General features: G+C 72.8%; 198 protein-coding genes and 5 pseudogenes (1 of these 203 running past the window's edge). 92 read left to right on the top strand and 111 right to left on the bottom strand.

Going from position 1 to position 230,686, the window contains the following annotated elements; genetic code table 11:
- The 12 genes and pseudogenes from GA0074692_RS09550 to GA0074692_RS09505 form a co-directional block, all read left to right on the top strand.
- Positions 1-3,534: the 3' portion of a polymorphic toxin-type HINT domain-containing protein gene (locus GA0074692_RS09550; protein ID WP_141725210.1), read on the top strand. 975 nt of this gene lie to the left of the window's left edge; only the last 3,534 of its 4,509 coding nucleotides appear in the window; its start codon lies off the left edge, out of view; it ends in the stop codon at positions 3,532-3,534.
- On the top strand, positions 3,534-3,941 hold the full coding sequence (locus GA0074692_RS33890; protein WP_141725209.1) for a hypothetical protein: 408 nt from the start codon (positions 3,534-3,536) through the stop codon (positions 3,939-3,941). The genes GA0074692_RS09550 and GA0074692_RS33890 overlap by 1 nt, the downstream gene beginning before the upstream one ends.
- A gap of 560 nt (positions 3,942-4,501) precedes the next feature.
- Complete coding sequence (locus GA0074692_RS33885; RefSeq protein WP_141725208.1) at positions 4,502-4,759, top strand: MafI family immunity protein; 258 nt, start codon at positions 4,502-4,504, stop codon at positions 4,757-4,759.
- Positions 4,760-5,029: 270 nt separating this feature from the next.
- On the top strand, positions 5,030-6,223 hold the full coding sequence (locus GA0074692_RS09545) for a peptidase M23 (protein ID WP_245730252.1): 1,194 nt from the start codon (positions 5,030-5,032) through the stop codon (positions 6,221-6,223).
- A 155-nt stretch (positions 6,224-6,378) separates the two neighbouring features.
- Positions 6,379-7,410 (top strand): 3-oxoacyl-ACP synthase III family protein, encoded by a 1,032-nt coding sequence (locus GA0074692_RS09540; protein ID WP_245730251.1) that lies wholly within the window; start codon positions 6,379-6,381, stop codon positions 7,408-7,410.
- Positions 7,407-7,811 (top strand): annotated as a pseudogene (locus GA0074692_RS09535) (glycosyltransferase family 2 protein); the annotation flags it as partial. The gene GA0074692_RS09540 and the pseudogene GA0074692_RS09535, both read left to right, overlap by 4 nt.
- 413 nt (positions 7,812-8,224) lie before the next feature.
- Entirely contained in the window at positions 8,225-9,667 is a 1,443-nt protein-coding gene (locus GA0074692_RS09530) for a class I adenylate-forming enzyme family protein (RefSeq protein WP_245730250.1), read from the top strand.
- A 34-nt stretch (positions 9,668-9,701) separates the two neighbouring features.
- Entirely contained in the window at positions 9,702-10,823 is a 1,122-nt protein-coding gene (locus tag GA0074692_RS09525; protein WP_091653104.1) for a cytochrome P450 family protein, read from the top strand.
- Entirely contained in the window at positions 10,820-11,740 is a 921-nt protein-coding gene (locus GA0074692_RS09520; RefSeq protein ID WP_091641963.1) for an NAD-dependent epimerase/dehydratase family protein, read from the top strand. Before GA0074692_RS09525 ends, GA0074692_RS09520 begins: the two co-directional genes overlap by 4 nt.
- Positions 11,741-12,064: 324 nt before the next feature.
- Positions 12,065-13,117, top strand: coding sequence for a S1 family peptidase (locus GA0074692_RS09515; protein WP_091641959.1), 1,053 nt, complete (start codon positions 12,065-12,067; stop codon positions 13,115-13,117).
- 247 nt (positions 13,118-13,364) lie between these two features.
- On the top strand, positions 13,365-15,374 hold the full coding sequence (locus GA0074692_RS09510) for a putative bifunctional diguanylate cyclase/phosphodiesterase (protein WP_218106606.1): 2,010 nt from the start codon (positions 13,365-13,367) through the stop codon (positions 15,372-15,374).
- A gap of 26 nt (positions 15,375-15,400) precedes the next feature.
- Positions 15,401-16,102 carry a VOC family protein gene (locus GA0074692_RS09505; RefSeq protein ID WP_091641954.1) on the top strand — a complete coding sequence of 234 codons (702 nt, stop codon included), beginning with the start codon at positions 15,401-15,403 and terminating at the stop codon, positions 16,100-16,102.
- A 21-nt stretch (positions 16,103-16,123) separates the two neighbouring features.
- Here GA0074692_RS09505 and GA0074692_RS09500 read toward each other — a convergent pair whose 3' ends face one another.
- Positions 16,124-17,083, bottom strand: a complete 960-nt coding sequence (locus GA0074692_RS09500) for an NAD(P)-dependent oxidoreductase (protein ID WP_281198777.1) — start codon at positions 17,081-17,083, stop codon at positions 16,124-16,126.
- Between the two features lie 138 nt (positions 17,084-17,221).
- Here GA0074692_RS09500 and GA0074692_RS09495 point away from each other — a divergent pair, with 138 nt between their 5' ends.
- The 3 genes from GA0074692_RS09495 to GA0074692_RS35835 are packed head-to-tail and all read left to right on the top strand — an operon-like array spanning position 17,222 to position 18,863.
- On the top strand, positions 17,222-17,548 hold the full coding sequence (locus GA0074692_RS09495; protein WP_091641950.1) for a cupin domain-containing protein: 327 nt from the start codon (positions 17,222-17,224) through the stop codon (positions 17,546-17,548).
- Positions 17,545-18,498 (top strand): AraC family transcriptional regulator, encoded by a 954-nt coding sequence (locus GA0074692_RS09490; RefSeq protein ID WP_218106605.1) that lies wholly within the window; start codon positions 17,545-17,547, stop codon positions 18,496-18,498. The genes GA0074692_RS09495 and GA0074692_RS09490 overlap by 4 nt, the downstream gene beginning before the upstream one ends.
- A gap of 26 nt (positions 18,499-18,524) precedes the next feature.
- The gene (locus GA0074692_RS35835; protein ID WP_245730249.1) at positions 18,525-18,863 is read left to right on the top strand and encodes a transposase family protein; all 339 of its coding nucleotides are present in this window, start codon (positions 18,525-18,527) and stop codon (positions 18,861-18,863) included.
- On the opposite strand, the gene GA0074692_RS09480 is transcribed toward GA0074692_RS35835, so the two are convergent.
- Both GA0074692_RS09480 and GA0074692_RS09475 read right to left on the bottom strand, forming a co-directional pair.
- Positions 18,853-19,623, bottom strand: coding sequence for a DUF4184 family protein (locus GA0074692_RS09480; RefSeq protein WP_091641947.1), 771 nt, complete (start codon positions 19,621-19,623; stop codon positions 18,853-18,855). The genes GA0074692_RS35835 and GA0074692_RS09480 overlap by 11 nt on opposite strands.
- A 204-nt stretch (positions 19,624-19,827) precedes the next feature.
- A complete protein-coding gene (locus tag GA0074692_RS09475) occupies positions 19,828-20,178 on the bottom strand; it encodes a hypothetical protein (RefSeq protein ID WP_091641942.1) in 351 nt (116 codons plus the stop codon).
- A gap of 141 nt (positions 20,179-20,319) precedes the next feature.
- Between GA0074692_RS09475 and GA0074692_RS09470 the strand changes: the two genes are divergently transcribed.
- Both GA0074692_RS09470 and GA0074692_RS09465 read left to right on the top strand, forming a co-directional pair.
- Entirely contained in the window at positions 20,320-21,219 is a 900-nt protein-coding gene (locus GA0074692_RS09470) for a helix-turn-helix domain-containing protein (protein WP_091641940.1), read from the top strand.
- Entirely contained in the window at positions 21,216-21,413 is a 198-nt protein-coding gene (locus GA0074692_RS09465; RefSeq protein ID WP_091641937.1) for a DUF397 domain-containing protein, read from the top strand. Before GA0074692_RS09470 ends, GA0074692_RS09465 begins: the two co-directional genes overlap by 4 nt.
- A gap of 56 nt (positions 21,414-21,469) precedes the next feature.
- Here GA0074692_RS09465 and GA0074692_RS09460 read toward each other — a convergent pair whose 3' ends face one another.
- Complete coding sequence (locus GA0074692_RS09460) at positions 21,470-21,856, bottom strand: DUF6210 family protein (protein ID WP_141725206.1); 387 nt, start codon at positions 21,854-21,856, stop codon at positions 21,470-21,472.
- A gap of 179 nt (positions 21,857-22,035) precedes the next feature.
- On the opposite strand from GA0074692_RS09460, the gene GA0074692_RS09455 reads away from it, so the two are divergent.
- Positions 22,036-22,767 (top strand): VOC family protein, encoded by a 732-nt coding sequence (locus GA0074692_RS09455; protein WP_091641931.1) that lies wholly within the window; start codon positions 22,036-22,038, stop codon positions 22,765-22,767.
- An 86-nt stretch (positions 22,768-22,853) separates the two neighbouring features.
- On the opposite strand, the gene GA0074692_RS09450 is transcribed toward GA0074692_RS09455, so the two are convergent.
- The 6 genes from GA0074692_RS09450 to GA0074692_RS09425 all read right to left on the bottom strand — a co-directional run bounded on the left by GA0074692_RS09450 (position 22,854) and on the right by GA0074692_RS09425 (position 28,243).
- The gene (locus tag GA0074692_RS09450; protein WP_091641926.1) at positions 22,854-23,312 is read right to left on the bottom strand and encodes an NUDIX hydrolase; all 459 of its coding nucleotides are present in this window, start codon (positions 23,310-23,312) and stop codon (positions 22,854-22,856) included.
- A 141-nt stretch (positions 23,313-23,453) separates the two neighbouring features.
- A complete protein-coding gene (locus GA0074692_RS09445; RefSeq protein ID WP_091641922.1) occupies positions 23,454-24,554 on the bottom strand; it encodes an alpha/beta hydrolase-fold protein in 1,101 nt (366 codons plus the stop codon).
- Positions 24,555-24,803: 249 nt separating this feature from the next.
- Entirely contained in the window at positions 24,804-25,511 is a 708-nt protein-coding gene (locus tag GA0074692_RS09440; protein WP_091641918.1) for a carbonic anhydrase, read from the bottom strand.
- A 113-nt stretch (positions 25,512-25,624) separates the two neighbouring features.
- Positions 25,625-26,584, bottom strand: a complete 960-nt coding sequence (locus GA0074692_RS09435; protein WP_091641915.1) for a hypothetical protein — start codon at positions 26,582-26,584, stop codon at positions 25,625-25,627.
- Positions 26,581-27,948, bottom strand: a complete 1,368-nt coding sequence (locus GA0074692_RS09430) for a hypothetical protein (protein WP_091641912.1) — start codon at positions 27,946-27,948, stop codon at positions 26,581-26,583. Before GA0074692_RS09430 ends, GA0074692_RS09435 begins: the two co-directional genes overlap by 4 nt.
- Positions 27,941-28,243: a DUF6403 family protein gene (locus GA0074692_RS09425; RefSeq protein ID WP_091641908.1), complete on the bottom strand. Its 303-nt coding sequence runs from the start codon at positions 28,241-28,243 to the stop codon at positions 27,941-27,943. Before GA0074692_RS09425 ends, GA0074692_RS09430 begins: the two co-directional genes overlap by 8 nt.
- 313 nt (positions 28,244-28,556) lie before the next feature.
- Between GA0074692_RS09425 and GA0074692_RS09420 the strand changes: the two genes are divergently transcribed.
- The 4 genes from GA0074692_RS09420 to GA0074692_RS09405 all read left to right on the top strand — a co-directional run bounded on the left by GA0074692_RS09420 (position 28,557) and on the right by GA0074692_RS09405 (position 46,305).
- Positions 28,557-29,900 (top strand): MFS transporter, encoded by a 1,344-nt coding sequence (locus GA0074692_RS09420; RefSeq protein ID WP_091641904.1) that lies wholly within the window; start codon positions 28,557-28,559, stop codon positions 29,898-29,900.
- Between the two features lie 2 nt (positions 29,901-29,902).
- On the top strand, positions 29,903-43,798 hold the full coding sequence (locus tag GA0074692_RS09415) for a non-ribosomal peptide synthetase/type I polyketide synthase (protein ID WP_245730646.1): 13,896 nt from the start codon (positions 29,903-29,905) through the stop codon (positions 43,796-43,798).
- The gene (locus GA0074692_RS09410) at positions 43,795-45,363 is read left to right on the top strand and encodes a condensation domain-containing protein (protein ID WP_091641897.1); all 1,569 of its coding nucleotides are present in this window, start codon (positions 43,795-43,797) and stop codon (positions 45,361-45,363) included. The genes GA0074692_RS09415 and GA0074692_RS09410 overlap by 4 nt, the downstream gene beginning before the upstream one ends.
- 204 nt (positions 45,364-45,567) lie before the next feature.
- Positions 45,568-46,305 carry a DinB family protein gene (locus GA0074692_RS09405; protein WP_091641893.1) on the top strand — a complete coding sequence of 246 codons (738 nt, stop codon included), beginning with the start codon at positions 45,568-45,570 and terminating at the stop codon, positions 46,303-46,305.
- 252 nt (positions 46,306-46,557) lie between these two features.
- On the opposite strand, the gene GA0074692_RS09400 is transcribed toward GA0074692_RS09405, so the two are convergent.
- Positions 46,558-47,874 (bottom strand): family 43 glycosylhydrolase, encoded by a 1,317-nt coding sequence (locus GA0074692_RS09400; protein ID WP_091641888.1) that lies wholly within the window; start codon positions 47,872-47,874, stop codon positions 46,558-46,560.
- Between the two features lie 160 nt (positions 47,875-48,034).
- Here GA0074692_RS09400 and GA0074692_RS09395 point away from each other — a divergent pair, with 160 nt between their 5' ends.
- The 4 genes from GA0074692_RS09395 (at position 48,035) to GA0074692_RS09380 (ending at position 52,913) form a co-directional block, all read left to right on the top strand.
- Positions 48,035-50,161 carry a transporter substrate-binding domain-containing protein gene (locus tag GA0074692_RS09395; RefSeq protein ID WP_176738362.1) on the top strand — a complete coding sequence of 709 codons (2,127 nt, stop codon included), beginning with the start codon at positions 48,035-48,037 and terminating at the stop codon, positions 50,159-50,161.
- A 154-nt stretch (positions 50,162-50,315) separates the two neighbouring features.
- The gene (locus tag GA0074692_RS09390; protein ID WP_091653083.1) at positions 50,316-51,125 is read left to right on the top strand and encodes a DedA family protein; all 810 of its coding nucleotides are present in this window, start codon (positions 50,316-50,318) and stop codon (positions 51,123-51,125) included.
- Between the two features lie 22 nt (positions 51,126-51,147).
- The gene (locus tag GA0074692_RS09385) at positions 51,148-52,278 is read left to right on the top strand and encodes a sensor histidine kinase (protein WP_245730247.1); all 1,131 of its coding nucleotides are present in this window, start codon (positions 51,148-51,150) and stop codon (positions 52,276-52,278) included.
- The gene (locus tag GA0074692_RS09380; RefSeq protein WP_091641881.1) at positions 52,269-52,913 is read left to right on the top strand and encodes a response regulator; all 645 of its coding nucleotides are present in this window, start codon (positions 52,269-52,271) and stop codon (positions 52,911-52,913) included. The genes GA0074692_RS09385 and GA0074692_RS09380 overlap by 10 nt, the downstream gene beginning before the upstream one ends.
- A gap of 52 nt (positions 52,914-52,965) precedes the next feature.
- On the opposite strand, the gene GA0074692_RS09375 is transcribed toward GA0074692_RS09380, so the two are convergent.
- The 6 genes from GA0074692_RS09375 to GA0074692_RS09355 all read right to left on the bottom strand — a co-directional run bounded on the left by GA0074692_RS09375 (position 52,966) and on the right by GA0074692_RS09355 (position 59,999).
- Positions 52,966-54,216: an MFS transporter gene (locus GA0074692_RS09375; protein ID WP_091641877.1), complete on the bottom strand. Its 1,251-nt coding sequence runs from the start codon at positions 54,214-54,216 to the stop codon at positions 52,966-52,968.
- Positions 54,209-55,399, bottom strand: a complete 1,191-nt coding sequence (locus GA0074692_RS09370) for a cytochrome P450 family protein (protein ID WP_091641874.1) — start codon at positions 55,397-55,399, stop codon at positions 54,209-54,211. The genes GA0074692_RS09375 and GA0074692_RS09370 overlap by 8 nt, the downstream gene beginning before the upstream one ends.
- Positions 55,400-55,436: 37 nt before the next feature.
- The gene (locus GA0074692_RS09365; RefSeq protein ID WP_091641869.1) at positions 55,437-56,096 is read right to left on the bottom strand and encodes a DUF5825 family protein; all 660 of its coding nucleotides are present in this window, start codon (positions 56,094-56,096) and stop codon (positions 55,437-55,439) included.
- Complete coding sequence (locus GA0074692_RS09360; protein WP_091641864.1) at positions 56,077-57,975, bottom strand: RiPP maturation radical SAM C-methyltransferase; 1,899 nt, start codon at positions 57,973-57,975, stop codon at positions 56,077-56,079. Before GA0074692_RS09360 ends, GA0074692_RS09365 begins: the two co-directional genes overlap by 20 nt.
- Before the next feature lie 84 nt (positions 57,976-58,059).
- Positions 58,060-58,203 carry a hypothetical protein gene (locus GA0074692_RS34625; RefSeq protein WP_176738684.1) on the bottom strand — a complete coding sequence of 48 codons (144 nt, stop codon included), beginning with the start codon at positions 58,201-58,203 and terminating at the stop codon, positions 58,060-58,062.
- A 5-nt stretch (positions 58,204-58,208) separates the two neighbouring features.
- Positions 58,209-59,999, bottom strand: a complete 1,791-nt coding sequence (locus tag GA0074692_RS09355; RefSeq protein WP_245730246.1) for a prolyl oligopeptidase family serine peptidase — start codon at positions 59,997-59,999, stop codon at positions 58,209-58,211.
- A gap of 217 nt (positions 60,000-60,216) precedes the next feature.
- On the opposite strand from GA0074692_RS09355, the gene GA0074692_RS09350 reads away from it, so the two are divergent.
- The 3 genes from GA0074692_RS09350 (at position 60,217) to GA0074692_RS09340 (ending at position 62,173) form a co-directional block, all read left to right on the top strand.
- Positions 60,217-60,630 (top strand): RlpA-like double-psi beta-barrel domain-containing protein, encoded by a 414-nt coding sequence (locus GA0074692_RS09350; RefSeq protein WP_091641860.1) that lies wholly within the window; start codon positions 60,217-60,219, stop codon positions 60,628-60,630.
- A 14-nt stretch (positions 60,631-60,644) separates the two neighbouring features.
- The gene (locus GA0074692_RS09345) at positions 60,645-61,241 is read left to right on the top strand and encodes a cell wall protein (RefSeq protein ID WP_091641857.1); all 597 of its coding nucleotides are present in this window, start codon (positions 60,645-60,647) and stop codon (positions 61,239-61,241) included.
- A gap of 65 nt (positions 61,242-61,306) precedes the next feature.
- Positions 61,307-62,173: a MauE/DoxX family redox-associated membrane protein gene (locus GA0074692_RS09340; protein WP_176738361.1), complete on the top strand. Its 867-nt coding sequence runs from the start codon at positions 61,307-61,309 to the stop codon at positions 62,171-62,173.
- Between the two features lie 112 nt (positions 62,174-62,285).
- Here the strand turns inward: GA0074692_RS09340 and GA0074692_RS09335 are convergent, their stop codons facing one another.
- From GA0074692_RS09335 to GA0074692_RS09265, 15 genes are all read right to left on the bottom strand, one after another.
- Positions 62,286-63,185 (bottom strand): LLM class flavin-dependent oxidoreductase, encoded by a 900-nt coding sequence (locus GA0074692_RS09335; protein ID WP_091653080.1) that lies wholly within the window; start codon positions 63,183-63,185, stop codon positions 62,286-62,288.
- Positions 63,186-63,288: 103 nt separating this feature from the next.
- Positions 63,289-64,119 (bottom strand): SAM-dependent methyltransferase, encoded by an 831-nt coding sequence (locus tag GA0074692_RS09330; protein ID WP_091641852.1) that lies wholly within the window; start codon positions 64,117-64,119, stop codon positions 63,289-63,291.
- A 110-nt stretch (positions 64,120-64,229) separates the two neighbouring features.
- Entirely contained in the window at positions 64,230-65,027 is a 798-nt protein-coding gene (locus GA0074692_RS09325; RefSeq protein ID WP_091641848.1) for an alpha/beta hydrolase, read from the bottom strand.
- Positions 65,028-65,136: 109 nt separating this feature from the next.
- On the bottom strand, positions 65,137-66,069 hold the full coding sequence (locus GA0074692_RS09320) for a GNAT family N-acetyltransferase (RefSeq protein ID WP_091641844.1): 933 nt from the start codon (positions 66,067-66,069) through the stop codon (positions 65,137-65,139).
- Positions 66,066-66,905 carry a fumarylacetoacetate hydrolase family protein gene (locus tag GA0074692_RS09315; protein WP_091641839.1) on the bottom strand — a complete coding sequence of 280 codons (840 nt, stop codon included), beginning with the start codon at positions 66,903-66,905 and terminating at the stop codon, positions 66,066-66,068. The genes GA0074692_RS09320 and GA0074692_RS09315 overlap by 4 nt, the downstream gene beginning before the upstream one ends.
- Before the next feature lie 22 nt (positions 66,906-66,927).
- Positions 66,928-67,923, bottom strand: a complete 996-nt coding sequence (locus tag GA0074692_RS09310) for a hydroxyacid dehydrogenase (RefSeq protein WP_218106604.1) — start codon at positions 67,921-67,923, stop codon at positions 66,928-66,930.
- A gap of 34 nt (positions 67,924-67,957) precedes the next feature.
- Positions 67,958-68,965 carry a dihydrodipicolinate synthase family protein gene (locus tag GA0074692_RS09305; RefSeq protein ID WP_091641832.1) on the bottom strand — a complete coding sequence of 336 codons (1,008 nt, stop codon included), beginning with the start codon at positions 68,963-68,965 and terminating at the stop codon, positions 67,958-67,960.
- Position 68,966: 1 nt separating this feature from the next.
- Positions 68,967-69,989, bottom strand: coding sequence for an NAD-dependent epimerase/dehydratase family protein (locus tag GA0074692_RS09300; RefSeq protein WP_091641829.1), 1,023 nt, complete (start codon positions 69,987-69,989; stop codon positions 68,967-68,969).
- A 5-nt stretch (positions 69,990-69,994) separates the two neighbouring features.
- Complete coding sequence (locus tag GA0074692_RS09295) at positions 69,995-70,900, bottom strand: carbohydrate ABC transporter permease (RefSeq protein WP_091641824.1); 906 nt, start codon at positions 70,898-70,900, stop codon at positions 69,995-69,997.
- A complete protein-coding gene (locus tag GA0074692_RS09290) occupies positions 70,897-71,799 on the bottom strand; it encodes a carbohydrate ABC transporter permease (protein WP_091641821.1) in 903 nt (300 codons plus the stop codon). The genes GA0074692_RS09295 and GA0074692_RS09290 overlap by 4 nt, the downstream gene beginning before the upstream one ends.
- A gap of 97 nt (positions 71,800-71,896) precedes the next feature.
- Positions 71,897-73,132 (bottom strand): ABC transporter substrate-binding protein, encoded by a 1,236-nt coding sequence (locus tag GA0074692_RS09285; RefSeq protein WP_091641818.1) that lies wholly within the window; start codon positions 73,130-73,132, stop codon positions 71,897-71,899.
- A gap of 22 nt (positions 73,133-73,154) precedes the next feature.
- Complete coding sequence (locus GA0074692_RS09280) at positions 73,155-74,417, bottom strand: Gfo/Idh/MocA family protein (protein WP_245730245.1); 1,263 nt, start codon at positions 74,415-74,417, stop codon at positions 73,155-73,157.
- 29 nt (positions 74,418-74,446) lie between these two features.
- The gene (locus tag GA0074692_RS34620) at positions 74,447-76,630 is read right to left on the bottom strand and encodes a peptidase C14 (RefSeq protein WP_091641815.1); all 2,184 of its coding nucleotides are present in this window, start codon (positions 76,628-76,630) and stop codon (positions 74,447-74,449) included.
- 30 nt (positions 76,631-76,660) lie between these two features.
- Positions 76,661-78,748 carry a hypothetical protein gene (locus GA0074692_RS09270; protein ID WP_218106603.1) on the bottom strand — a complete coding sequence of 696 codons (2,088 nt, stop codon included), beginning with the start codon at positions 78,746-78,748 and terminating at the stop codon, positions 76,661-76,663.
- 284 nt (positions 78,749-79,032) lie between these two features.
- Positions 79,033-79,848, bottom strand: a complete 816-nt coding sequence (locus GA0074692_RS09265; protein ID WP_088984272.1) for an IclR family transcriptional regulator — start codon at positions 79,846-79,848, stop codon at positions 79,033-79,035.
- Between the two features lie 263 nt (positions 79,849-80,111).
- Here GA0074692_RS09265 and GA0074692_RS09260 point away from each other — a divergent pair, with 263 nt between their 5' ends.
- Genes GA0074692_RS09260 through GA0074692_RS09245 form a run of 4 tightly spaced genes read left to right on the top strand, consistent with a single transcriptional unit; the run spans position 80,112 to position 84,404 of the window.
- Positions 80,112-81,521 carry an aspartate aminotransferase family protein gene (locus tag GA0074692_RS09260; protein ID WP_091641809.1) on the top strand — a complete coding sequence of 470 codons (1,410 nt, stop codon included), beginning with the start codon at positions 80,112-80,114 and terminating at the stop codon, positions 81,519-81,521.
- A complete protein-coding gene (locus GA0074692_RS09255) occupies positions 81,521-82,708 on the top strand; it encodes a mandelate racemase/muconate lactonizing enzyme family protein (RefSeq protein WP_091641807.1) in 1,188 nt (395 codons plus the stop codon). The genes GA0074692_RS09260 and GA0074692_RS09255 overlap by 1 nt, the downstream gene beginning before the upstream one ends.
- Positions 82,705-83,547 carry an amidohydrolase family protein gene (locus tag GA0074692_RS09250; protein WP_091641803.1) on the top strand — a complete coding sequence of 281 codons (843 nt, stop codon included), beginning with the start codon at positions 82,705-82,707 and terminating at the stop codon, positions 83,545-83,547. The genes GA0074692_RS09255 and GA0074692_RS09250 overlap by 4 nt, the downstream gene beginning before the upstream one ends.
- Entirely contained in the window at positions 83,544-84,404 is an 861-nt protein-coding gene (locus tag GA0074692_RS09245) for an SDR family NAD(P)-dependent oxidoreductase (protein ID WP_091641799.1), read from the top strand. Before GA0074692_RS09250 ends, GA0074692_RS09245 begins: the two co-directional genes overlap by 4 nt.
- Positions 84,405-84,483: 79 nt before the next feature.
- Here GA0074692_RS09245 and GA0074692_RS09240 read toward each other — a convergent pair whose 3' ends face one another.
- Entirely contained in the window at positions 84,484-85,152 is a 669-nt protein-coding gene (locus tag GA0074692_RS09240) for a hypothetical protein (RefSeq protein ID WP_091641794.1), read from the bottom strand.
- Between the two features lie 156 nt (positions 85,153-85,308).
- Entirely contained in the window at positions 85,309-86,610 is a 1,302-nt protein-coding gene (locus GA0074692_RS09235; protein WP_091641791.1) for an MFS transporter, read from the bottom strand.
- A gap of 88 nt (positions 86,611-86,698) precedes the next feature.
- Here GA0074692_RS09235 and GA0074692_RS09230 point away from each other — a divergent pair, with 88 nt between their 5' ends.
- On the top strand, positions 86,699-87,313 hold the full coding sequence (locus tag GA0074692_RS09230) for a TetR/AcrR family transcriptional regulator (protein WP_091641788.1): 615 nt from the start codon (positions 86,699-86,701) through the stop codon (positions 87,311-87,313).
- A 75-nt stretch (positions 87,314-87,388) separates the two neighbouring features.
- On the opposite strand, the gene GA0074692_RS09225 is transcribed toward GA0074692_RS09230, so the two are convergent.
- Together GA0074692_RS09225 and GA0074692_RS09220 are read right to left on the bottom strand one after the other, a co-directional pair.
- On the bottom strand, positions 87,389-87,751 hold the full coding sequence (locus GA0074692_RS09225; protein WP_091653074.1) for a fluoride efflux transporter FluC: 363 nt from the start codon (positions 87,749-87,751) through the stop codon (positions 87,389-87,391).
- A complete protein-coding gene (locus GA0074692_RS09220; protein ID WP_091641783.1) occupies positions 87,748-88,203 on the bottom strand; it encodes a fluoride efflux transporter FluC in 456 nt (151 codons plus the stop codon). Before GA0074692_RS09220 ends, GA0074692_RS09225 begins: the two co-directional genes overlap by 4 nt.
- 193 nt (positions 88,204-88,396) lie before the next feature.
- Here GA0074692_RS09220 and GA0074692_RS09215 point away from each other — a divergent pair, with 193 nt between their 5' ends.
- Complete coding sequence (locus tag GA0074692_RS09215) at positions 88,397-88,801, top strand: DUF6766 family protein (protein WP_218106602.1); 405 nt, start codon at positions 88,397-88,399, stop codon at positions 88,799-88,801.
- Positions 88,802-88,837: 36 nt separating this feature from the next.
- Here GA0074692_RS09215 and GA0074692_RS36435 read toward each other — a convergent pair whose 3' ends face one another.
- Positions 88,838-90,721: an adenylate/guanylate cyclase domain-containing protein gene (locus GA0074692_RS36435; RefSeq protein ID WP_281198776.1), complete on the bottom strand. Its 1,884-nt coding sequence runs from the start codon at positions 90,719-90,721 to the stop codon at positions 88,838-88,840.
- Between the two features lie 187 nt (positions 90,722-90,908).
- On the opposite strand from GA0074692_RS36435, the pseudogene GA0074692_RS35825 reads away from it, so the two are divergent.
- The 3 genes and pseudogenes from GA0074692_RS35825 (at position 90,909) to GA0074692_RS09195 (ending at position 96,975) form a co-directional block, all read left to right on the top strand.
- A pseudogene (locus tag GA0074692_RS35825) lies at positions 90,909-93,802 on the top strand (helix-turn-helix transcriptional regulator).
- Positions 93,803-93,992: 190 nt separating this feature from the next.
- Positions 93,993-94,763: a DUF5995 family protein gene (locus GA0074692_RS09200; RefSeq protein ID WP_091641780.1), complete on the top strand. Its 771-nt coding sequence runs from the start codon at positions 93,993-93,995 to the stop codon at positions 94,761-94,763.
- 124 nt (positions 94,764-94,887) lie between these two features.
- Positions 94,888-96,975 (top strand): annotated as a pseudogene (locus tag GA0074692_RS09195) (APC family permease).
- Positions 96,976-97,079: 104 nt separating this feature from the next.
- Here GA0074692_RS09195 and GA0074692_RS09190 read toward each other — a convergent pair.
- The 8 genes from GA0074692_RS09190 to GA0074692_RS09150 all read right to left on the bottom strand — a co-directional run bounded on the left by GA0074692_RS09190 (position 97,080) and on the right by GA0074692_RS09150 (position 103,810).
- A complete protein-coding gene (locus GA0074692_RS09190; protein ID WP_091641777.1) occupies positions 97,080-97,589 on the bottom strand; it encodes a GNAT family N-acetyltransferase in 510 nt (169 codons plus the stop codon).
- Between the two features lie 602 nt (positions 97,590-98,191).
- A complete protein-coding gene (locus tag GA0074692_RS09180) occupies positions 98,192-98,539 on the bottom strand; it encodes a transcriptional regulator (RefSeq protein WP_091641773.1) in 348 nt (115 codons plus the stop codon).
- The gene (locus tag GA0074692_RS09175) at positions 98,536-99,153 is read right to left on the bottom strand and encodes a hypothetical protein (RefSeq protein WP_245730244.1); all 618 of its coding nucleotides are present in this window, start codon (positions 99,151-99,153) and stop codon (positions 98,536-98,538) included. Before GA0074692_RS09175 ends, GA0074692_RS09180 begins: the two co-directional genes overlap by 4 nt.
- A gap of 454 nt (positions 99,154-99,607) precedes the next feature.
- On the bottom strand, positions 99,608-99,817 hold the full coding sequence (locus tag GA0074692_RS09170; RefSeq protein WP_091641767.1) for a hypothetical protein: 210 nt from the start codon (positions 99,815-99,817) through the stop codon (positions 99,608-99,610).
- Positions 99,818-100,019: 202 nt separating this feature from the next.
- Positions 100,020-100,973 (bottom strand): helix-hairpin-helix domain-containing protein, encoded by a 954-nt coding sequence (locus tag GA0074692_RS09165; protein ID WP_091641763.1) that lies wholly within the window; start codon positions 100,971-100,973, stop codon positions 100,020-100,022.
- A 230-nt stretch (positions 100,974-101,203) separates the two neighbouring features.
- Positions 101,204-102,553 carry an FAD-dependent oxidoreductase gene (locus GA0074692_RS09160; RefSeq protein WP_091641759.1) on the bottom strand — a complete coding sequence of 450 codons (1,350 nt, stop codon included), beginning with the start codon at positions 102,551-102,553 and terminating at the stop codon, positions 101,204-101,206.
- An 18-nt stretch (positions 102,554-102,571) separates the two neighbouring features.
- A complete protein-coding gene (locus GA0074692_RS09155) occupies positions 102,572-102,916 on the bottom strand; it encodes a TcmI family type II polyketide cyclase (protein WP_091641756.1) in 345 nt (114 codons plus the stop codon).
- A gap of 87 nt (positions 102,917-103,003) precedes the next feature.
- Complete coding sequence (locus tag GA0074692_RS09150) at positions 103,004-103,810, bottom strand: AfsR/SARP family transcriptional regulator (protein WP_141725204.1); 807 nt, start codon at positions 103,808-103,810, stop codon at positions 103,004-103,006.
- 443 nt (positions 103,811-104,253) lie between these two features.
- Here GA0074692_RS09150 and GA0074692_RS09145 point away from each other — a divergent pair, with 443 nt between their 5' ends.
- From GA0074692_RS09145 to GA0074692_RS09110, 8 genes are all read left to right on the top strand, one after another.
- Positions 104,254-104,580 carry a TcmI family type II polyketide cyclase gene (locus tag GA0074692_RS09145; protein WP_091641752.1) on the top strand — a complete coding sequence of 109 codons (327 nt, stop codon included), beginning with the start codon at positions 104,254-104,256 and terminating at the stop codon, positions 104,578-104,580.
- 11 nt (positions 104,581-104,591) lie between these two features.
- The gene (locus GA0074692_RS09140) at positions 104,592-105,356 is read left to right on the top strand and encodes an SRPBCC family protein (protein WP_091641747.1); all 765 of its coding nucleotides are present in this window, start codon (positions 104,592-104,594) and stop codon (positions 105,354-105,356) included.
- A complete protein-coding gene (locus GA0074692_RS09135; RefSeq protein ID WP_091641744.1) occupies positions 105,349-105,747 on the top strand; it encodes a cupin domain-containing protein in 399 nt (132 codons plus the stop codon). Before GA0074692_RS09140 ends, GA0074692_RS09135 begins: the two co-directional genes overlap by 8 nt.
- Positions 105,744-107,018: a beta-ketoacyl-[acyl-carrier-protein] synthase family protein gene (locus GA0074692_RS09130; protein ID WP_091641740.1), complete on the top strand. Its 1,275-nt coding sequence runs from the start codon at positions 105,744-105,746 to the stop codon at positions 107,016-107,018. The genes GA0074692_RS09135 and GA0074692_RS09130 overlap by 4 nt, the downstream gene beginning before the upstream one ends.
- Positions 107,015-108,271 (top strand): beta-ketoacyl synthase N-terminal-like domain-containing protein, encoded by a 1,257-nt coding sequence (locus GA0074692_RS09125; RefSeq protein ID WP_091641736.1) that lies wholly within the window; start codon positions 107,015-107,017, stop codon positions 108,269-108,271. Before GA0074692_RS09130 ends, GA0074692_RS09125 begins: the two co-directional genes overlap by 4 nt.
- Complete coding sequence (locus tag GA0074692_RS09120) at positions 108,268-108,624, top strand: antibiotic biosynthesis monooxygenase family protein (RefSeq protein ID WP_091641731.1); 357 nt, start codon at positions 108,268-108,270, stop codon at positions 108,622-108,624. Before GA0074692_RS09125 ends, GA0074692_RS09120 begins: the two co-directional genes overlap by 4 nt.
- 79 nt (positions 108,625-108,703) lie before the next feature.
- Positions 108,704-109,723, top strand: a complete 1,020-nt coding sequence (locus GA0074692_RS09115; protein WP_091641728.1) for a S1 family peptidase — start codon at positions 108,704-108,706, stop codon at positions 109,721-109,723.
- 95 nt (positions 109,724-109,818) lie between these two features.
- Complete coding sequence (locus GA0074692_RS09110) at positions 109,819-110,295, top strand: SLOG cluster 4 domain-containing protein (RefSeq protein WP_176738360.1); 477 nt, start codon at positions 109,819-109,821, stop codon at positions 110,293-110,295.
- A gap of 14 nt (positions 110,296-110,309) precedes the next feature.
- Here the strand turns inward: GA0074692_RS09110 and GA0074692_RS09105 are convergent, their stop codons facing one another.
- Positions 110,310-111,305: a tyrosine-type recombinase/integrase gene (locus GA0074692_RS09105; RefSeq protein WP_091641725.1), complete on the bottom strand. Its 996-nt coding sequence runs from the start codon at positions 111,303-111,305 to the stop codon at positions 110,310-110,312.
- Positions 111,306-111,805: 500 nt separating this feature from the next.
- A complete protein-coding gene (locus GA0074692_RS09100; RefSeq protein ID WP_091641720.1) occupies positions 111,806-112,540 on the bottom strand; it encodes an SDR family oxidoreductase in 735 nt (244 codons plus the stop codon).
- Positions 112,541-112,703: 163 nt separating this feature from the next.
- Between GA0074692_RS09100 and GA0074692_RS09095 the strand changes: the two genes are divergently transcribed.
- The 3 genes from GA0074692_RS09095 (at position 112,704) to GA0074692_RS09085 (ending at position 115,084) form a co-directional block, all read left to right on the top strand.
- Entirely contained in the window at positions 112,704-113,429 is a 726-nt protein-coding gene (locus GA0074692_RS09095) for a hypothetical protein (RefSeq protein ID WP_091653066.1), read from the top strand.
- A 205-nt stretch (positions 113,430-113,634) separates the two neighbouring features.
- Positions 113,635-114,447 carry a hypothetical protein gene (locus GA0074692_RS09090; protein WP_091641715.1) on the top strand — a complete coding sequence of 271 codons (813 nt, stop codon included), beginning with the start codon at positions 113,635-113,637 and terminating at the stop codon, positions 114,445-114,447.
- A 79-nt stretch (positions 114,448-114,526) separates the two neighbouring features.
- Positions 114,527-115,084: a GNAT family N-acetyltransferase gene (locus GA0074692_RS09085; RefSeq protein WP_091641710.1), complete on the top strand. Its 558-nt coding sequence runs from the start codon at positions 114,527-114,529 to the stop codon at positions 115,082-115,084.
- A 148-nt stretch (positions 115,085-115,232) separates the two neighbouring features.
- On the opposite strand, the gene cydB is transcribed toward GA0074692_RS09085, so the two are convergent.
- Positions 115,233-116,231, bottom strand: a complete 999-nt coding sequence (gene cydB / locus GA0074692_RS09080) for a cytochrome d ubiquinol oxidase subunit II (protein WP_091641705.1) — start codon at positions 116,229-116,231, stop codon at positions 115,233-115,235.
- Positions 116,232-116,246: 15 nt separating this feature from the next.
- On the bottom strand, positions 116,247-117,659 hold the full coding sequence (locus GA0074692_RS09075) for a cytochrome ubiquinol oxidase subunit I (protein ID WP_091641702.1): 1,413 nt from the start codon (positions 117,657-117,659) through the stop codon (positions 116,247-116,249).
- A 183-nt stretch (positions 117,660-117,842) separates the two neighbouring features.
- On the opposite strand from GA0074692_RS09075, the gene GA0074692_RS09070 reads away from it, so the two are divergent.
- The 9 genes from GA0074692_RS09070 to GA0074692_RS09030 all read left to right on the top strand — a co-directional run bounded on the left by GA0074692_RS09070 (position 117,843) and on the right by GA0074692_RS09030 (position 130,679).
- Positions 117,843-118,619 carry a lysophospholipid acyltransferase family protein gene (locus GA0074692_RS09070; protein ID WP_091641699.1) on the top strand — a complete coding sequence of 259 codons (777 nt, stop codon included), beginning with the start codon at positions 117,843-117,845 and terminating at the stop codon, positions 118,617-118,619.
- A 156-nt stretch (positions 118,620-118,775) separates the two neighbouring features.
- Positions 118,776-119,885, top strand: a complete 1,110-nt coding sequence (locus GA0074692_RS09065) for a calcium:cation antiporter (RefSeq protein WP_091641694.1) — start codon at positions 118,776-118,778, stop codon at positions 119,883-119,885.
- A gap of 91 nt (positions 119,886-119,976) precedes the next feature.
- Entirely contained in the window at positions 119,977-120,738 is a 762-nt protein-coding gene (locus tag GA0074692_RS09060) for a glycerophosphodiester phosphodiesterase family protein (protein WP_091641689.1), read from the top strand.
- Positions 120,739-120,753: 15 nt separating this feature from the next.
- Complete coding sequence (locus tag GA0074692_RS09055; protein WP_091641686.1) at positions 120,754-122,139, top strand: MFS transporter; 1,386 nt, start codon at positions 120,754-120,756, stop codon at positions 122,137-122,139.
- A 75-nt stretch (positions 122,140-122,214) separates the two neighbouring features.
- Positions 122,215-122,895 carry a thymidine kinase gene (locus tag GA0074692_RS09050; protein ID WP_176738681.1) on the top strand — a complete coding sequence of 227 codons (681 nt, stop codon included), beginning with the start codon at positions 122,215-122,217 and terminating at the stop codon, positions 122,893-122,895.
- A 128-nt stretch (positions 122,896-123,023) separates the two neighbouring features.
- A complete protein-coding gene (locus GA0074692_RS09045; RefSeq protein ID WP_091641677.1) occupies positions 123,024-126,206 on the top strand; it encodes an ABC transporter permease in 3,183 nt (1,060 codons plus the stop codon).
- A 59-nt stretch (positions 126,207-126,265) separates the two neighbouring features.
- Entirely contained in the window at positions 126,266-129,013 is a 2,748-nt protein-coding gene (locus tag GA0074692_RS09040; protein WP_141725203.1) for an ABC transporter permease, read from the top strand.
- The gene (locus GA0074692_RS09035; RefSeq protein WP_091641669.1) at positions 129,010-129,987 is read left to right on the top strand and encodes an ABC transporter ATP-binding protein; all 978 of its coding nucleotides are present in this window, start codon (positions 129,010-129,012) and stop codon (positions 129,985-129,987) included. The genes GA0074692_RS09040 and GA0074692_RS09035 overlap by 4 nt, the downstream gene beginning before the upstream one ends.
- Complete coding sequence (locus tag GA0074692_RS09030; protein WP_091641664.1) at positions 129,984-130,679, top strand: ABC transporter ATP-binding protein; 696 nt, start codon at positions 129,984-129,986, stop codon at positions 130,677-130,679. Before GA0074692_RS09035 ends, GA0074692_RS09030 begins: the two co-directional genes overlap by 4 nt.
- Before the next feature lie 13 nt (positions 130,680-130,692).
- Here the strand turns inward: GA0074692_RS09030 and GA0074692_RS09025 are convergent, their stop codons facing one another.
- Positions 130,693-131,148, bottom strand: a complete 456-nt coding sequence (locus GA0074692_RS09025) for an Rv0361 family membrane protein (protein ID WP_091653063.1) — start codon at positions 131,146-131,148, stop codon at positions 130,693-130,695.
- Positions 131,149-131,263: 115 nt separating this feature from the next.
- On the opposite strand from GA0074692_RS09025, the gene GA0074692_RS09020 reads away from it, so the two are divergent.
- Entirely contained in the window at positions 131,264-132,967 is a 1,704-nt protein-coding gene (locus tag GA0074692_RS09020; protein ID WP_091641660.1) for an acyl-CoA dehydrogenase family protein, read from the top strand.
- 7 nt (positions 132,968-132,974) lie between these two features.
- On the opposite strand, the gene GA0074692_RS09015 is transcribed toward GA0074692_RS09020, so the two are convergent.
- Positions 132,975-133,976: a tyrosine-type recombinase/integrase gene (locus tag GA0074692_RS09015; RefSeq protein ID WP_091641656.1), complete on the bottom strand. Its 1,002-nt coding sequence runs from the start codon at positions 133,974-133,976 to the stop codon at positions 132,975-132,977.
- A gap of 50 nt (positions 133,977-134,026) precedes the next feature.
- Positions 134,027-134,749 (bottom strand): TioE family transcriptional regulator, encoded by a 723-nt coding sequence (locus tag GA0074692_RS09010; protein WP_091641651.1) that lies wholly within the window; start codon positions 134,747-134,749, stop codon positions 134,027-134,029.
- 58 nt (positions 134,750-134,807) lie between these two features.
- Between GA0074692_RS09010 and GA0074692_RS09005 the strand changes: the two genes are divergently transcribed.
- Entirely contained in the window at positions 134,808-136,010 is a 1,203-nt protein-coding gene (locus GA0074692_RS09005) for an erythromycin esterase family protein (RefSeq protein WP_091641648.1), read from the top strand.
- A 52-nt stretch (positions 136,011-136,062) separates the two neighbouring features.
- Here the strand turns inward: GA0074692_RS09005 and GA0074692_RS35315 are convergent, their stop codons facing one another.
- The 3 genes from GA0074692_RS35315 to GA0074692_RS08985 are packed head-to-tail and all read right to left on the bottom strand — an operon-like array spanning position 136,063 to position 140,689.
- Positions 136,063-137,718, bottom strand: a complete 1,656-nt coding sequence (locus GA0074692_RS35315; protein WP_245730643.1) for a poly(A) polymerase — start codon at positions 137,716-137,718, stop codon at positions 136,063-136,065.
- Positions 137,670-138,917: an RNA repair domain-containing protein gene (locus GA0074692_RS35305; protein WP_091641645.1), complete on the bottom strand. Its 1,248-nt coding sequence runs from the start codon at positions 138,915-138,917 to the stop codon at positions 137,670-137,672. Before GA0074692_RS35305 ends, GA0074692_RS35315 begins: the two co-directional genes overlap by 49 nt.
- Entirely contained in the window at positions 138,917-140,689 is a 1,773-nt protein-coding gene (locus tag GA0074692_RS08985) for an RNA ligase family protein (protein WP_091641641.1), read from the bottom strand. Before GA0074692_RS08985 ends, GA0074692_RS35305 begins: the two co-directional genes overlap by 1 nt.
- A gap of 827 nt (positions 140,690-141,516) precedes the next feature.
- Between GA0074692_RS08985 and GA0074692_RS08975 the strand changes: the two genes are divergently transcribed.
- Positions 141,517-142,230: a VOC family protein gene (locus tag GA0074692_RS08975; RefSeq protein ID WP_091653055.1), complete on the top strand. Its 714-nt coding sequence runs from the start codon at positions 141,517-141,519 to the stop codon at positions 142,228-142,230.
- Positions 142,231-142,288: 58 nt separating this feature from the next.
- Here GA0074692_RS08975 and GA0074692_RS08970 read toward each other — a convergent pair whose 3' ends face one another.
- On the bottom strand, positions 142,289-142,483 hold the full coding sequence (locus GA0074692_RS08970; RefSeq protein ID WP_091641637.1) for a hypothetical protein: 195 nt from the start codon (positions 142,481-142,483) through the stop codon (positions 142,289-142,291).
- A 32-nt stretch (positions 142,484-142,515) separates the two neighbouring features.
- Positions 142,516-143,451 (bottom strand): hypothetical protein, encoded by a 936-nt coding sequence (locus GA0074692_RS08965; RefSeq protein WP_245730243.1) that lies wholly within the window; start codon positions 143,449-143,451, stop codon positions 142,516-142,518.
- 135 nt (positions 143,452-143,586) lie between these two features.
- Between GA0074692_RS08965 and GA0074692_RS08960 the strand changes: the two genes are divergently transcribed.
- Positions 143,587-144,075 carry a macro domain-containing protein gene (locus GA0074692_RS08960; protein WP_218106600.1) on the top strand — a complete coding sequence of 163 codons (489 nt, stop codon included), beginning with the start codon at positions 143,587-143,589 and terminating at the stop codon, positions 144,073-144,075.
- An 18-nt stretch (positions 144,076-144,093) separates the two neighbouring features.
- Here GA0074692_RS08960 and GA0074692_RS08955 read toward each other — a convergent pair whose 3' ends face one another.
- Complete coding sequence (locus GA0074692_RS08955; RefSeq protein WP_091641634.1) at positions 144,094-144,555, bottom strand: HNH endonuclease; 462 nt, start codon at positions 144,553-144,555, stop codon at positions 144,094-144,096.
- A gap of 116 nt (positions 144,556-144,671) precedes the next feature.
- Here GA0074692_RS08955 and GA0074692_RS08950 point away from each other — a divergent pair, with 116 nt between their 5' ends.
- Entirely contained in the window at positions 144,672-145,436 is a 765-nt protein-coding gene (locus GA0074692_RS08950; RefSeq protein ID WP_091641631.1) for a phosphotransferase, read from the top strand.
- 5 nt (positions 145,437-145,441) lie between these two features.
- On the opposite strand, the gene GA0074692_RS08945 is transcribed toward GA0074692_RS08950, so the two are convergent.
- Together GA0074692_RS08945 and GA0074692_RS08940 are read right to left on the bottom strand one after the other, a co-directional pair.
- Positions 145,442-146,509 (bottom strand): MerR family transcriptional regulator, encoded by a 1,068-nt coding sequence (locus GA0074692_RS08945; protein WP_091641627.1) that lies wholly within the window; start codon positions 146,507-146,509, stop codon positions 145,442-145,444.
- Positions 146,510-146,579: 70 nt separating this feature from the next.
- Entirely contained in the window at positions 146,580-147,137 is a 558-nt protein-coding gene (locus GA0074692_RS08940) for a putative immunity protein (protein ID WP_218106599.1), read from the bottom strand.
- Positions 147,138-147,235: 98 nt separating this feature from the next.
- Here GA0074692_RS08940 and GA0074692_RS08935 point away from each other — a divergent pair, with 98 nt between their 5' ends.
- Positions 147,236-147,919: a maleylpyruvate isomerase N-terminal domain-containing protein gene (locus GA0074692_RS08935; protein WP_091641624.1), complete on the top strand. Its 684-nt coding sequence runs from the start codon at positions 147,236-147,238 to the stop codon at positions 147,917-147,919.
- A gap of 78 nt (positions 147,920-147,997) precedes the next feature.
- Here GA0074692_RS08935 and GA0074692_RS08930 read toward each other — a convergent pair whose 3' ends face one another.
- Positions 147,998-149,014: a zinc-dependent alcohol dehydrogenase family protein gene (locus GA0074692_RS08930; protein ID WP_091641621.1), complete on the bottom strand. Its 1,017-nt coding sequence runs from the start codon at positions 149,012-149,014 to the stop codon at positions 147,998-148,000.
- A 351-nt stretch (positions 149,015-149,365) separates the two neighbouring features.
- Here GA0074692_RS08930 and rox point away from each other — a divergent pair, with 351 nt between their 5' ends.
- Positions 149,366-150,790 carry a rifampin monooxygenase gene (gene rox / locus GA0074692_RS08925; RefSeq protein ID WP_091641616.1) on the top strand — a complete coding sequence of 475 codons (1,425 nt, stop codon included), beginning with the start codon at positions 149,366-149,368 and terminating at the stop codon, positions 150,788-150,790.
- 53 nt (positions 150,791-150,843) lie between these two features.
- Here rox and GA0074692_RS08920 read toward each other — a convergent pair whose 3' ends face one another.
- Entirely contained in the window at positions 150,844-151,335 is a 492-nt protein-coding gene (locus GA0074692_RS08920) for a DnaJ family domain-containing protein (RefSeq protein WP_091653040.1), read from the bottom strand.
- A 122-nt stretch (positions 151,336-151,457) separates the two neighbouring features.
- Between GA0074692_RS08920 and GA0074692_RS08915 the strand changes: the two genes are divergently transcribed.
- Together GA0074692_RS08915 and GA0074692_RS08910 are read left to right on the top strand one after the other, a co-directional pair.
- A complete protein-coding gene (locus GA0074692_RS08915) occupies positions 151,458-152,594 on the top strand; it encodes a coiled-coil domain-containing protein (protein ID WP_091641612.1) in 1,137 nt (378 codons plus the stop codon).
- A gap of 248 nt (positions 152,595-152,842) precedes the next feature.
- Positions 152,843-153,184: an RNA polymerase-binding protein RbpA gene (locus GA0074692_RS08910; protein ID WP_007460094.1), complete on the top strand. Its 342-nt coding sequence runs from the start codon at positions 152,843-152,845 to the stop codon at positions 153,182-153,184.
- Between the two features lie 67 nt (positions 153,185-153,251).
- Here the strand turns inward: GA0074692_RS08910 and GA0074692_RS08905 are convergent, their stop codons facing one another.
- From GA0074692_RS08905 to GA0074692_RS08890, 4 genes are read right to left on the bottom strand one after another with little or no spacing between them, the layout of a single operon-like run.
- Positions 153,252-153,767 (bottom strand): FxsA family protein, encoded by a 516-nt coding sequence (locus GA0074692_RS08905; RefSeq protein ID WP_091641607.1) that lies wholly within the window; start codon positions 153,765-153,767, stop codon positions 153,252-153,254.
- 52 nt (positions 153,768-153,819) lie between these two features.
- Complete coding sequence (locus GA0074692_RS08900; RefSeq protein ID WP_091641604.1) at positions 153,820-154,593, bottom strand: polyprenol monophosphomannose synthase; 774 nt, start codon at positions 154,591-154,593, stop codon at positions 153,820-153,822.
- A 42-nt stretch (positions 154,594-154,635) separates the two neighbouring features.
- Entirely contained in the window at positions 154,636-156,222 is a 1,587-nt protein-coding gene (lnt, locus tag GA0074692_RS08895) for an apolipoprotein N-acyltransferase (protein WP_245730242.1), read from the bottom strand.
- A gap of 56 nt (positions 156,223-156,278) precedes the next feature.
- Positions 156,279-157,856 (bottom strand): bifunctional NAD(P)/FAD-dependent oxidoreductase/class I SAM-dependent methyltransferase, encoded by a 1,578-nt coding sequence (locus tag GA0074692_RS08890; RefSeq protein WP_091641601.1) that lies wholly within the window; start codon positions 157,854-157,856, stop codon positions 156,279-156,281.
- Positions 157,857-157,932: 76 nt separating this feature from the next.
- Between GA0074692_RS08890 and GA0074692_RS08885 the strand changes: the two genes are divergently transcribed.
- The 4 genes from GA0074692_RS08885 (at position 157,933) to GA0074692_RS08870 (ending at position 161,677) form a co-directional block, all read left to right on the top strand.
- Positions 157,933-158,523: a helix-turn-helix domain-containing protein gene (locus GA0074692_RS08885; protein WP_091641596.1), complete on the top strand. Its 591-nt coding sequence runs from the start codon at positions 157,933-157,935 to the stop codon at positions 158,521-158,523.
- 531 nt (positions 158,524-159,054) lie between these two features.
- Positions 159,055-160,428, top strand: coding sequence for a PhoX family protein (locus tag GA0074692_RS08880; RefSeq protein ID WP_141725201.1), 1,374 nt, complete (start codon positions 159,055-159,057; stop codon positions 160,426-160,428).
- Positions 160,429-160,552: 124 nt separating this feature from the next.
- Positions 160,553-161,161: a class I SAM-dependent methyltransferase gene (locus GA0074692_RS08875; RefSeq protein WP_091641590.1), complete on the top strand. Its 609-nt coding sequence runs from the start codon at positions 160,553-160,555 to the stop codon at positions 161,159-161,161.
- Between the two features lie 309 nt (positions 161,162-161,470).
- Positions 161,471-161,677, top strand: coding sequence for a hypothetical protein (locus tag GA0074692_RS08870; RefSeq protein ID WP_091641586.1), 207 nt, complete (start codon positions 161,471-161,473; stop codon positions 161,675-161,677).
- A 63-nt stretch (positions 161,678-161,740) separates the two neighbouring features.
- On the opposite strand, the gene GA0074692_RS08865 is transcribed toward GA0074692_RS08870, so the two are convergent.
- The 6 genes and pseudogenes from GA0074692_RS08865 to kdd form a co-directional block, all read right to left on the bottom strand.
- A complete protein-coding gene (locus GA0074692_RS08865) occupies positions 161,741-163,075 on the bottom strand; it encodes a glutamate mutase L (RefSeq protein WP_091641581.1) in 1,335 nt (444 codons plus the stop codon).
- A complete protein-coding gene (gene kal / locus GA0074692_RS08860) occupies positions 163,072-163,464 on the bottom strand; it encodes a 3-aminobutyryl-CoA ammonia lyase (protein ID WP_091641577.1) in 393 nt (130 codons plus the stop codon). The genes GA0074692_RS08865 and kal overlap by 4 nt, the downstream gene beginning before the upstream one ends.
- Entirely contained in the window at positions 163,461-164,237 is a 777-nt protein-coding gene (gene kamE, locus GA0074692_RS08855; RefSeq protein ID WP_091653032.1) for a lysine 5,6-aminomutase subunit beta, read from the bottom strand. Before kamE ends, kal begins: the two co-directional genes overlap by 4 nt.
- A 5-nt stretch (positions 164,238-164,242) precedes the next feature.
- Positions 164,243-165,805, bottom strand: a complete 1,563-nt coding sequence (gene kamD / locus GA0074692_RS08850) for a lysine 5,6-aminomutase subunit alpha (RefSeq protein WP_091641573.1) — start codon at positions 165,803-165,805, stop codon at positions 164,243-164,245.
- Positions 165,802-167,372 (bottom strand): annotated as a pseudogene (locus GA0074692_RS08845) (amidohydrolase). The gene kamD and the pseudogene GA0074692_RS08845 overlap by 4 nt, the downstream one beginning before the upstream one ends.
- 5 nt (positions 167,373-167,377) lie before the next feature.
- Positions 167,378-168,487, bottom strand: a complete 1,110-nt coding sequence (kdd, locus tag GA0074692_RS08840; protein ID WP_176738359.1) for an L-erythro-3,5-diaminohexanoate dehydrogenase — start codon at positions 168,485-168,487, stop codon at positions 167,378-167,380.
- Between the two features lie 93 nt (positions 168,488-168,580).
- Here kdd and GA0074692_RS08835 point away from each other — a divergent pair, with 93 nt between their 5' ends.
- Positions 168,581-169,984: a KamA family radical SAM protein gene (locus GA0074692_RS08835; RefSeq protein WP_091641570.1), complete on the top strand. Its 1,404-nt coding sequence runs from the start codon at positions 168,581-168,583 to the stop codon at positions 169,982-169,984.
- A gap of 82 nt (positions 169,985-170,066) precedes the next feature.
- Here the strand turns inward: GA0074692_RS08835 and GA0074692_RS08830 are convergent, their stop codons facing one another.
- Complete coding sequence (locus tag GA0074692_RS08830) at positions 170,067-170,261, bottom strand: CsbD family protein (protein WP_091653022.1); 195 nt, start codon at positions 170,259-170,261, stop codon at positions 170,067-170,069.
- A 165-nt stretch (positions 170,262-170,426) separates the two neighbouring features.
- On the opposite strand from GA0074692_RS08830, the gene GA0074692_RS08825 reads away from it, so the two are divergent.
- A complete protein-coding gene (locus GA0074692_RS08825; RefSeq protein ID WP_091641567.1) occupies positions 170,427-170,993 on the top strand; it encodes a histidine phosphatase family protein in 567 nt (188 codons plus the stop codon).
- Between the two features lie 71 nt (positions 170,994-171,064).
- Here the strand turns inward: GA0074692_RS08825 and GA0074692_RS08820 are convergent, their stop codons facing one another.
- From GA0074692_RS08820 to GA0074692_RS08800, 6 genes are all read right to left on the bottom strand, one after another.
- A complete protein-coding gene (locus GA0074692_RS08820; protein WP_091641563.1) occupies positions 171,065-171,526 on the bottom strand; it encodes an Lrp/AsnC family transcriptional regulator in 462 nt (153 codons plus the stop codon).
- Between the two features lie 101 nt (positions 171,527-171,627).
- Positions 171,628-172,770, bottom strand: a complete 1,143-nt coding sequence (locus GA0074692_RS08815) for an acyl-CoA dehydrogenase family protein (protein ID WP_091641560.1) — start codon at positions 172,768-172,770, stop codon at positions 171,628-171,630.
- On the bottom strand, positions 172,767-172,934 hold the full coding sequence (locus tag GA0074692_RS34615) for a hypothetical protein (RefSeq protein WP_176738358.1): 168 nt from the start codon (positions 172,932-172,934) through the stop codon (positions 172,767-172,769). Before GA0074692_RS34615 ends, GA0074692_RS08815 begins: the two co-directional genes overlap by 4 nt.
- 9 nt (positions 172,935-172,943) lie before the next feature.
- A complete protein-coding gene (locus GA0074692_RS08810) occupies positions 172,944-174,251 on the bottom strand; it encodes an MFS transporter (RefSeq protein WP_245730241.1) in 1,308 nt (435 codons plus the stop codon).
- An 89-nt stretch (positions 174,252-174,340) separates the two neighbouring features.
- Positions 174,341-175,540, bottom strand: a complete 1,200-nt coding sequence (locus GA0074692_RS08805) for an RtcB family protein (RefSeq protein WP_091641554.1) — start codon at positions 175,538-175,540, stop codon at positions 174,341-174,343.
- 354 nt (positions 175,541-175,894) lie between these two features.
- Entirely contained in the window at positions 175,895-176,575 is a 681-nt protein-coding gene (locus GA0074692_RS08800; protein ID WP_425413383.1) for a peptidylprolyl isomerase, read from the bottom strand.
- Between the two features lie 204 nt (positions 176,576-176,779).
- Between GA0074692_RS08800 and GA0074692_RS08795 the strand changes: the two genes are divergently transcribed.
- The gene (locus GA0074692_RS08795) at positions 176,780-177,409 is read left to right on the top strand and encodes a peptide deformylase (protein WP_218106598.1); all 630 of its coding nucleotides are present in this window, start codon (positions 176,780-176,782) and stop codon (positions 177,407-177,409) included.
- Positions 177,410-177,464: 55 nt separating this feature from the next.
- Here the strand turns inward: GA0074692_RS08795 and GA0074692_RS08790 are convergent, their stop codons facing one another.
- The 3 genes from GA0074692_RS08790 to GA0074692_RS08780 form a co-directional block, all read right to left on the bottom strand.
- Positions 177,465-178,184, bottom strand: coding sequence for a hypothetical protein (locus GA0074692_RS08790; RefSeq protein WP_091641546.1), 720 nt, complete (start codon positions 178,182-178,184; stop codon positions 177,465-177,467).
- Between the two features lie 14 nt (positions 178,185-178,198).
- On the bottom strand, positions 178,199-179,977 hold the full coding sequence (locus GA0074692_RS08785; RefSeq protein ID WP_245730240.1) for a DUF4012 domain-containing protein: 1,779 nt from the start codon (positions 179,975-179,977) through the stop codon (positions 178,199-178,201).
- Between the two features lie 122 nt (positions 179,978-180,099).
- Complete coding sequence (locus GA0074692_RS08780) at positions 180,100-181,302, bottom strand: glycosyltransferase family 4 protein (protein WP_091641541.1); 1,203 nt, start codon at positions 181,300-181,302, stop codon at positions 180,100-180,102.
- 144 nt (positions 181,303-181,446) lie between these two features.
- Here GA0074692_RS08780 and GA0074692_RS08775 point away from each other — a divergent pair, with 144 nt between their 5' ends.
- Positions 181,447-181,998 (top strand): arsenate reductase/protein-tyrosine-phosphatase family protein, encoded by a 552-nt coding sequence (locus tag GA0074692_RS08775; protein ID WP_091641538.1) that lies wholly within the window; start codon positions 181,447-181,449, stop codon positions 181,996-181,998.
- Here GA0074692_RS08775 and GA0074692_RS35820 read toward each other — a convergent pair.
- Together GA0074692_RS35820 and GA0074692_RS08770 are read right to left on the bottom strand one after the other, a co-directional pair.
- On the bottom strand, positions 181,979-182,356 hold the full coding sequence (locus GA0074692_RS35820; RefSeq protein ID WP_245730239.1) for a tyrosine-protein kinase family protein: 378 nt from the start codon (positions 182,354-182,356) through the stop codon (positions 181,979-181,981). The genes GA0074692_RS08775 and GA0074692_RS35820 overlap by 20 nt on opposite strands.
- The gene (locus GA0074692_RS08770; protein ID WP_245730238.1) at positions 182,239-183,426 is read right to left on the bottom strand and encodes a YveK family protein; all 1,188 of its coding nucleotides are present in this window, start codon (positions 183,424-183,426) and stop codon (positions 182,239-182,241) included. Before GA0074692_RS08770 ends, GA0074692_RS35820 begins: the two co-directional genes overlap by 118 nt.
- 200 nt (positions 183,427-183,626) lie before the next feature.
- Here GA0074692_RS08770 and GA0074692_RS08765 point away from each other — a divergent pair, with 200 nt between their 5' ends.
- Together GA0074692_RS08765 and nhaA are read left to right on the top strand one after the other, a co-directional pair.
- A complete protein-coding gene (locus GA0074692_RS08765; RefSeq protein WP_091641534.1) occupies positions 183,627-185,483 on the top strand; it encodes a polysaccharide biosynthesis protein in 1,857 nt (618 codons plus the stop codon).
- Positions 185,484-185,693: 210 nt separating this feature from the next.
- The gene (gene nhaA / locus GA0074692_RS08760) at positions 185,694-187,016 is read left to right on the top strand and encodes a Na+/H+ antiporter NhaA (RefSeq protein WP_091641530.1); all 1,323 of its coding nucleotides are present in this window, start codon (positions 185,694-185,696) and stop codon (positions 187,014-187,016) included.
- Between the two features lie 140 nt (positions 187,017-187,156).
- Here nhaA and GA0074692_RS08755 read toward each other — a convergent pair whose 3' ends face one another.
- Together GA0074692_RS08755 and GA0074692_RS08750 are read right to left on the bottom strand one after the other, a co-directional pair.
- Complete coding sequence (locus GA0074692_RS08755; RefSeq protein ID WP_091641527.1) at positions 187,157-187,444, bottom strand: hypothetical protein; 288 nt, start codon at positions 187,442-187,444, stop codon at positions 187,157-187,159.
- On the bottom strand, positions 187,441-187,806 hold the full coding sequence (locus GA0074692_RS08750) for a DUF1622 domain-containing protein (RefSeq protein ID WP_091641523.1): 366 nt from the start codon (positions 187,804-187,806) through the stop codon (positions 187,441-187,443). The genes GA0074692_RS08755 and GA0074692_RS08750 overlap by 4 nt, the downstream gene beginning before the upstream one ends.
- Positions 187,807-187,892: 86 nt before the next feature.
- On the opposite strand from GA0074692_RS08750, the gene GA0074692_RS08745 reads away from it, so the two are divergent.
- Positions 187,893-188,417 (top strand): GNAT family N-acetyltransferase, encoded by a 525-nt coding sequence (locus GA0074692_RS08745; RefSeq protein ID WP_091641518.1) that lies wholly within the window; start codon positions 187,893-187,895, stop codon positions 188,415-188,417.
- Between the two features lie 138 nt (positions 188,418-188,555).
- On the opposite strand, the gene GA0074692_RS08740 is transcribed toward GA0074692_RS08745, so the two are convergent.
- Entirely contained in the window at positions 188,556-189,848 is a 1,293-nt protein-coding gene (locus GA0074692_RS08740) for a DUF4386 domain-containing protein (RefSeq protein WP_141725200.1), read from the bottom strand.
- A 76-nt stretch (positions 189,849-189,924) separates the two neighbouring features.
- Between GA0074692_RS08740 and GA0074692_RS08735 the strand changes: the two genes are divergently transcribed.
- The 3 genes from GA0074692_RS08735 (at position 189,925) to GA0074692_RS08725 (ending at position 192,779) form a co-directional block, all read left to right on the top strand.
- The gene (locus GA0074692_RS08735; protein ID WP_091641510.1) at positions 189,925-190,608 is read left to right on the top strand and encodes a TetR/AcrR family transcriptional regulator; all 684 of its coding nucleotides are present in this window, start codon (positions 189,925-189,927) and stop codon (positions 190,606-190,608) included.
- Between the two features lie 106 nt (positions 190,609-190,714).
- Complete coding sequence (locus GA0074692_RS08730; protein ID WP_425413382.1) at positions 190,715-191,410, top strand: TetR/AcrR family transcriptional regulator; 696 nt, start codon at positions 190,715-190,717, stop codon at positions 191,408-191,410.
- 49 nt (positions 191,411-191,459) lie between these two features.
- Positions 191,460-192,779, top strand: coding sequence for an MFS transporter (locus GA0074692_RS08725; RefSeq protein ID WP_091641503.1), 1,320 nt, complete (start codon positions 191,460-191,462; stop codon positions 192,777-192,779).
- Here the strand turns inward: GA0074692_RS08725 and GA0074692_RS08720 are convergent.
- The 7 genes from GA0074692_RS08720 to GA0074692_RS08690 form a co-directional block, all read right to left on the bottom strand.
- Positions 192,772-193,359 carry a TMEM165/GDT1 family protein gene (locus tag GA0074692_RS08720; protein WP_091641500.1) on the bottom strand — a complete coding sequence of 196 codons (588 nt, stop codon included), beginning with the start codon at positions 193,357-193,359 and terminating at the stop codon, positions 192,772-192,774. The genes GA0074692_RS08725 and GA0074692_RS08720 overlap by 8 nt on opposite strands.
- A 228-nt stretch (positions 193,360-193,587) precedes the next feature.
- Complete coding sequence (gene egtD / locus GA0074692_RS08715; RefSeq protein ID WP_091641496.1) at positions 193,588-194,553, bottom strand: L-histidine N(alpha)-methyltransferase; 966 nt, start codon at positions 194,551-194,553, stop codon at positions 193,588-193,590.
- 113 nt (positions 194,554-194,666) lie between these two features.
- The gene (gene egtC / locus GA0074692_RS08710) at positions 194,667-195,410 is read right to left on the bottom strand and encodes an ergothioneine biosynthesis protein EgtC (protein WP_091641491.1); all 744 of its coding nucleotides are present in this window, start codon (positions 195,408-195,410) and stop codon (positions 194,667-194,669) included.
- Between the two features lie 25 nt (positions 195,411-195,435).
- Positions 195,436-196,758, bottom strand: coding sequence for an ergothioneine biosynthesis protein EgtB (egtB, locus tag GA0074692_RS08705; RefSeq protein ID WP_091641488.1), 1,323 nt, complete (start codon positions 196,756-196,758; stop codon positions 195,436-195,438).
- Positions 196,755-197,990, bottom strand: a complete 1,236-nt coding sequence (gene egtA / locus GA0074692_RS08700; RefSeq protein WP_091641483.1) for an ergothioneine biosynthesis glutamate--cysteine ligase EgtA — start codon at positions 197,988-197,990, stop codon at positions 196,755-196,757. The genes egtB and egtA overlap by 4 nt, the downstream gene beginning before the upstream one ends.
- A 181-nt stretch (positions 197,991-198,171) precedes the next feature.
- Positions 198,172-198,897 carry a hypothetical protein gene (locus tag GA0074692_RS08695; RefSeq protein ID WP_091641480.1) on the bottom strand — a complete coding sequence of 242 codons (726 nt, stop codon included), beginning with the start codon at positions 198,895-198,897 and terminating at the stop codon, positions 198,172-198,174.
- Between the two features lie 16 nt (positions 198,898-198,913).
- Entirely contained in the window at positions 198,914-199,540 is a 627-nt protein-coding gene (locus GA0074692_RS08690) for an RNA polymerase sigma factor (protein ID WP_091641478.1), read from the bottom strand.
- A gap of 509 nt (positions 199,541-200,049) precedes the next feature.
- On the opposite strand from GA0074692_RS08690, the gene GA0074692_RS08685 reads away from it, so the two are divergent.
- Positions 200,050-201,426 (top strand): serine/threonine-protein kinase, encoded by a 1,377-nt coding sequence (locus tag GA0074692_RS08685; protein ID WP_176738357.1) that lies wholly within the window; start codon positions 200,050-200,052, stop codon positions 201,424-201,426.
- Positions 201,427-201,449: 23 nt separating this feature from the next.
- Here GA0074692_RS08685 and GA0074692_RS08680 read toward each other — a convergent pair whose 3' ends face one another.
- On the bottom strand, positions 201,450-202,139 hold the full coding sequence (locus tag GA0074692_RS08680) for a DUF305 domain-containing protein (RefSeq protein ID WP_091641472.1): 690 nt from the start codon (positions 202,137-202,139) through the stop codon (positions 201,450-201,452).
- A gap of 133 nt (positions 202,140-202,272) precedes the next feature.
- Between GA0074692_RS08680 and GA0074692_RS08675 the strand changes: the two genes are divergently transcribed.
- Positions 202,273-203,727 (top strand): LVIVD repeat-containing protein, encoded by a 1,455-nt coding sequence (locus GA0074692_RS08675; RefSeq protein ID WP_091641467.1) that lies wholly within the window; start codon positions 202,273-202,275, stop codon positions 203,725-203,727.
- Positions 203,728-203,869: 142 nt separating this feature from the next.
- Here GA0074692_RS08675 and GA0074692_RS08670 read toward each other — a convergent pair whose 3' ends face one another.
- Entirely contained in the window at positions 203,870-204,868 is a 999-nt protein-coding gene (locus tag GA0074692_RS08670; RefSeq protein WP_091641462.1) for a carcinine hydrolase/isopenicillin-N N-acyltransferase family protein, read from the bottom strand.
- Positions 204,869-204,981: 113 nt separating this feature from the next.
- Here GA0074692_RS08670 and GA0074692_RS08665 point away from each other — a divergent pair, with 113 nt between their 5' ends.
- Positions 204,982-205,203, top strand: coding sequence for a DUF2188 domain-containing protein (locus tag GA0074692_RS08665; RefSeq protein ID WP_091641459.1), 222 nt, complete (start codon positions 204,982-204,984; stop codon positions 205,201-205,203).
- A gap of 141 nt (positions 205,204-205,344) precedes the next feature.
- On the opposite strand, the gene GA0074692_RS35815 is transcribed toward GA0074692_RS08665, so the two are convergent.
- Entirely contained in the window at positions 205,345-205,536 is a 192-nt protein-coding gene (locus GA0074692_RS35815; protein ID WP_091641456.1) for a PfkB family carbohydrate kinase, read from the bottom strand.
- A gap of 221 nt (positions 205,537-205,757) precedes the next feature.
- Positions 205,758-206,708 (bottom strand): DUF5715 family protein, encoded by a 951-nt coding sequence (locus tag GA0074692_RS08655; protein ID WP_091641453.1) that lies wholly within the window; start codon positions 206,706-206,708, stop codon positions 205,758-205,760.
- A gap of 218 nt (positions 206,709-206,926) precedes the next feature.
- Between GA0074692_RS08655 and GA0074692_RS08650 the strand changes: the two genes are divergently transcribed.
- Positions 206,927-209,146, top strand: coding sequence for a glycoside hydrolase family 43 protein (locus GA0074692_RS08650; RefSeq protein WP_091641450.1), 2,220 nt, complete (start codon positions 206,927-206,929; stop codon positions 209,144-209,146).
- A gap of 104 nt (positions 209,147-209,250) precedes the next feature.
- On the opposite strand, the gene GA0074692_RS08645 is transcribed toward GA0074692_RS08650, so the two are convergent.
- From GA0074692_RS08645 to GA0074692_RS08635, 3 genes are read right to left on the bottom strand one after another with little or no spacing between them, the layout of a single operon-like run.
- Positions 209,251-209,862, bottom strand: a complete 612-nt coding sequence (locus tag GA0074692_RS08645; protein WP_091641447.1) for a 2'-5' RNA ligase family protein — start codon at positions 209,860-209,862, stop codon at positions 209,251-209,253.
- A 42-nt stretch (positions 209,863-209,904) separates the two neighbouring features.
- A complete protein-coding gene (locus GA0074692_RS08640) occupies positions 209,905-210,510 on the bottom strand; it encodes a response regulator transcription factor (RefSeq protein WP_091641444.1) in 606 nt (201 codons plus the stop codon).
- Positions 210,507-211,661 (bottom strand): sensor histidine kinase, encoded by a 1,155-nt coding sequence (locus GA0074692_RS08635; protein ID WP_176738356.1) that lies wholly within the window; start codon positions 211,659-211,661, stop codon positions 210,507-210,509. Before GA0074692_RS08635 ends, GA0074692_RS08640 begins: the two co-directional genes overlap by 4 nt.
- A 131-nt stretch (positions 211,662-211,792) precedes the next feature.
- Here GA0074692_RS08635 and GA0074692_RS35300 point away from each other — a divergent pair, with 131 nt between their 5' ends.
- Positions 211,793-212,656, top strand: coding sequence for a hypothetical protein (locus tag GA0074692_RS35300; RefSeq protein ID WP_218106597.1), 864 nt, complete (start codon positions 211,793-211,795; stop codon positions 212,654-212,656).
- 204 nt (positions 212,657-212,860) lie between these two features.
- Positions 212,861-214,579, top strand: a complete 1,719-nt coding sequence (locus GA0074692_RS08625) for a DEAD/DEAH box helicase (protein WP_091641441.1) — start codon at positions 212,861-212,863, stop codon at positions 214,577-214,579.
- Positions 214,580-214,892: 313 nt separating this feature from the next.
- Here GA0074692_RS08625 and lon read toward each other — a convergent pair.
- Positions 214,893-217,199, bottom strand: a pseudogene (gene lon / locus GA0074692_RS08615) (endopeptidase La); the annotation flags it as partial.
- Between the two features lie 419 nt (positions 217,200-217,618).
- Between lon and GA0074692_RS08610 the strand changes: the two are divergent.
- Entirely contained in the window at positions 217,619-217,966 is a 348-nt protein-coding gene (locus GA0074692_RS08610; RefSeq protein ID WP_091641438.1) for a histone-like nucleoid-structuring protein Lsr2, read from the top strand.
- Positions 217,967-218,678: 712 nt separating this feature from the next.
- Here GA0074692_RS08610 and GA0074692_RS08605 read toward each other — a convergent pair.
- Positions 218,679-219,572 carry a PDDEXK family nuclease gene (locus GA0074692_RS08605; RefSeq protein ID WP_245730236.1) on the bottom strand — a complete coding sequence of 298 codons (894 nt, stop codon included), beginning with the start codon at positions 219,570-219,572 and terminating at the stop codon, positions 218,679-218,681.
- A gap of 157 nt (positions 219,573-219,729) precedes the next feature.
- Here GA0074692_RS08605 and GA0074692_RS08600 point away from each other — a divergent pair, with 157 nt between their 5' ends.
- The gene (locus tag GA0074692_RS08600; protein ID WP_091641432.1) at positions 219,730-220,458 is read left to right on the top strand and encodes a helical backbone metal receptor; all 729 of its coding nucleotides are present in this window, start codon (positions 219,730-219,732) and stop codon (positions 220,456-220,458) included.
- 129 nt (positions 220,459-220,587) lie between these two features.
- Complete coding sequence (locus tag GA0074692_RS08595) at positions 220,588-220,956, top strand: FKBP-type peptidyl-prolyl cis-trans isomerase (protein ID WP_091641429.1); 369 nt, start codon at positions 220,588-220,590, stop codon at positions 220,954-220,956.
- Between the two features lie 163 nt (positions 220,957-221,119).
- Here the strand turns inward: GA0074692_RS08595 and GA0074692_RS08590 are convergent, their stop codons facing one another.
- The 7 genes from GA0074692_RS08590 to pdhA form a co-directional block, all read right to left on the bottom strand.
- Complete coding sequence (locus GA0074692_RS08590) at positions 221,120-221,692, bottom strand: anti-sigma factor antagonist (RefSeq protein WP_091641427.1); 573 nt, start codon at positions 221,690-221,692, stop codon at positions 221,120-221,122.
- 159 nt (positions 221,693-221,851) lie between these two features.
- Positions 221,852-222,250, bottom strand: coding sequence for a DUF3224 domain-containing protein (locus GA0074692_RS08585; protein ID WP_091641425.1), 399 nt, complete (start codon positions 222,248-222,250; stop codon positions 221,852-221,854).
- A 161-nt stretch (positions 222,251-222,411) separates the two neighbouring features.
- Complete coding sequence (locus GA0074692_RS08580; RefSeq protein ID WP_091641422.1) at positions 222,412-223,671, bottom strand: L,D-transpeptidase; 1,260 nt, start codon at positions 223,669-223,671, stop codon at positions 222,412-222,414.
- A gap of 234 nt (positions 223,672-223,905) precedes the next feature.
- A complete protein-coding gene (locus GA0074692_RS08575) occupies positions 223,906-225,558 on the bottom strand; it encodes a right-handed parallel beta-helix repeat-containing protein (protein ID WP_218106596.1) in 1,653 nt (550 codons plus the stop codon).
- 113 nt (positions 225,559-225,671) lie between these two features.
- Entirely contained in the window at positions 225,672-227,096 is a 1,425-nt protein-coding gene (locus GA0074692_RS08570; RefSeq protein WP_091641419.1) for a dihydrolipoamide acetyltransferase family protein, read from the bottom strand.
- Positions 227,093-228,115, bottom strand: a complete 1,023-nt coding sequence (locus GA0074692_RS08565) for an alpha-ketoacid dehydrogenase subunit beta (RefSeq protein WP_091641415.1) — start codon at positions 228,113-228,115, stop codon at positions 227,093-227,095. The genes GA0074692_RS08570 and GA0074692_RS08565 overlap by 4 nt, the downstream gene beginning before the upstream one ends.
- Positions 228,115-229,269 (bottom strand): pyruvate dehydrogenase (acetyl-transferring) E1 component subunit alpha, encoded by a 1,155-nt coding sequence (pdhA, locus tag GA0074692_RS08560; RefSeq protein WP_091641410.1) that lies wholly within the window; start codon positions 229,267-229,269, stop codon positions 228,115-228,117. The genes GA0074692_RS08565 and pdhA overlap by 1 nt, the downstream gene beginning before the upstream one ends.
- A 176-nt stretch (positions 229,270-229,445) precedes the next feature.
- Here pdhA and GA0074692_RS08555 point away from each other — a divergent pair, with 176 nt between their 5' ends.
- Both GA0074692_RS08555 and GA0074692_RS08550 read left to right on the top strand, forming a co-directional pair.
- Positions 229,446-229,880, top strand: coding sequence for an Lrp/AsnC family transcriptional regulator (locus GA0074692_RS08555; RefSeq protein WP_091652995.1), 435 nt, complete (start codon positions 229,446-229,448; stop codon positions 229,878-229,880).
- A gap of 85 nt (positions 229,881-229,965) precedes the next feature.
- Positions 229,966-230,253: a DUF1905 domain-containing protein gene (locus GA0074692_RS08550; protein ID WP_091641407.1), complete on the top strand. Its 288-nt coding sequence runs from the start codon at positions 229,966-229,968 to the stop codon at positions 230,251-230,253.
- A 169-nt stretch (positions 230,254-230,422) separates the two neighbouring features.
- Here GA0074692_RS08550 and GA0074692_RS08545 read toward each other — a convergent pair whose 3' ends face one another.
- Positions 230,423-230,653, bottom strand: coding sequence for a hypothetical protein (locus GA0074692_RS08545; protein WP_091652992.1), 231 nt, complete (start codon positions 230,651-230,653; stop codon positions 230,423-230,425).
- Between the last annotated feature and the right edge of the window lie 33 nt (positions 230,654-230,686).

The raw sequence follows: 230,686 nt of genomic DNA, 5'->3' as shown, positions 1-230,686 counted from the left end.
GACTACTACTACGCGCCGAACCGGGACGCCTACCCCTACACGAGGACTCAGCGCCTGCACGCCGGCGGCGGCTACCTGACGACGTACGAGATCCTGGACGCTTTCCTCCGGCCCCGGCAGGCCCAGCGGGCCGGCGTGGGCGGCGACCGGGTGGTCACCGACACCCTGTACGACAAGATCGGTCGGGCGACAACGGCGTACCAGGAGCACCTGGAGCCCGGTACGCCATCGGGCGCGCTCTGGTGGGAGCCGGAGTGGTCCGTGCCAGCGCTCACCAAGACCGTCCACGACGACGCGTCCCGCGCCACCGACCAGGTCTACTTCGGCACCGACGGGGTCAGCAACCTGGTGGAGAAGTGGCGCACCACCACCCAGTACCTGGGTGACACCACGGTGGTGACGCCGCCGGACGGCGGGACGGTCACCACCACCAAGACCGACATCGAAGGCCGCACCGTCGAACTGCGGCAACGCGCCGACGAATCCCAGGTCACCCCCGACCACGTCACCACCTACACGTACAACCCCAAGGGCCAGCTCACGGTGGTGAAGGACACCGCCGGCAACCAGTGGGTGAACAGCTACGACGTCAAGGGCCGGCAGATCACCGCCAAGGACCCGGACAAGGGCACGACCACCACCACCTACACCCAGTACGACGAGCCCGAGACGATCACCGACGCCCGCAACACCGTCCTGGTCAACGAGTACGACTCACTCGGCCGCCGAACCGCGCTCTACCAGGGCAGCGTCGCCGCGACGAACAAGCTCGCCGAGTGGAAGTACGACAAGACCTACGCCGGACAGACCGTCCGGGGACAGTTGACGGAGAGCACCCGCTACGAGTCGGCCGGCTCGACCAACGCCTACAAGCAGCGGGTGGTCGGCTTCAACCTGCGCTACCAGCCGACCAGCGAACACTACGTGATCCCGGCGAACGAGGGCGACGGACTGGCCGGCACCTGGGCCTACGGCTACGGGTACGCGATCGACGGCAGCCCGAAGACGATCAGCTATCCCGGACCCGGCGGCCTGACCAACGAGACCGTCGAGACCACCTACGACCAGACGACCGGGCTGCCTGTCGAGCTGAAAACCGGGATGATCAACGTCGGCCGGTACGTCATCGGCCAGGAGTACACCCCGTACGGCGAGCCGACCCTCGCCACCCGCAAGACCGACGGCGGCGTCTACGTCCAGGACACGACACACTACGACCTCACCACCCGCCGGGTGAAGCGACTGGAGGTGCAGCCCGAGACGGCCGCCGGCACGGTGGTCGACACCCACTACGACCACGACCCGGCCGGCAACATCCTCTCCATCGCCGACACCCCGCAGGTCGGGGCGGCTGACACCCAGTGCTTCCGCTACGACAACCTGCGCCGGCTCACCAGCGCCTGGACGCCGCAATCGGGTGTGCCGTGCGCGACGAACCCGAGCGTCGCGGACCTGGGCGGCCCCGCGCCGTACTGGCACGAGTGGACTATCGACAACGTCGGCAACCGCACCAGCGAGACCGTGCACACGGCCGCTGGCGCCACCACCCGTGACCACACCGTGCCGGCCAGCGGCGCGACCGCCGTCCGCCCGCACGCCGTCACCTCGGTCACCACTCAGGCGCCGGGCGCGTCGGCGGTCACCACCGAATACGCCTACGACAACACCGGCAACATGACCTGCCGGCCGGTCGGCACCACGGCGAACAACTGCGCCACCGGTGCCGACTCCCAGACCCTGCACTGGAACTCCGAGGGCAAGCTCGCCTCGGTGACCGCCGGCGGCCAGACCGTCGAGACCAACATCTACGACGCCAACGGAACCCGGCTGATCCGCCGGGATGCCGCCGGCACCACCCTCTACCTGCCCGGCCAGGAGGTCCGGCGGGAGAACGGCTCCGCCGCCACCGGCACCCGCCACTACAACTTCGCCGGACGCACCATCGGCAACCGTACGCCCGCCGGCCTGACCTGGCTCTACACCGACCATCAGGGCACCCAGCAGACGGCCGTCAACGCCAACAGCCAGGCGGTCACCGTACGCCGACAGACGCCGTACGGCGATCCGCGCGGCACCCAGCCGCAGTGGGTCAACGGCAAGGGGTTCGTCGGCGGCGACAAGGACCCCACCGGCCTGACCACCGTCGGCGCCCGCCAGTACGACAGCGGACTCGGCCGGTTCATTTCCGTCGACCCCATCCAGAACCTGACAGACCCACAGCAGTGGAACGCCTACGCCTACAGCAACAACAGCCCGATCACCTTCTCTGACCCCAGCGGCCTCCACGCCATCGAGGGCAACAACGACGGCGAGGGCCAGAACGGCTACCAGTGGAACAACACGGTCACCGTCACCGGCAGCACCGCCGAGGAGATGGGCTTCGGCACGAGCGCGTACAACACCGGCAACGGTAACGGCGGCGGTGGCCGCAACAACGGCCTCACCGACGAGCAGATCAAACGCGCCAACGAAATCAAGAAGCAAAACGCGATCGACATCATCATCCGAGCTGGCGGGCAACTCCTGCTCCAGTTCTTCGGCGTCGACGACATCATGGGCTGCATCGGCGGCGACCTGAAAGCGTGCGCCTGGACGCTGGTCAACATGCTCCCCTGGGGCAAGGCGGTCCAGCTCGTCCGCAAGTTCGACAAGGTTGTCGGTACCGTCCGACGCGCCGTCTCGGGCTTGATGAAGTGGAACGAGGAACGCAAGTGGGCCGACCAGGTCCTCGAGCAGGCGAGTTCCTGCCTGCTCCCCGGTAACCGGCACAGCTTCGCGCCCGGCACAAGGGTGCTGGTAGCCGACGGTGGCGAGAAACCCATCGAGGAACTGACGGAGGGCGACGAGGTCGTCGCCACCGACCCGGAAACCGGCCGAACCGAGGAACGTGAGGTCACCCGGACCCACCGGCACGAGGACACCGATCTCACCGACCTTTGGGTCACCGTCGCCGACGGCGAGCGGACCACCATCAAGACCACCCAGCACCACCCCTTCTGGAGCGAGACCCGTAAGGCATCGGTGGACGCCACCGACCTGTGGGTGGGCGAGGAACTCCGCTCCGACGACGGCGACCGGGTGACCGTCCGCGAGATCCGCTCGTACACCGGCAAGGCGACCATGCACGACCTCTCCGTCGCCGACATTGAGACGTACTATGTGGTAGCCGGCAACACGCCAGTTCTCGTACACAACTGCGGCAGGGCTACGTTCGTGGCAGACGCAAACGGGACCGTAGTGCCCACGAGCGCTTCGCGGCTGGAGTCAGGATTGCAGGCGGCGGTCGACGCGGGAGAGGCTGGATTTAGCACCTTCCCCACCCGTTCGGCAGGTACGGGCTTCCAACTTCCGGATGGCAGTAGGATCCGCATTATGCAGCCGTCAGCCAACGGAAATGCGGGGCTTCGAGCCTCGTTTACAAACGGGGCCGATGCGCCAGTCAGTCCATTCACGGGCAGGCCGGTGCAGCCGCCGAGGGGCGTGAATCCGAAGCAGTATGTCCGGTCTAGGACGCACATTGAGTTGGAGCCATAGTGTTCCCGTGGATAGAGGAAATCAGGGCGTTTCTCCCGCTCCCGATCGCTGTTGTCGAGGCGGATGGTGATGGCGTATGCCTCAGCGGAAACCGCTGGCGCCTACGTGTCAACACGAACTGGCGTGTTTCTACAACTGAAATTTCTGCAATGTCTCCGTCGATTTCAGGCGACGCCGCGAAGGCTCACGGTCTCAATGACCTGATCGGAGATGAAATCGTTCAAGTAGGCGCGCAGACTCGCGATGTTGGGCTCGATTTAAGTTTGAAAACCCGAACCGGGCGCATCTTCGAAACCATCAGTGACTATCCCTACGGAGAGTGGATATTCTCAGTTTGGCGCTCCGAAGATGAGCGCCAAGTGCCCGTTTTCGATCTCGAAGGACCTGTAGCGCCAGATCTCATCTGAAGCCAATTGTCCGGTCCCGTCTTCAGCTACGCTCAGTGAAGGCGGGACCGCCAGGTGCGCATAGGGGTGCCATGGTGCAAGCATATTGCCGTCAGACACCTTCAACGCATATGCATTCATCGATGACTGGCTGATGCTGGGCGTGCGCGCGGGGCCGTAGGCCGTAGCGTGTGCGCGCGGCCCGGCGTAAGCCGGGCCGTACTTGATCCTGTAGAGCAGTTTTGAGCCAGTCGGATCTTGGTCCGGGATCTTGGTCCGGCTGGCTCACTGCTTGGCCGCGCGGCGGGGGCGCGCTTGGCGGGCGGCGGGGCCTGGTCGTCGTTGCTGGGCCGTGTTCGGGTCTGTAAAACGAACGGCCCTGTCTCACATTCGGTGGTGACGGAGGGTGCTGTTATCCGAGGAGGATGCGGTGGCGGAGCAGGGTGAAGCCACCTCGTAGCCGAGGGTCTTGATCTCTTCGAAGAGGTGCTTGACGGGGACGCCGGGGTCTTCGGCTCGACGTTTGCGCAGGTGATCACGGTAGGGGTCGACGAGGCTGGCACGGTACTTGGGGTGAAGAAGTGGATTTTCGCCAGGCGCAAGCGGGCATTTTAGCCCTGCTGGACGAGTCGCCCATCACGTCTAGCAATGTCAGAACCGATGTCCTTGAGTTGGTGCAGGTTGGGGAGCTGGGGCTGGCTTTCGATGCCCTCTGCTCCTGGATCTTTGAGGATTCACTTGCTATGTCGCGACATTTTTATGAACGACTTAAAGTGATTGGAGATGAACTGGAGGAGCAATCCGCTGTTGATCGGCTCGACGAACTCAAAGTTGAGTGACCGGTTGCCGTCGGTAAGCAGCAGCATTTGCCAAATCCCTGTGGCCGGGTGGCGTTTGCCGGTCGTCACTCGGCCATGTGATGGCTGGCGACAGTGACCGTAGGTAGTTTGACAGGCCCTCAAGTTAGGTGTGGTCGGTGGCGCTACCTGCTGCCACCCTGGGGCCGTCCGGAGGTTCGACCCCATCGCGCGTATGGACAGACTTCGATGACATCGGTACCGTCCCCTCAACCTGATCGAATTCGTCGATGTCCACTGATGGGGGTTCCTGTGTCCTGGAGAAACGTCCGAGGCCCGGTCCGGGCAGCCCTGCTGTCCGCCGTCGTCCTCCTCGCCGCCGCCCCGGCCACCGCCGCGACAGCCGCCCCGGCCGGTGACGTCACCGAGGCAGTGACCGCCCGACTGCTCGGCCAGGCGTCCGTCACCGCCGACCCGCACCTGCGCACCGCCGACGCGGACGACACCCGGGTCACCGTCGCCCGGCGCGACGGCCGGAACTGGGCCTTCGGGACCGCCGTCGTCGTGGCCCCCCACGAGGAGGACGCGTACCCGAAGGGCTCGGTCTTCGTCGCCCACCGGGACCGCTCCGGCTGGCAGGTCGCCTTCGACGGCGAGGCCGCCTTCGCCGAGCTCGCCGAGGACGCCCCGTCCACCGTCGTGTCGGCCCAGGAGAAGAAGGTGTTCGCCGCGCCGTCGCCGGGCACGATGCTCGCCAACGGCGACTTCCGCACCGGCATGCGCCTGCCGTACGCGGTCGGCCAGACGTGGTACTACACCGGCGGGCCGCACGGGTGGGGCGGCGGCGAACTGCCGTACAGCTCGATCGACCTGGCCGGCGGCGACCAGCGGGTGCTCGCCGCGCGCGGCGGCACCGCCTACACCATGTGCCGGGGCTGGATCCGGGTCATCCACGACCGGGGCTACTCCACCGACTACTACCATCTGTGGAACAGCATCAACGTCAACGGCGCGAGCGTCGGCGAGGGCGCCTACCTGGGCGACACCGGCACCGACGTCACCTGCGGCGGCTCCGCCTCCGGCCGGCACGTGCACTTCGGCCTGCGGCAGAACAGCGCGTACGTGCAGATCCACGACCACAGCCTGGGCAAGTGGGTGCTCATGCGGGGCAGCTCCGCCTACCAGGGGTACGCCCTGCACGGGTCGGCGCGGGTCAACACCGGCGGCGGACTGTACAACTACGGCGTGCTCGGCTTCAACCAGGGCATCATCGACGCCAACGGTGGCGGCACGGTGAACAAGCGCACCGGCCCCGGTACCGGCTACGCGATCGCCGGTTCGGTCGGCGACGGCGCGACGGTGACCATCTCCTGCTCGCGTAACGGCACCACGCACACCGGCCGATGGGGCTCCACCGCGCTGTGGAACCGGCTCAGCGACGGCACCTGGGTGAGCGACGCCTTCATGTGGACCGGCCTGAACGGCCCGGTCAACGGCTGGTGCTGAGGCCGCCGCCCGCGCGTCGGGCGGCCCGTTGACGCCGGGCGGCCGGGGTGACTCCTGCCCGGCCGCCCGGTTTGCGCTGATCCGGCGTCCGCTGGCGGGTGGACATGAGCACCCCTACTCATCCGCCCGCCAGCGGCGTTGGGCAAGCTCAGGGCATGACCGACCCCATGCCACCCCTCGACCGACCCCGGGAACGGGTGGGCATCACCGCGGTCGGCGCGAGCCTGCCCGACCAGGTCGTGCCCACCGCCGAGCTCCAGCGCCGGATCGCCGAGGCCAGTGATCTGTCCCTGCCGGACGGGCTGCTGGCCCGGATGACCGGGATCGGCTCCCGCCGGGTCGCCGCCGACGACGAGTACGCCTCGACCCTCGCGGTCCGCGCCGCCCGGCAGGCGCTCGCCGCCGCTGGCCGGGAGCCGGCGGAGGTGGACCTACTGCTGTTCGCCTCCGCCACCCGGGACGTGGCCGAACCGGCCACCGCCCACATCGTGCAGGCCGAACTCGGCGGCCACGCCCACGCGCTGGACGTCACCAACGCCTGCAACAGCTTCCTCAACGGCATCGACCTGGCCCGGTCCAGCATCCTCGCTGGCCGCGCCCGACGCGCCCTGGTGGTGACCGGGGAGACCCCGACCCGGGCGATGCGGACCCGGATCAGCGACCTGGCGCAGGCCCGCCGCGCCTTCGCCGGCTACACCTTCGGCGACGCGGGCGCGGCCGTGCTGGTGGAGCCAGTCGAGCGGGGCGGCATCCTCGACGTCGACACCGAGACGTGGTCCGAGCACTGGACGGTGGGCGGCATCCCCGGCGGCGGCTCCCGGCACCCCCGGGGCGACGAGCACACCTATTTCACCGGGGACGGCGGGACCCTGCGGGACGTCTTCGAGAAGATTGGCCCGGACATCCTGCACCGGGTCCGGCACCGCACCGGCCTCGACTGGGCCGACTACGCCCGGATCCTGGTCCACCAGGTGACCGTGCCCTACCTCGACCGGTTCGTCGAGGTGACCGGCGTGCCGAAGGACAAGCTCGAGGTCACCGTCGCCGAGCTGGGCAACCTGGCCAGCGCCACGCTCGGCGTCCAGCTCGCCCGCGTCGCGCCCGGACTGCGCCCCGGTGAGCGGGTGCTCTTCATCGGCCTCGGCGGCGGGGTCAGCCTGATGACCCTCGTCTGGGAGAAGTCATGACCGCGCTCTGGGTGGTGGTACCCGCCTTCGACGAGGCCGACCGGATCGGGGCCACCCTGGACGCGCTGGCCGGGCAGACCGACCGGGACTTCACCCTGCTGGTGGTGGACAACGCCTCCACCGACGGCACCGCCGACGTGGTCCGGCGGTTCGCGGCCCGGTCGCCGGTGCCGACCCGGCTGGTCGAGGAGCGGCAGAAGGGCGTCGGTGCGGCCGTCGACACCGGGTTCCGGTACGCCATCGCGCACGGCGCCACCCTGCTCGCCCGTACCGACGCCGACTGCCTGCCCCGACCCGGCTGGGTGGCCGCCGCCCGGCGTACCCTGACCGGCGGCGTGGACCTGGCCTGCGGCCGAATCGAGGCCCGCCGCGACGAGCACGGGCCGATCGGCCGGGCCGGCTTCCGGTGCCTGGTCACCGTCGCCGCCACCTTCGGACGGCTGCGTCCGGCGCACCGGGATGCCGGCTACCAGGCCCCCTACCGGATGCACGCGGGCAACAACATGGCCATCACCGCGTCGGCCTACCTCGCTGTCGGCGGGATGCCCCGCCGGCCGTCCCCGACCGACCGGGAGTTCCTGAACCGGGTCCGCCGGGTCACCGACGCCATCGTCCACGACCGCACGATGGTGGTGGAGAACTCGACCCGACGGCTGCGCGCGTACGGGCTGGTCCGCACCGCCGCCTGGTACCTGGACCGGGGCAGCGGCCAGCTCACCCCCGACCCCGCTGACCCACCGTCCCTCGCCCCACCGGAGAACCCGTGCTCGACCACCTGGCCGCCACCCTGCGCCGCCACCCGGACCGTCCGGCGGTGCTCACCGCCGCGACGTCCGGCCGTCCCCGCGTCCGGGCCACCCGGGGTGACCTGGCCGACCTCGCCGACGGGTACGCCGCCGCCCTGCACCACCACGGACTGGCCGCCGGGGACACCCTCGGGGTGGCGGTCCTCCCCGGCCCTCGTTCGCTGGCGGTCCTGCTCGCCGCGCACCGGCTCGGGCTGCGGGTGGCGGTCCTCGACCCCAGCGCCGGCCCGGACGTGCTCACCGCCCGGCTGGCCCTGGCCCGGCCGGCCCTGGTCGTCGCCGACGCCGCCGCCCAGGCGGTCGCCGGCTGGGCCCGACCGCTGGCCGGCCGGGCCCGACTGGCCCTGCCCCGGCTGACCGACCTGGGCCCGGTGCGCACCGTCGGCCGTCGGCTGCCCGGCTGCGCCCCGCCGCTGCGCCTCCGTTCCGGACCGACCCCCGACCACGGGGACGACGACGGCGACGCGGTGATCGTCTTTACCTCCGGCACCACCAGCCGGCCCCGGGCGGTGGTCCACCGCCGGGCCAGCCTGGACGCCGGCATGCGCGCCGTCGCCGACCTGGTACAGCCGCGACCGGACCAGCCGGTGCTCGGCGGCACGTTCTTCGTCCTGGTGCCCGCCCTGGCCAGCGGCGCCCCGGTCGCCCTGCCCGCCCGGTCGTCCCGGCTGCTCGCCCGGCAGGTGGCCCGGCTGCGCGCGCAGGCCACCTACCTCACTCCGCCGCAGCTCCGGACGCTGCTGGCCCATCGTCCCCGGCTCGGCGGCCGGTTCTACAGTGGCTCCGCCCCGGTCAGCGCCACCCTGCTGGACCGGGTCCGGCGGGCCGGCGCGGAGCAGGCCTGGGGGGTGTACGCGCTGACCGAACTCTTCCCCGCCGCCGCCGTCGAGGCCGGCGAGAAGGCCGCCTTCGACGGCGACGGCGACCTCGTCGGGACACCGCTGCCGGGGGTACGGACCCGGATCGGGCCGGACGGTCGGCTCCTGCTCGCCGGCCCGGGACAGGCGCACCGCTACCTCGGCGAGCCGCCGGCCGACTGGGTGGACACCGGTGACGTCGCCCGGCTCGACGGCGACCGGATCGTCCTGGCCGGCCGGAGCAAGGACATGATCCTGCGCGGCGCGGAGAACATCTACCCCGGGCTGTACGAGCCGGCGCTGCACGTGCCCGGGGTCAACCTGGCGGTGCTGGTCGGCGTACCGGCCGGCGACGGCGACGAACGGCTCGTCGCGGTGGTCGAACCCGAGCCGGGGGTGGACCCGGACCGGCTGCGCCGGATCCTCGACCCGGTGCTGGACCGGATGGGCGCCGCCCGCCCCGACGCGCTGGTCGTCGCGCCGGTGCCGACCTCCGGCCGGTCCCGCAAGCCGGACCGGGCCGCCGCAGCCGCCCTGGCCGCCGCACACGCCGCCGACCCCGCTGCGACCGGCCGGCGGTACCGTCGTGGCTGACCGGACCCCACCCCGACCGGCCGGCGAAACCGTCGTGGCTGACCGGACCGCCCCCACCGACCAGCGGCCCTCCGCGCCGGGTCGGGGACGACGCCGCGACCGGCGGGTCTACCTGCGTCGCTACCCGGTGCTGTTCACCCTGCTCGCGGCCACCCGCCGCTGGCCGGCGCTGCGCCTCGGGCGGACCGTGCTGGTGCACGACCCGGACGGCTACCTCGAGGCGCTGACCCGGATCCCGCTGGACCGGCTCGCCACCGGCACCGTCGGCGGGACCGCCCGCCGGCTCGGCACCGACGGCCTCCTCTTCGACCAGGAGGGCGCCGGCCACCGGCAGGCCCGCCGGTCACTCACCGACGGACTCGGCCCGGCCGGCGTGGCCGAACTCCGTCCGGTCTGGACGGCGGTGCTGCGGCGGCGGCTGGCCCCACTGGGCGACGGCGCGGCGGTGGACCTGGTCCCGGTGGTGGCCGAGCTGGCCGGCGCGACCACGGCGGCGCTGCTCGGGGTCGACGTCGATCCGGTCATCCTGGCCGACGCCGCCCGCCACGCCGCCGCCACGGCCGCCGCCGAGCAGCTACCCGGCCCGCGCCTACCGGGCCGCGCCCGCGCCGCCCGGCGGGCCGTCACCGACCTGGCCGACCTGCTCGGCCTGCCCCCGGAGCGGGCCGCCCTAGCCGGCATGCTGGCCGTCGCGGCGGTCAACACCACCGTGGCCGGGATTCCCCGGGCAGTCGCCTGGTGTGTCGACGACCGGCTCTGGGACCGGGCCGCCGACGCCGACATCCGGGACATCCTGGTCGACGAGTTGCTGCGGGTCACCGCGCCGAGTCCGCTGCTGCCCCGGGTGGCCGCCGGCCCCGGCACGGTGGCCGGTTGCCCGGTGCGGGCCGGAGACCGCCTGCTGCTGGTCGCCCGGCATGCCGCCGGCGCACACCGGTCCGGGCCGGACTGCGCTGCCCCCGCGCCGACGCGTACCGCGCGGCTGGTCTTCGGGGCGGGCGCGCACTCCTGCCCGGGCGCCCGGCTGGCCCGGGCACAGCTCGCCGACACCCTCGCCGCGCTGGCGCCGTACTGGCCGGTGGTGGTGCGGGCCCGGGCCGACGGGCGGGCCGCGCTGCCCGGCTGGGCCCGGCTGGTGATCCGGGCCGGCACATGAGGCTCGACGGGGTACGGGTGGCGGTCACCGGGGCGAGCGGGTTCTGCGGCTCCGCCGTGGCGCGGGCCGCCGAGGCCACCGGGGCGCGGGTGTGGTGCGTCGGCCGGCGGCCGGGACCGGTCGGCCGGCACGTGCCGTGGGACGCCGCCCGCGAGGTTCCCGACCTCACCGGCGCCGACATGGTGGTCCACCTCGCCGCTGCGGTCGGTGACCCGGCGCCGGGTCGGGCGGCCGAGCGCGCCTACCGGGCGGTCAACGTGGACGGCACCGCCCGGCTGCTCGACGCCGTCGGTGACCGCCCGCTCGTCTGGGTGAGCAGCGCCAGCGTCTACCGACCCGGGGCGACGGGCCCGGTGGGCGAGGACCATCCGGTCGACGGGCAGCTCTCCGCGTACGGGCGCACCAAGGCCGCCGGGGAACGGCTCGCCCTGGCCGCCGGGGCGGTGGTGCTGCGTCCCCGGGCGGTCTACGGGCCGGGTGACCCGCACCTGCTGCCCCGGATCCTCGCCGCCCGCCGGGGACCGTGGCTGCCCGTACCCGGCCCGGACGTGTCGCTCAGCCTCACCGCCGTGGAGAACCTCGCGGACGCCTGCCTGGCCGCGTCCGCCTGGCCGGCCGGGGCGTACAACATCGCCGACGAGCGGCCGTACTCGCGGGATGCTGTGTTGCGGGCGGTGCTCGCGGCGACGGGCAGCCGGGCGCGGTTGGCGCACCTGCCGGTGGGGGTGGCCGTCGTCGCCGCGACCGGGGCGGCCGCCCTGGCCCGGCTGACCCGCCGCCCGCCGGCCCTGACCCGGTACGCCGTGGACCAGCTCGCCCGGGGCGTGGTGCTCGACACCGGACGGGCCCGCGCCCGTGGATTCCGGCCCCGCCGAACCTTCGACGACTACCTGCACCCGGGTCGCCTCGGCGGGTGACGGCGGGCCCGCCGAGGGGCGGGGCCCGGACGAAAGTTGAACATTTTTGGGAGCGCTTCGCCGGATGGTCCGCCGATGTTACCGGCGGGTTCCGCTGCAACCATGCTGACCTGCGCAGATGGCTTGAATCACCACTAAACATCTGACAGGCCGCTGTCGGTACTGAAGCAGCGAAGAGCCGCTAGTCCGACCAACCGGCACTCTTGCGACGGATGTCAGACGTGTGAATACTTCGACGCACTCCGATCGGCTGAGCTCCACCAGCCGAAAGGTCGTCCGGGGCTGCCTGATCGGCGGCCCACCATCGTCCATGGAGGTATGCACATGCGACTCTCCGGGTCCCCGCTGCGCCACGTCACCGCGACCGCGGTGGCCGGGGTGCTGGTCATCGGCACGCTGACCGGCACACCCGCACAGGCCGCACCCGAGACAGCCGCCTCCCCCGACCAGGCCACCGCGCTCGCCGCCGCACTCGGCGACCGCTCCGCCGGGACGTACGCCCAGGCCGACGGCACCATGGTCGTCACCGTGACCGACGACGCCACCGCCCGGAAGGTCCGCGCGGCCGGCGCCACCCCGAAGCTGGTCACCCGAAGCGCCGCCGACCTGGCCCGGGCCACCACCGAGCTGGACCGTTCGGCGCGGATCCCCGGCACCGCGTGGTGGACCGACCCGGCGACCAACCAGGTGGTCGTCTCCGTCGACCGCACGGTGACCGGCGCGAAGCTCAAGCGCGTCGAGGCGGTCGCCGAACGGCTCGGTGGCACGGTCCGCGTCGAGCGCGAGTCCGGGGTGCTGAGCACCCGGGCCGCCGGCGGCGAGGCCATCTACGCCGAAGGCGGCGGACGCTGCTCGCTCGGCTTCAACGTCCGCAGCGGTGACACCCACTACTTCCTCACCGCCGGACACTGCACCGACATCGCCGCCAACTGGTACGCCGACTCCGGGCAGAGCGCCCTGCTCGGTTCCGGCGGCACCGGCAGCTTCCCCGGCGACGACTACGGCATCGTCCAGCACAGCACCCCGGCCGCCGCCGATGGCAGCGTCTACCTGTACGACGGCACCACCCGCGACATCACCGGCGCCGCCGACGCCTACGTGGGACAGTCGGTGGAGCGTTCCGGCAGCACCACCGGGCTGCACAACGGGACGGTCCAGGCGCTCGACGCCACGGTGAACTACGCCGAGGGCACGGTCACCGGCCTGATCCGTACCACCGTCTGCGCCGAGCCGGGGGACAGCGGCGGCGCGCTGGTCAGCGGCTCCACCGCGCTCGGCCTGACCTCGGGCGGCAGCGGCAACTGCTCCTTCGGCGGAACCACCTACTTCCAGCCGGTCACCGAGGCACTCAGCGTCTACGGCGTCGAGATCATCTGATCGTTCCATCCTCCCCCGACAGCGGTGGTCGCCACGATCGTGGCGACCACCGCTGCTGTCCGTACGGTGGGTCGCGCCCGCGCAGGCAGCGTCGGACGGCCCGGTCCGATCCGTCGGCGGGGTCCACCGGCCCGATGGCATGGCACACGCCCGGCGCGCCCGTGGGTAGACTCCGCGTCGCCGCCGGACAACGGTGTGTCGGCGCCACGGGCGCCGTGGTCGGCAAAGGGGATGGGGTGGCCACCAGGTGAACACTCTGCCGGCGGTCGCGGCCGACGTCGCCTCCACCGCCATGACCATGCTCGCCGCCGACGGTGGCTGCCTCTGGTCCAATTCGGCCGCCCGGCGTCTGGGAGTGTGCCTGGACGACCTGCCGCTGGCCGAAGCCACCCCGGACGGCACCCCGGCCGAGCTGCCCTGGCCGCAGCCCGACGGCACCACCCGCTGGTTGCAGGTGCGCTGCCACCCCGTCGACCACGACGGGCAACCCCTACGCCTGTACGAGCTGCGCGACGTCACCGCCGAGCGCCGGGAGCGCGAGGCGGGGCGCAACTACCGGTGGCGCCTGGCCCACATCGAGCAGCTCGCCAAGGTGGGCACCTGGGAGTGGGAGCTCGCCACCGACTTGGTCGTCTGGTCCGACGTGCTGTTGCAGATGTTCGGCTACCCGGCCGGCACCGAACTGGACTACCAGTCGTACCGGCAACTGCTGCACCCCGACGACGTCGGCATGATCGAGGCGGAGCTGGAGCGGGCGCTGCGCGAGGGCGGGCCGTTCTCCTACACCCACCGCATGTACCTCGCGGACCGCACCACCCAGCGCGTGTTCGAGTGCTACGGCGAGGTCTTCACCGACGCCGCCCGGGTGCCGACCCGGGTCCTCGGCACCGCCCACGACATCACCGAGACCCGCCAGGTCCAGGACGAGCTGACCCGCCTGGCCGAACGGGACCCGCTGACCGACCTGCCCAACCGGCGTGCCCTGCTCGCCAGCCTGGACAAACTGCTTGCACAGGAGGACGGTCCGCCCGGCGCCCTGCTGCTGATCGACATCGACAACTTCAAGGACATCAACGACGTGCACGGGCACGGGGTCGGCGACGACGTGCTGCGGGTGCTCGCCCGACTGCTCGTGCGCCACCTGCCCACCGGCACGGTCCTGGGCCGCCTCGGCGGGGACGAGTTCGCCGTGGTGCTGGCCGACACCTCGGCCAGCGACGCGCTCACCGTCGCCGAGACCCTGTGCGACGCGGCCGCGCGCACGCCCGTACCGCTGGCCGGCGCGGGCCTGCGGGTCACCCTCAGCGTCGGGGCCGCCTCGCTGGAGGCCGGCGACACCCGGGACGCGGTGCTCGCCCACGCCGACCTCGCCCTGTACGAGGCGAAGAACGCCGGCCGCAACCGGGCCCGGCTGTACCTGCCCGAGCACTACCGGCACGCGGTGCAGCGGGTCAACGTGGTGACCCGGGTCCGCAGCGCCCTCGACGAGCACCGGATGCAGCTCGACGCCCAGCCGATCGTCGACCTGCTCACCGGCGAGGTGGTCAGCCACGAACTGCTCATCCGCCTGCGCGACGGACGGCAACCGCCGCTGGCCCCCGGCGACTTCCTGCCCACCGTGGAACGGGACGACCTCATCGGCGAACTCGACCGGTGGGTGGTGGCCACCGCCACCTCGGCGCTGGCCGACCCGGCCGCCGTGGCGGCCGGCATGCGCCTCGACGTGAACATCTCCGCCCGGTCGATGGAGTCACCGGGCTTCGGTGACTGGGTGGTACGGCGGCTGCGCGGGGTCGGTGTCGACGCCGACCGGCTCGGCCTGGAGGTGACCGAGACCGCGGCGATCACGAACGTGGCGGCGGTCCGCAACCTCGCCGGCACCCTGCGCGACGCCGGTTGCCGGTTGAGCCTGGACGACTTCGGCGCCGGGTTCGGCTCCTTCGCCTACCTCAAGCACCTGCCGTTCAGCACCGTCAAGATCGCCGGTGACTTCGTCCGTCAGGCCGACCGGGGCGGCGCCGATCCGGTGCTCATCGACGCCGTGGTCCGCGCCGCACACGGGCTGGGCATGCGGACGGTCGCCGAGTCGGTCGAGCACGCCGGCCTGGTGGCCGCGCTGCACCGCCTCGGCGTCGACTCCGGACAGGGCTACCATCTGGGCCGGCCGGTCCCGCTGGACCTGCTGCTCGACCGGGTCCGTGACGAACGGCATACCACCATCGACGCCGACGCCGTGGTACGACATCCCGACCACTGACCACGCCGTCTGATCGGGAGATCCAGGTGAGCGCACCCACCACCCCGGCGGTACCGGACCGCGTCGAACTCGTCACCAGCGACGTCGACGCCGTCCGCGCCTTCTACACCGACCTGCTCGGCTGGACGTACGTCGACACCGCCGAGGGAGTCACCGCGTTCGCCGACGGCGTGCCCGCCGCCGCCCTGCGTACCGGTGCCGGGCCGGCCCGCTGGTGGACCGTCTTCGCCGCCGACGACCCGCAGGCGGTCCGAGCTGCGGCGACCGACGCCGGAGCCCGCCTCGACGGCGACGACGTGCACGACCCGATCGGCGGCTGCTTCCGCGTCCGCGCCGGGGCGACCGCCGCGTCCCCCGGACCCGGCCGGCCCTGCTGGTACGAGTACATGACGGCGAACCCCGGCGACGCCGACCGGTTCCACACCAGCACCCTGGGGCTGGCGGCCAGCGTGCCGCCCGGCGCGCCCGACGACACGTACGCCCTGCTCATCCACGACGGCCGCCCGGTCGCCGGCCGCCTGGCCCTGCCCGCCCCGCTGGCCGACCTGCTGCCCACCGGCTGGATGGTCTACTTCGCGGTGTCCGACCCGGACGGGGTCGCCGAGCGCGTCGCCGGGAGTGGCGGACGGCTCCTGGTGCCGCCGCGCGACGTGCCGACGGGTCGGGTCGCCGCGCTCGCCGACCCGACCGGCGCGGTGTTCACCGTCGTCCGCCCGGCCCACCGGTGACGTAGCGGGGCGTCCGGGAGGTCACGCGGACCGGGTACGGGCCCGCAGGGCGTGGATCACCGCGGCCATGTCCGCGTCCGCGTGGCCCAGCCCGAGCGTCTCGCCGTAGAGCGCGTGACAGACGTCCAACAGCGGTGCGGCGGTGCCCCGGCTGCGGGCGGCGGCGGCGATGAGCTGGTTGTTCTTCAGTACGTCGGCGATCGACGCCTGCACCGCGAAGTCCCGTCGGACCAGCTTGGCCGCCTTGCCCCGGGAAACCGCCGAGGCCATCGGCCCCGCGTCGAGGACCCGGTTCAGTAGAGCCGGGTCCACGCCGTGCTCCTCGGCGAAGTGGACGGCCTCCGCCAACCCGGTGACCATGGTGATCAGGAACAGGTTGACCGCGAACTTCGTCACCAGGGCCGAGGGCACGGCACCGCAGACGAACACCTCGGCGCAGAGCGGCGCCAGCAGCGGCCGGCAGCGGGCGACCGCCGCGTCGTCGCCGGCCACCATCGCGATCAGCTCACCGGCCTCGGCCGGACCCCGCGAACCGGACACCGGTGCCTCGACGTAGCTGCCGCCGGCTGCGGCGATGTCCTCGGCCAGCGCGCGGGAGTAGTCGGCGGCGAACGTGCCCATCTGCACCACCGTCCGTCCCCGGACCCCGGTGGCGAACTCCGGGGTGCCGCGCCCCAGGACGGCGTCGACCGCCGGCTCGTCGGCGAGCATCAGCACCACCGCCTCGGACCGGGCGAACACCTCGCCCGATCCGCCGGCCCGCTCGGCGCCGGCGGCCACCACCGGGTCACACCGTGAGGCCGTACGGTTCCAGACCAGCAGCGGCATTCCGGCGCGGGCCAGGTTCACCGCCATCGGCTGGCCCATCACCCCGAGGCCGACGAACCCCACCGTCCCCGTCATCGTCGCGGTCACCTCCACGGTCGTCTGTCGGTCTGTTGTAGGCGCTCGGGTGACCCTGTGTCTTGAACGATCGTGCACAGGCCAGGATCAGCGGATTGGACCGCGAACCGGACGTCCACCTGCGGTGGGATGTCATCGGCAGGGCCGCCGGACAGGAGCGTGCCCTTACCGGCCGGCTAGCCGGGCCACGGCGGGACGACAGCGGGGGAGACGGACATGAGGGTGATCGCGGAAGCCGGCCGGCACCACGTCGAGGCCGGGGCCACGTACGTCGAGCACCTGCGGGTGCCCCACCTCAGTCTCGGCACCTACACGATCCCCGCCGGCATGCCCGACCCTCAGCGGCCGCACACGGAGGACGAGATCTACGTCGTGGTCCGTGGCCGGGGCCGACTGCGTACGCCGGAAGAGTCCGTCGACGTCGGACCCGGCAGCGTGGTCTTCGTCGCGGCGGGGGAGGAGCACCGCTTCGTCGACGTCACCGAGGATCTCACCGTGCTCGTGGTCTTCGGCCCCGCCGAGGGGACGGCGGCAGCCCGGTGACCGCGGGCGGCCTCCGGCCGCGCGGACTGTCGTCCGGTCACACGGACCGCGACCTGCCCTCCGGCCGCGCGGACCGTGCCCTGCTGCGCCGTCACCTCACGTCGACGCCCCAAGGTCGGCGCCTCGCGACGGGGGTTCGGCTTCGCCTCGGTGCCGGCGGCGCGGGCATCGAGCGTCTCGCGGCCGAGCTGCGCGGCGAACGGTTCTCCCCGCACCGCCACGACCGGTACGCCGTCGGCGTCACCCGGACCGGGGTGCAGACGTTCCGTTACCGCGCCGAACAGCGCTACTGCCTGCCCGGCGAGTGGCACGTCCTGCACCCCGACGAGGTGCACGACGGCGCGGGCGGCACCGACGAGGGGTTCGGCTATCGGATCTTCTACCTGGATCCGGCCCTGGTCCGAGCGGCCCTCGGCGGCGGGCCGCTGCCCTTCGTCGCCGATCCGGTGGTCCGGCCGGTCGGGGTGCCCCGCGTCCTCGTCGACGCCCTGACCCACCTGGACGAGCCGCTCGACGAGATCGAGTCGGTGGAGGCCACCGCCGCGATCGCGGACCTGCTGCGCGCGCACGCGGCCCCCGTCCGAGGTCGCCGGCCGACGCTCGACCTCGCCGCCGTGCACCGGGTCCGGGCGCTGCTCACCGACGAACCCACGATCCGGCACCGCGCCGCAGACCTCGAGGTGGTGGCCGGCCTGGACCGGTGGTCGGTCGCCCGTCAGTTCCGCGTCGCCTTCGGCACCAGCCCCACCCGGTACCGGACGCTGCGCCAGCTCGACCTGGCCCGTGGCCTGATCCGCGCCGGCACCCCGCTGCCCGAGGCCGCCGTCCGGTCCGGCTTCGCCGACCAGGCACACCTGACCCGCATGTTCCGGCGGGCCTACGGGCTGACCCCCGCCGTCTGGGCCACCGCCGTCCACCCCCTGACAGCCGCCGGGTACTCCGTCGACTGATCCGTGACACGCGCTCGGTGATTGAGGTGTCCGGCTCCGGACCCTTCTCCGACGCGGTGGCGCACCTCGGGCACCACCCGCAGGCGTTGATGGACGCCACCGAGGTGCGGGTGCGTCGGCCGGTCGCGGGCCGTGCGGGCCGGGACCGGTTCGTGTCCGGCAAGGCCCTTCTGAACACGATGAAGGCCCTGGTGATCTGTGATCCGCTCGGCCGGCTGCTGTTCTGCGGCGAGACCCGCCCGGGCACAACGCCCGGCGAATCAGAGCCCTACCCGCTGCACCCAAAGTTCGATGAGCCGGCGCTGCTCCTTCTACCGCCAACCGTGCACGAGGTCGTCAGGACACGGTCGACCGTCAGTGGGTGATGCGGGAACCTGACCGCGACCTGGGACTCGCTGCCTGCGGGTCGACCGCCCGCCGTCGCCCCGGAACCCATCCCGATCGACGGTCCCGTACGGCGATCGCCGCCGCGGCCGAGGCGAGAAGCAACCCGGCGGTGACCGCGCACAGCAGGCGCGCGCCCGTGGTGTGGGCCAGGGAAGCGCCGGGCAGGAAAGGTGTGACCGCGATCGCGGGCACCGCCACGACCGCGGTGACAGACCAGAACAGGACCGGACGGGCCCGGCGTGCCGGCGGATCGCCGTACCACCGGCGCAGCAACTGATGCTTGCCGATGTGTCGGGCGAGCAGCAGCATGCCGATCGCGCCCAGTAGGTGCATCACGTACTCGGCGGCGGGTATCTGCAGTTCGAGCCGGTCGAGGGCGAGGTGGCTCGCCGCGCCGGTCAGGGCGGACGTCACGGTGATCCACCAGCGGTGGCTGGCCAGGCTGAGGCATGCGTAGTCGCGCAGCGCCAGCGCGCCGCCGGCCGGTAAGTGGGCGGCGATGACGGGCGCGGCCCGCCGTGTCGTCCAGGTGCAGACCCATGCGATCGGGAGGCACCAGCCGACCAGCCCGGGAAGTTGGTGGGAGAAGGGCCAGACCGGCAGGCCGGAGCCGTCGAGGACGTAGGCGAGATCCGGCGCCATCGAACCGAAGATCAACGCCGTCCCATCGAACCAGCGTGGCCGCGAAAGTTTCAGGGGCACGATCGCTGCCGGGTGGGACGGGAATGTGAGAGGCACGGGGATTTATCCGATCGACGTTGCGGCGTAGGCCAGCGCCATCGCCGCCAACAGGACAGCGGGGATCGCGAGAGTCCAGCGTGGCATCCACCGAAACCGGACCGCCAGTGCATTGAGTATCAGTGAGGCGATGGCGGCGCCGCCGACCGACGCCATGAACGTGAGCCAGGATCGCCACCCCGGAGGACGCGGTGACGGTGCGGGTCACTCCGACCCGTCGGGACCCGGCAGCGGCGCGGCGGGGACGAGGACCTCGGTGCCGGACCAGTCGACGTACTCCTCGGCAATGGACCGGTAGGGCTCGCCGTCCTCGTCGAGGGTGGTGAACGCCGCGTAGAAGCGGCCGAAGCCGTAGCCACCGGAGGCGAGCGTGGCCAGCGCCCACGGCCGCAGCCCGGCGGACAGCTTCTCCGGCCTGCGCCGGTCCACCGCCACCTGGACGACCCCGAGCAGGTCGTACGACTGGTCGAAGGTGCCCGCGTCGAGCACCCGACAGAGCGAGAACGCGTGCCGAACGCCCTGCTCCTGGTACACCCACCGTCCCTCAACCTGCATGTGATCACTCCGTGTCGCTAGGTGTGCTGCTGTCGGTTACAGAGTCGAGCAATGTTGTGGTTATATCAACCCCTTGGCTTGACCGGGTTTCATTGAGTAGCGTGTTCGACACGTTCTGTGGTTAGTGGTTGGAGAGTTGGCATGAGGGGCAAGTCGGCAAGTTCCCGCGAGCCATCGAGAAGCGTCGCCCTATCGCCCACGGTGCAGGCGTGGGAGCTTGGCCTGCGACTGCGCGAGCGAAGGGATGAGTTGGGCATGACGGCGGTGGCCGCCGCGCGGGCCAGCGGCATCACCCAGGCGTACGTGTCCGGTGTGGAAGCGGGACGGGTCAAGCTGCCGGCCGACCGGTTGGCCCAGCTCATCAAGATCTACGAGATCGAGGCGGCCGACGCTGCCGAGCTGGAGGAACTGCGGGTCGCTGCCATGCGTCGTGCCTGGTGGCACCAGTATTCCCAGCTCTTCCCCGCCGAGTTCCTGCGCTTTCTTGGCTACGAGGCCGGAGCCGACCACGTCCGCACCTATCACAGCGAACTGGTGGACGGGCTGTTGCAGACCGAGGAGTACGCCCGCGCCGTCATCCGGGGTGGGAACACCTACGTCCGGTTGACGGAGATGGACCGGCGCATCGCCGTGCGGATGGCCCGCCAGGAGCGGTTGAAGGCCGACCGGTCGATGCGGCTGACCGCTGTCGTCAGCGAAGGCGCGCTGCGTCAGCAGGTCGGCGGACCAGCGGTGATGCGTGCCCAGCTTGAGTATCTTGCCGGGTTGGTGACCGAGCGACCGGAGCAGATCGAGATCCGGGTCGTGCCCTTCACCGCCGGGGCGCATCCCGCGCTCGGTGGTCCCTTTGAGATCCTCTCCTTCCCGTCACCCCGGCTGCCCGAACTGGTCTGGCAGGAGGTGCTGACCTCCAGCGACATCATCGACCAGTCGACGCGCGTCGCGGACTACGTGGTGACCTTCGCGGAGACGCAGGAGCGGGCGTTAGGCTCGGGGGACTCACTGGATCTCATCCGGCGGATCGCCAAGGAGATGGCATGAGCACTCCTCACCGTGACTGGTTCAAGTCCTCCCGCAGCGCGAGTAACGCGGCCTGCGTCGAGGTTCGGTTCGCTGGCGGAAACGTCGGCGTGCGGGACTCCAAGGACCGCAGCGGTCCGGCCCTCGCCTTCGACGGCGGCGCGTGGACCAGCTTCCTGGGCGCGCTCAAGACGGGCACGGCTCCGCGTTCCTGACCGCATGCGCTGCCTGCTGGCCCTAGGGTCTGTGTCGAAGGCGGTCAGCGCCCTGTTTAGTCCGAGTTGAACCAGACGAGTACTCCAGGGCCGTCCGGGGTGATTACCGGTATCCATGCCTCGTCGGCCTCGCGGATCCGGCTTTCGTCCAGCCGCAGGGCGTGCAGTTCCTCGCTGTGTCCATCGCATGCCCAGTAAGAGATACCACCGATGATCTGGCGGAGCCGGATCCGCTCCTCGTCCGGCCACGAATAGTTCCACGTACCGGCGCCACTGAGGTCCTTCTCGAACAACTGGCGTAGTGCGTCCAAGGCGTCGGCGCCTGCTATCGGAACGAGGAAGCCCTCCACCTGTCCCTGTCGACACGCCGTGCCGCCGTACTGGTGCTGGTAGAGCACACCAGTCTGGGCCTCCACGACCACGTAGAGCCATCCGCCGGTCATCCCATCAGGGTCCAGGGAGACGAACCGCCGCGAGCTCATGGGACCAGTCTTCCCGGTAACCCGTCAAGCGTCTAACGACATTCAACGAGGGTCTGTCGCACGCGTCCCTGGCCGCACGCGCTGCCTCGTGGCCCGACCGGCTACCGGCCGGCCCGAGCAGGTCGTTTAGCATCGCCGGCATGGCAACGCGGCTTGTGCAGATCAACATGAAGGCTCGGGACGACTCCGCGCTGGGCGGTTTCTGGGCGGAGGCGCTCGGCTGGGGAATCTCCAGCGAGGCGCCCGGCGTGACCAACCTCGAACCCGAGGGCTTCGTCTACCCCGACCCCGTCGCCGTCTGCGTCGACCTCATCGCCTCTCCGGAACCCAAGACGGTGAAGAACCGCGTGCACGTCGACCTCGCCACCAACTCGCCAGCTCATCAGGCGGAGGTGGTCGCGCGCCTGAAGGATCTCGGCGCGACCCTCGCCGACGTGGGCCAGGGCGACGTCTCGTGGACGGTCATGGCCGACCCGGAAGGCAACGAGTTCTGCGTGCTGGACTCGCTCTACCAGGAGACCGGACCGATCGCCACGGTGGTGGTCGACTGCGCGGATCCGCGAGTCATGGCCCGCTTCTGGGGCGAGGCCACGGACTGGACCGTGCTCAAGGTGACCGACCACAACGCGGTACTGCGCTCCGCCAAGGGCGTCGGCCCCTACCTGCAGTTCCTCCGCACACCCGACGTGAAGACCGTGTGGAACCGCGTCCATCTCGACGTCCGCCCGTACCCGGGTGACGACATGGAGGCCGAGGCGGCCAGGCTGCGGGCTCTCGGCGCCACCGCCATCGACCTGGGCGAGAGCGATGTCCCGTGGACGGTCATGGCCGACCCGGAAGGCAACGAGTTCTGCCTCCTCACCCCAGCCTGATCCTGGAACGCTTGGCGGCCTGACAGGCCGCCAAGCGTTCCCGCGAGAGCGTGAGGCGGCACAGGCCGCTGATCGTGGCGCATCGGCTATCGGTAGACGCCGGTTCGGCCTGCCCGTAGGTCCTCGAGCGCGTCGGTGTGCTGTTGGTGGCCCAGCGGCGGTAGGGCGGACAACGCGAAGAAGCGCAGTTCCTGGGTTTCGCTGCCGCCTTCGGTCAGTTGGCCTCCGGAGACGGAGCAGCGGAAGAACACCGTGATCGGCTGCGTGACGTCGCCGTTCGGGTAGACGTGTCGGTACTTGGTGTACACACCCAACAGGCCGTCGACCTGCACCTCCAGGCCGGTCTCTTCGGCGACTTCCCGTACCGCCGCCTCCTCGGCTGATTCGCCGAGTTCCAGGGCGCCACCTGGCAGTCCCCAACAGCCGTCGTCACTGCGGCGTTGTAGCAGCACCTGGTCGTGGTGCAGCACACAGGCACCGGCAAAGTTCAGGAAGACCGGTGCCTGGCCGACCTGCTGTCGCAGCCATCTGATGTAGTCCGGCAACCGCAGCCCCTCGCCGTTCCAAGATCATCAGTTACGGGAATGATGCCTGCTCTTCGTCGCGCTCTGCAGCGTGTCGGCCGGAGTCCACCGAGCAGGGGTGGAGCCTACGCGACCGGCTGAAGGCGTTGGGTCAACGCGTGGTCATTGCGTGCGAATCTCCAGCCGCACTGGCAGCAGGAATTCCAGCGGCACGGGTAGCCGGCGGGCCCAGGACGACTCGTTGTGCGAACCGCTGGGATCGTAGACGTGCATCAGGTCGGAGCCGCTTGTGTAGCCGTCTGCGAGCATCGCATCGCGGAAACGAGCGGTCTGAGTCGCTCCATCGTTGTTGCCTCCGGCGTCCATGTAGAAGCGCCCACCCTTTTTGCCCTGGTGGGCCTCGACGGTGCGGGTGAATTCCTCCCCGTCCCACCAGAAGCTGCTCGACATGCAGCCCACACCCCCGTAGACCGTGTTGCGGGTCCAGCCGGCATAGCAGCTGAGCAGGCCGCCCAGCGACGAGCCCATCATCATGGTGTCCTGCGTGGCGGTGAGGGTGCGGTAATTGGCGTTGATATACGGCTTGAGTGTCTGCTGGATGAAATCAAGGTAGGCGTTCGCATTGCCGCCACCGTACTGGGGATCGACGCTTGGCGTGTATTCGCTCATGCGGTTGGCCGTGTTGTAGATCCCGACCACGATCGTCTCGCGGACCGTCCCCTGGCCGATCAGGCGGTTGAGTGTCTCGTCAACCTGCCATTCGACCCCACCGAACGCCGTTTGGGCGTTGAACAGATTCTGGCCGTCATGCATGTACATCACGGGATACCGCTTTGCGGCATTCTCGCTGTAGCTCGGTGGCAAGTAGAGAATTATGTTTCGGTAATTGTTGAGCTGTGGTGAGAAGAAGTTCGCGATGCTGGCCATCCTGCCCTGCGCGGCACCGAAGAACGGGTAGACATGGATAGAGCGTGGGCTTGTGGTCGTGACCTTGTAGTTGCTACCGGTTGACCATTTTGTGTCGTTGATGAGCAGCTTGAACTCAAAACTCTGCAGAGTGGACGGCGCCTCCCAGACCCACACATTGCCACTGGTCCAGGTCATCGCCGTGCCGGTGGTCCAGCTCAGTGGTGCCGCGCTGCCGCGAATGGTCAGTGAGTTTCCCCAGCCCGTGTCATAGTGGACATGGATCTTGACTGGCTGAACCGCGGCCGCGCTTGGCTGCGACCATGCGGCCAACACGAACAGGAGTGCTATCAGCATCGCTGAATAAAGACGGGTCCTCTTCGGTTGAACTGGCATCTCCTGGACCTCGCTGTTCGATCGGGATGGCGGTCTGATCGACGAGTATCCATGGCTTGCTGTTGGTTGTCACCAGCGTCCATACGCCCAGGCCAGCCCGCTCCTGCCCTGAGGTCGCCGCTGACGCGGTGGCCGCGCCCACGACAACCGGCGAAGACGGCGGTGGTCCGCTTCGGCGTGGCGGAGCGGACCACCGGACGATGCGACGGGTCAGTTCACCAGCGTGACCTGGCCGGTGTCCAGGTCGTACCGGGCGCCGACCACCTTCAGCGTGCCCGCGTGCACGCCCTCGGCGATGATTTCGCTCCGCTCGGTCAGCGCCTGGACCTGGGCGCGGACGTTGGCGCGTACGCCGTTGTCGACGGCGTCCCCGGGCTGCCCGAGCACCGGCTCCACGATCGGCCGCAGCGCGTCGACGATGGTGCCGATGTGACCGGGGGCGGTCCCACCGGTGCGGATGGCGTCGATGGTGGCGGTGATCGCCCCGCACCGCTCGTGCCCGAGCACCACGATCAGCGGGCTGTGGAACTCCTCCACGGCGAACTCGATGCTGCCCAACAGCAGGTCGTCGACGATGTTCCCGGCCACCCGGTTGTCGAACAGGTCACCGAGGCCCTGGTCGAACAGCACCTCGGGGGCGACCCGGGAGTCGGCGCAGCCGAGGGTGATGGCGAACGGGTGCTGGCCGGCGGCGAGGCGACGCAGGTCCGCGAGGCTCTGGTGCGGGTGCCGGGCGTGCCCGGTGTAGAACCGGTGGTTGCCGTGCTGCAGCCGGCGCCACGCCTCGGCCGGGGTGACGACGGGCGGCTGGGTCGGAGCGGCCGTCGCCGGCCCGGCAGCCGCGGTGACGCCGAGCGCGACGGCGGCAGCTCCGCCGGTGGCCAGCAGCGACCGACGGGACACAGGGTTGTGGTTCACGATGATCTCCTGGGAGGTGAGGCACTCGCCTGCTTTCTACCACCAGGGTGTGATCCACTGTGTCCCCTTTCTGACCGCTCCCCATGCCGGGCAGCGCCAGGAACGTAGGTGGCTCAGGAACCGGCTGGCCGTGCCATCTGGGCCGTCTCCGCCAGCCGGGCCAACTTCGCGGCCTGTCGGCTCAGTTCCGCCACTCGTCCGGCGACCTCCGTCAGGTCTGCCTCGTCCCGGTCGCCCGTTGTCGCGACGGCGTCCAGCAGTCCGGTGTAGTCGGTGACGAGCTGGGGATACTCCCGGACGAACGCCTTGTGGTCGGCGTCGCCGGCGATGGCCGTAGGCTTCATCCGGGCGTACCGCTGGTCGAGGTCGATGATCTGTTGCGCCAGGACGGCCGTCGCCGCGCTCAGCGCGCTGCGGCTGTCGTCGGCGGCGTCCCGCAGGCTCCGGCGAGCCGCCGTGAGCCGGCCGGCCCGCCGCCCTGCTGCGTAGACCAGGGTCGAGCCGGCGAGTACGGCCAACACCGCCGCCGCCGCGACCAGGTAGCGGGGCAGCGACGGGCTGATGGTCCGGGTGCCGTCGGGGACCGTGCCGGCCTTCACCAGCCGGTCGTAGTTGACCGTGACGACCTTGAGGGCCTCCAGGGGCCGGTCGACGAACCCGTCGACGCCGCTGCCGATCACCGTCTCGGCGACGAACGCCCGGCCGAAGTTCTCGTCGTCACGGTCGGGCAGCAGTGCGCAGCCGTACCGGTCGTAGTCGTCGCCGTCGCGGCTGAGTATCAGTACCACCGTGCCGTCGGCGGCCCGCCGGACCGCGTCGCAGGCGTCGCTCCCGTCGGCACCGGGCTCCAGCAGCAACACGACCAGCCGGCGGTTGCCGATGATCCGTTCCGCCGCCGCCTCGTCCAGCTCGACGCCGGGGGCGACGTAGACCGAGGACGCGCGGACGTCCCGGGCGATCGGACCATCCAGGATCCCGCCGGTCCACAGTGCCCAGCCGGCCAGCACCAGGCAGCCCAGCGAGGCCAGGCCGAACGGGGTCCCGAACAACCGCGCCCGCTTCCGGTCCGTCATGCGAGCCGCTCCCGCAGGTAGAGCGCCGGCCGGTAGCCGGCGACGCCCATGGCGCGGGCGGTGTCGTCCAGTTCGGCCTCGGCGTCGGCCAGCAGAGCGTGGACGTGCTGGTCCGGCAGTCCCTCGTCGAGCGCCGACCGGGCCGCCTGGAGCTTCGTCACGCCCCGGGTCAGCCCGGGGTCGCTGCGCCGGTCGGTCAGCAGGGACATCTCCACGGCCAACGCGGTCAGCCCGGCCAGTCGCGCCGTCGTGCCCGGCCGGCCCACCACCGTCCCGGCCCGGCCGACGCCGCGCCACAGCGACCGCGCGGAGAGGGCGAGGAACACCACGACACAACCCGCGAAGAGCCAGGGCAGGGCCGGCAGGGCCACCCGCAGCGGGTCCACCGGCCGATACGGCAGCGGCCGGTCGAACAGCCCCGTGTACCGCACGTCGGTCACCCGGGCCAGGTACGCGGAGAGCACGTTGTTCTGCGGATAGTCGTACCGGCTGAGCCGGTCGGCGAACTGGCCGTAGAAGCTCGCCCCGGTCACCTCGGCGAACTCCTCGCCGTGCGGACCGTGGTACTCGATCCAGGCGCCGTACAGCACCACGATGGGCCGGTCCGGGAAGATCCCGGTCAGCGCGGGTCCGTACCGGGCGACGGGCTCGCCCTGCCGTTGCCGGGGCAGGGCGACGTACAGCGCGTCGCCGTCCGGGAAGGCCGTGGCCGCCGTCCTGTCCGGTACGGCGCTCAGCGTCGCGCCCTGGGCCACGTGCAGCCCGGTGGCGCGCAGGTCGGCGGTGACCTCGGCGAGTTCGGCCGCGTCCGGGTCGCGCCAGCGCAGTGCGTCGGTGTCCGGCGGCGTCGGTTCCTTGCCCAGCGTGGCGATCAGCGTCACCAGCAGGTTCGTCACGTCCCCGGTGGCGAACTGGGCGCGCCACCCGGTCAGGTCGTCGGCGCTGGCCTGGTACAGGCCCCCGCTCACCTCGAGGCCCAGCACCCGGACCGTCACGTCCTCCACGTCCCACACCCGTTCGCGTTCGGCCTTGTCGAGGCCGGGCGGCGCGACGATGATGCGGACGTCCCGGTCGTCGATCACCTCGCGGACCCGCTGCTCGTCCCAGTACGCCACCGACCCGGGTAGCCGTACCACTGGCGCGGCGGCCACCATCGCCGTCATCTCGGCCGTCGACGGGACGGTGGCGTCGGACAGCTCCCCGGCCGACCCCTCCGGCACCGCCGCCGAGGCGGGGGAGCGGCCGTAGCTGACGTCGACGCTCTGCCGCTGGGCGAGCAGGAAGACCACGAGGACCAGCACGGCCACCCCGAGGAACACCCAGCGCACCTGTTCGAGGCGGTGGCGCGTGCTGCGCTCAGTCATCGTGGCCCGCCCGCCACAGCCGGTCGGCCTGTTGGGCGTACCGGGCCGCCAGCCGGGCCGCGTCCACCCCGCCGTGGTCGGCGGCGACCAGTTCGGCCTGGCTCATCAGCCGCTCCGCCTCGGCTACCCGACGCGGTGCCGCGTCCCGGCTGACCGCCGCGCTGTCGATCGCCGCCCGGGCCGCCGACCAGGCGATCCGTCGTTCCTGCTGGCGCGTGCGCCAGCGGGGCACCAGTGTGGTCGCGGCGCCCGCCGCGACCAGCAGCACGCCACCGCCCAACCAGATCAACCACATGACCAGCCCACTCCCGGTACGGCTCGAGGGATGTGACAGGAGCGCACCGGGCGAGTGTGGCTGATCAAGGCAAACTGATCCATGCTGGACGCAGCGTCCCGAACCGGTTACCGCGCGCTGCCCAATGCTGGTGACGGAAAGTTACCCACCGGGCTCTGTTGGCGACGGCTGATCGTTTTCGGCAGACTGGGCGGGTCCGTATGATCGACGGGCGTCAGTGCTGTTCGTCGGGCCGAGACGGGATGGATCACGTGGAGTCTCTCCGCCGCACCACGGCTGCCCGCCGGCCGTCACCCACCGGGTGGTACGCCTGATGCCGGAGGTCCGCGCGTCCCGTCGACTGGGCCTGTTCCGGGTGCTCGTGGTCGGCTCCTCGGTCTCGGCGTTCGGCAGCTACCTGAACATGGTGGCGCTCAACCTGTTCGTCTACCAGGCGACCGGCAGCGCCCTGCAGACCGGCGCCTTCATGGCCCTGCGGCTGGGCGCCGGCTTCCTTGCCGGCCTGGCCGGCGGCACCGTGGCCGCGCGACTGCCGCGCCGCCCGATGCTCGTCGCCTGCGACCTGACCCAGGCCGCCGCGCTGGTCGCGCTGGCAGTCGCCCCCACCTCGGTACGCCTCGGCCTGCTCCCGGTCGTCGCGGTGGTCGGCGGACTGCTCGGCACCACCTCCTCGGTCCTGCTGCGCAGCAGCGTGCCCGACCTGGTGTCCGACACCGACCGGGTGACCGCCAACGGGCTGCTGGTCACCGGTCGGGCGGTCGCGATGACGCTCGGCTTCGCCGCCGGTGGCCTGCTGGTCGGCTGGTGGGGTTACCAGGCGGCGTTCCTGGTCGACGCGGGGACGTTCCTCTTCTCCGGCCTGCTACTGGCCGTGTTGCCGCTGCCGTTCCCGAACCGCCGGGCCGAACCGGCCGCACCCGCCACCGGCGATCGTCCGGAGTCCCGGCGGCAGCGTCGGCTGGCGTTCGCCGCGCTGCTGGCCGCGCCGGCCATCCTGGTCATCGTGGTGGTCCGCGCCGCCGACGCGCTCGGCTCCGCCTCCCACAACGTCGGCCTGCCGATCTACGCGACGCAGATCCGCCCGGACGACCCGGCCGCCTTCGTGGGTAACTTCTTCGCTGTCTGGGCCGTCGGCCTGCTCACCGCCCACCAGATCGTCAAACAGCTCAGCCGGCGGGGGCCGGGGCTGGACGACCCGCGCCGCAGCGAACTGGCCTTCATCGTCGGCACCTGCGTCATGTCGGCGGCCTTCGTCCTGGCCTTCGCCGACCTGCCCGGCTACTGGGTCTTCGCGGTGGCGCTGGTCGCGGGGGCGGCGGACGGCTTCACCGAGATCAGCTACACCACCCGGCTCCAGGCCGAGCCGGACCCGCAGCGCGGCTACTACTTCGGGGCGACCGCGATGGCCGAGAACGGCGGGCTGGGCGTGGGCATGCTGGTCGCCGCCGGCCTGCTCGAACTGTGGCGGCCCCTGCCGGTGGCGGCGACCATGCACGGCACGGTGGTCGTCCTGGCCCTCGCCGTCGCGCTGGCCGGCGCGCTGCGTCGCCGGTCCCAGAGACCCACCGTCGCCACCGGCGGCGGCACTGCGGTCGCGGACACCGGGCCGGCGGGTCCGGTCGCCGTGACGACCCCGGCCGAGGAGAAGGGACGTTGACCGTGGACGAGGTGACGCGGGCGTTCACCGACCGCGCCGAGATCACCGAGGTCGCCGTGCTCGACCGGGCCGACCGGGACGGACGCGTCCGCCGGGTCGCCTACGTCGTGCCCGCCGCCACGGTGTCGCCGATCCGGGCCCGGCGCACGGCCGAGGCGGTCGCGCTGACTCTGCGGGAGCCGTCCACGGCGCCACTGACCGTGGCCGTGGTCTCCGGCATTCCCCGCGCCGCCGACGGCACCCCGGACGCCGCCGCGCTGGCGACGCTGCCGGTGGCCGGCACCGTCGGGGCCCCGGTACGGCCGGCACCCGCACCGTCGGACGCCCGGCGACACCTGGCCGACCTGATCGAACTGCCCTCCCGCTGGGCGACGACGTCCGCCCCGGTGTCCCCCACCAGCGCCCCGGACTCTCCGCCCCCGGACTTCCTGCCCCCGGTCGGCCCGCCCGCGATCGCGGACGCTCCCGCGTTGGTCACCCACCCGGACGACCCGACGACGCTGCCGGAGGCGCTGCTGCGTACCGCCGAGCGGTGGCCGAACCGGGGCCTGCGGGTCGTCGAGGAGGACGGGACCCGGCTGCTGCCGTACCCCGACCTGCTCGTCGCCGCCCGGCGGACGCTGACCGGGCTGCGCGCGGCCGGCCTGACCGTCGGTGACCCGGTGATCCTGCACATGCCGTCCCTGCTGGACCACTGCGTCGCGCTGTGGGCCTGCCTGATCGGCGGTCTGCACGCCGTGGCGGTCGCCCAGGCCCCCGGCTACACCGACCGTAACGCCACGCTGGACAAACTGGAGCACGCCTGGCGCGGCCTCGACGGACCCCCGGTCCTCTCCGGCGACGGCACCGTCGCCGCCCTGGCCAGCTACGCGGACCGCCACGGCCTCGACGGGATGCGGGTGCTCGACGTCGCCGACTGCCGCGACCACCCGCCTGCCGCCGAACTGCACCGGCCGAAACCCGGTGACGTGGCGATGCTCCAGCTCTCCTCGGGCAGCACCAGCCGGTCGAAGATCATCCCGATGACCCACCGGGGCATCGTCGGCTACGCCCACGCCGCGCGGCAGGTCGGCCGGATGCGCCCCGGCGACGAGGTGCTCAACTGGCTGCCGCTGGACCACGTCGCCGGGGTCGTCACGATGCACATCGGCCCGGTGGTGCTCGGCTGCGGCACCACCAACGTCACCACCGCCCTGGTGCTCGCCGACCCGCTGCTCTGGCTCGACCTGCTGGAACGCCACGTGATCCAGCACAGTTGGTCCCCGAACTTCGGGTACAAGCTCGTCTCCGAGGCGCTGCGGACCCGACCCGAGCGTAGGTGGGACCTGCGGCACGTCCGGAGCCTGGTCAACGCCGGTGAGCAGTGCACCGTGCCGGTGGTCCGACGGTTCCTGGCCGACATGCGCGGCTTCGGCATCGAGCCGGACACCATGCTGCTCGCCTGGGGAATGGCCGAGACCAGCACGGTGGCCAGCTACCAGCCCGCCGACGACTCGGCCGTGCAGTACGTGGAGGTCGCCGCCGACGGCATCCGGGTCACCCTGCGGGACGCCCTGGGCCCCGGCGTCACCGGGTTCCTCAGCATGGGCGCCCCGACCCCCGGCACCCAACTGCGGATCACCGGCCCGGACGGCACCACCGCCCTGCCCGAGCGGCACATCGGCCGGCTCCAGCTCCGCTCCGACCGGGTGACCCCCGGGTACCTCAGCAACGACGAGGCCAACCGGGCCGCCTTCCCCGACGGGGACTGGTTCGACACCGGCGACCTCGCGTACCTCACCGACGGCCGGCTCACCATCACCGGACGCGGCAAAGAGGTCATCATCGTCAACGGCGTCCACTACTTCTGCCACGACATCGAGGACGTGGTGGGCGACGTGGACGGCGTCGCGGCGAGCTTCGTCGCGGCGGTCGGCGCGCCGGACACCGAGGGCACCGAGCAGATCGTGGTGCTCTTCGTCGCCGAAGGAGACCCGGACGCCGCCCTGCTGACCCGGATCCGTCGTCACCTGGCCGACCGGCTCCAGATCGCCACGGCCCGCCTAGTGCCGGTGCCCCGGGACAGGTTCGAGAAGACCACCAGCGGCAAGATCCAGCGCAGCAGCATGCGGACCCGCCTGCTCGACGGCGGGTACGTCGCCGGCGAACGCCGGGCCGACGTGCTGGAGAGCGGCCCCGACACCGTCCCCGACTGCCTCTACCGCCCGGACTGGTCCCCCCGGGTGATGCCCGCCGACCCGCCGCCCGGACCGGTGCTCGTGGTCACCGACCGGCTCGGACTCGCTGTGGCCCTGCACGACGTGCTGCCCGACGTGGTGATCGTCGACGAACCCGCCGCGGACGACGGGAGTGGGCCGGGCCGACCGGCCGGCGACCCGAGCACGCTGCGTGACGCGTTGGCCGTACCGGGCCGGGTGCCCGCGCTGGTCGTCTTCGCGCCGAGCTACCTGCCGACCCCCGACCCGGACGACGCGTCGGCCGTCGACGCCGCCGTCGAGGCGTGCGGCACCGGCACCCTCCGCCTGCTGCGCACGCTCGCCGACGCCGGCTGGACGGGCACTGTGCTGACCGTCAGTCAGGGCCTGTACCGGATCCGGGGCGACGAGTCCGGCTGCTACCCGGCCGCGCTTGCCGCCAGCCTCGGCGAGACCTTCGGCGTCGAGCACCCGGAGATCCGCACCTGGCACCTGGACCTGCCCGGCCGGCACCTGCCCACCGACGCCGCCGTCCTCGCGGCGGCCACCGGCTGGCGGCACCGGGAGAGCGTCGTGGCCTGGCGGGACGTGCCGCTCGTACGTACCCTGCGGCGGGTCGAGGCGGACGACGTCGCGCGGGAGCGCACCGGCCCTGCCACCGCCGACGGGCCGGTGGTCCCGGCCGGCACCCATTGGCTCGTCACCGGCGGCCTCGGCGGCGTGTCCCGGGCCGTCCTGGGCCGGCTCGCCACCGAACTCGACCTGCACCTGCTCGTGGTCGGCCGGACGCCGGCGGACCAGGTCTCCGCCGGCGTGGCGGACCTGGCCGGCGGCACCGGACGGGTGCGGTACGCCACCGCCGACGTCACCGACGGCCCCGCCCTGTGGGCCGCCGTCGACGCCGCCGAACGGTGGTGGCGGGCGCCGCTGGACGGAGTGCTGCACCTCGCCGGTGACTACCGGCAGGCCCCGCTGACCGAGATCGACCCCCGGCGGTGGCGGGCCGAGGCAGCGGCCAAAGTGGACGGTTCGGTGCAGGTGGCCCGGCTGCTGCGGCACCGGCCCGGCAGCCGCCTGGTGGCGTTCTCCTCCCTGCTGGCGCTGGTGCCGGTGGTCGGCACCGGCGGCTACGCGGCCGGCAACGCCTTCCTCGAGGCGCTCTGCGCGCACCTTGGTGCCGACCGACCGGTGCAGTGCGTGAGCTGGGGGATGTGGCGTGGCGTCGGGATGAGCGCCGACCGGGCCGGCGTCGAGCAGGCCACCCGGCGACACCTGCGGACCCTCTCCGCCACCGAGGGGCTCGCGCTGGCCCGGGTGGCGGTGCGCCTGGCACCGGGGCAGCTGTTCGCCGGCGTCGACCCGGACGCGGCGCGCGTCCGGCACCTGGTGCGGCCGGTCCGGCCACTGGAGGCGGTCGCCGCGCCCGCGCCGGACCCGGTGGACGCGGTTGGCGTCTCCGCGCCGGACCCGGTGGACGCGTTCGGCACCCCCGCCCTCGTGGCACCTGAGGACCCACCGGCTCCGGAGAGCCTGCCGGACCCGGCACCGCCCGGCATCCCGGAGCACCGGCCGATGCCGGCCGGCCCGCCCACGACGGTCGCCCCCGTCGCGCCACGCCCCGTCGTGCCACCGCCTGCCGCGGCCCCGCTCGCCGCCCCGGTGCCGGTGGCACCCGGGCCCCGGCCGGCCGGGACGGGTACCCCGGGTCGGGATCCGCTGACCGTCGCCCGCACCGTCCGGGAGGTGCTGCGCCAGGCCCTGCCGGCCGGGTTCGAGGAACGTACGGCGTTCCACGACGTCGGCCTCGACTCGGTACGCCTGCTGCGCCTGCACACCCTGCTGCAACAGGCACTCGACGCACGGTTCCCGCAGACCGCCCTGTTCACCCACGGCACGCCGACCGCGCTGGTGGCGTACCTGGTGGACCTGCTGGCCGGTTCCGCGTCGCACACTGCCAGCGCGGCCGGCGCCCGGGTCGCGGGCGACGGGCGGATCGCGATCGTCGGCATGGCGCTGCGCTTCCCCGGCGCGGACACCGCCGCAGGTTACTGGCGCAACCTGCTCGCCGGGCAGGTCGACGTACGCCGCTTCGACCGGGCCGAGCTGCTCGCCGCCGGCTGGCCCGCCGCCCTTGTCGACGACGAGACGTTCGTGCCGGTCAGCGGCGCGCTCGCGGACATCGAGAGCTTCGACGCCGAGGCGTTCGGCATCGCGCCGCGCGAGGCGGCGCTGACCGATCCGCAGCAGCGGCTGTTCCTGGAGGTCTGCCAGGAGGCGCTGGAGCACGCCGGGTACGCCGGCACACCGCGCCGGGTCGGGGTCTTCGCCGGCTCCGGCATGCACCTGTACTCGCTGCGCTCCTACCTGCTGGAGCAACTGTCCGGCACCGACCCGGTCGACCACCTCACCGCGTTGCAGGTGACCATCGGCAACCAGGCCGACTTCCTGGCCACCCGGGTGGCGTACCGGCTGGGGCTGACCGGCCCGGCGATGAGCGTGCAGACGGCCTGCTCCACCTCGCTGGTCGCGGTGCACCTGGCGGCGCGGTCGCTGCTGGCCGGGGAGTCCGATTTGGCGTTGGCCGGTGCCGCCGCAGTGCACGTGCCCCGGGTGGCCGGCTACCGGCACGCGGAGGGCTCGATCCTGTCCCGTACCGGGGTCTGCCGGTCCTTCGACGCCGACGCCGACGGCACGGTCGGCGGCAATGGGGTCGCGGCCGTCCTACTGAAGCGCCTCGACGACGCGCTCGCCGACGGGGACACCGTGCACGCGGTGATCCTCGGCTCGGCGGTCAACAACGACGGGGCGGCCAAGACCGGCTACACCGCTCCGACGGCGGACGGCCACGCCGGGGTGATCCGGGACGCGCTGGCGACGGCGGGCGTGCCCGCCGCGTCGATCGGCTACCTGGAGACGCACGGCACCGGCACCCGGGTCGGTGACCCGATCGAGATGGCGGCCCTGCGGACGGTCTTCGCCGACCGCGACACGCCATTGCCGCTGGGCGCCGTGAAGGCCAACATCGGCCACCTGGACACCGCCGCTGGGATGGCCGGGCTGATCAAGGCCACGATGGCGGTCCGGGACGGCCGAATCCCACCGGTGGCCAACCTGCGCCGACCGAACCCGGAACTGGGCCTGGCCGACGGCCCGTTCGAGCTGCCCACGGCCGTCCGTCCGTGGCCGCTGCCCGGTCCCCGCCGGGCCGGGGTCTCGTCCCTCGGCGTCGGCGGCACCAACGCCCACGTGATCCTGGAGGAACCCCCGGCCGCGCCGGCTGCGGACTCGGTGCCGCCCGCGCCGGTCAACCTCGCGCCGGACGCCCACCTCGCGCCGGCGGTCGACCATACGCCAGCCGTACCCGCGCCGGCAGCGGACCCCGCGTCGGGCGCGCCCACCGTCGTGCCGTTGACCGCGCAGACGCCCGACGCGCTGGCCGCTCTCGCCGAGCGGACAGCCGACCGGCTCGCCACCGACCCGCCGCGCCCCGAGGACGTGCTGGTCACGCTCGGCGCCGGCCGACAGCGCCGCCGGCACCGGCTGGTGACGTGGGCCGCCGGCCCCGGCGAGGCGGCGACGGCACTGCGGAACCGGCCGGCCGAGGCGGGCGAATCGGGCGGCTTCGTCACGGGCTCGGTTCCCGACGGCGGCCCGGGACCGGTCGTGTTCGCCTGCACCGGGCAGGGGGTGAACCTGCGCGCGGCGGCGGCCGGCCTGCTGGCGTACGACCCGGCCCGCGAGGTGCTGGAGAGCTGCGCCGCGCGGTACCGGCAGGACTGGGGCACCGACCTGCTGGCCGCGCTGCGCGGAGCGGCGCACGAGTGGACCACCGCCACCGTGCAGCCGGCCCTGTTCGCCCTCCAGGTCGCGCAGGCCCGGCTGCTGGAGTCGGTCGGCGTCCGCCCCGACGTGGTGATCGGGCAGAGCGCGGGGGAGTACGCCGCCCTCTGCCTGGCCGGCGCGCTCTCCGTCGAGGACGGCCTGCACCTGGCCGCGGTGCGCGGCGAGCTGATGCAACGCGGCACCCCGCCGGGGGCGGCGCTCGCCGTGCTGGCCGACGAGGCCGAGTTGGCCCCGCTGCTGCGCCGGGCACCGGAGATCGATCTGACCGTCACCAACGGGCCACGGCGGCACGTGGTGGCGGGACCGCCGTCAGCGGTGCGCCGGTTCGGCCGACGGCTCGACGAGGCTGGCCTCCGGCACCGGCCGCTGCCGATCGACCGGGCGTTCCACTCTGCCCTGCTGGATCCGGTCCTCGACGACCTCACCGCCCACGCCGCCACGCTCGACTGGCGACCGCTGCGGATCCCGCTGGTCACCGGGCTCGGCGGCGCGCGCCTGGCACCCGGCACCCGGCCGGACGCCGGGCACGTACGCCGGCAGACCCGCGAACGGTCGGACTTCGGCGCGGGCGTCGCCGGACTGGTCGCCGACGGGTGCACCACCTTCGTGGAGCTGGGCCCGGAGGCGCTGCTCACCATGCTCGGGCGGCAGTGGCCGCAGACCCGGTGGATCCCGGTCCGGCGCGGGCGCGCCGAGCGGGAGGCCGAGGTGACGGCGGCACTGGCCGAGCTGTTCTGCCGGGGTGTGGAGGTCGACTGGGCGGCACTGGCCCCCACCGGCCGCCGCGTGCCCCTGCCCACCTACCCGTTCCAGCGGACCCGGCACTGGGTGTCCGTGCCCCGCCCGACGCCGCCCGTCCCGTCCGACCACCCGGTCGCAGGAGGTCCTGCCATGTCCCCGGCCGCCACCCCGGCATCCGACCCCACCGCGCTCGTCCTGCGCCGGGTCCGGGAACTGACCGCCGCCCAGCTCGGCGCCGACGTGGACCGGGTGCCGGAGGAGACGCCCTTCTTCGACCTCGGCGCCGACTCGCTGCTGATGATCAACCTGTTGCGGGAGCTGGAGACGACCTTCGGTATCCGGGTCCCCATGCGGGAACTGTTCGAGGAACTCGACAGTCCGAGCCGACTGACGGCGGCGATCGTCGAGCGGGCGGCACCGGAGCGACTGGCCGCGTTGGGCGCCCCCGCCGCCGACGTCCCACCGACGTCCGTCGACTTCCCGGCGGCCGGTCACACGGCTTCAGCCGTCCCGGCCACCGTCGGCGTGGCTCCGGCCGTCCCGGCGACCGTCGACGCTGCGGCGACGACGCCCGGTTCCGTGCCAGCCGTCCCCGGGACGCCGGTCGCCCCCGCCGTGGTGCCCCCGGTGCCGCCCCTGCCCGCCGTGCCTACCGTGGTTCCGCCAGATAGTGGTCCGGCGCCGCTGGGCATCGTCCCGCCATCCGGTGGTCCGGTGCCGCTGAATGCCGTCCCGCCGGCCGTGCCCGGCCTGCCTCTGGCCGGTGTGCCCCTGACCGGTGACCCCGCCACCAACGAGCTGCTCCGGGGCCAGCTCGCGCTGATAGGGCAGTTCACCGACCTGATGGCCCGCCAACTGTCCGCGCTGGCCGCCGTCCCGTCGCCATCCGCCACGGCGTCGTCCGTACCGGCGATCCCGGCTGGGACGTCGGCACCGGCCGCGACGACCGTGCCAGGACTCGCCGGGCCGGTCGTGGCTGGCGTACCGGGGCCGGCCACGCCGACCGCGACGGGCGCGCCACAGCCCGCCACGCCGGCCGCCGTCACCCCGGGGGCTGCGGGTGCCGCCCCGACGTCGACGTCCGCGCTGTCCACGGCCACCGAGCCGGCCCAGGTCGGCCCGCGACCCATCCGGGTCGGCGCCGGGCTGGGCGGCGGTCGCCTCGATCCCCGGCAGCAGGCGCACTTCGCCGACCTGGTCCGCCGCTACACCGAGCGGACGCCGACCTCCAAGGCGCTCGCCCAGCGGCACCGGCGGCGGCTGGCCGACACCCGGGCCGTGGTCGGCTTCCGGCGAGCCACCAAGGAGATGCTGTACCCGCTGGCCGCCCGTCGGGCCCGGGGCGCCTACCTCGAGGACGTCGACGGCAACAACTACGTCGACATCACCATGGGCTTCGGGGCTCTGCTCTTCGGCCACGAGCCGGAGTTCCTCACCCGCGCCATCGCCGAGCACCTCGACGGCGGGCTGCGGCTCGGTCCCCGGGGCCCGGAGACCGGTGAGGCCGCCGAACTGCTCTGCGACCTGACCGGGATGGACCGGGTCGCCTTCGCCGCCACCGGCACCGAGGCCAACTCGGCGGCGTTCCGGCTGGCCCGCGCGTTCACCGGCCGCCCGCTGGTCGTCATGTTCGCCGGGGCGTACCACGGTCACATCGACCCGGTGCTGGGCCGTGGGGTGCCCGACGGCGACAGTTGGCGCACCGTGCCGATCTCCGCCGGCATTCCGGACTCGGCGACGGCCGACGTCATGGTCCTGCCGTACGACGACCCGCGCAGCCTGGCGGCGATCGAGCGGGCCGCCGGCCGGATCGCCGCCGTGGTGGTCGAACCGGTGCAGAGCCGGTACCCGGACCGGCAGCCGGCGGAGTTCCTCCGCGCGCTGCGGGCCGCCTGCGACCGCCACGGCATGGTCCTGCTCTTCGACGAGATGCTCACCGGGCTCCGCCCCCACGTGCGGGGAGCGCAGGGCGTCTTCGGCGTCTACGCCGACCTCGCCACGTACGGCAAGGTGCTCGGCGGTGGGTACCCGATCGGCGCGGTCGCCGGGCGCGCCGACATCATGGACTGGGTCGACGGCGGCTTCTGGCAGTACGGCGACGACAGCGCCCCGCCGCAGGACACCACGTTCTTCGGCGGCACCTACATCCAGCACCCGCTGTCGATGGTCGCGGCCCGGGCCGTCCTGACCGAACTGCGCCAGCGGGGACCGGCCTTGCAGGACGGGCTGAACCGGCGCACCGAACGACTCGCCGCGGCCGTCAACGCGTTCTGCGCCGCAGAGGACTTCCCGCTGCGGGTGCACCGCTTCGGGTCGATGTTCCGGTTCGCCTCCGAGGTCAACCTGGACCTGCTCTTCCACCACCTGGTGCTGGCCGGGGTGCACGTCTGGGAGTGGCGGAACTTCTTCCTCTCCGACGCGCACACCGACGCCGACGCCGACCGGATCGTCGACGCCGTCCGCAGTTGCCTGCTCGACCTGCGGGCCGGTGGGTTCCTGCCCGGCGCGGCCCCCCGCTCGACCACCGGACCGGTCCCGGCCCCGCCCCCGCCGTGGGTGCCGACCAGCCCCCCGGCCACCCCGTCCGTCCCCGCGCCGGTCGCGGGGGCACCCGCCGCGCCGGTCGCCGTGGTGCCCTCGGCGACGGTGGCCGTGCCGAGGCCCGACGCCGAGGGGCACGCGACCCCGGCCACCGGAGGCACCCGGTCGGGGCGGGTCGACGTCAGTCTGTACTTCTTCGGCGACTACCCGCAGGCCGACGTCCAGGACCGCTACGACGCGGTGCTCGACGCGGCGACCTTCGCCGACACCCACGGCCTGTACGCGGTGTGGCTGCCCGAACGGCACTTCGACTCGTTCGGCGGTATCTTCCCCAACCCGTCCGTGCTGGCCGCCGCCGTCGCCGCCCGCACCAGCCGGGTACGCGTCAACGCCGGCTGTGTGGTGCTGCCGCTGCACGACCCGATCCGGGTCGCCGAGGAGTGGTCGGTGGTGGACAACCTCTCCCGGGGACGGGTGGGGATCGGCTGCGCCAGCGGCTGGCACGCCCGCGACTTCGTGCTCGCCCCGCAGACGTACGGCCGCCACCGGGAGGCGATGTACGAGTCCCTCGACCAGTTCCGCCAGCTCTGGCGCGGGGAGGCGGTCACCCGTACCGCCGGCAACGGCGAACCCGTCGAGGTGCGGCTCTTCCCGGCCCCCGTCCAGCCGATGCCGCCACTGTTCACCGCCGTCGTCGGCAACCCGGACAGCTACCGCCGGGCGGCGGCGGCCGGACTCGGCGTCATCACCAACCTGATGTCCCAGGACGTCGCGCAACTGGCCCGCAACATCGCCCTCTACCGGGCCACCCGCACCGAGCACGGCCTGGACCCCGATGCCGGACGGGTCGTGCTGTTGCTGCACACCTACCTCGGCGCGGACGGTGACCGGGCCCGCGAGGAGGCGTTCGGCCCGTTCTGCGACTACCTGCGGTCGTCCCTGGCCCTCTTCGGGCAGGTGACGAACAGCCTCGGCTTCTCCATCGACCTGGAGTCCACCACCCCGGAGGATCTCGACTACCTCCTCCGGCGTGCCTACGACCGCTACACCGCCGACCGGGCGCTGATCGGCAGCCCGGAGGAGGCCCGACCACTGGTGGAACGCCTCACCGGACTGGGCGTGGACGAGATCGGCTGCTTCGTCGACTTCGGCCTCTCCCCGAACCGGATGCTGGCCGGTCTGCCCGGCGTCGACCGGCTGCGCATGCTGCTGCGCGGCCCGGCGGAACCGGCTGCCGACGCCACCGCCGTACCGGCGGCAACCGACCCGGCCGCCGCACCGGGATCGGACAAGACGGCCGCGACGGCGACCACCGGCCACCCGGCCGGGGCGTCGACCGCCGACGCCACCGCGCTGACCGAGGCGCAACGGGAGATTTGGTTCGCCGAGCGGGTGCTGCCCGGCCGTCCCACCTACACCGAGTCCCAGGTGGTCCGCCTGGACGGTCCGCTCGACGTGGCCGCCCTGCGGGCCGCGCTGACCCTCGTGGTGCGGCGGCACCCGGCGCTGCGGTCCACCGTCGGTGAGGTCGACGGCGAGCCGCGCCTGGTGGCCCAGCCGCCCGGCCCGGTCGACCTGCCGGTGCACGACGCGGCCGGCCAGGACGTCGCCACCCTCGCCGAGCGGCTCGCCGACGAGGAGACCCGACACGTCTTCGACCTGGCCGCCGGCCCGCTGTTCGCCCCCCGGCTGGTCCGGGTGGTCGACGAGGTGCACCTGCTCGTGCTCCGCATGCACCACCTGGTCATCGACACCCTCTCCGCCCAGGTGCTCGCCCGGGAGGTGGCCGCCGGCTACCGGGCCGCGCTGGCCGGCCGCCCGGCCGAACTGCCGGCACCCCCGCCCTGGCCGATCCCCACCGACGAGCCGTCCCCGGAGCTGGTCGACGCGCAGCTGGCGTACTGGCGGGACCGGCTCGGGTCGGGCCGACCCGGCATCGGACTGCCCACCGACCGGCCCCGCCCGGCGACCCCCAGCGGAACCGGCGCGGTCGCCGGGCTGGTGCTCGACGCGGACCTCACCCGGGCGGTGCGCGAGGTCGGCCGGCGGTACCGGGCCACCCCGTTCATGGTGCTGCTGGCCGGGTTCGCGACGGTCCTCACCGGCGACGGCCGCCAACCCGACGTGCTGCTCGGCACGCCGGTCGCGCACCGTCCCGCCGCCGCGCAGGACGCCGTCGGACTCTTCGTCGCCACGCTGCCGCTGCTCCTGTCGGTGGACTCCGACGCGACCTTCGGCGACGTCGTCCGGGCAGCCCGCGCCGCACTGCTCGACGCGCATGACCACGGCGATGTACCGGCCGGCCGTGTCGCGCGGGCCCTGGGCGTCGACCCCGAGCCCGGCCGGCACCCGCTGTTCGACGTGGTCATCGAGTACGACAACCAGCCGGCCTTCGCGTTCGACCTGCCCGGGGTCCGGACCACCCTGCTGGACGTGGCCGTGCGCCGCGCGCCGTTCGACCTCACCCTCTTCGTCACCGACCTCGGGGACACGCTGCGCTGCCAGCTCAACTACGCCACCGAGCTGTTCGACCCGGGCACCGCGCGTCGTGTCCTCGACCGGCTGGCGGCGGTGCTGCGGACCGGCACGGACCAGCCGGACGAACCGCTGACCGTGCCGCCCGTCGACGGCGACCGCCTCGAGCCCGGCACCGGCCCGAGCAGCGGGGACCGTCCTGACCTCGACGCCGGCCCGCGCGGCGAAGACCCGGTCCCGGCCGGCGCGAACGGCCACCGCCGACCGGCCGCCCCGACCGGTGCGTCCACGACGGACCTGCCGTGGCAGGACGGCGGACCGCCGGCCGCCGGTGCGGACGCGCCGCTGCCCGCCCTGCTGCGTCCGGACCGGGCCACCGTGTTCGACCCGGACGGGCGGCTGACCGGGCCGGAGCTGAGCCGCCGCGCCGCGTCGGTGACCGCCGCCCTGCGGGCCACCGGCGTCGGCCCCGGCGACCTCGTCGGGGTCCACCTGCCCCGCAGCGCCGACGCGGTCGCCGCGATGCTCGGCGTGCTGGGCGCCGGGGCGGCTTACGTCCCGCTGGCACCCGAGCAGCCCACCGCCCGGCTGGCCGACATCGTCGACCAGGGCGCGTTGCGTGCGGTGGTGTCCCGCTCCACGCTGCCCCCACTGCCCGGGGCCGCCGCGACCCTGCACCTGGACCGGCTCACCGTCGACGACCCCGGTGACCACGGTGGCGGTCACCCGGTGACGGTCGGACTGGACGACCCGGCGTACGTGCTGTTCACCTCCGGCTCCACCGGACGGCCCAAGGGCTGCGTCATCCCGCACCGGGCGATCAGCAACACCGTCGCCTGGTACACCCGGGACCTCGACATCACCGCCCACGACCGGCTGAGCTGGTTCTGTAGCCCCGGCTTCGACGCCTCCTGCATCGAGGTGTGGCCGGCGCTGCGCGGGGGAGCCACCCTGCACGTGGTCCCCGACGACGTCCGTCTCGACCCGGAGCGGCTGCGGGACTGGCTGGTCGACACCGCCATCACCGTGGCCTTCTTCCCCACCCCGGTCGGGGAACTGCTGCTCGACCTGGACTGGTCCGACGGGCCCCGCCCGGCGCTGCGGCACCTCGTCGTCGGCGGTGACCGGCTGCGTCGGGGCGCGCCGCCGGAGGCGTCGTTCACCCTCACCAACGTGTACGGCCCGACCGAGGCGACCGTGGTCTCCACCTGGGTCCACCTCGACGGCAGCGCCCCCGCCGACGAGCTGCCGTCGATCGGCCAGCCGGTGCCCGGCACCTGGATCCGGGTGCTCGACGACGACGGCCGGCCCACCCCGGTCGGCGTACCCGGGGAGGCGTACCTCGGCGGCCGGCAGTTGGGCCGGGGCTACCTGGGGCTGCCGGAGGAGACGGCGGCCCGGTTCCTGCACCATCCCGAGTACGGGCCGGTGTTCCGCACCGGCGACGTGCTCCGGTGGCGACCGGACGGGCAACTGGAGTTCCTGCGCCGGGCCGACGCCCAGGTGCAGATCCGGGGCTTCCGGGTGGAGCCCGGCGAGGCCGAGCACCACCTGCGCCGGCTCGACGGGGTACGGGACGCGGCGGTACGCGGCTGGCGCGACCCCGAGGGGGGCCACTACCTCGCCGGGTACGTCGTCCCCGACCGGGCCGGGGTCGACCCGGCCGACCTGGCCCGTCGGCTCACCGCCCACCTGCCCGACTACCTGGTGCCGACCGCCTGGACGCTCCTGCCGGAGCTGCCCACCACGGACAGCGGCAAGATCGACCGGGCCGCGCTGCCCGAACCGGACCGGACGGCGGTGGCGTGGGCCGGAGACGGCACCCCACCCACCGACGACCTGGAACACCGGCTGCACGACCTCTGGTGCGCCGAGCTGGGCCTGCCGGCCCTCGGCGTGGAGACCACGTTCTTCGCGCTGGGCGGCACGTCGCTGACCGCGATGCGGCTGCTCAACCGGGTCCGCGCGGAGACCGGCGGGAGCATCGAGGTGCTGGACTTCCTGCGCGAGCCCACGGTACGCGGGATGGCCCGGCGGTTGCGTGAGGCGTGGCCGGAGTCGGTGGACGCCGACCGGCCGGGACGGATCCGGGGGACCCTGTGACCACGACCGACTCACCCCAGGTCGACGACCTGCTGGACGAGCTGCGCCGCCGGGAGGTGCGGCTCACCGTACGCGGGGAGCAGCTCGACTACGACGCGCCCGCCGACGCGCTCGACGCGGACCTGCTCGCGACGATGCGGCGGCTCAAGCCGGCGCTGCTGGCCCGACTTCGCCCCAGCGGTGACGTCGCCGGGACCACGGAGGTCGTCCCCGACGGCGACGGGGGCGGCCGTCGGGTGCTGGTCACCGCGCCGGCCAGCGTCGGTCAGGCCCGGCAGTTCCAGATCGCCCAGGAGACCGACTTCCCGCAGGTGCTGACCGTCGCCCTCCGGCTGGAGCTGCGTGGTCCGCTGGACCGGGCGGCGCTGCGTCGGTCGGTCACCGACCTGGCCGTCCGGCACGCGGTCCTGCGGACCCGCTTCGCGGTTCGGGACGACGGGCTCTGTCAGCAGGTGCTCGAGCCCCGGCCGGTGCCGCTGCCGGTGCGGACGGTCCCCACCGACCAGCTCGACCGCGCAATCCGGGAGTGGGCGTCGATCCCGTTCGCCCTGGATCGGGAGCCGGCGTTTCGGGCGGCGCTGTTCCAGCCGACGGACGGGCCGGCCGGCCCGGACCCTGACCGGCACGAACTGGCCCTCGCCATCCACCACGCCTTCGTCGACGGCTGGTCGGTCCAGCCACTCCTGGACGATCTGGCGGAGTTCTACCAGGCGGCGGTCACCGGCCGCCCCGCCGACCTGCCGCCGCTGCCCGCCGAGTACGCCGACTTCTGCCGGTGGGAGGCGGAGTACCTGGCCCGACCGGAGACCCAGCGGATGCTGCGGGAGTGGTTCGACGGACTGCCCGCCGGCACCGTCCCGTTCCGGCTGCCCACGGACCGGCCGGCCGCCCCGGGCGTCACCGACCCCGGCGGGGTGCTCCGCCACACCATCCCCGCCGAGCTGGCCGAGGCGGTGGCAACGTACGCCATGAGTCGCGGTGTCACCCCGTACGCCGTGTACGCCGCCGCCTTCGTCTGGCTGATGCACGACATGACCGGTGCGCCGGTCATCAACCTGATCGCCTCGGTGGCCAACCGCACCGATGCCCGGTTCGACCGGGTGGTGGGGGTCTTCGCCCAGGCGGCCCTGGTGATCGTCCCGGTGGCCGGGGTGGCGTCCTTCGACGATCTGGCCCGGCGGACCTCCGGGGTGGTCTGGCAGATGCTGGCCCGGCAGGCGGTGCCCTCGGTCGTGCAGGTCGCGGCGCTCGGCCCGGCGTTCACCCACCCGCCGACCCGGGTCTACTTCGACCTGCTCGACCTGCCCGACCCGGTGCTGCGCCTGCCCGGCCTGGAACCGGCCCTCGCTCGGGACGTCGTGCTGGCCGGCAGTCGGGGCGAGCTGACCTGGTCGCTGCGCCCGCTGCCGGAGGGCGGGATGTGGGTGCACGTCGAGTACGCGGCGACCCGGCTCGACGCCGACACCCTCGTCGACTGGCTCGACCGGTACCACCGGCTGCTGCTCCAGTTACTGGCCGCACCGGACGTCCCGCTGCCCAGCACCGACGACGCCGGGACCACCTGACCGCCGGAATCCTGGAGTCGATACTCACCGAGATCCGCAAGCTGCGCGCGGACCGCGCGACCGGCCTGCCCGCCGGCCTGTTCAGCGACGTTGCGGGAACGTCCGGTTTCTCCCGTTCCTGTAGGGGCGGATTGTGCTCGTACGGACCATCTCCGTTGACGCGGTACGCCGGTCGCTGTCGGTCCCGGGTACTACGATCCGGCGATGGCCACCTACACGGGACCCGACGACCTGAGCGGCACCGAGTTCATCGAGACGAACTTCGCGGGCAGCGTGTTCCGCGAGGTGGATCTGAGCGGCACCCTGATCAGGGGTGCCCTGCTCAACGGCGCCGACATCGACGGGGCCATTGACGGGCTTCGGGTCAACGGCGTCGAGGTGGCACCGCTGGTCGAGGCCGAGTTGGACCGGATGTACCCGGAGCGCACGAAGCTGCGTCCGTCCACACCGGACGATGTGCGTACCGCGTGGGAAACCGTGGAGGCGTTCTGGGCGCCGACGATGGCGCGGGCGGAGTCGCTGCCGGAGGAGGATCTGCACCGGTCGGTCGATGGGGAGTGGTCGTTCGTCCAGACACTGCGGCATCTGGTGATGGCGACCGACCTGTGGTTCGGTCAGGCGGTACTGGGCCGGGAACGGCCGTACCACCCGCTCGGGTTGCCGGCGACGTTCATCACGAACGGTGCGGACCTCGGCATCGACATGGGTGCCGATCCGAGCTTCGCCGAGGTGGTGGCGGTCCGGGCCGGCCGCATGACCGAGGTGCGGGAGTTCCTCGCCACCGTCACCCAGGAGGACCTGGACCGGGTACGCGAGCCGAACGCCCCGCCCGGCTGGCCGTCGCCCGGCCCTCGCGCCGCCTCGGCGTGCCTGCGGGTCATCTTCAACGAGGAGTGGGCGCACCACAGCTTCGCCGTCCGTGACCTCGACGCGATGGGATGACCAGACGCCCTGCGCAAGGGCGACATCGAGGTCGGCGTGTCCGATGTGGACAGGGCAAAGAAGTTGCTTCCCGCGTACTACGGACCCGGGGTGCCGCTGGAGATCGTCAAGGCCGAGCCGGTGACGTTCTGAGCCGCCGAGCCGCCGGAGAAGTGGAGATTGCGTACCTGTGGCGGCATCCCCATAGCGCGAGGCCGCCGCGCCACAACCCCGACCGTCCCCACCCGGGGAACGGCCGGGGCCGTGCGCAGATCAGGCGACCTCGATGAAGTCCAGTTCCGCCCAGCGGCTGCGGTGGGTCAGCCGGATGGTGTTGTAACCGGCGTTCAGCGTGACGTCGGCGCGGACCTGCCGCCAGGTCTCCCAGCCGGAGTTCGGGTAGGTGACCACCTGCGCGCCACCCCCGTTGACGGTGAGCGTGTGCTGGGCGTCGCCATAGCCGGCGGCGTACGCGATGTGCGCGGTGTAGCCGCCGGAGCGGGGCGCGAAGACGGTGACCTCCACCCAGCTGTCGGCGTAGTCGATGTACGCCACCGCCTGGCCCTGCGAGGCGGTCGGGGTGGCGCGTACCGCGCAGTTGTTGAGCCGGCCCCGCTCGGTCTCGTAGCGGACCCGGCTGCCCCGCACCACCGGGAAGCCGCCGGACCAGCCGAGGTCGGCCACGTACATGCCCCGGGCGGTGTTGTTGTTGATCCAGCCGTGGAAGACGATGCGGTCGCCGCCGGCCTCCCGGACGACGTCGGCGCCGCCGGGACCCCGGACGGCGTTGTCCAGCGAGGCCGTGGTCAGCAGCGACCGGTACGCCTTGGTGTACGGGCCGGTCAGCGAGGTCGAGGTCGCGTAGCTGGTCTGGTAGGCGTCGCCGCCGTACCCGCCGAGGGAGTAGAACAGCACGTACTGACTGCCCACCTTGGTCAGGACGGGGGCCTCGATGACCCCGGCCTCCTCCGGGCGGCCACTGCGCAGCAGCTCCACCCGGCCACCCTGCAACGTCAGGCCGTCGGCGGCGACCTGCTGGAGCCAGAGGCTGGTCGGCTGGCCGATCGCGTTGCCGTCGTCCTTGTACAGCATGTACCGCAGTCCGGTGCTGTCGACGAAGCTGGACGCGTCGATGTCGCCGCCCTCGCCGCCGTTGCAGATCAGCGGCCCGGTGCCGACCGCGACGAACGGGCCCAGTGGGGAGGCGGCCGTCGCGGCGCCGATGCACTGCCGGCCCACGCTGCGGCTCAGCGCGGTGTAGTAGAGCACGTACCGGCCGTCGGCGCGGCGGAACACCTCGGGTGCCCAGGTGCGTCCCCCGTTGGCCCAGGCGCCGAGCGTGGGCATGGCGTCCGGCCGCCGCGTCCACGGTCCGGTCAGCGAGGTCGCCGTGGCCACCGGCACGTTCCCGTTGCCGTTGTTGGTCGAGTAGGCGTAGTAGGTGTCGCCGACCTTCAGGATGTCGGGGTCGGGGAAATCGCTGCCGATGACCAGGGCCGGTGCCGTGGTCGCGGCGGCGGCCGGCAGCGCGGTGAGGACGAGGGGGCTGGCCGCGAGCGTGGCGACCAGGCACGCGAGGAATCGACGCATGACGAAATGCAACCATGCCAATCTATCAATGGAAAGGCTTTGGCTGGCAGGTCGTCCAGGCGTGGTGGTCCGGCGACGGTACGCTGCGGGGCCGGGGCAGCCGGCAGGACACTTCGACAGCGGACAGCAAGCTCTCCGGCCGGACGTACGGAGGTGGTGCATGCGGCGCTCCTGGCGACGGACGCGGACCAACGGATCCCCGGACCCGGTCGGTTCGCGTGGCCTCGCGCTCTTCCTCTGCCTGGCCATGGCGGCGGCAACCACGCTGGCGTTCAACCTGCAGTCACCGCCGGGAGCCACCGTGGCCGACGTCCTGCGCCGCTCGTCGGTCCATGGACGTGACCTCCGGGTGGGTGTCCTGAGTGACCTGCCGTTCGTTGCCGAGTCGACCCCGGAGGGGCAGCGGAGCGGCTTCGAGGTGGAACTCGCGGAATACCTGGCCCGGTCCCTCGGCGTCCGCGCGCAGTTCGTCACCGTGGCGGCCGAGGACCGGATCCGGTTCCTGGTGAACCGCGACGTCGACGTGCTCTTCGCCGCCCTGGCGATTACCTCGGAGCGCCGTGCGACGATCGCCTTCTCCGGTCCCTACCTGGAGAGTCGGGTCGCCCTGCTGGCCTGGCCCGACGGCCCGCCGGACGCGGCAGGGGTGCGATACTGCGTGCCGGCCGGATCGACGGTGGAGGCGGAGTTCCACCGTCGTCAGCCCCCGGGAAAGGTGCACGCCGCCGTCGACCTCCGCGACTGCGTCGCCCAGCTGACCGCCCGCCAGGTCCACGCGGTCGCCGGCGACGAGATCCTCCTGCGTGGCTTCGCGCACCGCTCCAAAGGGCTGCTGGAGATCTTCCCCGCCCCTGTGGAACTGCCGGTGCAGCGGTACGGCGTCGGGGTGCCGGCCGACGACCCGCACCTGAAGGCACTCGTGGACTCGTTCCTGCTGGCGAGCTACCACTCCCGGGAGAAGCCAGCCGCGTGGCAGCGGGTGATGGCCCGGACCCTGGGCATGGCCGGCTTCCAGGGCACCCAGCCAGAGCCGGAGGGGACCCTGCTGCGGGAGGCGAGCGACGGGACCATCGGCGAGCCGCTTCCACCATCGACGCCGCCCGCAACGCCCTCGCCGAGCGTCCGACGTCGCCGGTCCCTGGCGCACCGCCGTTCCCGTCGCCGGCCGTGGGCCCGGCGGGTCGTACCCGTCTCCTCCCGGCCGCCGGCCACCGACCCGGACGGGCCTGTCGACACCGCGCCGACGGGTGCCGCCGCGTCACCCGGGCCGTGGACCCTGCTGCTCGGTGTGCCGGTGGCGGTGTCCGCCCTCTACCTCTGGATCCAGTCGGGCGGCGACCGGCAGATCACGCTGATGTTGGCCGAGAGCGTCAACCCCATCAACTTCCTGGCTGCGGTCAGCCTCTCCGTGGTGTGGATCTTTCCGGCGGTACCGGCACTCGTGTTCACTGTCGGTGCGGTGCTGCTCCGCAGTGCCGCCACGGACGCCGGACGGCGCCGCCTGAGCACGCGGTACACGGTGGCCCGGTGGACGGCGCGCGTCCCGGGGTGGGTGGTCGGGTCCAGCGTCGCTGTCGCCGCGATCAGCACGCCGATCGTCTTCCTGCCGGCGTGGGGTCTGGTTCTCTTCGCCATCGGTCCGCATACCCGCGCCGCGTCACGCACCGGGCCCCGGGTCGCCGCCGCGCTGGCCCTGGCGTGTGTGGCCCTGGTCGTCGCCGGGTCGGCCGCGGGACACGGGGAGGAGGTGCTGGCCGTCACCGCCGCCTGGCCCGCCGTGATGGCGTTCGCCGGGGTCCATGTCCCGCTGCGTCGCGCCGCGGTGGTGCCCTTCGTCCGCGCCGCGGCCGTCCTGGCCGCGGTGCTCGTGGTCGGGGTGCTCTACAACGTGGTCACCACGCCGATCCTGCCGTCCACCGTGATCGAGGTGGCCCGTCCCGTGCCAGCGGCCGACACCCCGGTGGCGGACCGCACCCCCTCCGCCCCGGACCCCGACGCGCCCGCCCCGGCCACCGGGCCGGTGCGACAACTACGCGGATACGTCGTCTCCGTCGACGAGGAGTCGACGACGGTGCTCTCCGACACCGGCGGTGTGGAGATCGTGCCGAACGACCATGTGCTGTCGCGCACCTCGTGCCCGAGCTTCACCGACCTGCCCGGCGACTCGGCCACGCTCCTGGGCCTGCCGCTGCGCGAGTCGATGCTGCGCTCCCTGGCCCGCCGGCAGCGGCCGGCGACCTTCGAGGATCCGCGCTGCAGGATGCGCCCGAACCCGCTGACCGGGTAGTCGACCCGGCCCGACGTCGACGGAGGGTCGGAGAAACCGGCGACAGGGCGGGCGCCCCTGTGGTTTTCCGCACCTCACCGGGTGTGGTCGTCGCCGGCGGAGTCGGGGGCCCGCCCCGTGGTCGATCCGTCGATTCGTTCGTAGCGTGTGGGACATGATCAGTACCGCGCGCCTCCCGCTGACCGCCGACCCCGCTGCCCGGCCGGCCGCACCGCCCGAGGACGGACTGGTCGGCCACGTCACCGACCTGGTCGAGCGGCTCGGTGGCCCCGGCGCGGGTCTGGCGGTGGCGCTGGAGAACCTCTTCCCGCCGATTCCCAGCGAGGTGATCCTGCCGCTGGCCGGTTTCGTGGCCGGCCAGGGCCGGATGAGCGTGGCCAGCGCGATCTTCTGGACCACCCTCGGCTCGCTGCTCGGCGCGCTCGCGCTCTACTGGATCGGCGCCGTGCTCGGCCGCGACCGGATCCGGGCGGTCGCGGCGCGGCTGCCGTTGGTCAAGCTCAGCGACGTGGACCGCACCGAGGCGTGGTTCCAGCGGCACGGCGTCAAGGCCGTCTTCTTCGGCCGGATGATCCCGATCTTCCGCAGCCTGATCTCCGTGCCGGCCGGCGTGGAGCGGATGCCGGTGGCGACCTTCGCCATCTACACGACGCTGGGCAGCCTGATCTGGAACAGCACCTTCGTGCTGGCCGGCTACCTGCTCGGCGACAACTGGCACCTGGTCGAGGGCTACGTCGGCGTGCTCCAGAACGTCGTCATCGTCGGCTGCCTGGTGGCCGCCGGCTGGTTCGTGGTCTCCCGGGTCCTCCGGGCCCGCCGGGCCGGCCAGGCCCCCGAGCCCGCGCCGCCGGTCGAGCCCGCGTCGCTGCGCCGGGCACCCGATCCGGGCGGGCGGGGCACGATCTACCGCAGCGCCCGGCTGGACGGCCGGGCGTCGGGCGGGAACTCCGACGGGCGGTCCTGAACCGATGGTCGGGGACCGGCCGGTGTCGTCGCGTCCGCTGCGGATCGCGGTCGGGGTCGCCCTCGGGATCCTCACCGCCGGCGTCGGGGCGACCTTCCTCGCGGTCACGGCCGTCGCCGGATGCCTGGTCGGGGCCGTGCCCCCGGCCCGCCGCCGGCTACGCGCCACGATCCGGCGGTACGCCTCGACGCTCGTGCGGTACGAGCGCCGTCGCCTGGCCCGGTTCCACGACGTCGAACTCCCGTCCGCCACGGTCGCCGGGTGGCGCGAGGTGGGCTACCTGGCCGTACGCCTGCTGCCCGGGGCGCTCGCCCTGCTGGCCTACGGTCTGCTCGCCGTCGGTGCGGTGCTGGCGTCGATCGTGCTGCTGGCCACGGTCCGGGGTGACCTCGGCGTGACCGACGCGCTGGTGCAGGTGGTCGTTGGCGCGGCGTTGTTCCTGGTCAACGTGCAGGCTGTGGCGAGTGTCGGCGCGCTGGACGTGCGGCTGGCCCGCCGCCTGCTCGGCCCGAGCCGGCGGGAACTGCTCGAGGACCGCGTCCGGGAACTGGTGGTGAGCCGGGCGGGCGTGATCGCCGCGGTGGACGCCGAGCGGCAGCGCATCGAGCGGGACCTGCACGACGGGCTCCAGCAGCGGCTCGTCGCGCTCGGGATGCTGCTCGGCCGGGCCCGCCGCAGCCGGGACGTCGCCCGTACGGCCGAGCTGCTCGCCCAGGCCCACCGCGACGTCCAGCAGGCCGTGGTGGAACTGCGTGAGGTGGCCTGGCGGGTGTACCCGTCGGCGCTCGAGGACGCCGGCCTCGGGCAGGTGCTGGAGCTGGTCGCCCAGGGCTCGGACGTGCCGGTTCGCGTCCGTTGCGATCTGCCGGCACGGCCCGCCGGGCAGGTCGAGACGGTGTTGTACTTCGTGGCCTGCGAGGCGCTGACGAACGCGGCGAAGCACGCCGCCGCTACCCTCGTCACCGTCGAGATCGGTGCCGGGGAGGGGCTGGTACGGATGACCGTGCACGACGACGGCGTCGGCGGGGCCGACCCCGCCGGGCGGGGACTGTCCGGCCTGGCCCGTCGGGTCGGGGCCCTCGACGGACGGCTACGCGTCGACAGCCCCGCCGGCGGGCCCACCACCGTCCTCGTGGAGCTGCCGTGCGGATAGTGCTCGCCGAGGACTCCACCCTGCTACGGGAGGGGTTGGCCCGGTTGCTGGCCGAGGAGGGACACGAGGTCGCAGCCACCGTGGCCTCCGCCGACGAGCTGACCGGGGCCGTCGACCGGCACCGGCCCGATGTCGTGGTCACCGACGTGCGGATGCCACCCACCCACACCGACGACGGGCTGCGGGCCGCCCTGGAGGTCCGGCGGCGCTGGCCGGCGACCGGCATCCTGGTGCTCTCCCAGTACGTCGAGAAGCGGTACGCCACCCGCCTGCTCGCCGACCGGCCGGAGGGCGTCGGCTACGTCCTCAAGGACCGGGTGGCCCAGGTGGACGACTTCCTCGACGCCCTCGACCGGGTGGCCGCCGGTGAGACCGCGCTCGATCCCGAGGTGGTACGCCAGGTCCTGGCCGGCACGGACCCGGCCGATCCGCTCAGCCGGCTGACCCCGCGCGAGCGGGACGTGCTGCACCACATGGCCCAGGGGCACACCAACGCGACCATCGCGGAGCGGCTGCACGTGTCGCAGAGCGCGGTCGAGAAGCACATCAACACGATCTTCGACAAGCTCGACCTGTCCCGGGCGACCGGACACAGTCGCCGGGTGCTGGCGGTGCTCCGCTACCTCGGGGTCTGAGTCCGCCCCGGGCCGAACCCGTCGCCCAGCGGCAGCGCCGTCCAGCTCCGGCTCACTGCTCCCGCATCGTCCGGCGGGACAGCCCGAACCCGAAGGCGGCGGCCAGCGTCGCGGCGGTGGCGAGGAAGAGCACCGTGCTGCCGTACGCCTCCACCACCAGACCGGCGACCACCGTGGAGAGCGGGAACAGACCCAGCCCGGCGAAGAGCACCGCGCTCATCACCCGACCGAGCAAGTGCGGGGCGGTCCGCTGCTGGACCTCCGTGATGATCAGCACGTTGGTGACCGTACTGGCGACCCCGGCGACGGCCAGGGCGACGAGGGCGCCGACGTACCCGGCGAACGGCACCAGCGCCACCGCCCCGGCCATCACCAGCCCGGCGAGCATGGCGGTGGCGCCCCGCCGCCGGACGCCGGTCAGTGCGGCGCTGAACAGTCCACCCGCCAGCGAACCGCCGGTGAACGCGGCCAGCAGGCCGCCGAAGCCGCCGGCTCCGGCGGCCAGGTCCACGCTGGCCAGGGAGGGCAGGCCGACCCGGATCATCCCGCCGACGGTCAGGTTGGCCGCCGCGGTCACTACCAGGACCGTACGCAGCAACGGTGACTCGCGCAGGGCCTGCCGGAACGTCGCCCGGGGCGCCGGGGGTGACCCTGCCTCGACGACGACCGGCGTGGCCCGGCGGTGGCTCGCCCCGATGGCCGCCAGGCAGGCCGCCGACACCGCGAAGGTGAGCGCGTCCACGGTGAACGCCGCACCCGGCGAGAGTGCCACCACCACCAGTCCGGCCACCCCGGGGCCGGCCAGCCCGGCGGCGAAGGCGGCGGTGCTGTTCAGCGCGTTGCCGGCCTGGAGCTGCTCGGGCGGGAGCAGGCGGGGCGTGATGGCGTACGCCGCCGGTTGGAACAGCCCGGCGCCCAGGCCGGTGCCGGCGACCAGGAGCCCGATCGGCACGAGATCCCGGACACCGGTGACGGCGGCCACCGCGATCCCGACAGTGCAGGCCAGCCGCACGAGGTCGGCGGCGAGCATCACCCGCCACGCGCCGATCCGGTCGGCGAGGATCCCGCCCAGTGGGGTGGTCGCCAGCCGGCACAGGCCGTAGACCGCGACCAGCAGTCCGAGTTCCCGGGCGCCCCCACCCGTGGTGTAGACCAGCCAGGGCAGCGCGACCGCGTGGAACGCGTCGCCGAAGACCGAGATGGACTCGGCCGCGAACAACAGCCGGAAGTTCCGGGACCGTAGCGGCGTCAGGTCGAGCCGGGGCCGCAGGCGTCGACGGGTGGCGGTGGCGGTGTCAGCCATGCAGGGCCACCGGCAGCGACTCCAGCCCTCGCAGCATGATCGTGTTGCGCCACCGCAGGGTGTCCTCGGTGCCGGCCAACGTCATCCCGGGGTGGCGTGCCAGCAGTTGGCCGAGGGCCACCTCACCCTCGAGTTTGCCGAGGAACGCGCCGAGGCACCGGTGCAGGCCGTGACCGAAGGCGAGGTGCCCGGGATCGGCCCGGTCGAGGACGAGCCGGTCGGCGTCGGGGAACCGGTCCGGGTCGCGGTTGGCACCGCCCAGTGAGACGAGGACCAGTTCACCGGCGGGGATCTCGACCCCGTCGACGTCCACCGGGGCGGTGGTGAACCGCAGCGTGGCCATGCTGACCGGGGACTCGTACCGGAGGAACTCGTCCACCGCCACGGGCAGGGCCGCCGGGTGCTCCCGCAGCCAGCGGTACTGGTCGGGGTGGCGGAGCAGGGCGAGAGTGGCGGTGCCCAGCAGGTTGACGGTCGTCTCGTGACCGCCGATGAGCAGCAGGAACACCATGCCGACGATCTCGTCGTCGGTGAGGTGGCCCTGGTCGCGGGCGGCGAGCAGCACGGTCAGGATGTCGTCGCGGGGATCGTCGCGGCGCTGCCGGAGCAGCCCGGTGATGTAGTCGGTCAGGTCCCGCATCGCCCGGCCGAACGCCTCGGCGTCGTCGCTGTGGGTGAGCACCGCCGTCGACCACTCCCGGTAGGCCAGGCGGTCCTCCGGCGGGAAACCGATCAGCTCACAGATGATCAGCATGGGCAGGGGGAAGGCGAAGTCCGTCACCAGGTCGACGGTGTCCCGGCCGTCGAGCCCGTCGAGCAGCATGGCGGTGGTCCGCTCGACCATCGGCCGCATCGCCGCCACCCGCTTGGCGGTGAAGAAGCCGTGGATCAGCCGGCGGAGCCGGGTGTGGTCGGGCGGGTCGCTGTTGAGCATGTGGACCATGTCGCTGCCGAGCGTCGTACCCGCGACCCGGTCGTCGGCCAGTTGCTGCGCCCGCCGGACGTCCTGGCCGAACCTCGGGTCGGCCAGCGCGGCCCGCACGTCGCGGTACCGGGCGATCACCCACATCGGCAGGCCCTCGTCGCTGTGCAGGATCGACACCGGCCCGTTGGCCCGGATCCGGGCCAGGGTCGGGTACGGGTCGACGATGAACGGGGCCTGTCCCGGTGGTGCCGTGTCCATGGGTCTCCTCGTGGCGAGCGGTCGAGGTGTCGGCGGGCTACACGATGAGGGCGGGGAACGGCCAGCGGTAGGCGCGGGTCGGCAGCCACCACAGGTGCCCGGCCCGTTCGACGAGCAGTCGCGCCCCGACGAGGTCGTGGCGGACCTCGGCCGGCACCCGTTCCCGGTCGACGCCCTCCGCCGCCGCGGCGACCGCCGCGAGGTGCTCCGGTTCGTCGACGGTGATCACCTCCAGCGGGCCGAACCGCCGGTCCCGGACCTCGACGAACCCCGGCCCCCGGCGGTGGACGCACCGGCTGGGGAAGAACCCGTCCCGCCAGCCGGCGGCGGTCGCGCCGTGCGGATCGCCGTCGACCCGCGTCGGCGGGTACAGGTGGGCGAACAGGCCGTCGCCGTGGCATCCGTCGTGGCAGCGGGCGGTCCAGTCGACCGCCATCCCGTGCGCGGTCAGCTCACGGATCAGCACGAGCGCCCGGGCCGAGGCGGCGTCGGCGTCGGGGCACAGGTCGACCGGGGCGGGCAGCCGCGCGTACCGGGCCCCCTCGCGGTACCAGCCGGCGGCGGCCGGACCGCACGCCCCGGCGAGGTCGCGGGCGCCCAGCGCCATCCCGGGTAACCGGGCGGCGACCGGGTCGTAGTCGCGGGACAGCTCGACCCGTACCCCGGTGGCGTCGACGTCAGCCGGCGGCGACGGCATGGCGCTCCTCCCCGGCGCGGGCCGTGTCGCCGGCCTGGGCGCGATGGTGGTCGACCCGGGCCAGGACCTGGTTGTGTGACTCCACGGCGGTGTGTACGTAGTAGCCGCCCTCGCGGAACACGATGCCCAGCTCCCACCACTGCTCCAGCAGTCGACCCACCACGGCTTCCCCGCCGGGGGTCCGGGCGGCCAGCGCGGTGGGCGTACGGGGCTGCTCCAGCATCCGGAACAGTCCGACCTCGACCGGCGAGGTCAGTTCCCGTACCGACCAGTCGTAGCCGGCGCGTCGACTGACCAGTACGATCCGGTCGTCGAGGTCCTGCCAGGTGAACCGGCTGACCGGGTACGCGGCCCGCCACCGGTCCAGCGCGACGTCGAGGGCCGCCGCCCCCGTCCGGTCGATGCCCTGGGCGACGGTGGTGAAGATGTACGCCAGGTCGGCGAGTTCCCCGGCCGGTAGCTGGTAGATCTCCCGGTACTGCGGGGCCGGCTCGAGCGTCGGGAAGCCCAGCTCCGGCCGGTCGAAGTACGGGCTGAACCGTTCGATGGCGATCCGGGCGGAACTCATCGGCGGGTCGAGGTGGTGCAGCATCGGCAGTTGGGCGATGACGTCGGTGTAGTCCTCGGTCGTCTCGCCCGGGAAGCCGTACAGGTAGTTCCAGCTGGTGGTCACGCCGGCGCTCTGCGCCTCGCGGAGCGCCCGGACGTTCTGGCAGCCGGTCACGCCCTTGTCCATCAGCCGCAGCACGTGGGTGCTCAGGTTCTCGATCCCCGGCTGGACCTGTACCGCGCCGGCCTCGGCCAGCCGCCGGAAGTGCTGCCGGCGCAGGTTGGCCTTGACCTCGAAGTGCAGGCGTACGTCGTACCCCGACTCGGCCAGCCGCGGCAGCACGGAGTCGAAGTACGCCATGTCCAGGATGTTGTCGACCACGATGAAGTCGAGGATCTGGTGTTCGCGGGCCAGGCCGAGCACCTCGTCGAGGAACCGGGCCGGGCTCTTGCTGCGGAACTGCATCAGCGAGCCGTTGAGCCCGCAGAACGTGCAGTGGTGCTTCTCGCCCCACCAGCAGCCGCGTGAGCCCTCGACGACCAGCTTCGGCGCCACCCACTCGGCGGCCGCCGAGGCGTCCAGCCGTTCGACGTAGCCGGCGTAGTCGGGGGCGACGATCCGCTCCGGCGGCAGTGGCCGGGTCGACAGCGGGTTGGCCCGCGCCTCGCCCGCTCGGTCCCGCCAGCACAGTCCGGGGATGTCCGCCAGGTCGGTCGCTCCGGCGTCCACCGCCTCGAGCAACCGGGGAAAGGCCAGCTCCCCCTCGCCCCGGACCACGTAGTCCAGAAACGGGAAGTTCCGGTGCAGCGCCGCGCCCTGCGGGCCGTCGCAGTTGGCGCCGCCAAGCACGGTCCGTACGTCCGGGCGGTGCTGTTTGAGTAGCCGGGCGGCGGCCAGGCTGGCCGTGTTCTGCTGGAAGGTGCTGGTGAAGCCGACGATGTCGGCGTCCGTGGCGCACAGGTCGGCGACGAGGGCGGACACGAAGTCGGGCACCAGCCGGTGCAGTTCGGCGGTCATCGCGATCTCGGCCGGGCTCGAACCGGCGTCGGCCAGCAGTCGGGCGAACGACGCGGCGGGGCGTGGTCCGTCGTAGAGCGCGCTGGAGAACACCCAGTCCCCGGCCCCCTGGAAGTAGGACGACTCGGCGAAGTACTGGTAGTCGGCCAGGCCGAAGGGGAGTCGTCCCACCGACCAGTCGACGAAGTCGAGGTTGGCGTGGCGGATCTCGACGTCGTGGCCGGCCCGGGCAGCCGCCGTCCGCAGGATGCCCAGGGCCAGCGACGGGACGTCGAGCGACCCCCACGGCATGTGCACCAAGACGATCTTCAACGGCGGACTCCTCTCGACCGGACGGGGCACCGTTCCCGGAGCCGCGCGCGCTCCGGAAACGGTGCGTGGGCGTGCCTCACCGGGTCACTTGCTGCGGTCCGCGTTGGTCGCCTGCGGACGCGCGGCCGGAACCGCCCGGTCGAGATCGAGGAGCATCTTGACGATGACGGCGCCGCGGTCCCGCTCGCCGGTGCTGATCGGGTCGTTCCGCACGATGCGTCGCTTCATTGCTTTCACCTCCCTCCGATGGTCTCTGGGGTGGACGACCCCCGCCCGTCGCGGAGGTCCGGTTCAGGTACGTCGGTGAGGTGCCCCGGCTCGGCGGGCAGCACCGTCGCGGCGTAGCGGAGCAGGGCGGTGAAGACCGCCGTCTGGCCGGTGGGGTCCCCGTGGTGTCCGCCAGGGACCCAGCGCACCTCGTGCGGCACCGACCGGCGGCGCAGCCCGGCCACGTACCGCCGTACCGCCTCCGCCGGGCACCGCTCGTCGTCGGTGGCGGCGGCGAGGAACAGCGGACCCCGGACCCGGTCGAGGTAGGTCATCGGGTCGGCGGCGCGGTACCGGTCGGGTACCTCGTCGGGAGTGCCGCCGAAGAGTTCCTCGTCGGCTTCCCGTAGGGCGGGGATCGTCGCGCGGTGGGCCGCCAGGTAGTCGGCCACCGGGGAGACCGCCAGTCCGACCGCCCAGTCCGCCGGCTGGACGCCCATCGCCAGCAGCACCAGGTAGCCGCCCCAGGAGTAGCCGCACAACCCGATCTGCCCGGTTCGGGCGACGCCGAGGTCGACCAGGTGCCGGCGTACCGCGGTGAGGTCCTCGAGCTGGGCGAGGCCGACCCGGTGGCCGAAGCCGTGCCGCCAGCGCGGGCCGTAGCCGGAGGAGCCCCGGTAGTTGGTGCGGGCCACGGCGTACCCGGCGCGGGTGAGCGCCTCGACCCTCGGGTCGTAGCTGTCCCGGTCGTGCAGGAACGGTCCGCCGTGCACGAGCATGATCGTCGGCCACGGCCCGGGGCCGGGCGGCACGGCCAGGAAGCTGTGGATCCGGCCGTACGGCTGCGGCGTCCACACCTCGCCGCGCCCGGGTACGGCCGGCACCGGTGCCGGGTCGCGGTCGCGCTCCGGGTCGACGACCAGGTGCCGGGGTGGCACCGCCTCCCGGCTCCACACGTAGTGGATCGCCCCGTCGGGGGCGCAGGCCAGGTCGAGGATGGTCCCGGCCGGGGTCGGCAGCACGCGCGGCACGCCGCCGTCGAGGTCGGCCAGGAGCAGCCGACTGCGGCCGGCCCGGTCGTGTTGGACCAGCACCCGACGGCCGTCGGCGTACCAGTGGGCGGTGATCTCCGAGTCGAACGCCAGGTGCTCGCGCAGGCGCAGGTCGTGCCCCGGACGCCAGGTGCCGACGGTGTACCGCCCGTCCGCCTCGACGACGACCAGCAGGTCGGGGTCGTCGTCTCCGGGGCGGAACTCCAGCGCCCACACCCGACGGTGCCGGTCACCGGCCAGTACGTCGGTGTGTCCGTCGCCGGGTCGCAGCACGGTGACCGCCCGGGGGCTGTCGGGTCGTCCGGCCAGCGCGAGCAACCGGCCGTCGGCGCTGAGGTCCACCAGGGGCAGGTAGCCCGGGGCGGTGGCCAGCAGGTGTGCCGGCCCGCCGGGTCGGCCCAGGTAGCAGTGGGACTCCGCGTCGACTCCGACGCAGACGGCCACCCGGGTTCCGGCCCGGTCGAAGGCGACGCCGTACGGCCGGCCCCGGGGCAGGCCGGTCAGGCCCGGACCGGCGGGCCCGCCGGTGAACGGCTGGCGGCGCCAGACTCCCGACCCGTCCGGGCCGGCGTCGAACCACCAGACGTGGCCGCCGTCCGGTTCGAGGTCGCAGGCGTCCACCCCCTGTGGAGTGTGGGTGAGGATCCGGTGGTCACCGGTGGCGCGGTGCCAGGCGACGAGCTGGGAACGGCCCGCGACGTCGTGCAGCTCGACGGCCCGGTCGGGATCGTCGGCAGCGAAGGCCGGCGCGCGCGGTGGAATCACGAGGAGTCCGTTCCTGCGGTAGGTGCACCGATGGTAATCGTCAGGTTTCGATAAGTAAACGCGCCTGCCGGGGCGGCTGCCCGGCGGCGGGTTCCTGTCGCATTTCGTCGGAAACCTTCCGCTCGACCGTTGACTCCGGCGGATCCTGACATAACAATTCTCATCTATATAGAGAACGATCGATAAATGTCGATCGTGGACGTGGAGGGAGGCACCTGTGGTAGCTCTGAGAGGCGAGGTGTCCTGGTTCTGCTGCGGCAACGCCTGGGGTCCGTGCGGCTCGACCGGGTTCGGGGCCTGCGGCACGTGCAGCTCCGGCAACTACCAGCACGCGTGGCCGAACGCCTCGGACGCGTGCCTGGCCATCACCCGGCCGCACGTCTGCGGCATCACCGGGATGAGCCGCCGTACCTGCGGCTTCCGGCACTTCACCACCAACCTCTGCAACAACGCGCGGATCGGCACCACCATCGCCGACTGCGGCCCGCAGACCGACCTGTGGTGCGGCGAGCGCACCTGCTGCGGGTCGGCCTGCGGCACCAACCGAATCCTCGACCTGACGCCGGCGGCGTACAGCGCGATCGCCAGTCTCTCCACCGGGCTGCGGCCCTGCTCGGTCGACTCCGTCTGACAGGAGGTCCCGCCATGAACCCGACAGTGAACCGTCGGCGGTTGCTCGCCACCGCCGCCCTCGGTGGTGTCGTCGGCGCCACCGGACTCGGCTCCCTCGCCCCCGATGCCGCCTTCGCCGCCGAGGCCCTCGGCGTCGAGCCGGGCGCGCCCGACCCGAACTTCGCCGAGGGTCTGATCAGCTCGATCTCCGGCCACATGCTCCTGGTGAACGGCTCGGACAAGGTGCTGCACTCGATCCGGATCACCGACGGCACGAGCATCTGGAAGCTGCACCCGACCACCTTCGACCGGATCGCCGTCGGCGACGGCCTCTACGCCCGGGGCGTCCGGCTGCCCGACGGCACCCTCGCTGCGGACTCCGTCTGGGTCAACATCGTCAACCTGCACGGTCACATCGCCGCGGTCGGCCGCAACGTCCTGCACCTGGACCACAAGGGACGACGGATCGTCGCGCACGTCGTACCCGGCCACTCCGGAGCGGTCTACAACGGCACCCCGGCGGTCAGCGACATGTCGCTGCTGAAGGTCGGCCGGCACGTCCAGATCCTCGGCGCCTGGCACCCGAAGACCAACGAGATCGACATCGCCACCGTCTACGCCGCCGCCTAGCCACCGCGCCCCGGGCGACCGCACCGCCCGGGGCGTCACCCGCCGGATCACCTGAGGGAGAACCCATGATCGACATGATCGCGGCGCTGCAACCGCTGCTCATCGGTGCGGTACTGGTCTGGTCCGCCCGCCTCAAGCTGTTCAGCCGGCACGCCACCGCGACCGCCCACCGGTCCGGGCTGGTCGTGCTGCTCGGCGAGCGCCGGGCCCTGCCCGCGTACCGGCTGCTCGGTGCCGTCGAGCTGACCCTCGGCGCCACACTGCTGCTGCCGCCCACGCTACGGCTGGAGGCGGTGGCCGCGACCGTGCTGGCCGTCGGCTTCCTCGCCTACCTCGCCTACACCCGGCGGGTCGCGCCGACAGCCTCCTGCGGCTGTCTCAGCGCCCAACCGACCCCCGTCTCCGGGCGCAGCCTGTTCCGGGCCGGGCTGCTGGTGGCCGCCGGCGCGCTGGCCGTCACGACCACCACCGGCTGGTACGCCGCGCTCGCCGACCGCCCGCTGGCCGGTGCCGCCGTCCTGCTCGCCGAGGCCGCAGCGGTGGTGGCGCTCTCGCCCGAACTGGACGCGACCTGGCTGCTGCCGCTGCGCCGGCTGCGTGCCCGGCTGACCCATCCGCTGCGCGGCAATTCCGGCGTGCCGCTGCTCGCCACCGTGCAGCAACTCCAGCTCAGCGACGCCTACCGACAGGTGGCCACCCTGCTGCGCTCCGACGTCCGGGAACACTGGGACGAGGACGGCTGGCGCTTCGCCGCGCACGCCGCGCGCTACCAGGGCCGGACGGTGACCGCCGTGTTCGCCGTCCCGCTGGCCGACCCGGAGCCGGCCGCGGTGCGGGTCGCCCTGGTCGATGACGTCACCGGGCAGACCCTGGTGAGCGTGGCCGGGACGACCCCGCCCGCCGGCGGCCAGCTCACCGTCGTCCCCGCCTGATACCGGCCGGGGTGGCCCGGTCACCACCGGGAGAACGCGGACGGTCGCCGAACACCCGAGGCGACCTCCGCGCCACCCCACCGGCACCGGGCTGTCCCCACCCGGTTCCCGGTCACCGGCGGCGTTCGGCCGCGACGAGTTCCCGGGTGGCCGGGGCGACCTCAGCGGCGAACCGTTCGACGGTCGCCGGGTCGTCGGTGGCCAGGACGAAGGCGCTCACCCCGTACTCCACGGTCAGCCCGGCCAGGTCCTCGGCCCACTGCTCGGCCGGACCGTCGAGGAACGCCGTGCCGGTCGGGGCGAACCGGCCGGTGACGTTGAGCAGCCGGCGGATCGCCGCCGGCTCCCGACCGGAGTCCCGGGCGGCCTCGTCGATGTGTTCGTTCATCCCGGCCAGGTCACCGGGGCCGCCCGGCAGGTAGCCGAGTGAGGGCAGGAAGCCGTCGGCGAGCCGGCCGACCAGCCGTAGCATCCTGGGCTTGTACGCGCCCACCCAGATGTCGACGTCGTGGGCCGGTGCTGGGCCGCGCTTCGCGCCGACCACCCGGTAGTGCTCGCCCTCGACGCGGACCGGGCCGGGCCGGTCGGTCGCCCACACCTCCCGGATCACGCGGATGCCCTCCGCCAGGGCCGACACCGACTCGCCGGGGGAGAGCCGCCGGCCGCTCATCGCCTCGATGGCGTCCCAGAATCCGCCGGCGCCGATGCCCAGCTCGATCCGGCCGCCGCTGAGCCGGTCCAGGCTGGCCACGCTGCGGGCCAGCACCGCCGGCGTACGCAGCGGAAGGTTGAGCACGTTGCCGGCGAGGTGGATCCGTTCGGTACGCGCGGCCGTGTACGACAGCAGCGTCCACGTGTCGTGGAAGGTCGGCAGGTACGGGTGGTCCTGGAACGTCACCAGGTCCAGCCCCGCGCGGTCGGCGACCACGGCCAACTCGACCGCCCGGTGCACCGGCTCGGCGGTGGGCGTGACGAACACCCCGAAGCGGAGGTCGTGCCCGTAGTCCGCCATCGTGCTCCCTCCGAGCATTCCGGTCCCCATGATGCCCCGGCCCGACCGGCCACCGGGCCGGAACCGGGCCACCGGGCCAGGCCGGTCACGGCCACCGGACCGGTCAGGGCTTGCGGGCCACCGCACCGTACTGCGGCACGGTCACCGCGTCCGCCTCGTTCGGTCCGGGCCGCCAGCGGGCACAGGAGACCAGGCCCGGTTCGACCAGGTCCAGCCCGGTGAAGAAACCGGCGATCTCCGCGCCGGTCCGGGCGCGGATCGGCGGGGCGGCGTGCTCGTTCCAGAACGCCATCGCCGGCACGTTCGACTCGCCGCCCAACTCCAGGGTGGGGTGGGTGACGGCCAGGTAGCTGCCCGAGGGCACCGCGTCCATCAGCCGGCGCACTATTCCGTACGCCTCGTCGGTGTCGAGCACGAAGTTGAGGATGCCCAGCATCATGACCGCCACCGGCTGGTCGAGGTCCAGCGTCTCGGCGGCGGCGGAGAGGATCGTCTCCGGCCGGTGGATGTCCGCCTCGACGTAGCGGGTCACACCCTCGGGTCGGCTGGTGAGCAGCGCCCGGGCGTGCACCAGCACCATCGGGTCGTTGTCGACGTAGACGATCCGGGAGTCGGGCGCGACGGCCTGGGCGAGGTCGTGGGTGTTGTCGGCGGTCGGCAGTCCGGTGCCGATGTCGAGGAACTGCCGGACACCGGCCGGACCGGCCAGGAACCCGATCGCCCGGGCGAGGAACCGCCGGTCGGCGCGGGCCACGTCGCCGATCACCGGGAACATTCCCCGGACGTGGTCGCCGACCCGCCGGTCGGCGTCGAAGTTGTCCTTGCCGCCCAGCCAGTAGTTCCACACCCGGGCGTTGTGCGCCACCGAACTGTCGATCCGGGGCGGGCGCGCCGCCGCCGGCTCCGGTACGGCCTGGTCACCGGTCTGCGGCACCGTGGAACTCCTGTCGACTGTCGAGGCTTGCCGGGGACAGGGTAACCGCCGCTGTTCCCCGCGCCGACGTCTCCCCGCCCGGGAAACTGACCAACCGGCTGAGTGGACCCTCAGCCGGCAGGTCGGGCCGGCGGCAACGGCAGCCAGGCCAGGACGTCCTGGATCCAGGTGTCCCAGTAGGCCCAGTCGTGCCCGCCCGGTCCGAACCGGACGGTCACCGGCACGTCCCGCTCCCGGGCCGCTTCGACGAACCGCACGTTGTCGTCGTACAGGAAGTCCTCGGTGCCGCAGGTGACGTAGAGGCGGGGCAGCGGGGCCCGCCGTCCGGCCGCCGCGTCGAGCAGGTGCAGCACGTCGTCCGGGGAGCCGGCCACCGGCCGGTCGCCGAAGACCGTGTGCCAGACCCGGGCGTCGAGCGGGCGGTCGCTGTCGGGGGAGCGGCTGGCGACGTCCAGCGCCCCGGAGAGGCTGGCCGCCGCGGCGAACCGCTCCGGGTGGCGCAGCGCCCACTTGAACGCCCCGTACCCGCCCATGGACAGTCCGGCGACGAAGGTGTCGGCGGGCTGGTCGGACAGCCGGAAGAACGACCGGCACACCTCGGGAAGCTCCTCGCTGAGGAAGGTCCAGTACCGGTGGCCGTGCTCCTCGTCGGCGTAGAAACTGCGGTCGACCCGGGGCATCACCACCGCCAAACCCAGGGGGGCGACATACCGTTCGATGGAGGTGCGCCGCAGCCAGATCGTGTGGTCGTCGCTGAGCCCGTGCAGCAGGTAGAGGGTCGGCGGGGCGCCGGCCGGGGCGGTGCCCGCCATGCCGATCTGGGACGCCGTCCGCTGGGGCAGGATCACCGTCATCGAGGTGCTCATGCCGAGCGTCTCGGCGTAGAAGTCGCAGTGGACGAGGGCCATGACCGGCAACGATAGTGCCCGGCCGGGCCCCGGCGCCGGGCGCACCGGCCCTCGCCGTGACCGGCGACCACCGGGTCGACCTGGTCGGCGAGCGGCGACCGGGTGGCGCTCACAGGTAGTCCCCCGGCCAGTGGAACGCCCCCGGCGCCCCGGTGGTCGCGGCGAGCCGGGCGGCGTCGGCGCGCAACGGCCGGACCATGCCGGTCTCGTCGACCTCGGGCAGTGGGTCGCGCAGCAGCCACGGCAGCGCCGTCCGGACCACCGGGTCGGCGGGTAGCCGGGCCACGCACTGTTCGGCCCCGTCGACCCGGGCGGTCGCCGCGACCGCGCCGAACAGCACCCGCAGCGCGTCCACCCCGCCGGCCACCTCCAGCACCCGGACCAGCCCGGCGGAGCGTTCCCGCACCAGGTAGCCGGCCGGCTCGCCGTGCCGGTGGGCGACCAGCAGTTCGGCGGGCGGGGCGTACCAGGTCGGCACCCGGTGCCGCCAGTCGTGGTCGCCACGGACCGTGCTCAGCGGGCGGTGCGCGTTGAAACCCCGGTGCAGCGCCGCGAGGGCGGGCCAGTCCGCCCAGGATCCCGGTCGCACCGTCCAGCCCTGCGGTGCTGCCACGCTCGGCGGCGCCGGTCGGCCGCTGGTGTACCCGAGGCGGAAGGTCCGGAAGCCGCTGCTTCGGTAGACGGCCGGCGTGCCGGTGAACAGCAGCGCCCAGGCGCAGCCGTCGGCGGTCATCGCCGTCACGGCCCGGTCCAGCAGTCGTCGCGCGTGTCCCCGGCCCCGCTCCGGCGGGTGGGTCGCCACGTTGGCGACCCCGCCGACCAGGTCGACCGCTCCCTCGGCGGCCCGTATCCGGCGTGGCAGGTAGTGCACGGCGGCCACCACCCGTTCGTCGCGGACCGCGACGAACGTCCGGCCGAACCGACCCGGATCGGTCGCCCACAGGGCGGTGACGTCGGTGCCGGCGAACGCCCCCGCCCAGAGCGCCCGCAGCGACGGCAGGTCGTCCGGGCCGGCCGTGCGGTATCCGGCCGCCGCGCTCACGCCGCGCCGAGGGGGTTGCGCTGCCGGCCCAGCCCTTCGATCTCCACCTCGACTGTGTCGCCCGGGCGCAGGTACGGGAACCGGCCGGACAACGCCACCCCCTGCGGGGTGCCGGTGTTCAGCACGTCTCCCGGTTCGAGCACGGTGTACCGGGACAGGTGCCAGATCAGGAACGCCACGTCGAAGATCATGTCGGCGGTGCGGGAATCCTGCCGGGGCTCGCCGTTGACCCAGGAACGCAGCCGCAGCGCCTGCGGGTCGCCCACCTCGTCCGGGGTCACCAGCCACGGGCCGAGCGGGTTGAACGTCTCGCACGACTTGCCCTTGGCCCACTGCCCACCCGGGTCGGCGAACTGGTACTCCCGCTCCGACACATCGTTGCTGACCGCGTACCCCGCGACGTGCGCGAGGGCCTCGGCCGGCGAGTCCAGGTAGCGCACCCGGGAGCCGATCACCACGGCCAGCTCGACCTCCCAGTCCGTCCTCGTGGACCCGCGTGGGACCAACACCTCGTCGTACGGCCCGACCACGGTGTTCGGCGACTTGTGGAACAGGATCGGCTCGGCCGGCGGGGCGACGCCGCTCTCCGCGGCGTGCGCGGCGTAGTTCTGCCCGATGCAGAGCACCGCGCCGGGGCGGGCGACCGGTGCGCCGACCCGCTGGCCGGCCACGTCGATCCCGGGCAGCGGCCCGGCCGCCCGGACCCGGCCGACCGGGTCGTCGGCGAGGAACGCCGCGTCGATGTCCGCGGTGACCCCGGTCAGGTCGAAGTGCTCCCCGCCGTCGACGAGCACCGGACGTTCGGCGCCGACCGGCCCGATCCGCATGAACCGCATGATGTCTTCTCCTCCTCGGGTCTCAGCCCAGTCGGGCGAGCAGTTCGGGCGTCACCGCGTGCGCCAGGGGCCGCCCGGCGGCGTACCGGACGATCTCGTCCACCACGATCTCGCCCTGTCGTCGGCGGCCCTGCACCGTGCCGGCCGCCTGGTGTGGGGTGAGCAGGACGTTCGGCAGTGCGCGCAGCGGGTGCCCGACCGGCAGTGGCTCGTCGTCGAAGACGTCCAGTGCGGCGTCGATCCGGCCGGTGGCCAGTTCGGCGACGAGTGCCGCCTCGTCCACCAGCCAGGAGCGGGCGGTGTTGACCAGTCCCGCGCCGTCGGGCAGCAGGGCCAGTTCGCGGGCCCCGACCAGGTGCCGGGTCTCCGGCAGGGTCGGCGCGTGCAGCGCCACGATCCGGCTGCCGGCCAGCAACTCGTCCAGCGCCACCAGCCGGGCCCCGAGCGCGGCGGCGTCCGCCGGGGTCAGGGTCGGGTCGGCCACGCTGACCTCCGCGCCGAGCAGCCGCACCAGCTCCAGGTACGCCCGGCCGGTACGGGACGCCCCGACCACCCCGACCGGGCAGCCGAGCAGCTCGTGCCGGGGCGGGACCGCCTCGGCGACGTGCCACTCGGCGCCGGCGTGCAGCGCGTGGTCGACGCGGGGCAGCCGGTGCAGCAGCGCCAGGGTGAACGCCAGCGCCACCTCGGCCACCGCACGGGCCATGCCCTGCCCGGCCTGGGTGACCGCCACGCCCCGGGCGAAGAGCTCCCCGGTCACGAACGGCTTCACCGAGGCCCCGGTGTGCGCGACCAGCCGCAGCGCCGGGGCCCGGTCCAGCAGGTCCGCGTCGAGCCGGGGCACGCCCCACGTGGTCACGAGCACCTCCGCCCGGGCCAGCACCGGGGCGAGTCCGGGGTGGGTGAGCGCGCCGGGTTCGTCGAGCAGGGTGCACTCGGCGACGGCGGCGAGCCGTTCGCCGACCCGGTCCGGGAAGAACTGCGCGCGCAGCGGCCGCGGCACGTCCACCACGGTCACCGGCCGGCGGGTACCCGACCCGCCGGCCACCGGCTCAGCGGAGCCAGTCATCGCGGTGCGCGGCGACGAACTCGTCGTCGGTCAACCACGGGTGCGCGGCGGCGACCCGGGTCAGTTCCCCGGCCTGGCCGGGGGAGAGCCCCTCGGCCGGGTCGAGGCACCACACCCCGTCGAGCAGTCCCTGCCGGCGCAGCACCTCGTGTACCCCGGCGATGCAGCCGTGGAAGCCGTGCGCCGCGTCGAAAACGGCGGCATTGGCGTCGGTGACCGCCGCCGCCTGGCCGGTGAGCAGCGCCAACGCCGCCGCGTCCCCGGCCCGTGCAGCCCGGACCCGCTCGAACAGCTCCACCGCAGCGCGGGTCCAGACGGCCCACTGGCCGAGTAACCCGCCGACGAACCGCCGGCCGGCGAACCCGCCGAGCAGGTCGCCGACGATGTGGTCGTCGTTGCCGGTGTAGAGGGCCACCTGGGCGCCCCGGTCGGCGGTGGCGATGCCGCGTACCGCCTCCAGCGTGCGGTACCGGTCGAACGGGGCCAGCTTCACCGCCACCACCGACGGCAGGTCGGCGAAGGCCCGCCAGAACGCCGTCGACAGTCGGGGTCCGCCGATCGCCGGCTGGAGGTAGAACCCCACCACCGGCAGCACCTCGCCGACCGCCTTCGCCCGGGCCAGCAGGGCGGCCTCGTCCGCGCCGGGCACCACCGGGGAGAGCAGTACGGCGTGGTACCCCAGCCCGGCGGCGAGTTCCGCCTCGGCGACCGCCTGGGTGGTGTCGCCGCACGCCCCGGCGACCTTCACCACCGGCCGCCCGGCCTCGCCGTCGACCACCTCGGCGGCCAGGGCGAGCACCGGTTCCAGCAGTCCCACCTGACGAATCGTGAACTGGGTGGTGTGCACCCCGACGGCCACCCCACCCGCACCGGCGGCCAGGTAGTAGCGGGTCAACGCTCGCTGCCGACGTTCGTCGAGCCGCCGGTCGGCGGTCAGCGCGAGCGGGTGGGCGGGGATGACCGTGCCGGCCCGCAGCAGATCCAGGGACATGTCAGAACCTTCCGTCGCGGACGGCGAACTTCGTCGGCCTGCCCGAGGTGGGCAGACCGGCGGCGAGCCAGTCGGCCTGCCAGTCGATGAGGGTGCCCAGCGGCACGTCCGGGTAGCCGAACAGGGCGTGGCAGCGGGTGGCGTCGCTGAGCAGCGCGGTGGGCGCCTCGGCGCCGGTGGGAGTGACCGGCCGACCGAGCCGCTCACCCATCCGCTCGGCGATCCGCCGTACCGGGGCGGTCTCCGGGCCGGTCAGGTTGAGGGTGAACACGTCGGGCGTGGCGTGCCGCAGCGACCGCAGCGCCACCTCGTTGGCGTAGCCCTGCCAGACCACGTTGACGTGCCCGGTGGTCACGTCGACCGGCTCGCCGGCCAGCACCGTCTGCCCGATGTCGGCGAGCACCCCGTAGCGCAGGTCGACGGCGTAGTTGAGCCGCAGCGCCGCCACCGGCGTGCCCCGGGTGGCGGCGGCGTGCGCGAAGACCTGCTCCCGGCCGAGGCAGCTCATCGCGTAGTCGCCGACCGGGCCGGGCGGGTCGGCCTCCCGGCAGCCGCCGGAGCCCACCGGCACCATCGGGTAGACGTTGCCGGTGGAGAACGCGGCGATCCGCGCCGTCGGGTAGCGGCGGGCGACCGCCGCCGGCAGCACCGCGTTGACCACCCACGCCAGGTACGGCGCGGCCGAGGTGCCGAACTTCGCGCCGACCATGAAGACCACGTCGGCGGCGTCCGGCAGTCCGCCCAGGTCGGTGTCGCCGAGCAGGTCGAACGGCACCGGATCGACACGGTCGGCGGCGAGCGCCTCGGCGGCGGCGCGGTCGGTCCAGCGGGACACCGCGTACACCCGGTCGCCGGTGCGGCCGGCGGCGTCCAGCCCTCGGCGGGCCAGCCGGCACAGCGACGGCCCCATCTTGCCCCCGGCACCGAGTACCACCAGGTCACCGGTGCCGTCGGTCAGGTCGGCGACCAGGGCCGGCGACGGGCGGGCGAGCCGCTCCTCCAACTCGGACTCGTTCGTGAACATCGATCTCAACCCTTGATTCCGGACATCGTGACGCCTTCGGTGAAGTAGCGCTGACCGACCAGGTACGCGGCGAAGATGGGTATGAAGGCGACCACCGAGCCGGCCAGCATGACGCTGAGCGGCACCTGCTCCTGCTGGAGGGAGGCGATGCCGACGGTGAGCGTGCGCATGTCTCCGCTCTGCCCGATGATCAACGGCCAGAGCAGGTCGTTCCAGTGCCACAGGAAGACGAACACGCCGAGGGTGGCCAGGATCGGCTTGCACAGCGGCAGCACGATCCGCACGAACATCCGCCACTCCGACGCGCCGTCGATCGTCGCGGCCTCGAACAGTTCGTCCGGCAGGCCCTGGATGAACTGCCGCATCAGGAACACCGCCTGCGCGTTGGCCAGGGTGGGCAGGATCAGCCCCCAGTAGGTGTCCACCCCGCCGGCCTTCGCGATCAGGATGAAGGTGGGGATCAGGGTGACGTGGTAGGGCACCATCACCATGGCCAGGAACGACCAGAACATGGCCTCCCGTCCGGGGAAGCGCTTCTTGGCGAAGGCGTACCCGGCCATCGCGGCGAGCAGCAGCACCGCCACCACGCTGACCACCGAGTAGACGACGGTGTTGAGCAGCCAGCGCAGGATGCTCCGGGATGCCAGCACCTGCTGGTACGCGTCCACGTCCACCGGCCAGGGCAGCAGGCTGGCCGGGAACTCGACGGCGGCGGCCGGCTTCAGGCTGAGCACCACCATCGCGTAGAACGGGAAGAGGGTGACCACGCTGGCTACGGCGAGCAGCACGTACCGCAGCGCCCGGCCGGCGGGTCCGGGCTCCAGGGCCCGGTAGGCGCGCCGCCGTCGGGGCGGCCGGTCCGGCCTGGCGGTGGTGGCCCCGGCGGTGTGTCCGGTGGCGGTGGCGGTCACTTGTCCCTCCCGAGGGTGAGCCGCTGGATCAGCGCGACGACCAGGGTCATCACGAACAGGGCCACCCCGATCGCGCTGGCGTAGCCGAGGTCGAAGTACTTGAAGCCCTGGTCGTACAGGGCCATGACGAGGGTGTAGCTGGCCCGGGCCGGGCCGCCTCCGGTCATCGCGTAGACCAGGTCGAAGACCTGGAAGGAGGCGGTGGTCTCGATCACCAGCAGGAAGAACAGCACCGGTTTCAGCTGCGGCAGCACGATCCAGCGGAACCGCTGCCAGGGGCCGGCCCCGTCGGTCAGCGCCGCCTCCTCCTGCTCCCGGGGCAGGTCCTGGAGTCGGGCCAGCACGATCAGCATGCCGTACCCGAAGTGCGACCAGACGCCGACCAGCGCCAGCGCCGGCACCACCAGCGTGCTGGAGGCCAGCCAGGACCCGTCCGGCAGGCCCAACCAACCGAGGATCCGCGACCACGGTCCCTCGCTGGAGAACACCCAGGAGAAGATCGTGGCGACCAGCACCAGACTCGTGACCACCGGCAGGAAGAACACCGACCGGAAGAAGCCGACGCCCCGGAACCCCCGGCGGACCAGCAGGGCCAACCCGACCGACGTGGCCACGGTCAGCGGTACGTACAGCAGGGTGTAGACGGTGGTCACCCGCAGCGACTGCCAGAACACCGGGTCGTCGGCGAGCCGTCGGGCGTTCTCCAGCCCGGTCCACTCGGCCTCGCCACCGATGGCGTACTCCATGAATCCGAGCACCAGCCCGGCGATGGCCGGGCCGAACCGGAAGGCCAGGAACAGCAGGAACGCGGGCAGGACGAAGAGCAGACCCCAGCGGGCCTCGCGCCGCGCGACCACCCGCCGGGATCGTCGGGCCACCACCTGCGCCGGTACGGCCATCTCGTCCTCCTTGTCTCAGGTACGGCACCGACCGTCGGAGCCGGTATCGCGGAGCCCGCCGCCGGGACGCTGACGGCGGCGGGCCGTGGTCGACGGGTCAGAGCAGCGCCTCGGCGGCCTTGGCCGCGTCGGCGAGCGCCTGCTCGGGGGTCTTCTTGCCGATCAGCGCGGCCTGGATCTCCGGGGCGAGCACCCCCATCACCTCGCGGCTCTTCTCGTGCAGGGTGCCGACGGTGGTGCTGGTCAGGGTCTGCTCCATCGCGCTGCGTACCGGGTCGTCGGCGTAGAGCCGGCCGGCCGACTTCTTCGCGGAGAAGTAGTTGCCCTGCTTGTCGTACGCCGTGGCCGCCGAGGGCCCGGTGACGAAGTCCACCCACTCACCGGCGGCCTCCTTGGCCTTGCTGGCCTTCAGGATGGACAGGCTGCCGACGGTGCCGTACCCGACGCTCTTCGCCTCGGCCAGCGGCGGGAAGATCTTGATGTTCTCCTTGCCCCAGAACTGTTCGACGTCGGCCGGGACGTGCTGCCAGGTGCAGGCCACCTTGTTCTTGGCGACGTTGGTCTGCTCGAAGGCCGGGATGCTGGTGATCAGGTCCTTCTGCACGTACCCACCGTCGACGAGCTGCTTGAGGAAGGTCAGCGCCTTCACGCCCTCCGGTCCGTCGAAGGCCACCGACTTCCCGTCGGCGCTGAACACGTCCCCGCCGGCCTGCCAGAGCAGCGGGTAGAACGACTGGTTCAGGGTGGCGTTCGGGTCGGCGTAGTAGTTGGTGACGTCGAAGCCCTTGGCCTTGAAGGTGGGGGCGAGGGCGAGCAGGTCGGCCCAGGTCTTCGGGTACGCGGTGACCCCGGCCTCGGCGAACACCCGCGCGTTGCACATCAGCGGGTTGCTGCTGGTCAGGATCGGGGCGCCGAGCATCCTGCTGTCGAGGGTGACGGCGGCGCGGACGTTGTCCAGGTAGTCGGCCTTCGCGTCGTCGGAGAGGTACTCGTCGACCGGCTCGATCACGTTGTGGAACTTGCCGAGCTGGTCGGGAATCAGGTACACCACGTCCGGTCCCTTGCCACCGGCGATCGCCGTGGTCAGCGACTCCTCCCGCTTGGCCCAGGGGAAGATCTCCACCTTGACGTCGATGTTCGGGTGGTCGGCCTCGAACGCGGTGACCTGCTGGTCCCAGAAGCCCCGGTGGCTGGCCTCGTCGGGAATCACCGGGTAGATCCACATGGTGACGGACTGCTTCCCGTCGGAACCGGCGCCGTCTCCGCCGCACGCGGCGACCAGCCCGGTCAGCAGTGCGGCGACCGCGACCGGCGCGAACCTGCGTACTCGCATCTGTCTCGTCCTCTCTGGTGGTTCAGTGCGCGGGCACGGTCACGACCGTGCCGGTGTGTCGGGCCGTCTCGGCGGCGAATACCGCGAGGTGACTGGCGAGCGACTCGTCCAGTCCGGACCGGATGTGGTGGCCGTCCCCGGTGGCGACGGCGCGGACGAAGGCGTCCATCACGCCGCTGTCGCCACCGCCGTGGTCGTCGGCGGCGGTGGCGCCGCCGACCGTGCCGGCGTCGATCTGCTCGATCCGGTCGGTGCGGAAGTCGTGCACCCGGACCCGCTCGCCGTCGCCGGTCAGGGTTCCGTGCGTGCCGAACAGCCGGGTCTGTCGGTGGGTCTGCTCGGTGAATGCGGTAACGGTGAAGGTGGCGGTCAGCCCGCCGGTGAGCTCCATCGCCACCACCTGCTGGTCGACGACGTCGTTGTCGCAGGAGTAGACGCAGCGCCCGTAGGGGCCGGTGCGCAGCGCGTCGAGCAGCGCCGGCTCGTCGGTGCCGTCGGTGACGACGCTGACCGGCCAGATCGGCCCGCGCTCGCGCAGCGTCGGCAGGTAGAGCTTCGGTGCCGAGTACGGGCAGTCCGGCTCGACCGGGCAGGTCAGGCAGCGGTCGGTGGCCCCGGCCGGACGCTGGTCGGGGCGGAAGTGCCGCAGGCCGCCGAAGCTGGACACCCGCTCGATCCGCCGGCCGGTGACGTAGCTCAGCCAGTCCAGGTCGTGGCTGGACTTGGCCAGCAGCATCGGGGTGGCCCGGTCCTCCCGCCGCCACGGCCCGCGCACGTACGAGTGGGCGAAGTGCCACCAGCCGACCGGCTCCAGGTGCTGCGCGCTGACGACCTCGCCGAGCACCCCGCTGTCCACCACCCGTTTCACCAGGTCGGTGTAGGGGGTGTAACGCAGCACGTGGCAGACCGCGAAGAGCACCCCGGTGGCGCGGACCGTGTCGACGATCCGCCGGCACTCCTCGGCGGTCGGGGCGAGGGGCTTCTCCACCAGGAGGTGGTGGCCGGCGGCGGCGAACGCGACCGCCGGCTCCACGTGCATCCGGTCCTGGGTGGCGACGATCACCGCGTCGGCGGCCACCCCGGCCGCGAGCAGGTCCCGCCAGTCGGTGAACCCGGCGGCGTCCGGGTGCGCGGCGGTGACCAGGGACCGCTGGTGGTCGCGCGGGTCGGCGACCGCGACCAGCCGGGCCCGCTCCGGGTGGGCGGCCACCCAGCGGGCGTAGGTCTGGCCCCGGTTGCCGGCGCCCACCAGCGCCACGGTCACCGGCCGGTCCTGCTGCGGCACGTCGCTCCTCCTCGCTCCGGGTCGGCTGGTCAGACAGTCAGGTTGCCGGCGTCGCGGACCTGGGGCCCGGCGGCGGGCAGCGTCCGGTCGACGTCCTCCTCGACGCAGCCGGTGTGGTGCAGGTAGGAACCCGCGCCGAAGCCGGCGTCGGTCAGCCGCAGCCGACCGCCGCTGAACTGGGTGCCGACCGCCGAGTACCGGTTCCGCCCGGACTCGACCACCACGTGCGCGGTGTCCGCGTCGGCGGCCACGCTCAGGTATCCGCCCAGCTCCCAGCGCACCGTACCGCTGGCCGCATCCCGGCTGAGCAGGGCCTTCGCCGCGTTGGTGCCACGAAGCACCGCCCCGCCGCCGACGGTGAGGCGCTGGTCGGCGGCGCCGGCCAGCCGGATCCCGGTGTCGGTCAGCGTGCCTCCGGAGATCCGCGTCTCGGCGGCCCTGACCACGATCGGGGCGGCCCCGGCCGCGCCGGTCAGGGTCACGTCGGTCAGGTGCAGCGCCCCGGTGCCGTCGAAGGTGTGCCCGTCCAGTCCGGTGATCGTGGTCCGCACCAGGTGAACGGGCACGGTGACGTTCGGCTGCACCACCGCGGTGGCCCGGGCGGCGAGCCGGAACGCGCAGCCCTCGATGATGTTGGGCCGCCCGGACCGGTTGGACGCCTGCGAGACGATCAGCGTGTCGTCGGCGGAACAGCCCCGCATCTGGATCCCGTCGGCGTTGACCCAGATCATCCCGGAACCGGCCAGCCCGTCTTTGCGGATCACCTGGACGTCCTCCAGGGTCAGGTCGGTGACCTTCACCCGGGCCACGAACCAGGAACAGACGTGCTTGCGGACGGTGATCCGCTTGGCCGCCGAGCCCCAGGCCGCGCCGGAGTTGGCGAAGGTCATCAGCCCGGAGTTGCCGGTGTAGACCAGGTCGTGCTCGTACTGCCCGTGGGTGACGAAGGGGCCCTGGTCGTCGCCGTCGCCGTGGCAGTTCGTGACGTAGCAGTACGCCGAGGCGGTCCAGTCGTTGAGGTGCCGGGCGTTGGAGGTGCGGCAGTCCTCGACGTGCCCGTAGAGGCAGTAGATCTGCTGGGTGAGGTAACCCGCGCCGCCCCAGGTGACCGAGGTGGGGTTGGTCAGGGTGCACCGGGCGGTGTGGAAGTACGTGCACCAGCGCCGCATGATCACCGGCCAGAAGCTGCCGGTGGCGTCGATGTCGGTGGCGTCGCAGTGCACCGCGTACTCGTAGGCCAGCGGGTGCGAACCGGTGTACTGGTCGGCGCCGTTGCCGGTGAAGACCAGGTTGCGCACGTGCACCCGGCTGACCGGCTCGACCCGGGTCCAGGTCAGGGTACGGCCGGCGGCCAGCTCCCAGCCGTCCTTGTAGTTGACCCGGATGTGCGTGCCGTCGACGATCTGGGTGACCTGCACCAGCTTCTGCAACTCCCGCTCCCAGCGGCCGGCGAGCTGGTTGACCTCGACGGCGTACCACTGGCCGACGGCGAAGGCCGACGAGTCACCGACCTGGAAGGAGTCCCAGCCCTCCTTCACCACCTCGGTGAGCTTGTGGGTGTGCACCTGGTCGGTGACGGTGCCCCGGAAGAAGAGCACCGCGGCGAACGGGTCGTCCTGTCCGGCGTTCTCGATGCCCTTGGTGCTCATGGTGTGCCCGCCGAAGTCGAGCACCAGGTCACTGCGGGTGAACCGGTGCCGCTTGACGAAGTGCAGGTCGGAGTGGGCCTCGATGCGGTGCACGGTCGGGTCGTTCACCATCGCGTCGAGGGCCGCGTCGGCAGGGGTCTTCGCGTCGAAGATGCCGAAGTGCCGGAACTCGACGACCCCGTCGTGCACCTGGAGCCACCGGCCGCTGCCCGGTCGGTCCCCGTACGGGCTGAGCACGGTGCCACCGTTTCCGGGCGTGCTGCTCGTGGCGACCCAGCGCACCAGGCGGGCCCCGCCGTCCCCGGCGGCGTGGTGGCCGTCGATGTGCACCAGATGGCCGTCGTCGATCTGCTTCGGGTCGAGGCCGAGCAGCGCGGCGACGGTGGGGACGTGGAACACCGCGTCGCGGCCCGGGCTCAGCGGGTCGACCCCCGACTCGGCGGGAGCGGCGGAGGCCGAGGCGGTGGGGGAGAAGGCCAGCGCGGTGCCGGCGAGGGCGAGCCCGCCGAGGCCGGAGGCGCGCAGCAGCGTCCGGCGGCTGGTCGGTTCGGAGGTGTGATCCATGGGGGTGTCTCCTCCTGGGAGGCCGGACGGTCAGAGGGTGAGGTTGCCGCCGGTGGCGACGTGGGCGGAGTCGGCGGACAGCTCCCGGCCGACTCCCTCCTCGACGCACCCGGTGTGCAGCAGCGTCGACGGCGCGGCGAAGCCCGCCGGGGGGAGGACGAGGCGTCCGCCGGTGAAGCGGGCGCCGAACGCCCGGTACCGGTTGACGCCGGTGTCGAGGCGGACGTGCGCTGTCTCCGCGTCGGCCGCCGTGCTGTGGTAGTCGCCCAACTCGACGCGGACCTGACCGGGGCCGGCGGCCCGGCCGAGCAGCGTGCCACGGGCGTTGGTGCCGGTGACCACGGCACCGCCGTCGAGAACCAGGCGCTGGTCGCGCACGGCGGTCAACTCGATGCCGGTGTCGGTCAGCGTGCCACCGGACACCACCACCTCCGCCGCGCCGACCGTCAGCGGGGCGGCGGTCGGGCTGCCGATCAACGTGCAGTCGGTGAGGTGCACCGGCCCGGAGCCGCGCAGGATCGCTCCGTCGAGCCCTCGGAAGGTGGTCCGGACGAAGTGCACCGGGTTGCTCACCGGGGTCTGCACGACGACCGTGCCGGCGGGCTGGTCGAAGTCGCAGTCGGCGACGATGTTGGGTCGGCGGGAGCGGGCGGACCGTTGGGCGATGCTCAGCGTCCGGGCCGAGCAGCCGCGCATCTGGAGGCCGTCGGCGTTGACCTGGAGGGTGCCGGCCGGGTCGAAGGTCGACCGGGCGATCACCCGGACGTCCTCGAGAGTCAGGTCGGTGATCTTGGTGCCGGCGACGAACCAGGAGCACACGTGCCGGCGGACGGTGATCCGCTTGGCGCTGACGCCCCACTGGCCGCCGCTGTTGGCGATGTCCATCAGGCCGGAACAGCCGGTGAAGACCAGGTCGTGCTCGTACTGGCCGTGGGTGGTGAACGGGTTGCCGCCGGCGTCGTCCCCGTCGCCGTGGCAGTTCTCCACCACGCAGTACGCCGAGGCGGTGAGGTCGTTGAGGTGCCGGGCGTTGGAGCTGCGGCAGTCCACGACGTGCCCGTAGAGGCAGTAGATCTGCTGGGTGAGGTAGCCGGCGCCGCCGTACATCACGGTCGGCGGGTTCTTCAGGGTGCAGTTCGCGGTGGTGAAGTGGCTGCACCAGCGCCGCATGATCACCGGCCACCAGGTGCCGGTGGCGTCGATGCCGGAGACGTCGCAGCGCACCGCGTACTCGTAGGCGATCGGGTGGGAGCCGCTGTACTCGCGGTCGTCCGGTCCGGTGCCCGGGTACTCACCGGTGAACGCGACGTGGCCGAGGAAGACCATGTTGCGGACGTGGGCCCGCCGCACCGGCTCGACCCGCCGCCAGGTGATCGTCCGTCCCGGGGCCAGTTCCCAGCCGTTAAGGTAGTCCACCCGGATGTGTCGGCCGTCGACGATCTGGGTGACCCGCACCATCTTCTGTAGCTCCCGCTCGTCGCGGCCGGTGAGCGCGTTGCTGGTGGCGGTCCACCACTGGCCGACGGCGAACCGGCCGGAGTCGGGCACCTCGAAGACGTCAGAGAGTTCCGGCACCGTCTCGGTGAGGGTGTGGGTGACCACCGTGTCGGTGACCGTGCCCCGGAAGTAGAGCACCGCGCCGAACGGGTTGTCGTGGGTGTTGCGCTCGATCCCGTCGGTGTGCACGGTGTGCCCGCCGAAGTCCAGCTCGATGTCGCTGCGGCCGAAGGTGTGCCGCTTGACGAAGCGCAGGTCGGTGTGGGCCTCGATCCGGTGGATCGTCGGGTCGGCGACCATCGCGTCCAGTGCGGCGTCGGCCGGGGTGTCCCGGCCGAAGACGCCGAACATCCGGAAGTCGCCGACCCCGTCGTGCAGGGCCAGCCAGCGGCCGGTCGGCCGACCGTACGGGTCGTGCACGGTACCGCCGTTGCCGGCGACGGTGCTGGTCGGTGACCAGCGCAACAGGGCGCCGCCCCCGTCGCCGGGGGTGTGGTGGCCGGTGACCCGGACCAGGGTGCGGGCGGTCAGGTCGTCGGGGTCGAGCCGGCGCAGTGCGGCGACGGTGTCGACCTGGAGCAGGGGTTCGCGGGAAAGGGTGGATGAACCGGGTTGACCCATGGAGAGCCTCGACCTTCGCGGTCCAGCGGACGGCGGTGTCGCCGTCCGGCGGTGCGGGGCGCCCGTCCGGCACGGGGGAGCGCCGGAGGGCGGAGGGGGAAGGTCGGGCAAACGCGCGAGGCGCGCAGGCGGCGGAGCTGCTGACCGTACGGCCCGGCGCCGGGGCTGCGGCGCGGCGGGCGTCAGCATGTTCGCCCGAGAGTGGTCGTGACCTGGGTCCCGACCCGTCACGACCCGCAGGTCGTGACGTTGGCGGTGACGTTAAACAGCTGGTGAACCAGGTGTCAAGAGGTGAGTTGCGGGCCGGCGTAGCCCAGGCGGGCGGAGATCTCCTCGGCGGCCTGCCGGACCTGCCGCCCCAGTTCCTGGTAGCGCCAGCTGGGCAGACCGAGCTTGAGGCCGGTCACGCTGATCGCCCCGGAGCAGGCCCCGGTGTGGTCGCGCAGCGCGCTGCCGATGCAGAACACGCCCTCGGCGTCCTCCTCGTCGTCGAGCGCGTAGCCGGCCTGCCGGACGTCGTCGAGGTGGGCCAGGAGGGAGTCCAGGTCGACGATGGTGTGGTCGGTCCGCCGGGGCAGGCCGACCCGGTCGATCAGCTCGCGGACCTGCGGCGCGGACATCTCGGCCAGCAGCGCCTTGCCGAGTCCGGTGCAGTGCGGCAGTTCCCGGGTGCCCATCCGCAGCTCGATCTGGATCCGCTCGCCGTTGCTGACCTGGTCGATGACGACCGCGTGTTCCCCCTCGGGCACGGCCAGCCGGGAGCTGAGTCCGGTCTGCCGGGTCAGGGCGGCGAGCACCGGGCGGGCGATGTCGCGGAGCGAGAGCTGCTCCTGCGCGCGGACCCCGAGCCGGGCCAGAGCCATGCCGAGCCGGTAGCGCCGGTTCATCCCCTCGCCGTCGTCCGCGGCCAGCCCGTGTTGGCAGAGGGTGTGCAGGGTGGCGAAGGCGGCGCTCTTGGACAGTCCGCAGGCCCGGGCCACGTCGGTGACGCTCAACCCGTGCCCGGGCGTGGCGGCGGCGAGCGCCTCCAGCACCTCGGCCGCCCGGCTGACACTGCGCACCAGGTAGCGGGAGCCGTCCGTTTCTTCGGTGACGGTCATGGTCCTCTCTTCGGTCAGCGGATCGGAGGGTGTTCGGCCAGTACGGCAGCCAGTGTTCGTCAAGGCCGAACAGCGTAACAAAGTCGTTCGGGAATCTTGCCCCACTCAGTTGACCATGCGGAATCGCCGTGCCTAGTATGCCGAACAGCGTTTGGTAATGCCGAACGGTGTTCTGAAAACTCGACTAGTTCCTCTCGCGGCGGACAACACCGCGGTGTCGTGACCGGGCTGGGCCACGACACCGCACCGATGAGGAGACAGGTGTGAATCCACGATCGGCCCCGTCCGGCACCTCGCTCGCCGAGCGGGCCCGCCGGGTCATTCCTGGGGGCGTCAACAGCGGTCAGCGCAGCATCCCCGGCCTCACCGACCTGGTGATCACCCGGGCCGCTGGCGCGCGTTTCTGGGACGCCGACGGGCGCGCCTACACCGACTACCACGCGGCCTTCGGCCCACCCCTGCTCGGACACAACGACCCCGACGTCAACGCGGCGGTGGCGGAGGCCGGACAGCGGCTCGACCTGTGCGGCGTAGCCGTCACCGAGGGCGAGGTGCGACTCGCCGAGGCCCTGGCCGACCTGGTCCCCAGCATCGAACGGGTCCTGCTGACCAGCACCGGCAGCGAGGCCACCTTCCACGCGCTGCGGGTGGCCCGGGCCGCCACCGGCCGTCGCTTGGTGGTCAAGTTCCAGGGCTGCTACCACGGCTGGCACGACTCGGTCAGCCTCAACGTCATCTCGGCGCCGGACCGGGTGGGCAGGCCCGACCCGATCTCCACGGGCATCCTGCCCGAGGTGCTCGACGCCACCCTGGTGCTGCGGTTCAACGACGTGGCCGAGGTCCGGGCGGCCTTCGCCGCGCACGGCGCGGACATCGCCGCCGTGATCGTCGAACCGGTGCCGCACAACGTCGGCTGTCTCCTGCCCGACCAGGAGTTCCTCGTCGCGCTCCGCGAGGAGTGCACCCGCGCCGGCAGCGTGCTGGTCTTCGACGAGGTGATCACCGGCTTCCGGCACGACCTGGGCGGCTGGCAGAAGATCAGCGGCGTCACGCCGGACCTGACCACCCTCGGCAAGGCCATCGCCAACGGCTACCCGGTCGGCGCGCTCGGCGGTCGGGCCGACCTGATGGACCTGTTCAGCACCCGCCCCGGCGCCCCCGCCTTCTTCGCCGGCACCTACAACGGTCACCCCGCCGTGGTGGCCGCCGCGCTGGCCACCCTCGACAAGCTGCGCGCCGAGCCGGTCCACGCGCACGTCTTCCGGCTCGGCGAGCGGATCCGCGCCGGGCTGACCGAGGTCTTCGCCGACCTCGACGTCCCGGCGGTGGTCACCGGGCACGGCTCGGTCTTCGTCAGCTACTTCATGCCCGGCCCGGTTCCGCGTACCTACGACGACCTGCTGCGCAACGATGCGGGCATGTTCATCGGCTACCGGCGGCGGATGCCCGAGCACGGCATCTTCGAGTTGCCGCTCAACCTGAAGCGCAACCACGTCTCCTACGCCCACACCGACGCCGACGTCGACCACCTGGTCGAGGCCACCCGGGCGGCGGTCCGCGACACCGTCGCGGCGGGCGGGGTGACGGAACTGGCGGGCACGGCCACCATGGGTGGCGCACTGGCGGGCACGGCTGCCACGGGTGGCGCGGTCCCGGCGCGGGGGGTGTCCTGATGCTCACCGTCGACACCACGCGGCCGGTCGGTCCGGCCGGCCGGATCAGCCGGGTGGAGACCCTCACCCTCGGCACCGCCTGGCGGGACTTCTCCTACGTGCGGGTGCACACCGACGCCGGGCTGACCGGGGTCGGCGAGATCACCCACCCGTACCGGGGCCGGGAGACCTGCCAGCTGGCCGAGGCGATGGCCGGCCGGCACCTGATCGGCGCCGACCCGTTCGACGTCGAGGAGATCTGGCTCCGGCTCTACCAGGGCGACTTCCTGCGCGGCGGGGACGTCGGCGGAATCGTCGTGTCCGGCGTCGACCAGGCCCTGTACGACCTGATGGGCAAGGCGCTCGGGGTGCCGGCGTACCGGCTCACCGGCGGCGCGTGCCGCAGCCGGGTCCGGGTCTACGCCAACGGCTGGTACACCGGCGACCGGGAACCGGCGGCGTTCGCCGAACGGGCCGTCGCCACCGTCGCCAAGGGGTACACCGCGCTCAAGTTCGACCCGTTCGGCGCCGGCCTGGGCGAGCTGTCCCGTACCGAACTGCGCCGGTCGATCGACATCGTGGCCGCCGTCCGGGACGCGGTCGGCCCCGACGTCGACCTCTTCGTCGAGGGGCACGCCCGGTTCGCCATGCCCACCGCCGCCCGGCTGGTGCGTGAGCTGGCCCCGTTCGACCTCGGGTGGTTCGAGGAGCCGCTGCCCTGGACGCACATCGAGCGCTATGCCGAGCTGCGCGCCCGCGCCACCATGCCGATCTCCGGCGGCGAGCACTTCCACAACCGCTACGAGTACGCCCGGCTGTTCGCCACGAACGCGGTCGACATCATCCAGCCGGACCTGTCGATGGCGGGCGGGTTCACCGAGGTCCGCAAGCTCGCCGCCATCGCCGACCAGCACGCCATGCTGGTCGCCCCGCACAACTCCAACTCGCCGCTGTGCACCACCGCGTCGGTGCAGGCCGTGCTCGGCATGCCGAACTTCACCATCCTGGAAACCTTCGACGGGCTGCTGGAGGACTACGTCTTCGAGGCCGTCCGGGGCGCGCTGCCGGTGGTGGACGGCCACGTCGACCTGCCCACCGCGCCCGGTCTCGGCATCGAACTCGTCGACGAGGTCTTCACCGAGCACCCGCCGAGTCACGGGTTCTGGAACATGTTCGCCGAGGGCTGGGAGAAACGGGACCGGCGATGATCGTCGACGTGCACTCGCACCTGTTCGACTGCCCGGAGCACGTCGACGACCCGTTCGCCGCCGAGGCGTCCCGGGCACACGGCGGCGAGGTCGACCTGACGGTGCGGTGGTCGGAGTACGCGGCCACCGCACCCGCCGGCACCCGCACCATCGTGGTCGGCGGCAAGGCCCGCCGGTCCGGCCTCTGGGTCGACGACGCGGCGGTGGCGGCGTACGTGGCCGCCCAGCCGGAGCGGCTGATCGGCTACCTCGCCCTGGACCCCACCCAGCCCGGTTGGCGCGACGAACTGGAGCACGGGCACCGTGACCTCGGCCTGCGCGGCATCAAGCTGATGCCGATGTACGCCGGCTTCGACCCGGCCGACCCGGCCTACGACGACCTGTACGCCTACGCGGCACGACACGGCCTGCCGCTGCTGGTGCACACCGGCACCACCTTCGTCTCCACCGCGCCGTTGCGCTACGCGCTGCCGGTGCACCTGGACGAGGTGGCCATCCGCCACCCCCAACTGCGGATGGTCCTGGCCCACCTCGGCCACCCGTACGAGGGGGAGTGCATCGCGGTGATCCGCAAGCACCAGTACGTCTACGCCGACGTCTCCGCCCTGCACTACCGGCCGTTCCAGCTCTGGCACAGTCTCCGTCTGGTGCAGGACTACGGGGTCTGGCCCAAGCTGCTGTTCGGCAGCGACTACCCGTTCACCACCGTCGACGCCTCGGTCGACGGACTGCGCCGGGTGGGCCGGGTGCCCGGCATCCCGGGTCTGGACCCGCTGGACGTCGACCAGATCGAGCAGCTTATCCACCGTCCGTCGCTCGACCTGCTGGGGCTCGCATGACCGCCGTACCGCCCTCGTTCGACCTCAGCGGCCGCCTCGCCGTCGTCACCGGTGCGGCCCGGGGTCTCGGCGCCGCGTTCGCCGTCGGCCTGGCGGCGGCCGGCGCCGACCTGATCCTGGTTGACCGGCCCGGGGTGGACCTCGGGCCGATCGCCGAGCAGGTCACCGGGCTCGGTCGGGTCGCCCACCGGCATCCGTTCGACCTGGCCGACACCGAGGCCATCAGCGCCTGGGTGGACGGCCTACGGGCCGCCCACGGTCCGCTGCACATCCTGGTCAACAACGCCGGGGTGGCCCGCCTGGAGCACTTCAACGAGATCACCGTGGCCGGCTGGCGAGAGCTGATGCGGGTCAACGTGGACGCGGTCTTCTTCTGCGCCCAGCGGGTCGCCGAGCACATGATCGCCGACGGCGTGCCCGGCCGGATCGTCAACGTCTCCTCCAAGAACGGCCTGGTCGCCGAGGCCGGGTTGGCCCACTACAACGCCTCCAAGGGGGCGGTGGAACTGCTCACCCGGTCCCTGGCGGCCGAGTTGGGCCCGCACGGGATCACCGCGAACACCATCGCCCCCGGCATGATCGCCACGCCGATCGACGGGGAGTTCCCGTTGAACCGGGCGGCGTTCGACGCGGCCTGGGAACAGCGCATCCCGCTGCGTGGCGGGTACGGGACCCCCGCCGACTGTGTGGGCGCGCTGCTCCTGCTCGCCTCGGACGCCGGCCGGTACGTCACCGGTACCCACCTGGTGGTGGATGGCGGTGTGCTGGCCGACCAGATGCCCCGCCTGCGCTTCATGCCGCCGTACCGCACCACGCTGTCCGGAGACGGAGCCCCGGCGGACACCGACCGGGGGTGACGTGGCCGCCTCCCTGGGCCCGGCCCGCACCGGAAACCTCCGGCCGGTCGGGTGACCGGCAGGCCGCGCGGATCGCCGGTCACGCCGGTGGGCGCACCCACACCTGTAACGGCCCGACCGGCCGGAACCCGACGTCGAGCGCGGGTGGCAGGTCGTCGGTGGTCTCCCAGCCGACCAGCGGCTCGGTGCCGAAGGCGGCGCACACCCCGCGCCACACCGCTGCCGGGTCGGCGCCGAACACGTTCGACACGCCGAGCGTCCCGCCGCCCCGGCTGACCACCGCACCGCCGGTCACGCGGCCGGCCGGATCGTACGCGGCGAGCACCGTCACCGCCGGGTCGGCCAGCAGCGCCGGGTGGCGCAGCGCCGTCCCGCCGTGCGCGTCGGCCCAGTCCGTGAGGGCCGCCGCAGTGGCCACCGGGATGAGTCGGGGTCCGTCCGGCACGCCGCCGGGCGGCCGGTGGATCCACCGGCCCTCGACGAGCACCCGGAACCCGTACGGCGTCAGGTCGAGGGCGGCGAAGCTGTCCTTGACCGACGCGCCCACCCCGGCGTCGATCCGGTCCAGCAGCGTGGCGGCCCGCGCCTGCGGCCGGAGGGTCACCGCGTCCGGATACCACGGCGGGGACCGGCGCGGCACCGACCAGGCGTCGGCGTCCCGCACCCCGACCGTGCCGTGGGCACGGCAGACCGTGTCGCACCACGCCGCGTTGTTCCGCGCCGCGATGACCGCCTCGGCATGCGTCACCGGGCACCTCCCGTCGTCTCCCCCGGCAATCTCAGGCACGCCGACGCAGACTGCAAGGGAATTACGACCCCGTGCACGGTTGGTGGGACGAGGGAGCAGCGTCGTCTCACCGGACGAGGGGTGCGGCGGGTAGGGTCCCGAGCTCCCCGGTTGCGATCAGGCCCTTTCTGTAATTCTCTCCGGCACCTCGGCGGCCGGAGGTGCAGCGGGCTGGGCGGGCTCGATACTTGCCTGCTTGACCCATCGTGCCGGCAGGTAGAGCGGTGCGGCCAAGGCGAGAATGATCGCGCCGACGACGATCGCGACGGTCAGGCTCGACAAGTCGGCGAGGGTGGCGAGGGCGACCGATCCGAGAGCGAACGCGGCCTGGGACGCCATCGAGTTCAGGGAGGCTGCCGTGGTCCGCGAAGAACTGTCCACCTGGCGGTGCAGCAGACCCTGGTGGATCGGGTTCGACGCGCCCTGGACGGTGTACGCGGCGACATACGCAACGGCGACTCCGATCGGCCCGGCGACGAAGGCCATGACCACTACGGCGGTGCCTTGCAGGATCCGCAGGAGGGCAGCGCTCATCGCGGGCGACGACCACCGGCCGAGAACTGGGATGAGTGCCGCGCCGGCAGCCGAGGCGAGCCAGGCTGCGGAACTCGCCGGTCCCATGATCGCCGCTGTGTGGTCGGTACTGCTGGAGAGTTCGGTCATGCGCAGCGGCATGAGCGTGTCGATGCTTGCCATGCCGAAACTCCACACCACCTCGACCAGTACAAGGCAGAGAAATACCCGGGAGCTGCGCACGAGCCGCAGCGAGTCCCGCGTCACGATGGAGGCGCCTCTCATCGAGCCGCGCAAGGACCAGGCACCGGTTCGGGGGGCTGTTTCGTGGATGACAAACAGCCCTGCGAAGGTGAGGAGCTGAAGCGCGGCAGCGATGACTACCGGCACGGCGAGCGAGTCGAGTCCTGGCACCGGGTCCAGGGCGACGAGACCGCTGCTGGCGAGGGCGCCGAGGGCGATAGCGACACCGAGGACAGACCCTGCGCGGTTCAGGCCGGTCTCGTACTCGGCCTCGCGGTCGGCGGCGAGCATGGCGTCGATGTACCAGGAGTCGAGTGGACCGCTGTCCAGCGCGCGGTAGATGCCCTGAAGGAGCGCGAACACGGCAAAGAGTGCCAGTGAATCGGCGAAGACGAGCAGGGCCAGTGAGGCGAGATTGATTACCCCGGCGGCTATCAGCACGGTACGGCGCCCGATCGAGTCCGCCAAGGCGGCGGTGGGGACTTCGAGCAGGAGGACGACGAAGCCCTGAACAGCGATGACCGCGCCCACTTGGGAGGCAGACAGGCCTCGCTCGATCATGAGCAGCACCATGATCGGCGCCAGGAGGCCGACGGGGAACCACCGCAGCGCCTGGAGCATCAGGTAGCGACGGAGCGCCTGAGGTGCCGGCAGGACGCTCATGTCACGCCTTCTCTCCCACGGTGGTGTAATGAGATACCAGACGGTATTCAGATGCCGGACGGAATGTCAAACAACTTGGGGGTTGTCGATGGAGCGGCTTACACGAGCAGAACAGCAGCAGCGCACGCGTCGACGCCTGCTGGACGCGGCGGAGTCGCTGATCGCCGACCGCGGGATTCACGCCACGTCACTGGAGGACATCGCCACTGCCGCGCAGTTGACGAAGGGAGCGATCTACGCCAACTTCGCGGGCAAGAAGGCACTGATGGAGGCATTGCTGGAACGCCGCCTGTCCGAGGATCACGTCGCCAATGCGGGCCACGACGGCGCCGGCACCGAAGACACAACGTCACTCGCACGCTGGCTGCGTTACCTAGGGCTCAGCTTCGAGGCCAACACCACCACCCCGGAGGTGCGGCGGTTCGTGCTGACTTTCACCGAGTTCTGGCTGCACAGCATGAGGCAGCCGGAAAGCCGCGAGATCATGGCGCGCTGGATGCGCTCGGTCCGCACAGCCAACGCCGCCCAGATCGAGAAGCTCACCGACGGTGATCCGCCACTGCCAGCCGAGGACCTTGCGGCGATGATGCTCGCGCTGGACATCGGCGTCCTCTTCCAGAACTTCATCGATCCGGAGGGGGTGTCAGCCGACGTCTACACCCAGGCCCTCGACCTACTCATCGCGAGCCGGCCGCAGGAATGACGAGGCCCCTGTCCGGTCACCGGGTGGCTCTGGGCAGAGGTGCCACCCTGGCCGTCCCTCGACAGGTCACCACGGTCATCCGGCGACCACTCCGGCCAGGAGCAGGCCCACCGACGCCGCGACCAGCCCGACGACCACGTTGAGCAGCACGTTGGTCAGCGCGGCGCGGCGCGCCCCGGCACGGGCCAGCCGGAACGTGTCGTACCCGAGAGTCGACCAGGTGGTCAGCGCGCCGCAGAACCCGGTGCCCACCGCGGCGGTGACCGCCGGACCGGCCGGCACCGCGACCACCAGACCGAGCAGCAGCGACCCGGCCACGTTCACGGCGAGAATCCCCCAGGTGGAGACCACGCCGAACCGGGCCCGCGCCGCCCAGTCGACCAGGTAGCGCAGCGGCGCGCCGACGGCCGCGCCGATTGCGACCAGCAGGACGGTCACCGCGCCGCCCCGCCCGGCCGCGTCCGGTCCAGCAGCCACCCGGCCGCCGCGTCACCGGCCCAGACCGCGCCCAGCGCGGCGAGCACCGTCGCGCCCAGGTACGCCAGCGCCGTCTCCGGCGCGCCGGCCCGTACCGCCTGCTGGACGTCGAGCACGTAGGTGGAAAAGGTGGTGAACCCGCCCAGCACCCCGACCCCGAGGAACGGACGCAGCAACGGCCGGGCCGTCCAGACCCGCTCGAGCAGCACCATCAGCGCCCCGATCAGCAGGCAACCGACGACGTTCACCGCGAACGTCGGCCAGGGAAAGTCGGTGGCACGGTACGGCACCGCAGCCAGCAGCCCGGCCCGGGCCAGCGCGCCGACGACGCCACCTGCGGCGACCACCACGAGCACGACCGCCCCGCCGGCGGGCCGGCGCGGACCGGGGTCGGTCCGGGAACTGTCGGACACCGCTCCTCCACCGGTACGGACACCAGGTCGCCGCACGGCGCGACCGAACGGAGCCGGTGGGCGGCCCCGGACGCCAGCCTATCGGCACCCACCGGCCTGCCCCACCGGCCGGCACCCCCGACGCCGGTTTCAGCCCGAATTAGCTGGGGCAATGCCGGCCGCGACACATCGTCCACCCGAAGGGGGAGACATGATGGGGGAGCGCACGACGCCAACCACGCACCGCCCGGGTGCGACCCGCATCGAGGGGCCACCCCTACGCAAGCCCCGCTGGCCGAAGGCGTACGGCTTCGCGCTGGTCACGGGCGCGCTGTTCGTCTTCGCCTGGATCGGCCAGTTTCTGTTCCAGATGACCGTCGTGAGCAACGAGGCCCACCAGCACGGGCAGTCGTTCGCCTGGGGTGACTTCCTGCCCCAGTTCCTCGCGAGCACCTTCGAGAACTGGCAGTCGGAGTTTCTCCAGCTGGTCTGGCAGGCGGCGGGGCTGGCCCTGTTCTACTACTGGGGTTCCTCGCAGTCCCGGGAGTCCGACGAGCGCATCGAGGCCAAGCTCGACGCGCTGCTGCGTGAGCGTGGCCTCGACCCCGAGCGCCCCTGATCCGCGTCGGCCGGTCGATCATGAAGGCGGGGCCGGTCAGGCACTGGCGGCCAGCGGCGGCGCGGCCCGGGCCGGCACTCCCACCGGCCGAGTCCGAACCGGGCGACCGTCCGGGGCGGGCGTGCCGGCGGCCACCAGCCGACCCGACGCGGCGGGGTGGGCCAGCCGCACCGGACGGGGTGGCCCGTCACACACCACGGGGGCCGTCCGCCGCCGGAACTCGGCCCGCAGGGCACGAGGCAGCCGCTCGTACGCCACCCGGGCCAGCGTGCGGTCCGCCACGTCGTACCCGTGTCGGGCGGCCCGCCACACCAGGACGCCCCGCGCCACCAGCTCCCGCAGGACCGGCCGCAGCGGCCCCGGGTCCAGGTCGAGCAGCCGGGCGACCTGGTCGGCGGTGAATCCGGCACCGAGCGCCGCGCCGGCCATCACCACCGCCCGTCCGGTCCCGTCGAGCCGGTCGAGCCGGGCGGAGACCATCCGGTGGACCGCCTCCGGCACCGGCGGTTCGCCCGCCGCGCCGCCGTCACCGGCCTGCGCGGCGTAGGCCCGCGCGTAGCCGGGGTAACCCGCGACCAGCGGCAGCAGCCGGGCCACCGCCGCCCGCTCGCCGACCAGGTGACGCAGCAGCCGTCCGGCGTCGACGGCCCGCAGCGGCGGCACGGTCAGCCGGTGCCGCCGCCGCGCCGAACCGAGGGGAAGTAGGTCGGCCCACTCCGGACGGTGGGTGACCACGACGGCCAGCGGTAGCCTCCGGGCGGTCGCGGCGGCGAAGAGTTCGTGCAGGAACCGACCCACCTCGGGGGCCGCCCGGTCCACGTCGTCCACCGCCACCACCAGGGGTTCCCGTTCGGCGAGGGCGAGCAGCACCTCCCGCCACCGAGCCGCCCCCGCAGCGGCGGCGTCGGGAGTGGGGCCGAGCAGCGTCCCGAGCGCCGCGACGGTGGCGGACAGCCGGCCGGCCGGGACCAGCGGACCGCACACGGCCGACAACCGACGCCGTACCGTCGCCGGGTCGTCGTCGGCCCGGAGCCCGGCGTGGTCGCGGACCAGCGCGGCCAGCGGAGCCGCTGCGACGTCCGGCGGGCACTGCGCCCGGCACCAGCGAACCGGCACCCCGTCGACCTGCCCGACCGTCCGGGCCAGTTCGGTCAGCAGTCGGCTGCGGCCGACCCCGTCCGGCCCGACCACCGAGACCCAGCGGGCCGTCCGGTCCCGCACCGCCCGGGCGACCTGGTCCCGCAGGGCGGCCAGTTCCCGGCGCCGCCCGATGAACGGCAGCTCGCCACCGGCCGGTCGGACCGGACCCGGCCCGGCGGCCCGCCAGACCGTCACCGGGGCCGGTTTGCCGGCCAGCACCGCCGGCGGCAGTTCCCGGTAGTCGATCAGGTCGGCGGTGGCCCGCCGGGTGGCCGCGCAGACGATCACCGTGCCGTGCGGGGCGTGTTCCTGAAGCCGGGCGGCCAGGGTGACCACCGCCCCGCTGACCGCACCGTGCCCGGCGTCGCGCACCGCGGCCAGGTCGACCACCGCCTCTCCGGTGGCGACGCCGACCCGTAGCCGCACCCGGGTTCCGCAGGCCAGCGGCTGCCCGTCGAGGACCCGCTGGATCTCCAGCCCGGCCCGCACCGCCCGGTACGCGTCAAACCCGTCGGACTCAACCCCGCCGAACAGGGCCATCACGGCGTCGCCGACGTACTTCTCCACCACCCCGTTCCACCGGCGCAGCACCCCCGCGACCGCACCGAAGTACTCCAGTTGCAGGGCCCGGACGTCCTCCGGGTCGAGCCGGTCGACCAGCGCGGTCGAGCCGACGATGTCGACGAAGAGGACGCTGACCGTACGCCGCTCCTCCGGCACCGGCCAGTGCCGCGACGTGACCATCGCCGGTGCCGGCTGGGTGACTGTGCTGACAGGCATCGCGCTCACCTTTCCCCCGTGGTGCCCGGACGACGTCTGGAGACTCGCACCACCGGACCGACGGCGGATCTGCCGAACGACGTATGTCGGCCTTCCGCAACTTTCCGTCACAGTTCCTACGCGAGGAGTACCACAGGATCGACTTACCCTTATGAACGCCCCAGCCCCTCCTATTAGGCTGCTGGACATGGCCAGCGATGTGGACGCCGTCCCGCTGGTCGGTCGCGCCGACACGGTGGCGATGGTCCGCGCCGCCCTGCTCGACCGGGTTTCCCACGGCCACACCGCAGCGGTGTTCGTCAACGGGGAGAGCGGGGTGGGCAAGAGCCGCCTGCTCGGCGAGGTGGCGGCGGGACTGCGCACCACCGGCGCGGTGGTGCTCGCCGGCACCTGCCTCGACATCGGCGACGCCTCGCCGCTGCACCCGCTGCTGCAGGCGCTGCGCCGCTTCGAATCCGAGGTATCCCACGCCCACACCTGCGCGGCGGTGCGCAACCTGTTGCGGATGTTCGCCGACGAGACCCCCGGCCGGGAGGAGGCCGGCACCCTGCTGGAGCGGGTCTCCCGTGGACTGCACCTGATCGCCCAGGGGCGCCCGCTGGTGCTCGTCCTGGACGACCTCCAGTGGGTCGACCGCAGCACCCGGCAGCTCCTGCTCTACCTGCTGGCCGGACTCGGCGACATGCGGCTGTCGGTGCTCGCCGCGGTCCGCGCCGAGGCGTTGCAGGGGGCCCACCCGCTGCGCCGGGTCCTCACCGAACTGCGGCGGCTGCGGTCGGTACGGGTGCTCGACCTGGCCCCGCTGGACCGCGCCGGAACCGACCAGCTCGCCACGGCCATCGTCGGCCGGCCCCTACCGCCGGAGGCCACCGAGCAGATCTGGCGACGCAGCGGCGGCAACCCCTTCGTGGTGGAGGAACTGGCCCGGGACCGGCGGGACGGGCGGGAGGGCCTCTCCGACACCCTCCGGCAGATCTTCCTCGACCGGGTGGACGCCCTGCCTCCGCACGCCCACGAGGTGGTGCACGCGGTCGCCGTCGGGGTGGAGCCGGTGGAACACACGCTGCTCGCCCGCCTGGTCCGACTCCCCGAGGAACAGCTGATCGAAGCCGTGCACGCGGCGATCGCGCACCGACTGCTGATCTCCACCGACAACGGATACCAGCTCCGACACCGACTCGTCGCCGAGGTGCTGGAACAGGAACTACTGCCGGCCGAACGCTGCGCCCTGCACCGACGCCACGCCGAGGCGCTCACCGCCGAACCGACACCACTGCACCACGCCCGCTCCGCCCACCACTGGCGGCTGGCCGGCCAACCGGTACGGGCGTTGCGGGCGGCGATCGCCGCCGCAGCGGAGGCCGAACGGCTGCACGGCTACGCCGAGGCACACCGGCACTGGTCGCTCGCCCTCGACGCGGCAGCCGACACCGGTCTCGGCACACCGGAACGGATCAACCTGCTGGAGAAGGCGGCGGAGGCCGCCCACCACTGCGGCGAGCACGCACGGGCCCTGACCCTCCTCGAAGAACAGACCACCCTGGTCGGCGCGGTGACCTCCACGCTGTACATCCGCCGGGCCCGCTACCTCGCCCACGCCGGACGCTCCGCGCTGGCCGAGGCGGAGTACCAACGCGCCCTGGACGCACCGGACTGCACCCCCGCGAACGGGCCACCGCCGCCGCGCACCTGGCCGAACTGCTGCTGCACCTCGGCCGGTACGCCGACGCCGGCCGCCGGGCCCGGGAGGCGCTGGCACTGTCCGCGTCGGTCGACGGCTCCACCTCGGAGGTGGTGCTGGCCAGCGCCGCGCTCGGCTTCAGCCAGGCCTACCTGGAGGACCCGGACGCCGGCCTGCCGGTGATGCGCCAGGCGCTGGCCACCGCCGAACGCGCCGGCCGACCCGAGGACGTCGGCCTGGCCTACCTGCACCTCGCCGACCTGTTGACCGGCCCGCTCAACGTCATCGAGGAAGGCGTCGTGGTGGCCCGCCGGGGCGCCGACCGCGTCGTCGAGCTGGGACTGGGCCGCACGTTCGAGACCCGGCTGCTGGCCGTCGCGGCGACCGGCCTGTTCCGGGTGGGGCAGTGGGCCGAGGCGGAGAAGGTCATCGCCGACGCCCTACGGCACCGCCCGTCCGGCGCGGACGCCGTCGAACTGCTGCTGGCCCGCTGCCGCCTCTCCGTCGCCTACGGCGACGTGACCGCCGCCGACCGCGACCTGGAGGCGGTGGCGACGCTGCTCGCCGGGGGCGGCGCCCGACACGTACTGCCGTTGCTCACCCTCCGGGCCGGACTCGCCATGTGGCAGGGCCGGCACGACGAGGCCCGACAGGCCGTCGCCCGGGGACTGACCGAAACCCGCTCCGACGACCTGGTCCTGCTCGCCACCCTGGCCTGGCACGGGCTGCGCGCCGAGGCCGAGGCGTACGCCAGCCGCACCGGACGGATCGACCTGACGGCGGTCCGCCGCCTGCGCCAGGTCACCCACCGGGTCCGACGCACCAGCGTCCAGGCGGCCCGGCCGGTCCGCGACGTGGTCGACGCCTTCCTGGCCCTCTGCACCGCCGAGGTCAGCCGACTCGACGGCCCCGGCGAACCGGCCCTGTGGGCCCGGGCGGTCGAGGTGTGGGACCGGCGCAACCACCCCTACCCGGCGGCGTACGCCCGGCTGCGGCAGGCCGAGGCGCTCCTGACCCGGCGGGGCCGGGACGTCACCGCCACCGCCGCCCGGCTGCTGCGCCAGGCCCACGAGACCGCCCAGGCCCTGGGCGCCCGTCCACTGCGCGAGGAGATCACCGCGCTGGCGACCCGGGCCCGGCTACCCATCCCGACAGCCGACCACGATCCCGCCGGCGCGGGAAACCCCAGCGGGACGCCCGACGAACTGGCCGCGCTCACCCCACGCGAACGGGAGGTGCTCGCGCTGGTGGCCGAGGGACTCACCAACCGGGAGATCGGCCAGCGGTTGTTCATCAGCGAACGGACCATCGGCGTGCACGTCTCGCACATCTTCGACAAACTCCAGGTCCGCACCAGGGTCCAGGCCAGCGCCATCCACCTGCGCCGCCGCCCGCGCTGAGGATCCCCGCCGCAGGCGGATACGTCGTTCTACCGATCCCCGCCCGGCCGGCGGCTGCCACGCTGTGCACCGCGCGGGCCAGCCGCCGATCCACCCCCCGGCGGCGGATCGGCTGTCCCTGTTCCGCTTCGCAGGGTTTCCGTCTCCTCTCCGGCCGGCAGGCCGAGGTATCCACGGAAGGAATCTGTCGATGACCGAACCGGTCTGGGGGCCCGTCCACCAGGACGTCGCCGACCTGCTCGCCGACCACCCCGCCGACGTGCCGGCGGTGGTCGACCACCTGGCCACACTCCAGGAGGTCCTGGTCCGGCTGCCCCCGCTACAGGAAAGCTGCCCCCTCGCGGACTTCAACGCGCTCTACCTGACGATCACCAGCAGGGTGCTGCAACGGCTGTACGACGGCAGCTTCGCCGACCCGGTGTTCCTGTCCCGGCTGGACGTGGAGTTCGCCGCCCGCTACTTCGACGCGTTGCGCCTGTGGACCGAGTCGAGCCCGTACACACCGCAGGCATGGTCGTGCCTCTTCGAACGCATGCAGGGCCCGGACGTACGGCCCCTACCGGCCGCCGCGGCGGGGGTGAACGCACACATCAACTTCGACCTGCCGTTCGCCCTGGTGACCACCTTCGCCTACCTGGAGTCCGAGCCGGCCGACGGCGGCGACCAGCACCGGGACTACCTCCAGATCAACGAGATCTTCGCCGAGTCGATCCCGACCCTGCGCCGGGGCTACCTGGACCGCTGGCAGTTGATCATCGACACGCTCAACGGTGATCTCGACGACTGGTACCAGGGCGAGCTGGTGGAGTACACGCGGGGCGTCGCCTGGCGCAACGCCCAGCGGATCTGGCGGGTACGCCACGACACCCACGCCCGGGAGTACGAGCGCAGCCGCCTCGACGGCACCGCCGCCCGACTCGGCCGGCTGCTGCTCTCACCACTGGGCGCGCTGCTGCAGTAGACCCGGGTGTCGGAGGTCCCCGTCGGGGTACCCGCCCGCCATGACGCGCACCGCCGCCCGGCTCGGCCGCCACCCCGATTCCCGGCCGGCTGCGCCCCTGGGCGGAGCCGCGGAGGGGAGCCGGATGACGGACCGGCGACGGGCCGGGGGACACCTCCGGCGTACCGAGGTGCGGCACCGGCCGACGGCCGAGCACCGCGCCCGCCCCGTCGACGCCGGCCGGGACACCGAGCCCGACGGGTCACCCGTCCTGCCCACCTGCGTGGAGACCGCAGCCCACGGCGAACGGCCCGAGGGCCCGGTCCGCCGGTGGCTGTTCCGGCACCGGGTCCAGCCGGTCGGCCCGGAGGCCGGCAACGGGCACCTCCGACCGCACGCCTGGTGGCGGGTCATGTGCCTGACCGGGGTGGACTAATTCTCCACCCTGTCGTACCTGCCCGGCATCGCGGTGCTCGCCGCCGGGGCGCTCTCCCCGCTGGCGACCCTGGCCATCGTGGCGCTGACCCTCTTCGGCATGCTGCCCATGTACCGCAGGGTGGCCCGGGAGAGCCCGAACGGGCAGGGCTCGGTGGCGATGCTGGAGCGGCTGCTGCCGTTCTGGCGGGGCAAGCTCTTCGTCCTGGTGCTGCTGGGGTTCGTCGCCACCTCCTGGGTCATCACCATCGCGCTCTCCGCCGCCGACGCCACGGTGCACCTGCTGGAGAACCCGTACCTGCCGGCGGCGCTCTCCGGCCGGGCGCTTGCGGTGCCGGTGACCGTCGTGCTGCTGCTCGTCCTCGGTGGGGTCTTCCTGCTCGGCTTCCGCGAGGCGGTCGGTGTCGCGGTGCCGCTGGTGGCGGTCTTCCTGCTGCTCAACGCGGTGGTGGTGGGAGCCGCCCTGGCGGAGGTCGCCGCCGATCCGGCGCTGGCCTCCCGCTGGGTCGACGAGGTCACCGCCGTCGGCGGGCCGGGTGACGTCCTGGTCACCGCCGTGCTCGCGTTCCCGCTGCTGGTGTTGGGGCTGTCCGGGTTCGAGACCGGGGTCAGCATGATGCCTCTGGTGGCGGGGGAGGGGGCCGACCCCGACCAGCGGCTGCGGGCCCGAATCCGCAACACCCGTCGGCTGCTCACCACCGCCGCCGTGGTCATGTCGGTGTACCTGGTCGGCACGAGCGTCGTCACCACCCTGCTGGTTCCCGCCGAGGACCTGCGTCCGGGTGGGGTCGCCGAGGGGCGGGCGCTGGCGTATCTCGCGCACCAGTACCTCGGCGAGGTCTTCGGCACCGCGTACGACGTCAGCAGCGCGCTCATCCTCTGGTTCGCCGGCGCGTCCGCGATGGCCGGGCTGGTCAACATCGTGCCCCGCTACCTTCCCTCCTACGGGATGGCCCCGGAGTGGGGGCGGGCGGTGCGCCCGGTGGTGCTCGTCTACACCCTGGTCAGCGTGGTGATCACGATCGCCTTTGGCGCGGACGTCACCGCCCAGGCCGGCGCGTACGCCACCGGGATCCTGGCGATGCTGGTCTCCGCGTCGGTCGCGGTGACCATCTCCGCGCTGCGTCGCCGCCACCGCGCGCTGGTGGTCGGCTACGCGGTGCTCACCCTGTTCCTGCTCTACGCGCTGGTCGACAACGTCGTCGAGAAACCGGACGGCATCACCATCTCGGGCCTGTTCATCGCCGGGATCGTCGTGGTCTCGCTGGTGTCCCGGGTGGTCCGCACCACCGAACTGCGCGCCGACCGTGTCGAGTTCGACGAGCCGGCCCGACAGTTCGTCACCGAGTCGCTGCGTCAGGACGGCCGGCTGCACCTGATCGCCAACAAGCGTGACCTGGGCTCGGTGAAGGAGTACCGGGTCAAGGAGCGGGCGCAGCGGGCGATGAACCCGGTGCCCGGTGCCGCGCCCGTGCTGTTCCTGGAGATCGACATCACCGACCCGTCCGGGTTCCGGGACGTGCTGCGGGTGCGCGGGGTGGAGGTCGCGGGGCACCGGGTGCTGCGCGCCGGCAGCCCAGCCGCGCCGAACGCCATCGCGGCGATCCTGCTGGCCCTGCGGGACGCCACCGGGGTCCGCCCGCACTGCCATTTCGAGTGGTCGGAGGGCAGTCCGATCGCGCACCTGTTGCGGTATCTCGTCCTCGGTCGGGGTGACACCCCGCCGGTGGTACGCGAGATCCTCCGCAGGGCGGAGCCGGACCCGACCCGCCGTCCCGGCATCCACGTCGGCGGCTGACCCGGTTCGAGCCTCACAACCTATCTTCCTAGGATGCCGTACGGATTGTGCCCACCGTCTCACAACGCACACAGCCCCAGGGACGACATGCCACAACAACAGCGTCAGTCGACTCGAGGACTGCGTCGCTCCAGCAGCACCACGTCACGCCAGCGTCCGTGATGCCGGGCGATTCGTTCTCGGACGCCGACCACCCGGAAACCCACCGACCGGTGCAGGGCGAGGCTGGCCTCGTTCTCGGGGAAGACAGCCGACTGGATGGTCCACACTCCGGCGGCCTCGGTGGAGTCGATCAGAGCGGTCAGCAGGGCCCGCCCGACGCCCCGTCCGGCGGACTCGGGCGCCACATAGACGGAGTGTTCGACCACCCCGGCGTACACGGGTCGGGTGGAGACGGCGGAAACCGCCGCCCAGCCGAGCACCTGGTCGGTCGTCGGGTCGACCGCCACGTGTCGGTGTTCCGGCAGCCGGGCGGCGTCGAAGGCCGCCCATTCCGGTGCCCGGGTTTCGAAGCTGGCCTGGCCTCCGTCGAGCCCGGCCTGGTAGATGGCGAGCACCGGGTCGGCGTCCGTGGCGCGCATCGGACGGATCCGTACGAGGGTGGGATCCGGCATGGCGGCGACCTCCGGTGACGCTGATCTGCCGACGGTACGTGACCGGGGGGCCGACCGCCGGAAACCGGCAATAAGCCGGTCGAGGAATCGCGCTGGGCTGGGGATTCCGTGTCGGCATTGATGGTGGTTAGAGTCTGCGCGGCGCGGGGGCCTTTATCCGGTTGGTGATCGGGTGGTGGCTTCGTGGCGTCGATCGAGCGGACCGTGTATCCGCGGTTGAAGCGCGTGTGTCGGCGCGGGAGTTGCATGAGGCGTTCACGCCGACGGATCCGGCCGTGACCGGTCGACCAGGTGCAGCGCCACCGTACCGATCGGGTATGGGCCGGTTGGCGCGGGTAGGACCATGCGCGGCGGGCTCGAGGTGAGTGGGCGGCTGGCGGCCGGAGCCGCTTCCGCGCGCCCAGCGAGGCCAAGCGGCACGGTGAGCCCGGCGGGCAGCGCGGTGGTGATGAGGCCACGGCGGGAGATGTGTCCCGGACCGGTCGCCGGTATGGCGGTTATGGCGCCTCCTGCTGCTTTGGAGTGGCGCCGGCCGTCCGGCCGGCGCCTTCGGGCGCACAGCCGCCGTACGCCGGGGATGGCTGGTCGGCCGACGGTTGTCGCTACTGCCCGTTGGTCGTCTCGACGCGGGCGATGAGCTGCTTGAGTCGCGCGATCTCGTCGGCGAGCGCGGTGGTGCCGGTGGCGGTGAGGGTGATCCAGGTGCGGCCGCGTCGGCCCTCGTAGCCTTTCTGGATCTCGATCAGGCCGGCCGTTTCCAGCACGCTGAGGTGCTTGGAGAGGTTGCCGGCGGTCAGCTCGAGGTGGGTGCGCAGGTAGCCGAATTCGACCCGGTGGGCCTCGTGCGCGATGGTCAGGATGCCCAGCCGTGCCCGCTGGTGCACCACCTCGTCCAGCCCGGTGACCGGGTGCCCTGCGTCCGGATCCGGGGTGCCGGTCGTGGCCGTCACTGCTGCCGCCTGCGGGCTGCTCTGAAGAACCCGGCCGCGCCGAGCATCAGCAGCGCGCCGCTGATGACTTGCGGTACCGCGAATCGGGCCTGAAGTCCCCAGCCTGCCAGTCCCCAGCCCTCGTTCATCGGCAGCACCAGCAGTACTAGGGCCAGGTAGGCGAGGGTGAACAGCAGCAGCCCGATGTTGCGCTCGATCCGGGCCAGCACCACCAGCGCGATTCCGATCATGCTCCAGGGTGAGACCAGCCGGTCCAGGATCAACCCCCAGTACGGCAGCGGGTGGTGCGGCAGCGGGTGGTGCGGCAGCGGGTGGTGCGGAAAATACAGGGCTGCGGCTACCCACGCGGCGGTGAACACGACGGTCGTCGCGACGCCGGCGATCGCGTACGGCAACGCCCGGGCACCCAGGCCCCGTGCCCGGGCGGCCCGCACGTAGCAGACGGCGATCGCCGTGTAGGCCAGCAGGAGCGCCGGGGGCCAGTAGAACAGCACGCCCCGCCGAGCGAACTCGCAGCTGGTGTCGGGGTGGCAGTGCACCATCATGCCGAGCCAGTCGAACGGGATCCCGACGAGCGTCACCGCGCCTAGCACCAGCAGTGCAACCCAGGTCATCCGTTGGTCGAGACGCACCTGGTGCGCCAGGGAGCGAACGTCAGACAGCAGTCGGCGGGGATCGCCACCGGCAAAAACCGGATCAGTAGTCATGCCAATAGGTTTCCACAACAAACCTGTCGGCGCTAGTGCACCGGCACGTCGCTCTGCCGGCCGCCGATGTACCGACCGATCTGCGCTGCCGCTACAGCGGATGCCGCACGGCGTACGAGGCGATCGAGCACCACGGCGGTGCTGACGGGACGGACCGATGAGCGCGGCGCCCGCCAGCACCGGCGAAAACCGGCCCCGGTCGGCCCCGGTCGGCCCCCTGACGGTGGCGCAGGTTGGCCGCGGAGGCGCGTCCGGTTCGTCGCGAGCGTGGTGAGACGCGGCGGGTGCGCGTGCTCGGGCAACGACTCGGCCCGTGTCCACCTGGTCAGGTGGACACGGGCCGACGTGAGAGTGGGACGGCCTACTCGGAGGGTTGGGGCAGCTCGCAGTCGACCTTCGGGTTGGCGCCCACGTAGTTCAGTGGCCCGGCCACGATGGTGACCAGGATCGTGCCGGCTTCGGCGCAGTTGGTGTCGTCGCCTCGGAAGTAGCCGCGCTGTGCTGCGGCGATCGCGCCGATGACGAGCCAGATCACCAGGAGAATTCCGAATATCGACGGGCTACGCCGCATGGCTGCCTCCCTGTCAGTGGTGTGTCGAGGTGAGGCGGGTTGTACCCAGTCGCGGTGAACGGCTAACCGTGTCCGGTCCGGATCAGTTGTTGGGGTTGGCTGACCTCGCCCGCCCCGCCGTCACGGACCGGTCCGCGCCGTCAGGTGGGGGCGGCCGACGCGGTGGGGTGACGGGCAGGGGCGGGCGGTTAGGTGCGTGAGGTCAGGCGGTGGGGGTGGGGAAGACCTTGTTGGCTTCGGTGGGGGCGTCGGCGAGGAGCCGGGCTTGCTGTGGCCAGCTGGCCAGGCCGGGGGCGGACCGCAGGCCGGCGTCCCGGATCACCGCGCGCAGCGTGGCCTCGTCCTGCTCGGCCAGTTTCCGGTAGGTGCGGATGCCGGCGGCCTGGAGGGCGGCGGCGATTTTCGGTCCGATGCCCTGGATCCGGCGGAAGTCGTCGTCGGGGGCGTCCTCGTCGGCGTCGCGCGGTGCGGGTGCTGCCGCGTCATCTTGCGGGGCGGGGGTGTGCGGTGCCTCTTCCACCACGGGGGTGTGCGTCACCGGCGCGTCGTCCACGGTGGGGGTGTCTGCCGCGACCGGGGTGGGCTGGGCCGCTGGTGCCGGCTGCTCCGGTTCGGCGGCGGTCGGCTCGACGGGCTGCGGCTGCGGTTCCGCCGGCGTGGACTGTGGCTCGACGGGCTCGAGTTGCGTGTCGACCGGTTCGATGCGGGCGGGCGTCGGGTCGGTCTGCGGTTCGGCTGGTTCGATCGGGGTGGTCACGGGTTCGGCCTGGGCGTCCACGGGTTCGAGTTGGGCGTCCACCGGTTCGGCGGGTGCCGTGTGCTGCACGGAATCGACGGGAGTCGTGAGAGTCGTGGGGGTCGGGGCGGCTTCGGTGAGGGGATCCGGCGTGTGGTCGGACCGGTCGGGCGTAGCGGGGGCGTCGGCGGCCACCGGCGGGACGGTGATGGTCGCCGTCGTCTCGTCGGGGGTGGCCGGCGGCGTCACCGGGGCGGCGGGGGTGGGCGTCGGTGCGGTGGCGGCCGGTCGGGTGGCGGTGGTGTCCATCCACGACGTCGGCCGGCGGGTGGCCTGCCGGCCGCGCAGCACCCAGCCGGCGGCCGCGCCACCGACCAACACCAGGATCAGTAACAGTGAGTGTCCAAAACTCCACGCCATGGCATACCTCCAGCGCGTACGGCGAAAGTGCGAGAAATGTCCGCCGCAGCTTCGCATACGCGTGTGAGCGGCCTCATTCTGGCCGGGAGGATCCCGCCGTCGACCGTGCGGTGGGAGGGCGGGTGCCGTGGGTGGTCGTGGGGTGGTTCGCGCAGCGTGACGGCGGTGCCGACACCGTTTGCCGATGGTCGGCTGGGAGACGGGTGCCGGCACCGCCGCAGGGGGTGGGGTCAGTCCTCGGCGCCGCGGTAGGCGTAGAGGTCGTCGACGAACTTGCGGCGCAGCTTCGGTACGCGGCTGGTGATTCCGAAGTAGCCGCGGGCGCCGAGTAGCGCGAGTGGTCCGAGTACGGGGTGGTAGAGCGGGTCGTCGCCGTCGGTGCCGTTGTTCTTCAGGGAGTCGGCGACGCGGGCGAAGCCGTACGGCAGCATTTGTGCCTCGTAGTCGCCGACCGCTTCGAGGATGGTTTTGTCGCCGGTGGTGGCCTGGGTGAGTTGCCGGCAGAGGAGGGTGGCGTCGCGGAGCGCGGTGTTGGCGCCGACGCCGCGTCCGGGGGTCATGGTGTGGATGGCGTCGCCGAGCAGGGTGACGGTGCTGGGTTTCCAGGGTGGGATCGGTTCGGAGGTGGCCACCTTGATCGGTAGGCAGCTGCCGGGGTCGCTGCGGGCGATGAGTTCGCGTAGGTGTGGGTGCCAGCCTCGGGTGAGTTCGAGGGCGAGCAGGACGAGGTCGTTGCCGCGTCGCTGCATGACGTCGGCGGGGAATCGGCGGGCGGCGCTCCAGATGATGATGTTGATGTAGTCGCGGGTGTTGTCGTAGAGGAGGCCGGGCCAGCGGCTGATCAGTTCGGCGTCGGCGCTGCCGATGCCGGACTTGACGGTGCCGCGGGTGTCCCATTTGAACTCCATGACGTGGAGGATGCCCATGATTCCGCCGGCGGCGAAGATCAGGGAGATGCCTTCCAGGATGCGGTGGTGCAGGAGGCTGCGGGTGTGGTCGGTGAGGGGGATCTTGACGGCGATGTTGATGCTGCCGGCGTCTCGGGTGACCGCGTGGGGGAGGTACTGGCGGCGGACGGCGGAGTGGGTGCCGTCGGCGGCGACCAGCAGGTCACCGACGGCGGTGCTGCCGTCGGCGAAGTGGGCGGTGACGGTGCCGTCGTCGTGTTGTTCGTACCGGGTGAAGGTCTTGTCGAAGTGGACGACGTCTTCCATGCCGGTGAGCAGGACCTGCCGCAGGGTCATCCGGGCGACGGAGCGGTCGGTGTTGACCGGGTCGGTGTCGGGGCGCAGTTCGAACGAGGCGGTGTGGCGGAGTCGTTGGGTGATGACGTTGAAGTAGCGGGGGGAGCGGGCGCAGGTGGCGATGAAGGTGTCGAACAGTTCGGGTGGCAGGCATTCGCGGAGGGCGCGGCTGCCGGTGGGGCCGATGCCGACGCGGTAGCCGAGTAGGCCGTCGGTGCGGGTGCGGTGGCGTTCGTAGACGGCGACGCTGATGCCGGCGCGGCGGAGGCCGTGGGCCAGGCACATTCCGCCGGTGCCGGCGCCGATCACCAGGACGTGGGGTCGGCTGGGGGACATGGCAGCTCCTTGCGGGGGTCAGTCGACGGTGCCGGTGGATGCGGCGGTGGTGGCGTCCCAGCGGTAGAAGCAGCCGGCGATCGCGTCCCGGGGGGAGCGCCAGGTCGGCAGGTAGGGGGTGGTGTGGGCGGCGAGTCGTTGGTTGACCTGTTGGTAGAGGGGGTGGGTGCGGGCGTCGGCGATCGCGTCGGGGTTGATGTCGGTTTCCATGAGGTGGACGCACAGGTCGTGGAGGCAGTAGAGGGAGCGGTGCCGGACTCCGGTCATGGCGGGTAGGTCGGTGGCGTCGGAGTCGGCGAAGATGTCCGCGACCTGTGCTTCCGTGCCGGGGACGATCCTGCTGATGATCAGTAGTCGGCTCATCGGTTTGCCCTTTCGCGGCCGGTGTCCCGCCGGGGCCGGTGGGGACATTCGGTGGCTCACCTTGCCGGCGGGGCTGTCACGGTGCCGTCACTCGGTTGTGGGTGGTGGTGACGGTGCGGGGGCGGGGCGGGTGGGGCGTCGGGTGCCGGGTGGGGTGGTGCGGCGGCGGATGGGGGCGAGGGTGTCGTCGAGGAGGGCGCACATCGCGGCGGACGGTTCGAGGTCCAGTTCCCGCAGGATCAGGTCGCGGTAGACGTAGAAGGCGTGGAGTGCCTCGAAGGCGTTGCCTTCGGCGAGGTGGATCTGCACGACCAGCCGGTGGGGGGTTTCGCGGAGGGGTTCGGCGGCCATCGCTTCGAGGGCCGCCTGGAGGGCTTCGCCGTGTCGTGCGGCGTGCAGGTGGGTGCGGGCGACCTGTTCGAGCATGTGGAGGCGGAGTTGGCGGAGGCGTTCGCGTTCGAGGAGGACCCAGTCGTCGTACCAGCCGGGGAGCAGGTCGTGGCGGCCGGCGGCGAGCGCGGCGGCGGCGTCGCGTGGGTCGCCGCCGTCGTGGACCTGGGCGGCGGTGCGGACGAGGTCGTCGACGTCCACGGCGACGGTGGGGTCGAGTCGTACGGTGTCGCCGCTGGTGTGCATCGGGCAGCAGGGGTCTTGGCGTAGTCGCCACAGGGCGGTGCGCAGTGAGGACAGGGCGCGTTCTTCGGGTGCGTCGGGCCAAAGCAGTCCGGCGAGGTGGCTGCGGGTGGCGCCGGGGCGCAGCCCGATCAGCGCGATGATGCGTTGTAGTCCGCGGGCCACGGCTACGGGTTGGTTGTCGTGGAGCAGGCGGAAGCCGCCGAGCAGCAGCAGGCGGGTCCGGGGTGCGGCTGCCGGCGTGCTGGTGTCAGAGGTCACGGCCGCATCCCCCCTGCAGCGGAGCCGTTGTCCCGTCGTTGCGGTGCCTGCCTGCGGCCGTCCGTGACGTCGGTTGTTCCGTCGCGCTGCCGCGGTGGCGGCGCGGGGCCGGGTCGGTCGGCCGCGGCGAGCGTGCCCCGCCGCCGGGCTGGTAGCGACGAAGATTATCAATAGCAGTTACGCTCAGTCAACAGAGTGGTCGGTATTCCGACCTGTCTCGGCGCGTCCCTGAAAATGCCTCTGAGCTGGTCTGACTTGGCGCCGATTCTGGTGTCGACAGTCGGGGCGGACGGCATTTTCCCGGCCTGCCGTCAACTGAGCGTCACGGCCGTTGGGTGGTGGTGGACGAACTGTGGACGCGCCGATGACGGCGGCCTCGGCATCGTGTCGACAGTCGTCCGGCCGCCCGTGCGGTCTGGCGTCCGCCGAAGGGGAGGGCATGCATGGACCGCTCGTTGATCGTCGCGAAGGTACTGCCGACCGCGCAGGCGCGGGTAGCCGAGATCTTCGCCGAGTCGGACGCGACGGAGTTGCCGCGGCTGGCCGGGGTGCGGCACCGGTCGCTGTACCGGCTGCACGACCTGTATGTGCACCTGCTGGAGACCGAGTCGTCGGGGGAGGGCGCGGTGGAGACCGCCCGCCGGCATCCGGAGTTCACCCGGATCAGCGACCGGCTACGGCCGTACGTCTCACCGTACCTGCCGACGTGGCAGTCGCCGCGCGACGCCATGGCGCGGTGCTTCTACCGCTGGGACGCCCCACACAGCTGAGAGGGAACATCATGACCGTCACCCGAGGTCCGGCCGGAGCGGCCCTGGCCACCGAGATCACCGACATCCTGGTCGCGCACTGCGGACTGGACCCCGACGCGGCGTCCGACACCCCCGCCGCGACCCTGGCGGAACTCGGCATGGACTCGCTGGCCCTGCTGGAGTTGCAGGCCGTCGTCGCCGACCGGTACGGCGTGCGGATTCCCACCGAAACCGGCCACCTGAGCATTCCCGCCGTCGCCGACCTGGTCGCCGAACAGACCACCCCGCCCGAACAGACAACGTCGGCCGACACGCCGGGCCACACCGACAACAGCATCGTCATCGGCGCGCCCCGGCAACTCGTCTGGGACCTCACCAACGACGTCGAACACTGGACCGACCTGTTCACCGAATACCGGGCGGTGCAGGTACTGCACCGCGACGGCAACACCGTCCGGTTCCGGCTGACCATGCACCCCGACCCCGACGGCACCGTGTGGAGCTGGGTCAGCGAACGCACCGCCGACCCCGCCACCTGGCAGGTCCACGCCCACCGGGTCGAAACCGGACCGTTCGAGTACATGCGACTGCACTGGCGGTACGACACCGAACCCGACGGCGCCACCCGCATGACCTGGGTGCAGGACTTCAACCTGCGCCCCGACGCACCCATCGACAACCGCGCCATGGAAGACCGCCTCAACACCGGCACCCCCGAACAGATGGCCATCATCCGCGACAAGATCGAACGAATCGCCCGGCAACGGGGACTGGAGACAGACGACGATGAGTGACACCACCCACCGGACCGTCGCCGCCCGCGACGTTCCCCCCGACCGGCGGCGCGGCGCGGAACTCCGGGTGCTCCTCGGACCCAAAACCGTCGGGGCCACCTCCGGATTCATGGGAGTGGCCACCCTGCTGCCCGGCGAACGCATCGCCGAGCACTACCACCCCTACAGCGAGGAATTCCTCTACGTCACCCGCGGCGCCATCACCGTCGACCTCGACGACCAGCCGATTCCCCTGACCACCGGGGAATCCCTGTTCGTGCCGGTGAACACCCGCCACCGGCTCCGCAACACCAGCACCCAACCCGCCGAAGTGGTGTTCCACCTCGGACCACTGGCACCCCGCCCCGAACTGGGCCACGTCGACACCGAAACCGTGGAGGCCACACCATGACCGGCCGCCGCACCGTGGTGACCGGCATCGGGGTGGTCGCCCCCGGCGGCCCCACCCGAGACCACTTCTGGAAAACCATCACCGAAGGACGAACCGCCACCCGACGGATCACCTTCTTCGACCCGTCACCCTTCCGCTCCCAGATCGCCGCGGAATGCGACTTCGACCCGTACGCCGCCGGACTCACCCCCACCGAACGCCGCCGCGCCGACCGGTACGTACAGTTCGCCCTCGCCTGCTCCATCGAAGCCCTCGCCGACAGCGGACTCGACCTCACCGACACCGTACGAAACAACACCGGCGTGGTACTCGGCTCCGCCGTCGGCGGCACCACCGCACTCGAACACGAATACGTGAAAGCCAGCGACCACGGCACCCACTGGCTGGTCGACCCCACCCGCACCAGCCCCTACCTGTACCAGGCGCTCATCCCCAGCAGCCTCGCCGCCGACGTGGCCTGCCGACACGGCCTGCACGGCCCCGCCCAGGTCGTCTCCACCGGCTGCACGTCCGGCATCGACGCCATCGGCTACGCCCACCAACTCATCACCGACGGCGACGCCGACGTCATCCTCGCCGGAGCATCCGACTCGCCGATCTCCCCGGTCACCATCGCATCCTTCGACGCCATCCAAGCCACTAGCCCCGACAACCACGACCCCGGCCACGCCTCCCGGCCCTTCGACAACGACCGACGAGGATTCGTCCTCGCCGAAGGCGCAGCCGTCCTCGTCCTCGAAGAAGCCGAACACGCCCGCCGCCGAGGCGCCCACGTCTACTGCGAAGTCGTCGGCTACGCCAGCCGCAGCAACGGCTACCACATGACCGGCCTACGACCAGACGGAGCCGAAATGGCCCTCGCCATCGACGACGCCATGCGGCAGGCCCACCTCACCCCCCACGACGTGTCCTACATCAACGCCCACGGCTCCGGCACCCGACAAAACGACCGACACGAAACCGCCGCCTTCAAACGCGCCCTCGGCACCACCGCCTACCGAATACCGGTCAGCTCCATCAAATCCATGGTCGGACACTCCCTCGGCGCCATCGGCTCCATCGAAATGGCCGCCTGCGCCCTGGCCATCGAATACGGGGTCGTGCCACCCACCGCCAACTGGGCCACCCGAGACCCCGAATGCGACCTCGACTACGTGCCCAACACCGCCCGGGAACTCCCCGTCGACGTGGCCCTCTCCGTCGGCAGCGGCTTCGGTGGCTTCCAGTCCGCGCTGCTGTTCCGCCGACTACGCGGATCGGTGCGCGAGTGACCCCCCGGGCGGTCGTCACCGGCATCGGGGTCGTCGCCCCGAGCGGCATCGGCGTGGACGCGCACTGGCGGACGGTCACCACCGGAACCCGGACCACCGGGCCGATCACCCTGTTCGACCCGGACCACCGCTACCCGACCCGGATCGCCGGCGAAGTACCCGACTTCGACGCCGCCCACTACATCGACAACCGGCGACTCGTCCAGACCGACCGGTGGACCCACCTCGGATTCGCCGCCACCGCCCTCGCCCTCACCGACGCGGGACTACCCCAACGCGCCCCCCACCCGTACGGATACGCGGTCACCCTCGCCAGCTCCTCCGGCGGCAACCTGTTCGGACAGCGGGAACTCCAACGACTCTGGGGCGGCCCCTCCCGCACTGTCGGCGCCTACCAGTCGATCGCCTGGTTCTACGCGGCCAGCGTCGGACAACTGTCCATCCACCACCAACTCAAAGGACCCTGCGGAGTGCTGGTCACCGAATCCGCCGGCGGACTCGACAGCCTCGCCCACGCCGCCCGAACCATCCGCCGCGGCACCCCCGTCGTCATCGCCGGCGCCACCGAATGCCCCCTCAGCCCCTACGCGCTGGCCTGCCAACTCCGCTCCGGACTCCTCAGCCCCGTCAATGACCCCGAACACGCCTACCAGCCGTTCGACGTCAACGCCAGCGGCTACGTACCCGCCGAAGGCGGCGCCGTCTTCGTCGTCGAAGACCTCACCCACGCCCGCACCCGAGGCGCCCGCATATACGGGGAGATAACCGGCTGGGCCGCCACCCACGACGCCACCCACACCACCACCCGCACCGGCAGCGACCCCACCCAGTACGCGCGAGCCATCCACCTCGCCCTGCACCGCGCCGGAACCCACCCGAACGAAGTCGACGTGGTCCTGCCGGACGCCCTCGGCACACCCCACCACGACCGCAGCGAAGCCGACGCCCTCCGGACCGTGTTCGGCACCCGACCACCCCCCGTCACCACCCACAAACCCCTCACCGGGCGAGCCCACCAGGGCGGATCCGCCCTGGACGTGGCGACCGCGCTACTCGCCCTGCACCACGACCAGCTACCCGCCTCCGCCGGCCCACGGCACCCGGCAGACGGCTGCGAGCTGGACTTCCTGCGCCGGCCACGACGGCCGGAAACCGGGGTCGCGGTGGTGTGCGCCCGCGGCTTCGACGGCTTCAACAGCGCACTGGTGCTGCGCGGGACGCAGTCACCTGGGGAAGGGAGCGGGGGACAATGATCGAGCGTCGGGCACGGGTGCTGTTCCTGGTGCGGGTGGCGGTGGAACGCACCGCAGACTTCCTCCAGGCGTACGAGCTGGTGCGGCACCAGGTCAACGGGGTGCCAGGACACCTGATGGACCAGGTCTGCCGGTCCGCGGTCGACCCGGAACAGTGGCTGGTGACCAGCGAATGGGCCACCCTCGCCGACTTCGAGGCATGGGAACGCAGCACCGGACACCTGGAGCTGCTACGCCCGATGCGGGAGTGTTTCACCGAGGCCAGGTCCCTGCGGTTCCTGGTGCACGCCCAGACCCCAGAACCGGAAACGGTGTGCTCGGTGCCGGCAGAGGTCGACGTGGCGCACTGGTGACTCTGGACGCACCACCCACCAGATGCAAGCATGTCGAAACATCGATCAACTGGGATCGGCTCAGCCGGTGGAGGAAACCATGAAACTCACCCGACGCACGCTGCTGTCCACAGCCGCCGCAACCGCCATGCTCACCGCGGCCGCCGTCCCACCGGCCCACGCCGCCCCGCAACCCCTGACCACCGAACGAGCCGCCACCCTGACCGCCACCCTCGGCGCCGACCGCACCGCAGGCTCGTACCTCGACGCCACCGGCCGCACCATCGTCACCGTCACCGACACCCGCGCCGCCGCCACCGTCCGCGCCGCCGGCGGCGTGGCCCGCATCGTCGAACGCAGCACCCGCGCCCTCGAACGCACCCAGTCCCAGGTCGACCTCGGCATCACCGGCACCGCCCTCTACGTCGACCCGGCCACCAACCAGATCGTCGTCGGCATCGACAACACCGTCACCGGACAGAAGCTCGAACGGATCAAGACCGCCGTCGCCGCCACCAGCGGAGCAGCCCGCATCACCAACCTGGGCGACACCCTCAGCATGCGCATCTCCGGCGGCGACGCCATCTACGGCGGCGGCTACCGCTGCTCCCTCGGCTTCAACGTCCGCAAGGGCAGCGAGTACTTCTTCCTCACCGCCGGCCACTGCACCAACGTCGCCAGCGCCTGGTACGCCAACTCCGCCCAGAGCACCAAGCTCGGCGACCGCACCGGCACCAGCTTCCCCGGCAACGACTACGGCATCGTCAAATACACCAACACCTCCATCGCCATCGACGGCAGCGTCGGCGGACAGGACATCACCTCCGCCGGCAACGCCACCGTCGGCCAGTCCGTCACCCGCCGCGGCAGCACCACCGGCACCCACAGCGGCACCGTCACCGGCCTCAACGCCACCGTCCGCTACGCCGAAGGCACCGTCCGCGGCATGATCGCCACCAACGTCTGCGCCGAACCCGGCGACAGCGGCGGCCCCCTCTACGCCGGCGGCACCGCCCTCGGCCTCACCTCCGGCGGCAGCGGAAACTGCCGCACCGGCGGCACCACCTTCTTCCAGCCGGTCGGCGAGGTGCTGAGCAAGTACGGCGTGGCCGTCTTCTGACCCCACCCGACGGCGTGGCCGCCCGCATCCATCCGGGCAGCCACGCCGTCACCGTACCCATGGTCTGATCAGCCTCACGAACCCTGGAGGTGACCATGGCAGCACAGGTAGCCGTCTGCGGACCGGCAACCGCGACAGCGACAGAACTGACCCACGCCCGCCGAGTGGGAGAGCTGCTCGCCACACACGGCGCCATCGTGCTCTGCGGCGGCGGAGGCGGCGTGATGGCCGCCGTCGCCACCGCAGCCCGCACCCACCACGGCCTGGTCGTCGCCGTACGCCCCGACGACACCCACGACAACCCCACCGACGTCTCCGTCACCATCGCGACCAACCTGGGACAGGCACGCAACGCCGTGCTGGTGTGGAGCGCCGACGCCGTCATCGCCATCGGCGGATCCTGGGGCACCCTCAGCGAAATCGCCCTGGCCCTACGCCGGGACAGCATCCCAGTCGTCGTCCTCGACGGCTGGCGGATCACCGACCCGACCGGAACCCCGGTGCCCGGCCCCCTGCACGTCGACACCCCCGAGGAAGCCGTCCACGCCGCCCTCTCGGCAATGGCCGACTGACCCGCCACCCACGCTCACCGGGCCGACACCAACCCCGCCAACACCCGATGCGTACGGTTCGACCGCACCGCCGCCCGCTGCTGACCCGCCGTCACCTCGATGTACGTCTGCGACGACGCCAACGACGCATGACCCAACAACCGCATGATCTCCGCCGCGCTCGCCCCGTCCTCGGCCAACCGCGTCGCGAACGTGTGCCGCAACGCGTGCAACCGCGCACCCGCCGGCACCCGATCCGTGATCCCCGCCCGCCGATAACAGGAGTCCACCAGATACTGCAGACCACCCCGCCGTAACGGCTCGCCCCGCCGGTCCACCAGCAGCGCCGAGTCCGGCCGCACCGAACGCGCCCCGAACCGCCGGACCCGGCTCTCCAGGTACGCCCCGAGGACCCCGTCCAGCTCCGGCTCGACCGGCACCACCCGGGGCCGGCCGCCCTTGCCGGCCACCTCTACCCGGCGCTCACCCGCGCGACCCCCGACCGAGGCGACCCGCAGCGCCAGCAGCTCCGCCAACCGCAGCCCGGTGCACAGCGCCAACGCCACCACCGCCAGGTCCCGCTCCGGCCACGGATCGTGCTGCCGACCCACGGCCTGGGCCACCGCGTCGAGCAACTGCTCCGGGGTGTCCTCGCCCCGTAGCGGCTTGGGCTGGGGGAGCGGCGCGCGAGGCCGGTCCACCGCCGGCATCGGGTTGCCCGCGACCACCCCCTCGGCCACCAGGAAGGTGAAGAAGTTGTTCCAGGTGGACCACGCGCGGTGCACCGATGCCGCCGCGCGGGGAGCGGCGAACGCGGCGAAGGCGGCCCGCAGCAGGCGGGGGGAGAGGGCGGTGACCGGCAGGGTGTCCAGGGGGAGGGGAGGCGTGGCTCGTTCCGCGGCCAGCCGGGCGACACCCACCAGATCCCGCCGGTACGCCTGCAGGGTGTGCGGGGACGGCTTGCGGGTGGCGCGGGCGGTCAGGAACTCCTCGATCAGCACCTGTACGCGTTCGTCCACTTTGTCATGCATAAGGGTAATTATGCATGATTTTCGGGTTGTTGTCGTCTCTGGGGGAGCGAGCCAGGCACACGCCGTGACCGTCGAGTGGTGCCCGCTACGGCCGGGCGTACCTGGCATCAGGGTGTCGCGCGGCCTGATGACGCCTTCCGGCCGGCCCGCACGACGCGGGGAGGGCCAGCGGACCGTCCGTCGTGACCGGCGCCTTTTCTCCGACGGCGTGGTCAGCTGGCGGCCCGCAGGGCGAATCCACAGCATCTGCGGGCGCGTCATGTCGCCGGGCGACCGCGCTCGTCGGCTTTGTTTCGACGCCTCGCCGGTGAAACTCGCCCAACATGTCAGCCCAGTCAGCTGAGCGAGCCGACATCCCGGCAACGCGCCGTGAGGCGCCTCAGCATCCCGCTGGCGGCTCCGCTCGCGAGGCCCAGACCAGGCGTCACTAGCGGTTCGATAATGTACATTATGTCAAGTTAACCGGGTGGGGCCCTCCTCCACGCGGCGACGCAGGAACGTCAGAGACCCCCGGATACGCGCAGCACCGTGCCGGTCGTGTAGGAGGCTTCCGGGCCAAGGAGCCAGGCGATGGCGGCGGCTACCTCGTTAGCTTCGCCTGGCCGCCCGAGCGGGATGCGCTCCGCTGCCCGGTCGGGTCGGTCGGGTATGCCGGACAGGGCGTGGATGTCAGTGCGGATGATGCCGGGCGCGACGGCGTTGACGCGGATGCCACGTGGGGCGAGTTCCTTGGCCAGGCCCACGGTGAGAGTGTCCGTGGCGGCCTTGCTCGCGGCGTAGTGGATGTACTCCCCCGGGCTGCCGAGCGTCGCGGCGACCGAGGAGACGTTGACGATGGCGGCTCCGGTGGTCATCCGGCGGGCGGCCTGTTGGGCGCAGAGGAAGTAGCCGACGAGGTTGACGTCGACGACGCGGCGGATGTCGTCGACGGTGAGGTCGACGAAGGGGCCGATCGGGCTGGTGATGCCGGCGTTGTTGACCAGGCCGGTGATCGGTCCGAGGGCGTCGGCGGCGGTGTCGAACAGGTGGGCGACCTGGTCGGGTTCGCTGGTGTCGGTGGGTACGGCCACACCGCGTCGGCCGGCCGCGTGCACGTCGGCCAGGACGGCGGTGGCGGCGTCGTGGTCGCGGCGGTAGCAGAGGGCGATGTCATGGCCGGCGAGGGCGAGGCGACGGGCGGTGGCGGCGCCGATGCCGCGTCCGCCGCCGGTGATGACGGTGACCGGTGTGGTCATGGTGGCCCTCTCCCCCGGTGGTGTCGTGTCGGCCGAGGCTACCGTGACGCGCCCGGTGCGTCGGTCCGCTGTGGTCGGGTGGGTGGTCCCCGGCGAGGCGGGTGTCGGGGGCGGCTGGTATCAAAGGCAGGAAATTCAGACAGTTGTCCGAAAGAGGGTTGTGATGGGGGCGGCGGACCAGGGGTTGTCCACTGACGAGGTGGACGGTATCCGAGAGGCGTTGGCGGCGGGTCGTAAGCCGAAGGTGGTGTTCACGGCCGCGGCGGGGCAGATCGCCGGTCAGGTGGGTCAGGTGGTGGAACTGACCGACCCGGCGGTGTCGGACGAGTTCGTGGTGGTGCGGTTCGGCCGGGACGAGTTGCCGTTCTCCCCCGCTGACGTGGCGGTGGCGCCGCGTGGTGCGGGGCGACGGGTGGTGGCGGAGTCGAAGCCGGAGCCAGAGGCGGAGCCCGTGGTGGCGGAGCCGGAGTTCGTGTTGGAGCGTGCGCCGGTGCCGGAGCAGTCGCGTGGGGATGAGTCGCGGGATGAGCGGCGGGAGGAGCGGCGGGAGGAGTCGAGAGTGGGCGTGGCGGAGGCGAAGCCGGCGAAGCGGCCGGTGAAGGCGGCGAAGCCGAAGGCGCTGGCGGGGTTGACGGTGACGTTGCAGTACGCCGAGGGCGAGTGGACGGTGGCGGCGCAGCAGGGCAGCAAGTCGTTGGCGAAGCCGTACGTGGTGAAGCCGGCGGAGGCGTTGCGGATGGTGGCGTTGGTGGATGTGCCGGGGGTGCAGGAGGCGGTGGAGCAGATCCTGGCGGCGGAGCGGGCCGAGGCGGAGCAGCAGGCGGAGAAGTTGCGGGCGGAGTTGGCGGAGATCGAGGCGCGGTTGGCGGAGTTGCGCGAGGCGGGGTGAGTGCTGTGGTGGTCGGGGGTGCTGGTGGGTGCCGCTGACCGGTTGGGTGTGCGTGGCGTGGGGTTGCCTGGGGGTGGCTCCGCGCCACGTGTCGTTTCGGCTGGGTGGACGTTCTTGCCGGACGGCCGGAGGGGCGGTCCCGGGGTGTCGCAATTCCTGTTATGCCAATTGACACAAGCTTGATCAGGTCTCTACGGTTCTCGGTATGGACGAGGTCAGGCGCCCTGGGCGGCCGCGTAAGACGCCCGATCGGCTGGCTCGGTGGACGCCGCCGGAGGGCTGGTCGCGGCTGGTTGCCTGGATCTCGCCGGAGGAGAAGAAGGCGCTCAAGCACGTCGCTGTCGAGGCGGATGTTGCGGTGGCTGATCTGGTCCGTGCGCTGGCCGGCGGTCTGGCGGGTGGGGTGATTACCGCCGAGGAGTTGATCGGGCAGGTCAGGAAGGGAATGCGGGTCATGGAGAAGATTCCGACGCTGTTCGAACGCGACGACCATTTCCAGGTGGTCGACCGTCTGCGGCCTGAGTGCGCGTGGGTGTTCGACGGTGAGGGAACCCCGACCGAGAAGCTCGACGGCACGAACGTGCGGCTCACCGTCCGCTCGGGGCATCTGGTGCGGGTGGAGAAGCGTCGTAATCCCAGCAAGGTGCAGAAGCAGCAGGGCATCGTCGACGGGTGGTACGTCGACACCGACGACCACGGCGCGGAGGACAGGTGGATCCTGGCCGCGGCCCGCAACACCGACGTGTCGGACTGGCCCGACGGCGAGCATCCGTGTGAGGCACTCGGCCCCCGTGTTCAGGGCAACCCACTGGGCCTGGAAGAGCACAGGTGTGTGCCGTTTAACCTGCGCGCGACTGCGCTGCCGGACGCGCCGCGCAGCTTCGCCGGGCTGCGGAAGTATCTGGCCGGGTTGGAGAGCCGGTTCGCCCCTGGTCACCTGGCGGAGGGCATCGTGTTCCACCACCCGGACGGCCGTCGCGCCAAGATTAAGCGTAAGGACTTCTCCCGCAGCGCGTGATCTCGCGCCCGCCCTGCCCTGTGCCACCCGTCCACGCCGGACCTCCTGGCGGGTCTGCCCGTGGCGTAGCGTTGGCGCAGTGACGCTCGCCTATCCTGTTGTTGATCTTACTGATGGAGCTGTGCGTCTTCGTCGATGGCGAGAGGATGATCTGGGTTGCGTCCGGGCTGCTGCCCAGGATCCGCGAATTGTCGAGGCCACGACGGTTCCGGGAGTGTTCTCGGTCGATGCGGGACGAGCGTTCATTTGTCGGCAGTGGAGTCGAGCCGACAGCGGTGAGGGTGTCTCGCTTGCGATCGCTGATGTGGTGAATGATCGAGCGGTCGGTCTGGTCGTGCTCATGCTGCGGCCGCAGCCGGGTGTGGCCGGTCTTGGCTACTGGCTCATCCCCTCAGCGCGGGGGCGAGGGATCGCCACTCGCGCGGCGAGGCTGGTGTCGTCGTGGGCGTTGGACGTCGCGGGCATCATGCGGGTGGAGGCGTGGGTGGAGCCGGACAACGAGGCGTCACGGCGGGTTCTCACCGAGGCCGAGTTCGAGCAGGAGGGTGTGCTGCGCAGCTTCCTGGCTTTTCCGGGCCGTCGCGCTGACGCGGTGGTCTTCTCCAGGATCCGAGACTCTCATCCTCGAGAAGCGTGAGCGGTGGGCCTGGGTCGGGCCGTGGCCGACCGGGCAGGCCCAGCGCCCGTAGCCCGGCCGATCTGACCAACCGGCCCTCACCGAGCTACGGATGTGCCAGCGGCGTCCTCGCGACCTGCCTCGCCGTGCGGGGCGGGGCGTCCGGTGGTCAGTGGGTGGGGATGTGGGTGACGCCGATGCGTCGGCGGAAGACCCAGTAGGTCCAGCCCTGGTAGGCCAGGACGACGGGGGTGAAGACGGCGGCCACCCAGGTCATGATCTCCAGGGTGTAGGGGGTGCTGGCGGCGTTGGTGGCGGTGAGGGTGCCGGCGGGGTCGCCGGTGGAGGGCAGGAGGTTCGGGAAGAGGGCGGTGAAGAGGGTGGCGACGGTGAGAGCGATGGCGGTGGCGGTGCCGGTGAAGGCCCAGCCTTCGCGGCGGTGGTGGGTGGCGGTGAGGCCGGCGAGCAGGGCGGCGCCGGCGGCGGTGGCGAGGATGACGGCGGCGGTGGTGTGGCGGATGGTGAGGGTCCAGGTCAGGAAGGCCACGGTGAGGACGGCGGCGGTGAGGCCGAGGCGGGTGGCGAGGGTGCGGGCGCGGTGGCGGATGTCGCCGGTGGTCTTGAGGGCGGTGAAGACGGCGCCGTGGGTGAGGAACAGGGCGGTGGTGGTGAGGCCGCCGAGCAGGGCGTAGGGGTTGAGGAGGTTGGTGAGGCCGCCGGCGTATTCGTGGTCGGCGGTGAGGGGGACGCCGCGGAGGATGTTGGCGAAGGCGACGCCCCAGAGGAAGGCGGGGGTGATGCTGCCGAGGGTGATGGCGGTGTCCCAGCGGCGTTTCCAGGTGGCTTCGGGGCGCTTGTGGCGGTATTCGAAGGCGACGCCGCGGGCGATGAGGGCGAGGAGGATGAGTAGGAGGGGTAGGTAGAAGCCGGAGAAGAGGGTGGCGTACCACTCGGGGAAGGCGGCGAACATGGCGCCGCCGGCGGTGATGAGCCAGACCTCGTTGCCGTCCCAGACGGGCCCGATGGTGTTGATCATGACGCGGCGTTCGCGGTCGTCGCGGGCGAGGACGGGTAGGAGTGCGCCGACGCCGAAGTCGAAGCCTTCGAGGATGAAGTAGCCGGTGAAGAGGACGGCGATGAGGAGGTACCAGACGGTGGTGAGGTCCACGGTGGGGCTCCGGGGTCAGTAGGCGAAGGCGAGGGGGCGGTCGGCGTCGTCGGTGTCGTCGGGTGCGGGGGTCTCGGTGACGTCGGGGAGGCCGTTGCGGGCGTAGCGGATGAGCAGGCGGACCTCGATGACGGCGAGGGTGGCGTAGACGAGGGTGAAGGCGGTGAAGCTGGTGAGGACTTCGGTGAGGCTGACGCTGCGGGAGACGCCGTCGCGGGTGAGCATTTCGCCGAAGACGATCCAGGGTTGCCGGCCCATCTCGGTGAAGATCCAGCCGAAGCTGTTGGCGGCCAGGGGCAGCAGGGGCATGACGAGGCCGGCGCGCAGGAGCCATCTGCCGGTGGGGGTGCGGCCTTTGCGGTGGGCCCAGAGGACCCAGAGGGCGATGGCGGCAGCGGCGAGTCCGAAGCCGATCATCATGCGGAAGCTCCAGTAGGTGACCGGGATGATCGGGGTGTAGCTGCCGGGGCCGTACTGGGCGGTGTACTGGGCCTGGAGGTCGTTGATGCCCTGGACGGTGCCGTGGGGGTCGCCGGTGCCGAGGAAGCTGAGCAGGTAGGGGATCTTCAGGGCGTAGATCTCGCGGGTGCCGTCGAGGCTGCCGACGGTGAGGACGCTGAAGGCGGCGGGGCTTTCGGTGGTGTAGAGGCCTTCGGCGGCGGCCATTTTCATGGGTTGGACCTCGGTCATGATTTTGCCCTGGAGGTCGCCGGTGAGCAGGACGCCGGCGGTGGCGGCGAGGGTGATCCAGGCGCCGAAGCGGGCGGCGAAGCGGTAGGTGGGGGTGTCGTCGGTGTCGGGGCGGCGGATGAGGTGCCAGAGGGCGACGGTGACGATGAGGCTGCCGGCGACGAGGAAACAGCCGGCGATGGTGTGGGGGAAGGTGACGAGGGCGACCTTGTTGGTGAGGACGGCGGGGAAGTCGGTGAGTTCGGCCCGTCCGGTGTCGGGGTTGACGCGGTAGCCGACGGGGTTCTGCATCCAGGAGTTGGCGGCGAGGATGAAGTAGGCGCTGAAGGTGGAGCCGAGGGCGGCGGCCCAGATGGTGGCGAGGTGGATGCGTTTGGGGAGGCGGTCCCAGCCGAAGATCCACAGTCCGAGGAAGGTGGATTCGAGGAAGAAGGCGACAAGGGCTTCGATGGCCAGGGGTGCGCCGAAGATGTCGCCGACGAAGCGGGAGTAGTCGCTCCAGTTCATGCCGAACTGGAATTCCTGGACGATGCCGGTGACGATCCCCATGGCGAAGTTGATGAGGAAGAGCTTGCCGTAGAACTTGGTGAGTTTGAGGTAGCGCTGGTCGCCGGTGCGGTGCCACATGGTTTGGAGGACGGCGACGAGGACGGACAGGCCGATGGTGAGTGGTACGAAGAGAAAGTGGTAGACGGTGGTGACACCGAACTGCCAGCGGGCGACGTCCAACGCGTCCACCAGGAACCCCCCAGGTTGTACTACGAGACGTAGTAAATACTACCGCCTGTCGTAGTGGTGGTGGCGGAGTCCGTCGTCCTGTTTTCTTCCGGAGTCAATGACCCTGCTCACCCCGGCCGGTCGGGCCCTCACCTCTCCCCTGTCCCCCACGGGCCGGCTCGCGCGTGCGACGATCGACCGCTGATGGATACGCACTCCCCCTGGCGGTCGCCCCGGCTGTGGCGCGCCGCGCAACTGGTTGCCCGTCTCGTGGTCGGCGCCCTGGCCCGCCTGGAGGTCAGCGGCGACGTGCCCGACCGGCTGCGCGCCGGGCCGATGATCCTGGCCGCCAACCACATCAGCCCGTTCGACCCGATCGTGCTGGCCGCCGCCTGCCAGGTCCGGGGCGTGGCTCCTCGGTTCATGGCCACCGGCGGGCTGTTCCGGGCGCCGGTGGTGGGCGCGGCGATGCGGCACGCCGGGCACATCCGAGTGGACCGGGGCACCGCCGCCGTGGGGCAGGCGCTGCACGACGCCGCCGACGCGGTCGCCGCCGGATCGGTGGTGCTGGTATACCCGGAGGGGCGTATCGGGCTGGACCCCGACATGTGGCCGGAACGCGGCAAGACCGGCACCGCTCGGCTGGCCTTCGCCTGCGGCGCGACAGTGGTGCCGGTCGCCCAGTGGGGGTCGCACGAGGTACTGCCGTACCGGGCGCCGAAGGGCCTGCTGCCGGCCGTGTGGCGGTCGCTGTGGCGGCGGCCGGTGGTACGGGTGCGCTTCGGCGCGCCGGTGGACCTGGCCGACGTCGACCCGGCGGCGGGCGGCGCGGCCCGGCGGGCCACCGACCGGATCATCGACGCGGTCACCGACGTCCTGGTGCCGCTGCGGCTCGACGAGCCCGGCCGGCCCCGGCACGTCGACTCCAGCCGGCCGGTGGACACCAGTCGGGTGCACCAGCGGCGTCCGGCGCGTCCCTGAATCGGGGACAGTCGCGCCGGCAGGCCGGCTGACCTGCCCTTCGCCGGTACGATCATGATCGGGGTGGTCGCCCCGCCGTCCAGGTCGCGTCCTGCCCACCGGACGACGGTGAGCTGCCGGCGGCGCCGACCCCCGACGAGACCGTGGAGGGACGCGATGCGCGCACCGACGGCGACCCGTTTCCCGGTCCCCGCGCCGGCGACGGTGGTGCCGCTGCTGGCCGTGCTGACCCTGGCCGCGGTGTGGGGGCGTGCGCTGCCGCCCGTGGTGGAGGTCGTCGTGGTGGTGCTGCTGGCCGGCGCGGTGCTGGCGGCGGTGCACCACGCCGAGGTCGTCGCCCATCGGGTCGGGGAGCCGTTCGGGTCGCTGATCCTGGCTGTCGCGGTGACCGTGATCGAGGTCGGTCTGATCATCACGTTGATGGTGTCCGGTGGCCCGGACACCGCCACCCTGGCCCGGGACACCGTCTTCGCCGCCGTGATGCTCACCTGCAACGGGATCGTCGGCCTGTCGTTGCTGCTGACCACCGTGCGGCGCCGGGTGGTGGTGTTCAACCCGGAGGGCACCGGCGCGGCGTTGGCGACGGTGCTCACCCTGGCCACGCTGAGTCTGGTGCTGCCGACGTTCACCACCGGTACGCCCGGTCCGGTGTTCACCGGGCCGCAGTTGGCGTTCGCGGCGGCGGCCTCCCTGCTCCTGTACGCGACGTTCGTGTTCGTGCAGAACGTGCGGCACCGCGACTACTTCCTGCCGCCCGAGCGCGACACGCGGCCGACTGTCGGGGAGGACGAGCACGCCCCGGTGCCGTCGGTGCGGACCGCCCTGACCAGCTTCGCGTTGCTGATCGTCGCGCTGGTCGCGGTGGTGGGGCTGGCGAAGGTCGAGTCGCCGACCATCGAGGCGGTGGTCGCCGACGCGGGGCTGCCCCGGCCGGTCGTCGGCGTGGTCATCGCACTGCTGGTGCTGCTGCCGGAGACCCTCGCCGCGGCCCGTAACGCCCGCCGTGACCGTACCCAGATCAGCCTCAACCTGGCTCTCGGGTCGGCGATGGCCAGCATCGGGCTGACCATCCCGGCGATCGCGGTCGGGTCGCTGTGGTTGGACGGGCCGCTGGAACTGGGGCTCGGGGCGACGCAGATCGTGCTGCTCGGCCTGACCGCCGCGGTGGGGATCCTCACCGTGATGCCCGGCCGGGCGACGCTGCTACAGGCCTGGGTGCACCTGTCGCTGTGCGCGGCCTACCTGTTCCTCGCCGCGAACCCGTAAGCCGGGGCAGGTCGTCACGGTGGTGTCCGATGTCAGGCAGTGACCGCCGGCCGGTCACCCGGCGGTCATCGACGGCGGGCATACTGCCCGCGTGTCCCACCCCTACCTCGACGCGCCCGGCCCGCTGGCGTTCGCGCACCGGGGCGGCGCCGCGCAGGGCGACGAGAACACCGCCGCGGCGTTCGCCCGGGCCGTCGACCTCGGCTACCGGTACGTCGAGACCGACGTGCACGCCACCGCCGACGGTGTGGCGGTGGTCTTCCACGACGCGACCCTCGACCGGCTGACCGGCGAACGGGGACGGATCGCCGCGCTGCGTTTCGCCGACCTGGCCACCGTCCGCGTCGGCGGGTCGGCGGTGGTGCCGCGCCTCGACGAGGTCCTCGCCGCCTGGCCGGAGATCCGGTTCAACGTCGACGTGAAGGCCGACGGCGCGGTGGATCCGACCGTGGCGACGGTGGAACGCGTCGGGGCCACCGACCGGGTGCTGCTCGCCTCGTTCAGCGACACCCGGCTGGCCCGGCTGCGGGTCCTCGCGGGTCCTAAGGTCGCCACCTCGCTGGGCATGCGCGGGGTGGCGCGGCTGCGGTGGGCGTCGCTGACCGGGCAGCGGCTGCGGCTGCCGCCGTCGGTGGTCGCCGCGCAGGTCCCGGTCCGGTACGGGCGGATGCCGGTGGTCGACCGGCGGCTGCTGCGCTACGCCCACCGACTCGGGTTGCACGTGCACGTCTGGACGATCGACGAACCTGCCGAGATGCACGAGTTACTCGACCTGGGTGTGGATGGCATCATGACCGATCACGTCGGCGTGCTGCGCGACGTCTACCGCAGCCGCGGCCACTGGGCCGCCTGACCATTCGAGGAAACGATGGCCGAGACCCTGACCACCCCGGCGGAACGGACCCCACCGTCGAGCAGCCGACGTGAACGCACCGGCTGGTACTTCTACGACTGGGCGATGTCGGCGTTCTCCACCACGGTCATCACCGTGTTCCTGGGGCCGTTCCTGACCAGCGTCACCGAAATGGCCGCCGGCTGCGAGCTGGGCGCGGACACCTGCTCCGGGTACGTGTACCCGCTGGGCGTCAAGGTCGCCGCCGGGTCGTACTTCCCGTACCTGGTGTCGCTGTCGGTGTTCCTGACGGTGTTCGTGCTGCCGGTGACCGGCGCGGTCGCCGACCGGTCCCGGCACAAGAAGCCGCTGCTGGCCGCGTTCGCGTTCCTCGGCGCCGGGGCGACCACCGCGATGCTCTTCGTCACCGGGGACCGCTACCTGCTCGGTGGGGCGCTGTTCGTGGTCGCCAACATCGCCTTCGGCGCGGGTGTGGTGGTGTACAACTCGTTCCTGCCGCAGCTGGGTGGCCCGGACGACCGCGACGCGATCTCCAGCCGGGGCTGGGCGCTGGGCTACCTCGGTGGCGGACTGCTGCTGGCGGTCAACCTGGTCGTGGTGAACTCGTTCGGCGACGGCACCGCCCAGCGCACCCTGGACCTGGCCCGCTGGTCGATCGTGTCGGCCGGGCTGTGGTGGGCGTTGTTCACCCTGGTGCCGCTGCGTTGGCTGCGGGAGCACCCGCCGGTGGAGGTGCCGGTCGGCGGCGGCAACGTGCTGGTCGCCGGGTTCCGGCAGTTGGGGCGGACCCTGCGGGAGGTCAAGGCGTACCCGCTGACGTTGTTCTTCCTGCTGGCGTTCCTGGTCTACAACGACGGCATCCAGACGGTGATCGCCCTGGCCAGCCAGTACGGCACCGAGGAGCTGCGGCTGGACCAGACCACGCTGATCGTGACGATCCTGCTGGTGCAGTTCCTCGCCTTCGGTGGGGCGCTGCTGCTCGGTGCGCTCGCCCGGCGGATCGGCGCGTGGAAGACGGTGCTGCTGTCGCTGGTGCTGTGGACGGCGGTGATCCTCGCCGCGTTCCGGCTGCCGGCCGAGGCGCCACTGCCGTTCATGGTGCTCGGCGCCGGTATCGGTCTGGTGTTGGGTGGTAGTCAGGCGTTGAGCCGGTCGCTGTTCAGCCAGTTGATCCCCGCCGGCCGGGAAGGCGAGTACTACGGCTTCTACGAGATCAGCGACAAGGGCACCAGTTGGCTCGGCCCGTTGGCGTTCGGGCTGGTGTTCCAGTTGACCAACTCCTACCGGGTCGGTCTGGTGTCCCTGCTGATCTTCTTCGTGGTCGGGTTCCTGCTGCTGGCGGCCGTGCCGGTGCGGCGGGCCATCATCGCCGCCGGTAACGTCCCGCCGCGCGTCCTCTGACCAGCCGGATCGGTCACGGTCGATCAGATAGGCTGCCCGACCGTGACCGACGCCGACCTCGCCGCCCCGACCTGCCTGGCCCGGCCGTTGCCGGGTGAGCTGGACACGCCCGTCTGCGCCGCCGCGCGGGGAGCCGACGGGCGTCCGCTGCACGCCGCAGCGCTGAAGTTCTTCTGGGGGCCGATGGACTGCGGTAAGTCCACCATGGCCCTGCAGATGAACTACAACCACGCCCGGCAGGGTCGGCGCGGGCTGGTCACCACCCGCATCGACCGGTCGCTGGGGCCCCGGGTCACCACCCGCATCGGACTGGCCCACGACGCCATCGAGGTCACCGACGACCTGGACCTGCGGGCCCTGGTGCGCGGCCGGTGGGCGGAAGGGGAACGCGTCGACTACCTGATCTGCGACGAGGCGTCCTTCTACAGCGTCGCCCACGTCGAGCAGATGGCCGAACTGGTCGACCACGACGACGTCGACGTGTTCGCGTTCGGTCTGGCCACCGACTTCCGGTCGTGTTTCTTCCCCGCCGCGCAGCGGCTGTTCGAACTGGCCGACGAGGTGGCCCGCATCCAGGTGGAGGTGCTCTGCTGGTGCGGCCGGGAAGGGCTGCTCAACGCCCGGGTCGTCGGGGGGCGGGTCGTCCGGGAGGGCGAGCAGGTCGTCATCGGGGACACCGTGCCCGACGCGCAGGTGCGCTACCAGGTGTTGTGTCGCCGGCACCACCGCGCCGGTGACCTCGGCCCCCGCCCCTGACACCGTGACCAGACCGTGATCGAAAGATCCGGTCGCCGCGCCAACCTTTCCGTCCGCCTCGCCCCTCTCCACCGGCACATGGGACGGCGTCGGGTCGTCCCGCCACGGCGACACGGGGGACACCACACATGCGGCTGGCGCTTCGACGGGCCCGCGGGGCGACGGGTCTGCTCCTGGCGGCGGCGGGGGCCACCCTGGTGGCGACGGTCGCCCTCACCGGACTGGCCGGCTACCACCGTGACGTCATCGCCTCCGGTGTGCGGGGGGTGTTGACCGCCGCCACCGCCGAGGAACGGTCGATCCTGGTGCGCGGCGCGGCCGGCCGCACGCCCGACGCCCTCACCCAACGCGACACCGCGCTACGGGCCGGCGCCGCCGACGCCCTCGCCGGCTGGCCCGGCACCGTCGAGGCGGCCGGCTACGCCGCCGGCCGGCAACTACGCGGCGACGTCGGTGCCGCCACCGCCGACGACGACGGCGTGGTCTACGCGTCGGTGATGTTCCTCGACGACCTCGCCGCGCACGCCGACCTGACTGCCGGCACCTGGCCCACCGCAGGTGGCGCGGCCGTGCAGGCCACCCTCGCCGAACCGGTCGCCGCGACCCTCGGTGTCGGTGTCGGCGATCGCATCCCGGTCACCGACGGGTTCACCGGCCGGGTCACCGAACTCACCGTCGTCGGGTTGTGGCGGCCCCGCGCCGCCGGCGACCCGTACTGGCGGCTGGCCCCCGAGACGGCCACCGGCCTGCAAGCCGGCACGGCCACCTACGGGCCGTTGACCGTGCACCGCGACGACTTCCTGCGGCACTTCCTCGCCAACGCCTCCGCCGGGTGGCTGATCACTCCCGACGTTGACGCGGCCACCGGCACCGCCGACCTGGACCGGCTCGCCGCCACCGCCGCCACCGCCCGGCTGCCCGCCGCCGCCGGACTCGGTGACTCCGGCACCGCCACCACCGGCCTCGATGACCTGGTCGAGCGGATCCAACGCGCGGCCCTGGTCGGCCGGTCCGCGCTGGTCACCCCGATGCTGCTGCTGGCCGTGCTGGGCGGGTACACGCTGCTGCTGGTGGCGGCCCTGCTCACCGAGCAGCGCCGCGCCGAGACCGCGCTGCTGCGGGCCCGGGGTGCCGCCCGTTGGCAGGTCGCCGGCCTGGCCGGACGGGAAGCGGCCCTGGTCGTCGCTCCGGCCGTGCTGCTGGCCCCGCCGCTGGCCACCGAACTACTCCGGCACGCCGGCCGGCTGCCGGCGCTGGCGGAGGTGTCACTGCGGCTGCAACCCCGCCTCGACGCCCTCACCTGGGGCGCCGCGCTGCTCGTCGCCGCCGGCTGCGCCCTGGCCATGCTCGGCCCGAACCTACGCCGTGGGGACAGCTACGTCGCCGACCTGGCCGCCCGGTCCCGGCCCGGCCGGCGGGGCGCGGTGCAACGTGCCGGCGTCGACGTGGTGCTGGTGGTGGTGGCCCTGCTCGGCTGGTACCAGCTGCGGTCGTACTCGTCGCCGCTGTCCGGCGCCGGCGGTGACCTGGCCGTCGACCCGCTGCTGGCGGCCGCGCCCACCATCGGCGTGCTCGCCGGCGCGGTCCTGGCCCTGCGGATCCTGCCCCCGCTGACCCACCTCGCGCAACGGTACGTCGACCGCACCCGCGCCACCGCGGCGATGCTCGGCATGTGGCAGGCCGGCCGCCGCCCGCACGCCGGCCCGGTGCTGCTGGTCGCCCTCGCCGTCGCGGTCAGCGCCCTCGGCTGGTCGTTGGCCGGCACCACCGGCCGGTCCCTCACCGACCAGGCCGACCATCGTGTCGGCGCCGACCTGCGGCTGACCGAAACGGTCGGCAGCCCACCCGACGGCCGCGCCGGCCAGCTCACCGGACTGCCCGGGGTGACCGACGTGCTGCCCGTGTGGCGGGCCCCGCTCAGCCTCGGCGCGACCGGACTGCCGGGTGAGCTGGTCGCCGCCGACGCCGGCGTCGCCGCCCGGGTCGTGCGGCTGCGTCCCGACCTGGCCGACGGCTCCCCCACCCGGGCCTTCGACCGGGTCGCCGGGGAACGGGTCGACGCCCCGCACACCGTGCTGCCCGCCGGGGCGCGGCGACTGACCGGCCGGTTCACCGGCACCGTCACCGCCACCTACGCCACCGGCGCGGGGGTGACCGCCCACGCGGTGTTCGCCGAACCCGGCGGCGGGCACCGGCGGGTGCCACTGGGCGTCAGCGCCGGCGGTCGGCCCGTCGACTTCACCGTCGACCTGCCGACCGGTCCGGCCCGGCTGGCCGGGTTCACCGTCGACACCACCGGCCCGGCCCAGATGGTCGTCGACTGGCGGCTGCTCGACCTGCGCGTCGACGATTACCCCGTCGACCTGGGCGGCGGCGGGGCGTGGCAGACCGTCGACCACAGCGGCACCCCCCGCGACGGCGCCACGGCGACCGCCGCCGGCGGCACCCTCACCGCCCGCTGGGTGCGCGACGACGACCGGCGCGGCTGGTCCGGCGCCCCCGTGCACCTGGCCGTCACCCGACCGGCGGCCGGGCCGGTGCCGCTGCTGGTCACCCCGCAGGCGCTGGCCGCGCTGCGGTTGGACGTCGGCGACCACACCCGGCTGTTCCTCGGCGCCGCCGAGGTCGACGTCCGGGTCGTCGGCACCGTCGACGCGTTTCCCGGCGACACCACCGACGCCACCGTCTTCGCCGACCTGCCGTCCCTGCGGGACCGGATCTTCCACGACCGGGGTCTCACCCGCGACGTGCAGGAATGGTGGCTGTCGGTGTCGGCGGACCAGCACGACCAGGCGGTCGACGCGGCAGGCGCGCTGACCGGACTGGACGTGCTCGACCGGCAGGCGGTCGCCCGTGACCTGGCCGGTGACCCGTTCGGTGTCGGCGCGCGCGGCGCCCTGTTCGCCGCCGCCCTCGGCGCGGTGCTGCTGGCCACGGTGGGCATCGCCGTCGACGTCAGCGCCACCGCCCGCCGCCGCGCCAGCGAACTGGCCGTCCTGCGGGCCCTCGGCGCCACCCACCGCACCGTCACCCGGTCCCTGGTGACCGAACAGGCGTTCCTCGCCGGCACCGGCGTGCTGGTCGGCCTGGCCGTCGGCGTCGCGGTCGCCGCCACCACCGCGCCTCTGGTCATCCTCACCCCGTCGGCGCAGCGGCCGACACCCACACCCACCCTGCTCATCGACTGGCCGCCCCTGCTGGCCACCGCCGTCGGAGTGCTGCTGCTGGCCGTCGCCGCCACCACGGTCGCGGCGGCCCGGCTACGCGGCCACTCCGAGGCCGGCCACCTGCGCGGCGGGGAGGACCGGTGACCACCCGTGACCGCACGACCCACCACGGCCGGACAACGATGGCGCGGCGGGGAGGACCGGTGACCACCACCATGACCGCACGACCCACCACGAACGCACGCCGGCGGCGGCGCGGCGGGCCCGGCGCCCGCCTGCGGACCTTCGCCGGGTCCGCCGTCCTGCTCGCCCTGCTCGGCCTGATCGCGGCGGCCCTGGTCGTCGCCGCGCCCCGACTCACCAACGACCTCGCCGACCGGAGCCTGCACACCGACCTGACGCCCCTGCCGTATCAGGTGCGGGACGTGACCATCGAGGTGCCCGGCGGCGCCGACGGTGCGGCCCCCGCCCGGGCGGCCGGCGCGTCGGACCGGTTCCGGGCCGCCCTGCCGCCACCGCTGCCCGCCCTGGTCGGCCAGCAGTGGCAGGCCGCCGACGTCGCCGCCGACGCGGTGGTCGCCTCCGGCGACGTCGGCCCGCTCGGAGAGGGCGGTCTCGTGCAGCTCGGTGTACGCACCCAGAGCGGCCTGCCGGACGAGACCCGGCTGACCGCCGGAACCTGGCCCGACACCGACGGCGGCCAGCCGGTGCAGGTCGCCGTGTCGCGGGCCGTCGCCGACACCCTCGCCCTGCGCCCCGGGGTGCGGCTCGGTGTGGCCGCGCCCGGCCGGGGGTCCGCCGAGCTGCTCGTGACCGGGGTGTTCGAGCCGGTACGCCCCACCGGCCCGGCGTGGGCGGCCATGCCGGAGGCGGTGCAGCCGCTGCTGCCGGTCAACGACGGCGACCCGTACGTGGCCGTCGCGGTAACCGACCCCGCCGGGATGGCCGCCGCCGGCCGGGCTGGACTGCCCGTCACCCACTCCTGGCGATACCGGTTCGACCACGACCGCATCGACTCGTCCATGGTCGAACCGGTCGCCGCGGCCGTCGGCGCGGCCCGCCGCACCCAGTGGCTGCCCGGCGCGACCGTGCAGACGTCCCTGGACACCCAACTGGTGCGGTTCGGCGACCAGCTCACCTCGGTGCGTAACCTGCTGGCCGTGGTGCAGGCCGGACTGCTGGCAAGCCTGCTCGGGCTGGTCCTGCTGGCCGCCCGGGTGGCCGTGCAGAACCGGCGTGCGGAGCTGACGCTGCTGCGGTCGCGGGGCGCGTCCCTGGGCGCGGTGGGCCGGCACACCCTCGCCGAGGCGGCCCTGCTGCAACCGGCGGCGGTGGCCGCCGGTGGGCTGCTCGGACTGCTGGCCCCCGGCCGGGACGGCGGCACATGGTGGGCGCTGCCGCTGATCGCCGTCGCCACCACCGTCGCGGTGCCGGTGTTCGCCGTCGCCAGTCAACGGCATGTCGCTGTCGTCGCCGGCCGGCAGGACCTGCTCGGGGCCCGCCCGTCGGCCCGCCGCCTCACCGTCGAGGTCACCGTCGCGCTGGTGGCGGTGCTCGGGCTGGTGCTGCTGCGTCGACGGGGCCTACAGTCCGGCGGCGACGTCGACGGGTACCTCGCGGCGGTGCCGGTGCTGCTGGCCACCGCGGTGGCCCTGCTCACCCTGCGGGTCCTGCCCGGGCCGCTGCGGCTACTCGACCGGCTGGCCGCCCGGGCCCGGGGCGCGGTGCTGTTCCTGGGGGTGGCCCGGTCCGGCCGGGGTACGCCGGTGACCACCGGGCCCCTCGCGGTGCTGGTCGTTGCGGTCAGCACCGGCGTGTTCAGCGCGGTCGTCACCGACACCGTCGGTCGGGCCCGCGACACCGCCGCCGACCTGAGCGTGCCTGCCGACGCCTGGCTCACCGGGTACGCGTTCGCGCCGGACACCACTGGCCGGCTCGCCGACCTGGCCGGGGTCGACGCCCTCACCCCGGTGCGCGTCGACTCGAACCGGCCCCTGCTGTCCGGCACCGACCCGCAGGCCCGCACCCTCGGCACCGCCCGGATCATGGTGGTCGACGGGCCCGCGTTCGCCCGGGTCGTCGCCGAAAGCGGCGTCGACGTCGACGTGCCGGCCGTGCTGCGCACCGCCACCCGCGGTGACGGGCCCGTGCCGGCGGTGGTGTCCCCGCAGGTCGCCGCGGACCTCGACGGCGGCGCCGCCGCCGACGTGCAGGGCCGGCTGTACCCGTTCCGGGTGGCCGCGACCGCGGACACGTTTCCTGGTGTCGACGTGGGTGTGGAGCGGTTCGTGGTGCTGCCCTGGCAGGCGCTGACCGAGTACCAGCACACCCCGATCATCCCCAACCGGTACCTGCTCGCCGCCGACAGCCACGACCCGGCGGCCCTGCTGCGGGTCGCCGACGACGGACAACGACGCTGGCAGGCGTCGGTGCGGGGCAGCGAGGTCAGCACCCCCGAGGTGCCGGCCGCACTGATCGAACGGGACACCTACCGGGAGGGCCTGGACCGCACCGGCGCCAACGACGTGCTCACCCTGGCGTTCACCGTCGGCGCGGTCGGCGGCAGCGCGCTGGCCGTCCTCGCGGTCGGGTTCGCGGTGCTCGCCGACTCGCGGGCCCGCGTCCGGCTGCTGTCCCGGCTGTCCCCCCTCGGCTTGTCCGAGGGGCAGGGCCGCCGGCTGCTGTTGTACGAACTCGTGCCGCTGGTCGGGGTCGCCGCGACCGCCGGCGCCGCCGTCGGGGTGGCGTTGCCGTGGCTGCTCGGCCCGACGCTCGGACTGTCCGCGTTCACCCCCGGCGTCGACGCCGGCTGGTACCTCGACCCGATGGTCGTCGGCGCGGTGCTGGGGCTGGTCGCGGTGGGCCTGACGGCCGGGCTGGCCGTGGAGATGCTGGTGCACCGACGGACGCGGCCCGCCGAGGCGCTCCGCCGGGGAGAGGAGACCTTGTGACCGTCGTCCACACCGTCCCGGATCTGGTGGCGTTGCAGCAGCGCGCCGCCGACCGGGCCGCCGCCCGCGCCGGCGGCGCCGACCGGCTACGCGGACACATCGTCTGCGACGGGCTGGTGCGTATCTTCAAGACCGACGGGGTGGAGGTCGTCGCGTTGCAGGGCCTCGACCTGGTCGTCGACCGGGGGGAGTTGCTGGCCATCGTCGGCGCGTCCGGGTCCGGCAAGTCGACCATGCTGAACATCCTGTCCGGGCTGGACGTGCCCACCGCCGGGATCGCCCGGGTCGCCGGATACGACCTGCTGACCATGTCGGCGAAGAAACGGCTGCGCTACCGGCGGCACACCGTCGGGTTCGTGTGGCAGCAGACCACCCGGAACCTGCTGTCGTACCTGACCGCGGCGGAGAACGTCGCGTTGCCGATGCGGCTGGCTGGCCGGCGGGGCCGTGCCGCCCGACGGCGGTCGGCCGAGCTGCTGGACCTGGTCGGGGTGGGGCACTGCGCCGACCGGCGGCCGGCCGCGATGAGCGGCGGCGAGCAGCAACGCTGCGCCGTCGCGGTGGCGGTGGCCAACGACCCGGAGGTGCTCTTCGCCGACGAGCCGACCGGGGAACTCGACGAGAACACCGCCGCGGAGGTGTTCGCGGCGCTGCGCACCATCAACGCCGAACTGGGCGTCACCGTCGTGGTGGTCACCCACGACCAGGCGGTGGCTACCCAGGTCCGCCGGACCGTCGCCATCCGCGACGGCCGCACCGCCAGCGAGGTACGCCGCTCGGCGCGCCTCGGCGCCGACGGTGTCGAGGAACTGGTCACCGAGGAGTACGCGGTGCTCGACCGTACCGGCCGGATGCAGTTGCCGGCCGCGTTCGTCGACGCCCTCGCACTGCGTGACCGGGTGCGGCTCACCTTGGAACCCGACCACGTGCAGGTTTTCCCCGGTTTCGCCGGGGAGCGGAAGGAGGAGCCGTGAGCGCCGAGGACCTGGTCACCGTCGAGAGGGTCGGCCGCGAGTTCCCCGGCGCCGGGCAGGTGGTGCACGCCCTGCGGGACGTGTCGTTCACCGCCGGTCGGGGCGAGTTGGTGGCTGTCCGGGGCCGTTCCGGGTCGGGCAAGACGACCCTGTTGAACCTGGTCGGTGGCCTGGACCGGCCCACCGCCGGACGGATCCGGGTGGCCGGGCGGGACGTGGGCACCGCGAACCGGCGGGACCTGCTGGCGTTGCGGCGCGACACCGTCGGGTTCGTGTTCCAGTCGTTCGGGCTGATCCCGATCCTGTCCGCGGCGGAGAACGTCGGCCTGCCGTTGCGGCTGGCGAAGGTCCCCGCCGCGGAACGCGAACAGCGGGTCGCGGTGCTGCTGGAACTGGTCGGTCTGGGCGGGCACGCCCGGCAACGCCCGTACGAGCTGTCCGGCGGCCAGCAGCAGCGGGTGGCCCTGGCGCGGGCCCTGGCGAACGACCCGGCGTTGCTGATCGCCGACGAGCCGACCGGGCAGTTGGACTCGGAGACCGGTCAGGCGGTGATGGACCTGCTGCGGGCGTTGGTGCGGGCCCGGGGCATGACCGCGCTGGTGGCCACCCACGACCCGACGCTGGTGGAGGTCGCTGACCGGGTGGTGACGTTGCGCGACGGACGCCGGGTCGACGACCTGGTGCCTGCCTGACCGGGTGTGCGGGTCAGAACGGGTCGCCGCAGACCCGCCAGTCGTCGTCCTCCCGCACCACCGGCAGGGTGCGTTGTTCGCTGCGGCCCCCGTCGCGGGTCAGCCGTACGGTGACCGTGCCGGTGGGCCGGCCCTCGCGGGTGCGCACCGACACGTCGGTGACCTGGTGGCCGGTCACCACCGGCGGGGTACGCACCCACGCGGCGAACCCGATCGGACTCCACCGGGACCGGGCCGACGCGCACAGCCGCCGGTAGGCGCGGTCGGCGTTCCCGGCGGCGACCTCGGTGAGGAACGCCTCGGCGGTTTCCCGGACCGGCGCGTCGGACTGCCGGACCACCTGCACGTTCCACGCTGCCACCCCGGCCACCCCGACCAGGCACAGGCCCAGCAGCGCGCCGCCCACCAGCAGCCCGGCCCGCACCGGCCGGTGTGGGCGGTGCGGGCGGGACCACGACGCCGACGACATGATGACCAACGGTAGAGAATCCGACACCCACCGCGCAGGAACTCGCGCCTGTCGTAGCGTCCGGGGATCGTCTACCGTCGACGCCATCCCCGGTCCCCCTCGCCAGGAGTGACGCATGGTCCGCTTCGTGCAGCCCGTTCCGGCCCCCGCCGACCCGTACACCGGTGACCCGCTGCTGCGGTCGTGGCTGGAACGGCAGCTCGGCCCGGCCGGGCACGCCGCCGCGAAGGGACGCCTCGCCGACCTGGCCGCCGACGTGACCGGCCCGCTGCGGGCCGCGCACGCCGACGCCGAGGCGCACCCGCCCACGCTGGTGCGCTACGACCCGTGGGGCGCGCGGATCGACCGGGTCGACACCTCTCCCGGCTGGCAGACGCAGCGGGCCGCCGCCGCCCGGCACGCCGTGGTCGCCCTGCCCTACCTGGAGTCGGCGCGCGGCACGTGGGGCGCGGCGGTGCGGGTGGTGCAGCACGCGCTGCTGCACCTGTACGGGGCCGAGTCGGCGACGTTCTCCTGCCCGGTGGCGATGGCCGACGGCGCGGCCGCGCTGCTGTCCCGCCCCGAGGTCGACGCGTCGGTGCGGGACGCGTGGCTGCCCCGGCTGACCGCCACCGACCCGGACGTGGCCGTCACCAGCGGGCAGTGGATGACCGAGGCGCAGGGCGGGTCGGACCTGTCCCGCTCCGACACGGTGGCCCGCCCGGCCGGGGACGGCTCGTGGCGGCTGACCGGCGAGAAGTGGTTCTGCTCGGCGGTGGACTCGGCGATGGCGGTGGCCCTGGCCCGGCCGGAGGGCGCCGGCCCCGGCAGTCGGATCCTCGCCCCGTTCCTGGTGCCCCGCTACGCCGCCGACTCGCCCCTGGCCGGCGGCGGCGACCCGACCGGGTCCGCGCCGGGGGTGCGCATCCACCGGCTCAAGGACAAGCTCGGCACCCGGGCGTTGCCCACCGCCGAGGTCGGCTTACGGGAGGCGTACGCGCTGCCGCTGGGTGACCCGGCGCAGCCCGGCCTGGTCCGGGCGATGACCCTGGTGGTGGTGACCCGGCTGCACAACGCGGCCGCCGCCGCGTCTGGGATGCGGCGGGGCCTGACCTACGCCCGCGCCTACGCCGACGCCCGACAGGTGGCCGGTGGTCGGCTGGTCGACTCGCCGCTGCACCGGGCCACCCTGGGCACCCTCGGCGTGGACACCGCCGGCGCGTTCGTCCTGGCCGGGCACGTGTTCACGCTGCTCGGCCGGGTCGAGGTCGGCGCCGACCCGGACGCCGCCGCCGAACTGCGGGTGGTCGCGCCGTTGGCGAAACTGGCCACCGGGCGGCTCGCCGTGGCCTGCGCCAGCGAGTACGTCGAGGCGTTCGGCGGGGCCGGGTACGTGGAGGACACCGGTGTGCCCCGACTGCTGCGTGACGCGCAGGTCCTGCCGATCTGGGAGGGCACCACCAACGTGCTCGCCCTGGACGTGTTGCGCGCGGTCACCCGGGAGGACGCCGCCCGGCCGCTGCTACGTCGACTCGCCGCCGCCGCGGACACCGCCCGCGGCCTGTCCCCCGCGCTTGCGCACACCCTCACCACGGTCACCGAGGAACTCCGGGACACCTTCGTCGCGGTCACTGCCGACCCGGGCGGCATCGAGGCGGTCGCCGGGGCCCGCGCCGTGGCGCTGCGCTGCGCGTACGCGTTGACGGCGGCGCTGCTGGTCGAGCACGCCGCCTGGGGTGACGAGACCGCCCACGTGGCGGCCCGGCTGTGGGCGCGGCGGTGGCTGCGGCACGAGGACATCGCCGTGGACGCCCACCAGCACATGGACCTGCTCTGCTGAGCGCCGGTCAGCCGGGACCGCGCCGGGACCGGGCCGCCCAGATCACGTACGCCGGGTCCCGGTCGAGGTTGTGCCGGTCCCGGTCGTAACGGCGGGTGGTCCGTGGGTCGGCGTGGCCCATCGCGTCCTGCACGTCCTCGAGGGGAACACCCTCGGCGCGGGCGGTGGTGGCGAACGCGTGCCGCAGCGAGTGCGGCGACAGCCGCGCCCAGGCGGGAATCCCTGCGGCCCGGGCGAGCCGACGGACCAGCCGGAACACCGAGTGCCGGTCGAGCCGGCCACCGGTGGCGGTCACCAGCAGCGGCCCGGTCAGCTCGCCCACCGTCACGCCCTGCGCCTGCGCGCGTGCCGTCAGGTACGCGTCGAGGGCGTACGCGGTGCCGGGGGTCAACGCCCGCCGACGCTGCCGGCCGCCCTTGCCGACGAACCGCACACTGCGGTGACCGCGCTCCACGCCCAGGTCGTCGAGGTTCAACGACACCAACTCCCCGACCCGTAGCCCCAGGTCGGCCAGGAGCGCCACCACGGCCCGGTTGCGGGCGGCGGTCGGGCCGGTGGCGGCCTGCGCGGCGGCGAGCAGCGCGTCGACCTCCTGCGGGGTGAGCCCGACGGTGGCGGAGTGGTCCCGGTCGACGTGGGGCCGGTCGGCGCCGGAGACCGGGTTCGCCTCGACGGCCCGCAGCTTGACCAGGAAGTCGTACCAGCTGGACAGGGCGGAGAGCTTACGGGCCACCGTGGCCGGGGTCAGTGGCCGGCTGGTCCGGGCGGCCGGCGTCGATTCCAGGTCCCGGCCGTAGGCGTTGACGTGCAGGAAGGTGGCCCGCAGCGGGTCGAGGTCGTGGCTGGCGCACCAGGTGAGCCAGCCGGTGACGTCCCGCCGGTAGGCGTCGCGGGTGTGCGCGGACATCCGCCGGTTGGCCAGCCACGCCTCGGTGACGTCGAGTGGGCCGGTGGGTAGGGCGGGTGTCGGGGCGGCGCCGGACAGCACCGGCAGGTCGGAGCGCGACATACCGGAAAGACTCTCAGGTCGGGGCCGGGTTCGCGGGCGCGGCGCGCCCGTCACCGCCGTACGGCGGGCCGGCAGTCGAGGTAGGCGTCCAGTGCGGCGGCGCCGGTGAGCATGGCGCGGCCACGGGCCGCGAGGCGGGCATGCCAGTCGTGGAGCGTCGATTCCAGAGGTGCGACGCCTCCGGCGGAGCGGATCTGGGCGATCAGCGGGGCGATCTGTTCCAGCAGGTAGCCACCTCGTCTGAGCTGGTGGACGAGCAGGGCGTCGCGCACGTCGGCCGCACCGTAGACCCGGTAGCCGGTCTGCGGGTCGCGGCGCGGTTGGACCAGGCCGGCGCGTTCCCATTTGCGCAGGGTGGCGGGGCGGACGCCGAGCCGTCCCGCCAGAGGGCCGACGAACGTGTCACCGCGTTCTGGCCGTATCGGATCGAGGTCGCGAAGCGCGACTTCGACGGCCTGGAGGGTACGACGGTCGTCGCGCAGCTGGACGTGACTTTCGTCGATGAGCCGCAGCGCCTGGCCGGTGTCACCCCGGTTGACCGCCTGCATGATCGACGTGGCCGTCTGGTGGCCGTGGCCGGCCACGAGGGCGAGGAACGCGCGCAGCGCCTGCGCGTGCGGCGGCGTGTAGGTGCGGTAGCCGTGCGGAGTACGTTCCGCCGCCGGGAGGATCCCGGCGTCTTCGTAGTTCCTGACCGCCTGGGTGGACAGGCCGTGCTCCCGCGCCAGGTCAACCGGCCGGAGCCGCCTACCGTCTTGAGGGTTTCGTCGCATCGCCCTGCCAATGTCGCGGGTAAGTCTCAACGTTTGGTTCAACGATACCGTTGAGGGTATGACTGCTGCCATCAGAGACACCGCCCAGGTCGTCGACGCCGCCACCGTCATGGGGTTACTCCCCGCCCGGCCACGGCTGCTTGCCATGGGTGAGCCCACCCACGGCGTGGACGGTCTGCTCGATCTGCGAAACGATCTCTTCCGGCAACTCGTCGAGCAGGAGGGCTACCGGACGATCGCGATCGAGAGCGACTGCCTGATGGGACTGGTCACCGACGACTACGTCACCTCGGGTGCCGGCACCCTCGACGAGGCCATGGAGCGTGGCTTCAGCCACGGGTTCGGCGCGTCCGCGGCCAACCGCGAGCTGGTGCGCTGGATGCGCGCGTACAACAACGGGCGGCCCAGGTCAGAACGGCTACGCTTCGCCGGGTTCGACGGCCCGCTGGAGATCACCGGCGCCGCGAGCCCCCGGCAGGCCCTCACCGCACTACACGCCTACCTGACCGCCCGGGTGGACGCCGACCTGCTCCCCTGCACCGCGGAAACGCTCGACCGCCTGCTCGGCGCCGACGACCGGTGGACCAATCCCGCCGCGATGATGGACCCGTCCCAGTCCGTGGGGCAGACGCCCGAGGCGACCCAGCTGCGGCTGCTCGCCGACGACCTGGCAGCCCTGCTCGACACGCATACCCCGCACCTGATCGCGGCGTCCGCACCGGACGACTGGGAGCGGGCACGCCTGCACGGACGTACCGCGACCGGGCTGCTGCGCTACCACTTCTGGATGGCCGACACGTCACCGGGCCGCATGGCGTGGCTGCTGGGCGTACGGGCGTCGATGATGGCCGCCAACCTGCTCGCGATCGCCGAGCGGGGCCCGGCCCTGGTGTACGCCCACAACGGGCATCTCCAGCGGAACAGGAGCAGCATGCGGCTGGGCGGCCTGCCGCTGGAGTGGTGGAGCGCCGGGGCGATCGTCAGCGCCCACCTGGGCGAGGAGTACGCCTTCCTGGCCACGGCCCTCGGCACGATCCGCCACCATGATGTGGACACCCCACCCCCGGACACCATCGAAGGGCTCCTGTACGCGCTCCCGGAGGACCGGTACGTCGTGGATGCCCGCCGACTGGCCGCCGCCCTCGGCGACGTGCCGCCCACTCTCCGGGTGTCCCCCTGGTTCGGCTACGCCCCGCTGGACCCGACCCACCTTGCCCGCACCGACGGGATCATGTTCGTCAAGGACGCCTCACCGAGGTGAGATACCTTCCGCAGAAGGGCCATGCCCGTCAACCCCGGTTCGACGCCGACGGCTACCGCGGCGGTGCGGCCGGTGGGGCGGTCAGGGTGGGCACCGCCCCACCGGCCGCCCACCCGACGTGGACACCGGGCAGGTCGGCGCACCAGTCGGCGGTGAGCCGGGGGAAACGGTCCCGGTCCGGTGGGGTGCGACCCAGACCGATGGCGTGTCGGGTGAGGCCGGCCGCGGTCTCGAACGGCCACGGCCAGGCGTGTACGTCCGGGCTGCCGGTCGACTCCAGGACGGACAGCAGGGCGCGGATGCGGCCCCGGACCCGACCGGCAGTGACCGGGTACGGCTCGTCGGGCACGGCGCCGACGGTCAGCACCGCCCACGCCGCGTGCCGCCGATGCAGCGGCGGCGGGGTGAGCAGACGAGGCCACGGGTCGGGGTCCGTCATCGTGATCTCCCAGGCGTCGTAGAACTCCTGGGTCAGCAGGTCGGGGCCTCCGACGCCGACCTGTCCCGTGCAGGACCGCACCGGCGACGTGGGGGTGGCGACGGCGACCGCACCGTCCGGCACCGCTGGGTGGCCGGGGAGGGCGATCGGCTGCCGCCAGTCCCAGGCGGCCCAGGTGCCGAAGAAGTCGACCAGGTCACGTCCGCCGTCGGCGACGGTCCGGGCGGCGAGCACCGCCCAGGCCAGGCCGGGCAGCCACCCGTGCGGCGCGGAGTCCAGCCCACGGGCCCGCGCCCACGCCTTGACCTGCCGGGCCAGTCGGGCGAACGTGTCCCGTTCGGCACCCACCACGGCGAGGACCGCGTCCGCGTCGCTGACCGCGCTCAACGCTACCGCCGCCGGCTCCCCCAGCTCGGCGCGCCGGGCCACCGCCTCGCCCGGCGGCAGGTCGCCGGTGGCCACCACGACCAGGTCGACGTTCCGGCCGCCGGCCCGCAGCCGTAGTCCCGGGACCCGTGCACCGATCACCTCCCGCAGGGCGTCGGCTTCCGGCAGGGCCGCCGCCAGTCGCGTCCGCACCTCGGCGAGATCGACGGTGCCGGGCAGGGCCGCCACCAGGTCCACGTCGGCGTCGGGCAGGTCGCAGCCCATCCGCCGGGAACCGGCCACCATCACCACAGCGTCCGGAAGCGCGTCGGCGATCCGTCGAACGAGTGCCTCCGCCGGCGCTCCGCCGGTACGCGCCCCGGCCCGGGACGCCGGGCCGCCACGTGGGGCGGGCACGTCAGGAACGACATCGGGCAGCCAGCGGATCTCGCCGGTGCCGAGGGCGACTGTGGCGCGTGGACGCATCGGCCCGTCGCCGCGCCGCGACAGCAGTACCACCGTGTCGACCGGGGCAGTCACCGGTGTCAGCCGGGCGGCCAGCCCGCCGGTCAGCCGCTCCGGTTCGCCGGTACGGCCCAGCGTCAGGTGCGGGGTGTACCCGTCGGCGCGTCCCCGACAGTGGGGGAACCGGACGGCCAGAGAGGCGCGCAGCGCCTGCCACGGTGCCGGGTCACCGGCGGCCGGGTCCAGCCACACCGTGGTGTGGTCGCGGTGGGTGAACGTGTGCGTTCCGGCGAGCCGGGCGGCGAACGGAGTGATCCCGGCCGTCACCTGGGAGACCAGTTCGACGGCGCGGTCGAAGTCCGACTCGGGGACGAACCCGTGGAGCAGGTTCACGTGCGGTGGCCACCGGTCGACCTGCGGGTCGTACGTCCGCCGGATCTCCTGCCACGGCGCCCACAGGTGCGGCGGGGGAGCCAGGCCAGTGCGGTACGGGCGGTCGACCCGGCAGCGAGCACCTCCCCGACCGGCTCCGGGTCGGCGACGGTGACCTCCGCGGCCACGCCGTAGTGGTCGGACGGGAAGAGCCGGTCCGGTCCGGCGGGTACGGTACCGAGCAGCCCGGCCGCGTCGGCCCGTAGCCGGTGGCCGCGCAGCAGCACCCGGTCCAGTCGGGCCGTGCGCCCGGTGAGTGAGGAGACTGCGGCGAGCGGGTTGACGACCGGGTCGAACGTCGGCGTGCGGTCGTCGGGGCCGTGGACCTCGGTCCAGGCGTCCCGCCCGCCCAGGGCCCGGGCCGGTAGGTCCCCGCCGTCGTTGAAGTCGCCGAGCAGCAGCACGTCGGTGTCCACGGTGGCCAGTCCCTCGGCCAGCCGGGACAGTTCGGTGACCCGCCGGCCGGGGCCGTCGGTGGAGTGGTCGCTGCTCAGGTGGGTGGCGGCGATCACCAGCGTTCCGGTGGCCACCGGAACGGTCAGCGCGGCGACCGCCTTGTGCGGGCCGAGCCGGTGCCACCCGGCCTCCCGTACCGGCAGTCGACTGAGCAGCAGCAGTCCACTGTCGGACACGTCCGGTCCGTGCGGGTCGGTGCCGAGGGTGTACCCGTCCCGCACCCAGTCGGCGGCGAGCAGCATGGCCAGCAGCGCCGGTTCCACCTCCTGCAAGGCGATCACGTCGGCGTCGGCTGCCCGCAGCGCGGCCAGCAGCAGCGGCCGACGTCGAGCGGTGTGGATGCGGTCGCTGTCGTAGCGGTCCCACAGCGTGTTCCAGGTCAGTACGCGCAGCTGGGCCGGCCCGCCCGGGTGGGCCGGTGGGGGTGCCGGCGTCCAGCCGGCGTGGGGGTCCCAGGCGTGCGGGGTCCGCGCGGCGAAGAACGGATCACGCAGCACCCGCGGTTCGCGGATCCGGCCCGCCGCGGACCGGTCGATCCGGTCCACCCCGGCCGACCGGTCCCAGAGCACCTCGCCGTCCGCCTCGATGAACAGCACCCGGTGCCAGGGGATGTCACCGCCGGGTACGAAGACAGGCAGCGGCACCCGTTTCGGCGCTCGGTCGCGCATGTGGACGCCGAGCACGAACCGGGCCGGGTCGAACCGGGGGTCCCACCGGACCCGGTGGTAGATCTCCTCGCTGGTACGCATCACGCCTCCACGGCCAGGTCGGCCCGGTACGGGTCCTCGAACGGGTCGTCGATGGAGCCGGCCACATCGGCGACGGTGCCGTCCGGCCCGACGTACCAGGTGCGGTGCGCCTCGTCCGGGTACGGCGGGGTGAACCGGCGCCACTGGCCGGCCAGCACCCCGGCCGGTACGGCGTGTGCCCGGCGGGTGTTGCGCCGGACCAGTTCCTCCTCGTCGACCACCAGCACCGCGTGGGTGACCAGCGCGTCGCGTCGGGCGGCGACGGTGTGCACCAACCGGCGCTGTTGGCGGGTCAGCGAGGTGGCGTCCCACACCACGGTGCCACCGGCGGCGAGCGCGGTGTCCAGCCGCGCCAGCCCGTCGCGCAGCACCTGCGGGTTATGGCGTTGGTCGGCCCGCCGGCCGTGGGCGGCGCGTAAATCGTCCAGGCTGATCACGGCCGTCGCGCCGGGTATCCCGGCGGCGAAGCTGCTCTTCCCGCTGCCCGCCGGGCCGACCATCAACACCAGCCGGGGAAACCCGCCGGTACGCCAGCGCCAGGTCAGGGCGGTGGCCTCGGCGGGCGTGGTGATCCGCCCCGCCGCGTACGCCTCGCGGGCCTGCGCCCAGCACCGGTCGGCGACGTCCGGGTCGGTGTCGGCGAGCGCGGTACGCAGTCCGGTGCGCAGCGGCCACAGTGGTGCCGGGTCGAGCAGGCCGGCGTCCTCGGCGTACAGCATGGACCAGGCGACCTGGTCGCGGGCTTCGGCGGCGTCCGGGTCGCTGCGGGCGGTGAGGGTCGCGCCGGCGACCGCGTGCAGTACGCCCAGGTCGGCGGCGCCGGCCAGCCGCACCAGCCCGGCGCGGCGCTGCTCGTCCGGGAACGGGCGGTGCACGGTGGTGTGCCGCCCGACCAGGTCGGCGACCCGACGGGCGAGAGGCAGTCCGAGTGGCTCGCGGAGCACGGCGGCCAGGGCTGGGCGGGACTGCCGGTGCAGCAGCGCCGCGAGTACCCCGGCCAGCCGGAGGTCCCCGGTCCGCCCGAGCAGGTCCAGCCGCCCGGCCGCGTCCGCCACTACGGGCTCCGGGGCCGGGTCCGCCGGGTCGAGACCGAGGCTGGCGAACAGGGCAGGCGGGTCCGGTGGGGCGCCGGAGCGGACGTCCCACAGCGGTGCGGTCGGGCCGCGTCCGTTCGGTACCACCGGCGCGTTCATCCAGTGCGTGTCGGTCTGGACGTGGGCCGGCCGGACCCACTTGGCGACCCGGGCGGTGAAATCGGCGCGGGTGAACCCGGCCACGGTCCGGACGACGTATCCCTCCTGCCGGTCGAGGTCCAGCCGCAGGGTCCGGAGGGCCCGCTCGTCGAACGTGCCGCGCCACAGCACCGGCGGTACGGGTACGCCCAGCCGTCGGGTGAACCGGACGGTGGCGTCCCAGTCCAGGCAGTGCTCGCCGGCCCAGACGGAGAAGACGTAGAACCAGCTTGCCAGCGCGTCGTAGCCGATCGAGTGGCGGGCATACAGGTTCTCACCGCAGACCCGCCAGCCGGGTGGGATGGCGCGGGCGATCCGCTCGTGCAGCCCCTTCACCCAGGCCCGGGAAGGGTGGTGCCCGGAGTCCAGCGAGCGGGCGTGCAGCCCGTCCGGGTAGAGCGTGGTGTTCTCCCCGTCGAGTTTCTCGGTGACCACCACCTCCCGTCCGGTCAGGCCGGTCAGGTCACCGGCCCGGACGTCGTCCGTGGCGGCGCCGGGCGACCATGGCAGGTGTGGGGTGCGGGGATAGCGCGTCCACATGGCTCTGCTCCTGATCGGATCGTTCCCGTGGGCGTTCCTACCGTCCCGGTGTCCCGTGACGGTAGGTGTCGCGTGGACGGCCGATCAATGCAAATACCGCACCCACCCCGATTACTGAATTACCGGTAACAACAATCTGACAATCAGGCCGGGCAAAGCGGGCATATCAGCAGTGCATCATAATGTCAGTTAAGGTGCGTAAGGACTTACGCTGTTGCAGATGGGCCGGCCTGCGGCCCGGGAGAGGGCTCTAATGGCCCGCCCGTAGTTTCCAGACCAAAAACAACGCTAAGCAGTTGATCTAGGCCCGTACCTGGGTGGCTGCTCAGGATGGCGGGGCTGCGGGGGTGCCGGTTGGCCGTTTTCCGGGATCCCGGTACGGGGATGTGGGATCAGCGCCGGTGCCGCCGGTGGCGCTCGTCGTTCTCGGCGGCGATGCGGGCGGAGGTTTCCTCGCCAAGGCGGACGTAGATGCCGAGGGTGGCGAGGTGCCGGTGGCGGGACTTGGCCTTGTAGTTCGGCAGCGCTGCGGCCCTTGGCTGCCAGGTGGGTCAGCCCGGAGTGGCGCAGTTGGTGGTGGGTGTATCCGGTGCCGTGCGGGTCGTGGAGCTTGGATGCCTGAGCTGCGGTCGAGCCACTTTTACGCGGACCCGGATTGAGGCTAGTCGTCCGGCTCCAGCAGGTAGGCACCCCTTCGGAAGTGAGTGTCGTTAGAGGTCGCTGGTAGACCAGCACAGCTTGCGCCGTATCGGCCGTTCGGTCGTCTGTGGCTGACGATCGGCCATTTTCATGTGCGTGTGCCCATTCACGACGGCTACGAAGTACGGGTGACCAACGAGGTAACCGTTCCCCTGCTGCCCTGCGCGTCTATCGACGACATCGTCGCCTTTTACGAGGTGCTTGGTTTCCACACCACTTACAAGCAGCGCAAGCCCAACCCGGCGGTGGGGCTGCAACGTGAAGATCTACATCTGCAGTTCTTCGAGATCGCGGGGTTCGATCCGGCGCAGTCCTACGGTTCGTGTCTCGTGCTGACCTCGGACACGGGGCAGCTGTACCGGGCTTTCGCGGCGGGTATGCGCGCCGCGTACGGCAAGGTGTTGGTCTCCGGGACGCCGCGGATGACCCGGCCCCGGGCGCGGAAGAACGCCGACGGGATGAGCGGCTTCAGCGTCATCGATCCTGGAGGCAACTGGATCCGCGTCTTCCAGAGCGCCCCGGCCTCCCCCGCGCCAGCGCCGACTGGGCGGCTGGGCAAGGCGATGGCGAACGCCGTCGTGCAGTCCGACTCCAGAGGGGACGCCCGGCAGGCGGCTCGGATCCTTGACAGTGCGTTGGCCCGTCCCGAGGCAGATGACGACCCGGTCGCGTTGGTGGAGGTGCTCGTCTACCGCGCTGAGGTTGCGATGGTCCTGAACGATCCGGCCACGGCGGTCGAGATGCTGGCCCGTGTTGACCGTGTCGCGTTGAGCGCGGACGAAGCTACACGGGCTGCTGCTGCATATGAGGCCGCTACCGACCTTGCGGCAGCGCTGTCCTAGGTGCCGCATTCAGCCGACGCCGTGCCCTGGCTGAGACCTTGAGCCAGGGCACGGTCAGCTATTTGCCGGGAGCGGCCTCGGTCAGCCGTAGTGGCCGGTAGCCGTCGGTGTCGAGTTGGGCGAGTTCGCCGTTGATGTCGACGGAGTGGGTGCCGTAGAAGTGCACGTTCTCGTGCTGGGTGGGCCAGATGTGTGCCAGGACCTCGTGGTCGATGTCGCGGCCGGTTGCGCTGCTCTCGTGGCCGACCGCCACGATGGCGGAGGTGTCGAGGACGACTCTGACCGCTACGTCGCCACCATGGCTGCGAGGCGTTCGGTCGCCACGCACGAGACCATGCACCGTTCCTTCGCGTCGCCGAGAAGCTGCGCGGTCCAGGTCGTCAGTCCGCCGTCACCCAGATCAACGGTCTGCCCGCCAGATTCAGTCCGCAGTCCGATCGCCGCACCGGCGTAGTAGCCAGCACCATGGCTGCGGGCAGGATCATCGACCACTGGGACGGACCCGCCCGCCACCGTCGGGTGGATCGTGTCGTGCAGGCGCTCGGCGAGGACCGGGCGGCCGAACACAGTGACGGTGATCCGTACCGGTGCCGTCGGCATCAGCTCGGCGAACACCTGCTGCCAGAAGCTGATGTGATCGATGATCAGCTGGGCTTCGGTACGCCCGCTGCCGCCATTGCGGGCGCTGGACACGAGGGCGAACAGTCGAAAGTGTGCGGCCTTACCCGGACCGAATTGTTGGGCTCGCAACACCCGGTGACATGCGGCGAGGTCGATTCTGCCGTCGGTGCCCTGCTCGCCGCGCCGGACGGCGGCCTCCACTGCGAGAGCGTTGGTCGAGTCGCTGACCACCTCACTGCCCCGTGTTGTGCTGACCACGCGGTGCTGGTCCACCGGGCCAAGCGCGGAACAGGTTCCCAGCGGAGCCACGGGAGACAACTCCACCCCAGCGAACCTTTCCGGCAGCAGCCGCCACAGTGCCCCTTCGACCCTGGCGAGGAGGCGCGGGTCAGCCGTCGACGGGCGTACGAAACGATCCTCGCTCCAGCGGCGCAACACTCGCGCGGCGGTGACCCTGCCCGCCCGAGTGTTGGCGACCGCCATCAGCAGCGTCTGCAGGTCGGTGGGCGTCAGGCCGGATTCCAGGGCGTGCCTGGCTTCCGGCGTGACGAGATCCCAGACCCGCTGTTCAGCGGAGACACGGGCCAGTCTTTTCTCCATCGGACCAGGGTGCCGCACTGCTCTTCCGTCGTCGTGCGACTTCCAACAGAGCAACATGGCCGGGGAACCGGTCACCTTCACGTCAGGATCACTGGGATCGGCAGACGCTACCCCGGATCGTCGTACGCGGGCGTCATGCTGGTGGTCGTGAACCCGTTGACGATCATCAGGGGTGACGCGACGAGCCCTCAGGCCAAGGGCCGGAAGGTGATCGCGCACGTGTGCAACGACCTTGGCGGCTGGGGCAAGGGCTTCGTGGTGGCGATCTCCCGCCGCTGGCCGGAGCCGGAACGTGACTACCGGCAGTGGCATCGTGGCCGCGCGGGCAACGACTTCGCGCTCGGCGCCACCCGCCTGGTGCAGGTCGCGCCGGACAGCTGGGTGGCGAACATGGTCGGCCAGCGAGGAATCAGGACCGGCAGCGCCGGCCCGCCGATCCGCTACGACGCGGTCGAGCGTTGTCTCGGGTCGCTTGCCGACCACGCGTACGCATTGGGGGCGTCGGTGCACATGCCCCGGATCGGGTGCGGGCTCGCCGGTGGCACCTGGAACCGGATGGAGCCGATCATCCTGCGCACCCTGTGCGCGCGAGACATCGCCGTGACCGTGTACGACCGGGGGTAGAAGCTGACGTTCCTAACGCTACCCGCGTCCGTGCGCGACGCGGGCCTGGGCGACCTCGGCGGCCTGCCGTTCCCGCCAGCGGCGCTGGGCTTCCCGGTTGCACACCCGGCACACCCGCCGGTACGTGCCGGTGACCGGGTCGACCTCCCGCTCGTGTCCGTTGCGGCAGCGCGGTGGCCGGACCCGGTCCCGGCAGTTCTCCGCGCGCGTGACCTGCCGCAGGTGGGCCGGCTCGATGCAGTCGGCGACACCGCAGGTGTGGTCGACCTCGAGGCCCGAATCGTAGTCGCCGACGAACACGACGTACGCGGCGATGTGCGCCCACGCCCGGCCGGCGACCTTCTGGTGGACCCCACGCCGGCTGCCGTAGCCGCGGACGATGAGGCAGCCGGTGTCGGCCCGGACGGAGCGGGCGAGAAGGTAGTCACGCAGACTGTCCGCAGTGAAGTGCCGGGAAAGACCGTTGACGCGGGAGAGCATGCGTCCCACGCTACGGGTCGGCACCGACCGTTCTCGTCGTCGCGTCCGGGGCAACCGTCGCCCCGACCCGCCCAGGGTCGTGCTGCCAACGGGTCCGGAGGAGGGAGCCACCGACCATGGGACAACGCCTGTCCGGCGGGAACACTGGTGGGGCGGTGCGGATCGGTGACACGGTGCGTCGCGTCCCGGGCCGGTGGACGCCGGCGGTGCACGCCCTGCTTCAGCACCTGGAGGCGGTCGGGTTCGTCGGGGCGCCACGGGCACGCGGCTTCGACGAGCAGGGCCGGGAGGTGCTGACGTACCTGCCCGGCGAGGTGGTCGGAGACCGTCGACCGTGGCCGTCCTGGGTGCACGACGTGGACACGTTGCGTCAGGTCGCTGGCTGGCTGCGGGACTTCCACACGGCGGTCGCGGACTTCGTACCGCCGCCGGACGCGGTGTGGCGGGAGGGCGGCCGGTGGCAACCGGGGCTGATCGTCGGGCACAACGACGCCGCGCCGTACAACGCGGCGTGGTCGGGTGGACGGCTGGTCGGGTTCTTCGACTGGGACTTCGCGGCGCCGGTGCCGGTCGAGTGGGACGTGGCGTTCACCGCGTTCGCCTGGGTGCCGCTGCACGCCCGGCAGGTGGTGGCGGCGGAGGGGTTCACCGCGTTCGCGGACCGGCCGGCCCGGCTGCGGCTCTTTCTCGACGCGTACGGCTGGGACGGCCCGCTTGACGGGTTCCTGGCGGTGGTGCGGGAGCGGGTCGCCGCGTCGGCGGACGGCATCCGACGTAACGCCGCCGCCGGCGATCCGGCCTTCCAGGCGATGGTCGCGAAGGGCTTCGACACGGGGCTGGACACGGCGGTCCGCGAACTGGCCGAGTTTCCGCTGTCCTGAGCGGTTCACACCGCGACGACGTCGGCGACGACGCAGGCGATGTTGTCCGGTGCGCCGTGGGTGTGGGCGAGGTCGATGAGTCGCCGTACGGTCCGCTCCGGGGTGTCCGGGCCCGCCAGCGTCGTGTGCAGGGCCGCCTGGTCCACCACGGCGGACAGGCCGTCGGAGCAGAGCAGATAGCGGTCGCCGGGCAGGGCGGTACGCAGCGCCAGGTCCGCCTCGACGTCGTGGCCGGCGCCGAGAGCGCGCACCAGCAGCGCACGCCGGGGATGTGTGGCGGCCGTGTCCGGGGTAAGGCGGCCCTGGTCGACCTGGGTCTGGACCCAGGTGTGGTCCTGGGTGAGGCGGACCAGGTCGCCGCCGCGCAGCAGGTACGCCCGGGTGTCGCCGACATGCACCAGGGCCAGCCGGGAGCCGTGGCGCAGCAGCGCGGTCAGGGTGCTGACCGGCTGGTGGTCGCCGGTTCCCTCGTCGCGGACCGCCCGGTGCGCCTCGGCGACCGCACCGGCCAGCATGGTGAGCAGGTCGACTGCGGGCGCGGCGGCCAGTTCCAGCGGCTTGAGGGCGTCGATGGCGGCGGCGCTGGCCGCGGCGCCGCCGGGTCCGCGCATGCCGTCGGCGACGGCCAGCAGTCGGTCGCTGGCGTACGCGGCGTCCTCGTTACTGTCCCGTACGGTGCCGGTGTCGCAGCCGGCGGCGGCGCGGACCTGGATGGCGGGAGTCGGGTCGGACATGGTGGTGGCCCTTCCGGAGAGGTCCTGAACGAGGAGGGCGGCCAGTCGGGCGCGGGCCGTGGTGTCGGCGGTGACCTGCTGCCAGTACGCGGCGACGGCCTCGGCGGCCGCGCTGCCGTTCAGTCCGCACACGGTGCGAATGTCGGCCAGTGGCATGCCGATGCGTCGGAGCCGGGCGATCAGCCGGGCCCGGTCGAGTTGCGTCGGGTGGTAGAGCCGGTATCCGGACTCGGCGTGCACCGCCGCCGGTGGGAGCAGACCCAGTTCGTCGTACAGGCGTAACGCCTTCGGTGTCAGCCGTGCCGCCCGGGCGAACGCCCCGATGGTCAGCAGCTCCACGTCGCCATCCTCCTCGCGCCGGTCCCGGTGACCGGCACGGACCAGCCTGGGGCTTGACCGAGGGGCAAGGTCAACGGTCGGTCGTCGACTGTCGCAACGACGCGTCGAGTATCCGTAGCAGCTCCCCCGCACGGCCGCGACCACTCGGGGCGTCCGGGTAACGGGTCAGGACGCTCACCACGACGGGACTGGCCAGATCTCGGGCCCTCTCGATGTGGTCGGCGCCGACGTTGGGGTCGTCGCCGGCATCGAGCTCGACTGCTCGTGCCGCGTGGGCGGCCGCGCCGAGGATGTGCAGGACCTGGGTCGCTTTCGCCAGGGGATGGAGGTATGCCGCACTGGCCGCCGCGACGGCAGCGCGGGCAGCGTCGCTCGCCGCGGCCAGTCCCGCATCGCGGGCCTCTTGGTACGCCCGTTGCGCCGCCCACGCGTGGTCACGGATCACCTTGGTTCGTCTGGCTCCGTCCGCGAACGACCGTGCGGCGTCGAGCGCGGCTCGTGGGCGCCGGTCGTCGGGGCGTTCGCGTTCGAATATCGCCAGAGCGGGCTCCGCGCAGGCCACAGCGTAGGCCGTGATCGCGCGCAGTTCCGCCATGCTCAGCTCGATCGTCAGATTCCCGTCTGTCACACCCGTCAACGGTATCGCTGAACCGACGGTGGAAACTTGTCCGCGATATCAGCGGAACGGTACGGCGAAACCCTCAAGAGAACGGAAGAAGTCTGGTGATGACCGCAGACAACCGCGCACTGGGCGCGTTCCGCGCCGAAGCCGAAGCGTTCACCGCCGCCCTCGGTGCACTCACCCCGCACGAGTGGGAACGACCTACTCGCTGTGTTCCCTGGCGGGTACGCGACGTGGTGGGCCATGTCGTCACCGTGCTGGGACGCGTACCCGACATGGTCGCCGCGCCGGAACCGGAGCGGCCGGACACCACCGCCATCGCCTACTACCGCGCCGACCACCGGTTCAGCGACACGGCCAACGCCGACCGGGTCGCCACAGCGCGCGGCCGCGCGGCCGGCCCGGACGTCGCGCGGCTCGGCCGCGACCTGCCGACGGCGATGAAGGCCGTGGTCACGGCATGCCGCCGCGAACGCGCCGACCGGATCGTACGGACCCGACACGGCGACGCCATGCTGCTGTCGGACTTTCTCACCACCCGCGTCGTCGAGTTGGCCGTCCACGGCCTCGATGTCGCCGACGCGCTGAACCACCAGCCATGGCTGACGGCACCGGCCGCGCAACACCTCCAGCAGTTGCTCTTCGGCCCGGAATGGCATACCGCCGTCACCGCGCTCGGGTGGGATCCGGTGACACTGCTGCGCAAGACGACCGGCCGCGCATCGGTCACCCCGGGCGAGTCGGCCGATCTGGTCAGGCTCGGGCTGCGCGTCCTCACGCTCGGCTGAATCACCGCGACGGCCCCGCTGTGGGTGCACGCGGTATGGAGCGGTGGCTGATGCGACCTGCCGTGTTGCGTCGCAGACCTACGGGTGCAGCAGGACCTTGATGGCGCGGCGTTCGTCCATCGCCCGGTAGGCGTCGGCAGTCTGCGTGAGCGGAAGGCTGAGGTCGAACACCCTGCCCGGGTCGAGCGTCCGGTTCTGGACGAGTTCGATCAGTTCGGGCAGGAAGCGGCGCACGGGGGCGGGACCGCCGTGCAGGTGCACGTGGGAGAAGAACAGCTCGTGCCCCGGCAGGTGCACGTCGTGGGCGACGCCGACGTAGCCGACGTGACCGCCGGGCCGGGTGGCGCGGATGGCCTGCATCATCGACTCCTGGGTACCGACCGCCTCGATGACCGAGTGCGCGCCGAGCCCGTTCGTCAGGTCCTTGATCCGGGCCACGCCCTCGTCGCCGCGTTCGGTGACGATGTCGGTGGCCCCGTACTCGAGGGCGAGCTTCTGGCGGGGCTCGTGCCGGCTCATCGCGATGATGCGTTCCGCGCCGAGTTGCCGGGCCGCCAGCACCCCGAGCAGCCCGACGGCGCCGTCCCCGACGACTGTGACGGTCTTGCCCGGCCCGACCTGTGCGGCCACCGCGCCGAACCAGCCGGTGCCGAGCACGTCGGAGGCTGTCAGGAGGCTTGGGATCAGGTCGTCGGACGGCATGTCCGCCGTGGCGACCAGGGTCCCGTCGGCCAGGGGGACGCGCATGTACTGCGCCTGGGCGCTGCCGACGCCCTGCCGGTGGACACAGGAGGTCTGGTAGCCCGCCCGGCAGATCTCGCAGGTGTTGTCGGAGGCGAAGAACGAGCCGATGACGAACTGTCCGGGACGCACGGTGCGCACGTCGCTGCCGATGTCCTCGACGATGCCGACGTACTCGTGGCCCATCGACCTCGGCTCGGTGACCGTCTCGATACCCCGGTACGGCCACAGGTCGGAGCCGCAGACACAGGTGGCGGACAGTCGGATGATCGCGTCGGTCGGCGCGAGGATCCGCGGGTCCTCGCGCTCTTCCACGCGGATGTCACCGGGGGCGTGCAGGACAGCACCGAGCATGTTGGTTCTCCTTGGGCGGGTCAACGCCATTCAGCAAACACCGTTCCCGACGCGCTGGGGAGTTTTCGCTGGAAGGTGTACTGGCAGGGTGCCCCGCGGCGTTCCTGGACCGCGCCGCACGGAGGTCGCGGCGCCGGCCGGCGTGAGCGTCGAGTGCTACGCGAACGCGGTGCCCCGGCCGGGATGTCGGTCAGGGCTCGGGCGACCAAGGCAACGGCGGCGACAAGAAGAAAGGCAAGGAGGTTGTCCACTCCCTGCCACTTTCAACATATATCGCATGGGGGGTCTTGCGGCAAGACCCGGGTCGTGCCGCAGAATCGTCCGCCGACCGGAACGCAACGGGGGGATCTCATGACGGACGTGATCGTGGTCGGCGGCGGACCGACCGGCCTGATGCTTGCCAGTGAGTTGCGGCTGCACGGTGTGCACACGCTCGTGCTGGACAGGGAAACCGCGCCGACCAGGGTGGTCCGGGCCCTCGGCCTGCACGTACGCAGCATCGAGGTGATGGACCAGCGCGGTCTGCTGGGGCGGTTCCTCGCGCACGGCAGGCAGCACCCGGTCGGTGGCTTCGCCGGCATCAGCAAACCCCCGCCCGGCCGGCTGGACACCGCGCATCCCTACATCCTCGGCATCCCGCAGCCCGTCACCGATCGCCTGCTGGCCGAACGCGCCACCGAACTCGGCGCCGAGATCCGCCGCGGCTGCGAGCTGGTCGGGCTGCACCAGGACGACCAGGGGGTGACCGCCGAACTGGCCGACGGCGCCCGGCTGCGCGCCCGGTACCTCGTCGGCTGCGACGGGGGCCGCAGCACGGTCCGAAAACTGCTCGGCGTCGCCTTCCCCGGCGAGCCCACCACCGTCGAGACGCTGCTGGGTGAGATGGCGGTGACCGAGGATCCGGATACGGTGACGGCCGTGACGGCCGAAGTCCGCAAGACCCAACTGCGGTTCGGCGTCGGGCCCGTCGGGGACGGGGTGTACCGCGTCGTCGTACCCGCCGCCGGGGTGGCCGAGGACCGCACCGTCCCGCCGACCCTCGACGAGTTCAGGCAGCAGCTACGGGTGTTCGCCGGCACCGACTTCGGCGTGCACTCACCGCGCTGGCTGTCCCGCTTCGGCGACGCCATCCGGCAGGCCGAACGCTACCGTGTCGGCCGGGTGCTGCTGGCCGGCGACGCGGCGCACGTCCACCCGCCGGTCGGCGGCCAGGGGCTGAACCTCGGTGTCCAGGACGCGTTCAACCTCGGCTGGAAACTGGCCGCCGAGGTTGACGGCTGGGCGCCGGACGGGCTGCTGGACAGCTACCACACCGAACGGCATCCGGTGGCCGCCGACGTGCTGGACACCACCCGCGCGATGATGCATCTGTTGTCCACCGAGCCGGGACCCCGGTCGGTGCGCCGGCTGCTGTCGAACCTGATGGACTTCGAGGACGTGAACCGGTACCTGATCGAGAAGGTCACCGCGATCGGGGTCCGCTACGACGTCGGCGAGGGCCACGACCTGCTCGGCCGGCGGCTGCGGGACGTGCGGCTGAAGCGGGGACGCCTCTACGAGCTGACCCACAGTGGTCGCGGGCTGCTTCTCGACCGGACCGGCCTGCTCTCGGTCGCCGGGTGGGCCGACCGGATCGACCACGTCGTCGACGGCAGCGAGGAACTGGACGTGCCTGCCGTGCTGCTGCGGCCGGACGGCCACGTGGCATGGGTCGGCGACGACCAGGCAGATCTTCTCAGCCAACTGCCGCGGTGGTTCGGTGCTGCCGTCGGCTGAGCGCACAGCCGTGATGCGGTTCGGACCGCACCGTCACCGGGACGGCGGACGGGTCAGGCCGCAGGACGGCGACGCCACGGCCACCAGCGCCGCTGCCGTCGCTCGGCCCGTACGCCACCGGCCGTCGACGCCTGCGGTGTCGACGGGCCGGGCAGCGACGGCAGCCGGGCCGCCCGCCACTGCCGCACCACCGCGTCGACGTCGACCGGCCGCACCACCACCCGCGGGCCGGTCGGCGTGCGCAGCCACGCCACGATCTGGTCGTTCAGGTCCTGCGCGCACGCCCGTACCGCCGTCTCGGTGGGCAGGTCACGAACCTCGTCGGGCAGCCGCTCGAGCCGCTTGCGCAGCATGAGCGGGGTGGGCAGGAGCGCGTCTGTAGGGATCTTCTCCCGTTCCAGCAGGCCCTTGATCCACCACTGCTCGTCGTACGGCAGGTCCCGGCCGGGGATCGGCTTACCCGCCCCGGGCAGGTTGTCGAACTCGCCGCGTTCCACGGCGGCGCGGATCTGCGCCTCGACCGCAGCCTCCCATGCGTCGACCATCGCCGGAACCTCCCCCGTGTCGTGGGTGCCGGTAACCAGGGTGCCGCATCGGGCGGACACTCCCCCACCCCGTCCGGCTTACGCCCCGACCCGCCTGGCGGGTGCCCTAGACTTCGCCCTCGATGGACGAGCAGGCCACCCCCGTCGACACCCGTCCCTGCGCGCACTGCGGTCGTGACGTCCCGCAACGTGCCGGCGCGGGACGTCCCTTCCGCTACTGCCGCGACAACGACGGCGCCTGCCAGCGGGCGTCCCGCAACACCCGGATGCGGCACCGCAACGCCCCCGGACTGGCCGGGCAGGTGGCACGGACCTGGGAGGCGGTGGACCGGCTCGACCAGCTCGTGGAAACCCTGACCGAGACGCTGCACGCCGAACTGTCCCCGGCCGGGGTGGACCGGCAGCTCGCGCAGGTCCGCGCGGACACGGCCGGGCAGGTGGCGCAGGCCCACACCGAACGGGACGAGGCCCGCCGCGCGGCGGAGGACGCGCAGGCCGCCGCGGTGGCTGCCCGCCGGGCCGCCGAGGACGCCGCCGGGCAGCGGGACACCGCCCGTACGGAAACCGCCCGGCACGCCGAGGCCGCAGCCCAGGCCGCCGCCCGCGCGGCGGACGCGGAGACCGCCCGGGACGCCGCTCAGCGGACGGCCAGCGCCGCCGAGGCGCTGCGGGTGCAGGCCGAACGGGACCGGGACGCGGCCCGCCACGACCTGCGGGCCGTCCGCGCGGAACGGGACACCGAACGACGGCGGGTCGCGGAGCTGACCGCCGAACGGGACACCGCCCGCGCCGACGCGCGCCGGGCGGCCGAGGCAGCCACCGACGCGTCCGTACGGGCCGACCGGGCGCAGGTCGACGCCGACGCCGCCCGGCAGGACGCCGACACGCAGCGCGCCGCCGCCGAGCGGACCCGCGTCGAGGCGGAGCAGGCCCGCCGGGAGGCCGTCGACGCGACCCGGCTGGCCGAGGCGGCCCGCATCGACGCCGACACCGCCCGCGCCGAGAGCGCCGCGACCGCGCGGCGGGCCCGGCAGGAAACCACCGCGCTGGCCGCCGACCGGGACCGGCTCACCGTCGAGGTGACGGCCGCCCGGCAGGCGGCGGCCACCGCCGAGGCCCGTCTGGCGGAGCTGACCGTACGGTTCGGCGCGGCCGAAACCGAGCGGGACACGGCGGTGGCCCGCGCCGCCCAACTGGTCGACCAGGTCAGCAACCTGGCGGCGGCACTGGCCCGGCTGGGGTCGCCGACGCCACGCTGACCGGTCGCCAGGTACGGCCGTCAGTCGCTGTGGAGGGGCACCGGAACGGGCCGGGTACCATACAGGTGACAGCCAGCACACTTCACCGTTTCCCACCCGGCCGGGGGGCGTCCCGCCGGGTGACCGGCGTGGTCCGGCCAGGCTCGCCGTCGGGCGTGGCCGCGTCACACGCCGTACCGGGGAATGGCCCGGTGACGGCGAGCCGTTACACCGAGAAGACCAGCACCACCAACGAGGGGAAGTCGAACATGGGCGAGCGCATGCTGCGCGGTAGCCGTCTGGGCGCGGTCAGCTACGAGTCCGACCGCAACACGGAGCTCGCGCCGCGTCAGACCCGCGAGTACCTCTGCGCCAAGGGGCACCAGTTCGAGGTGCCGTTCGCCGTCGACGCCGAGGTCCCGACGACCTGGGAGTGCAAGTTCGACGGCAGCGTCGCCCGGCTGGTCGACGGCAACGAGCCGGAGCAGAAGAAGGCCAAGCCGCCGCGTACCCACTGGGACATGCTGCTGGAGCGGCGGTCGATCGCCGAGCTGGAGGACATCCTCGCCGAGCGGCTCCAGGAGGTCCGCACCCGCCGCGGTCGCGCCTGACCGCACCGAACGACGAGCCCCCGGGACGTTTTCGTCCCGGGGGCTCGTGTCACGGTGGGGGCCGGTTTCATCGGCCTGGTTCGACGATCTCTCCCTCGATGGCGGTGGCCGGTCCGGTCGTCGGCTGCGGCGGTGGCGGCGCGGACGACTGCGGGTCACCCCGGTACACCCGCACCCGGCGGGGACCGAACAGGTCACCGGCGACCATCGACGACACCCGCCGCTCCGCGGCCCGCTGCACGCCCGCACCGGCGAGCCGGCGCAGCGGCGGCACCAGCAGCGCCACCCCCACCAGCCCGCTGACCAGGCCCGGCACGGCCAACAGCAGCGCACCCACCAGCCCCACGAGCCCGTCGGTCAACTGCCGGCCGGGCGGCTGCTGCGACTCGACACTGACCCGGAACCCCCGCCAGGCCCGCATGCCCTCCCGGCGCAGCAGCAGCAGACCCAGCAGCGACACGGCGAACACCACCAGCACCGCCGACCCGAACCCGATCGCCCGGCCGACCAGCACGAACACCGCCACCTCGGCGACCAGCCCGGCCAGCAACCCCAGCGGCACGAACCTCCACGATCGGCGCATCACACCTCATCCGCCTCGGCGACGCTGTCCCGGTCAAGCATGCCACGGACGGTCAGGGCCACCGGCCCGCGACCGACCGCCGCCGTCGCCCCCGCCGCCGGTCCTGCAACCCCCACAGGGTGATCCGCCACAGCGCCTCCAGCACGATCCACGGGCTCATCTTGCTGGACCCGCGTTCCCGCTCGGCGAACGTGATCGGCACCTCCACCATCCGGGCGCCCGCCCGGTGCAGCAGCCGGGACAGCTCCACCTGGAACGAGAACCCCCGGGAGCACACCCCGTCCAGGTCGACGGCGTCCAGGGCGCGCAGCCGGTACACCCGGTAGCCGCCGGTGGCGTCGGCTACGGGCACCCCCAACGCCCAGCGGGCGTACCAGTTGCCGCCCCGCGACAACAGCAGCCGCCGCCACGGCCAGTTCACCACCCGCGCGCCGCGTTGCCACCGGGACCCGATGACCACGTCGGCGTCCCGGGCGGCCGCCAGCAACGCCGGCAGGTCCTCCGGGGCGTGCGACCCGTCGGCGTCCATCTCCACGACCGCGTCGTACCCGCGCCGCCGCGCCCACGCGAACCCCGCCAGGTACGCCGCGCCGAGGCCCTCCTTGCCGTCACGGTGCAATACATGCACGCGGGAGTCGACCTGGGCCAGGCCGTCAGCGAGCGCGCCGGTGCCGTCGGGACTGTTGTCGTCGGCGACGAGGACATCCACCGCCGGGGCGTGCCGGTGGACCCGGTCGACGATCCCGGCGAGGTTGTCGGCCTCGTTGTAGGTGGGCACCACCACCAGCACCCGCCCGACACCCGGACATCCGGTCTGTTCGCCCACCTGGACCTCCCCCCGTCACGCCGGCCTACGGGCCGGACAGTGTCACCCGGGCGGCGGCAGCGGTCGGCGGCGCCGCAGCGCCGCGCCGGCCAGCACGGCCACGGCGGCCACCACCAGCGCCGCCTCCGGCCACACGCCCAGCCGGGTGGCCAGGGTCGCCCCGTCACCGAGGCGCATCTGCCGGACCACCACCGCGCCGGTGTTGAACCCGGTGGCCCCGTCTACCCGCCCGTCGGGGGAGACGAACCCGGACACCCCCACGGTGGAGGCCATCAACGCGTCGCGGCCGTGCTCGACCGCCCGCAACCGGACCATCGCCATCTGCTGCAGCGCCTCGGACTCGTCGAACGTCGCGTTGTTGGTCTGCACCACCAGCAGTTGCGCGCCATTGATGACGGTGTCCCGGACCAGCCCGTCGTAGGCGACCTCGAAGCAGATCACGTCACCGAGAACCGCGTCGTCGGTGCGCAGCACACCCGGTTCGGTGCCCGGCACGAAGTCCGCCCGAACCCGGTCGACCTGCTTGCTGACCATGCGCGCCAGGTCCCGCATGGGCACGTACTCGGCGAACGGCACCGGGTGCCGTTTGGTGTACAGCTGGTCGGTGTCGGGGCCGCTGCCGGGCCGCCACAGCAGTCCCGCGTTACGTACCTGCCCCTCGCCGGGGCCACGCAGCACCGCCCCGACGAGGATGGGCACGCCGATCGTGTCCGCCGCCAGGGTGATCCGCGCCCCGGCCGCCGCATCCCGCAGCGGGTCGATGTCGCTGGAGTTCTCCGGCCACACCACCAGGTCGGGACGGCGGGCCTGCCCGGCGGCGACCTGCCGGGCCAGGCCGAGGGTCGCCTCGACATGGTTGTCGAGCACCGCCTGCCGTTGGGCGTTGAAGTCGAGACCGAGACGGGGCACGTTGCCCTGCACGATCGCCACGGTGACCTGCCCACCGTCGCCCCGCAACCCCACCGGGGTCGCCAGGGCCGCGGCGAGGACCGCGACCAGACCGACCACCGGCAACGCCAGCACCGGCCGGAACCCCCGCCACGGCCGCCACAGCAGGCTCACCAGCAGCCCACCGCAGAGCGCGACGGCGAAGGTGACCAGCGGGGCGCCGCCGAGCGCCGCCAACCGCAGCAGCGGCGAGTCGCCCTGACTGAACGCCAACCGCCCCCACGGGAACCCCCCGAACGGAGTGCGGTCCCGCAGCGCCTCCTGCCCCACCCACAGCAGCCCGGTCACCGCCGGCCAGCCCGCCCGCCACCGGTCGACCAGCGGTGACACGTACGCGGTGGCCGCGCCGAGCAACGCCAGGTAGGCGGCCTGCGACAGGCTCAACAGCACCCACGGCAGGTAGCCGGTGTGCAGGTTCGTCCAGGCCAGCAGCGGCGCGAACAGCGTCAACCCGGTGACGAACCCCAGGCCGGCGCCGGCCCGGATCCGCCGCCGGTGGGTGGCCGCGGCGAGGGCCGCCACACCCGCCAGGGCGGCCGGCCACCACCCGTACGGGGGGAACGCCAGCAGCAGCGCCACACCGGCCACCACGGCCAGCGGCACCGCCGCCACAAGCGGCAGTGGACGCGGCCGCGGCGGCGTGCCGGCGGCGGGCGGGCGTACCTCGTCAAGCGTCGTCACCGGCACCTCACCTCGATCACACCGCGGAAGGCTACCCGCCCGCCCCGGGCGTCGTCTCAGGGCAGCCGGTGGGCGACCAGGACGGCGTCGTGGACGGTGACGTCCCGGCCGTCGGGGTCGACCGCGGTGCGGGGCCGGGTCTGCGCGACGCGGACCCGCCAGCGGGCCTCGTCGAGCAGGTCGGCGGCCTGCTCGGCGGTGAACATCAGCTCCGGGAAGTGCATCCGCCGGGCCGTGGTACGCAGGTCGAGGGGGTGGTGGCCGACCAGCAGCAGGGTGCCGCCGGGGGCCACCGCCTCGGCCAGCCGGGCGACGAGGTCCCGCCACTGCCCGGCGGGCAGGTGCATGAACTGCGCCGACACCAGGTCGTGGACGCCCGCCTCGGGTGCCTCGACCCGCAGGTCGGCCTGGCGGGCGGTGACCCGGTCGGCGACCCCGGCGTCGGCGGCATGCGCGGCGGTGCGTTCCACCGCGGTGGGGGCGATGTCCACGGCGGTGACCCGCCAGCCGCGCCGGGCCAGCCACACCGCGTCGGCGCCCTCCCCGCAGCCGACGTCCAGGGCCCGCCCGGCCGGCAGGTCACCGGCCTCGGCGACCAGCTGCGGGTTGGGGTTGCCGCTCCACACCGCCGGCCGGGACCGGTAGCGGTCCTCCCAGGCGTCCTGCTCGAACATGGTCGCCAGGTCGTGCCGGTACGCGTCGACGGCGCGGGCGGTGTCCTCGGCGACCAGGTCGGCGTTGATCGCCCCGGCGGCGGTCACGCCCTGCGCGGCGGACACGACGACCGTCGCGGCCACGGCGGTGGCGTTCCCGGCCACCCACACGCCGGGCACGTCGGTGGCGCCGGACGCGTCGGCGGGGATCCGGGTGCCGACGAGTTGCCCGTCGTGGTCGACGTCGACCGGCCTCAGGCCGAGCGGGGCGAGCAGGTCGGCGCGGGCGGCCAGCCGGGACGCCACCACGAGCGCGTCGACACGCACCAGGCCCCCGTCGGCGAGGCGGACCCCGGTGAGCCGGTCGTCGTCGACGACCAGGCCGGTGACGGGCCCGTCGACGACGGTGACGGCCCGCGCGGCGAGCTGCTCGGCCTGCGTCGGATCGGGCGCGTCGCCGTGGTGCCGCAGCAGCAGCACGTGTGGGCTCCACTGCCGCCACAGCAGGGCCTGCCGCACCCCCAGCGGCCCGTCGGCGAGGACCCCGACACGCCGGCCGCGGACCTCCCACCCGTGACAGTACGGGCAGTGCAGCACGTCACGCCCCCACCGGTCGGCCAGGCCGGGCACGTCGGGCAGCGCGTCCACTCCGCCGGTGGCCACCAGCAGCCGCCGTGCCCGCACGCCCCGCCCGTCGGCGAGGACGACCCGGAACCCGTCGTCGTCGCGGTCGACCGTGGTGACCGTCGCGTCGATGAGGTGCCCGCCGTAGCCGGTGACGTCGGCGCGAGCCGACGCGAGCAGCTCCGCCGGCCGGCTGCCCTCCCGGCCGAGGTGGTTGTGTACCCCGTCGGCGGCGGCGTTACGGGGTTCACCCGCGTCCACCACCAGCACCGACCGGCGGGCCCGGGCCAACGCCACCGCGCCGGCGAGTCCGGCCGCGCCGCCACCGACGACCACCACGTCGTACCTGTCGTCCATCACGCACCCCTGTTCGTCGTCCGTCGACCGCCACGGTGCGCCCACCCGACCGACAGCGGCAACTATTCTTGCCGTTATGGCAAACGACGACGAGGTGGCGGTCCTGGCCGGAGTCGGCGCCCGACTACGGGCCCTGCGCACCCGACGCGGCACCACCCTCACCCAACTGGCACAGACCACCGGCATCTCCGTCAGCACCCTGTCCCGCCTGGAATCCGGACAGCGCCGCCCCACCCTGGAACTGCTGCTCCCCCTGGCCCGCGCCCACCAGGTGCCCCTCGACGACCTCGTCGGCGCCGCATCCACCGCCGACCCGCGCGTGCGCCCCCGCCCGATCGTGCGCAACGGCATGACGTTCCTGCCCCTGACCCGCCGCCCCGGCGGCCTCCAGGCGTTCAAACAGATCATCCCGCCGCACACCCCCACCGACCCGCGACCCAACACCCACGAGGGCTACGAGTGGCTGTACGTGCTCTCCGGCCGGATCCGGCTGATCCTCGGCGACCACGACCTGATCCTCACCGCCGGAGAGGTCGCCGAGTTCGACACCCGACTGCCGCACGCCGTCGCCAACCCCGACCCGCACCCGGCGGAACTCCTGAACCTGTTCGGACCCCAGGGCGAACGGCTCCACGTCCGCGCCCGCCCCACCACGTCGTCCCACTGACCCCGGGACACACGAAAATCGGGGCGCGGCAACCGCCACGCCCCGATGCTCCCAGGCCCTCCCCGGCCGGTGGAGCGAGGATCAGGCACGCCGACCTTCGGACCGACCAGACGGCGGACTGGCTGCCCCCGCCGGGCCGTTGTCTACTGGCCGTGCACCTCACCCTGCCCGTACACCGGTAACCGCAGCCGGTTCGCGCCGCCCCGCCGACCCCCGCCCGCTGGACCTGGCCGCCGCAACCCATGTGGTCACTCGGCCAGCGGACGAAGGGACGAAGCGAACAACAGCCACTTCCCCGTGGTAGGACTCAAAGACGGTACGCGCCACCCCCCGGGCACTGTCAACCCGCCACCGGCCAGTCGCCCGTCGGCACGGCGTGTCGCCCCCGGCGCGTCGCCCCGTCCGCCGGGGGCCGGCACCCCGCCCACCGCCCGGCGTTCCCACAAGATTCACGTCCCGTCCGATGAAAGCCCAGCTCACAGCGGCCTACCGTCTCAGCGACGCATCACTCCCTCGACCCTGGAGGTAGCCGTGACGGCAACCCATCCGACCCGCCGTGGCATCCTGCGTGGCTCCGTGACCGCCGCCGCGTTGGCCGCGCTCGGCCCACTGGACGCCCTCGGTGCCCGCACCGCCGGCGCCGCCCCGCTGGCCAAGCTGCCCGCCAGCCCCGACTACGGCCCCCTGTACCCGACCCGGGACCAGAGCACCGGCCTGGAGCTGCTGCGTCTGCCCCGCGGCTTCGAGTACCTCTCCTACGGCTGGACCGGCGACCTGATGACCGACGGCCTGCGCACCCCCGGCGCCCACGACGGGATGGCCGCGTTCCGCCGCACCGACGGCACCATCGCCATCGTCCGTAACCACGAACGCGGCGGCTACGGCGGCGCGTTCACCACCCCCGCCTACAACCCGGCCGCCGCTGGCGGCACCACCACCCTCGTGTTCGACCCCGACGCCGGACAGTTCCTCGGCTCGTGGGCCAGCCTCGGCGGCACCATCCGCAACTGCGCCGGCGGCCCCACCCCCTGGGACACCTGGCTGACCTGCGAGGAAACCACCGAGATCGGCCCCGACGGCACCCGTCACGGCTACGTGTTCGAAGTCCCCCACGTCGGCAAGGGCGACCCCCGGCCGCTGAAGAGCATGGGCCGGTTCAGCCACGAGGCCGTCGCCGTCGACCCTCGCACCGGCATCGTCTACCTCACCGAGGACGCCACCCCCTCCGGCCTCTACCGGTACGTGCCCACCACCCCCGGGAACCTGGCCGCCGGCGGCACCCTGCAGATGCTCGTCATCCCCACCCCGGACGGCTCGTCGTACTCCACCTACGGCGACGGCACCGACACCCAGTACGAGAACCTCACCTGGGTGACCCTCGGCAACCCCGACCCGGGCCCCGGCGAGACGAGCTGCGTGCAGCAGGGCATCGCCCTCGGCGGCGCCGCGTTCCGCCGCCTCGAAGGCGCCTGGTACGGCAACGACCGCGTCTACATCGTCTCCACCAGCGGCGGCCCCGCCGGCCAGGGCCAGGTCTTCGAGTACGACCCGACCACCGAGCGGATGCGGGTGCTGTTCGCCTCCCCCGACGCGGCCGTGCTCAACAACCCCGACAACATCTGCGTCAGCCCGCGCGGCGGCATCGTCCTGTGCGAGGACGGCAGCTCCGGCGAGTACCTGCACGGCCTCACCACCGACGGCGAGATCTTCCCGTTCGCCCTCAACCAGGTCGTCGTGCCCGCCGGCGGCATCCCCGGCAAGACCGTCGCCGCCGGCGACTACTCCGGTTCCGAATGGTGCGGATCCACCTTCGAACCGAAGAACGGCAACTGGCTGTTCGTCAACGCGCAGAGCCCCGGCATCACCTTCGCGATCACCGGCCCGTGGCGGCGCGGCTCGCTCTGACCGTCACCGACCGCCCCCGGTGTGGAGCTGTAACCGGGGGCGGTCACGGGGGTGAGACCGGCAGGATCGCGTCACCCACCTGTCCCGCTTCGGTGAACATGCCCGAAGCTCATATAGTCACGCGGTGACCGTGGAGCACGTGGGACAGGCGTATGCGGCCGTCGCGGACCTTTACATCGAACTGTTCGGTTCGAGCCAGCAGGTACACGTCGACGACCTCGCCTTCATCGGGCGACACCTGTCGATCCGGTCCGGCCCGGTGCTCGACCTGGGCTGTGGACCTGGCCACATCACCGGTCACCTTCGCTCGCTGGGCGTCGACGCACGGGGAATCGACATGGTTCCCGAGTTCATCGCCCACGCGAAGGCGGCCCATCCGAACGGCATGTACCAGCTTGGGTCGATGGAGAAGCTCGACGTTGCGAACCACTCCGTCGCCGGCATCCTGGCCTGGTACTCGTTGATCCATCTACCGCCGCAGGACCTCGGGAGCATGCTCGATGAGTTTCGGCGAGCGATGGCCCCGGGGGGAACGTTGGTGGTCGGGTTCTTCGACGGTGACGAGGTCGGCGCCTTCGACCACAAAGTGGTGACAGCCTATCGCTGGCCCGTGGACGAACTTTCGGAGCGGCTGACGCGAGCCGGCTTCACGGCGGTCGAGCAGCTGCGACGGCCCAGCGATGGCACTCATCGGCCGCACGCCGCCATCGCGGCGATCGCGGCCGACGTGTGAGCGGAGTTGAGCAAGCCGGCGAAACGGGCCAGATTCGGCATGCCCGCGAGGTGACCGTTGGACAGCGGCCCGATCGCGAGACTTCGCCACCCGGCCCATCCCGGGCCCCAGCCTGATCCCCTGCTCCTCCGCATTTGATCTTCCGGGGCTCGTGGCCGGAGGCGTCAGGGGATCCAGGCGAAGGTGTCGGAGTTCGACCGATCCGTCTCCGGCTACAACCGATCCTTCGGCCAGGCACCTGTGCCATACCCGACCGCCTGCAGCCCACAGGCATGGGCAAGCGGTGCCCCGAGGCTCTTTGTACGCACCATGCTCGGCCTCGACGCCTGCGACGGCCAACTCATCCTCAACCCCGACATCCCACCAGAGATCGGACGGATCACGTTGACCGGCACACACGCCTTCGGCAAGCTCTGGGACATAGAGGCCGTCGGCACCCAGTCACACGTCCGCCTGTCCCCAAAAAAGTTTCTCCTCAACCCACCCCTGCCCGACGCCACCGCAGACCGTGGGTGACCTTCCGGCACGACGGCAGGTGAACCCAGCGGCGAAACGGTAGCGGACTGCCGTACCCCCGGGTCACTCCACCAGATGCGTCCGCAGCAGCCCCCGTGCCGCCCCCGGATGCTCGGCGACCAACAGGCCCGCCGCCGCCAGCACGTACGCCCCGTCCACCACCGGCCGGGCCGCCCTCGGCACCGCCCACCCGCCCGCGTGGTCACCCAGCACCGCCGCCAGGACCTCGGTCGCCTCCAAGCCGTCCGCATGCCGCAGCACCCCACCGGAGCCGACCAGCAGCCGCACGTCCCGCAGATCCCGACCGGCACGTTCCCCGGCCGTCGCGCCCCGCGCGTGCCGCCGCACCGCCACCGTCACCGCGAGGGCCGCGATCCGCCGGTCCACCGCCCGCTCCGCCGGCGTCTCCGGCACGAACCCCGGATCGTCGGCCCCCGCCGCCGCCACCGCCCCCAGCGCCTCCCCGTCGACCGGGTCGAGCAGCCGCTCCTCCACGGCCGCCCGCACCACCCCCGGCGCGCTCCACCGCATGCCCAGGTCACCCTCCACGGTCCGGGCCCGCCACCACGAACCCGCGACCTCCCGGCCCGGCCCGGTAGCCCGCTCGTCCGGGGTCAGCACCGAGTACACATCCGTGGTGGCGCCACCCACATCCACCACCACCAGGTCACCACCGGCCGTGCCGGCGAGCACCTCCACCCCGGTCAGCACCGCGTCCGGGGTGGCCGCCCGCACCAGCCGCGCGAACCGCGAACCCCGCGACAGACGCTTCCCGCCAATCACGTGCCGCAGAAACACCTCCCGGATCGCCGCCCGCGCCGACGACGGCGCCAGCACCCCGATCCGGGGCAGCACGTTGTCGGCCACCGTCACCGGCACCCCCGCGCCGACCAGCAGCGCGTGCACCTCGTCGCGGGCGTCGGCGTTCCCGGCCACCACCACCGGCACCCGCCAGCGGGCCCGCGCCAACCGGGTCGCATTGTGGACGAGAGTGTCCGCGTCCCCGCCGTCGGTGCCTCCCACCAGCAGCACCACATCCGGGCGGACCGCCCGCAACGCCACCACGTCCGCCCCACCGAGCCGCCCCGCGGCCACGTGCACCACGTGCGCGCCCGCCGACAACCCCACCCGCCGGCCCGCCTGTGCCGTGACGAGAGGCTCGTAGCCGACCACCGCCAACCGCAGCCCACCACCGGCCGACGAACACACGTACCACGGCGCGTCGGCGGCGGGCAGCCCGACGGTGGCCGCCGCCACTGCCGCGTCCAGGCCGTGCAGCACGTCCGTGCCCACCGTCGTCGGCGCCGCCGCCGACCCCACCAGCAGCCCACCGTCCAGGTCCACCACCGCGACCTTCGTCCACGTGGACCCGACGTCGGCGCAGACCGCCAGGCTCACGCCGCCGCCGGCACGACCACCGTGCCCGTCGCGGTCACCGCCACGACCGGCTCGGCGAGCACCTCCGCCGCCGACTCACCCCGGTCCGGCCGGCCCCGGCACACCACCCGCGCCACGAAATCGATCGTGCGGCTACGCGTACCCACCCGGGTCACCGTCGCCGACACCTCCAACACGTCCCCGGCCCGCATCGGACTGCGGAACTGCACATCCGAATACGACGCGAACAACCCCTCGTCGCCGTCGGTACGGATACACACCTCCGTCGCCACGTCCCCGAACAGCCCCAACGCGTACGCCCCGTCGACCAGGTTCCCCGCGTAGTGCGCGTGCGAAAACGGCACATACCGGCGGTGCGTGACGGTCAACCCGACCCGAGAATCACTCATGCCTTCGCCTTCTTGTTCGTGACCAACGCGTGCACCAGGAAACTGGCCACCTCACCCGGCGTGGTGCCCCGACCGAAAATCCGATCCACCCCCAACTCGGCGGCCATCGTCTCGTCGAACCGCGGCCCACCCACGATCAACAACGGCCGCCGCCCCGCCGGCATCGCCTCCCGGAACGCCGCCGACATCTCCCGCGTGTTGTGCAGATGCGCGTCCCGCTGCGTCACCACCTGCGACACCAGCACCGCGTCCGCCCGCTCCACCCGAGCCGCCTCCACCAACTCCGGCACACTCACCTGCGCACCCAGATTGACGACCCGCAACTCCCGGTAGTACTCCAGGCCCTTCTCCCCCGCGATGCCCTTCACGTTCAGGATCGCGTCGATACCGACGGTGTGCGCATCCGTGCCGATACACGCCCCCACCACCGACAACTTCCGCCGCAACCCCCGCCGCACCGCCACGTTGACCTCCCGCGCCGACAACAACGGAAAGTCCCGCTCCACCACCTGCACCGACGACACATCCACCAGATGGTTCACCCGCCCGTACACCACGAAGAAGGTGAACCCGTCACCCATCTGCTTCGCATGCACCACCATCGCCGGATCGATGCCCATCTTGTTCGCCAACTGCAGCGCCGCACCCTCGGCCCGCTTGTCATGCGGCACCGGCAGCGTGAACGACACCTGCACCATCCCGTCACCGGTGGTGTCCCCGTACGGCCGCACGATCGTCTTCCCGGTGGGCGCCACGCCCGCGCCCGTCTGCATGGTGGTCACGCCGGCTGTCCTTCCAGGATCTCGGTGGCCGGGTTGTAGTAGTCCGCCTCGTGCCTCGCCACCCCGTCCAGACCCTTACCCCGATCCGCCGGCCGCCGCATGATCCCGAACGTGCCCTCGGCGATCGCCGTCAACAACGACTGCTCACCGATCCGCTCCAACAACTCGACCGCCTCACCGAGCACCCGGTGCGCCCGCTGCTGGATGAACCCGCCCGACGCCGGCACGAAATCCTCATGCAGACCACCAGCCGCACCCAACACGTACCGCACGTTCTGCAACGCGATGTCCCGGTCCGACAACCACGGCGTCACCACCGCCTCGGTCATCATCCCCACCAGCAGGATCCCCTGCCCCGTCATCGCACCCACCAGATTGAAGAACCCGTCCAACAGGTTCCCCCGGAACACGTCACCCGTCATGTGCTTCGTCGGCGGCATCCACTTCAACGGCGCATCCGGAAACAACTCCCGCGCCAACAACGCGTGCGCCAACTCCAGACGGAACGACTCCGGCACATCCGGGTTGATCTCGAACGCGTGCCCCAACCCCAACTGCCAGTCCGCCAACCCCGCCTCGTGCGCGAAGAACTCGTTCAGCAACTGCGACACCGTCACCGTGTGCGCCTCGTCCACCGCGTCCGCAGTCGTCAGGTAGTTGTCCTCACCGGTGTTGATGATGATCCCCGCCCGCGCATGAACCTGCCGGGAAAACCGCTGGTCGACGAACGTACGGATCGGATTGATGTCCCGGAACAGAATCCCGTACATCGAGTCGTTGAGCATCATGTCCAGCCGCTCCAGGCCGGCCAGAGTCGCCATCTCCGGCATGCACAGCCCCGACGCGTAATTCGTCAACCGCACATACCGGCCCAACTCCCGCGACGACTCGTCCAACGCCGCCCGCATCAACCGGAAGTTCTCCTGCGTCGCGTACGTCCCCGCGAACCCCTCCCGCGTCGCCCCCTCCGGCACATAGTCCAACAACGACTGCCCCGTCGACCGGATCACCGCGATCACGTCCGCACCCGCCCGCGCCGCCGCCTGCGCCTGCGGAATGTCCTCGTAGATGTCCCCCGTCGCCACGATCAGATACACCCACGGCCGCCGCGGCGCATCCCCGAACCGCTTGACCAGCCGGTCCCGCTCGGCACGCCGCCGGTCGACAACCCGGATCCCGGCAGCGACCGCCTTCCGCGCGGACCGGCGCGCCGCAGTCACCGCCTTACCCGTCGGCACCGAGAACCGCACCGACCCCGCCGCCGCCTTCTGCGCCAGCGACGTCACATCCGCGATCTGCTCACGCGCCAGGGCGTCGAACACCGGCACCGCCACCCCGTGCCCCAGACCCACATCCGCCACCACCGCGTCCACCAGCCGGTTCACCCACGGAATACCGTCCGGATCCGCGCCCGTCACCCCCGCCAGCCGCAGCACCGCCCGCTCCACCGACACCGTCGTGTGGCCACGCGCCAACTCCACCACCGGCTGCCCCGCACGACGCGCCAACTCCCGCGCCCGAGCCACCAACCGCGGATCGAGGTCAAGCTTTCCCGTCACGACGCCCCCTCCTCAAAAATCACCTCGCCGCGCAGCACCGTGCGCCGACACACCGGCAACGGCGTCGCGTCCTCCGGCCCCCGCGACTCCGGATCCGCCGCCTGCAACACCGGCAAACCCCGCTCCACCCCCGCCGGCGTCGACCACACCGCGAACGTCGCCGGCGCCCCCAACGCCAACACACCCTCGCTGTCCCGGTGCACCGCCCGCCAACCACCCCGCGTGTGCGCCGCGAACGCCGCCCGCACACTCATCCGCTGCGCCGGATGGTGATGCGCCACCGCCGCCCGCACCGACCCCCACGGATCCAACGGCGTCACCGGCGAATCCGACCCGAACGCCAACGCCACCCCGACCGAATGCATCGCCCCCATCGGATTCGACTCCAACGACCGGTCCAACCCCAACCGCGACTCGTACATCCGCCCCGCGCCACCCCACAACCGGTCGAACGCCGGCTGCATCGACGCCACGATCCCGAACTCCACGAACCCGGCGATCAACCGCCGACTCATGATCTCCGCGTGCTCCACCCGATGCCGCGCCGCCCGCAACCGGTCCACACCCAGCCGCTCCGCCGCCCCGCGAAACCCGCCAACACCGTGCCGATCGCCGCGTCACCGATCGCGTGGAACCCACCCTGCACCCCGTGCGCCGCACAGTCCACCAGATGGTCCCGCACCTGCTCCGCCGTCAGATACCCGTGCCCACACGACCCCGACCGCGAATCCCGGTACGGCTCCGACACGAACGCCGTCCGCGACCCCAACGCCCCATCCGCGAACAGGTCACCCCCGGCACCCACCGCCCCCAACTCCCGGGCCCGCGCCGCACCACCAAGCTCACCCCAGTAGCCGTACACCTCCGGCACCCCGACACCGGACAACGCCAACAGCCCCGTGAAGTCCTCCTCGTCGGAGATCTCCGGCCCACCACACTCGTGCACCGCCGCGATCCCCAACGACGCCGCATGCGCCAACGCCGCCCGCTGCGCCACCACCCGCTGCGCCCGCGACACCGACGCGAACGCCGCCGCCCGCACCACATGATGCGCGTCCCGACGCACCCAACCCGACGCGTCGTACCCCGCCGCCGACACCACCTCAGGACACGCCGCCAGCATCGCCTGCGACACCAACGCCGAATGAATCGACGCCTGCGACAGATACACCCGCCGACCACCAGCCGCCCGATCCAACGCCACCGCATCCGGCAACACCGGATCCGCCCACGCCGACTCGTCCCAGCCGTGCCCCAACACCACCGCGTCACCCGGCAGACCCGCGGCGAACCCCGCCACCGCGGCCAACACCTCACCCGACGACCGCGCCCCGGACAGATCCAACCCCGACAACACCAGACCCGTGTCCGTGGCGTGCACATGCGCGTCCACGAACGCCGGCGTCACCAACGCCCCGTCCAGCTCCACCACCCGATCCGCCGACGGCGCATCCGCCGCCGACCCCAACCAGGCGATCCGCCCATCCCGCACCAACAGCGCCGTCACGCCCGGATCCGCCGGACAGTGCAGCACACCACCGCGGTACAACGTCGAGGGGTTCGTCATGGCCCTCATCCTGCCGCCAACCGCGCCTCGAACAGCCCCCGCACCCCCGGCTCCGACCGCAGCAGATCCAACGCCAACTCCGCGTGACCCGGCACGAACCCGTTCCCCACCAGCATCGTCACGTCCGCCGCCAGGCCCTCCGCGCCCAACGCCGCCGCCGCGAAACTCGTCGCCATCGAGAAGAACACCACCGTCCCGCCGTCCGCCGTCGCCAGCACCGCCCCATGCTCACAACCCGGCACGTCCACACACACCACCGTCACGTCCGCCGGCACCCCCAACGCCGACGTCACCGCCGACGACAACGCCACCGGATCCCGCGCGTCAGCCAACACCACCTCCGTGGCCAACCCCGCCGCCACCAACGCGTCCCGCTCCGCCACCACCGGAACCACCCCGACCGTACGACCGGCACCCGCCCGCCGCGCCGCCGCCAACGACAACGACCCGCTCTTCCCCGCGCCCCCGACCACCGCCACCGACACCGGCCGCGGATCCCCCTCCCGGGCCCGCCGCGCCACCTGCTCGGCCACCACCCGCGCCGTCAACGCCGGCGCACCACACACGTCCAGCACCGCCAGGGACAACTCCGGGTCCAGGTCCGCCGGCAACACCGCCGCGATCGACCGGGCGAACAGAATCGCCCACCCGTCACACGGCACCTGCTCACCGCGCCCGTCCCACCGAACCAGGCCATCGGTCACCACCAGCGGCGTCAACGTCAACGACACCAACGTCGCCACCCGGTCCCCCGACCGCAGCCCCAACGGCGACCGCCGACCCGCCTCCTCGACCGTGCCGATCAACATCCCACCCGACCCGGTCACCGGATTCTGCATCTTCCCGCGCTCAGCGATGATCTCCAGCACCTCGGCGCGGACCTTCTCCCCGTCACCACCGTGCTTCTCCGACAACTGTCGGAAACTCGCCGCATCCAGATTCAGCCGCTCCACCCGGATCCGCACCTCGTTCGGCGCGATCTCCCGCGCGGCGTCCAACCGCCACGCTGCCTGCGGCAGCACCCCCGCCGGCTCCACGACGCGATGCAGACCCACCGGTGACGTCACGGCAACCTCCCTGCTCGACCGCCCGAAGCCCCGGCCGGGGGCTCGCATCGCGGGAAAACTTACGGCAGAATAATTTCTCGACCGCAGATTTTCCAGTAGCCTTCGAGGTCGCTGACAGCACGACCGCACCGAGGAGGGTTCGTGACAACCACACAACCACCGGCGACGGCCGCCCGTCCCACCCCGGTGGCGGCACCGACCGCCGGCCAGCCCTACGAATACCGCCGCACCCCACTGGTCGAACCCGACTGGACCCGCTTCCCCGGCTGGCGCCACGTCACCCGCGACCAGTGGGAATCCGCCCAGTGGCAACGCGTCAACTGCGTCAAGAACATCAAGCAACTCCGCGCCGTCCTCGGCGACACCGTCGGCGACAACTTCTACGCCGACCTCACCACCGACCAGCACGCCCTGGCCACCATGTCCATGCTGGTCCCACCCCAGATGCTCAACACCATGGTCCCGTTCGACCCGATGAGCACCGAGGCGTTCCTCGCCGACCCCATCCGGCGTTACATGATCCCCGTCGCCTCCGACCGACGCACCGACTGGCCCTCCCACCCCTACGCCAGCCGCGACTCACTCCATGAACACGACATGTGGGTCGCCGAAGGCCTCACCCACCGCTACCCCACCAAGGTCCTCGCCGAACTGCTCGCCACCTGCCCGCAGTACTGCGGCCACTGCACCCGCATGGACCTCGTCGGCAACTCCACCCCCGCCGTCGACAAACTCAAACTCACCCTCAAGCCCGTCGACCGGTACGACGCCCACATCACCTACCTCAAAGCCCACCCCGGCGTCCGGGACGTCGTCGTCTCCGGCGGCGACGTCGCCAACGTCCCCTGGCGCAACCTCGAGTCCTACCTGATGCGGCTGCTGGAGATCGAAACCATCCGGGACATCCGACTCGCCACCAAGGCCCTCATGGGCCTACCCCAACACTGGCTCCAGCCCGACGTCGTCGAGGGCCTCGAACGCGTCGCCCGCACCGCCGCACGCCGTGGTGTCAACCTCGCCATCCACACCCACGTCAACCACGCCCAGTCGCTCACCCCGCTGGTCGCCAAGGCCGCCCAGACCGCCCTCGACATCGGCGTCCGCGACGTACGCAACCAGGGCGTCCTCATGCGCGGCGTCAACGCCACCACACCCGACCTGCTCGACCTCTGCTTCGCACTACAGGGCGAGGCCGGCATCCTCCCCTACTACTTCTACATGTGCGACATGATCCCCAACGCCGAACACTGGCGGGTCCCGGTCTGGCACGCCCAGCAGCTCCAGCACGACATCATGGGCTACCTGCCCGGCTACGCCACTCCGCGGATCGTCTGCGACGTCCCCTTCGTCGGCAAACGCTGGGTGCACATGCTCACCGAGTACGACCGCGAGCGCGGCATCTCGTACTGGACGAAGAACTACCGCACCTCCATCGAGCAGACCGACCTGGAGGCGCTGGACAAGCGGTACGCCTACTACGACCCGATCGACACCCTGCCCGAGTCCGGGCAGCGCTGGTGGACCGACCACCGCGTCGACGGCTGATCGACCCCCCCCCCCCCCCCCCCCCCCCCCCAATGGAAGGGCCCCGGCAACCGCCGGGGCCCTTCGATATGTCGGACGTCGGTCACCTCGTGAAGGCGTCCCGCACGTCCCGACCGGCGTCCTTGGCGTGTTCACCCGCCTGACGCGCCTGCGCCTCGGTCTGCTGCGTGGATCCCTCGGCCCGCAGGCGTTCGTTGTTCGTGGCGTTGCCGATGCGCTCCTTCGCGGCGCCGGTCAGCTCGTCGGCCTTGTTCCTCGCCTTGTCGGTGAAGCTCATCTTCACCACTCCCTCCGGCTGCTTGGTTCTGTCGTCGGGCCTGTTCAAGCTCTTGCCCGGTCGTCGGGGCTGGAAACCTCGAGGTGGTGGCCGGCGACACCACCCGTAGTGCATCCTAGGAAGATAGGTTGTGCGGGTGGACCCGGGGAGTGATTGACTGGCCCGATGGGAGAGATCCTGCTGATCCGACACGGCGAGACCGCCTGGAGCGCCAGCCACCGGCACACTTCGTACACGGATCTGGAGCTGACGCCCGACGGCGAGCGGCAGGCCACCGCGCTGCGTGACCGGCTCGCCGGACGCCGGTTCGGCACCGTCCTGGCCAGTCCCCGGCGACGGGCCCTGCGCACCGCCGAACTCGCCGGGCTGGCCGTCGACACCGTCGACGACGACCTGACCGAGTGGCACTACGGCGACTACGAGGGGCGCACCACCGCCGACATCCGTGCCGAACGCCCGGGCTGGGTCATCTGGCGGGACGGCTGCCCGGACGGCGAGTCGCCTGAGCAGGTCGGCGCCCGCCTCGACCGGGTGATTCAGCGGGTCACTCCCCTACTCGACCGGGGCGACGTCGCCCTGATCGCCCACGCGCACGCCCTGCGGGTGCTCGGGGCCCGGTGGATCGGACTGCCCCCGTCCGGCGGCGGCCTGCTCCGCCTCGACACCGCCAGCGTCAGCGTCCTCGGCCACGAGCACGGGCGACCGGTCATCCTGGCCTGGAACGTACGCTGACCCCTCGGGCGGGCCCGGCTCGGTGACGCCGCCTCTCCCCCGCCAAGCCGACCGCGCGGTGACGCGGCCGGCTACCGCCCGCCGCTGTCCGGACCGATCCGCGGCGGACGCTTCTCGTACGGGGTGGAGAGCACCACCGTGGTTCGGGTGGTGACGTTCGCCGCGGTACGGATCTCCTGCAACAGGCGCTCCAGGTCGGCCGGACCGGCGACCCGCACCAGCAGCAGGTAGAAGTCCTCCCCGGCCACCGAGTAGCACGAGTCGATCTCCGGCAGGTGCGCCAGCCGCTCCGGGGCGTCGTCCGGCTGCGAGGGGTCGAACGGGCGGATCGCCACGAACGCGGTCAACGGCAGGTCCAACGCCTCGAACGAGACCTGCGCGGTGTACCCCTTGATCACGCCACGTTGCTCCAGCCGCCGCACCCGCTGGTGCACGGCCGACACCGACAGGCCCACCCGCTCGGCCAGGTCGGTGTACGACACCCGGCCGTCGACGGTCAGAGCGGCGACGATGGCGCGATCGGTCTCCTCCACGCTGGGCAACCTACCGGGAAAACCCGCTCTGGGCGACGACGTCCCACCAGGCGTCCCGCGCGTCGCACGCCACGCCCAGGACACCACAGTGGACGGCCGGCTCAGCCCTTGGCCAGGGCGCGGGAGATCACCAACCGCTGGATCTGGTTGGTGCCCTCCACGATCTGGAGCACCTTCGCCTCCCGCATGAACCGCTCCACCGGGTGGTCGGCGACGTACCCGGCACCGCCGAGCACCTGCACCGCGTCGGTGGTCACCCGCATCGCCACGTCCGTGGCGAACAGCTTCGCCTTGGCCGCCTCGATCGAGTACGGCCGGCCGGCGTCGCGCAGCCGGGCCGCCGCCAGGGTCAGCGCCCGCGCCGCCGAGATCTGGGTGGCCAGGTCCGCCAGCAGGAAGCCGAGCCCCTGGAAGTCGACGATCGCCCGGCCGAACTGCTGCCGCTCGCGGGCGTAGCCGACCGCGTAGTCCAGCGCCCCCTGGGCCAGCCCCACCGCGCAGGCGGCGATGCCCAGGCGGCCCGAGTCGAGGGCGGACATCGCGATGGTGAAGCCGATGCCCTCCTCGCCGACCAGCCGGTCGGCCGGCACCCGGGCGTCGTCGAAGGCGATCTGCGCCACGGGCGAGGACCGCAGCCCCATGGTCTTCTCGGCGGCCTGCGGGGCGATGCCCGGCGTGCCCACGTCGGCCAGCAGGCAGGAGATGCCCTTCGCGCCCGGCCCGCCGGTGCGGCAGAAGACGTTGTAGAAGTCGGCGGTGTGCGCGTGGGTGATCCACGCCTTGGTGCCGGAGACCAGGTAGTCGTCGCCGTCGCGGACCGCGCGGGTGGTCAGCGACGCCGCGTCCGACCCGCCCTGCGGCTCGGAGAGGCAGTACGCCCCGAGCAGTTCGCCGCCGAGCATGTCGGGCAGGCGCTTGCGCAGCTCGGCGCTGCCGTACTGGGCGACCGGGTAGCAGGCCAGGGTGTGCACGCTGACCGCCTCGGCCACCGCGAGCCACCGGCTGGCCAGGATCTCCAGCACCTGGAGGTAGACCTCGTACGGCTGGGCGGCGCCGCCGTGCTCCTCGGCGTAGGGCAGGCCGAGCAGGCCGGCCCGGCCGAGGGTGCGCAGCACCTCCCGGGGGAACTCGGCGCGCTCCTCGAACGCGGCGGCCCGGGGGGCGAGTTCCCGGTCGGCGAGTTCGGTGGCGAGCGCCAACAGGTCGTGGGCCTCGTCGGTGGGCAGGATCCGGTCGACAGTCATCGTGCGGTGCGCTCCGTGGGGGTGGTGGTGAGCCGGGGCGCGCCGGCCGTCGTACGGCGGGCGCGCGGGTCGCGGACCAGCGTGAGCGCGTCCGACCCGCGCGGGGCCGGGACGCGGCGCGTGACCGACCGCCGGTGCGGCGGATGTCCCTCGCGCGTGCCCACGCGGTCAGCTTAACGGTCGTTCGGGCCAACCGGATCCTGCGGTCGGCCGACCGACTCCACCACCACCGGCCCCGGCCCATCCCCCGACGCCGGCCCGGCGTACGCCTCGGCCACCGTGGCCCGGTCGAACACCCGCCAGGTCGCCGCCGTGACCAGCGCCGCCACCACGAATCCCACCCAGTAGGGCGCAGTCAGCCCGAACCGCGCGACGAGCACCCCGCCGAGCAACGCGCCGACACAGTTGCCTCCGGCCACGACGAACAGGTTCGCGCTGCCGACCCGGCCGAGCAGTTCCGGTGGGGTCAGTCGCTGGCGCAGTGAGCTGGCGACGATGCCCCACAGCGCGCCGTGCACGCCGAACAGCGTCAGCGCCCCGCCGACGACGTACGCGTCGGTGGAGACGGCGAGGGTCAGGTGCAGCGCCACCTCGGTGAGCAGACCGACCCGGATGGTCCACGTCGCGCCGACCGCCGCGATGAGCCGGTCACCGACCAACGCCCCGCCAAGGCTGCCGACGGCCATGCAGGCCAGCAGGGCACCGTAGCCGACCGAGTCGAGGCCGAGGCGGTCCCGCGCGAGCAGGACCAGCAGCGCGAACGCGGCGGTGAGGGTGACGTTGAGCAGCCCGATCAGCACCGCCATGGTGCGCAGCAGCCGGTGCCCGGCCAGCCATCGGAGCCCCTCGGCGAGGTCCGTCCGCACCGATCGGGCACCGGTGGTGCCGGGTCCCGGGCGGTACGTCCCGGCGATGCCCGCCAGGAACAGGGCGCTCAGGCCGTACGCGACGGCGTTGACCAGGAACGGACTGCTCGCGGCCAGCACGAACAGCAACCCGCCCAGCGGGTTGGCGATCATCCCCTGCGCCACCGTCGTGCCGCCGGCGAGCCAGCCGTTCGCCCGTTCGAGACGGGACCGGGGCACCACCGCCGGGACCATCGCCTGGCTCGCCGACCGGACGACTATCTCGCCGGTGTTCACCAGGAACAGCACGGCGTAGAGCAGGGCGACGGTCGCCAGGCCGGTGACGACGCATCCGCCGAGCACCAGCAGCGCGACCACCCGCAGCCAGTCGACGACGATCATCAGCCGGCGCCGGTCGATCCGGTCGACCAGGACCCCGCCGGGAAGCGCGAACAGCAGCCAGGGCAGCCACGCCGTCGCGAACGCCCCGGACACCACCACCGGGTCGTCGGTGAGCGAGGCGACCAGCAGCGGCGCGGCGACGGTGGTCAGGCCGCTGCCCAGCGCCGAGGTGGTCGCCGCCGCCCACAACCGACCGAACCGTCCGTCGAGCTGCTCCCCCACCCCGGGTGTCACCGGGGGACGCTAACAACTCCGCGACGGCGACGGACACGGGTTTTCCGCCGCCCGACCCCCTGGGGAGTGTCGGGCGGCGGTACGTGTGCTCAGCCCTTGACGCAGACCACCTGCTTGAGGTGGGCGAATACCTCGACCAGGTCCTTCTGCTGCGCCATCACCTCGACGATGTCCTTGTAGGCGCCGGGAATCTCGTCGACCACCCCCGGGTCCTTGCGGCACTCCACCCCGGCGGTCTGGGCGGCCAGGTCCTCGGTGGTGAAGGTGCGCTTGGCCTGGTTGCGCGACATCCGCCGGCCCGCCCCGTGCGAGGCGGAGCAGTACGCGTCCGGGTTTCCCCGCCCCCGCACGATGTACGACCCGGTGCCCATCGAGCCCGGGATGATCCCCAGGTCACCGGCGCCGGCCCGGATCGCGCCCTTGCGGGTGACCAGCACCTCCACGCCGTCGTAGGTCTCCTCGGACACGTAGTTGTGGTGGCAGGAGATCGGCTCGTCGTAGCGGACCTGCGGCAGGTGCTCGCGGAGCACGTTGCAGAGCAGGGCCAGCATGACCGCGCGGTTGCGCCGCGCGTACTCCTGCGCCCACCACAGGTCCCGCCGGTAGGCCGCCATCTCCGGCGTGCCAGCGAGGAAGACCGCCAGGTCCCGGTCGGGCAGGTCGGCGTTGTGCGGCAGGCCCCGAGCCACCGCCATGTGCCGCTCGGCCAACTCCTTGCCGATGTTGCGGGAGCCGGAGTGCAGCATCAGCCAGACCCGACCCTCGTCGTCGCCGCCCTGCTCGAGGCAGACCTCGATGAAGTGGTTGCCGCCGCCGAGGGAGCCCATCTGGTGCTGGGCCCGGTCCCGGAGCTGCTGCACCCGCCGGTCGAGGTCGTCGAAGCGCCGCCAGAAGTCGTCCCAGCCGCCCTGCTCCAGACCCCGAAGCCGACGCGGGTCGACCATCCGGTCGTGCTTGGCGAACCCGACCGGGATCGCCGCCTCGATCGCGCTGCGCAGCGGGGCGAGGTCGTCCGGCAGGTCGGACGCGGTCAGCGAGGTCCGCACCGCCGACATGCCGCAGCCGATGTCCACCCCGACGGCCGCCGGGGAGACCGCCTGGCGCATCGCGATCACCGAGCCGACCGTCGCGCCCTTGCCGAAGTGGACGTCGGGCATCACCGCGACGCCCTCCACCCAGGGCAGCGCGCCGATGTTGCGCAGCTGCCGCAGGGCCTGCTCCTCGATGGCGTCCGGGTCGGTCCAGACCCGTACCGGGGCCCGGGTGTCGGGCAGCGGGGTGAAACTCATGGTCGCCTCCTGTGGTCGGCTGGCGTGGGAGAGGTCGCCGGCCGGGCACGAAAAACCGCCCGACCCGGCTGGGGGCGGGCGGCGGACGTGCCGTCACACGGGTGATGTCACCCGCCGCTACCCCGGGAACGACGTTGCGGATACCACCCGGTACAGGCGCGACGCGACCGAGCGGCCACCAGGACCGGTCCACGCCGGCAGGGGCGTGGTGTGCCGGTACGGGCCAGGCGGGTCACGGTGGGCTCCCGGAGGTCGTCGGTGGACGGTGTCGTTCACGGTAGGGGCGGGTCGGACGGGCCGCAACACAATTGGCCGGGGTGGGGCCGACTCGCCTCGGCCCCACCCCGGGTGGGCTCAGTGCTGGCGTACCGCCCGATCGATGTCGACCGGCGCGGCGGGCGCGCCGTCGACGGGGGCCGGGTCCTCGTCGGTCGGCGCGATCCCGGCGGCGGCGATCCGGTCCAGGGTGGCCAGCCCGGCGGGCTCGATCCAACCGAAGACGGCGTAGTTCGGCCGCAGCGTCGAGTCGGACTGGACCAGGAAGAACTGGCTCCCATTGGTGTCGGGACCGGCGTTGGCCATCGCCAGGGTGCCCCGCGCGTAGAGGCGGCGCACGCCGGTCGGGTCGGTCGGGACGGTCGGCAGATCGGTGGGGAGTTCGTCGGCGTACCGGTAGCCCGGTCCACCCGATCCGGTGCCGGACGGGTCGCCGCACTGCAACACCTTCAGCGTCGGGTACGCGGTGAGCCGGTGGCAGGAGGTGTCGTCGTAGAAGCGGTGCCGGGTGAGGTGCAGGAAGCTCTGCACGGTGCAGGGGGCCTGCTCGCGGTCGAGCACCAGCGGGATCGGGCCCTGGTTGGTGCGGAGCGTGACCCGGACCGTCCCGTCGTCGGGGGTGCGGCGCGGGTCCGGAGGCAGCGGGACCTTCCGGGCGGCCGGGTCGTCCGGGGTGGCGGTGTAGCCGCACGGGCCGGGCGTGGTCCGGGCGGGCTCGGCCGCACCGGCCGGCACGGCGGCGCCGACGGCGCCGAGCAGCGCCCCGGCGACCAGGACACCGCCGAGGAGCCGGGCGCGGACGGGGGCGGCGGATGGTGGTCGGGCTGTGCGCGACACGGGTCCTCCTGCACGAAGATCGGCGGAAAGATCGCAGTCTATGGACTCGGTCCAGGGTTGTCGACGTGAACCCGGGGTGCCAGCCCCGGCACGGCCGGGACGGAAACCCGACACCCTGCCGGCCTGGTGGACAACGCAGAATCAGCCCGGATCCGGGACGACGGGAGCGACCAGGAGATGCCGACACCGAGCCAACGCATGGCCGAGTTGGGAATCGCCCAGGAGGGCGCGGTTGTCCTGAGCCGGCCGGCAGCACCGTTCGCGCTGCCCGACGAGGCCGAGGACGCGCGACGTGTCATCGCCGTCCTGCGCGCCACGATGTCCCGGGTGGCGGCGGTGCACCTGTTCGCGAAGGGGATGGGGCTGGTCGCGCCGCAGATCGGCATCGCCCGCGCCGCCGCCGTCGTACGGACACCGGAAGGCGCGGAACTGGTCCTGCTCAACCCACGGGTGATCGACGAGTCCCGGGACACCGACGAGCAGTTCGAGGGCTGCCTGAGTTTCTTCGACGTCCGGGGCCTCGTGCGCCGGCCGACCCGGATCGAGGTGGCCCACCAGGACGTCGGCGGGCGCACGGTGATCACCGAGTTCCGCGACGGAACGGCCCGGCTGGTGATGCACGAGATCGACCACCTGGAGGGACGGCTGTACCGGGAGCGGATGCCGCCGGGCGTGGAGGTGGTTCCGGTGTCCCGCTACCGAGGCACCGGAACCCGGTGGACGTACGGCCCCCAGGAGCGCGACACCGAGCGGTGACGCCCCGCCGGACCCGTGGGTTCGGCGGGGCGGTCCATCCGTGTGCCGGGTGCGGTCAGCCCGCGGTGCCCGCGCGGTTGCGTCGCCGCAACGCGAACGTCGTCAGCAGCAGCACCACGCCGGCGCCGACCAGGCCGCCGCCGACCTTGAGTGGGGTCTCCAGGCTGCTGCCGGTGACCGGCAGCGGGTCGTCGTCCCCCTGGTTGGGGCGCAGGACGGTCAGCACGGCGGTCGCGCTCCGACCGGTCGTCGTCCCCCGGGCCGATATCGTGATCGTTCCGGGATGGCGCGGACGGAAGGCAAACTGGAAGTAGCCGTCATCGTCGGCGCGGATCCAGAAGACCTGCCACGCCCCGTTGCTGGACCCGTTCCACGGGCCGTTGCCCGGCACGTGCTGGGGGCCCCTCGGCCCGCCGGGCTGCGGCTGGTCGGCGCGCTGGTACGACACCGGGGCGAGCGCCACGGTGCTGCCGTCGCCCCGCCGGGCACCCTGTCCTGGCACACCGACGGCGAGCGGACCGGTGGTGATGGTGATCTCCACCTGCTCCCGGGAGCCGAAGCCCCGGCCGGTCACCGTCACGATCTCACCGACGTCCACGGTGCTCGGCGAGACGGTCAGGGACGGTCCCGGTGGCTGGTAGGGCGGTGGCTGTGTCGGTGGTTGCGTTGGCTGCGGCGGTGGCTGCGGCTGGGACAGGGCCGCCCCCGCTGCGGTGGGCACGGCCGCCACGGCCAGGCCAACCGCGATGGTCGTGATGATGCGGGATAGCCGCATGTCTCGGGTCCTTCCTACTGGTGACAGGGTGACGCGGTGTGGATGTGGGTGGTCCAGGGGGTGGCGGTGGGGGTGAGCCGCAGTTCGGCCCCGCCGGTGCCGCCCGGGGCGGACAGCAGGTCGACCTCGAGGGTCCTGGTGCCAGCCGGTCCGACCTCGACGGTGGCGACGGCGACCTGGCGGCGGCGCTCGGTCCCGCTGCCCAGTGGCGTCTCGGTGCCGTCCAGCCGGGCCCGCAGCACCGTCCCGCCTGCCGGGCTGAACACGTAGACCAGGGTCCGGACGACGTACGGGTCGCCCGCGCGGCCGACGCCCAGGACGGAGGGCGTGAGTCCCGACCTCGGTGCCGTCGAGTGCAACGACATCCTCAGCCGGAGTTCGTGGCGACCGTCCGGCCGGCAGCCGCCGACCGTCAGCTCCGCGCTCGGTTCCAGGTAGTAGCCGAGCTTCGCGCCGCTGCCGTCGTTGAGGAACACGCCGACCGTCGGCTGTGCCTCCCGCTCCGGAAGCACGCCGGTCAGCCGGCTCTCGCCGAGCGTCCGCTGTTCCTCCGGGTGGGCACTCCAGAACAATATCCGTCCTTCCGCCACAGATCGGTCGAAAGCCGACAAAAGCGCACGGGGTTGGGCGGATCGGGCGAGTAGGGTTTCGAGCACCGCCGCCGCGGACCGGGCGAAGAACTCGTCCTGGCGGCGCAGGTCGAGCTTCAGGTAGCTCTCCGACAGCAGCGACCGGACCGCGCCGTCGGCGGTCAGGCGGCCGAAGCCGGGCACCTCGACCGGTCCGGTCACCGCCAGCAGGTACGACAGGGCCACCGGGTCGGTGGCCAGGACACCGTCGACGGTCTCCCCGGTGCGACGCCGGTACATCTCGTGGTAGAGCGCGGCGGCGGTCGGGAAGTGCGGGGTCAGGTTGACGTCCGCCGGCCAGATGCCGGGCAGGTCGGTGTAGAGGCCGCGCATCTCCGGGCTGACCCCGGGCAGCGGTGGCAGAAAGTGACCCAGTTGCCCGGCCGTACCCTGCCGAACCAGTCGAATCCGCCCCCGCTCGGCCCGCACCACCGCGTACGCGCCGAACATCCCGCCGGTGGCGCGCAGCTCGGCGAGGTTCTGGGAGAGCAGCAGGTAGTCCCGACCCTCGGCGACACCGAGCAACGGCGGCAACAGCGCCGCTCCCCGGCTCACCGCCCCGGTCAGCCCGGCGAGCCGGTCGACCTCGGCGCGCAGTTCGGTCACGGCCGCGTCGACCTGCCGCGTCAGGCCGGCGGCGGGCACCCCGCCGAGCCGCGTCCGGGCCTGCCGGACGACCTCGTCAGCGGCGGCCAGGTCCTGCTCCGCCGCGCCCAGGCCGGCCAGGTCGAGCCGGCCCTGGCGGGGCAGGAGGTCCTCGAGGTCGAGGCCGAGCAGCCGGGGGAACGCCCGGTGCGCCAGCTCGTCCACGGTGACGGCCACCTGGCGTACGGCGGTCAGGTCGTCGCCCGCGTACGGGGCCCGCCGGCCGAGCGCCCACCCGGGATCAGCGGTTGCCCGCCGCGCGGCGGCAGCCCGTTCCTGAAGCGCGGACAGGGTGGCCCGGGCGTGCTCGACGTCCCCACCGACCAGGTGGGCACCCAGTTCGCGGGCCAGCTCCGCAGCGACCAGCAGGTGGCCCCGGGTCTGCCAGCCCCGGAACCCGACCCAGCCGGACCCGGCCAGCAACAGCACGCCGATCAGCAGGCCGACGAGGGCCGTCCGACGCAGTCGTGATCGGGCGCCACGGCCCCGCCGCCACCACGGCGCTGCGCGTACGGTCACCCAAGCCTCCCGGGAATAGGACGATAAGTGCCTTCCTGTCAGCTTTTTATCCTATTTCCGCAGCTCATGGGGCTTTTTGGAAATTAAGTGTTGATATGGGCGATTCGCGACGTCGGCTCGGGTCAGTGGTCCGGGGCGGAGATGTCGTAGAGCGTCTGCTCGATCCGGTCCACGCCGGCGCGCATCGACATGTGCCGCTGGTACGTCTCCCGGCCCCGCCGGCCCATCTCCGTCCGGGCCTCTGCCGGAATGGTGGCGGCCAGCCAGAACCGGTCGGCCAGGGACGCCCAGTCCTCCGGCGGACAGGACAGGCCCGCCCGCGCCCGCTCGACCATCGCCACCGTGTCGCCGGCCGCGGCGGCGATCACCGGCGCGGCGCAGGAGAAGGCCGCCGGCAGCTTCGCGGGCACCACACCACGCAGTTCGGGCAGATCCCGCAGCGTCACGAGTTGGTAGTCGGCGACCGCGTAGAGGTCGGCCATCTCCGTCGGCGACCGCCGGTCGACGAAGCGGACGTTGCGCACGCCCCAGTCGCCCACCAGTTCCCGGATGCGCGGTTCGTCCGCACCGGAGCCGACGAGGACCAGGTCCACCCGGTCCGGCACCGCGGCCGCCGCCCGGACCGCCGTCTCCAGTCGCTGCCGCTCACCGATCGTGCCCGCATGCATCACCACACAGCGTCCCGCACCACCGACCAGGCGCTGGGCGGCCGGGCTCGGCCGGACCGGACGGAAGATCCGCTCGTCGGTCCAGGGCAGCACCAGCCGTACCCGGGAAGGGTCGGCGCCGGCGGCGGTCACCAGGTCCCGCATGGACGGGGCGCCCACCGCGATCGCGTCGGCGTCCCGCAGGAGCCGGCGAAGCACGGCGGCGGTCCCCGCGCCGCCCACTTCTCCGGTCAGTTCCGCGCGCGGCCGAACATCCTGGACGTGCAGCAGGAACGGCACCCGGGGCAGCACCTGCCGCACCGCCTCGGCGGCGAGGGTCGCCGCCGGCACCTGACAGACGTGCAGCACGTCGATCCCGGCCAGGAAGCGGCGGCCGGCGAGCGCGGCGGCGGTGGCGAACGTGAGCTGACCGGCGAGCCGCGCCCGAGGCGAGGAGTCGGCCGAATATCGGGGCACCCGCCGCACGGTCAACCGTTCGCTCCGGGTCTCGTACCGCCAGTGCTGCTGCCAGCCCGGGTGAATCCGCCCGCCGGGGTGGTGCGGGAAGCCGGTCAGCACTCGCACCTCGTGCCCCCGGGCGGCCAACGCCTCGGCCAGGCTGCCGGGCAGGAACGCCGGCTCGGGCGGGAAGTGGTACGTCAGGACACCGACACGCACTGGGCCACCCCCGTCCCGTCGGCCGGCGCGGCGACCGGGCACGCCGGGCGGCCCACCGCATACGATGCCGACATCCCCTCACCCGACCGCCGCCCCTCACCGGGCACGGCCGGGTCCGAAACGCGCCGTACACGAGGGGCCCCGATGACCGAACAGGTGCTGTTCGTCTGCCACGCCAACCTGTGCCGGTCGCCGATGGCGGAGTACCTCGCCCGGCGGGCGCTGGACCGGTGGCCGGTGACGGTGGCCAGTGCCGGTACCGATGCCGTCGCCGGGCGGCCGATCCACCCGTACGCGGCGGTCATCACCGCCGCCCGGGGGATCGACGCGAGCGGTTTCCGCAGCCGGCGATTGGAGTCCGAGCAGCTCACCGAGGCCGCCCTGGTGCTCACCGCCACCCGCCGACAACGCGCGGTCTGCGTGGCGCTGGCCCCGGCGACGGTGCACCGGACCTTCACGTTGCGCCAGTTCGCCCGGCTCGCCGCGGTGGCCGACCCGCCGCGCCGGGCGGCGGGTCGGCCGGTCCGGGCGGCGGTGGAGGCCGCCGCCCAGGCGCGGAGCCGGCTGCAACCGAGGCCGGACGCGGACGACCTGGTGGATCCGATCGGCGGTACGGCGGCCGACTTCCAGCGGTGCGCCGAGGAGATCGAGCGGTCGATGGCGCCGATCGGCGTGCTCATCGCGGCAGCCGGGTGAGTTCCTGGGCGGCCTGACCGACACCGGACCGGCTACCCATGCCGCGGCGGGCGGTGGCCCGGTCCGCCGGCACGCCCCGGCGGCCCGTGGCCACCCGGTACGCCTCGTACTGGTAGGCGTCGGACCTGGCCACCCGGGCCATGTTGAGCACGCAGCCGAGCGTTCGCACCGAGACCGAGTGCAGCGCCTTGGCCGCCCGCGCGACCTGGTTGCGGGAGGTCCGGCCCTGCTGGCTGACCATCAGCGCGCCGTCGGCCTGCACGGCCACCACCACCCCGTCGGTGACCGCGAGCAGCGGAGCGGTGTCGATGATGACGATGTCCGCCGAGTCGCGCAGGGCCAGCAGCAGGTCCGCCATGGCCTTGGAGCCGAGCAGCTCGCTGGGGTTCGGCGGGTTGGAGCCGCTGGGGAGCACCAACAGGGACCGGTCCCCCAGCGCTGCACCACGTCACCGACCTGGACGTCACCGAGCAGCACGTCGGTCAGGCCGATGCCCTGCTCCAGTCCGAGGTACTCGGCCACCCGGGGGCGACGCAGGTCCGCGTCCACCAGCAGCACCCGCCACCCCGCCTCGGCGAGGGTGATGGCCAGGTTGCAGGAGAGCGTGGTCTTCCCCTCCCCCTGCAACGCGCTGGTCACGGCGATGATCCGAGCCGGTTCGTGCACGTCGACGAAGCGCAGGTTGGTACGAAGCTTGCGGACCGACTCGGCGCGGGCGGAGGTCGCCGCGTCGCCGACGATCAGCGGCGAGGTACGCGCGTCCGCGTCGAAGGGAATCTCGCCGAGCAGCGGGCTTCCGGTCGCGCGCTGGAGTGTCTCCCCGTCGCGCAGCCGCGTGTCGACCAGCCCTCGCAGCACGGCCAGCCCGATCCCGGCGAGCAACCCGAGCAGCCCGCCGAGCAGCAGGTTGCGGTCCACCCGTGGGGAGACCGGCTCGGCGCCCACCCCGGGACCGCTGACCACCTCCATCTTGACCGAGGAGCGTCCCTCCGGCGGTGTCTCGACCGTCTTGACCAGGTCGGCGAACTTCACCGCCACCACCTGGGCGACCCGCAGCGCCCGCTGCCGGTCGGTGTCGGTGACCCTCGCCTCGATCAGCACCGTGCCGGTCTGGAGGGAGGCGTCGACCCGGTCCTGCACGCCTGCGGGAGTCAGACCCAACGCCGGGTCGGCGGCGACGGCGCGCGCGAGCCGCTCGCTGCGCAGCAGGTCGGCGTAGGACTTGACCCGCTGTTGGAGCCAGAGGTTGCCCTGGTACGCGTCAGTGACGCCCTGGCTCGGCGTGGTGACGAAGAAGGTCACCGACGCCACGTACCGCGGCTCGGCCCGGACGGTGAGGTAGCCGGCCACCCCGAGGGCGACCAGAACCGTGGCCAGCACGATCCACCACTGGCGGCGGATGAGCTGAAGGTAGGTGCGGAGGTCCATCAGGCGCGCCCCCGGACACCGATCAGCACGTGGTTGAACTGCACGAAATCCCCCAAACTGGACATAACCCGTGACAGGATGAAGACCGCTCACCGGTCGTTAGCGCCATCTCGCCGAATGTAGTTGATAAATCGGCAAAATAGGTGGCATTCCCCTCAATGCCGGTCCGACCAGTACTCACCAACTTTCGAGGGCACAAGATGGACCACGCTTCCCCCACCGGCCCGGACCGTCCCGCGCCACACCGGGACTGGGTGACCCGACGTACCGCGACCATCTCCCTGCTGACGCTCGACGTCTTGGCCTGGGTCGCCGGCTTCATGGCCGCCGCGTGGACCCGGTTCGAGTTCGACCTCACCGCGTGGCACGCGGTGCTGGTGCTGGCCAGCGCGCTGGTCTGCGCCGTGGTCCACACCGGGATCAGCCAGCTCTGGCTCACCGTCGCCGGACGGCACCCGGTGGGCAGCGCCGACGAGGCCCGGTGCCTGGCGGCGACCGTCACGCTGGCCGTCACCGCGATGCTGGCCTCGCTGCTGCCGATGACCGAACGGCCGGTGCCGGCCACCACCCCGCTGGTCGGGGGTGCGGTCGCGCTGCTGGTCATGGTCTCGGCCCGGGCCGGCTACCGCCACCACCGCGACCGCCGGGACCGGCCCGGCCAACCAGCCAGCCGGGCCCTGGTCTACGGCGTCGACGCGGCGAGCGAACGACTGGTCCGTGCCCTGCTCGGCGACCCGCGCAGCCGGTACCTGCCGGTCGGGTTACTCGACGACGACCCGGACCGCCGCCTGCTGCGCCTGCACGGTCTGCGGGTGCTGGGCGGACGAGCCGACATCCAGCAGGTCGTCCGGCGCACCCGCGCGACCACCGTGATCTTCTCGATGGCCGGGACCGACGCCGACCTGCTGCGCGACGTACGCAGCCGGACGCTGGAAACCGGAGCCGCGTTCAAGGTGCTGCCCCCGGTCCGCGAACTGCTGGAACGGCCGGTGGCAGTCACCGACGTACGGGATCTCCAGCTCACCGACCTGCTCGGCCGCGCGCACCGCGCCGCCGAGCTGACCGTCGAGGGCAGCGGGCTGGCCGGACGGCGGGTGCTGGTGACCGGGGCGGGCGGCTCGATCGGCGCCGAACTCTGCCGGCAGATCGCCCGGTACGGGCCGGGCGAGCTGATGATGCTCGACCGGGACGAGTCCGCGCTGCACGCGCTCCAGATGTCCCTGTACGGTCGCGCCCTGCTCGACGGGCCGGAGCTGATCCTGGCCGACATCCGCGACGCCGAGGGCATCGCCCGGATCGTGGCCGACCGCCAGCCGGACGTCGTGTTCCACGCCGCCGCCCTGAAGCACCTGACCCTGCTGCAACGGCACCCCGGCGAGGCGGTCAAGACCAACGTCCTGGGCACCCTCAACGTGCTGGAGGCGTGCCGGGACGTGGCCCGGTTCGTCAACATCTCCACCGACAAGGCGGCCCGGCCGGCCAGCGTGCTGGGCTACTCCAAGCGGGTGACGGAACGACTGACCGCGCACTACGCCCAGCGGCTCGACGCGGCGTTCCTGAGCGTCCGGTTCGGCAATGTGCTCAGCAGTCGGGGCTCGGTGCTCAACGCGTTCCGGGCGCAGATCGAGGCCGGTCAGCCGATCACCGTGACCCACCCGGACGTGACCCGGTACTTCATGACCGTGCATGAGGCGGTGCACCTGGTCCTCCAGGCGGCGCGCATCGGCCGGGGCGGCGAGGCGCTCGTCCTCGACATGGGGGAACCGGTCCGGATCGCCGACGTGGCCCGCCGGCTCGCCGCCGAGGCCCCGCACCCCGCCGAGATCGTCTTCACCGGGCTGCGGCCGGGCGAGAAGCTGCACGAGGACCTCTTCGGCCCCGGCGAGGTCGACAGCCGGCCGCTGCACCCGCTCGTCTCACACGTGCCGGTGCCGGCGCTGCCCCCGGCGGAGACGCAGACCATCGACCCGTACGCGGATCCGGCGGAAGTGGTCAACCGCCTCGACGCCCTCTGCGTCCGGACCGACTCGGAAGCGGCGCTCCCGCTCCCCCGCTGAGCAGCGGCGGCGTGGTCGCCCGGGGCTGCGACCGCCTGTTCGCCCGGCCCGGGTGAACCGCGTCGCACCGCTTGACCGCGGCCCTGGTGAACCGTGTCGCACCGCTCGCAGACTGCGGCCCGGATCGTCTAGGGTCGGAGGCGGTGTGCCGGGAAGTCTGGTCGGCGATGGTCCCCCTGTCGACCCCAGACGCCGAGACGAGTGCCGCCGATGAACGATCGCCACCCCACACCCCCCACCAGCGAGCGCCGCCTGTTCACCCGGGTCTCCTCCTGGCCGGAGGCCCGCTTCCTCGGCGCCGTGCTGCGCACCGAGACTGTCGGCGGCGGACTGCTGCTGCTCGGCGCGGTCCTCGCCCTGATCTGGGCGAACTCCCCCTGGGCGGACAGCTACGCCACACTCGGCGGGTGGGTTCCCTGGCCCGGCGGGAAGGCCCTGCACCTCGATCTGGACCTCGCCACCTGGGCTGCCGACGGCCTGCTGGCCGTCTTCTTCTTCGTGGTCGGCCTGGAACTGAAACGGGAGTTCGTCGCCGGCGAGCTACGCGACCCCCGGCGGGCCGCCCTGCCGGTGGTGGCCGCCATGTGCGGCATGCTGATGCCGGCGCTGTTCTACATCGGGATCATGCTGGTCAGCGGCACCGACGGGCTGCGCGGCTGGGCCATCCCGGTCGCCACCGACATCGCGTTCGCCCTGGCCGTGCTGGCGGTCATCGGCTCGCACCTGCCCCAGGGGCTACGGGCGTTCCTGCTCACCCTGGCCGTGGTCGACGACCTGCTCGCGATCGTCGTCATCGCGATCTTCTACACCGCCGACTTCAGCTTTCTACCGCTGCTCGCGGCGCTGCTGCCGATCGGCGCGTTCGCCCTGCTGGTGCAGCGGCGCAAGACCTGGTGGTGGGCGCTCCTCCCCCTCGCGGTGACCACCTGGACGCTGGTGCACGCCTCCGGGGTACACGCCACGATCGCCGGCGTACTGCTCGGCTTCACCGTCCCGGTGCTCGGCGGGGGCGCCGGCCCCGGCCTGGCCGAGCACCTGGAGCACCGCTGGCGCCCGGTCTCGGCCGGCGTCGCCGTGCCGGTCTTCGCGTTCTTCGCCGCCGGGGTCTCGTTGCGCGGCACCGACCTGGGCGGTCTCCTCACCGACCCGGTCGTGCTCGGCATCGCGGTCGGGCTGGTGTTCGGCAAGGCGGTCGGGGTGTTCGGTTCGACCTGGCTGATGGCCCGGTTCACCCGCGCCGAACTCGACCGCGAGCTGAGCTGGTCCGACCTGTTCGGCGTCGCCTGCCTGGCCGGCATCGGTTTCACCGTGTCGCTGCTCATCGGCGAACTGGCCTTCGGCGCCGGCACGGCCGCCGAGGACAAGGTCAAGACCGGGGTGCTGACCGGCTCCCTGGTCGCGGCCACGGTCGCGTCGATCCTGCTGGTCCGCCGCAACGCGGTCTACCGGCGCATCGACGAGCAGGACCGGCGCGACGACAACCAGGATGGCGTCCCTGACGTCTACCAGCAGCGTCCAGCCGCCCCGAACTGACCGGCGCGTCCACGCCACGTGTCCGCCGCGCCGGGCGCCCCCTTGGCACGGCGCGGGTGGTCGTTGCCGACGCTGGTGGTTGCCGGCGGGTCGTTTTCGGCCCGTCGGCCCGCGCCCGGAGGCCGTCGGCGCAGAGCCGGTCAGCGCCGGGCGGCCGACACCGGGTCGTCGTGCGGGTCCGGTACGCCGTCGGCGGCAGGTGGTGGCGCGGCCAGGGCTGCCCAGAGCAGCTGGCGCAACGCGACGACGGACGCCGCGCCGGCAAGGGCACCCCAGCCCGGGGCTCCGCTCAACCCCAGCAACCCGGCGGCGGTCAGCAGGTCGAGCAGGATCCGCAGGGCGGTACGCCACGCCCCGGTGGCCAGCAGGACCACCCCGGCACAGAGCGGTGCGCCCGCCCCGAGCGCGGTGACCGCCGCGCGGATCACCGCTCGGACCGGCCGGGAACGCCGACCTGCCGCTGCTCCTGGGCGATCTCCCGACGCAGGAAGTAGTTCAGCGCGGTCCGGATAGTGGCGATCGCCGCGAGCTGCCCGATCTGGGGAAACGTCGGGGAGATCGCCGTCCGCAGGATGTCGGCCGCGAGCTGGAACTCCAACCCGAGGGTGAGAAAGCGACCCAGGGAGAGCCGGATCGGGGTGAACACGGCGGCACTACGGTGCCGCAGTCCCTCGACCACGAACCGCACCGCCGCCCAACACGCGCCGACGAAGATGACCACCGCCCCGGCGACCTCCACCAGGGCGACGACCACCTGGTCGCCCCCGCGCAGGATCTCCTCCGGGCTCACCGGCCACCGTTACCCGCCGTTGCCCCCGGTAGTCGCCGCCTCGACCAGGTCGATCACGCACGGGCGCGGGGCGTTACCGTCGGCGGGTGCCCGAACTGATCGCGCCTACCGTCCGGCTGCACGCCGCCTGGCTCGACGCGCACCGCGAGTGGGGCCCCGGCGTCCACGAGGACGGTTTCGGGCTGCGGCCGTCCGACGAGGTCGACTCCCCGGCCGGGTTCGCGGCCTGGGTGGCCCGGTTGGCTGATCAGTCGGACCGGACGAGACCGCTGGAAGCCGGCCGGGTGCCGTGCACGTACCGCTGGGTCGTCGAGGGCGACCAGGTGCTCGGCGGGATCGCGCTGCGGCACGAACTCGACGACTTCCTGTTCCGGGTCGCCGGTCACATCGGCTACGGCATCCGGCCGTCCGCGCGCCGGCGGGGCCTGGCCACCTGGGCGCTGGGCCGAATGCTCGACGAGGCACGGGCAGTCGGCCTGGACCGGGTGCTGATCGCCTGCGAGGTGGACAACGTCGCCTCGGCGAAGACGATCGAGCGCTGCGGTGGCGCCCTCGAGGGCGTCCGGGACACCGAACTCGGCGCCACCCGGCGGTACTGGATCAGCACCTGATCACCAGTCAGTTCCCCGCTCCGGGCGCGGCCTTCACCGGCTGGGAATCCCGGGCTGGCAGCCGGGCCACATCGGTGGTCCCGAAGAATCCAGCGGGCGGTGAGAGCCGGTGAGCAACTCGCTGATCGGAGGTGGCCCTCAGGCCGCCCCCAGCTGCGCCTGTCGGGCGTCGCGACCGTCCACTTCGGACCGGTGGGGGCTGTGCAAGCGCGCGGCGAACACGAGCAGCCACCCCATGAGGATGACCTCACCGCCGAACGTGACTGCGGCGACCTCGATCGTGTACGCGGCCGAGACCAGTGCTCCGATCGAGTCGGCGAGGTAGCCGGCACCGGCGATCGCCACGAGCATCGCCAACCAGGTCGGCGCAGACGGAGACCGCCACGCCAGCCACCCGATCAGGAGCAGGTGGACGCCGAACAGGATCAGACCCAGGCTCCAGATCTCCTGGAAGTCGCTGATCTGCGCGTACACGCCGGGGCCGATCCGGTCGGTCGCCGGATCGTCACGCAGGAGACCAGCGGCAGCGATCAGGTGTGTGATCGCGACAGCGAAGACGACCGCGTACACGGTGCGGCACCAGGCCGAGAGCAGCGGGACGGTGCGGTGCGTGTCGGCGAAGAACGCCCGCAGCGCCCAAGCGACCAGCACGTCGAGGCAGACCACCGCACACAGGGCGACGACGGCCAGGACAAGCGCCCGCCCGTTCGACAGCAGAAGGGTGGTGGTCCCGGCAGCGTCGGTGGAGACCATCCGCTCTACGACGCCGAAGTTGGCCAGCCCGGCGAGAACCGCCATCAACAGCAGGCCGAGCCCGGCGGCCAACGCCGCCCGACTCGCCCGGGAGTCGCCGCCCGCCTCCGCGCTCGACGCCCCGTCGAGGGTGGCGCCCGGATGCGCCACGGTGGACGGGGCGAAGCCGCGAGCAAGCAACAGCAGACCGAAGACGATCTCGAAAAGGCCTCCCGGGATCGCCAGCACGAGTCCGACCCTGGCCCCCATCAGCTCTGCGGCCGCGCCCGTCGCCAGCAGCAGGTATCCGCCGAGTCCCCAGATCGCCAGCCAACTCGGCAGCCAGCGCCGCCGACGGAGCGCCAGGCAGAGCGGCAGACTGCCCAGCGCCAGCGACAACATGGCCACCTGGTAGGCGATGTCGGCCGCGCCGGCCCCGACCCGGTCCAGCAGGACGATCCCGGCGGTGAGCAGGAACGCCTCCACGCCACGCGCGACGAGGTACGTCCAGGCGCTTCCCGGTTGCGGTCGGCGCAGCGCCCGAAAGACCAGCACGCCGATGGCCACCACCATGACGGAGTTCAGCACCACGAGCGCCGTCCCGGCGAACTGCCCGGCGAGAGCGCTGCCGATGCCGTAGCAGACGAACGCCAACAGGAAGAACGCGCCGACGAGTCTGCCGGCAACGCGGAGGGACATCTTCGCCTCCAAGGCTTCGTACTAAGTAAGGGGTACTAAGTACGATAACCTTGGGTGGCAAGGGGGGGTCAACGCAATGCCAGGAAGACGGGCCCGGGAGTCGGGCGAACCAGTACGGCAGCTCAGCCGCGAGCGGGTGTTGCAGGCTGCGGTCGGCATCGCCGACGCGCGCGGCCTGGGAGGGTTGACCATGCGGTCGCTGGCTGCGGAACTGGACGCCAAGCCGATGTCGCTGTACCACTACATCCAGAACAAGGACGAGCTCCTCGACGCCCTCGTCGACGGGGTCTTCGCAGAGATCGAACTGCCGAAGGTCGGCGGCGACTGGCGTGCCGAGGTGCGTCGGCGCTCGCTCTCGGCCCGCACGGTTCTCACCCGGCATCCCTGGGCGTTGGCCCTGGTCGAAAGCCGGACCAGTCCCGGGCCGGCCACCCTGCGCCATCACGACGCCATGCTGGGCACGCTGCGGGCCGGGGGCTTCTCGTTGCAGATGACGGCCCACGCGTACGCGCTGGTCGACGCGTACGTCTACGGCTTCGTGCTCCAGGAGGCGTCGCTGCCGTTCGACAACGCGGACTCCGCCAACGCGGTCACGGAAACGATCATGGAGAGTTTCGCGGCCGGCGAGTACCCGCATCTGGTCGAACTCGCCACGCAGCACGTCCAGCAGCCCGGCTACCACTTCGGCGGGCAGTTCGAATTCGGCCTCGATCTGATCCTCGACGCGCTGGCGGTGCACGGCACCACGCGTCCGTCGTGAGCCGCCGGACCCGGCGGTGAAGCTGCCCGGCCGAGCGGGGTCCCACCGCCGGACGACGGACCCTTCCGTCGGAAGACCATCCTCGGGACGTGGACCTCGGCGCCCTATGTACGTGCGTACACATCCTGTGTACGGTCGTACCCATGATGGTTGGCAGCGACGAGTTCGTCGCGGTGGGCAATCCGGCCCGCGTGGTACGCGCCATCGGGGCCGGTGCGCCATGAGCGAGGCTCCCACGACCAGTGGGACGTCGACACCACGCCGACCTCGCCGGCACGACCCGAATCGCCGCGACCGTCTGATCGACGCGGCCCTCACCGTGATCGCCGAGCGTGGCGTGGTCGGCACCACGCATCGGGAGATCGCCCGTGTCGCCGACGTGCCGTTGGGGTCGATGACCTACCACTTCACCAGCCTTGACGAGATCCTCGTGGCGGCGTTCACCCGGCACGCCACCGCAGCTGCCGCCGTGTTCGACCAGCGGCTGGCATCCGCCGCCGACCGCGACGCCGCAATCGAGGCGGTGATCGCGTTGGTGTGCGACGACCTGATCGGCGGGCCCCAGGACGACCTCGTGCTGGCCGTGGAGCTGTACACGGCGGCGGCGCGTAACCAGGCCCTACGCACCGTCACGCAGGCATGGATGCAGCGCAGCCGCCAAGCCCTGGAGCGCCACTTCGACCCGACCACCGCCCGCGAGCTCGACGCCCTGATCGAAGGCCTGACGCTGCACAGCGCGCTGTCGACGGACCCCATGACGCCTGCGCAGGTCCGCCACGCCATCGAGCGGTACCTGCGCTGACCCGTCGGCGCACGTCCCACCTCATTCCTGCACGCACCGGGAGATCGCCGTGTCCGCCTCCACCCTGGCCCCGCCGCCCCGCCAGGTGCGCCGGGCCCGCGCCGCCGTCGCCGCGCTGTTCCTCACCAACGGCGCCGTGTTCTTCAACGTCGTCCCGCGCTATCCGCAGATCAAGGCCGACCTCGGGCTGAGCAACGCCGTGCTCGGCACCGCCCTGGCCGGCTACTCGATCGGCGCCCTGCTGGCCGGGCTGCTCGCTGGTGCCGCCATCCGCCGCTTTCGCTCCGCCCGGCTGGCGGCGTTCGGCATCGTCATCACCACCAGCGCGACGCTGGCCATCCCCGCAGCGCCGAACTGGTTCGCTCTCGGCGCCGTGCTGTTCGTCGTCGGCGCCCTCGACTCGATCGTCGACGTGGCGCAGAACGCCCACGGCCTGCGCGTGCAGCGCCGCTACCGGCGTTCGATCCTCAACTCGCTGCACGGGGTGTGGAGCATCGGCGCGGTACTCGGCGGCCTGATGGGCTCGGCCGCCGCCGGCCTCGACGTTCCCCTCACCATTCACCTGGGGATCTCGGCCGTGACGTTCAGCCTCGTCGCCCTGGTCGCCTACCGCTTCCTGCTGCCCGGACCGGAGGACGCCGAGCGAGCCACCGAGGCTGAGGACGTTGCCGCCGTCGACGGGCATCCCGGCGCGCCGCCCGCACACCATCACCCGGGCCGACGCTCGCTCGCCGGCCCCGCCGTGCGGATGCTCGCCGCGCTGAGCGCGCTGGCCGCCTGCGGGGCCTTGGTGGAGGATGCCGGCGCGTCCTGGGGCGCCATCTACCTGAGCGACTATCTGCACACCGGCGCCGCCGTCGCCGGTCTGGCGGTCGTGGCGTTCCAGGGAGCCATGACCCTCGGCCGCCTGGCGGGCGACCGCGTCGTGGACCGTTTCGGCCAGCGCGCCGTCGCCCAAGCCGGCGCGGCGCTCGCCGCCGTCGGTATGGGCGCCGCCCTGGCCGTGCCCACCGTGGGCACCACGTTGGGTGGGTTCGCCTTCGCCGGGCTGGGCTTCGCCACCCTCGTGCCCGCCGCCATGCACACCGCCGACGAACTGCCCGGCCTGTCCCCGGGCACTGGCCTGACCATCGTCAGCTGGCTGCTGCGCGCCGGCTTCCTGCTTTCTCCGCCCCTGGTCGGCTCCGTCGCCGACCTGACCAGCCTGCGCGTCGGCCTGCTCACCGTTGTCGTGGCCGGCATCATCACCCTGCTCCTCGCCCAGGTGCTCAGCAGGAAGGCCACCTCCCGGCAACGGGAGGTGGCCTTCGCCCCGGACGGGACGAGCCGAGAAAACGGCCCGGTGGGCAACGAGGGGCCGATCAGGTGAGTTGGTTGACCGCGTCGAGAATCAGCCAGAGGCCGCAGATCGCGAAGAGGATCGCGGCGCCGTACTTGATGGTCTTCTCCGGGAGCTTGCGGCCCAGCATCCGGCCGACCACGATGGCGAGCGCGTCGGCGGCGACCATACCGATGGTCGAGCCGATCCAGGTGCCGAACCAGCCGTACTGGGTGGCCAGGGTGATGGTGGCGAGCATGGTCTTGTCACCCAGCTCGGCGAGGAAGAACGCCACGCCCACGGCGAACACCGCCGACTTGGTGCTCCGCTCGGCCTTGCGCTTCTCCTCCTCGGTGAGGGTGTCCCCGCGCAGCGTCCACGCGCCGAAGCCGAGGAAGGCGATACCGGCGACGAGGGCGATCCACCCGGTGGGCAGGGTCGCGCCGAGGCCGTAGCCGATGGCGACCGACACGAGGTGGACCACGGCGGTGGCGACGGTGATCCCGATCAGCACCGGGACCGTCTTGAACCGCGTGGCGAAGGTCAGGGCCATGAGCTGGGACTTGTCCCCCAGCTCGGCAACGAAGATCACGCCGAAGCTGACCGCCAGCGCGACGAGAAAGCCCTCCATGGGCGTCCTTCCGGATCAGGCCGGGAGGAGGAACAGGGGCGCCCTCGACCCGGCTGTTGACAGCCTGAGTCGAAGGTCTCGCCCGCCCCGGGACGGGGCCGCGTGGCCGGATGCCGGAGCATCAGTGTGTCGACCACGACATTGGGGGCTACTCCCCTTCGCGCCGGCAAGCCTACCCGATCATGTCGTGGTCGCTACCATCGGGTGGGTCACAGGCAGCGGAAACGCTCAGCAGGCCCGGGCCAGGGTGAGACCGAAGAGCCCGTCCGGGTCGGTCCAGAACTCCTCGGCGGTGAAGCCGGCGGCGGCCAGCTCGGCGGCCACCCCGTCCGGGCGGAACTTCGCCGACACCTCGGTCCGCAGGTCCTCCCCCTCGGCGAAGTCGACGGTGAGGTCGAGCACCCGAACCCGCATCGGCCGCTGGGCCCGCAGACGCATCTCGATCCACTCCCGCTCGGCGTCCCAGTGGGCCACGTGCCGGAACTTCTCGGGCACGAAGTCGGCGCCCAGCTCGCGGTTGACCACCCGCAGCACGTTGCGGTCGAACTCGGCGGTCACCCCGGCGGCGTCGTCGTAGGCGGGAACGATGATCGCCGGGTCCTTGACCAGGTCGGTGCCGAGCAGCAGCCAGTCCCCGGTCTCCAGCGCGGCGCGCATCGCGCCGAGGAAGGCGGCCCGCTCGTCGGGAAGCAGGTTGCCGATGGTGCCACCGAGAAAGGCGACCAGTCGCCGGCCGCCGGTGGGCAGCCGGTCCAGGTGCCGGGTGAAGTCCCCGACGATGCCGCGTACCCGCAGCCGGGGGTAGTCGGCGGCGAGGGTGGCGGTGGACTGGCGCAGCGCGCTCACCGACACGTCCAGCGGGGCGAAGGTGCCGAGGGTGCCCTGGTCGCTGAGCGCGTCGAGCAGCAGCCGGGTCTTCTCCGACGAGCCGGAACCCAGCTCGATCAGGGTCTTCGCCTCGGTCACCTCGGCGATCCGGGCGGCGTGCCGCACCAGCGCGGCCCGTTCTGCCCGGGTCGGGTAGTACTCCGGCAGCCGGGTGATCTCCTCGAACAGCTCGCTGCCCCGGGCGTCGTAGAACCACTTCGGCGGCAGCCACTTCGGGTTGGCGGTCAAGCCGGCCCGGACGTCCTCGCGCAGGCTCCGGGCGAGGTCCCGCTCGTCCAGGTGGATCTCCAAGGGGTCGGCGCTCATGGTTGTCCCTTTCCCAGTTGCTGATCCGGCCGCTGGCCGGGGAGGTGCGAATCGGTGTGCGTCGGGCGCCCGCGTCCCGGTCGGCGTGGCGCTGCTCCAGGGGGCAGGCCGGTCTACCCGCCGAGCGGGCTGGTACGCAGCCCGGCCGGGGTGGCCACCACCAGGTGGCCGTCCGGGACCGGCCGCCAGGCGGGGTGGTCGTCGAGGGGTTCGGAGGCGAGCAGCACCGCGTCACCGTCCGCGCGGACCGACAGCGCGTGCCCGGCCACGGTCGCCACGGCGGTACGCCCGTCGGTGAGCAGCAGGTTCAACCGGGAACCCGGGGCCGCGTCGGCGACCGCCCGGACGGTGTCGGCGAGCGCCTCGGTCGGGTCCGCGCCGGCCCGCAGCCGGTGCCGGACCAGTGCCCAGAGCAGCGCCGAGTCGGTCGGGGCGTCCAGGGTGAGCAGGTCCTGCACCGGGAGCGCGGCGGCGAGCCCGGCCACCGAGTCGGGCCAGCCGCGTACCACGCCGTTGTGGCTGAATAGCCAGGCGCCCTCGGCGAACGGCGCGGCGGCCCCGGCGTGCACCGGCATGCCGACCGTGGCGGAGCGGACGGCGGCCAGCACGGCGCCGGCGACCGTGGCGGCGGCCAGGTCGGGCAGGGCCGGATCACTCCAGATCGGCTGCGCGCTGCGGTAGCGGACCGGCGCACCGTCGCCCGGGTACCAGCCGACGCCGAACCCGTCGGCGTTGACCGTGCCACCGCCGCGCATGTCCCGGGGTGCCCAGGACTGCCGGACCAGCGAGTGCGGCGGGTCGAACAGCAACGCCCGCAGCGACACCGGTGGACCGAGGTACGCCAGGTGTCGGCACATCAGGCGGCACCGGCCGCCCGCCGGGTCACCGTTCCTCCGGGCGGGGATCACGGGCGCAGCGGAAGCCGCTGAAGATCTGCCGGCGGATCGGGTAGTCCCAGTTGCGGAAGGTGCCCCGGCAGGCCGCCCGGTCGGTGCCGAACGAGCCGCCGCGCAGCACCCGGTAGTCGTCGCCGAAGAACACCTCGGAGTACTCCCGGTACGGGAACGCGGTGAACCCGGGGTGACCCCGGAAGGTGGTCGAGGTCCACTCCCACACGTCGCCGACGAGCTGGTGCACCCCGAGCGGGGACGCCCCGGCCGGGTACGCGCCGACCGGCGCCGGCCAGAGGTGACGCTGGTCGAGATTGGCGTGCGCGGCGGTCGGCTCGTCGTCGCCCCAGGGGTAGCGGCGGGAGCGGCCGGTGGCCGGGTCCCAGCGGGCGGCCTTCTCCCACTCCGCCTCGGTGGGCAGCCGCTTCCCGGCCCAGGCGGCGAACGCCTCCGCCTCGTGGCAGCAGACGTGCACCACCGGCTCGTCGTCGCGTACCGGGTCCCACCGGCCGAACCGGCGGTACGCCCAGCCGTCGCCGTCGCGCCGCCAGTGCATCGGGGCGGTCAGCCCCTCGGCCTGCCGGTGCGCCCACCCGGCCGCGCTCCACCAGCGGGGGTCGTCGTACCCGCCGTCGGCGATGAACTCCCGGTACCGCCCGTTGCTGACCGGGGCGGCGTCGATGACGTACGCGGGCAGGTCGACGGTGTGGGCGGGGCGTTCGTTGTCCAACGCCCACGGGTCGGTGGAGGTGCCCATGGTGAACGGGCCCGCCGGCACCAGCACCTCCCCGTCGACCCGGACCGCCGGCTCGGGCGGTGGTGGCGCGCCGAGCACCGGCGGGCCGGAACGCAGTTGGTGGGTGGCGAGCATCGTCTCGTCGTGCTGCTGCTCGTGCTGGACGATCATGCCGAAGGCGAAGCCGTCGGCGACCAGCGGCCGGTCGGTGAGGCTCACCCGCTCCAGCAGGTCGTACACCTTGTCCCGGACGGTCGCCAGGTAGGCCCGGGCCTCGCCGGGCGGCAGCAGCGGCAGGGACGGCCGGTCCCGGCGGGGTTGCTTGAACGCGTCGTAAAGGTCGTCGATGTCGTGGCGGACCGGCCCCCGGCCGCCGACGTCCCGGACGAGCCAGAGCTCCTCCTGGTTGCCGACGTGCGCCAGGTCCCAGACCAGCGGCGACATCAACGGGGAGTGCTGTCGGGTCAGGTCGTCGTCGTCGACCGCATCGGTCAGCCCGGCGGTCCGGGCCCGGGTGCGGGCCAACTCGGCCGCGATGCGGTCGCGGAGTGTCTCGGCCTCCGACTGGGTGGATGTCAACGTGCGTTCCTCTCCGCGACGGCCTGTCGCCGTCGTACCCCTCGGACGATCTCCTGGTGTTCGCCGGCCGGCAGGTCGAGCCCGGGCAGGGCGGCCAGCGCCAGGTCGAACAGTTCCCCTGCGGCCCGGGCCAGCGGCGGATCGGCGAGCCCGTACCGGGCCGCCTGGTACCAGCGGTCGGCGACCGACGTGGCGCAGGCCACCGCGGCGGCGGTCGTCGCCGGGTCGCCGAACAGGGCCGCCAGCACCGCCACCGGCACCACCCAGTCCCGCCCCGACTGGGCGTCCAGGTAGCGGATCTCCAGGTAACCCCGGGGCCGCACCGGCGGGAACAGGGTGCTCAGGTGGTAGTCGAGGTCGTCGGTGGTGGGCGGGCGGGACAGCGCCCCGTCGATCCAGTCGGCGAAGGTGATGCCCGGCGGGACGGTCCAGTCCGGGCCGTCCGTGCGGACGCAGAGCAGCGGCGCGGCGAGCGCGAACCCGGTCCAGGCCGTCACCGGGTCCCGGTGCGCGTCGGTGGGCTGCCAGACCGGCCGGGTGCGGGTCGGGTCGATGGTCAGCCAGGCGGCCATCCGGGCCGACGCCCAGCCGGTGAGCCGACCGGCATGCCGCTCGGCGGTGGCGAAGGCCGCCAGCAGCGGCGGGCCGACGGCGTGCGCCGCCGTCCACCGGGCCACCAGGTCGCCGGCCTCCCCGGCGTCCAGGCAGACCTGGAGGCCGGCGGTGCTGAACATCATGGTCCGGCCGGCCGGGCCGGTCCGGTCGAAGGCACGGCACATGGCGTGGTACCGGGGGGTGTCGACGACCGGGTGGGGGGACCGGTGCGGGTCGATGCCGCTGCGGCCGAGAACGAGGCCGGCGGCGTCCAGCAGCCGGGTCAGCTCACCGATGTCCGCGTCGGTGTCGGTGAGCAGGGCCGCGAGCGAGAGTCGCGGCGCGGTGGAGAGTTCCACCTGCCCGCCGGGCTCCACGGTGACCGTACCGCCGTGGCGGAGCCGCTCGGCCGGGCTGGTGCCGTCCAGCGTGGTGGGGCTGTGTCGCCCCAGTGCCGCGCGCAGCCGGTCCCGGTCGACGGGACGGGCCGGATCCGCGGCATCGTGCAGGGTCCATTCCAGTTCGACACCGGTGCGGGCCGGTGGGCCGGTCTTGAAGCAGATCCGGGCGATGTGGCCGGCGGCGGCACCGGCCTCCCGCAGGATCGGCGAGCAGTCGAGCTTCGACGGCATCACCATGGGCGGCCCTCCCCGAAACGTTCGTCGACGCCGGGCCCACCGTCGCGAACCGACACGTCGGCGGCCCCTCGGGATCATGTCTAACAGACGAACCAGGGGTGTCGCTCGTTATGCGGGGACCAGCGGGCGGCGGCCGGCAGCCGACGGACGGAATCAGTGGAACGGCAGCCGACGGGCGGGATCAGCGGGACGGGGACGGGTGGTCGGTCGGCGGACCGGTGCGGGGGGTCGTCGTGGGCTGGCCGGTCGAGGAGGGGCGGCCGGTCGGCTCCGTCCCCACCAGGTCCTCGCAGTACGCGTCGACCTGCTCGGCACCGCCGGCCGCCTCGACGAGCCGCTGGAAGGCCGTGCTCTCCAGTGCCTTGCCGCGCTGCCCGGTGGGCTTCGCCAGGTAGGCGCGGCAGAGGCCCTGCTGGGCCTCTTCGCCGGGGGTGCGGGGGCCGGCGGACCGTGGGGGCGTGGTGGCGGGCGTGGCCCCGGTGGTGGTGGACGGCGTCGGGACGGTCCCCGGTGCCGAGGGATCACCGCCGCCGGGTGACCACGGGTCCGGGGAACTCGTGGTCGGCGCGGGCGGTGGTGGCGGGTCGGACCGGTCCAGGCCGACGGTGGCCACCGCGACCCCAGCGGTCGCGACGACCGCCAGGCCGGCCAGCCAGGCCACGGCGCGGGCGGTGTGGCGCGGGCGGGACGGGGTCAGCGCGGGCACCGGACGCTCCGCTCGGGCAGCCCGGAACGCGGCCAGCGCGGCTTCCTCGCCGGCCAGTTCGCCGGTACGGGCCGGCGCCGCGGCGGCGGCCAGCAGCCGGGCGACGGGGTCGTCGGTGTCGCCGGCACGCCCGCTGGCGCTGAGGTCGAGCAGCCGCTCGGCTGTCGGACCGCCCGGGCGGCGGGATCGACGGAAACGCATCCAGACTCTCCTCACGTCAACCGTCCGCCGGTTCGGCGTGTGGCGGGGCCGGCACCTGCCGACCGCGACCGGGACGTGGGCGGGGTGGGGCGGCCGCGGTCGGCGCACCGTCGGCGTCGCTGAGCAGGGCGGCGAGCCGGCGCAGCCCCCGGTGCGCCGCGGTGCGTACGGCGCCGGGTCGTTTGCCCAGCACCCGGGCGGCGGACTCGGCGTCCAGCCCGATCACCGCCCGGAGCAGAACCGCCTCCGCCTCGCGCGGCGGCAGGTTGGCGATCAGGGCGATCGCCGACTCGGTGCCGAGGGCCTCCCCGGCGTGCTCGGCGGTGTCGCTGTCACCGGGCAACTCGCTGAGCGACTGTACGGGCACCGGCACGGCCGGGCGGCGGCGCTGCCGGCGCAGGTGGTCCATGGCCCGGTTGCGGGCGACGGTGACCGCCCAGGCGCGGAACTCCCCACCGGTGAAGGCGGACATGTCGCGGGCGATCTGCAACCAGGTCTCCGAGGCCACGTCCTCGGCGTCCCCGCCGACCAGGACGGTGAGGTAGCGCAGCAGGCCCGGTTGCAGGGTGCGGTAGAGGAGGCGGAAGGCGTCCTCGTCCCCGTTCTGCGCGGCGGTCACCACCGCGTTCAGCTCACCGGTCATCGGGGAATGGATCCTGCCATGCGTCCGGCCCGCCCCGGCCGTCCGGGGTCGGTGCCGTCGACGCCCACCCGCACCATCCGCCCCCCGCTGGCCTCGAAACGTCCCCGCCGCAGCGGTACGCCGTCGGGCGGAACTCCGCCCGACAACCCCCTGTGCCCCGCTCGGGACGACCCGAGTCGGTAACGCTAGGGGCCTGGTCATGGCGCGACAAGGCAACATGACGAGTAAGAAAAGTGACATAAGTCAACCAGAGAGAACGGCGTGTCGGCGTAACACGGGGGAGCCCGGCGTCGCCCCTGCCTGGCCAGACGGGAACCGGGTGGGTGTTCACGCAGCGTACGGGCGTCTCGGGCGGGTCGGCTCCAGGGCTGCCCGAGCGGTCGATGGACGCCGGGGGTGCGGTCTCCTCGCACCATCGATCACCGAACGTGTCGCGACCGCCGCACCGCGCACACCCGACCGAGGGTCGCGCCGGGATAGCCCCGTACGCCGATGGGTACGGTAATACCGTGTTGTCTCCGGGAGTCGTGCTCAGCGGCCGGTACCGCTTGGACGAACGTGTCGCCACCGGCGGCATGGGCGATGTCTGGCGCGCGTCCGACGTGGTGCTGGGCCGGCAGGTGGCGGCCAAGGTGCTGCTGCCCGCCCTGGTCTCCGACCCCGACTTCATCGCCCGGTTCCGCGCCGAGGCCCGGATGATGGCGGCGCTGCGCCACCCCGGCATCGTCCAGGTGTACGACTGCGGCCAGGACGAGCTTCCCGACGGTGGCACGGCCGACTACCTGGTGATGGAGTTCGTCCAGGGCAAACCGCTCTCCAAGCGCATCGAGGCCGAGGGCACGCTCGACGTCGCCGCGACCATGTCGGTGGTGGCCCAGGCCGCCGAGGCCCTGCACGCGGCGCACGCCGGCGGCATCGTCCACCGGGACGTCAAACCCAGCAACCTGATGGTCCAGGAGAGCGGCACCGTCGTGCTGGTCGACTTCGGGGTGGCCCGGTCGACCAACGTCACCAGCATCACCAGCACCAACGCCGTCCCGGGGACCGCCCTGTACATGGCACCGGAGCAGGCCGCCGGCCGACCGGTGTCGGCCGGCACCGACATCTACGCCCTCGGCGCGGTGGCCTACTGCTGCCTGACCGGCGGCCCGCCGTTCACCGGCGACAACCCGCTCCAGGTGGCCGTACGCCACCTGGACGACGAGCCCCCGCCGCTGCCGCCCGAGATCCCCGCGCCGGTGCAGGACCTGGTCTTCCGGGCGCTGGCAAAGGACCCGGCCGACCGGTACGCCTCCGCCGCCGAGATGGCCGCGGCGGCACGGGCGGCAGCGGACAACCCCGTCGTCGCCGTCGCCGACGGCACGCCCACCGTGGCGGTTCCCAGCCCGCTGCGCGCCTCCGGCCCGGACACCCGTACCGACCTGCCCGCCGTGCCGGTGGGCGGCGCGACCGGGTCGCGCGGCCGGCGACGTGGCACCCTGGTCGGTGCGGTCGTGGCCGTGCTGGTGGCCCTCACCGGCCTGGTCGCCGCGATGAGCGTCCCCCAAGACGAGCCGCCGCCGGCCACCAACCTGAAGCCGACCCCGTCGGCGACGGTCCCCAGCGGCGATCCGCAGGAGTCGCCGGACGGGGAGACGACGTCGGGCCCGAGCCGGCCGCACCGTCCCGGCGGGTCCGGTGGACGCCCGTCGGCCGAACCGAGCGCGACCCCGAGCCCGGAGCCGAGCGGCAACGTCGACCCGGGTCCGTCGACCGAGCCCACCGGCGCACCCACCACCACGGCACCGAGCGCCCCCACCACGGACCCCGGAAGCGGGCCGACCGAGCCGACGCCGGTCCAGACCACCGCCCCGGGCGACAACGGTGGGGCTGGCGGCACCGACTGAGTCGGAACCGATGCCCCGGCCGGTCAGCGGTCGAGCAGCGTCCGCATCCGGTCGATCTCCACGTTCTGCTCGACCGCGACGGCCGTGGCGAACTCCGACAGGGTCAGGTCCGCGCCGACCCGGAGCAGGTCGGTGGCCATCGCGATGGCCCCACGGTGGTGATCGGTCATCATCGTGACGAAGAGCCGGTCGAAGTCCGCGCCCCGGGCCTCGGCGAGTTGCCGCATCGCCTCCGGGGACTGCATGCCCCGCATGGTGCCGGCACCGTGGTCGTGCCCGGTGCCCTCGGCCGGCAGCCCCCGGGTGGCGAGCCAGCCCCGCAGCATGCCGACCTCCGGCCCCTGACTCGCCCGGATCCGTTCGGCCAGGGCCCGCACCGCCGGGTCACCCGCCCGTTGCGGGGCGAGCGCGGCCATCTCCAACGCCTGGTTGTGGTGCGGAATCATCGCCCGGACGAACCGGACGTCCGCGTCGTTGTGGCCTGACGGACCCCGGCTGACCTCGCTGGCGGCCCGGGTCACCGCGGGCTCACCGGGACGGCCCGGCACGATCACCGGCGGACCGTCCGGCGGCGCGGGCGTCGTGGCGGAGCCGGCGGCCGGTGGCGGGGGTGGCTCGGGCGGGCCAGCGGTGAACCGCAGCAGCACGGCCGCCGCCCCCACCACCACCAGCACCATGGCGACGGCCAACAGCCGTCCGTGTCGGACCGTCATCGACGCTCCTCCCCGCTTTCACCGTGACGTGCGTATTTACGCTGTTAACTCCCGCTGGCCGGGCCACATCGACTGCTATCGTCGGGCTGCAAGGCGCCCTCGTACCATAGTCCCCTGTCGAAGGATGCCGCCGATGAGCAGTCTCTCTCCCCCGACACGCCACCTGCGGGCCGTGGCCCTGGCGGCCGCCGGTCTCCTCCTGTTGAGTCTCGCCCCCGCCGCGCCCGGGGCCGCGAAGGCAACCACCGGGACGGCCACCACGGCGGTGTACACGGCGAGCCCGGCCACCGTGCCCGGGGTCGACGAGATCGTCAGCAGCCCCAACATGCGCCAGATCGCGAACGTGCCGATCACGTCGCCGCTGAACAACACCATCAACAGCGACCTGGCCTTCCAGGGCAAGTACGTCTTCGTCGGCAACTACGACGGCTTCCAGATCTACGACGTCGCCCGGCCGCAGCGACCGAAGCTGGTCTCGCAGGTGCTCTGCCCGGGTTCGCAGAACGACATCTCGGTCCACGGTGACCTGCTGTTCCTGTCGACCGACACGCCCCGCAGCGACGACTCCTGCACCAGCACCCGGGTCCCCCCGGATGCGACCGCGTGGGAGGGCATCAAGATCTTCGACATCAGCGACAAGACCGCCCCGCGCTACGTCAAGTCCGTCCAGACCGCCTGCGGCTCGCACACGCACACCCTGGTGCCGGACCACACCCGCGACACCGTCTACCTCTACGTCTCCTCGTACGGCCCGTCCGACACCTACGTCGGCTGCGCCCGGCCGCACGACTCCATCTCCATCGTCAGGGTGCCGGTGAAGAAGCCGACGACAGCGGCTGTGGTGGCCACCCCGAACCTCTTCCCGGACGGCGGGTACCCGGGGCGTCCAGGCGGCTCGGCGACGAGCGGCTGCCACGACATCACCGTGTACACGGACAAGAACCTGGCCGCCGGGGCGTGCATGGGTGACGGCATCCTGATGGACATCGCCGACCGGGAGGCGCCCCGGATCATCAACCAGGTACGGGACACGACGAACTTCGCCTTCTGGCACTCGGCCACCTTCAACAACGCCGGCACGAAGGTGGTCTTCGCCGACGAGTTGGGCGGTGGCGGCGCGGCGACCTGCAACGCGACCGTGGGACCGAACCGGGGCGCGAGCGCCGTCTACGACATCTCCGGCAGCGGCGACGACCGGACGATGATCTTCCGCAGCTACTTCAAGATCCCTCGGGCCAACGCGGACACCGAGAACTGCGTCGCGCACAACGGCTCGCTGCTGCCGGTCAAGGGGCGCGACATCATGGTCCAGTCCTGGTACCAGGGCGGCATCTCGGTCTGGGACTTCACCGACTCGGCACAGCCGGAGGAGATCGGCTACTGGGAGCGGGGGCCGCTGTCGGACGCCCAGCTCACCTTCGGCGGCACCTGGTCGGCGTACTACTACAACGGGTACATCTACTCCAGTGACACCATCAAGGGCCTGGACGTCATCGAGATCAACGACCCGCGTACCGCGTCGGCGAAGCTGACCCGGTACCAGGAGTTCAACCCGCAGACCCAGCCCAGCTACCGCAGCCGGTCGTAACACCCGGATCCTCGGCCCGGTCCCCCACGACGGGGGGGCCGGGCCGAGGCGTGCGGGCAGGACGTGCTCACGGGCCCAGGGCGACGGGATCACGGGCGGCGGGGGTGCGGGGCGGCGGGGCACGGGGCCGACCGTGCCCGGGTCAGCCCGGCGGCAACCGGTACTCGTGCCGGCCGCCGCCGGCGGTGACCACCCGCACCTCGCCGCTGCGCAGCCCGTACGTCACCGACCAGCGGGTGTGTCCCTGCCGGACCTCGTCGAGCAGCTCCAGCGCCGCCGGGGCGTCCAGCCGTCCACCGGCGGCCGTCAGCGCCTCGGCGAGCATCCGGTAGCGGCGGTCGGCGCGACGCTGCTGCTCCGGCACGTCGATCACCGGCACATTGGTCAGCGCCTGCCAGCCCCCACTGCCCGGCTGCACCCGCATCCGGCCGTCGACGAACTCCACCACCGCCGACGCTCCGGTCGCGTCGGCGAGCAGGTAGTGCAGCGGCGGCCCGCCCTCGAAGTCGAGGTTGTACCGCTGGAACACCCGCACCGCCTCGGCGACGGTGGCCGCCTCGTCGAGCACCAGCCGGAGGATCCGGACGCTGCCGACCCGGGGCAGCCCGGGGACCGGCTCCGCGCGGGCGTGGTCGTCGGCGGCCAGGCCCACCGCGAGGCCGCGCTCGTTCATTCCGTCGAAGGGCAGCAGCGGCGCGTCGAGCAGTCGGCGATCGCCGGTCGGGTCGGATCCCACCCCGAGGTAGGAGATGTCCACCACGGAGATCGAGGCGTACCCGTCGGGCGGATCGGTGCGCAGCACCATCGCCGGGTTGGGGTCCCAGTCGAAGTTCCGGGCGAACAGCGGCCGGTCCCGGTCGCCGAGGGCGGCGAAGAGCGAGCAGCCGACCGGGCTGGGGGTGGGCCGGTCCAGGCCGGTCTGGGCGTCGTAGTCGCCGACGTAGGTCATCTCGAACAGGGGCAGGTCGTCGACGCGGCGCAGGCTGGCCAGCGTCCGCTCGGCCTCGGCCGGGCTCTGCCGGGAGGCGGCCGGGATGTTCTCGGACGGCTCGGCCGGCGACCCCGCGACCGGGTCCGATCCTGAGCAGGCGGTCAGCGCCAGCAGCATCGCCAGACCGAGCACGAGCGTATGTCTCCGCATACCTGGAAGACGCTAGGTCAGCGACCTCGGGTTGTCCACGGTGGCGGGTGGGCCCGGTTTCCGACCGTCGGGGACGGGTACCAGACCTTCTACGAAGGGACGGTGAGGTGACGATGAAGCGCAACGAGTACCACGTGGTGCCGGACGGTCCGGGCTGGAAGGTCGAACAGGGCGGCAAGCAGGTCGGTCGGTACGACACCAAGCAGGGCGCGGTCGACGCGGGCCGGAAGGCGGCGCACGCCGACGAGCCCAGCCAGCTCGTCGTCCACACCGCCGACGGCCGGATCGAGACCGAGTACACCTACCGGGACGACCCGTACCCGCCGGCGGGCTGACGCCCCCACCCGTACCGCCGACGGCCTGCCGGGCCACCAGCGACGCTGGCACCGGCAGGCCGTCGGCGTGTGCCGGTTTCCCGTTCGAGTGCGCCAGACCCGCCCCGGCGCGCGCGGCACACTGATCATGCCGCCTGCTGGTCAGCGGGGCGGGATCCGGACCAGTTGCCCGGCGATGGCCTCCCCGGTCAGCGCCGGCCGCCCGCCCCGACGGCCGACGGTCGCTCCGGCCGCCGCGACCGCCAGCCGGGCCACCCGCTCGCGGGGTGCGTCGCGGAGCAGCCCGGTGGTGAGCGCGGCGACGAAGGCGGCCCCCGCCCCGGTGGTGTCCACGGTCGGGGCTGTTGCAGTTGGACGACCACCGCCCGCGCCGTGGTCAGCGCGTCGGCGGCGGCGGTCACGTCCGCCTCGGTGAGCAGTACGGGGTCGGGCAGGTCCTCCAGGTAGCGCCAGTCGGCGTCGGCGTCGACCACGTCCGTCCTGGGCGTTGGACAATCGTCGGTCCTGCGCGTGGGGTGACCCGGACGAGCAGGGCGGCCTCGTCCGGGTCGCCCTCACTCCCCCAGCTCGGTCCGGTACGCCTGACGCAGCTGGGGCACGGCGTCGGGGGCGACGCAGAGGTGCCACGCGGGCCCCTCGTCGACGACGGTGATCTCGCCGGCGTCCTGGCGGCCGCGCAGCACGGTGGCCAGCGCCTCGGCGGCGCCGTACCGGCGGAACCAGTGCATCTCCACGTCGGCGGCCCAGCCGAGGCAGTGCGAGCTGGGCGGCACGGTCGGGTGGCCGAGCCGACGAAGCTGGTACTGGTGCTCCAGGCTGCGGGTGAGGCTGGTGACCCAGAGCGGGGGCGTGTCGGCCGGCGCGGCGAGGGCGAACTCGGCGGCGATCTGGTTGAGCAGCGCCACCGGCTCGGGTCGAGCGTGGTGCAGTCGCAGTCCGGCGGTGTGCGGCGAGCGATGCGCGCCGACCCGTCGCCGGACGGCGCGGACGGCCCGGCCGAGGAGTGTGCCGGGCTGTCGCCGGTAGCGGAACCGCAGCAGGCCCCGGCGACGCAGCCGGTCCAGGTCGACCAGGTCGACCAGGTCGGCGTCCCGCCGGACGTGGTCGTCGGTCGGGTAGGTGGACGCGGTCGGCCACCACAGCACGTCGATCCGGGAGAGCAGGTAGCTCCGGACCAGGGTGGTGAGGTCGACGGCGCTACCGGGATTCGGGCGGTGCCGGGCCAGTTCCAGCAGCAGGGTCTCGCGGGCGCCGACCACACCCTGCGGGGTGGCCGCGAGGACGTCGGCCAGGGCGGGTTCACCGAGTCGGTCGGTGAGCAGCGCCTGCCGGGCGGTGGTGGAGTGCTCGTCGGCGAGCGCCCCGACCTCGACCACAAGTTCGGTCACCGCGGTGCGGTAGGCGTCCAGGTCGGGGCGGGGCGCAGGGGCTCGGGGCGCGGTGCCCGGGTCGTCCGCCACCACGGACGACCCGGGCTGGCCTGGGCGTCGGCTGGGCACTCGCATGGGACGGTCCTCTCTCCCGGTACGGCGCGGCCGGATGAGCCTGGACTCGACGGTATCGTGCACCACCGGACGAAGTGCGAGCATTCCTCCCATTCTGCCCGCAAAGGGGTCGGCTCCGGGAACCGGCGAGATCTTTACATCGTTGTATCCAACGTTGTAGAAAGGCACGACACCGCAGCGACGACGGTCGACACCACCGACGACCCAAGGCAGGTCTGATGGGACACCTCCGCCGCGGCGGCGCGTGCAGCGCCGTACTCGGACTCCTCCTCGCCGCCACCGCGTCCGCGCCGGCCCTGGCGGCCCCAAAGCAGCCGTACGACAACCCGGTCTCCGCCGCCTTCGCGGACACCTTCGCGGACCCGGTGATCGTCCGGGGTCACGACGGGCTCTGGTACGCCTACGGCACCACCGACCCCCTGCACGAGGGCGAGCAGCGGTTCCACGGCGTTCCCATGGCCCGCTCGGCCGACCTGGTCCGGTGGAGCTACGTCGGGGACGCCTTCGCCGCCGGTCAGCGTCCCCCGTACGCCGCGGAGGGCGCCGGGTTCTGGGCCCCGGACGTGCGATGGGTCGACGGCCGCTGGGTGATGTACGTGACCGTCACCGACACCACCGTCTCCCCCGACGGGGGCGACTTCGCCGTGGGCGCGGCCACCGCCCCCACCCCGACCGGCCCGTGGACCTTCGCCGACGAACCGGTCGTCGCCCCCCGCCCCGGCGGTGGCGGCGGCTGGCTGTGGACCATCGACCCCAGCCAGTTCACCGACGTCGACGGCACCCCCTACCTCTACTACGGCAGCTACTACGGCGGCGTCTCGGTCACCGAGCTCTCTGCCGACGGGCTGCGCGCGGTCGGCCAGCCGGCCCTGGTGGCGATCGACAACAAGTTCGAGGGCAGCTACGTGCTGCGCCGGGACGGCTGGTACTACCTCTTCGCCTCCGCCGCGAACTGCTGCGCCGGGCCGGCCACCGGCTACTCCGTCCACGTCGGGCGGTCGCGCAGCCCACGCGGGCCGTTCGTCGACCGGGACGGCCTGTCGCTGACCGCCTCCCGGGCCGGCGGCACGCCCGTGCTGACCCAGAACGGCAACCGCTGGATCGGCGTCGGGCACAACGGCTTCCTCACCGACCTGTCCGGCCAGGACTGGATCGTGTACCACGGCATCGACCGCGCCGACCCGTACCTGGACGAGCCGTTCGGCATCAACGAGCGGCCGATGCTGATCGACCGCCTCGACTGGGTCGACGGCTGGCCGGTGGTGAACGCGGGCGCCGGCCCCTCCGACGGTGACCGGCCCGCCCCGATCACCACCGGACGGGTCGACGAGCGTTTCCACGACGCCACGCTCGACGGTTGGCAGCGCGACGGCGACTGGCGGGTCACCGACGGACGCCTGCGCGGCACCGGCACGCTGACCAGCCGGGCGACCATCGGCGGAGACGTCCGCACCGAGGTGGACCTGCGACCGGACACCGCCCGCAGCGCCGGCGTCGATCTCGGCGACCGGGTCGGCGTCCGGGTCGACACCGCCACTGGGCGGCTGGTGGCCCGCGACGGCCGACGGACCGCGTCCGCGCCCCTGCCGGCCACCTTCGTCCCCGGTCACCGGCACCACCTGGCCGTCGAGGTACGTGGCGACCGGTTGGTCGCCGAGCTGAGCCCGGCCCGCCTGGGCGACCAGCTCGCGACGGTGGCCCTGCGTCTGGACCGCCCGACCACCGGCCGCCTCACCCTGGTCGCCGAGGGCGGCGTCGTCGAGTTCGACAACGCCAGCCTCGCCCGGCTGCACCAGCCGGTACGGCGGACCGTGCCCACGCCCCGGGCCGGTCGGCTGTTGCCGGAGTTCTCCGACGAGTTCGCCGGCGTCCTCGGCGCGGACTGGCGGTGGGTGCGGCCGGACCCGGCGGCCACCGCCTCCGACGGTGCGTTGCGCTGGCCGGTGCAGCCGGGAGACCTGACCGGCACCGGCAACACCGCCGGCGTGCTGCTGCGCGACGCGCCGACCGGTGACTACGTCGTCGAGACAAGGGTGACCCTCGACCTGGGCGAGGAGACGGTCCGCAACTACCAGCAGGCCGGCCTGGTGGCGTACGTCGACGACGACCGGTTCGCCCGGCTGACCCAGGTGGCGATCTGGAACACCCGGCAGGTCGAGTACGGCTACGAGCTGCCCTTCGCCGGCCAGCCGGTGTACGGGGGCAACATCGTCGGCGCCCCGGCCACCACCACCTGGCTGCGGCTGGCGCACCGGGTCGACCCGGCCACCGGGGAACACGAGTTCCGGGCCGGGTCCAGCCGGGACGGTCGTACCTGGACCTGGGGTGGGGTCTGGACCTTCCCCGCCGACACCACCCCCCGGATCGGCCTGGTCGCCCACGGCGGAGCCACGCCGGCGGTCACCGCGGAGTTCGACTACCTGCGTTTCTACCGGTAGTCACCTGGACGGACGGTCCGCGGGGTGCGGCGCCGGACCGCCCGGCCGAGCCCTCTGCCCCCACCGGGCAGGGGGCTCGGTCACATACGCCGGGGCCGGCGGACTTATGGTGCAGGGCGCCGGTGAGGTGCCGGCGGACGTGGACCTGGCCGAGCGGTTCCTGGTCTGGGCCCGCCCACGCCGTTCGTCGGACGCCACCGACCGGCGCGACCCAGCGAGATGACCGTCTGGTCGGAGCCGTCGTAGCTGCGGGCGGCGACGAACGCGCCGGCCGGGCGGTCCACGGCGGCCACCGCGCGGGCCCGACGGCGGTCGGCGTCCCGGAAGCGCAGCGCCAGGCTGAGGTGCGGGATCCACCGGCCCGGCGCGTGCCAGGGCAGCAGCCCGTCGGCACCGGCGAGGACGTCCCAGACGGCGGCATGCAGCGCGGTGAGCGCGGCGGACGGGCGTACCAGCCAGACCAGCGGGGCGCTGCCGTCCAGGACGGTGATCCGGTCCAGTCGCACCGGCAGGGGCAGCGCGGTGTCGAACAGGGCGGCGAGGCGCGCCTCCACCCCGGGCGGAAACTCGTCGACCGAGGCCAGCGTCAGGTGCGGACGGTTGGTGGGATGGATGTTCCGGGCCAGGCTGGGCAGGCCGGCCTCGGCGAGCCGGTGCCACGCGGCGCGGACGGCGTCCTCCACCGGCGGGGAGCAGAGCAGCTCGACGGTCCGCACGCCGCTCAGGTTAACCGCCCGCTCCCCCACCGCCGGAGGGGGTCACAGCCAGCCGTTGTCCCGGGCGACGCGGACCGCCTCGGCACGGCTGCCCGCACCGAGCTTCTGCACCGCTGCGGCGAGGTAGTTACGGACCGTGCCGTCGGACAGGTGGGCTCGGCGGGCGATCACCGCGACCGGTGCGCCGTACTCGGCCAGCCGCAACGTCTCCAGTTCCCGTGGGGTCAGCGGGCAGGGCGGGATGCTCAACGCGTCGGCGGCCAGCGCCGGGTCGACGTACCGGCCGCCAGTGTGCACCCGCCGGATCACGTCGGCCAGCGCCCCGGCCGGCGACCCCTTGGGCAGGAAACCACGTGCCCCGGCGGTGAGCGCGCGGGGCAGGTGCGCGGGTCGACCCCGGCCGGTGAGGATCACCACCGCGCAGTCCGGCAGGACCCGGGCCAGTTCGGTGGTGACGCCAAACCCGTCCAGGCCGGGCATCTCCAGGTCGACCACGGCCACGTCGGGGCGGTAGGCCCGGGCGGCGGTCACCGCAGCGGGTCCGTCGGCGGCCTGCGCCACCACCGTCAGGTCCGGTTCCAGGTCGAGCAGGGCGCCGAGGGCCGCCCGGATCAGCTCCTCGTCGTCGGCGAGCAGGACGCGGATCATGCGGCGGCCGGCACGGTCGCCTCGACGGTGAAGACGTCGCCGTCCCGCCGGACGGCGAGCGCGCCCCCGACGGCGGCCAGTCGTTCGGTCAGACCTGCCAGGCCATGACTGCGGTCGTCCGGGCCGGCCGCCGAGGCCCCGTCGTTGGCGACGGTCATCCGGGCCACTTCGTCCGCCACGCTGATCTCGATCCGGCACCAGCCGGCCCGACTGTGCCGTAGCACGTTGGTGCTCGCCTCCCGCAGTACCGCCGCGAACTGGGCCGACGCCCCCGCCGACAGGTCCCCGTCGGGCAGGAGAACGGTGGACCGTACGCCACAGGACCGGAGCACCTGCCCGACAGCGGCGGCCTGCTCTGCGAGGTCGACCCGCCGGTACCCGTGTACGGCGTCACGGACCTCGTCCAGGGCGGTCGCGGCCAGCCGGCGCACCTCGTCGGCCTCCCGTCCGGCGCGCTCGGCGTCCACCGGGGCGAGCCGGGCGGCGAGTTCGGCCTTCAGGGCGATGACGGTCAACGCGTGCCCGAGCACGTCGTGCACGTCCCGGGCGAACCGCAGGCGTTCCTCGGCGGCGGCCAGCCGGGCCCGCGCCTCCTGCCCCTGCCGGGCATTCACCAGCAGGTCCCAGAACCACACCTGACATCCGTTCATGGCGGCGATGCCGATGCCGATGCCGCCGGCGATGACCAGGTGCTTCGTCACGGAGCCGCCGGTCGACACGGCCACCGCCGCCGCGACGGCCACCGTCCCGGCCGTGACGGGCAGCACCGCGCGCACCGGGCCGAGCAGCGGGGCGGTGCCGACGATGGTCGCGCCCAGCCACGCCCAGCTCGGCCAGACGCCGGCTGCCAGCGGCGCCACCAGCGGCACGCTCAGCACCGCCGCGATGGCGAAGGCGAACCGGCGGCGACGACGGGTCCGGTCGTCCAGCCACGGAGTCACCGCCGCGTGCATCGCTGCCCCCTGCGTGACGGCGAACAGGACGATCCCGAGCGCACCGGCGACCGAGCGCACCGGGTCGGGCTCCCGGAGCACGCCGATCAGGGGCAGGAAGAGGGTCGCCCACAGGCTGCTGGCCAGGGACACCAGTGTGGTCGCCCGGGCCGGGCGCAGCCAGCGGTCCGGATCCGGGGCGGCGGGGGTGGTCGGCACGGTGTGGATGTTAGGAGAACGCCGCGCTGACTGTCCGACCCGGAACGCACGGGTACGCCGGGCGTTTCGCACGGCCGACCGGTGACACCGCGTGGATGGGTTCCGGAGCGGGTAGGCCGCAGGCTCGACCCATGACCGAAACGACAACTGCGACGGCCCCGACGACGACCGGGACGGCCCCGGTGTCCGGGCCGGTGGCGGGTCGCCGCCGGCTGCTCCGACCCGTACTGGAGATGCTCGCCGCCATGGTGGCGGGGATGCTGCTCCTCGACCCGATCTGGGCGCTGGCCGCCGATGGCCTGGGCCGGCCCGGCCTGCTCGACCGGCCCGAGGTGGACGTCGGCGTGATGGCCGTGGACATGGCGGTCGGGATGACGGTCTGGATGTGGTACCGGGGGCACCCGTGGTCCGGGGTGGGCGAGATGGTCGCCGCGATGCTGCTGCCGCTGGCGCTGCTGGCCGTACCGTGGTGGGCCGGCCTGATCGACGCGGACGCCCTGACCCTCGGCGCGCATCTGCTGATGGTGCCGGCGACGGTCGTCGTGGTGTGGCGTCGCCCGGAGGACCACGTCCACCCGAGCGGCCCGGCCCCGGCGGCGGGCCCGCTGGGCAGGCTGCTGCGGCGCCGCTGGCCGACCCTGCTGGCCCTGCTCGTGACGGTCGACATGGTGTTCGCGCCGGTCGTGCCCAACCCGTGGTTCCTGCTGGCGCTGCCGGTGGCCTACCTGGTGATCGGCGCGTACCGGCGGCGGCTGGGCGACCGCCGGATGCTCGCCGTACAGGTGGCCGGGGTGCTCGGCTGGGGCGGCCTGGTGGTGGTCGCGGCGACCGCCGCCGAGCCGCTCGCCACCTGGCTGGTGGCCGCCGGCTGGCTGGCCCACGCGGCGTGGGACGTCGTGCACCACCGCCGGGACCGGGTGGTGCCCCGTGGGTGGGCCGAGTGGTGCGCCGTGTTCGACACCATGGTCGGAATCGCGGTGCTGCTGACCCTCTGAGCCGTCCGTCCCGACTGCCTGATCGGGGGATCCCGGACCCAGCCGGTGGGTCCGGATGGCAGCGGGACGCCGTGGCCCCGTCGACGGGGCCACGGTGGTGCGGACGACGCCTGAGCGGGCGTCGTCCGCACCGGCGTACCGGAAGGTGGCCGATGTGGCCCGGTCGCCGCAACGTGCCCACGGGGGTGATGGAAGGCTTGGCGCATGAGTTCCGCACCTGTACCGCCCGAACCAGCGTCCGCTGCCACCGGTCCGGACGACCTCGACCCGGCGAGCGACTTCACCGACCTCGGGCTGCGGCCCGAGTTGCTGGGCGCGTTGGCGTCCCTCGGCTACGAGGAGCCCACCCCGATCCAGCGGGAGGCGATCCCGCCCCTGCTGGCCGGTCGTGACCTGTTGGGCCAGGCGGCGACCGGCACCGGCAAGACCGCCGCCTTCGCATTGCCCCTGCTACACCGGCTCCCCGCCGAACGGACGTCGGGCGATCCGACGGCGCTGGTGCTGACCCCGACCCGGGAACTGGCCGTGCAGGTCTCCGAGGCGCTGCACCGGTACGGGCGCGAACTGGGGGTCCGGGTGCTGCCGATCTACGGCGGGCAGCCGATCGGGCGGCAGTTGCGGGCCCTGGACGCCGGGGTGGACGTGGTGGTGGCGACGCCGGGCCGGGCGCTGGACCACATCGCCCGGGGCACGCTGCGCCTGGGTGGCCTGGCCACGGTGGTGCTCGACGAGGCCGACGAGATGCTCGACATGGGTTTCGCCGAGGACATCGAGGCGATCCTCGAGCACGCGCCCGAGCAGCGGCAGACGGTGCTCTTCTCGGCCACGATGCCGGCCCGGATCGACGGGATGGCCCGCCAGCACCTGACCGACCCGGTACGCATCCTGATCGCCCGGGAGCCGGCGGTGGCCGGCGAGACGCCCCGGGTACGGCAGAGCGCGTACATCGTGGCGCGGGCGCACAAGCCGGCCGCGCTGGGCCGGGTCCTCGATGTGGAGTCGCCCACCGCGGCGATCGTGTTCTGCCGCAGCCGGGAGGAGGTCGACCGGCTCACCGAGACGATGAACGGTCGGGGCTACCGGGCCGAGGCGCTGCACGGCGGGATGAGCCAGGAGCAGCGGGACCGGGTGATGGGACGGCTGCGCGCCGGCACCGCCGACCTGCTGGTGGCCACCGACGTCGCCGCCCGGGGGCTGGACGTCGAGCAGCTCACCCACGTGGTCAACTACGACGTCCCGTCGGCCCCCGAGTCGTACGTGCACCGGATCGGCCGGGTCGGCCGGGCGGGGCGGGAGGGGGTGGCGATCACCCTCGCCGAGCCGCGCGAGCACCGGATGCTCAAGACCATCGAGCGGGTGACCGGCCAGCGGATCGCCATCGACAAGATCCCCACGGTCGCGGACCTGCGCACCCGGCGGTTGGAGCTGACCCAGGCGGCGCTGCGGGAGAGCCTGCTCGAGGACGACCTGGAGCCGTTCCGGGTGATCGTGGAGTCGCTGTCCGACGAGTTCGACATGATGGAGGTCGCGCTCGCGGCGGTGAAGCTCGCGCACGAGGCCACCGGCCCGGGGGCCGACGACGAGGAGGAGATCCCGCAGGTTCCGGTCCGCGCTCCCCGCGAGACCCGGCCGGGGTACGAGGGACGCGGCGAGCGCCGTCCGGCCCGGCCCCGTACGGGTGGGACGACCCAGGTCTTCATCGGGCTGGGCCGGCGGGCCGGCGTCCGCCCCCAGGACCTGGTCGGGGCGATCACCGGGGAGACCGGGATCAGCGGTCGGGACATCGGCTCCATCGAGATCGCCGACCGGTTCTCCCTGGTGGAGGTGCCCCAGGGGGTCGCCGACGAGGTGATCGCCGGGCTGCGCGGCAGCACCATCAAGGGGCGCAAGGCGACCGTACGCCGCGACCGCGACCAGCGCTGACCCGCCTCGGGTGGTAGCAGGGGTCCCCTGTTACCGCTTTTTGATGAGCAGGGGTCCCCTGCAGTGCTCAGGGCACTGCAGGGGACCCCTGCTACCAACCCGGTCAGGCAGCGGCGAGCGCAGGGCCGGTGCGGGCTTCGGCTTCGGCTTCGGCTTCGGCTTCGGCTTCGGCTTCGGCTTCGGCTTCGGCTTCGGCTTCGGCTTCGGCTTCGGCTTCGGCTTCGGCTTCGGCTTCGGCTTCGGCTTCGGCTTCGGCTTCGGCTTCGGCTTCGGCTTCGGCTTCGGCTTCGGCTTCGGCTTCGGCTTCGGCTTCGGCTTCGGCTTCGGCTTCGGCGGGGCGTAGCGCCACGGCGAGCACGTCCGCCACGTCGGACAGGGTGTGCACGGTCAGCGCCGCGCGTACCTCGGCGGGCAGGTCGTCGAGGTCCGGCTCGTTGCGGGCCGGGACGATCACCTCGGTCAGGCCGGCCCGGTGCGCGGCGAGCAGTTTCTGCTTCACCCCGCCGATGGGCAGCACCTGGCCGGAGAGGGTCACCTCGCCGGTCATGCCGACCTCGGGGCGTACCGGCCGTCCGCTGGCCAGCGAGGCGAGCGCGGTGACCATGGTGACGCCCGCGCTCGGTCCGTCCTTGGGCACCGCGCCGGCCGGGACGTGCAGGTGGAGCCGCCGCCCGGCCAGCGCGTTCGGGTCCAGGCCGAGCTGGCGGCCGTGCGCGCGCAGGTACGACAGCGCGATGTGCCCGGACTCCTTCATCACGTCGCCGAGCTGGCCGGTGAGGGTCAGCCCCGGCTCGCCGTCCATGCCGGTCGCCTCGACGAAGAGCACGTCGCCGCCGGCGCCGGTGACGGCCAGGCCGGTCGCCACCCCGGGTACGGCGGTCCGTTCCGCCGACTCGGGGGTGAACCGCGGCCGGCCGAGGTGCCGGGCCAGGTCGTCGACGTCGACGTGGACCGGTCCGGCCTCCGTCGCCAGCGTCACGGCGACCTTGCGCAGGATCCGCGCCAGGGCCCGGTCGAGCTGCCGGACGCCCGCCTCGCGGGTGTGCTCGGCGGCGATCCGGGCCAGCGCGGCGTCGGTGACGGTCACCTCCTCGGCGGTCAGCCCGGCCCGGTCCCGCTGCCGGGGCAGCAGGTGGTCCCGGGTGATGGCGACCTTCTCCTCCTCGGTGTAGCCGTCCAGGGTGACCAGCTCCATCCGGTCCAGCAGCGGGCCGGGGATGCTCTCCACCACGTTCGCGGTGGCCAGGAAGAGCACGTCGGACAGGTCGAGGTCGACCTCGAGGTAGTGGTCGCGGAAGGTGTGGTTCTGGGCCGGGTCGAGCACCTCCAGCAGGGCGGCGGCCGGGTCGCCGGCGTACCCGGCGGCGAGCTTGTCGACCTCGTCCAGGAGCACGACCGGGTTCATCGAGCCGGCCTCCCGCAGGGCGCGGACGATCCGGCCGGGCAGCGCGCCGACGTAGGTGCGCCGGTGGCCGCGGATCTCGGCCTCGTCGCGGACGCCGCCGAGGGAGACCCGGACGAAGTTGCGCCCGAGCGCCCGGGCCACGGATTCGCCGAGGCTGGTCTTGCCGACGCCGGGCGGGCCGGCGAGGGCGAGCACCGCGCCGGAGCCGCGTCCGCCGACCACGCCGAGGTTGCGCGCGGCCCGCCGGTTGCGCACCGCGAGGTACTCCAGGATGCGGTCCTTGACGTCGGCCAGGCCGGCGTGGTCGGCGTCGAGCACGGCGCGCGCGGCGGCCAGGTCGGTGTCGTCCTCGGTACGCGTGCTCCACGGCATCTCCAGGACGGTGTCCAGCCAGGTCCGGATCCAGCCGGCCTCCGGGGAGGCGTCGCTGGCCCGTTCCAGCCGGCCCACCTCGCGCAGCGCCGCCTCGCGGACCTTGTCCGGCAGGTCGGCGGACTCGACCCGGGCCCGGTAGTCGGCGGAGCCCTCCGGTTCGTCCTCGCCGAGTTCCTTGCGGATGGCGGCGAGCTGCTGGCGGAGCAGGAACTCGCGCTGGGACTTCTCCAGCCCCTCCCGGACGTCGTTGTTGATCCGCTCGCTGACCTCCTGCTCGGCGAGGTGGTCCTTCACCCAGTTGACGAGCAGTTCGAGGCGGGCGGTGACGTCCGGGGCGGCGAGCAGCTGGGTCTTCTGGCCGGGAGTCAGCCAGGAGACGTATCCGGCGGAGTCGGCCAGTTCGGAAAGGTCGGTCATCCGTTCGATCGCGTCGATGACCTGCCACGCGCCGCGCTGTTGGAGCACCGAGGTCATCAGCGCCCGGTACTCGCGGGCGAGTTCCCGGGCCCGGCCGGCGGGAGCGGGTTCGTGCAGTTCGGTCGCCTCGACCCAGAGGGCGGCACCGGGGCCGGGCACCCCGGAGCCGATCCGGGCCCGGGTCAGGCCCCGGACGACGGCGGCCGGTTCGCCGCTGGGCAGCCGGCCGACCTTCTCGATGGTGGCGACCGCGCCGACCGGGCCGTACTCGCCGTCGATGCGGGGCACGGCGAGCAGCTTCTGGTCGCCGGTGGCGCGGGCCGCGTCGACCGCGGCCTGGGTGGTCGGGTCGAGGGTCACCGGGATGACCATGCCGGGCAGCAGGACGGTGTCGGTCAGGGGCAGTACCGGAAGAGTTGCCATCGAACACCTGCCATTGCGTTGACTTGAGCGTGCCTGACTCAAGTTGCCGCGCGCTCCCGTTGTTCCGCCATGTGAGCCACGCCACGCCGTCGCGGTCGTGCGGGCCGGTGATGGCGCCCTGAACGGCACGGGCGAGAATCAGTCTGACGAACACCCTGCCGGCGAAGCCGCCGCGCTCGCCGGCTATGCCGGATTGCTCGGCAGCTGAACCGCATTCGTCGCGGACCGGTGTCCAGGATCATCGAAGTCGGTCCACGTCGGCGGCGTGTCCCGCCCGCCGCCGGCAATTTCCACGCCGTGGGGGTTTCACCCGTCTGGCACGGACGGCGGAATGCCGGAGGCCGCGTATTGTTGCGGATTTGCGGTGCGATACGTCAAACTCTTAGCCACACCCCGCCCCGCGCAAGGAGTAATGGACGATGGCCAGGAAAGTAATCACAGTTCTCACGGACGACCTCGACGGCGGAAAGGCCGACCGGACGGTCGAGTTCGGGCTCGACGGCGTCATGTACACCATCGATGTGTCGGACGAAAACGCCGGGGTCCTGCGCAAGGCGCTGGACCCGTTCATCACCGCTGGCCGTCGCATCGGTCGGGGGGTCGCGGAGACCAGCCGTGGAGCGCGTCGTCCGGGTCGCCCGGCGACGTCCGGAATGGATCGTGAGCAGAACCGGGCCATCCGCGAATGGGCCGCCAAGAACGGCTACGAGATTTCCGAGCGTGGCCGCATCCCGGTGTCGGTCGTCGAGGCGTACAAGAACCGCTGACCGACCGGCATCACCATCCGGAGCCTGGGCGTCACGCTGGGATATCGCCGGTATCGTCCGGGTCTTCCTTTCCGCCCCACGCGCCGGGTCGCCCGCCACCCGCTCTCCGTGCCCGCACACCCCCGCTGGCCAGGCTCGCGGGTGCGCGGGCGTTGCCGGTCGACGGGCCGGCTCCCCGGGACGGCGTTCCGGCACGGTGCCGTGGTCGGCGCGGTCGTGGACCGACCTGGCGGGGTGACCGCGCCGACCACGGCATCCGCGCCGCCCGTCCCGCATACGCAATCGGTACGGTTCACCGTCCCGGTCGGGCACCGGCCCGACGACAATCCCGGCGCGGTCCCACGTCTCGAAGTCGTCGCCCGAACACCGGAAAACGGCCCGCCCGTCGCCGCGGCGGGGCAACCGGCCGGCGCCTCGCGGTTGGCCGCAGACTCCGCATGCCACCGGTTCGCCCGGTGCGCCCGCCGGGACCGGAACCCGGCCGGATTCTCCCTTTTCCCGACCGGCGACATGCCCGGAGTGTCGCGTCCGCCAGGACGCGAGTGGTATTCCCGGCTCCGCGGCCACGTCGATTACCGACGATGTTCTTTCGAGTGCGGGACGGTGCGGCTAGGTGTGCGATTTCGCACCTCGGTACACTCCCCGCGCCGACGACGATGGCACCGCCTCCGGATCCGGGAACCCGGGACGGCCGGCTTGGACCGGAAAGAGGTCAGTCGAAGGTGAGGTGGTCGAACTCGAAACCGTGCGCCATCTCGTCCCGACGGGCGCGCAACCGCTCGAAGTCCCGCCCGAGGTCACCGCGCGCCACCAGGTCCGGTTCCCCGGCGTCGAACCGGCGCAGCCGCTCACCGATCGCGGCGACGGCCAGGTCCCCGGCCAGACGGGTGGCGTCGACCCCGCAGGCGAACCGGTGTTCCTCGAGCAGGACCCGCTCGACCAGGCACCGGCCGGGGCGCACCTCGACCCAGGCCCAGCCCTCGGCGGGACCGTCCTGCCAGCGTACGTGCAGACCGCGCACGATGGGGTCGACGAGCTGGCGGGCCACGTACGCCTCCACGGCCCCGACCCGGGCGATGGCGCCCAGGTCGTTGACCTGACCGCTGCGACCGTCGGGCAACCGGCCGACGATGTCCCGGAACCCGACCGGTCGCTCGGTCACCGCGTCGACCGGATCGCTCCACTCCGACAGGCCGGCGGTGTAGCCCCGGGCGTCGATGAGATATTCCACCACGCGCCGACCGTGCGGGTCCGGCAACAGGGTGGCCGACCGGATCCGGAGGACCTCCAGGCCGACCGCCGCGTAGACCGCGTCCCGCATCCGGATCCCCCGATGGTCCTCCGGTGTCCCGGCCGAGGTGGTGAATTCCACCGCGAACACCGGGCGTCTCGTACCGCCGTCGCAGACCACGAAGTCGACGGTGGCCCGGCTTGCCGTGTTCCACTGGTGGCCGGTGACGCCCGGCGGACGACCCGACATCAGTTCACCGAGGCGGCGGGCGGTGTGCACGACGCGGTCGCCGCGTTCCACCAGCGGTCCGCGTGCGGCGGAGAGCGGACGCAGCCAGGAGCTGGCGTCGGATCCGGTGCTCGTCGTCTGTCCCACGTGTTCCATCCCTCGGTGCCGGGGCCAGAGTCTAGGACGGGCCCCGGGACCGCCCGTCGGTCGCCCCGGCCGCAGGCCTCGACGGCCCGGCGGGCAGCCACCGCGGCGGCGGATCGGGCATCATCGACACCGTCGGTCGGTAGCGGGAGGTACGGACGTGCGGGTGGTGTCCCTGGTGCCGTCGCTCACCGAGGCGGTGGCGGTCACCGTGCCCGGGATCCTGGTCGGCGCGACCGACTGGTGCACGCACCCCGCCGGCCTGGCGGTCACCCGGGTGGGCGGCAGCAAGTACCCCGATCTCGCCCGGGTGCTCGCGCTCCGCCCGGACGTCGTCCTGCTCAACGTCGAGGAGAACCGTCGCGAGGACGCCGACGCGCTGATCGCCGCCGGCGTACCGGTCTGGGTCACCTATCCCCGGACCGTGTCACACGCCCTCACCGAGCTGGGCGACCTGCTCGCCGCCCTCGGCGCGACCGGTGAGCCGGAGTGGCTGGCCGCCGCGCGGCACGCCTGGGCGACGCTGCCCGCTCCGGCCGACACCCCGCGCGCGGTCGTGCCGGTCTGGCGCCGGCCGTGGGTGGTGCTCGGCGGCGACACCTTCGCCGGGGACGTGCTGCACCGGCTCGGCGTGCGCAACCTCTACGCCGAGCATCCGGAGCGCTACCCCCGGCCCGGTCTGACCGAGCTGCGCGACCGTCAGCCGGAGCTGGTGGTACTGCCGGACGAGCCGTACCGGTTCACTGCCGATGACGGCCCGGACGCCTTTCCCGGCGTGCCCTGTGCGTTGCTGTCCGGCCGGCATCTGACCTGGTACGGGCCGTCGCTGGCCGAGGCGCCCGCAGTGCTCGCGGCCCAACTCGGCCGACGGCTGACGCATCCGGGCTGAGTCGGGCCGCCGCCGTCCGTCCGCGCGTCGACGCAGGTGCGGGGCGGGCCCACCGTCCTGCCGGGCATCGGCGCCTGGCGATCCGGCAGGATCGACGGGACAGTGACCCCGCGAGGCAGGAGAGCCAGGATGAACAAGCCCGAGGTGGGCCCGATCGAGGGCGCCCCGCCCGCCGATCTCGTCATCGAGGACATCACGGTCGGCGAGGGCCCCGAGGCCGAGCGGGGGCAGTTGGTCAGCGTGCACTACGTCGGGGTGGCCCACTCCACCGGACGCGAGTTCGACGCGTCCTGGAACCGGGGCGAGACCTTCCAGTTCGGGCTCGGCGCCGGTCAGGTCATCGCCGGCTGGGACCAGGGCGTGGTGGGAATGCGGGTCGGCGGCCGCCGCAAGCTCACCATCCCGCCGCAACTGGGCTACGGCAACCGGGGTGCCGGTGGCGTCATCAAGCCCGGCGAGACGCTGGTCTTCGTGGTGGACCTGCTCGGCGTCCGCTGACCTCACGGCTGGGGGTCACCGACCTGGTCGGTGACCCCCAGCCGGCGTCGATAAGGCGTCCCCGAGTGCGCCGAACATGACCCGCGGGTCGCGGTCGCAGCCCTGGCGGCACGGTCCCCGCCCGTGATCGACCGGCACGGGGCTTGTCGTGGCCTGCGGCCGGTCAGACCGCCGCGAGCGGGCGGTACGGCAGGACGGCGGAGATCGTCCGGCCGACGGTGGGCGTCGGGCCGGCCGGCCAGCGGTCGCCCGGCAGCCGGGGGCAGGACAGGTCGGTCGCCGCCCACGACCGTCGCCCCGGAACACCAACCGAGGGCACGACGTCGGCCGGCGTGCCCTCGGCCCGCTGGCCGTCCAGGGTCGTGCCCACGGGGTCGGTCGGGGGCCGGCCGGTCGGCAGGGTGAGTCGCGCGGCGCCCTCGGTCACCGGGATGATCCGGTGCAGACCGGTGCCCCGCAGCACCCGCAGGATCATCGGGTGCGGGTCCACCAGCACCAGTTCGCCGCCCCGGGCCCGCACGCCCAGGTGCGCGGCGACCAGGGTGCGGATCGCGGCGGCGGAGAAGACCGACACACCGGAGAGGTCGAGCCGCAGCAGCGGCCGGACCGGCTGGGCCCAGAGCACCGACCGGAACTGGGCCACCGTCGCAATGTCGATCTCACCGGCCACCCGTACGTCGACCGCCCGGTCGCCGATGTTGACCTCGACCTCGAGTTGGTCGCTGCGCTGCCTCATGACCCCGAATCTATGCGGTAGCACCGACAGTTTCCTCCTGCCGAGGATCGATCCCCGGGTACGTCCCGGGTCGGGTCCGGGGAAACCCCTCACCCTTCCGGAGGAGGAGTCGCCCCACGGCGGCGCGCCCGGCGCCCACGGACGTCGACCGTCCACACGTCAGGCGTCCACGCTGTAGTCGAAGGTGAAGCCGCGCTCGCCGTCGACCAGCAGGATCTCCATGGTCCCGGTCAGCCCGGTCAGTTCCCCGGTGCCGGTGTCCGGGACGACCTGGATGGTCAGGGTCCCGCAGCCCCGGTCCATCACACCGCAGTGCTGGAGGACGAAGCTGCCCGGCCGACCGTGCAGCGTCCCGACCACCCGTTCGAGGCCGACGTAGCCACCCGAGCCCGGCCACGCCGACTCGGTCTTCAGCAGGTGGGCGACGCTGGATGCCTGGAGGTCCCCCTGGAACTCCTTGGTCACGACGACCCGGGCCAGCCGGCCGCCCGCGCGGTCGTCGTAGGGCGGTTGCTCGTCCCAGATCAGGTCGACGGCGCCGACGGCACGGACACGCATGGCTGGCTCCCCCCGGGTTGTCACCCGATGAGGTCAGCATGCCGCACGGACGCTCCGCCGCAGGTCGGCCAAGTGGTCGGACCTGCGGCGGAGGTGCCAGGTCGGGCCCGGCGGACCGGCGGCGGTGGACCCGCCACCCAGCCGACCCACCGGGGGACGGGTCAGCCGCCGCTGCCGGTGGTGACCGGCTCGGGCGTGACGGCCGCGGCCGGCGGCGCCGGGCTGGCGGCGGGCGCGGGCCGGAGATTCCCCGGCACCGGCAGGGCGCTGCCCTTGACGAACTCCTCCCAGCTGACGTTCCAGGCGGTCCAGCCGTTGCCCGGCTGCAACTGCACCTCGGTGCCCTTGACGGTGATCAGATCCCCGACCTGGGTGATCCCCATCAGCCAGTCGGCGGCCTGGTTGGAGACGTTGGCGCAGCCGTGCGAGACGTTGGTGTTGCCCTGGTCCCCCACCGACCACGGGGCGGCGTGGATGAACTCACCGCCCCAGGTGTAGCGCTGGGCGTCGTCGACGTCCACCACGTAGCCGCCGTTCGGCTCGCCCCGGGTGTCGAAGGTGGTCCGTTCGTGCTTCTCCATGATCACCATCCGGCCGCTGGAGCTGGGTGTGCTCGGCTTGCCGAGACTGACCGGGATCTTGCGGAGGAGCTTGCCGTCCTGGAACACCGACATGTGCTTGGTGGCGTTGTCGATCTCCAGCGCCACCTGGCGACCGATCCGGGAGGTGGCCCGCTGGTCGGTGTCGCCGACGCGGTCCCGGCCGATCGGCAGGCCCGCCAACGCGGAGCGGACGCTGATGCTGGTGCCGGGGCGCCAGAAGTCCGGTGCCCGGTAGTAGACCTGGCTGCCGTCCTCCAGCCACGACCAGGCGCCCGGCTGGGGCGGGTCGGTGGTGACGAACAAACGGCGCTGGACCTCGTCTCTGGCGTCTTTCGGAATGGGCGGGTCGAACGCGACGGTTACCGGCATGGCGGTTCCGTACGTCCGGTTGCCAGCGAAATAGAGCGTGCTGGTAATTGCCGGGGAGTTCGATTTCGCGCCAGTGGTGAAGGTCGTGCTTCGTTTGACGGTCGCGCCCGCGTCGTTCGCCGCGGTCACCTCTGCGGTGTACGTCCGACGGTGCGCCAACGGTTCCGCCGGCACCCAGGCCGTCCCGTCCTCGCGGGCTTCGGCGCGCACCGGCTTGCCCCGGTCGTCCCGGATCTGCACGTCCCTGACCTTGCCGCCCCGGACCGCGACCCCGACCTCGGCACTGATCGGCACGTCGCGGGTCCGGTCGGCGGGGGTCACGGTCAGTTCCAACGGCACCCGGGCCGCCTCCTTCTTCGCCGGCGCCCGGTCCGCCGTGCACGCACCGAGGGCCATCGCGGTCGCCGTGATGGTCGCCGCAGACAGCGTGAGCCGCCGCCTCAACTCCATGATGCTCCTCCCGTTCCGGTTTCCCTCCGGCACATTGTCACCACCACCGACCCGGTGCCGACGCAATTTTCGGCAGAATCGTCCGCGCAATTCTCGGCGCTCGCCGGTCGCAATTTCACGGAATGCGACCGAACCACCCCGCCCGGCCCGGTGAGACCCGCTCGCGGCAGCCGTCCCGTCCGTCCCCGCCGGTCACCGGCGGGCGGTTCCCTGCCCGACGCCCCGCGCCCGTGGTCAGTCGGCGTGGTTGTCGACCCAGCGTCCACCGGTCGGTGGCGTCTCCAGGAGGACGCCCGCGAGCCCGTTGCCGGCCAGGTCGTTTCCCTCGATCCGGCAGTCGACGAGGCCACCCCGTCCGGTGACCCAGAACCCGTGGTCCTGGGTACGCAGGGTGTGGTTGTCCCACATCCGGTTGCCCCGCACGGTCACCGCCTCGCACCTGGCGTCGACCGTGAGGCCGGCCCGCACCGGCGGGGAGCCCGGCAGCTCGTACGGGGTGCCCGGCGCCGGGGTGTCCCCGCTCCAGGCGCTGTGCGAGCCGGGCCGGATCGCCGCCAGATGCAGGGTCGTCGAGTCGTTGGCCGCCACGACGGCGATCCGCCGGCCGACCCGGACCACCTTCCCCCGGTGCCCGTCGTGCGGCCAGTCCGCCGACCGGTCCGTCAGGGTCCGATCGGTGTAGCCCACCGCGTCGCCGGCACCGCACGCCGCCGGGGCGCACTGCCGACCGTTGTTGCGGATCCGGTTGTCCAGCAGCACCGCGTCGGCGATCGGCCGGTCGATGCGGATCCCGTCCAGGCTGTTGCCCCAGATGTCGTTGCTCTCGATGACGATGTCCCGCGAGACGGCCCGGTAGCCCTCGCCCAGGTTCTCCTGGTGGTACCCGTACCGGCCGTTGCCGCTGATCCGGTTGCCCCGGACGATGTACGGGCCGGGGGTGTTGCCGATGCTGACCCCGGCGCGGAGGTTGTCGTCGACGACGCAGTCGGTGACGATCCCGCCGCGTCCAGCGGTACCGGTCGTCCCCTCCGCGGAGACCTGGAACCCGGCCTCCAGGTTGCCGATCATGGTGCACGCGGAGACGATCAGGCCGTCCGCGCCCCAGTCGGCGATGCCGAAGCGATTGTCCTGCACATGGCAGCCGATGATCCGGATGCCGCGCGGTGGCGCGAAGTCGAGCCGTTGCAACTCCAGGAAGATGCCGCTGGTGGCGTTGCCCACCGCCGTGCAGTTGACGATCGTGAGGCGCTCGACCGCGCCCCAGCCGCCGACGCCGACGCCGATGCCCGCCCCACCCATCTGAGTGCCGTTGTCCAGCCGTCCACAGCCGGTCACCCGTACCCCCTCGATCAGGGTGTCCTGGAGGAAGTCGCAGCCGAGACCGGTGGCGGCGGTGTGGTGGATGTAGAGGTTACGGAAGGTGCCCCGCAGCACGTACTGGAGGCCGAGCCCCTTGGCGAGCGGGTTGTACTCGGCCGAGGCGACCCGCGAGCCGTCGATCTCGAAGTCGGCGAAGGTGCAGTCGGCGAGGTGGCGGTCCGGGCTGGCCCCGTGGCGTTGGACGGTGTGGAAGGCCAGCGGGGTGGGATCGGCGCGGTTGCCGGCGTTGTCGAGCACGAACCGGGTCACCCCGGGACCGGCACCGACCAGGGACACCCCACCGCGCCAGGTTGTGCCGGCGTCCCGGATCGCATAGACCCCCGGCGGGCAGTAGACGACCCGGGCCCGACCGTCGGCCCGGTACGCCTCGCCGAGCCGGTCGACCAGCGCGGCCAGCGCCGGCTGGTCGTTGGTCACCCCGTCGCCGGCCAGGCCGTGCTCCCGCGCGTCGCAGCGCAGCGGCACCTCCACCCGCGCACCGGTGGCAGGGGCGCCGGGATCGCCCACCTGGTCCTCCCTCGCCCGTACGGAGGCACCGTCTTCCCGCTCCCGGGCGGGGCTAACCGACGCGGGGCGAGGTGACGGCCCCGGGGTGGCTCGCTGATGGCGAGCCCCGTACGTCAGAGGTTGGCGATCAGCAGGGCGGGCCGTTCGACGCAGTCGGCGACGTGCCGCAGGAAGCCGCCGGCCACGCCTCCGTCGCAGACCCGGTGGTCGAAGGTCAGGCTGAGCTGGGTGACCTTGCGAACGGCGAGCTGCCCGTCGACGACCCAGGGCTTGTCCACGATCCGGCCGATTCCGAGCAGCGCCGCCTCGGGATGGTTGATGATCGGGGTCGAGCCGTCGACGCCGAACACCCCGTAGTTGTTCAGCGTGAAGGTGCCGCCGGTGAGCCGGGCTGGCGGGAGGGTGCCGGCACGGGCCGCGCTGGTGGTCTCGGCCAGCGCGGCGGCCAGTTCGGTGGTGGTGAGCCGTTGGGCGTCCCGCAGCACCGGGACGACCAGTCCCCGATCGGTCTGCGCGGCGATCCCCAGGTGCACCCCGGCCGACTGGACGATCCGCTGCGCCTCGCCGTCGACCCGGGCGTTGAGCTGCGGGAAGCGGCGCAGTCCGGACAGGCAGATCCGCGCCAGCAGGGCAAGGATGCTGACCGGCCGGTCCGGGGTGGCGGCGTTGATCGCGGCCCGGGTCTCCAGCAGGCCGGTGGCGTCCACGTCGACCCAGATGGTGACCTCGGGGATCTCCCGCCGGCTGCGGGACAGCTTGTCGGCGATGACCTTGCGGATCCCGGTCAGCGGAATGACCAGGTCCTCGCCAGCGGGCACCGGAGCCGGCCCGGCCACGGTGGCGGGAGGGGTGCCGGTCGCCGTCGCGGGCGGGTCGGTGGCCGCGGCGAGCGCGGCCTCCACGTCGGCCCGGCGGACCACGCCACCGGGGCCGGTGCCGCGCAGGGTGGTGGCGTCGATGCCGTGGTCCCGCGCCAGCCGGCGGACGATGGGCGAGATGACCAGGGACGCGCCCCCCGTCCCGGCAGCGCCGACGACCGGGGCCGGAGTCGGCGGGACGGCCGGGACAGCAGTCGGCGGGACAGTGGGGACGGGAGTCGGCGGAGCCGGTGGGGTGGCCGGGGCCGGTGGGGCGGGTTCCGGCATCGGGGCCCCGGTCAGCCGGGGGCGTCGCCGGCGGCGGGTCGGGGCGTGCCCGGTGCCGTAACCGATCAGTACGTTGCCCGATCCGGCGCGTTCCTCCTCCCGGTAGGTGGCGTGGCCCGCCGGTTCGGCCGGGGTGGCGTCCACCGGTGCCACGGTGACCAGCGGCTGGCCGACCGGCCGCACCTCGCCCGCCGCGCCGTGCAGGGCGACCACCCGCCCGGCGTACGGGCAGGGCACGTCCACGACGGCCTTGGCGGTCTCCACCTCGACCACGGTCTGGTCGACGGTCACCAGGTCGCCCACGGCGACCCGCCACTGCACGATCTCCGCCTCGGTGAGCCCCTCTCCCAGGTCGGGCAGGAGGAACACCCGGGTGCCGTCCACGGTGGTCACGCCGAGCTGCCTTCCAGGCGGGGCAGCCAGCGGTCGTCGGGCTGGTCGTCCCACTGCAACCGGGCCACCGTGTCGAGGATGCGGTCCACCGACGGCAGGTGGGTGTGCTCCAGCATCGGCGGCGGGTAGGGGATGTCCAGGCCGGTGACCCGCAGCACCGGGGCGTGCAGGGCGTGGAAGCAGCGCTCCTGGACCCGGGCGGCGATCTCCGCGCCGACGCCGGCGAAGCCCTGCGCCTCCTGGACCACCACGCACCGGCCGGTGCGCCGGACCGAAGCGGTGATCGTCTCGTCATCGAACGGGGCGATGCTGCGGCAGTCGACCACCTCGAGGTCCCAGCCCTCCTCCCGGGCGGCCTCGGCGGCCTCCAGCGCGACCGGCACCGCCGGCCCGTAGGCGATCAGGGTGGCATCGCGTCCCGGCCGGCGTACGACGGCCCGCCCGATCGGCGGGGCGGTCGCCGGCAGCGTCGCCTCGGCGCTGGCGAAGTAGAGCTTCTTCGGCTCCAGGAAGACCACCGGATCCGGGTCGGCGATCGCCGCGCGCAGCAGCGCGTACGCGTCGTCCACGGTGGCCGGCGTGACCACCTTCAGCCCGGGGGTGTGCGCGTAGTAGGCCTCGCTGGAGTCGCAGTGGTGCTCCACCCCGCCGATGCCGCCCGCGTACGGCACCCGGATGACCATCGGTACGCTCAGCGCGCCCCGGGTGCGGTTGCGCATCTTCGCCACGTGCGAGGCGATCTGCTCGAACGCCGGGTAGGCGAACGCGTCGAACTGCATCTCCACCACCGGGCGCAGCCCGGACATGGCCAGGCCGACCGCGAAGCCGACGATGCCGGCCTCGGCCAGCGGCGTGTCGAAGCAGCGCTTGTCGCCGAACCGGGCGAGCAGCCCGTCGGTGATCCGGAAGACCCCGCCGAGCTGGCCGACGTCCTCGCCGAAGACGAGCACCCGGTCGTCGTCGGCCATCGCGTCGGCGAGCGCGGCGTTGAGCGCCTTCGCCATCGTGGTCGCGGCCATCAGTGCTCCCCCTCCCGGTCCGCTGCCAGTTCGGCGCGGACCTGCTCGCGCTGCTCCCGCAGTTGGGGCGTGGGCTCGGCGTAGACGTGGTCGAAGAGGCTGAGCGGGTCGACAGCCGGCCTGTCGTGCATCCGGGTACGCAGGTCGGCGGCGTACGCCTCGGCCTCGGCGGCGATCGCGGCGACCGCCTCGTCGTCGAGCACCTCCCGGGTGCGCAGGTAGGTCTCCAGGCGGGCGATCGGGTCCCGGTCGCGCCACGCCTCGACCTCGGCGCCGTCGCGGTAACGGGTGGCGTCGTCGGCGTTGGTGTGCGGCTCCATCCGGTAGGTGTGCGCCTCGACCAGGTAGGGGCCGTTGCCGGCGCGGGCGTGCGCCACCGCGCGGGTCAGCACGGCGAGCACCGCGACCGGATCGTTGCCGTCGACCTGTTCGGCCGGTACGCCGTACCCGACGCCCTTGTACGCCAGCGACGGCGCGGCGGTCTGCCGGGAGATCGGGACGCTGATCGCGTACTTGTTGTTCTGCACGAAGAAGACCACGGGGGCCTTGAAGACGGCGGCGAAGTTGACCCCCTCGTGGAAGTCGCCCTCGCTGGTCGCGCCGTCCCCGACGAAGGCCAGCGCGACGGTGTCCCGGCCCTGGTACGCCTCGCCGTAGGCGAGACCGGCGGCGTGCACGCACTGGGTGCCGAGCGGGGTGCACTGGGGCGCGGTGTGCCGGACGGCCGGGTCGTACCCGCAGTGCCAGTCGCCGCGCAGCAGGGTGAGCACCTCGACCGGGTCGATGCCCCGGCTGACCAGCGCCATCGACTCCCGGTAGGTCGGGAAGACCCAGTCGGTGTCCCGCAGGGCGAGCACCGCGCCGACCTGGCACGCCTCCTGTCCCCGGGAGGAGGGGTAGACGGCCAGCTTGCCCTGCTTGGTCAGGGCGGTGGACTGGGCGTCGAACCGACGGCCGACGACCATCCGCCGGTACATCTCGCGCAGTTGGTCGAGGTCGGGTTCGGTGAGGGTGGTGCGAAGCGGTGTGCCGGTGGGGTCGAGCATGCGGACCGGCTCCGCGCTGGGCAGCAGCTCGCGCGCCGGGTCGGGCGGGGTGGCCGCGCGACGGGAGGGCGACGGTGCCCGGCGGACCGCGCGAGATGTGGTCGTCACGGCGGAACCTCCTGGACGTGTGGTGGCCCTATGCTCGACCGTGCGGATGATTGACTCAAGATCAACCATAAAGCCGGGACGTTTGGCATTCAGGAGGCGGCAACGTGAGCCAAGATGACCGAACGGAGGCCGAGTTGTCCGCCACGACGGGACGAACGGCCCGCCCCTTGGACGAGGTGGACCGCCAGATCGTCGCTGAGCTGGTCCGGGACGGGCGGATGTCGATCCGGACGCTCGCCGAGCGGGTGCACGTCTCGCGGACCAACGCGTACGCCCGGGTGGAACGGCTGCTGCGGGACGGGGTGATCACCGGGTTCCAGGCGCAGGTCGCCCCGGAGCAGGCCGGACTGGGCACCTCGGCGTACGTGGCGCTGACCATCGAGCAGAACACCTGGCGGGAGGTGTCAGCCCGACTGGCCCGGGTGCGCTACATCGCGCACGCGGCACTGCTCGGCGGTGACCACGACGTGCTGGCGCTGGTCCGCGCGCCGGACAACGCGGCACTGCGGGACGTGGTGCTGGGGCAGGTGCAGAGCATCCCCGGAGTGCTCTCCACCCGCACCTGGCTGGTGTTCGAGGAGTTCGACGGCGCGTACGGCCCGTGGGCGTGAACCGGCGCGCACAGTCCAAGGGCCCGGTTCGGCGCGCACGGTCCGTGGGCCGAACCGTGTCGTACCCGGTCCCTACCCTGGCCGGATGGAGCTGGAGTTCAGCGGCGAGGTGTGGGTCTGGCGGGGCCCGGCGCCCTACCACTTCGTCCCGGTACCGGCGGCGGAGAGCGCCACGCTGAAGGCCGCTTCGGCGGCAGTGACCTACGGCTGGGGGATGATCCCGGTGGCCGCGCGGGTCGGCGCCACCCGGTGGACGACCTCGCTGTTCCCGAAGGACGGCCGCTATCTGGTGCCGCTGCGGGACGCGGTGCGCCGCGCGGAGGGGATCGAGCCGGGCGAGACGGTGACCGTGCACCTGACCGTCGGCGGCTGACTGCCGACCGGCGCTGACCGGCCGCGACGGTCGGCGATCTCGGCGCAGCGGTGCGCGCGAGGGCGCGGGCCGGGTGGAGCGTTTCGGCGGCTCGGTGTCCCCGGGCCGACCTGGTGCGGGCGAGGGCGCGGTCCGGGGATCACCCGGCCGTGCCCCCGCCCGCCCGGTGTTACCCGTTCTCCCGTTTCATCCGCTCCATGAGCATCTGCTTGCCCTGCTCGCCCGCCTTGCGGTTGTTCTCCTGGATCTTGCGAAACCAGGAGGCGAGTTCCTTGTCGCCGCGAGCATCCGCGTCGGAGATGTAGGTCTCCATCCGCCAGATGTGCTCCAACGAGAGCTGGAGCGTGTGGATCAGGTCGTAGTTCTTGTCCTTGACCGGGCTCGACGGCTCCCTGACCATGGTCGCCACAGTGCACCTCCCCTGGTTCGCCGG

It is taken from the genome of Micromonospora pallida (genome assembly GCF_900090325.1).
GTDB classification, from domain to species: domain Bacteria; phylum Actinomycetota; class Actinomycetes; order Mycobacteriales; family Micromonosporaceae; genus Micromonospora; species Micromonospora pallida.
This window is presented reverse-complemented; position numbering and strand designations above follow the sequence as displayed.

Coding starts and splice junctions, on each gene's coding strand:
- GA0074692_RS09540 (WP_245730251.1), top strand. CDS start 6,379: ATGACCGACCCCATGCCACCCCTCGACCGACCCCGGGAACGGGTGGGC.
- GA0074692_RS09520 (WP_091641963.1), top strand. CDS start 10,820: ATGAGGCTCGACGGGGTACGGGTGGCGGTCACCGGGGCGAGCGGGTTC.
- GA0074692_RS09515 (WP_091641959.1), top strand. CDS start 12,065: ATGCGACTCTCCGGGTCCCCGCTGCGCCACGTCACCGCGACCGCGGTG.
- GA0074692_RS09495 (WP_091641950.1), top strand. CDS start 17,222: ATGAGGGTGATCGCGGAAGCCGGCCGGCACCACGTCGAGGCCGGGGCC.
- GA0074692_RS09475 (WP_091641942.1), bottom strand. CDS start 20,178: ATGCAGGTTGAGGGACGGTGGGTGTACCAGGAGCAGGGCGTTCGGCAC.
- GA0074692_RS09470 (WP_091641940.1), top strand. CDS start 20,320: ATGAGGGGCAAGTCGGCAAGTTCCCGCGAGCCATCGAGAAGCGTCGCC.
- GA0074692_RS09465 (WP_091641937.1), top strand. CDS start 21,216: ATGAGCACTCCTCACCGTGACTGGTTCAAGTCCTCCCGCAGCGCGAGT.
- GA0074692_RS09460 (WP_141725206.1), bottom strand. CDS start 21,856: ATGACCGGCGGATGGCTCTACGTGGTCGTGGAGGCCCAGACTGGTGTG.
- GA0074692_RS09455 (WP_091641931.1), top strand. CDS start 22,036: ATGGCAACGCGGCTTGTGCAGATCAACATGAAGGCTCGGGACGACTCC.
- GA0074692_RS09445 (WP_091641922.1), bottom strand. CDS start 24,554: ATGCTGATAGCACTCCTGTTCGTGTTGGCCGCATGGTCGCAGCCAAGC.
- GA0074692_RS09435 (WP_091641915.1), bottom strand. CDS start 26,584: ATGACGGACCGGAAGCGGGCGCGGTTGTTCGGGACCCCGTTCGGCCTG.
- GA0074692_RS09430 (WP_091641912.1), bottom strand. CDS start 27,948: ATGACTGAGCGCAGCACGCGCCACCGCCTCGAACAGGTGCGCTGGGTG.
- GA0074692_RS09425 (WP_091641908.1), bottom strand. CDS start 28,243: ATGTGGTTGATCTGGTTGGGCGGTGGCGTGCTGCTGGTCGCGGCGGGC.
- GA0074692_RS09420 (WP_091641904.1), top strand. CDS start 28,557: ATGCCGGAGGTCCGCGCGTCCCGTCGACTGGGCCTGTTCCGGGTGCTC.
- GA0074692_RS09405 (WP_091641893.1), top strand. CDS start 45,568: ATGGCCACCTACACGGGACCCGACGACCTGAGCGGCACCGAGTTCATC.
- GA0074692_RS09400 (WP_091641888.1), bottom strand. CDS start 47,874: ATGCGTCGATTCCTCGCGTGCCTGGTCGCCACGCTCGCGGCCAGCCCC.
- GA0074692_RS09395 (WP_176738362.1), top strand. CDS start 48,035: ATGCGGCGCTCCTGGCGACGGACGCGGACCAACGGATCCCCGGACCCG.
- GA0074692_RS09390 (WP_091653083.1), top strand. CDS start 50,316: ATGATCAGTACCGCGCGCCTCCCGCTGACCGCCGACCCCGCTGCCCGG.
- GA0074692_RS09375 (WP_091641877.1), bottom strand. CDS start 54,216: ATGGCTGACACCGCCACCGCCACCCGTCGACGCCTGCGGCCCCGGCTC.
- GA0074692_RS09370 (WP_091641874.1), bottom strand. CDS start 55,399: ATGGACACGGCACCACCGGGACAGGCCCCGTTCATCGTCGACCCGTAC.
- GA0074692_RS09365 (WP_091641869.1), bottom strand. CDS start 56,096: ATGCCGTCGCCGCCGGCTGACGTCGACGCCACCGGGGTACGGGTCGAG.
- GA0074692_RS34625 (WP_176738684.1), bottom strand. CDS start 58,203: ATGAAGCGACGCATCGTGCGGAACGACCCGATCAGCACCGGCGAGCGG.
- GA0074692_RS09345 (WP_091641857.1), top strand. CDS start 60,645: ATGAACCCGACAGTGAACCGTCGGCGGTTGCTCGCCACCGCCGCCCTC.
- GA0074692_RS09340 (WP_176738361.1), top strand. CDS start 61,307: ATGATCGACATGATCGCGGCGCTGCAACCGCTGCTCATCGGTGCGGTA.
- GA0074692_RS09335 (WP_091653080.1), bottom strand. CDS start 63,185: ATGGCGGACTACGGGCACGACCTCCGCTTCGGGGTGTTCGTCACGCCC.
- GA0074692_RS09325 (WP_091641848.1), bottom strand. CDS start 65,027: ATGGCCCTCGTCCACTGCGACTTCTACGCCGAGACGCTCGGCATGAGC.
- GA0074692_RS09315 (WP_091641839.1), bottom strand. CDS start 66,905: ATGCGGTTCATGCGGATCGGGCCGGTCGGCGCCGAACGTCCGGTGCTC.
- GA0074692_RS09305 (WP_091641832.1), bottom strand. CDS start 68,965: ATGTCCCTGGATCTGCTGCGGGCCGGCACGGTCATCCCCGCCCACCCG.
- GA0074692_RS09300 (WP_091641829.1), bottom strand. CDS start 69,989: ATGTTCACGAACGAGTCCGAGTTGGAGGAGCGGCTCGCCCGCCCGTCG.
- GA0074692_RS09290 (WP_091641821.1), bottom strand. CDS start 71,799: ATGGCCGTACCGGCGCAGGTGGTGGCCCGACGATCCCGGCGGGTGGTC.
- GA0074692_RS09285 (WP_091641818.1), bottom strand. CDS start 73,132: ATGCGAGTACGCAGGTTCGCGCCGGTCGCGGTCGCCGCACTGCTGACC.
- GA0074692_RS34620 (WP_091641815.1), bottom strand. CDS start 76,630: ATGGATCACACCTCCGAACCGACCAGCCGCCGGACGCTGCTGCGCGCC.
- GA0074692_RS09270 (WP_218106603.1), bottom strand. CDS start 78,748: ATGGGTCAACCCGGTTCATCCACCCTTTCCCGCGAACCCCTGCTCCAG.
- GA0074692_RS09265 (WP_088984272.1), bottom strand. CDS start 79,848: ATGACCGTCACCGAAGAAACGGACGGCTCCCGCTACCTGGTGCGCAGT.
- GA0074692_RS09255 (WP_091641807.1), top strand. CDS start 81,521: ATGCTCACCGTCGACACCACGCGGCCGGTCGGTCCGGCCGGCCGGATC.
- GA0074692_RS09250 (WP_091641803.1), top strand. CDS start 82,705: ATGATCGTCGACGTGCACTCGCACCTGTTCGACTGCCCGGAGCACGTC.
- GA0074692_RS09245 (WP_091641799.1), top strand. CDS start 83,544: ATGACCGCCGTACCGCCCTCGTTCGACCTCAGCGGCCGCCTCGCCGTC.
- GA0074692_RS09235 (WP_091641791.1), bottom strand. CDS start 86,610: ATGAGCGTCCTGCCGGCACCTCAGGCGCTCCGTCGCTACCTGATGCTC.
- GA0074692_RS09230 (WP_091641788.1), top strand. CDS start 86,699: ATGGAGCGGCTTACACGAGCAGAACAGCAGCAGCGCACGCGTCGACGC.
- GA0074692_RS09215 (WP_218106602.1), top strand. CDS start 88,397: ATGGGGGAGCGCACGACGCCAACCACGCACCGCCCGGGTGCGACCCGC.
- GA0074692_RS36435 (WP_281198776.1), bottom strand. CDS start 90,721: ATGCCTGTCAGCACAGTCACCCAGCCGGCACCGGCGATGGTCACGTCG.
- GA0074692_RS09200 (WP_091641780.1), top strand. CDS start 93,993: ATGACCGAACCGGTCTGGGGGCCCGTCCACCAGGACGTCGCCGACCTG.
- GA0074692_RS09190 (WP_091641777.1), bottom strand. CDS start 97,589: ATGCCGGATCCCACCCTCGTACGGATCCGTCCGATGCGCGCCACGGAC.
- GA0074692_RS09175 (WP_245730244.1), bottom strand. CDS start 99,153: ATGACCTGGGTTGCACTGCTGGTGCTAGGCGCGGTGACGCTCGTCGGG.
- GA0074692_RS09170 (WP_091641767.1), bottom strand. CDS start 99,817: ATGCGGCGTAGCCCGTCGATATTCGGAATTCTCCTGGTGATCTGGCTC.
- GA0074692_RS09165 (WP_091641763.1), bottom strand. CDS start 100,973: ATGGCGTGGAGTTTTGGACACTCACTGTTACTGATCCTGGTGTTGGTC.
- GA0074692_RS09160 (WP_091641759.1), bottom strand. CDS start 102,553: ATGTCCCCCAGCCGACCCCACGTCCTGGTGATCGGCGCCGGCACCGGC.
- GA0074692_RS09155 (WP_091641756.1), bottom strand. CDS start 102,916: ATGAGCCGACTACTGATCATCAGCAGGATCGTCCCCGGCACGGAAGCA.
- GA0074692_RS09145 (WP_091641752.1), top strand. CDS start 104,254: ATGGACCGCTCGTTGATCGTCGCGAAGGTACTGCCGACCGCGCAGGCG.
- GA0074692_RS09140 (WP_091641747.1), top strand. CDS start 104,592: ATGACCGTCACCCGAGGTCCGGCCGGAGCGGCCCTGGCCACCGAGATC.
- GA0074692_RS09135 (WP_091641744.1), top strand. CDS start 105,349: ATGAGTGACACCACCCACCGGACCGTCGCCGCCCGCGACGTTCCCCCC.
- GA0074692_RS09130 (WP_091641740.1), top strand. CDS start 105,744: ATGACCGGCCGCCGCACCGTGGTGACCGGCATCGGGGTGGTCGCCCCC.
- GA0074692_RS09120 (WP_091641731.1), top strand. CDS start 108,268: ATGATCGAGCGTCGGGCACGGGTGCTGTTCCTGGTGCGGGTGGCGGTG.
- GA0074692_RS09115 (WP_091641728.1), top strand. CDS start 108,704: ATGAAACTCACCCGACGCACGCTGCTGTCCACAGCCGCCGCAACCGCC.
- GA0074692_RS09110 (WP_176738360.1), top strand. CDS start 109,819: ATGGCAGCACAGGTAGCCGTCTGCGGACCGGCAACCGCGACAGCGACA.
- GA0074692_RS09105 (WP_091641725.1), bottom strand. CDS start 111,305: ATGCATGACAAAGTGGACGAACGCGTACAGGTGCTGATCGAGGAGTTC.
- GA0074692_RS09100 (WP_091641720.1), bottom strand. CDS start 112,540: ATGACCACACCGGTCACCGTCATCACCGGCGGCGGACGCGGCATCGGC.
- GA0074692_RS09095 (WP_091653066.1), top strand. CDS start 112,704: ATGGGGGCGGCGGACCAGGGGTTGTCCACTGACGAGGTGGACGGTATC.
- GA0074692_RS09090 (WP_091641715.1), top strand. CDS start 113,635: ATGGACGAGGTCAGGCGCCCTGGGCGGCCGCGTAAGACGCCCGATCGG.
- GA0074692_RS09070 (WP_091641699.1), top strand. CDS start 117,843: ATGGATACGCACTCCCCCTGGCGGTCGCCCCGGCTGTGGCGCGCCGCG.
- GA0074692_RS09065 (WP_091641694.1), top strand. CDS start 118,776: ATGCGCGCACCGACGGCGACCCGTTTCCCGGTCCCCGCGCCGGCGACG.
- GA0074692_RS09055 (WP_091641686.1), top strand. CDS start 120,754: ATGGCCGAGACCCTGACCACCCCGGCGGAACGGACCCCACCGTCGAGC.
- GA0074692_RS09045 (WP_091641677.1), top strand. CDS start 123,024: ATGCGGCTGGCGCTTCGACGGGCCCGCGGGGCGACGGGTCTGCTCCTG.
- GA0074692_RS09025 (WP_091653063.1), bottom strand. CDS start 131,148: ATGTCGTCGGCGTCGTGGTCCCGCCCGCACCGCCCACACCGGCCGGTG.
- GA0074692_RS09020 (WP_091641660.1), top strand. CDS start 131,264: ATGGTCCGCTTCGTGCAGCCCGTTCCGGCCCCCGCCGACCCGTACACC.
- GA0074692_RS09015 (WP_091641656.1), bottom strand. CDS start 133,976: ATGTCGCGCTCCGACCTGCCGGTGCTGTCCGGCGCCGCCCCGACACCC.
- GA0074692_RS09010 (WP_091641651.1), bottom strand. CDS start 134,749: ATGCGACGAAACCCTCAAGACGGTAGGCGGCTCCGGCCGGTTGACCTG.
- GA0074692_RS09005 (WP_091641648.1), top strand. CDS start 134,808: ATGACTGCTGCCATCAGAGACACCGCCCAGGTCGTCGACGCCGCCACC.
- GA0074692_RS35305 (WP_091641645.1), bottom strand. CDS start 138,917: ATGCGTACCAGCGAGGAGATCTACCACCGGGTCCGGTGGGACCCCCGG.
- GA0074692_RS08985 (WP_091641641.1), bottom strand. CDS start 140,689: ATGTGGACGCGCTATCCCCGCACCCCACACCTGCCATGGTCGCCCGGC.
- GA0074692_RS08965 (WP_245730243.1), bottom strand. CDS start 143,451: ATGGAGAAAAGACTGGCCCGTGTCTCCGCTGAACAGCGGGTCTGGGAT.
- GA0074692_RS08960 (WP_218106600.1), top strand. CDS start 143,587: ATGCTGGTGGTCGTGAACCCGTTGACGATCATCAGGGGTGACGCGACG.
- GA0074692_RS08955 (WP_091641634.1), bottom strand. CDS start 144,555: ATGCTCTCCCGCGTCAACGGTCTTTCCCGGCACTTCACTGCGGACAGT.
- GA0074692_RS08950 (WP_091641631.1), top strand. CDS start 144,672: ATGGGACAACGCCTGTCCGGCGGGAACACTGGTGGGGCGGTGCGGATC.
- GA0074692_RS08935 (WP_091641624.1), top strand. CDS start 147,236: ATGACCGCAGACAACCGCGCACTGGGCGCGTTCCGCGCCGAAGCCGAA.
- GA0074692_RS08930 (WP_091641621.1), bottom strand. CDS start 149,014: ATGCTCGGTGCTGTCCTGCACGCCCCCGGTGACATCCGCGTGGAAGAG.
- rox (WP_091641616.1), top strand. CDS start 149,366: ATGACGGACGTGATCGTGGTCGGCGGCGGACCGACCGGCCTGATGCTT.
- GA0074692_RS08920 (WP_091653040.1), bottom strand. CDS start 151,335: ATGGTCGACGCATGGGAGGCTGCGGTCGAGGCGCAGATCCGCGCCGCC.
- GA0074692_RS08915 (WP_091641612.1), top strand. CDS start 151,458: ATGGACGAGCAGGCCACCCCCGTCGACACCCGTCCCTGCGCGCACTGC.
- GA0074692_RS08910 (WP_007460094.1), top strand. CDS start 152,843: ATGGGCGAGCGCATGCTGCGCGGTAGCCGTCTGGGCGCGGTCAGCTAC.
- GA0074692_RS08905 (WP_091641607.1), bottom strand. CDS start 153,767: ATGCGCCGATCGTGGAGGTTCGTGCCGCTGGGGTTGCTGGCCGGGCTG.
- GA0074692_RS08890 (WP_091641601.1), bottom strand. CDS start 157,856: ATGGACGACAGGTACGACGTGGTGGTCGTCGGTGGCGGCGCGGCCGGA.
- GA0074692_RS08885 (WP_091641596.1), top strand. CDS start 157,933: ATGGCAAACGACGACGAGGTGGCGGTCCTGGCCGGAGTCGGCGCCCGA.
- GA0074692_RS08870 (WP_091641586.1), top strand. CDS start 161,471: ATGCTCGGCCTCGACGCCTGCGACGGCCAACTCATCCTCAACCCCGAC.
- kal (WP_091641577.1), bottom strand. CDS start 163,464: ATGAGTGATTCTCGGGTCGGGTTGACCGTCACGCACCGCCGGTATGTG.
- kamE (WP_091653032.1), bottom strand. CDS start 164,237: ATGCAGACGGGCGCGGGCGTGGCGCCCACCGGGAAGACGATCGTGCGG.
- kdd (WP_176738359.1), bottom strand. CDS start 168,487: ATGCGAGCCCCCGGCCGGGGCTTCGGGCGGTCGAGCAGGGAGGTTGCC.
- GA0074692_RS08830 (WP_091653022.1), bottom strand. CDS start 170,261: ATGAGCTTCACCGACAAGGCGAGGAACAAGGCCGACGAGCTGACCGGC.
- GA0074692_RS08825 (WP_091641567.1), top strand. CDS start 170,427: ATGGGAGAGATCCTGCTGATCCGACACGGCGAGACCGCCTGGAGCGCC.
- GA0074692_RS08815 (WP_091641560.1), bottom strand. CDS start 172,770: ATGACTGTCGACCGGATCCTGCCCACCGACGAGGCCCACGACCTGTTG.
- GA0074692_RS08805 (WP_091641554.1), bottom strand. CDS start 175,540: ATGAGTTTCACCCCGCTGCCCGACACCCGGGCCCCGGTACGGGTCTGG.
- GA0074692_RS08790 (WP_091641546.1), bottom strand. CDS start 178,184: ATGCGGCTATCCCGCATCATCACGACCATCGCGGTTGGCCTGGCCGTG.
- GA0074692_RS08775 (WP_091641538.1), top strand. CDS start 181,447: ATGACCGAACAGGTGCTGTTCGTCTGCCACGCCAACCTGTGCCGGTCG.
- GA0074692_RS35820 (WP_245730239.1), bottom strand. CDS start 182,356: ATGGCGGACCTGCTGCTGGCCCTGCGCGACTCGGCGGACATCGTCATC.
- GA0074692_RS08770 (WP_245730238.1), bottom strand. CDS start 183,426: ATGGACCTCCGCACCTACCTTCAGCTCATCCGCCGCCAGTGGTGGATC.
- GA0074692_RS08765 (WP_091641534.1), top strand. CDS start 183,627: ATGGACCACGCTTCCCCCACCGGCCCGGACCGTCCCGCGCCACACCGG.
- nhaA (WP_091641530.1), top strand. CDS start 185,694: ATGAACGATCGCCACCCCACACCCCCCACCAGCGAGCGCCGCCTGTTC.
- GA0074692_RS08740 (WP_141725200.1), bottom strand. CDS start 189,848: ATGTCCCTCCGCGTTGCCGGCAGACTCGTCGGCGCGTTCTTCCTGTTG.
- GA0074692_RS08735 (WP_091641510.1), top strand. CDS start 189,925: ATGCCAGGAAGACGGGCCCGGGAGTCGGGCGAACCAGTACGGCAGCTC.
- GA0074692_RS08730 (WP_425413382.1), top strand. CDS start 190,715: ATGTACGTGCGTACACATCCTGTGTACGGTCGTACCCATGATGGTTGG.
- GA0074692_RS08720 (WP_091641500.1), bottom strand. CDS start 193,359: ATGGAGGGCTTTCTCGTCGCGCTGGCGGTCAGCTTCGGCGTGATCTTC.
- egtD (WP_091641496.1), bottom strand. CDS start 194,553: ATGAGCGCCGACCCCTTGGAGATCCACCTGGACGAGCGGGACCTCGCC.
- egtC (WP_091641491.1), bottom strand. CDS start 195,410: ATGTGCCGACACCTGGCGTACCTCGGTCCACCGGTGTCGCTGCGGGCG.
- egtA (WP_091641483.1), bottom strand. CDS start 197,990: ATGGTGATGCCGTCGAAGCTCGACTGCTCGCCGATCCTGCGGGAGGCC.
- GA0074692_RS08695 (WP_091641480.1), bottom strand. CDS start 198,897: ATGCGTTTCCGTCGATCCCGCCGCCCGGGCGGTCCGACAGCCGAGCGG.
- GA0074692_RS08690 (WP_091641478.1), bottom strand. CDS start 199,540: ATGACCGGTGAGCTGAACGCGGTGGTGACCGCCGCGCAGAACGGGGAC.
- GA0074692_RS08680 (WP_091641472.1), bottom strand. CDS start 202,139: ATGACGGTCCGACACGGACGGCTGTTGGCCGTCGCCATGGTGCTGGTG.
- GA0074692_RS08675 (WP_091641467.1), top strand. CDS start 202,273: ATGAGCAGTCTCTCTCCCCCGACACGCCACCTGCGGGCCGTGGCCCTG.
- GA0074692_RS08670 (WP_091641462.1), bottom strand. CDS start 204,868: ATGCGGAGACATACGCTCGTGCTCGGTCTGGCGATGCTGCTGGCGCTG.
- GA0074692_RS08665 (WP_091641459.1), top strand. CDS start 204,982: ATGAAGCGCAACGAGTACCACGTGGTGCCGGACGGTCCGGGCTGGAAG.
- GA0074692_RS08655 (WP_091641453.1), bottom strand. CDS start 206,708: ATGCGAGTGCCCAGCCGACGCCCAGGCCAGCCCGGGTCGTCCGTGGTG.
- GA0074692_RS08650 (WP_091641450.1), top strand. CDS start 206,927: ATGGGACACCTCCGCCGCGGCGGCGCGTGCAGCGCCGTACTCGGACTC.
- GA0074692_RS08640 (WP_091641444.1), bottom strand. CDS start 210,510: ATGATCCGCGTCCTGCTCGCCGACGACGAGGAGCTGATCCGGGCGGCC.
- GA0074692_RS35300 (WP_218106597.1), top strand. CDS start 211,793: ATGACCGAAACGACAACTGCGACGGCCCCGACGACGACCGGGACGGCC.
- GA0074692_RS08625 (WP_091641441.1), top strand. CDS start 212,861: ATGAGTTCCGCACCTGTACCGCCCGAACCAGCGTCCGCTGCCACCGGT.
- GA0074692_RS08610 (WP_091641438.1), top strand. CDS start 217,619: ATGGCCAGGAAAGTAATCACAGTTCTCACGGACGACCTCGACGGCGGA.
- GA0074692_RS08595 (WP_091641429.1), top strand. CDS start 220,588: ATGAACAAGCCCGAGGTGGGCCCGATCGAGGGCGCCCCGCCCGCCGAT.
- GA0074692_RS08590 (WP_091641427.1), bottom strand. CDS start 221,692: ATGAGGCAGCGCAGCGACCAACTCGAGGTCGAGGTCAACATCGGCGAC.
- GA0074692_RS08585 (WP_091641425.1), bottom strand. CDS start 222,250: ATGCGTGTCCGTGCCGTCGGCGCCGTCGACCTGATCTGGGACGAGCAA.
- GA0074692_RS08580 (WP_091641422.1), bottom strand. CDS start 223,671: ATGGAGTTGAGGCGGCGGCTCACGCTGTCTGCGGCGACCATCACGGCG.
- GA0074692_RS08565 (WP_091641415.1), bottom strand. CDS start 228,115: ATGGCCGCGACCACGATGGCGAAGGCGCTCAACGCCGCGCTCGCCGAC.
- GA0074692_RS08550 (WP_091641407.1), top strand. CDS start 229,966: ATGGAGCTGGAGTTCAGCGGCGAGGTGTGGGTCTGGCGGGGCCCGGCG.
- GA0074692_RS08545 (WP_091652992.1), bottom strand. CDS start 230,653: ATGGTCAGGGAGCCGTCGAGCCCGGTCAAGGACAAGAACTACGACCTG.